Genomic DNA, 230,686 nt, shown 5'->3' with positions numbered 1-230,686 from the left:
GCCGTCGTCGGACAGGACATCGATGGTGTGCTCGCGGCGCTCCATCGCCCGGGGCTTGCCCTCGTGGATGTAGGTCGTCGGGTCGTCCGGATCGAGCGTGAGCCGGTAGACGGTGAAGTGATTGGCCGGGGAGACGGTATGCGTCCACGCGACGTGCTCGTTGAAGCCGATGTTGATGACCGGCAGCCCCGTCAGGGCGACCCCGTACACGTCGAGCTGGCCGGGGATCGTGAGGTGGGCCTCGTGGAACCTGAGCTCTCCCTCCCAGGGGAAGTGCGGGTTCGCGACGAGCATCCCCCGGCCGCCCTCGGAGCGCTCGCGGCCGATCGCCCAGGCGTTGCTGCCGAGCCCGAGGCGGGTGAAGTCCGGCAGGTCGAGCGCGCGCACGCGGACCCTCTCGCCCGGCGCCGGCGGCGCGGCGCGGCTGAGGTAGTCGAGCAGCTGCAGGCTGCCGGAGAACATGTTCACGTGGAGGTAGTACGCGGCGAGGTCCGCGGGGCTGATCGGCTTGACCCACGCCGCGCCGGCGCAGGGGGCGGGCAGGCCGTCTGCGCCGGTCTCCTCGAGGTACCGGTTGTAGCCCGCGGCGTACCCGTCGATGAGCGCCCGCGCTTCGGGGGACACGCGCTCCAGCAGGCGCTCGCCGCGCTCGGTCACGCCGAGCGCCAGGTAGCTGAAATCGCTGTCGACGTTGGCGTCGTCCTCACCGGGGCCGAACGTCTTCGCGCGCTCGCTCCGCACCTTCACGATCTGGTCGGCGAGCGTGCAGACGAAGTCGCGCGCGCCGGCGTAGGCGAGGCCGAACCCGATGCTGCCGAGGTCCTCGGCGAGGATGTGCGGCACGCCGTGGCTCGTCCAGCGGATGGTGGCCTGATAGTCCCCCTGCTCGACGGGAACCGGCCGCACGCCGGACTCCTCGCTGCACGCGGCCAGGAGGCCGAGGCAGCTCAGCCCAGCGATGATTCTACCGTACATACAAGAATTCTCCTCGGGTTCAGGATCTGCGCCGGGAGAGATAGCCCACAGGGAGACGGGACGATGTGAAGAAATGGACCAGCGGATACCGGCGTGCCCTCGTGATCGAGCCGCCCCGTCGGATCGGGCGAGATCGGGCGCTCGACCGCGGCGCGCGCGGGCTCCGAGGCCACGTGCGGTGCGCCGGAGCGAGCGCGGCCCGGCGCGCGGCGGGCACGGTTGATGGAAGCCGTCGACGCTGTGCAATGCTCGCTCTCCACCGGCCCGCGGGCCGCGGACCAGGCGGCGCGCCTCGCGCGCGCGGCCGCCGCGATGGCGCTCGCCGCCCTGCTGCTCGCGCCGGGGTGCGTCCGCGAGGCGGCGAAGGAGGCGGCCAGCGGCACCCTCGAGGCGCTCGACCGAGGCGCGCGCGGGCTCGTCGCGCCGGCCGGGGGATCGGGCGAGGGGCCGGCCGGGGGATCGGGCGAGGGGGCGGCCGGGGGCGCGCCGCAGCGCGAGCGCCCGCTCGTGGGCGCGCTCGTCCACGACGCGGTCCGGGCGGGCGCGGCGGAGATCGGGCGGCAGGCGGGGACGCTCGAGCCGATCATCGCGCAGACGAGCGAGGCGGTGAGCAGCGCCGTGGTGCAGGGCGCCCTCCAGCACGACCAGGCGCTCGTCACCTTGGTCGAGCAGGGCTCGGGCGCGGCGGCGAGGGCGGTGGCGCGCGAGGGGACGGCGCAGCTCGTGGAGCAGCTCGCCGGCTGCCCGGACGGCGATCCGGGGTGCTCGAGCGCGGCGATCGAGCGGGCTAGCCGCGCGGCCGCGTCGGGCTTCGCGGACGGCCTGGGGCGGGCGATCAAGCCCTGGATCGTCGGCCTCGCGTTCGGCGGGGGCTTCCTGCTCGCCGCGCTGATCGCCGTCGCCATCGCGGCCGTGTCGAGGCGGCACGAGCGCTCCGCCACCCACGGATGACGGGCGCGCGGGCCGGGCGCCTCGCCCGCGATCGCGGGTCGCGCGCCGCGCCGAGGACCTTCGCGCGCAAAAGGCGCCGTGATACGCGCAGGCGATGACGCCGGGGCAGCGGATCGCGGGCCGCTTCGAGCTCGAGCGCCAGACGGGAGCGGGCGGCATGGGCGCCCTCTACCGCGCCGTGGACCTCGAGACGGGCGCGCCCGTGGCGGTGAAGATCCTCTTCAACGGCCAGGAGGCCGACCTCTCGCGCTTCGCGCGCGAGGCGAGGATCCTCGACCAGCTCAGGGATCCGGCGGTCGTCCGGTACATCGCGCACGGCGTCACCGGGGCCTCGCGGCCGTACCTCGTGATGGAGTGGCTCGACGGCGAGGACCTCGCCGCCCGCCTCGCGCGCGCCGAGCTCACCGTCGCCGAGAGCCTCACGCTGGTCCAGCGCATGGCCGGCGCGCTCGCGGCGGTGCACGCGCTCGGCGTCGTCCACCGCGACATCAAGCCGAGCAACATCTTCCTCTGCGACGGGCGCGTCGAGCTGGCGAGGCTCATCGACTTCGGCGTCGCGCGGCCGCAGAGCGTCACCGCGGTCGTCACGCGCACGAACTCCGCGGTGGGCACGCTCGGCTACATGGCCCCGGAGCAGGCGCGCGGGAGCGCCGACCTCGACGCGCGCGCCGACGTGTTCGCCCTCGGGTGCGTGCTCTTCGAGTGCCTCACGGGCCAGCCGGCCTACGCGGGGGGCAACCCGATGGCGGTGCTGGCGAAGCTGCTGCTCGCGTCGCCCCCGCGGGTGCGCGACGAGCGGCCCGACGTGCCGGACGACATCGACGCCCTCGTCGAGCGCATGCTGCGCCGGGAGCCCGCGAGGCGGCCCGCGGACGGCGCGGCGCTCCTCGCCGAGCTCGAGGCGCTGGGCCCGCTCACCCCGGAGCAAGCCGCGCTCAGGGCGCCCGAGAGCCACGCGAGGCCGGCGCTGACAGCGGGCGAGCAGCGGTTCCTGTCGGTGCTGCTCGCCGGCAGCGAGGGCGGCGAAGAGGGGGCGGGCGGCGCGGGCGGCGCGGGGGACGCCGGAGCAGCGGCGCCCGGCGAAGCGGTGGGCGCGGCGAGCGCCGCGGCGCCGGTCACGGCAGCCGCGCCGGTCACGGCAGCGGCCGCGCCGCGCGGGGTCGCGGAGACCCGGGAGCCGCCCGGGCCTCGCCAGCCCGTAGTGGATCCGTCGACGTGGACGCTCGTCGCGGAGACACCGACGGCCCCGGCGCCGGACGGCAAGGAGGTCGCGCTGGGCGCCCTCGTGGCCGATCACGGCGGGGAGCTCGATCGCCTCGCCGACGGGACGTGGATGGCGACGTTCCTGGGCGCGCCCCGGAGCGCGGGCCTGGGCGCGCAGGAGGGCCAGCGGTCCTCGTCCACCGGCGGGACCGCGACGGACCACGCCGGCCAGGCCGCCCGTTGCGCGCTCGCGATGCGGGCGCTCCTGCCGGGGGCGCCGATCGCGCTCGCGACGGGGCGCGGCCGGGTGCGCGGGCGCTCGCCCGCCGGCGAGGCGATCGACCGCGCCGCCCTGCTCATCGAGGAAGCGCGGCGCGCCCGCGCGGCGGGCGGGGCGGCCCCGGCGATCCGCGTCGACGCGCTGACGGCGGGGCTGCTCGAGGGCCGCTTCGAGATCGACCGCGCGGTGGACGGGGGGCTGCTCCGGGCCGAGCGGGCCGCGCCCGAGGCGGCGCGCACCCTGCTCGGCAAGCGGACGCCCTTCGTGGGGCGGGATCGCGAGCTGCGCGCGCTCGAGGACCTCTTCGTCGAGTGCGTCGACCAGCCGGTCGCCCGCGCCGTCCTCGTGACCGGGGGCGCGGGCGTCGGGAAGTCGCGGCTGCGCAAGGAGCTCGAGGACCGCGTGGAGCGCGCGGAGCACGGCGGCGCTCCGGCCGAGATCTGGCTCGGCCGCGGCGAGCCGATGCGGGCGGGCGCGCCGTTCGGGCTGCTCGGGCAGGTCGTCCGGAGGTGCGCGAGGATGCAGGACGGCGAGCCGATCGAGGCGCGGCGGCAGAAGCTCAAGGACCGCGTGGCGCGGCGCGTGGCCGAGGGGGAGCGCGCCCGCGTGGCCGAGTTCCTCGGGGCGATGGTGGGGACGCCGTTCCCGGACGAGGAGAGCGTGCAGCTCCGCGCCGCGCGCCGCGATCCGGTGCTGATGGGCGACCAGCTGCGCCGCGCGTTCGTCGACTTCCTCGATGCCGAGTGCCGGTCGCAGCCGGTGGTGCTGCTGCTCGAGGACCTGCACTGGGGCGATCAGCCGTCGCTGGAGTACGTCGGCGCGGCGCTCCGGCTGCTCCCGGGCCGACCGCTCTTCGTCGTGGGCTTCGCCCGGCCCGAGGTCGACGAGCTCTTCCCGCGGCTCTGGGCCGACGCCGAGGCCACGACGATGCGCCTCGGCGCGCTGCCGCAGCGGCCGTGCGAGCGGCTCGTGCGCGAGGTGCTCGGCGCCGCGGCGGACGACGCCACGGTCGCGCGCGTCGTGGCGCGCGCCGCGGGGAACGCTTTCTTCCTGGAGGAGCTCGTGCGCGCCGTGGCCGAGGGGCGCGGCGACCACCTGCCCGACACGGTGCTCGCGATGGTGCAGTCGCGGCTCGAGGGGCTCGCGCCCGAGGAGCGGCGGGTGCTGCGCGCGGCGTCGGTGCTCGGCCAGGTGTTCTGGCGGGGCGCGGTCCAGGCGCTGCTCGGCGGCGAGGGCCGCGCCCCCGCGCTCGACGCGTGGCTGTCGGGCCTCGCGGCGCGCGAGTGGATCGCGCGCCGCCCCGAGTCGAGCCTGAAGGACGAGGACGAGTACGCCTTCCGCCACGCGCTGGTGCGCGAGGCCGCCTACGACATGCTGACCGACGAGGACCGCGCGCTCGGCCACCGGCTCTCGGGCGGCTGGCTCGAGGCCGCGGGCGAGCACGACGCGGCGGTGCTGGCGGAGCACTTCGAGCGGGGCGGGGAGCGCGGCCGGGCGGCAGACTGCTACGTGAGGGCGGCGGAGCAGGCGCTCGCGGGCAACGATCTCGGCGGGGTGGTCCGCTCGGCGGACCGCGCGATCCGCTGCGGCGCGGCCGGCGAGCTGCTCGGGGTGGTGTCGCTCCTGCGGGCCGAGGCGCACCGGTTCCGCGGCGAGCTCGAGGACGCGGAGCTCTGGGCGACGGAGGCGCAGGCGCTGCTGCGCGAGGGCAGCCCTGGCTGGTACGCGGCGCTGAAGGTGGCGACGACGGCCGCGCTGAAGCTGAACCGCGCGGAGCGGGTGCCGGCGCTGCTGGCGGCGCTGCTCGCGCGCTGGTCCGACGACGCGCCCGAGCCGCCGCAGGTGGCGGCGGTGGCGTGGGCGGCGGCGCTGCTGTTCCTGACGGGCCGGTACGCCGACGCGGCGGCGCTGATGGCGCGGGTGGAGCCGGTGGCGGACCGGTTCGCCGGGGATCCGCAGATCGCCGGCACGATCGCGTGGAGCCTGGCGGCGGCGGCGCTGTTCGTGGAGGGGGATCTCAACCGGCACCGGGCGCGGCTGGAGGAGGCGATCGCGTGCTTCGACAGGTCCGGGGATGTGCGGGGCGCGTGCGGGCAGCGCGCGAACGCGGGCTTCGCGTGCAACGAGCTCGGCGCGTACGGCGAGGCGGCGGCGCTGCTGCGGCCGGCGCTGCTGGACGCCGAGCGGATGGGTCTGCGCAATATAGCGGCCTCGGCGCGGCAGAACCTCGGGGTGGCGCTGGCGCGCCTCGGCGATCTCGCGGAGGCGCGCGCGGTGCAGGCCGACGCGGTGCGGTCGTTCGCGGCGATGCGGGAGTCGCGGATGGAGGGGGCGTCGCGCGCGTACCTGGCCGGCATCCTCCTGTCGGCGGGCGACGTCGCGGGGGCCGAGGCGGAGGCGCGCCGCGCGGTGGAGATGCTGGAGGTCGCGAAGCCGCTGTTGCCGTACGCGCTCGCGACGCTGGCCGACGCGCTGCTCGCCGCCGGGCGGCGGGCCGAGGCGCTCGCGGAGGCGGGCCGGGCGGCGGAGATCCTGAAGGAGATCGGGCAGTTGGAAGAGGGCGAGGTGCTGGTGCGCGCCGTCCACGCGGAGGCGCTCTGGGCGACCGGCGACCGGGAGGCGGCGCGGGCGTCGCTCGCGGAGGCGGAGGCGCGGCTCGCGGAGCGGGCGGGGAAGATCGCGGATCCGGCGTGGCGGGCGAGCTTCCTGGAGCGGGTCCCGGAGCACGCGCGGACGGCGGCGCTGCGGCGGGCGTGGGATGCGGCGTGAGGTCAGGTCGGCGTGAAGGGATCTGGGGCGTCCTGGCGGACGGGCCGCTTGCGCGCAAGCGGCGGATGACCTGAAAGCGGTTTGCCTGAAGTCGAGTAGATGACAGCGCTCGGCAGACCGTCTGGCCAGGCCCCTCTGCGCTCCCCTGAGGTCCCATTATGAGGCGTACGGGGGGGCGTGTCGCAAGGCCTCTTTTGAACGTCGCATTCTGGACTGCTCGTTCCAGAATGCTCCGCCTGCGCTCCCCATGAGGGCTCCTCTCACGAGGCGCCCAGGGGGACGTGTCGCAAGACCCCTTTTGAACGTCGCGTTCTGGACTGCTCGTTCCAGAATGCTCCGCCTGCGCTCCCCTGGCGCGACCGGCGCCGCCGTCGTGCCATGTGCGCGATCCCGCACGAACCATCCCCGCGGTCATTCTCCGCCGTTCCGCCCACTCGGTGACCTGTCGCACCCTCCTCCGCCGCCCTACCCGCTGCCCAGCGGCCTTCCGTCCCCTCTGCCGCTCCAAAAAAATACTTCGCCGGCATGTCGAGCCGGCGCGTCGAGCTCCGACATCCAGGCGAGGCGCGGTCGCGATGACCCCGCCGCCCCCATCCCACCGCCGGGCTCGCCCCGGCAAGGAGCCCTGACGATGGCCACCACGCAGAAGATCAAGACGTTCCTCTGGTTCGACAACAACGCCGAGGAGGCGGTGCGGCTCTACACGTCCCTCTTCAAGAACTCGCGGATCGTCGACGAGCTCCGCTGCGGAGACGCGGGGCCGGGGCCCAAGGGCTCGATCATGACCGTCGAGTTCGAGATCGAAGGCCAGCGGTTCGTCGCCATGAACGGCGGCCCGCACTTCAAGTTCAACGAGGCCATCTCGCTCGCCGTCACCTGCGAGACGCAAGCGGAGGTCGACGAGCTCTGGAGCAAGCTCACCGCGGACGGCGGCGCCGAGAGCCAGTGCGGGTGGCTCAAGGACAGGTTCGGCCTTTCCTGGCAGATCGTCCCGTCGGCGCTGCCCCGGCTCCTCCAGCACCCGGAGCCGGCCAAGGCGGCGCGGGTCATGCAAGCGATGATGCAGATGAAGAAGATCGATATCGCGCAGATCGAGGAGGCCGCTCGGTAGGCGCCCTCGGGCCCCCTGCTGCGCTGTCCGGCCCAGCAGGCCTTCCCGAGCGCGTGTCCGGGGGCGCGGCGATCTCCCGGTCACCACCACCCCCTACCCGGGTGTGACCGTCGATACGTCGTGGCTTGGCGGCTCCGTCGTGCCCTGCATACACGAAGCGTGGTTCTTCGGCTGCGGCGTCGTCACTGCCGGACAGCTCCGGTATTCCCTGCGCGCGACGAGGATGTCCCCGGACACGCGGATCTACGTCGGGGTTGGGCTCCGGGCAGGCGCTGAGGCCCGCTTGTCGTCGCGCCTTGCCGCACAGCTCACCGCGGACCTGCTGGTCAACGCCCGCCGGCCTCGTCTCTGGTTCGACGACGGTGAAGCAGCGTTCGCCGGCGCGGCTTCGGGCATCGTCGCGCTGCGCTTCGTCACTTCATTCTGAGCAGCGCGCCACGTTCACCGGGCGGATGCTGCTCGCCAGGATGTCACCCCGACGGGGACCATCGCGGTCGAGAGGCGCTCGACGGCTACCGCGCTCATCTCCCTCAGTCTTCGCACCGCGCACATCGCCGCCCGTCGTCGGGGCGGCGTCTATCCGAACTCGGGATTCCGCGCGCGCGGTGGTTCCGGCTGCACCGGCTGCCGGTCGAGGCAGCAGATGAGGTCATGACCCCGCTTCCTGCGTGCGGCCGGGTGCTCCTCATCCTGCTGCTGTGGCGCCTTCGGCCTGGCGCCCGCTCCACACGCCGCACAAGCATCAACGGGCTCAGGGCTACTCCGCGAGACAGCAGAACGTCATCGCCGTGCGCGGCGCGACACCGCCCGTCGGCTCCCCGCCGCCAGGCGCGCAGCTCCCGGGCTGGATCTCGACGACGCTGGCCGACTTGCTCCCGAGCGCCGTCCCGCGGGGAACCGCGCCGCAGAACGGCGCCTCGGACGACACCCGCGCGCTGACCACGACCTGCGAGCACCTGCTGTCGCTGTAGGCCGAGGCGATGACGCTGCACTCCCCGCCGGTCGGATCGCCGCACGTGCAATCCGTGCAGGCGCGCGTGTCCTCCGCGTCCTCGTAGTAGACGTGACGCTCGGAGTAGGGCGAGAACGACGGGCATTCGTCGACCTCGCCGTTATGGATGATGCAGGTCAGGAAGCCGCCCGGCGGCGCCGTATTGCCCTCCGGCGGTGCCGGGGCGCAGGCCGCCCCGGGGTCGGCGCACCGACCGATCGCGGTGCCGATGCACGCCCTGGCGTACGTCGCCCAGCGGACCGCCGGAGGCGCCGGCGGTGCCTCCGCGGGCCGCGGCGAGCAGGCCCCCGCCACCGCGCGCGGCGCCGGGATCTCGAGCGACTGCGCGCACGGCCCACCCGCGCAGGCTGCCCCGGCCGGGATCGCGCTCTCCGCCGTGCACGCGCCGTCCCATCCCTCGGGCGCCGCAAAGGACGTCCGCTCCGCGCCGGGAGCGGCGTCGCACGCCCGCGTGTCGCGGGCACCCCACGCCTCCGGCAGCTCGCACGAGGCGTCTGGCGGATCGCAGGCGCAGGCCGCGCACCGGTGCGGCTCGACAAGGACATCGCCGTGGCCCTCGTAGCCCAGGACCGGCGCCTGAGGCGGGCACTCCGGCGCCGCCTCGTCCGGCGACCCGAACCAGAGCAACAGCGGCTCGAACCACCCGAGCGGCCTGCCGGGCACGCACTGCCCCCGGCAGGATCGCGCGTCGCCGCTGCCCTCCTCGTCCGGCGCGCCTGGCTGATCCGGCGGATCGGGCTCGCCGGGCGTGCCTGCATCCTCGCAGCCCTCCGCGCCGGGGCCCGCCTCCTCGCAGCGCTCCGCCCGGTACCTCTCGAGGATGGCGCTGCACAGCTCTTCCTGGGGCGTTCTCGGGTCGTCACAGACGAGGATGAAGCGCTCGGTGCAGCCGCCGGCCGCGACCCCGGCGGCTACCAGCGCCGATGCCAGGCTCCCCAGCAGCGTCATCGATTGCAGAGCACGCCGACCCATCAAAGCACCTCGCAACATCGAGCTCCCGCGGGCGACGTCACCCGCACACAGGCGCAGCGACACCGCCGCTCCGGCTGCGAGAAGAACACGCCCCGAACGCGCCGGGAAGAGGCGGTGCGCGCTCGATTCGCGCTCCAGCACCGCCACGCACCTGGAGTTCATGCATTCCGTTGTTCTCAGCAAAATTCTCCACAATTCGCCATCGCTGAGATTCCTTTCCATCGCGCCCTTTTTGTTCAAGCGACGGACGATTTCGACACGAGATGCGTGATGTCGCCGGAATCATCTTGATGGACGAGTTCCCATCCCGCTCCTGGCCCCTGCCGGGCAGAGCGAGGCCGGCCTGGCGATCGCGGTGGCTGCCCTGACGGCCGCTGCCGGGCTGGATCAGGAGCAGCAGGCCCTGTACTTCGATGGGGTGCTATCCTCTCTCAACGAGGCAGCGAGGCGGAGTCTGGAGGCGAAGATGAAGAGCGGTTACGAGTTTCAGAGCGATTTCGCGCGCAGCTACGTGACCAAGGGGCAGCGGGAGGGGGAGCGCAAGGCGACCGCGAACGCCGTGCTGAAGGTTCTCGAAGCGCGCGGCCTGGAGATCCCGCCGGAGATCCGCGAGCGCGTCCTCGCGAGCACCGACATGACCGAGCTCGACCGCTGGCTGTGCCGCGCCGCGGTCATCACCGAGGCCAGGGCTCTCCTCGACTCCGCCTCCTCCTGATCGCCTCCTGACCCCCGCCCGCGCCGCCACCGGCCGCACGCCTTCCTCCTCCGGTCCACCCCGGCTCAGCGACTCCTCGACACAGCAGCACATCGTCACCGTGCGAGGCTCCGGCCACCGCGTCCTTTTTCTTCCGGCCGGCGTACGATTTCGCCACGAGACGCGGGCCGTCGGCGGAACTTAACCTGATGAGGGACCCGCGACCCCGCTCCACGCCCCCACCCCCCCCGGCTCCCGGCGCCCTTAGCACCCCCAGGCGCCCCTCCAGGGCCGGCGGCCGAGCCCGTGCGGCCGTCCTTCGAGGAGGTCTACCGCTCCTCGCATGCCCACGTTCTCCGGCTGCTCTGGCGGCTGGGGGTCGAGTCGCGCGACCTCCAGGACGTTGCCCACGAGGTGTTCCTGGTCGTCCATCGGCGCCTCCCGGACTACCAGCCCGGCGGCTCCGTCGATGCGTGGCTCTCGGCCATCGCCTCGCGGGTCGCCCTGCGCCACCGGCAGCTCGCCCGCAACTGCCGGGAGCTGCTCTCGGACAGAGGTCGTCCACTCCGTCCTCGGCTGGCTGAGGCGGCTCGGGGTCCCACGCTGCGATCGGCTGGACCTCGCACAGGATATCCTCCTCTCGGCCTTCACGAGCCTTTCGCGCTACGACCCGGGGCGCGCCGCACCGGAGCGCTGGATGAACCGCATCGCCGTCCACGTCGCTGCCCATTACCACCAGCGCGGAAGGCACCGGCGCGAGGTGCTCCTCGAAGCGTCGGATCTCGCGGTCGCGGACGAGCGCCCCGACGCCGAGGAGCTGATCGGGCGCGAACAGCAACGCCGGCTCGTGCGCTCGTGGATCCAGGCCCTGGGGCCCGAGGACCGAGCGCTCATCCTGGAGCGCCACATCGAGGAGATCTCCGTGGCGGAGATCGCCAGGCGACTCGGCATCCCCCTCTCGACGACCTACAAGCGTCACGCCTGCGCGGTCGCTGCGTTCGCGGAGATCGCGCGCAAGGGCGCGACCAGGTAGCGGCGCGCCAGGCGCGACGGCGCCAGGTGACACCTCGCCGTTTCGAGCGACCACCTCGCCCCGCCGACGGCGCGCGTCGGTTCCTCGATGCCCCACGCCGGTTTTTTGCTGTCCGACATCGATTTTTCGATGATCCACGCCGGCTTGTCGATGTTCCACATCGATAGCCGGAGGTGCTCCCTTGACGGGTGCTCCCGCAATACGCTCCTGGGAGCCTGGTCCGGCGGCGATCCGCTCGACCTGTTCCTTTTCACGTATTCACGTATTCACAACCATCGCATCAGGAGGTTTATCCCCGTGCCTACCCCGACCCGCATCGACACGGCCGAGCTTGAGCTCGCCACCGCCAAGGCCCGCAAGAAGATCGATGAGGCCTTCGCTCTCCTCGCTCCTTAGCTGGTCGACAGGCCCCTCGAAGCGCGCCGGTCGGCCAGGCGCAGCGCTGGAATCGCGGACACGAAAGCTTCCGGCTGGCTCCCTCCGGCATTAAAGGCTGCCCGGAGGAGGCGTGACCATGGCAAAGGGACCGCGCGACGCGCAGATTGACCTGAACAAGGCAACAGCGGAAGAGCTCGAGGCCATCGAGGGCATCGACGGCGAGCGGGCCCGGCTCATCATGGAGCACCGGAGCGAGCGCGGCACCTTCCGGAGCTGGGAGGACGTGCTCAGCGTACCCGGGATCGACGGCGTCCTGCTCGGCAAGCTCCAGAGAGGCAGCTCGCTGGGCGCCGCGGCCGGGTCGTCGGCGGAGGGCGCCGGCGCGGCCGCGACAGAAGGGGCCAAGACCGCGGCCGGCGCGGCGAGGACGCCGAGCGCCGCGGGAGAGGGCGACATCGGCGATATGGCAGCTCTGGAGCAGATCGTGGGGTTGATCCTGCTCGACATGGCCGCCGCCGAGGCGTACCGCGTGGCGATCGGCGCCTGCAAGACGCCGGAGATCAGGAGACAGCTCGAGACGTTCCGGGGAGACCACGAGCGGCACGCGCGCGATCTCTCGGACGCGCTCGGCGCCTCGCTGCCGGAGCAACGCGATGAGCGCGGCCAGTGCATTCAACGGTACACCGAGCTCTCGGCGCGGGAGGATCGGACAGCGCTCGTGGCCATGCGCGGCAACGAGGAGCTCACGAACGACGCCTATGCCTCGGCGCTGGCGAGCGATCTGCCGGACGACGTCCGGCGCATGGTGGAGGCGAACTGGCAGGACGAGCGGCGCCACATCCGCTGGATCAACGAGGAGATCCGGACGCGCGGCTGGGAGCTGCCGGAGGTGCCATCGACGCTGGCCGAGGCCGCCTGAGCGCGGCCCCCTGGTGCGGCCAGGATCTCATCGCCGTGGGTCGTCCTGGTTCTCTGGTTATACGAGGGGTCTTCCGATCTGCCCGGCCCGAGGAGCCGCTGTCGGTCGCGCGGCGCGGGCTGACCCCTGCTCGAGACCAGCTGTCCTCGCCTCCCTGCGGCGCATTCTGGACTGATCGTTCCAGAATGCGCCGCGGAAGCGAGGGGCATGTGCTGGACTGATCATTCTGGATTGATCATTCTGGACTGATCGTTCCAGAACGCGCCGCGGGAGCGAGGGGCATGTGCTGGACCGATCATTCTGAATTGATCATTCTGGACTGATCGTTCCAGAACGCGCCGCGGGAGCGAAGGGCACGTGAGGCCGTCAGGGGCCTCGCGCCGCGGGCCCCGAGGTAGCGCATCCCTGCGCCGTCGAGCCGCCCGCGCCCGGGCGGCCAGCGCGACCGGCGAGGCCTGGCTTGTGACGCGCCACGCCGGCGGAGTAAGCTCCGCGCGAGCTCGGCTGAGATCGCGCGGGAATGGCCTCTCGAACCAAGGGAACGCGCGGCGGTGGTCCTCCTCCCGCCGCCGACGTCGACGACGAGGTCGACGACCTCTACAAGAAGCCGCTCGGCGATTTCACGCGAGCCCGTGACGAGCTGGCGAAGCGCCTCCGGCAGGCCGGGGACAAGGCCGCGTCCGACCGCGTGAAGGCGCTGCGGCGGCCGACGGCGGCGGCCTGGACCTTGAACCAGCTCGCGCGCCGGTACCCGCAACGCATGGAGGCGCTGCTCGACGCGGGCGAGCGGCTGCGCGAAGCCCAGCGGGGGGCCCTCGCGCCGGGCGGCGCGCAGGAGCTGCGGGAGGCCGGCCAGAAGCACCGCGCGATCGTCAATGAGCTCCTGCGCGCGGCGCCAGCGCTCTTCTCCGAGGGAGGCTACAGCGAGAAGGGCAATCCGATGGATCGCCTGCGGGACTCGCTGCTTGCGACCCCCACCGCGAGCGCATCGGATCTCGAGCTGCTCGCGCGGGGGCGGGTGTCCGGGGACATCGAGCCGGGGGACCTGTCGGATATGCTCGGGCTGCTGCGCGGGCGCCCGTCCGCGCGTCCCGCCGACGGCGAGGCAAAGGCAGACCGCGGGCAGAAGGCCTCGAAGGCGGAGGCGCCGACAAAGAAAGCGCGCCAGGCCGGGGACGCGCCGAAGAAGCAGAAGAGAGCTGCCGAGCCGCGCGAGCAAGAGGCGCAGCATGCGGCGAAAGAGCGCCAGCAGCAGCGCTCCGCAAAGGAGCGCGAGCAGCAGCGCTCCGCAAAGGAGCGCGAGCAGCAGCGCTCCGCAAAAGAGCGCGAGCAGCAGCGCTCCGCAAAAGAGCGCGAGCAGCAGCGCTCCGCAAAGGAGCGCGAGCAGCAGCGCTCCGCAAAAGAGCGCGAGCAGCAGCGCTCCGCAAAAGAGCGCGAGCAGAAGGCGCGGCTCAAGGCCGAGGAGCGCGAGCAGAAGGCGCAGCTCGCGGCAGAGAGGCGCGCGCGCAAGGAGCGGCTCGCGACGGCCCAGCGCGAGCAAAAGGCGCAGCTCGCCGCGGCGGAGAAGGAGCGGGATCAGGCGAGCCGGGAGGCCGCACGCGCCGCCAAGGAGGCGGAGCGCCTGACCAAGGAGGCCGCCAGGATGAGCCGCGCCGCCGAAAACGCCGAGGAGGCCGCACGCGCGGCGAGGAAGCGCGCAGCAGAGGCCGAGCGCAGGGCCGCGGACGCACAGCAGGAGGCGGCCGACAGCGCGGGACGCCTCGACGCGGCGGAGGACAGGCTCGACCGGCTCGGCCGCTGACGAGCTACCGCTTCTTCGACCGCGCCTTCGGCGCCGGGGTCGGCTTGATGTCGATGGTCGTGGCCCCCTGGCAGGGCACCTGCGCCGTCACCCCCGCGCTCGCCCACTCGGGGAACTTCGTCTTGCCGGGCCGGCCGACGCGCACGAAGAACCGACCGCAGCGCACGACCAGCGGCTCGTTCACCACCCCCGCGTACTTGCCGGTCACGTAGACACCCCCGGGGTCGGGGAACCCCACCGTGAGCACGCCGTGCCCCTTGGGCACCGACGCCGGGTTCACCCCCTCCCGCGCCGCGCTCGCAGCTTCCTTCGCCGCCGCTTCTTTTGCGGCCGCTTCTTTCGCAGCAGCCTCTTTCGCTGCCGCTTCCTTCGCCGCAGCCTCTTTCGCTGCGGCTTCCTTCGCCGCCGCTTCCTTTTCCTTCGCCGCGGCTTCCTTCACCGCCGCCGCTTCCTTCGCCGCAGCCTCCTTCGCCGCCGCTGCTTCCTTCGCCGCGGCTTCCTTCACCGCCGCCGCTTCCTTCGCCGCCGCTTCCTTCGCCGCAGCCTCGGACGCCGCTGCCTCCCGCCCCGCAGCCGCTTTCCCCGCCGGCGCCTTCCCCCCTGGGGTCCGCTTCGCGCTGGGCAGCGCGCTCGGCATTGGCGGCGGCGCCGTGTCGATGGACGCGACGACCGCCGGCGCCTGCTCCACCGGCGCCGCGGCGGTCGGCGCCGGCCGCTCGCGCCGCGCGACGTAGATCCAGAGCGCCGCCACGACCGTCGCCGTGATCGCCGACACAGCGATGGTCCCGGCCGTCGACAGCGAGCGCGGCACCTGCCAGGGCAGCGTCGGCGAGCGCTGGCGCCGCATCGGCGAGCCCGGCGGCGACGACTCCGCCGCGGGGCCGTTCAGGACCGCCGCGCTCGGGTACGGCACGCCCCCCGGCGGCGTCAGGCCCGACGCGCCGCCCAGGGGCACGGTCACGCCCGGCGGCGTCAGGCCCGTCGAGGCCATGGGCACGGTCACGCCGGACGGCGTCACCGGCGAGTTCGAAGGCGGCTTCGGGGGCGGCGGACCGAAGAACGGCGTCGCGAGGTCCGCCGGAAGCGCCGGCGGCGGGCCGAAGCGGATCGCCTCCGGGATCACCGACGTCGTCGGGCCGAACCGGACCGACGCGGCGCCGTTGCCCGGGATCGTCGCGTCGTCCTCCTCGAACACCGGCTCGGCCTCGGGCAACGTCGCCGGCCCGCTGCCCGCCAGCAGCTCCTCGGCCGCCGCCGCGTCGCGCTCCGCCGCGCGCCTCGACGCCTCGAACAGGCGGCCGAACGTCTCGCGGTCCGGCAGCGCGGGCTTCCGCCCCTCGACGCCCTTCACCGCCTCGCCCCTCGGATCGAGCGGCCGCGGCGTCGCCTGGTTCGCCGGCGCCGGGATCGTGATCGGCTCCGCCGCCGGCGCGCCTACCGACGCCTTGCCATCCTGCCGCGCAGACCCCGCCAGCGCCTCGGACGCACCCGCCGTGGGCGGCGCCGTCTTCGCCAGCGGGCCGCCCGGCTTCAGCCGCGCAGCGCCCCCGTCCCTGGCCGCCTGATCCTTGGCGAACAGGTCCTTCGCGAGCCGCTTCGCGGCGTCGGCCGCCGGCCTCGAGGTCTGCCCCCCCTTGCCCTTGACCGGGATCGTCGGCCGCCGATCCTCCTCGGGATCGGCGTCCTCGATCTCGATCGTCGCGTGCGCGGACTGCACGCGGGTCACGAGCTCGGCCTTCCCCTTCTCGGGGCGCGCCACCTTCGCGAGCGCCTGCTCGATCTCCTGGGAGGTGATCTTCCGGTCGTCCGGCGCCTGCGAGAGGGCCGTGTCGAGCAGCGTCACGATCGGGCGCGGGATCTCGGGGCGGATCGAGGCAAGAGGGGGCGGGCGCGTGCCGTCCGCCGACGGCCGCCGCCCCGAGAGCAGCGACCAGAGCAGGAGCCCCACGCCGTAGATGTCCGCCTTGACCGTGACGCGCTCGGCGCGCACCTGCTCGGGCGCCATGTAGCCCGGCGCGCCCTTCACCACGCCCGCGATCGTGTCCGGCGTGCGCCCGAGGATCTTGCCGATGCCGAATCCCGTCAGGCGCACCTGCCCGTCCCACCCGATCACGATGTTGTCCGGGTGCAGGTTGCGGTGGATGATCGGCGTGGGGCTGCCGTGCTCGTCCGTCGCCCCGTGCGCGTGCGCGAGCGCGCCGGCGATGCAGTGGACCAGGTAATAGACCGCCGCGTCCGCGAGCTTCTGCTGCCGCGTCGCGAGGTGCTGGAGCAGCCGATTGAGGCTGACGCCCTCGACGTGCTCGAGCACGAGCACGAGCCGGCCGGAGTGCTCGAAGAAGTCGAACATCCGCACGATCGCCGGGTGATTCAGCGTCGCGCAGATCGACGCCTCGCGGGCGAGCTCGTCGGCGAAGCGCGGGTCGCCCTCCGCCGTATTCGGGACGAGCTTCAGCGCGCAGACGCGCCGGAACCCGAGCGGGCCGTCCAGCCGCCCGAGATAGACGCTGGTGGACCCAGAACCGGCCAGGCGCCGGAGGATCTTGTAGGCCCCAATCGTCTCGGGAGCGGGCTCCGTCGGAAACATCCGGGGCCGATCATACCCAAGCGCGGCGAAGCCCCCAAGCCAACGACCAACACGGATCACTTCGCGGCGCCGAGAGGCGTGCCCGGGGGCCTCGGTGCGACGCCATGCTCCACGCGCCCTGTACGGCGCGTTGCCCTCCCGCCAGGCAGAGAGCGGTACAGCTGATCAGCAGAAGCCCGAACAGCTGTGACGGATTACCGCGCAGGATGCACCGCGCGGCCCAACCGGAATTCCTGGCGCCCTCGGGCACGCCCGCGCAGCGCGCCCCGGCGCGGGGCGCGCTGCGCGCTGAAGATACGATGCGCGCTTCACGGGGCGCGCGCGCTGGCGCGGTGGAGAAACCGGCCCGCGCGCCGCGCTGCCCTGGCGCGCGACCCGCGCTGCCCTGGCGCGCGACCCGCGCTGCCCTGGCGCTCGACCCGCGCTCCACCCGCATTCGACGCGCGAAGGAGCTCGCGCGAGCTCGAGAACCTCGGGAACTCGGGAACATCATTGAGCATTTCTCCCCGTCCTCGCCTCGCGCCGGATCCGGCCGCCGCTCCCTGTCGCGCTCGCGCGGCCGCGCCTCTGGCCTTCGAGCGGCGCCGGGCCTGGGTTATAAGCCGCGGCGATGAAGCTCCGCGCCTGGCATCGACTGCTCGCCGTCGTCCTCCTCGCCAGCTGCGAGGCTGCCGTCCCGCCTCCGCCGCCCGCGCCGCCCCCGCCGCCGCCGCCGAGCGCCGCCGACGCGACGCCGACGCCCGCGTCGGCGCCGGCCGCGCCGGCCGCGCCGGCGTCGCGCTTCCCGGCCGGGTGGCCGTACCCCGAGGGCGCGCCGCCGGTGCGAGGCCCCTCGATGGTGTCGAGCGACGCCGCCCTCGCCACGAAGGTCGGCGCCGACGTCCTCGCCGCGGGCGGCAACGCGGTCGACGCGGCGGTCGCGACGGCGTTCGCGCTCGCGGTGGTGCACCCGACCGCCGGCAACCTCGGCGGCGGCGGCTTCATGGTCGCCCGCGTCGGCGACAAGGAGCACGCGCTCGACTTCCGCGAGACGGCGCCCGGCAAGGCCACCCACGACATGTACCGGGGCAAGGACGGCAAGCCCACCGAGAGCGCGCGCGTCGGCCACCTCGCCGTGGGCGTGCCCGGGAGCGTGGCGGGGCTCTGGGAGGCCTTCGACAAGCTCGGCTCGAAGAAGAAGACGTGGGCCGAGCTCATCGCGCCGGCGATCCGGCTCGCGAAGGAGGGCTTCCCGGTCGACGAGAACTTCGCGACGACCGTCAAGGCCGCGTCGGCCAAGCTCGCGCGCTTCCCGGCGTCGGCCGCGCTGTTCCTGCCGGGCGGCGCCCCCATCGAGATCGGCGCGACGTGGAGGTCGCCCGAGCTCGCGGCGACGCTCGAGCGCATCGCCCAGAAGGGGCCCGCGGGCTTCTACGAGGGCAAGACGGCGGAGCTCCTCGTCGCGGAGATGCGGCGGGGCAAGGGCCTCATCACGGCCGCGGACCTCAAGGGCTACAAGGCGAAGTGGCGCGAGCCGGTCGTGTTCGAGTACCGCGGGCGCCGCGTCGCCTCGATGCCGCTCCCTTCCTCGGGGGGCATCGCCCTCGCGATGATCGCGCACCAGCTCGAGGGGCTCGAGATCGCGAAGCTCGGCTGGCACTCGCCGTCGCATGTGCACGTGGTCGCCGAGGCGATGCGGCGCGTCTTCCTCGCGCGCAACGAGGTCCTCGGCGACCCCGACTTCGTGAAGAACCCGGTGGACGAGCTGCTCTCGGTCGCGTGGGCCGAGAAGCAGCGCGCCACGATCGCCGCCGACCGCGCGACGCCGACCGAGGAGCTGACCCGCGGCGCGGGCGTCAAGGACTCGGGCGGCCGCGGCCCGCACACGACGCACTTCTCGGTGATCGACGCGCAGGGCAACGCCGTCGCGCTCACGACGACGCTGAACGGCTGGTACGGCGCGGGGGTGACCGTGACCGGCGCGGGCTTCGTGCTGAACAACGAGATGGACGACTTCGCCGCCGTGCCCGGCACCGCGAACCAGTTCGGCCTGGTGCAGGGAGAGGCCAACGCCATCGCGCCCGGCAAGCGCATGCTCTCGTCGATGTCGCCCACGATCGTGACGGCCAAGGACGGGCGCGTGGAGCTCGTGCTCGGCGCCGCGGGCGGCCCGACGATCCTCACGGCGGTGTTCCAGATCCTCTCGAACGTGGTCGACTTCGGCATGGATGTGACCACGGCGGTCAACGCGCCGCGCTTCCACCAGCAGGACTACCCCGACCGGCTGATGGGCGAGAAGGGCGGCTTCTCCGACGGGCTGAAGCAGGCGCTCGGCGCGATGGGCCACGCCCTCGACGAGCGCGGGCACATCGCCGACGCGCCGGCGATCGGCCGCGAGGGCGCCGCGTTCGCGGGGGCGCGCGAGCCGCGGCGCCCGGGCTCCGAGGCGGCGGCCGGGAAGTAGCGACCGTGACCGCGGAGGTCGTGCCGCCGATCCGGCGCTCGCTGGTCGTGCCGCTCTCGCAGGCGGACGCCTTCGACCTGTTCGTCCGGCGGATCGCCGACTGGTGGCCGCTCGCGACGATCTCCCTCGGCCGCCTCGAGGCGGCGTCGTGCCACATCGAGCCGTCGATCGGCGGGCGCATCTTCGAGCGGGCGCGGGACGGGACCGAGGCGCTCTGGGGGACCGTCGTCGCCTGGGACGCGCCGTGGCGGCTCGCGTTCACGTGGCACCCGGGCCGCGCGGCCGCGTCGGCGCAGGAGGTCGAGGTGCAGTTCGTCGAGGTCCTTGCAGCGCAGACGCGCGTCGAGGTCGTGCACCGCGGCTGGGAGCGGGCCGGCGAGCGCGCCGCGCCGATGCGCGCCCGCCACGACGGGGGCTGGCAGGCGATCCTGGCGCGCTTCGAGGCGCTCTCGCGCGGCGAGGCCGCGCTGCCGGAGCCGCCCGAGCCCGGCGGGCGCAGCGGCTGACGGGAGCGGCGGAGAGGGCGCGTGCAGCGGGCGGCGCCGGCGCGTCCACGTCCCCTCGGCGGAGCGCGAGGCGCGCAGGATCATCCACTCACGAAAGCGGCTCCACGGGCACACGACAGATACACTCTCCCCACAGGCGTCAACACGATCCCCACGTATCCCACAGCCGGAGCGGCGCGATTCCCTGCTCCGGGCAGGAGAGCGACGGCCGCGCGCGAAAGCGCAGGGGCCCCGCCGACGACAACGCGCGACGCGCGCTGGCCGGGGGGCCGGCCGAGCTGCCGGGAGGACGCAGCCACCGACGTTGAATCGATCTCGCATCTCGCCTCACCGCACGCCAGTGAGCCGACTCCCGCCTTATCACGGGACGATCAACGCACGAATTCGTCGCGATTATCAGGAGTCTCCCTAAGGTATTCCCCCGACTCCCGCGCCCCTCGATCGCTCTCGGCACGATGGCGCGCCCGGCGAATCCAGGCTCTCTCATTGAGAAGCTACCGCCGTCGTGTGGTCCCCATCGCCGTCGCTTGGTCTCTACATGGCGTCGTGAGCTCTCGCACAACAGCGAGACGCTGTTTCCCATTCACACCAGGCACTCGAACCCGAGCCGCGCGTCACCGGCGTGACGCGCGGCGTCTCCTGGGCGCAGCCGCATAGAGCGCGCGGTCCACGCGCCATCCGCGCGCGGCACGGTGCCGCGGTTCGACCTTGACACGCGGCGCCCGTTTCGATTGCTTTAGTGCTGCGTTCTGCCGAGCGCGCTCGCTCCCTCGGTGGCCCGCGCAGACGCCCGCCGACGCAGGCGATCGACGTGTACCCGAGGAGCAGCTGTGTGCCAGGGAACCGCATCCTGTCACGGACCGATGATCGCACCGATCTGTTAGCCAGGTGATTCCAGGGGGGTAGCAGTCATGGTCGAATTGCTGAATCACGAATTGCTCGACACCTTGCACGACGGTTCTCGCAGCAGCGTCTACCTCGGCCGGAAGAAGAGCACGGGCAAGATGTGCGTCATCAAGGTTGCCCGGAAGGGTGTGAACGGCACCCGCAACGTCGCGATCCTCAAGCGCCAGTACGAGATCACGAGGAACCTCGACCTCGACGGGATCGTCAGGGTCTACGACCTCGAGGTCCGCCTCGACTACGCCGCGCTCATCATGGAGTACTTCGCGGGCCGCTCGCTGCGGGCGATCATCGACGAGAGCGGCGAGGGCGTCGGGCTCGCGCGGGCGGTCCGGATAGCGCTCCAGCTCGCGGACACGCTCGGCGCGATCCACGAGCGGAACATCATCCACAAGGACATCAAGCCGAGCAACATCATCGTCAACCACGACGTGAGCACGTCGAAGCTCACGGACTTCTCCATCGCCTCGCTCCTCCCGGGGGAACGGGCGGCGGTGTACGACCCCTGGTCGGCCGGCGAGGGCACGCTGCAGTACATCTCCCCCGAGCAGACGGGCCGGATGAACCGGTCGATCGACTTCCGCTCCGATTACTACTCGCTCGGCGTCACGCTCTACGAGCTCACGACGGGGCGCCTCCCCTTCGAGACGACCGATCCGCTGGAGCTCGTGCACCACCACATCGCGAAGACCCCCGTCGCCCCGCACAAGCTGCGGCCGGACGTCCCGGAGGCGCTCTCCAAGGTCGTCATGAAGCTGCTCTCGAAGACGGCGGAGGAGCGGTATCAGAGCATCTTCGGCCTGAAGGCCGATCTGAAGGCCTGCCTCGACATGCTCGAGGGCGAAGCGCCGGCGCTCGACTTCGTGCTTGGCCAGAAGGACAAGCCGACGCGGCTCCAGGTGTCGCAGCGGCTCTACGGCCGGCAGGAGGAGGTCGACGCGCTCATGGCGGCCTTCAGGAACGTCAGCCGGCCCGCCGCCGGCGCGGCGCCGGGCGGCCAGTCGGAGCTCGTCCTCCTGGCGGGCTACTCCGGCGTCGGCAAGTCGGCGGTCGTCAGCGAGATCCACAAGCCGATCGCGAGGCAGGGCGGGTACTTCGCGGCGGGCAAGTTCGACCAGTTCACGCGCAACGTCCCGTACGCCGCCGTCATCGCCGCGCTCCGGGAGGTCGTCCGGCACCTGCTGACGGAGAGCAGGGACGAGCTCGCCGACTGGCGGGCCAGGATCGCCGCGGCGGTCGCTCCGAACGGTCAGGTCATCGCCGAGGTGATCCCGGAGATCGAGCTCATCCTCGGCAAGCAGCCGCCGGTCCCGGCGCTGGGCTCGATGGAGACGCGGAACCGGTTCAACCTGACGTTCCGGAACTTCATCGGCGCCATCGCGCTGAAGACGCGGGCGCTCGTGCTGTTCCTGGACGACCTCCAGTGGGCCGACACGGGCTCGTTGAACCTCGTCAGCGTCCTCCTCGAGGATCCGGACATCCGCCACCTCCTGCTGATCGGGTCGTACCGCGACAACGAGGTGGACGACGCGCACCCGCTCACGATGACGCTGAGCGCGCTCCGGGAGAGCGAGGCGCGCGTGAGCACGATCGCGCTGAAGCCGCTCGGGCGCGAGCACGTGAACGGGCTCGTCTCCGACTCGCTCGGCTCGCCTCCGGACGACTGTCTCCCGCTCTCGGACATCATCTTCGCGAAGACCCAGGGCAACCCGTTCTTCACCATCCAGTACCTGGAGAGCCTTTGCCGCGAGGGTCACCTGCGCTTCAGCTCGGAGGCGGGCGCCTGGCGCTGGAGCGTCGCCGACATCGAGAGCATGGATGTGGCGGACAACGTCGTCGACCTGATGATCCGCCGGATACAGGGCCTGGCCGAGCCGACGCAGCGGGTCCTGAAGCTCGCCGCGTGCATCGGCAACCAGTTCGACCTGAGGCTCCTCTCCCTGATTCACCGGAGGGACCTGCGGGCCACCGACGAGGACCTCTGGGACGCGCTGGACGCGGGGCTCGTCGTCCCTGTCGACAGCGATTACAAGATCGCGCGCTTCCTCGACGACGGGGACGGGAGCTCGGTCGCGTTCAAGTTCCTCCACGACCGCGTGCAGCAGGCCGCGTACAGGCTGCTCACGGAGGATGAGCAGCAGAGCATCCACCTCGAGCTCGGGCGGCTGATGCTCCGGGAGACCCCGCCCGCGTCGCTCGAGGAGCGCATCTACGACATCGTGATGCACCTCAACATGGGCGCGGCGATGATCGTGGACAGGCAGGAGCGCAACGAGGCAGCGAGGCTCAACGTGCAGGCGGGGCAGAAGGCCAGGCGCTCCACCGCGTACGGCCCCGGGGTGCAGTGCCTCCGCGCCGCCGCGGGCTTCCTGGCGGAGGACTCCTGGGAGACGAACCACGAGCTGGCGCTCGCGATCTACACGGACCTCGTCGAGCTCGAGTACCTGACGATCAACTTCGACCGCGCGGAGGCGTGCGCGCAGGCCGTCGTCGATCACGCCAGGGACGTCCTCGAGAAGATCCGGGTCTACGAGACGCGCATCCAGTTTTACATATCGCAGAACCGCATGCCGGAGGCCATCGACATGGCCATGGCCGTCCTCACCATGCTCGACGTCCCGCTGCGTGAGACGCCGCCGGTCGACGTCGACATACCGCGCCTGGCGCAGCGCCCGGTCCTGGTTGACAGGCGGAGGCTGGCTGCGAACCGGATTCTCGTATCCGTGTTTCCTGCTGCCGTCCTCGCGAGGCCTCACTTCGTTCCGCTGATCGCGTTCACCATGGTGGACATCTGCACACAGCACGGCATTTCACCGTCGGCGGCGTACGCCTGCGCAATCTACGGCCACATCCAGTGCAGCGTCATGAACAACATCGAGCTTGGATTCGCGTTCGGCCAGCTGGCGATCGAGCTCGTTCGGCGATTCGACGCGATCGAGCTCGAATCCAAGATCTTCACGCTCAACTACGTTGCGATTCACCACTGGAAGCGTCACCTGAAAGAGACGATCGAGCCAGTGCGCCACGCTGTCCAGGTCGGCCTGGAGACGGGGGACATCGAATACGCCGGCTACAGCTCCAGCCAGCACTCCACGTACACCTTCTTCGCCGGAGAGGACCTGGAGACGGCTGAGCAACGCATGACGCACTCCATCGAGCTCGCGTCGAAGCTCAAACAGCAGTATCAGCTGTACTACGTCAAGATCTGGAAGCAGCTCGTGCGCAGCCTCCGAGACCCGTCGGCGGAGAAGCTGCGGCTCGTCGGGGAGAGCTTTGATGAGACGACGATGATCCCTTGCCTGGGGCATAACAGGACATCGGTGTTCTGCGTGTACCTCGCGAAGGGCATGCTGCTCTACTATTTCGGCGAGCCGAAGCTGGCCTACGAGTGCCTCCGGACCGGAGAGGAGTACCGGGACGCGGTGGGGTTCGTCACCGTCGTGGAGCAGAACCTCTACCTCTCCCTCTCGATCCTCGCCGCGTTCGACCGGCTCTCGAAGGATGAGCAGGACGTCGCTCTCGCCAAGGTCGACGTGAACCAGCAGACGCTCGAGATGTGGGCCTCCTCGTGCACGGAGAACAACCGGCACAAGCACCACCTGGTGAGCGCGGAGCTGGCGCGCGTGAAGCGCTCCGTGATCGAGGCGATGGATTTTTATGACCGGGCCATCGAGGGGGCACGGAAGCACGGCTACATCCAGGAAGAGGCCCTGGCGTGCGAGCTGGCGTCGTCGTTCTACCGGAGCCTGGGCCGGCACGAGATCGCTCAACATTACATGACCATGGCTTATCGCGGCTACGCGATCTGGGGCGCCGACGCGAAATGCCAGAGCCTGATAGCCGCGCATCCTCACCTCATGCTGGAGGGGACGCCCGACCAGTCGACGTCGGTGACGATAACGGCGAGCCACGACGGCGCGGCGCTGGATCTGCTCAGCGTCGTCAGGGCGTCGCAGACCATGGCGAGCGAGATCGTCCTGGAGAAGCTGCTCGCGAACCTGATGGCGATCGTGCTGGAGAACGTCGGCGCGCGACTCGGCGTGCTGGCCCTCGCGCGCGGGGATGCGCTCTTCGTCGAGGCGGAAGGGACCATGGAGCCGAAGCAGGTCACGGTACTCCAAGGCACGGCCTTGAGCTCTTTCGAGGGAGTCCCCCTGTCGGTCATAAGCTACGTGCAGCGAACGCAGACGAGCGTGCTCCTGGACAACGCCGCGGAGGAGGCCAGGTTTTCCGCCGATCCGTACATCCGAGAAAAGCAGACGAAATCGCTCATGTGCTCACCGATCGTCCGTCAAGGCCGGCTGGTCGGCGTGCTCTACCTCGAGAACAACCTCTCGATCGGCGTATTCACGAAGAACCGCCTCGAGCTCCTGGGGCTGCTCTCGACGCAGATCGCGATCTCGGTCGAGAACGCGAAGCTGTACGAGGGACTCGAGCAGGAGGTCGCCGCGCGCACCGAGGAGCTCCGGCTATCGAATGAGCGGCTCCGCGACGTCAACGACAGGCTGCAGGTGGAGCTCGCCGAGCGCGGCCGTTTACAGGAAGAGCGCGTCCAGATGCAGGAAGAGATCATCCAGAATCAGCGCGATCGTCTGTTCGAGCTGTCGACGCCGTTCATCCCGATCACCGATGAGATCATGGTCATGCCGATCATCGGGACCGTCGACGACAAGCGGGCCGCGCAGATGATCGAGACCGCGATGCAGGGCGTCTCGGCCAGCGCTGCGAAGGTCGTGATCGTCGACATCACAGGGGTCAAGAGCGTGGACACGAGCGTCGCGAGCAGGCTGATGAGCCTGGCCAAGGCGGTGGGCTTGCTGGGGAGCAAGGCGATCCTGACAGGGCTCCGCCCCGCGGTGGCGCAGAGCCTGGTCTCTCTCGGGGTGGATCTCGGCTCGATAGAGACGCGGTCCAACCTCAAGGCAGGTATCGCCTACGCGATGAGGCGCACCGCGGCGAGATTGCACGCATGAAATCGCTGTCCCCCGTCACGCTGGGCCCGCAGCTCGAGGCCGGACGAAGCGCGACCCGCCGGTGAGAGCCCAGCGCTCCGGGCGAGCCGACCTCGTCAGCGGCGCATCGCGTCTCCCGGCGGCGACAGGCTCCCTTCACCTCATCCGGCGTACGCGACCAGGCTCTCCAGTCCGGAGTAACGACGAGCGGCCAGCGCCCAGCGCTGATTCCCTGCAATCATGGCCTCTGCGGCGTCCAGGTAGAGGCGGATCGCGTCGTCTGCCCAGAGCGCGAGCACCTTCTCCTTGACGTCCTGGTACTCTGCGACGCGGTCGTCGTGCATGCGCTTGAGCTGCGCGACGGCCTCCTCCGCCGTGATCGCCTGGTTGTCCCGGAGCACGACGATCAGGTTGTGTACCTCGCCGGACCTGAGCTCCTTGCCGAGCGAGAAATAGTCGTTCGTCCAGCAGAGGATATCATTGCAGATGTCTCGAACACTCTGGATGAGGGGATGCTGGACGACCTCCAGGGGCAGCGGCCGTTCGAGCAGCAGCTCGAGCAGGTCACAGTAGGTGTAAACCGCTCCGCTGTAGCGTCTCATCATCAAATATTCGTCGACGTAGGGAGTCCGCATCTGCTTGCGGTTGTTCGCCTCCCATAGGTTCGCCTCATAATAGTATTGAAAATGCGAGAGCCACCGGTTGAGGAAGAAGTGCGGATGACTGCTCCTGATGCGTTCGCGAACGTCGAGCAACCCGCGCGTCAAAGGATCGCTCATGTCCGCTTCTACGTACCCGAATAGCTCTCCCAGGTATTTCTCGTTGAGCCGCTCGACGGCCTCGGGATCCGTGCTGAGCTGGCCCTCGTCGTAGGCATCATCCAGGAGAAATAGCGCAGCAGTGAAATCCGACGCCAGCTGAAGGGTCTGCATGTCCGCAGACGGCAACAGCCATCCGGCGAGCTGCGCGAAGCTCGTCGCCTTGAGCCGCGATAGTGTTCGACCATCCGGAGCCAGCTGCAGCCGGCGTACCCACTGAAGGGTCCTCTGTTCCGCGACGTCTACCTTGGCGTGATGTGACGCAGAGAACGGGTAGTCGAAGGTCTCGACCTCGCTCTTGCTCACAACGACGCTGTTCCGCTCAGAGGGCATGATAAGCTCCGTCCCAAACCCAATTCAAGTAGTAGATTTCTCTTCGCGACATCAGCACGGGCCTACCAGACTCCCTGGATGGTGGGTCGCTCGCGCGCAGCGGAGTACGTGGTGGGGATCACCTCGATGGGGAGCGCCACCGGGCATCGTGTGTTGAGGACCGCGTTCCACTCGAGGCGGTCAGCGCGGAGCTCGAACCGGCTGCACCGGCGCAGTAGCTCGTCCAGCACCACGCGGGCTTGCGTCCGTGCCAGGAAGACCCCGAGGCAAAAGTGGGCGCCGTGACCGAACGCCAGGTTGGCCTGCTCGCGGCGTTCGGGATTGAAGCGGTCCGCGTCCTGGAACCGCGTCTCGTCACGAAGGCCCGAGCCAACGAGCAGCGCCACCACCGCGTGGGCGGGCAGGCGGACGCCGCCGATCTCCGTCTCGGTGAGCGTCAGCCGCATCGTCGCATGCACGGGTGGCTCGAAGCGTAGCACTTCCTCGATGAAGCGCGGAATGAGCGCGGGCTCCGCCCGCAGGCGGTCCATCCATGCCGGACGCTGGGCGAGGATCAGCACCATGTGGGTCATCAGCGAAGTTGCCGTCTCCAGCCCCGCCACGAGGAGCAGGAACAGGAGGGAGACCAGGTCCTGGTCCGTCGTCGCATCGTCGTTGACCTGAGACCGGAGCAGATCACTTACCAGGTCGTTCTCCGGCTGTCGTCGGCGGGCCGCCAGCAGATCCAGCATGTACCGCTCCATCTCATCGATGGTGTTGCGCACCTCGTCGAGCCGCGCATGATCTTCCGGTGAGACGGTGGCGACGCTGACCAGGTCCGTCGTCCAGCGCTCGAAGTGCTTCTCGAGGGAGGGATCGAAGCCGATCAGCTTGGCGAGGACGCTGATCTGCGCGCGGCTCGCGAACTCGGGAATGAAGTCCACCACGCGGCGCTGCACCAGACCGTCCGCGAGGCGCGAGGCGGTCGACCGCATGTGCTGCTCCAGCAGACTCACCGTGCTGGCGGTGAATGCACGGTTGGCGAGGCTCCGCAGCTGGCCGTGCCGCGGCGGATCCGCGAGGATCATGGATCCGGACAAGGGGTTGTGACGTCGGAGGTAGGGCGGCTCCGTGGCGACACGCATCCCCGCCGACGAGAACACCTGAGTGTTCTTGAAGGCGGACATCAGGTCGTCGTATCGCGTCACGACCCACATCCCGTTCGGGTCCACCTGGCACACCGGGGAGCTGCGGCGCAGCTCGGCGTAGAATGGATACGGGTTCTCTCGGACGTCGGGGGAGAACAGATTCAGTCGACTCATCGGGATCTTTCTGACGTGGGAGGACACAGCCGCGACGCCGTGGGGCGCGCGTTGACCAACCTGCTGTGTCGCAGTCTCTCAGGTGCCGTATTGGACAGCGCCATGGGGGGGTGAGCGGCACCGCTCCGAAAAGCGGTCGTCTCCCGGCGCCGGGAAGATCACGAATCCGTCGTCGCAGGCCGCAGCGCTGCAATACATGCAAGTGAGCGCAGCTACCTGGGCGCGTCTCCCGCTGGCAGGCCACGGAGCAGCCGCCGCGCGGCCCGAGCCGACGCTCGAGCTCCCGCATGATTCGGCTGCGCCCGTCGATCGTCGCGGCGCTCGCCAGACGCGAGCGCGCGATTCACGATCGGCCGGACTGCTGCGAAGACATCGCCCGGTGCATCATGAGACAAGAGCCAGCAAGGGCGCTAGGCACTCTTCGTCGCTGCGGGCGTCCGATGGTTTGCTCGGTGCTCCTCCATCTGATGACAGGATGGTATACCATGCGCACGGATGCGCAACTGTATTCTTCGTGGCACCTTCGCAGGAGGACCCTTCCCATTCGAAACGCCATCGATACATGCGCCACGAATGCACGGCCGGACCACGGCGTGTCCTGTGGCGTAAAAATCGCGCAGCCCCTGCGAGCGCGACGCGCGTTCATCCGTCAGGCATCCAGGAGACGCGCTGCAGCCGAGCGACGAATCGATGGCCGCCCGGTGGAGAGTCGATGCGACGGATGGCCAGCGAGACCTCGATGATCCGTGTCGTTCTTCGTCAGCGGTTATGCAGCAATGAAATGCACGCTCGCCGCGGGTTTCATCCGTGAAGGCATGACGCGCGACCAGCGCGCGGCGTCGCGGCGCCCCGGAACGAGCGAGCCCCGAGAGCGAGATCGCCCAGAGCACGCGTTTGCTCGAATACCTGCGGAACTTGCCAGGGATGCTGACGGCGGAGTACTTCACTGTGCTTGTGAGGTGAATTGCAGCGAGGCTGGGCCGCTGATTGTTGCGCCCGCTCGCCATGCAAGATGAGCGCCTCGGCCATTGGAGCGCGCCCATGACAGCTGGATGCCCCGCTCGCGTCATCCATGTCGCGGGTCGCGGCCAGGTCGCGGGTCGCGCCGCGCAGAGGTCGCGGGTCGTGCGACGGCCTGCTCGCCCCGTCCCGCGCCCCTGGGCGCCCCTGGTGGAGCGGCCCTCGCCGGACCAGAGGAGAGGGTCCCGGGCGCCCGGCGCTGCGCTGATCGACCTGCCTTGACCATGCGACCGATCGGTCATATGACTGATCGGTCGCATGCCGAAGAGCACGTTCTTTGGGCTGCCCGAGGAGCGGCGCGATCGCCTCGTGCGCGAGGCGATCGCCGAGTTCGCGGACCGGACCTACGCCGAGGCCTCGCTGTCGCAGATCGCGCGCCGCGCCCGCATCCCGAAGGGCAGCTTCTACCAGTACTTCGAGGACAAGCTCGATCTCTACCGGTGGCTCCTCACCGAGGAGGCGCCGCGGCGCAAGCGCGAGTTCGTGGACGCCGCGCGCCTGGAAGGCGACTTCTGGGCTCGCCTCGAGGCCCTGATCGAGCGCGGCATGGCGTTCCTCGTCGAGCACCCGCGCCTGGCCCGCCTGTCCGCGGCGGCCGCCGACCCGACGGCGGACGTCGAGGTCCGCGGCCTGCACCGGGCCATCTGCGACGCCGGCCTGGCGGAGCTCCGCGCCCTGCTCGAGCAGGGCATCGCGAGCGGCGACATCCGCGCCGCCGGCGCGAGCCTGGAGGTGGCCACCCGCCTCGTCTCCGCCGTCATCGGCCCCGGGCTGACCGACGCCGTGCTCCAGGAGCTCGGGGCCGAGCTCCACGAGGTGCTCGCGTCGGACTCGCTGCGAGGGCAGCTCGGCCCGAAGCGCCGCCATCGCCTCGCCCGGCAAGCGGTCGAGTTTATCCGGAGCGGCCTCGGCTCGGCCGCCGCATCACCACCACCACGAAGGGAGCGCTCATGATCACCTACGACTTCTCCGGGCGCGTCGCGCTCGTCACCGGCGGCACCTCCGGCATCGGGCTCGCGACGGCCCGCGCCTTCGCGCGCGCGGGGGCGCGGGTCACCGTGGCGGCGCGCGGAGACGAGGCCGGGCGGCGCGCCTGCGCGGCGCTGGAGCAGGAGGGCGCCCCGGCGCCGTCCGTGCAGTTCGTGCAGACCGACGTGCGGGACGAGGCCTCGGTGCAGCGCGCCGTGGAGCAGACGGTGAGCCGCTTCGGCCGGCTCGACTTCGCGGCGAACTGCGCGGGCGTCGGCGGCGACATGGCCCGCCTCGAGGAGACCGATCAGGCGGTGTGGGACAGCGTGATGGCGATCAACGCCCGCGGCGTCTGGCTGGCCATGCGCCACGAGATCCCGGCCATGCTCGCGTCGGGCGGGGGCGCCATCGTCAACATGAGCTCGATCTACGGCGCCGCCGGGAAGGCGGCGCACCACGCCTACGTCGCGTCGAAGCACGCGGTCCTCGGGATGACGCGCTCGGTGGCGCTCGAGGTCGCACCCCGGGGGATCCGCGTGAACGCCCTCTGCGCCGGCGTCACCCGCACGCCCGCCATGCAGCAGGCCGAGGCGCTCGCGCCCGCGCTGGTCGAGGCGCTCGTCGCGCAGCACCCGATGGCGCGCATGGCGACCGAGGAAGAGATCGCCGGCGCCGCGCTGTGGCTATGCTCGGAGGCCGCGGGCTACGTGACCGGCGCTCCGCTCCAGGTCGACGGCGGCTTCCTGGCCGCTTGACGCGCGCGGGCGCGCCGCGCATCAGCCCATCACGACGGAGGTCTCATGCAACAAAGGCAGATCGCGTTCCTCGTCTATCCCGACATGACGCCGCTCGACCTCATCGGGCCGCTCCAGGTGGTGAAGAACCTCGAGAGCTTCGGCCTCTTCGACGTTGTCACGGTCGGAGAGCGCCTGGAGCCCGTGCCCACCGACGTGGGGATCGCCATGCAGGCGGAGCGGACCTTCGAGCAGGTCCCCGAGCCGTTCGCGCTCGTGATCCCGGGCGGGCTCGCCGGCCCCATCAAGGCGATCGCGAACGACACGCTGATGGCCTACGTCCGGTCCGCGGGGCGGGGCGCCCAGGTGCTCGGCTCGGTGTGCACCGGGTCGCTCATCCTCGCGGCGGCGGGGCTCCTCGAGGGGCGCAGCGCGACGACGCACTGGACCTTCCTCGATCACCTCGGCCGCCTCGGCGCGGTCCCGGTCCGCAAGCGGTGGGTCGAGGACGGCAGCGTCATCACCGCCGCGGGCGTGTCCGCCGGCATCGACATGGCGATCGCCCTCGTCGCGCGGCTCGCGGGCAACGACGTGGCGCGCACGATCCAGGCGATCGTCGAGTACGACCCCGAGCCGCCGCTCGGCCCCATCGACTGGCGCTGGGTCGAGGACGCGAAGATCGGGCCCACGCTGCTCGAGAGCGTGACCCCCGCGCTGCGGGGCATCCTCGCCGGAAAGCCCGAGCTCGCGGCAAAGCTGTTTCCCTGAGGGCCTCTCCGCGCGGCGCGACGCCCGACGCAGCACGCGACGCGCGGAGCCCGGCGCGCACGCCCGGCACCTGAGGAGTCCGCTCATTTTACAGCCCTTTTCAGCGGGGGAATCGAACAGGAAGGCGGGGAGACAGGGAGTATTTTGAAGATTTCCCTCCCCGCCTCCCCGCCTCCCTGTGAATCTTCCGAAGAGTTCGAGGGGATGCCTCAGCCCCGGCCCCCGACACAGACTCCCCAGCACGCAGCGCGCGACGCCCGCCGCGGAGCCGCGGTTGCGCGGGCCGCCGCTGTCTGTTACACATGGGCGCTGACGCAAGAGGAGAGTGCTCCGGTGAAGATCAGCTCCTGAATCGGTCTCCGTCGCAGGTCGCGAGCGCGCCACGTCCCTTTCGACTGGCCGCGCGGCGCCGCCTGCCCGTCCCGTGACCGGGCCGCTGGCCCTTTGATTCAGGAGCTCTTATGTCGTCGTTGCGCGCGCATCGTCTCTCTTTCTCTTATTCCGACGCGTCCCCGATCCTCACGGACGTCGATCTGTGCCTGACGCCCGGCTGGTACGGGATCATCGGCCCGAACGGCGCCGGCAAGACGACGCTGCTCCGGCTCTTCGCCGGCGATCTCGCGCCCGACGCGGGGAGCCTGCGCCTCGAGCCGCGGGGCGCGTCGATCGCTGTCTGCCCGCAGGCCGTGGAGCGCGCGGACGCGGCGATCCGCGCGCTGGCCGAGGCCGAGGACGGCGTCGCGCGCAGGCTCCGCGGCGAGCTCCTCCTCGACCCGGCGGAGCTCGAGCGCTGGGCCACGCTGTCGCCCGGCGAGCGCAAGCGGTGGCAGATCGGCGCGGCGCTCGCCGCGGAGCCGGACCTGCTCCTGCTCGACGAGCCGACGAACCATATCGACGCCGACGCCCGGGCGCTGCTCGCCGGCGCCCTCGGCGGGTTCCGGGGGATCGGGGCGTGCGTCTCGCATGATCGCGAGCTCCTCGACGCGCTCACCGTCGGCACGATCCGGGTCGATCGCGCCGCGGCGCAGCTCTACCCGGACGGGTACAGCGCGGCCAGGGAGCTCTGGGAGGCCGAGGCGCGGGAGCGCGAGGAGGCCCACCAGCGGCTGCGCGCCGAGGAGCGGCAGCTCCGCCGCCGGCTCGGCGAGGAGCGGCGCGAGCAGGCGTCGGCGGACGCGGAGCGGAGCGTCGGGAAGCGCGCCAAGGGCCCGCGCGACCACGACGCCCGGGGCATGATCGCGAACTTCCGCGTCTCCTCGGCCGAGGCGCGGCTGTCGCGCACCGTGGGCGTCACGCGGAGCAAGCTCGAGAAGGTGTCGGCCGAGGCGGGGACGTTCGAGTTCGAGAAGGCGGTGGGGCGCAGCGTGTTCGTCGGCTACGAGCGCTCGCCCGCGCCGTGGCTTTTCGTGCTCGACGCGCCCGAGGTCCGCGCGGGCGGCGACGGCCCCGTGCTCCTCCGGGACGTGCGGCTCGGCGTCGGCCGCGAGGACCGCATCCGCATCGCGGGCCCGAACGGCGGCGGCAAGACGACCCTGGTGAAGGCGCTGCTCGCCGGCGCGCGGGTGCCGGCGGCGAAGGTGCTCTATGTGCCGCAGGAGCTCGGAGAGGCGGAGGAGGCGGCGCTCATCGCGGCGGCGCGGCGCCTGCCGCCCGAGGAGCGCGGGCGGGTGATGTCGCTCGTGGCCGCCCTCGGCGTGGAGCCCGGCCGGCTGCTCGCCTCGGCGCGGCCGTCGCCGGGCGAGGCGCGCAAGCTGATGATCGCGCTGGGCCTCGGCCAGCACGCGTGGGCGCTGGTGCTGGACGAGCCGACCAACCACCTCGACCTCCCGTCGATCGAGCGGCTGGAGCGCGCCCTCGCCGACTACCCTGGCGCGCTGATCCTCGTCACCCACGATCGGGCGTTCGGCAGGAGCTGCACATCGACCCTCTGGACGGTGGCCGGCGGGGACGTGCTCGTGTCGTCCGACGACGCCGGCGCTTGATCCGCGCCGGCGCCTCGATCCGCGCCGGCGCCTCGATCCGCGCCGGCGCCGCGCTCACGGGAGCGCCGGCGTGCCGCCCATCTCCTCGAGCACGGCGTCCGCGCCCGACACGGCGTCCATCACCCACTCCATGTAGCGGACGTCGACGTGGATGGTCCGGGTGATCGACGGCATGAAGAGCCAGTCGGACGCCATCGCCTCGTAGTTGCCGTCGAACGCGAGGCCCACGAGCTCGCCGCGCGCGTTCAGCGTCGCGGAGCCGGAGTTGCCGTTCGTGATGTCGAGATCGCTCAGGAAGCAGACCGGCACCTCGCCGAGGTCGTCGTCGACATACGGCCCGAACCGCTTCTCGCGCGCCGCCTCGAGCAGGGCCTCCGGGGCGTTGAACGGCGGCTTGCCGGTGTTCTTCTTCACGAGCTCGCTGAGCGCCGTGAACGGGCGATATTCCGGCTTGTCGAGCTCCGGGCGGTAGCCCCGCACGGTGCCGTAGGTGATGCGGAGCGTGCCGTTCGCGTCGGGCGCCAGCAGGCCGCCCCGGTACTCGCGCAGCGCCTCGACGAAGCGCGGCTTCACGAGGCTCATCGCCCCGAGGTAGGCCTTGTCGCGGGCCTCGATCGCCTTGTCGACCGGCGCGAGCTCCAGCGCCAGGCGGAGGAGCGGATCCCGGCTCGCGTTGAGCTCCGCGATCGTGGCCGTCTTCAGCAGCTTCACCCGGGTCGCCGCGTCCTCGAGCGCCGTGCCCGCGTACGCCGCGTCGATCGCCGCGCCGAGGGCGGGCTCGGTGGGCGGCTGCCCGCCCGCGAGGCTCCCGAGCAGCGCGGGCCGGTCCTTCGGGTCGAGCCGCAGCGCGCGCTTCACGGCCAGCTTGAAGGAGCCCTGATCGATCGTGCGTCCGTAGGACTTCTGGAGCGACGCCTGCGCCTGCTCGAGCCGCTCCCAGTTGCGCTCCTGGTACTCGGCCTCGCGCTCGGCGTCGGGCTTCGGCCGCTCCTCGGCCATGCGCACGATCGTGACCGCGGCGTCGAGGAGCCTCGCGGACGACAGGATCTCCGACAAGGCCGCGTCGTGCTCGCGCGTCCTCTGCAGCTCCGCGTGCGCCGCGGCGATCTGCTCGATCGCGCCGCCGTACGCCGCCTTGCGCTCCGGGTCGGCGTCGATCCACGCCTTGAGCTCGTCCTCGAGCCTGGCCTTGTCCTTCGCCAGGCCGCCCTGGACCAGGCCCTCGAGGAGCCCGCGCGTCTTGAGCAGGTAGTTGCTGTAGCCCTGGATGGTCGGCTGCGCCTTGATCCGCGCCTCCGGGTCCCTCTTGCCGAGGTCCTCGAGGAGGGCGATCGACTCCTCGTAGAAAGACACCCGCTTCGGGTATTGCCACGACACGGCGGACTCGACCTCAGCCGCGGTCCGGAGCCGGTTCGTCGTGCCGGGGTAGCCGGCGACCATCACGAGGTCGCCCTGGTTGAGCGGCGCCGAGGCGAGCTTCAGGTGGTGCGCCGGGCGATAAGGCACGTTGTCGTCGGCGTGGGGCGCCGGGCGGTTGTCCTTGCCGACATACGCCCTGAAGAAGGCGAAATCGCCGGAGTGGCGTGGCCAGCGCCAGTTGTCGATATCACCGCCGAAGTTCCCGATCCCCTCGTGCGGGACATAGACGATGCGAACGTCCTTGATCTCCAGCTGCTCGATCAGGGAAACCTTGCTACCGCCGAAATACTCGGCGATGGAGCAACGGATCTCCGGGCGCCCCTTTTCGCACGCGGAGACGAGCTGCTTCTTGCGCTTCTCGATCTCCTCGTAGCGCTCGAGGTCGCCCGGGATCGCCTCGATGCCGCGCCGCACGTCGCCGGTGACGTCGCGGAACGCGCGGGTCACGAACACGCGCGCGGTGGGGCCGGCCCACTTCTCCTCGGCGCGGGTCCTCGCCAGGGTGCCGTTCGTCAGGAGGTCCTGCTCCGGGGTGGAGTTGTACTGGAGCGCCCGCGTGGAGCAGTGATGGTTCGTCGCGATGAGCCCGTCGGGCGACACGAACGAGGCCGAGCAGCCGCCCAGGCTCACCACCGCGCCGAGCGGGGACGCCATGGGGTCGGTGAGCGACTCCGGGTCGATCTCGAGCCCGAGCGCCTCGAGCTGGTCCTTGTGCTGCGCCATCTGCTCGGGCAGCCACATCCCGCCGGGGTTCTCGAAGGGCGCCCCCTTGCCGGGCCCCGAGGCCGGCGGCCTCGTGTCGCCCGCCTGCGGCCGCTCCGACCCGCAGCCCGGCGCGAGCGCGGAGAGCGCGAAGAGCGCAAACAGCCCACGACTACGCAGAGAGGATTGAAACATGCGGTGTTGTTACCATCGCCGGTGGATAAAGCAACCACACCGCACCACGCGAGCGCCGAGAGACGAGGGCAATGCAAGCCGTGTGCGCGCGGAGGAATTCCCCTCATTTTGCAGCTTTTCTCAGCGTGAGAATTGAACAGGGAGGCGAGGAGACAGGGAGTATCTTGAAGATTCCCTCCCCGTCTCCCCGCCTCCCTGTTCGATTCTCCGAAGAATTTGCGGGGATGCCTCGCCTGTGCGCGCGGAGGACATGCGTACTTTCACCTCGTGTTGATTTCCTTCCTGGCCACGCACACCGACGTTCTTCGATGTTCATGAAGGCGCCATTCGCCTGCTTCGACGCGCGCGCGCACGCGAGACTTCATGTTCTCTGGGTCCGGCGCCGGACTGGCATGCGCGACAACCCGGTCAGATCGCGTCAGATCGCGCGCGGGCTGCCGCCGCGCGCGTCGTCGGCCCCGAGCGCCTCCTCGACGGCGCGATCGATCTCGCGCTGCCCGAGGGCGCGGCCGCCGGTGCGGGCGCCGAGCCGCTCGATCGCCTCGAGCGGCGGAAACGTGAGGTTCCTGAGGTCGGTGGCGTTCACCTGCGTGTGGCCGCTCCACTGACGGAAATACGTGTCCACGAGCGTGGAGCTCAGGAACGCGCAGAGGCCGCGGGCGAGCAGCGGCGGCAGCCCGGCGCCGCGCCGGTGGAAGACGTTGAGGTGGTTCTCGAAGCCCACGCGCGCGCAGGGCACCACCGCCGGGTCGAAGACGGCCGCGGTGATGCGCCGCCGCTCCTCCTTCGAGGAGAAGCGCTTCACGACGACGTAGGTCCCGCTCGGCATCCAGAGGTGGGCGGTCGCGGCGCAGTCGACCAGCGCGTTCGGCTTCTTGCCGGCCTTCGGCCAGCGGACGACGCCCGCGTCGAGGTGCGCGGGGTAGATGAGCGGCGCCGCGCCCGCCTGCGGCTCCGGCCGGAGCAGCGCCCGGGCCCGGAAGTCCACGACCTTGCCCGTGGAGATCGAGACGCCGAGGTCCGCGAGGCGCGCGGGCAGCCGCGCGAACGTGTCGGCCACGTCCTTCCCCGCCTGGTCCGGGACGACGTGGATGAAGCGCTCCGGGTCGCCCGGCCGCACCACCTCGGCGTACGGGACCTGCCGCGACGGCGCCGTGATCGCCCCGTCGTCCGGCCCGCGGCTCGACGAGATCAGCACGGCGCCCTGCGGCGCCCCCTTCACCCCGCAGAGCACGACGTTCTCCTGGAGGACGTCGTCGTCGGCGAACGCCGCCGAGCGGGACTCGAAGACGTGCACCCGCCGGAGCGACATCTCGCGCAGGAACAGCTCGCGGAAGGCGCGGAAATAGGGGCCGTTGCAGAAGCTCCTCGGCGTGATGGCGACCAGCTCCCCGCCGGGCGCGAGGACGCGCACGGCGAGCGCGAGGAAGGCGGTGTACAGGTTGCTCGCCTCGATGCCGGCGCGGCGGAGCGAGCGCCGGGCGGCCGAGGCGGCGCCGAGCTTCCTGTAGGGCGGGTTCAGGATCGCGTGGGAGAAGCGCGCCCCCGGCGTGGGCCGCGAGAGCTCCTCGACGGCCGCTGCGATGAAGTCCGCGCGGACGGCGCGGCCGTGGAACGCGACGCCCGCGGCCCGGCACGCGTCGCGGCACGCGCGCATCCCTTTGGAAAGTCGCTTTACCATCGCCGGATCGAGCTCGTAGCCGACGGCGTGGATGTCGGTCGGGGGGGCGGGCCGGCTGCACGCCTCGGCGACGAGCGCCGCGGTGAGGGTGCCGACGCCCGCGCCGGCGTCCAGGACGCGGACCGACCCGCCGAGCTCCTGGAACAGCGACGCCATGAACGAGGCGAGCCGCGGGGGCGTCAGGAACTGGCCGAGCTCCGAGCGCCGCGCCGGGTCGAGGCGCTCGCAGGCCTCTACCCGGTGGAGGTCGACGGCCTCCAGCAGCGCCGCCGGCCCCGGGCGCCGGAGCTCTCGGGCTGCGCTCATCGGCTGGCCGCCATGGCTACCGAGGCTCGGTCGAGGAGCGGCGCGCGCGCAGCTCAGTCGACCTGGTGGGCCCGGAACGAGACGACCGCCCCGCTGCCCTCGAGGCAGCGGTGGATCCACGGGGCGTCGCGCGCGGCCACGGCGATGAGCCGGACGTCGCCCGCGCTGTCGAGCGCCTGGATGCCCTGGAAGCCGACCAGCTCGGCTTCCTCGAGGGTCATCACCTGCGCGCCCGTCTCCTTCAGCACCTCGGCGCTGAGCAGGTCCGCGCTCCCCCTTCCCTCGGCGAGGTACACCTCGAACACGGTCATCATGGGGCCATGGTCGCCGGGCGGCGCGGCGTCGACAAGGGCCGTCGCGCGCCGCGGTGAGCGCACTCGTGAACGCCGCGCCGCGGCGGCGACCGTCCTTGCGCGCAGCGGGAGGGGTGCGGCCGGTCAGCCCTTGCCGGCGGCGGCCTCGCGCTTCGTCTCGAGCTCCTCCCACCGGCTGACCAGGCGCGCCGCCTCCTGCTTGGCGCGCTCGAGATCCGAGAGCAGCCCCGCGACCTCGGCGCCGCGGCTCGCGTAGAGGGTCGGGTCGGCGAGCTTCGCCTCGAGCTCGCGCACCTTCAGCTCGGCCTCGTCGATCTTCCCGACGATGCCGTCGAGCTCGGTCTTCTCCGCGAACGAGAGCTTCGGCTTGTCGCCTGCCCGCGCGGCGCCCTTCGCCGTGGCCTGCGCGGGCCGGGGCTCCGCCGCCTGCGCCCTCGCGGCGCGCGCCGCGGCCTCCGCCTCCGCCGCGAGCGCGGCGTGGGCGCGCTGCTCGCGGTAAGCGTCGTAGTTGCCCGCGTACCGGACCACGCGGCCCTCGCCCTCGAACGCGAGGATCGAGGTCGCCACCCGGTTCAGGAACCACCGGTCGTGGGTCACGACGAGCGCGGAGCCCTCGAGCTCGATGAGCATCTCCTCGAGCGCGGCCAGGGTCATCACGTCGAGGTCGTTGGTGGGCTCGTCGAGGATGATCACGTTGACGCTCTGGGTGAGCATCTTCGCGAGGGCGACGCGCGCGCGCTCCCCGCCGGAGAGCGAGCCCACCGGCTGCCGCGCCTTGTTCGGGTCGAAGAGGAACCGCTCCAGGTAGCTGCGCACGTCCATGGATCGGCCGCCGATCTCGACGCGCGTGTGCGACCCCGCGATGTTCTCGAAGATCGACTTGTCGAGGTCGAGCCCGCTGCGGTGCTGGTCGAAGTAGGCGACGCTCGAGTTCTTTCCGAGCACGACCTCGCCCTCCATCGCGGGCCCCTCGGCGGCCGCGCCCTCGACGGCGGCGCCGAGCTGGCCGAGGATCGCCCGGAGCATCGTGGTCTTGCCCGTGCCGTTGCGGCCGACGATGCCGACGCGCTCGCCCTTGGTCAGGGAGAAGTCGAGCCCGCGCACGAGCCACCTGCCGTCGACCGAGAGGCCGAGCTTCTTCAGCTCGAGGATGGTCTTGCCGGTGCGCACCGACTCCACCGAGAGCTGCGCGGTGCGCTCGGCCTTCGGCGGCGGGGCGGCCTTGGTCGTCTCCGCGCGCTGGATGCGGGCCTTCTGCTTGCCCGTGCGCGCCTTCGGCTGCCGCCTCAGCCACTCGAGCTCGGTGCGCAGGAAGTTCTGCCGGTTCGACTCGGTGCGCGACTCGAGGGCGAGGCGGTCGGCCTTCTGCTCGAGGTACTCCTCGTAGCCGCCGTCGTAGCTGTAGACCTTGCCCTTGTCGATCTCGAGCGTGCGCTCGGCGACGCGGTCGAGCAGGTAGCGGTCGTGGGTGATGAGGAGCAGCGCGCCGGGGTGCTCCTCGACGAGGTAGCGCTCGAGCCACTCGACGGTCTCGACGTCGAGGTGGTTGCTCGGCTCGTCGAGCACGGCGAGGGCGGGCCGCGACACGAGCAGGCGCGCGAGGGCGACGCGCCGGCGGTCGCCGCCGCTGAGCACGCTCATGGGCGCGTCGGGCCGGGTGACGCCGACGTGGCCGATGATCGCGTCGACCCGGTGCATCATGTCCCACCCGCCGAGCCGCTCGACGTCGGCCGCGGCGGAGGTCTGCTCGGCGAGGAGCGCCTCGGCGTCCCCCGAGCCGGCGGCGAGCGAGCGGCTCACCTCGTCGTGCCGGGCCTTGGCCGCGTGCCACGCCGAGAGCCCGGCGAGCACCACGTCGCGCGCGGTGTCGGACGCCTCGAAGACCGGATCCTGGGAGAGAATGCCGATCTCGGCGCCGCGGCGGCGCGCGATCGTGCCGCTGTCGGGCTGCTCGACCCCGGCGAGGATGCGGGCCAGCGTGCTCTTGCCGGAGCCGTTGACGCCGACCAGGCCGACGCGCTCGCCCGTGCGGATGTTGACCGAGACGCCGTCGAGGATGGTCTGCGGGCCGAAGGCTTTGTGGAGATCGTGAGCGGTGAGGACGGGCACAGGGCGCGGAGCTTAGCGCAGCGGCCGCCGCATGGGCCCGCTTTGCTGAGCTGGCGCCGCCGGGACGCTGCGAGCGCGCCGACAGCGGCCGGCGGCCCCGGCCGGCGCGCTGCCGCGCGGCCTGCTCGCCTTGTTCGGCCCCGCGCGGCGCGCTCGGCCCCGCGCCGCGCGCCGCGTGTTCCGCCGCGCGCTCGCCAGGGCAGGAGGCCGCGGCGAGCGCGGCGGTATCTGCTCAGCCGCCCATCGCGGCGTTGATGAGGGGCGCGACGATCTTCATGCCGGGATCCTCGTTGTTGTACCAGTTCCTCGGCTCGTAGATCCGGACGCGCCTGTTCTCGTTGACGAAGCGCTGGAGGAACACCTCCATCGGTACGAACTCGCTGTAACACTTGTAGCTCTGGCCGAGCGGCAGCTCGAGGTATTCGAACCAGGAGCGCTTCTTCTCCATGGCCTGGCAGGCGTGGCTGCCGATGAAGGTGAGGATCGTGCTGCAGTGGCTGTCATTGATCGGGCGGTGGTGCGGGATGAAATAGCTGAAGTTGTCGAGCTCGTTCAGCTGGGCGACCAGCCGGTCCTGGTCCTTCTTCCAGCGGGCCAGCACCGACTCCTGATCATGGGGCTCGTAGAAGCGCTCGTAGGAGAACCGCGAGTAGTTGTAGTCGCGCGAGTACCCTGTGTAGGCCAGCTGGTCGCCGGGAAACGCGGCTGCCACCATGCGGTTGATCGTGCCGAGGTCGTCCGGGTCAAAGGAGGACGGCAGCTCCTCGAACACGGAGTCGAGGGCCCACGACTCCCGGATCGTGTCGTGCAGCGGCCGCGAGTCGTAGGTGATGTTCGGCGCGAGGTGGATCGGCCCCGAGTCGTTGAGCAGATAGCCGCGCTGCGGGTTCATGATGCTGCGCACGAAGTAGAACGCGGACGAGGTGGCGGCGCCGCCAGCGCTGTAGCCGGTGACCAGGAGCTTCTGGGCGCGCGGGAGCTGGGCCCTCGCGTAGCTCGCCGCGGCGATCGTGTTGTCGTAGCCGCTGTGGTGCCAGGTGAGCGGCGGCTCCTCCCCCGTCGGGTCGGTGTACGTGACGACGCTGTCGCCGACGTGGACGTCGCCCGTGCAGTACGGCATGTAAACGATGTTCCAGCCCTTCGTCACGAGGTCCGTGCGGCTGCGCAGGGGGAGGCCCGGGTCGGCGCCGTTCACGATCGGCGACGCGTACTGCGCCTTCACTTGCTGCATGTAATCGTCCGGGATCCCGTTCGGGTTCGCCGCGCCGAGCACGCCCGCGCGCCCGCTGCAGGTGTCGTAATCCCAGCAAGCGCCGCCCCCCTCGAAGAAGAACAGCACGTTCGGCGAGCTGGTCCGGCGGATGAAGAACTTGTACTGTGATCCATTTCCGCACGTCGTCCCCGGGAGCTCTACTTTCTGCCACGCGTAGTCGTTCCCTCCGTCGACGACGACGTCGACCAGGGTGTCGAGGAGCTCCTGGGCGTGGGCGGCGCTCGGCACCGCCGCTGAGACCAGCACGATCATCTGCAATCGACGCTTCATCGAAACCTCCGGTCAGCTCGTGGGCAGCTTGACTCGAGCAGCGACCTCGCACGCGAGAGGGTCCTCGTGGCAGCGCGCCACGGGCGTGCATCGATGATGGGCGGCGCGGGCGAGAGCGCGGTCTCGTCGTCGGCGAGCGTAGCCGTTTCCCCGCGCCGCGTTCAACCTCCGTTGCTCGATCGCCGATCGACATCACACCGGCGCTCACGCCGACGCACGAGCGTATGGCGCGGACGAAACAGCGGCGAGGTTGTGGCTGGAAAGCAACACCCCGGCCCTCGGGTTTCGGGGCAACGGCTTCGGGCAACGGCCTCGGGCGACGCCTGTCTGTCGCGCCCTCCGCGGTTGATAAACGCACGCAGCGCGGGTATTCACGTCACATGGGGGTGAACACTCGGCTCCGCGGGCGGCGCTGGCTCCTCGTCGCCTCTGCCGTGCTCGCGCTGGGCGCAGCCCTGGGCCTCGGCGCTCTCCGTGAGGAGCGTTCTGCGGGGCGCGGACGCGGGGCGATGGCGGACTCAGCCGTGAGCTCACCAGGACGCGTGCCGCCCCGCGACGGCGCTCCACGTTCCGGTGCCTCGGTCCTCGATGAGCCCTCGGTCGCCGAGGAAGACCACGGCGCGAACCTCGTCCGGAGCGCCTCGAGCACGCCGGAGGACCTGGCTGGGCGCGGGTATCCGGTGGACCTCGAGCGCCTGCGCGCGCAGCTGCCCGACAACCTTTACTGGCAGCTCGGCGCGCCGACGGACGACCCTCGCGAGCTCCAGGAGCGCGCCGAAGAGCAGAAGCGCTGGGAAGATCTCTTTGGCAAGGTCCAGTCGAACACGGCCTCCGAGGAGGAGGTCCGCCGCTACTACGAGCATAGCCGGCGTGTGTCCGAGGATTACATTCAGTTCGCGAGCCTCGTGCTCGCCCAGCACCGAGACGAGCTCCCCGAGCACGATCAGGGCCTGTACGAGCTGAGCATCAAGATGCACCGCTCCCGCCTCGCCGAGATCCCGCGCCAGATCGAGGGCGCGCTCGCGCGCACGCAGGCGCAGGATCGAGCGAGGGACGAATGGCAACGGAGCGCGGGGCGAGAGTGAGCTAGTACCGCGTCACCCAAGGACGGCCATGCCGCGCTGCCAGCGCCCGCCGGGGCACTGGCCCGGAGGCCTCGGGGTCGAGCACCTCGAGGGCGAGCCGAGCCCCGTCTTCGACGGCAGCCTGCGACGCGCGCCCCGTGCCGTTGCGGCCGACGATGCAGCGCGCCGGGGTGCTCCTCGACGAGGCAGCGCTCGAGCCACTCGGCGGTCTCGAGGTTGGGGTGATCGCTCGGCTTGGCAAGCTCTTCTGTTGTGATCCGGTGATTCCATCTTCGGGATCGCCCCGGCGCGATACGCAGGGTTCTCCCCCGTAGCAGCGGGCGACGACGCGACCCATGTTCATGGTCCGCGCCACGAAGCTGCGCGAGCTGTCGCGTAGCGCTGTTGCGCATCGGAGACGTGTTCGAGGCGCGTTGCTCGCGACGAAGGAAGGAGGCAGATGATGCGAGATCAATTCGGCAGGGACACAGGCTACGGACGAGCTGAGCGCGGTTGGGACGAGCGCTACAGGAACGATCGGAGCCATTTCTCCGAACGCGGCTGGTATGGAGACGAGCGCCGCGGCGCGGGCCCGATGTACGATCGCGGCATCGCCACGCGCGTCCAGGGTGACCACCGCGACTGGGGCCGCGAGCTCGAGCGCAATCACGGGCGCACGGCGCAGCGCGACTACCGGAGCAGCCCGCTCGACGACGGCCGCTTTGCCGGCGTCGACCGCGGCGCCGGCGACCAGGACCACGGCTGGGTTCATGACGACCGCGGCGGCGATTACGATGGCCGCGACTACAGCTACAGCTTCGGCGGCAATCCCATCGAGGGCATGGCCAGCGCCTACAACCGCAACCTCGGCGGCGCCTATCACCTCGGCATGACCCGCGTCGTGAACCCCGACGGCTGGCACGGCGGCCCGCACCGCGGAGAGAGCCACGATCAGGCGCACACGGCGCGCGACGCCGGCCGCTCGGCGATGGCGGGCGTCAGCCACGCGCTGCACGAGATCGGAGACCGCGTGCGCAGCGCGCTCGGCCGCGGGCCGAAGGGCTACAAGCGCTCCGACGCGCGGATCCAGGAGGACATCTGCGAGCTGCTCTCGGACCGCCACGACATCGACGTGAGCGACGTCACGGTCCAAGTGCAGGGCAACGAGGTCACGCTCGAGGGCACGGTGCCCGAGCGCCACCACAAGCGCCTCATCGAGCACGTCGCCGAGAGCGTGCGGGGCGTCGAGGACGTGCACAACCGGATCCGGGTCCAGCAGGCCGTCGAGCCGGCCACGCGCTCGACCGCCACGGCGGGCACCCTGGGTGATGCCGCCCTGGCGAGCACGCGGCACGGCGCGGCGCGCCCGGCGTCGAGCCACGTGGCCCGGGGCTGAGCCCGCGAGCCCGCGCGCGCCGGCGCTGGTCGCACGAGATGTGGCCAGCGCCGGAGCAGGCCCGCAGGCGAGCGCTGCGGCGGCGGCTCAGCCGCCCATGGCGGCGTTGATATGTAATCGTCAGCCTCGCGTCTGCTTGGGCCAGCTCGGTCCGGTTGTGTTCGGCGCGCTATTGCCTCGGTGGAAGTTGATCGGGCAGGGGATGGTTGCAGGCGCACATGTATGCTTCTACCGGGTTCCTCTGGTCCGCCAGGTGCTGCGGGCGATCTCCGGTGTCGGGGGTGGGCACCGCCAGGCCGCCGAACCCGAATTTGTCGCTCCACGTTCCATCCCCGTCCTGGCGATAGACGTGGTACGAGAAAGGGTTCGCGTACATGTAGATCTTGGTCCGGTTGTCGGGACACGGCTCGGTCAGGGAGGATGGGATGAGCCCGTCGCCCGCGGCATATTGCTCGAACCGGTAAGCCTGTTCTCTGGTCGGTCGAAGTCCCATCGTATACCCCGGATCTTGACCGACCCCACTCACCGGGTATTTGTTCTGCGCATAGTAGTAGCAGTTGGACTGGACTGCGGTCTCGTCGGTATACGTCCACTTCTCCGGTTCATAGACGGTGGGCTCGCAGGTGTGCTCGGCGCAGGAGCGGCCGCACTCGAGCTCCACGAGCCCGACGCACGTGTCGTCCCAGGCGGTCGTACAGCACGAGCCTCGGCGTTCACACACGGCGCTCACGCAGCTGTCCACCGAGCTCTCGAGCGCGGTCCCCGGGTTGCAGAGTCCATGGGTTCCAGCCTTCTTGCGCGCGACGACCGCATACGCGGTCGTCGTGCCCGCGCTCGCGGCGAACTGGTCGCGCGAGGTGGCGGACACGCTGCGGCCGTCCTCGCCTGGCTGGATGGAAACGAGCGTGCGACTTCGCTGCTCGCTCGCGTAGTCGATCGACGCGCCCATCCCGATGAGCGCCCACCCCGGCTCGATCTGCAGGGAGCTGGCGCCGTATCCGTAGTCCGCGTGCCCGGAGCTCCCCTGGATGGTCCTGATCTCGAGGCCGCCGAAGCCTTCGATGACCTCCTCCTTGAGCTGAAGGAGCCAAGCAGACGTCGTCCCCGCGGCGGGGATGATGTAGTCGGTCGAAGCGGTCTTCCACTCGTCGAGGCCCGCGGGGTAGCTGGCGGTCAGGAAGCGCGCGGCACCGTCGGTGACCGACGCATCCGGCGCTGTCTGGGCGCCGCCGCCGATCGTCATCCAGCCGTCGTCGACCTGAGCCGCGGCGACGTCCGTGGGAGCTTGAACGGACTTCCGCTGGATCGAGTCCTGGAGATCCTTGGTCCTGACGCCGTCCAGGCGCATTCCGATGGCGTACACCGTCAAGTGGTGTGGATTGGACGCCACGCGCGCGCTCGACGAGGCCCGCCATGTCCGGGCGTCGAGCGGGCGGCTCTCACGCAAGAACGCGGCGCTGCCGGTGCTGCTGTCCGTCGTGGCACCGCCGCCGACCAGCGCGTACTCCGGGTCGACCACGCAATCGACGCCCACGTGGACGTCGGACGAGGCGACCGTCGTGCACTCCTTGATCTGGACGTGCACCGGAGCTGCGGAATCGTCCCTGCGCGAGACCACGGTGACCTCTTCGCTCGAAATAGCCGACTGAGCTTGCGCGGTCAGGTCTCCGGCAAGTAGTGCGGTGTCTGCGTCGTCCGAGATGCACCCGGCCAGGCTGGCCATGAGGATGCTGGAAGGCACTCCGAGCGCAAGACACACAGGGGGACGTCTACTCATGATTTCACCATACCTTTGCCGAATGACCTGGCTTCCAGTACCCGGAGTTTGGAGCAATGAAGGGACGACGCCTCACGCGTCCGTGCGCGGCAGCGTCTGAACCCGTCACGCGATGGTACCGATCATGCAAGATCTACGTATCGTGGCTCCAAGCACCCGCCGTGCCACGGCTCGACGCTGAAGGGACTCGACGATCGTCGCCGTGGGTCGTGGGGTGAGCACGGCCCCTTCGGTGCGTGGCCAAGCCATGGATACAACTTACTTTTTCAGGGGGAGGCGGGCCGGGCGAGGGTCTTCCTGTCACCTGAGGTGAGCGTGGCTATTCCCCCTTGGCGTCCTCGATCGGAGAGGTGCCTTGGAGCGTCCGCGGGGCGGGCGTGTGGCGCCGCGGCAATGCTTGCCGTGCCCCAGCCTTTCAGCGCTGGCAACTTTTGCCAGGACGGCAACTCTTGCCATGCGCACGCCGGGCCTGCGGGCGAGCTCGATTGCGCGGCAGCCGCTCGTGGGCGGCGCTCGGTTCGTCGCGCGGCCCGCTCTCGTGATCGTCGCCGCGACGGCCCCGGCGTCCGGCGACGCGCTCGGTCGCGTGCCGCGAAAACGACGGTTCGTCACCGTCGGGCACCCCGAACTCGACCCCACGGATCACGCCGGTTCGCCACCGCAACTCCATCCCTCGGGGGACGCGGTCCTGGGCGCAGCTCAGCGGTCCGGCGGATCGGCCCGGTAGCCCGGCTTCGGACCGGCCGACGCGGAGGGCGCCGCAGCGCCCGGCCTGGCGCCCGCAGCGCTCGTCACCCCGGGCGGCGCCGCGGAGGGCGCTGGCACGAGCGCGGCGCCGGCGTCGCGCGCGGACGCCGCGCCCGCGTCGCTCGCGGACGCCCCCGCGCCGCCCGTCTCTCCCCCCGGACCGACGAACCGGACCCGCCCGAACCGCCGCGCCCGGTGGAAGTTCCCCTCCCCCAGGATGGGCGACCACGCCGCCCCACCGTTGTTCTGCATGGCGTAGAAGTTCATCCGCCACGCGTCCCCGGGCGACGGCGGCGCCGACCTCGCCTTCGCGAACGAGCTCCACGGGATCTTCAGCTCGACCACGTATCCCCGGTCCTCATCCGAGTCGTCGTCGATCGTCCCTCGCAGCTCCACCGCGCTCGCGAGCCCCGCGCTCCATTCCTGGTGACCGAAAGGCCCGCTCGCGCCCCCCCTCGGAGCGTTGTAGTCGTCGAACTGCGAGTCGAAGACGAGGTTCTGGGGGCTGATCTGGATCTCGTAATAGTCCTTGTTGTCCCCGTCGCCGTCCGGGTCGATCATCACCTCGACGGTGTCCCGCTCCCAGAGGTGCGGGTCCTTTGCGCCCGGCGCGAACCCGCCGGTGATCGTCCCGTCGCTGACGTCGAACCCCACGTAGAGAAACGCGTCGTCCCAGAGCAGCCGCGCCTCGCCCTGCGTGGGCAGCGACCGGTCCTCGCGGCCCGTGCCCACGTCGACGAACGGGCCTGTCGGCGCCGCCGCCTGCCACGCCGGCTCGTCCAGCCGGCCGTCGATCGCGATCGCCGCCCCGGGCGCGAGCTTGCGCGCCGCGAGCTCCTTCACGGCGGCCGGCTGCCTCGTCTGGCCGGCGTCCGCCCCGCGGGCCGCGGACGTCAGCGCCGCGGGGGCCCGGCCGGCCGACCCGGCAGGCGCCGCCTCCTGCTCGGCCCCGCCGCCCCTGGAGCACGACACGGCGAGCGCCGCGCCGACCATCACCAGGGCGCGCGCCCGCGCGGGCGCGCCGTGCACGCGGGCGAACGAGCGCCGCTGGCTGCGGGGCCGGCGCATGCGGCCGCCGCTACTTCCGGCCCTTCTTGCGGGCGTCGCGCTCGCGCTTGCGCTGCGACTTCTTGGCGTTGCGCTCGCTGGCGCTGAGCGTCTTCATCTTCGTCATGCTCGGGCCGCCCGCGCCGGCGCCCGGGAAGCCGCCCATCCCCGGCATCCCCATCCCGGGCATCCCCATCCCGGGGAAGCCCATCCCGGGGAAGCCCATGCCCGGCATCCCCATCCCGGGCATGCCCGGCATCCCGGGCATCCCGCCGCCGGCCATCATCTGCTTCTGCATCTCCCGCATGTTCTTGGCCATGGCCATCTGCTTCATGCCGGGGATCTTGCCCATCATGCCCATGTTCTGGCCGAGGCCGCTCATCATCTGGCGCATGAAGAGGAACTTCTGGACGAGCTCGGTCACCGCCTCGGGCTTGGTGCCCGAGCCCTTCGAGATGCGCTCCACCCGCTTCGGCTCGCGCACGAGCGCGTACGGGTCGCTCTTCTCCAAGCGGGTCATCGACTGGATGATCGCCTGGATGCGGACGAGCTCCTTGTCGTCGAGGTTCACGTCCTGCGGCAGGCCGCCCGGGAACATGCCGCCGAGGGGCAGCTTGTCGACGAGGTCCTTCAGCGACCCCATCTTCTGGATCATCCGCACCTGATCGAGGAAGTCCTCGAGGGTGAAGTCGCCCTGGAGCATCCGGGCGGCGTCCTTCTCGGCCTTCTTCTGGTCGACGACCTCCTCGAAGTCCTGCATGAGGCCGACGACGTCGCCCATGCCGAGGATGCGGCTCGCCATGCCGTCGGCGCGGAACGGCTCGAACTTGTCCGGCGTCTCGCCGACGCCGCTGAAGAGGACCGGCGCGCCCGTGACCTCCTTGATGCTGAGCGCCGCGCCGCCGCGGGCGTCGCCGTCGAGCTTCGTCAGGACGACGCCGCTGATCGACAGCCGCTCGTTGAAGCCGCGCGCCGTCTTCACGGCGTCCTGGCCGATCATCGCGTCGACGACGAGGAAGATGTTGTCCGGCGACGTCGCGTCCTTGATCTGCGCGAGCTCCTGCATGAGCGGCTCGTCGATCGCGAGGCGGCCGGCGGTGTCGTAGATGATGACGTCGCGGCCGAGCCGCTTCGCCTCGCCGCGCGCCGCGGCGCAGATGGCGACCGGCGACTCGCCGGGGATGTTGAACACCGGGATCTTGAGCTGGTCGCCGAGGACCTTGAGCTGCTCGACGGCCGCGGGGCGCTGCATGTCGGCCGCGACGAGCAGCGGCTTGCGCCCCTGCTTCTCGAGGTAGCGCGAGAGCTTCGCACAGCTCGTCGTCTTTCCGGAGCCCTGGAGGCCGACCATCATGATGCCCGTGGGCCCGCCGTCGGCCCAGGCGACCTCGTCGCCCTCGTGGGTCATCATCGCCTCGAGCTCGTCGTGGCAGATCTTGATGAAGTGGTCGCTCGCCGAGACCTGGTGGACCTCGCCCGCGTGCTTCACGCGCGTCTCGAGGGTGCGGCCGAGCGCGGCCTGCTTCACCCGGGCGAGGAACGCCTTGACCACCCCGATCTCGACGTCGGCCTCGAGCAGGCTCAGCCGCACCTCGCGGAGCGCGGCGTCGATGTTGCTCTCGGTGAGCTCCGTGAGCCCGGCGAGGCGGTTTCTGGCCTGACGAAAGCCCCGTGTCAGCGTGTCGAACATGGCAGGGCGGTCTTAGCACAGCGGACCGCGAGCGCGGATCCCCCCTCGCCCTGCCTGGAGCACATCTCGCCCCCGCGGACCGGCGGGGTACCCAGGCGCCGCCGCCGCCGCGGCCGGCGCGGCGCCGTCAGCCGCGGCCGGCGCGGCGCCGTCACATGCTGCGCCGGCCGCGCCGGCGGAGCTCCGCGAGCGCCTCGGCGCACCTCGGCATGACCTCGGCGCTCTCCTTGACCTTGGCGTCCGCCGCGGCGAGGTCGGCCAGCGCCTCGGGCCCGGCGGACCCCGCGGGCGCCTCGAGCAAGGCGCGGACGCGCGCCTCCGCGGCCGTGGCGTCGAGCAGCAGGCGGTAGGCCCGGGCGCATGTATCCCTGGCGCTCGCGGCGGGAGGGGTCGACGCGGGCTGCCGCTCGAGTTGCGCGAGCAGCGCCTCGCGCGCGGCCCGCGGCTCGCTCGGGGCGTCGCGGAGGGCGTCGATCGCGTGCAGGAGCGCGTCCGCCTCCTGCTGCTCGGCCGACGGGCCGCACCCGGGCGCGGCCTGGAGCGCAGCGACGGCGGCGAGCGCCGCGGCGACCCGCCTCGCTGCCGTCCCCGCTGCTCCCGCGCTCCCTGTCGCGCCTGGCGGCATCGTCGCGCCCGGCGCCTTCAGTCGGCGGCCTTCGCGGGCGGGCCCATCTGGATGCGCTCGCCGAGGTAGGAGCCGATCAGCGTGAACAGCACGCCGATGAGCGCCATGATCACGTACATGAAGAGCGGCATCGTCCGCACGGTCTGGCTGTGCAGGAGGTAGAAGACGGTCGGGATCGCGACGAGGAACGAGGCGACGACCGGCTCCAGGAACGTCTTGCCCGGCGAGATCATGCCGAGGAGGACGCCCCCGATGAACCAGACCGGGATGGCGACGATCATCCCGTTCGACCCCTCGAAGTCGAGCTGCTGCACGATCATCGGCAGGCCGCCGACGAGCGCCGCGGTGAGCACGCTCTGCAGGAGGAGGGCGATGAGGCACCAGAGGAGCGAGAAGCCCTCCTGCTGGTAGCGGCGGTGGCGGTCGAGCTCGGAGTCGCGGAGAGGCTGGAGCGAGCCCATCCGCGCGCCGCACGCGACGCAGCGCCCGCTCGCCGTCACCGAGGCGTTGTTCGCGCCGCACGACGGGCAGACGATGGAGCTGTCGTTCTTCGAGGCCATCGCGGCTAGGCTAGGCAAGCCGCCGCGGGCGGGCAAGCGCGCGCCGCGCGGAACTGCGCCGCGGCCGCGGTTGTCAGCAGCGGGGAGGGCTGCTGAGCGGCCCCGGCCGCGCTGACGAGCGAGCGCGGCGTGGCTCGTGCACCCCGGCCGGCGCTCCGGCTATATACTCGGCGAAGCGTGCCCACCGACCCGACCTCGACCCTGGAATCCCTGACGCATGGCCCGCGCGGCCCGGGCGGCCCTGGCCTCGACGTGACGGGGCCCGATCCGGAGCTGCTCGCGCTGCCGGCGCCGCCGCGGCAGGAGCGCACGGTCACGGTGGTGCTGATGGCGTTGACCGCGATCGCCTCGCTGTGGATGGCGATCGCGCTCCTCGGGGAGGCGCGCTACGCGCTGTCGCCGGGCCGGCCTGCGGACGTCGGCGAGCTCGCGCCGCTGCGCCCGACGGCGGACCTCGCGAACCGCTACGTGCGGGCCGCGGGCCTGCTCGGGACGCGGGGCGCGATCCGGTACGGCCGGGCGGCGGAGGGCGACTCGTTCCGGCTGGCGCCGGTGGCCGGCAACCCGGGGCTGTGGGTGGAGATCCGGGTGCCGGAGGGGTTCGAGGGGCCGCGCTACGTGCCGCCGAGCACGTTCGCCGGGCGGCTCGTGCCGTTCGGGAGCGCGGGCATCCGGCACGCGCGGCTCGCCGCCGAGGTGGAGGAGCAGACGGGGACGGCCGTCACGGACGACGCCTGGCTGCTCATCGACGGCGGCTCGCCGCGCGCGTCGCGCTGGGCGGTCGCGCTCGTGGCGCTGTTCCTGGGGTTCGCCGGCTGGAACCTGTTCGGGATCGCGCGGGTGCTCCACCGGGTGCGGGACGCGAAGGAAGCCTGAGGGAAGCGCGAGGGGCGCGAGGGAAGCGCGAGGGGCGCGAGGGCGCGCCCCGGTTCTTGACGCGCTCGTCGCGGGGGAGCAGGACGCTGCCCGTCCACGATGCCCAAGGTCACCTTCATCAACGAGCACAGGACGGTCGAGACCGAGCCGGGCCGGCTCCTCAGCCATATAGCGGCCGAGCTCGGGATCGCTGTCTGCCGCGAGACGTTCCGGGGCACTGGAATCGGCGACTACACGTGCTGGGTGAAGGGGGAGCCTGGCGCGACGTCGCCCCCGACGTTCCTGGAGAGGCTGCTCGGCGCGAAGGGCCAGCGACGGATGGCGAACAGGACGCGCGTGCTCGGCGACGTGCAGGTCTGGACGCAGGCCGGCCCCGGCAACCGGCTGCGCGCGCCGCGCCCGATCGCGCCGCCGCCGAGCCCGGCGACGGATCCGGAGGCGCTGCGCAAGCCGATCGACGCGAGCGGCAGCGCGGCGTTCCCGTACGGCGATCCGCGCGCGGTCGGCCAGGGCAAGCGCGAGCCGATCGCGGCGGGCGCGCTCGAGGCGAAGGCGGCGAAGGAGAAGAAGGCGAAGGTGGCGGCGGGGGCGCCGGCGAAGGCGACGGAGGCGGCGGGCGCCGAGACGACTGCGGCTCCGGAGCCCGGGGAAAAGACGCCCAAGGCTGTAGCCAAGATGTCGAGGGCTGCGGCAGCGGTAACCGAGGGGGCAGCACCGGCCCCGGCCCCCCCCACCCCGGCCACGAAAACCGCCTCAGTGGCCCCGGCCCCCCCCACCCCGGCCACGGAAACCGCCTCAACGGCTCCAGAAACCGCCTCAACGGCTCCAGAAACCGCCTCAACGGCTCCAGAAACCGCCTCAACGGCTCCAGAAACCGCCTCAACGGCTCCAGAAACCGCCTCAACGGCTCCAGAAACCGCCTCAGTGGCCCCGGCCCCCCCCACCCTGGCTCCAGAAACCGCCACCGCGGCTGCGGAGACCGCCACCTCGGCACCGAAAAGCGCCTCGACGGCCACGGAAACCGCGACAAGACCCTCTGAGGCCGAGGCCCATGCGCCTGGCCCCGCAGCGACTGCCAAGGAACGCGATGGAAGGCCGTCGGAGTAGCGGTCGTCGAGCTCTCAGTCATCCCTGACGCGCGGGCGAACACAGAAGCGTCGAGGGGTCCTGCTGCCTCGAGAATCGTCGTGTTCGCTGATCGCCTTGTACCAGGGCTTGACGGCTCATGCTCTCAAGGCTCAGAAGAGGGCTCGTCAAAAGGATTGATGAGCTTCACTCCAGCGCGCGCGACGTCACGTGTATTTCAGGTAACGAGGGTCAAGTGCACAATGGCCGTAGCGGCGAGGAGGCCATCGGGCAACCGATCGGGGACGGAGAGCCGCCCCCACACGTCTGCAATTTCCACGGTGACGGGGAGGACTCGTGGACCGAATGAAGAAACGGCCGTGGTGAGCCACGCGTCCAGTGACCCCGCCTGAGCTGGATCCCGCGCGCGCACACCCTCGATGCCACGTTGGAGCTCGCCGATGGCCCCGCACCCATGCCGCGGCGCGCCGCGGACAGCGACCTCCAGGTTGCCTGGCTGCCGTCCGCCCCCGGCGTGCTATGCACGCGCCGATGAGCGACGTGGTGGTGATCGGCGGCGGCGTGGCCGGGTGCGCGTCGGCGCTCGCCCTCGCGCGGCGCGGGCTGTCCGTTCGCGTCCTCGAGCGCAACCCGGGCGAGGGCGCCTCCTGGGCGGCGGCGGGCATCATCGGCCCCCAGCTCGAGGCCGCGGGCGACGGCCCCCTCGCGCGGCTCTGCCTCGCGAGCCGGGCCCTGTACCCGGAGCTCGCCGCCTCGCTCGTCGAGGCGACGGGGCTCGACGTGGGCTTCCGGCAGAGCGGCGCCCTCCGCGTGGCGTTCACCGCGTCCGGGCGCGACGAGATCGCGCGCGAGGTGGCATGGCAGCGGGAAGCCGGCCTCGCCGTGGAGCTCTGCGACGGCGACGCGGCGCGGGCGCGCGCGCCGGCGCTCTGCGACGAGGTCGCCGGAGGGGCGTGGTTCGCGGACGAGGCGCGGATCGATCCGCCGTCGCTCATGCGCGCGCTGCGCATCGCGGCCGAGCGCGCGGGCGTGCAGTTCCGCACCGGGGCGGCGGTCCGGCGCGTCCTCGTCGAGCGGAAGCAGGCGTGCGGGGCGCAGCTCGAGGACGGGACGAAGATCGAGGCGCGCTGGACGGTGCTGGCCGCGGGGAGCTGGTCGTCCCTGCTCGAGGCCTCGGGGCTCGCCCCCGCCGCCGTGCGGCCGGCGCGCGGGCAGATCGTCGAGCTCACGCCGGCGTCGCCGGTGCTGTCGCAGGTGGTCTACGGGCCCGGGTGCTACCTGTCGCCGCGCGACGACGGACGCGTGCTGGTCGGCGCGACCATGGAGTTCGCCGGCTACGTCACCGCGGTCACGTCGCGCGCCGTGCGCGATCTGCTGACCGCGGCGCTCCGGCTCGCGCCCGCGCTGGGCGACGCGCCGATCGGCAGGACATGGGCCGGGCTCCGGCCGCACACGAGCGACGATCTGCCGATCCTCGGCGAGGGCGAGATCGCGCGGCTCGTCTTCGCGACCGGGCACTTCCGCAACGGCGTGCTCCTCGCCCCGGTGACCGCGAAGATCGTGGCGGCGCTGATCGCGGGCGAGCAGCCGCCGCTGGAGCTGTCGCCCTTCTCGCCCGGGCGGCCCGGCCTCGCCGCCTGACCGAGGCGGCTGCCGGGGCCCATCGCCGCCTCCTCGCCGCCGCACGCGCCGCGCCCTTCGACGGCCAGGCCGGGGCAGGTGGCGTGCGTTCGCCGCGCGGAGCGCCTACGCTGAGCGCCGCGATGCCGCCCACCTGCGAGCTCATCCCGATCCGGTTCTACTTCCATTGCGGCTGGGCCATCCAGGTCGATCCCTCCTTCGAGTCCGAGCTCCTGTACGGGGGGGAGACGCTGCGGATGTTCGATCCGGGCGAGCGCCGCGAGGTCTCGCTCTCGTCGATGATCTACCGGCGGCACGACGGCGCGCCCTTCACGGCCAAGGAGGTGCTGGACACCTTCCCGCCGCACGAGATGTCCGGGCTGCGCTACGAGCACGAGAAGGGGCAGCTCGCGGGCGCCGCGCTGTGGATGCTCGGCGAGAGCGACGACGAGCCGGAGCCGTGCTGGGTGCTCATGGCCATCATGGTGTGTCCCGACGCCAGCCGGCTCGCGCGCTGCACCATCGTCTGCAAGGAGGAGTCGGACCGCGACTGGGCCGTCGACACCTGGCGGAGCATCACGCGGACCCCACCGCCCGTGCAGACCGGGCCTGGCCCGGCGATGGGCTAGCCACGCCAGCTTCGGTGCGTTCGAACGACGGCGCGCTCGACGGGCAGGAGCCGAACCCCGCCGATGACACCGACGGTGACGGGCTCATCAACGTGGGCGACGTCGACAGCGACGACGACGGCGGCGTGAGCGACGGCTCCGAGGATACGAGCAGAAATGGCTTGCTCGATCCCAGCGAGACGGACCCAAACAACGCAGCGGACGACCGGCACGGTGGATCACCTCGCGACGCCTGGCAGCGGCCTCCCGCGCCTCGCGGCGCCCTTCCCCTGGCGCGGGGCGCCCCCCCGCCGTGGCTCGCCTTGACGGGCGCGCCGCGACCGGGGATGCTCGCAAGCATGCGATTCGCCTCGTTCGGGTCGATCGTGCTCGTCGCGGGCAGCGCGCTCCTCGCGGGTGAGGCGCGGGCCCAGCAAGCCGCGCCCGTTCCCCCCGTCGACACCACCCGGCGCGAGGTGGGCACCGGCCTCGCCGTCGGCGGACTGGTCCTCGGCTCCGTCGGAGCGGGGATGTACTTCCTCACCCGACCGCGCGGCGATGATGTCTGCGGTTGCGCGTCGAACGCATGGGTCTTTCCCACCGTGCTCATGAGCCTCGGAGGCGCCATGGCCGTCACGGGCATACCGCTCTGGATCACGGGGCAGATCCAGAGCGATCGCGCGAAGATCCAGGCGCAGCTGCAGATCGGTCCGCTCGGCGGAGGCGTTCGGCTGCTGTTCTGAACAGCAGGTCCTGGGCGGCGCGCAGCTCTCATGCCTGCTGCGCGCGCGCTGCGCGGCGCGGCTCGCAATGCCGAGTCCCTGCCGGAGCCACAGGCAATCTGGAGGCGAAGCGGCTCGGCCTGCCTCACTTGCTCGGGCCCGCCGCCATGGCCCCGGCCCATGCAGTCGACGGCGAAATCCCGCTCTTCGAGCTGGAGCTCGCTTGAGGCGGGCGGCGGTGTAGAGCGTCGCACTCGTGCGCGGTCCGATGGAGATCCCTGCCGTCGCGTTGACAGCTCCGGATCGTTGCGTTCCCATCGTTCGATGGGCTTGCGCATCGCTTTCGTGTCGCTTGCCTTGCTCGCGCTCGGCTGCTCTGAAGTCGTCAGGCGCGCGCCGCCTCCCGACGATGCTGAGAGCAACGCGGGCGCGGCCCCGCCGTCCGCGATGCTGGAGGCGACGCCGGCGCGACCCCACCGTCCACCGATGCTGGAGGCGACGCAGGCGCGGCCCCGCCGTCCACCGACGCGGAGGGAGATGCCGGCGTGGTGCCTGAGCCGCCCCTCGACGCCGGCTCGCCGGTGCCTGGATGCAGCGAACCGATCGTGCTCGCGGTCGAGCACGGCCTCGGCGAATCCAGGCTCGCGATCAGCCAGATCACGCCCGAGTGACCGCGCTCCCGGCCGGCGCTCCCGGCCGTGGTCCTCGCCAGTCCACCAGGATGGGCGCGACGTCTCGCATCGAGGCATAGGCGAGTATGCCTATGCCTCGCGCCCGAGGGTTCGGGTACCAAGGCGTTGCCGTCACCTGCATCGGGTGACGCGACGACGGACGGCGATCCTGGAACAGAGAGGCGACGGATGGAAACGCTTCGCAATCTCGGCACGACCGCCCCGGGGGTCGTTGCGCTGGCGGCGTTCGCGGCGCTGGCCTGCCCCCACCAGGGAGATGTGACGACGCCATCCCGTCGTCTGGTGTGAGTTCAGCGGGGGTCACTCCACGCCGAGCAATTCCGGTGGGTCGATCTGGAGCTTCTTCTCGCAGCTCCGAGTCCAGTGAACAATACCCTCTTACCTGAATGGATGGCTCCGACAATGAAGCTTGTCAATAGCTCAATCAAGCTCTTGATGATGGGGATCCTTGGCGTCTGCTCTGGAGGGTGCGGTCCGTCAGGCGAGGATGGCAGCCAGGGAACGACGAGCAGCGGCTCTGGCGGCGCGACGTCGGGCGGCTCTGGTACGACGACTGGCACCACGGGCACCGCCGGCGTGGGCGGCGCGGGGAGCGGCAGCACCGGAGCCGGTGGGGCCGTCGAGACCGGCAGCAGCAGCGGCAGCACAGGCGGGACCAACGGCACGGGCGGCGGCGGCAGCAGCGGCGGCGACGAGGCGACGATCGTCCCCGACCCGTCGTGGACATGCGGCATGCCCGACGGGATTCCGCTCCCCACGCTCGGCAAGCTCGTCTTCCGGGCGACGCTCCAGCTCGGCGACACCCACGATGTCGGGACCACCCAGTTCGGACACCGCCGCCTCCTCGACGTGACGGGAGGCACGCTCACGGGCGACGAGATCCAGGCCACCTTCCTCACCGGCGGCATGGATCTCGAGCTCACGCTGTCGAACGGATCCGTCGAGCTCGAGGAGATCAACATCCTGAGAGCGAGCGACGGCACCCTCATCTACCTGCGGAGCTGCGGCGTCGCGCCCGCCGGCGATGCGGTCGTCCGGATCGTCCCGGACTTCGAGGTCGCGGAGTCGAGCTCGCTCGCGTGGCTCAACACCGGAAAGTTCGCGGGCACCCGCGTCGTCGACGCCGCGGCGGGCACGCTCCAGCTCGACGTCTACGACATCGCCGAGGTGGCCGTCGGAGAGCCGAAGGTAGAGCTCAAGGATCCCGAGGGCGTCCCCGATCAATCGTGGGAGTGCTCGACGGCGACCGGGACGAGAGGATCGAGCGTGTTCACCGAGGCCGTCACGCTCGGTTCTTCCCTCTCCGTCGGCGCGAGCAAGCGCGGCACGCGCAACATCATCCCCATCACCGGGGGCACGGTCACCGGTGGGATGCTGCTCAGCGGCCTGTCGGGCTCGGTGCTCCCCGGAGGCGCGGACTACCAGCTCATCGGAGCGAGCACGATCCTGGACGCCAGGTACGCGCTGTCCTCGAACGACGGCGAGGTCATCGTGGTGAGGAACTGTGGACCGTTCGGCGCGCTCGTGCCGGTCTTCGAGACGCGCGCGGACGGCCCCTACGCGATCCTCAACACGAAGGCGTACGTGAGCTCCGACCCGGGCGTCTCGGGGGGCGGGGTGAGCCTCACCTTCTACGAACGCCGGTAAAACAGCAGGTCCGCAGGAACACCGGCACCTGGCCGGTCACCGCCGATGCGGACCCGCCCGGCCGGCGCCGCCTCCGATGGTCGGCGCTGGAGACCGCAGGCCCCCCAGCGTCTGCATCCACCCCGCAGGGGGCCTGCGGCGGGCAAACGAACGTTTGAACGCCGCTGCCCCGGAGCAGTGCACGACCACGGATTGCCCGTCGACCGCGTCGCACATCCCCAGCCCGGGCTGGCCCGCCACCGTCCACGTGGGCCGGGGCGCCTCGCCGCCGAGATCCCGCCTCGTCGGGAACTTTTCGCGAGGGTCGCCGTGTCCTGGGAGTGTCCGGTGAAGCAGGCGGCGCAAAGCCCCTGCCCCCGGCCGAGCTCATGCCCACGTTTCCCCACGCCACCTTCCTCGACAGGCTCCTCACCGAGCTCCCGTGCCTCCTGCGCGCGGCGCGTCGCCTGACGCGCTCGGAGCAGGACGCCGAGGACCTGGCGCAGGCGACCGTCGTGCGCGCGATCGAGCGGCACGCCGACCTGCGCGACGAGGATCGCATGCGCGCGTGGCTGCTCCGCATCGAGCGATCGGTGCTGCTCAACGCGACGCGCGGCGCGCGGCAGCGCCTCGAGGTGATCGAGGGCGGTCGCGGCGCCGAGTCGGTGCCGGAGCCGCAGGGCAATCTGGAGGCGGAGCTGCTCGAGCGCGGCTTCGCCGACGAGGTCGAGCGCGCGCTCGCGCGCCTGCCCCCGGAGTGGCGCGAGGCGCTGCTCCTGCGGGAGGTCGAGGATCTTTCCTACGAGGAGATCGCCGACCTCCAGGCGTGCCCCGTGGGCACGGTGCGATCACGGCTCTCGCGGGCGCGGCTCGCGCTCGTCGAGGGCCTCTCCGAACAGCATGAGGAGATGTCATGGCAGGGTGCAACCGCGAGTGGTTCGAGAACATTTCGGCGTGGCACGACGACGAGGTGACGCCCGAAGACGCGGCGCGGATCGAGGCGCACCTCGCCGGCTGCGGGCCCTGCCGGCGGGCCGTGGAGGTCCTTGGCAGCGTGCGGCGCGCGCTCGTCGCCAGGGCGGACGGGGAGGTCCCGAAGCGCCTGCGCGACCGGGCAGAGGCCGCCGCGCGGAGCGCGCGCGCGCCGCGCCGCCGCGCCTGGGTGATCACCGCCGCCCTCGGCGTGGCCGCGGCGGCCGCCGCGCTGTTCGTCGGCAGCCCCAGCGGAGGCGTGAGCGCGGCGATGGCGGACGAGCTCGTGAGCCACCACGTGCGCGGCTTCGCGCGCGAGCGCCCGTGCGACTTCGAGTCCTCCGATCCGGGCGCCGTCGCCGGATGGCTCGAGGGGAAGCTCGGCTACGCGGTGACCGTCCCGGCGGTGTCCGGCGCCCGGCTGCTCGGGGCGCGTCTCTGCCAGATCGGGGACACGCGCACGGCGGCGCTCATGTACGAGAGCGGGGACAAGCCGCTCACGGTGTTCGTGCCGCCGCCCGGATCCGACGCCGCGACGGCCGCGCGCGCGCTCGCGGGGCGCGGCGTGGGGTGCACCCGGGGGCCGCTCGGCAACGCGATCTGCGCGAGGAGCGTGGAGCAGCCGGTGCTCGCGGTCGCCGAGGTGGACGTGGCGGCGCTCGCACCGGCGCTTGGCAGGCCCTGATCCCGTCCATCACGAGGACCCATGACGCTCGCTTCATTGCTGACGCTCTTCGGCGCGGGCCTGCTGACGTTCGCGTCGCCCTGCGTGCTCCCGATGCTCCCCGTCTACCTGTCGACCCTCGGCGGCGCCGGGGCGCTCGGCGGTCCAGACCGCGCCGCGGTGAAGCGCAGCGTGCGCCTCGCCGGCGTCGGCTTCGCGCTCGGCCTCGCGATCGTGCTCGTCGCGCTCGGCGCCGGCGCGTCGGCGCTCGCCGCGGCCCTCGCGCCCCACCGGCACGCGTTCACCGTCGCTTCCGGCGTGATCCTGGCGCTCTTCGGCGCGAAGCTCCTCGGCGTGCTCCACCTGCCGTGGCTGGAGCGCGAGGCGCGCCCGCTCCTCTCCCGCCTCCCGGGCGCGGGCGGCTTCTGGGGGGGCATGCTCTTCGGGATCGCCTTCGCGGCAGGGTGGACGCCGTGCGTCGGCCCGGTGCTCGGCGCCGCGCTGACCTATGCGGCCAGCGCGGGCGCGAGCCCGCTCACCGGCGCCATCCAGCTCGGCGCCTACGCCGCGGGCCTCGCCGCGCCGCTCGTCGTCGCGGCCTTCGCCGGGCCCACGGCCGTCGAGCTCGCGCGCCGCCTGGTGCCGGCCACGCCGGTCCTCCAGCGCGTGACGGGGGCGCTGCTCGTGGTCCTCGGGGTCGCGCTCGCGGCCGGCCGTCTGGAGGCCCTCTCGCCGGCGCCCGCTGCAGCCGTGGCTGCGAGCGCGCCCTGCGACGGCGGCCCCGCCAGCGCGTGCGCGGCCCCGGAGAGCGCCATGGAGCACGGCGACGTCACGCTGCCCGAGGGGAAGCCCCGGCTGGTCGAGTTCGTGAGCGCGCACTGCGCGGTCTGCGAGCGCATGGCGCCGCTCGTGAAGGAGCTCGAAGCGCGCTGCGCCAAGGAGGCCGACACCGTGGTGCGCATCCAGGTCGACGAGCCTCGCGGGCAGGCCCTCGCCGCCCACTACGGCGTACGCTTCGTGCCGACGTTCCTCAGCGTCGACGCCGCCGGGCAGGAGGTCGAGCGCGCCGTCGGCGAGCTGCAACGCCAGCGGCTCGCGAGCCTGCTCGGCGACGTCCGCGGCGAGGCTTGCCCCCCGGCGCTGTGAGCGCCCACGGCGGGGCTCTCTTCTTCATCATCCCCGCAGGCCACCCGAGCTCCGCGACATGCCTCGTGTGTTTGGCCCTCCCGGGTACGAGATTGATTTATTGGATATCGCGGGGCGGCTCTGTCTCGCGCTCGGCGGCGCAGGCGCGTCCTCCGTGGTCCGCCTGATGGCTCATTGGAGGGTGAGCCGCGCGCGCACCTTGGCGAGCACCGGGACGTCGGCGGGCGGGAAGAGCTCGTCCCGGAGCTCGGGCGCATCGGCCCAGCGCACGGCGGCCACGTCGAGCGGCGCGGGAGCCGGCGAGCCCTCGACGAGCGCTGCCTCGTAGAAGAGGAGCAGGACCGGCTTCCTCGGGTAACGGTAATAGGTCACCTCCACGATGTCCCCGACGCGGGCTTCGACGCCGATCTCCTCGCGCAGCTCGCGGACGAGGGCGTCCCGCGGATCTTCGCCGGCCTCGACCTTGCCGCCCGGGAACTCCCACGCGCCCTCGAGGTGGGCGCCCACCTTGCGCTGCGTGAGCAACACGCGGCCGCGCTCGATGATGACGGCGGCGGAGACGATGACGAGGGCAGGCGGCGAATCGGACGCGGCGGACATGGGCGCCTAGGATGTCGAGAGCGGAGCAGAAAACAAGGCCGGAGAGCCGCTCACGACAGCTCCGCAGCGAAGGGTCGCTACCTGCCGGATAGGGTCAGTTGCTGCGAAAAAATCGCATCGACGAAGGGAATGCACTGCAAGGGAATGAGGCGCGCCGCGCAGCGCGCGGCGACCAGGCCGTGGGCGAGGCGCAAGGAGCGGCCGCGCTGGGGGGGTGCCGCTCGGCGCTGCACCCTTCCTGTAGCGCGGCGCCGCGGAGCCGCGCCTCGCCCTGTAGCGGCGGCGCCGCGGAGCGCGCCTGCGCCGGGCCGGCCACGCTCGTCGATCGCGCCGCCCACGCCGGCCGGTCGCGCCGCCCACGCCGGCCGGCGCGCCGGCCGCGCCGGGAGCGAGCCCGCTTCCCTTTGCCGCCGAGGTATGGGATGCGCCTCGCATGAGCGTCACGTACCGGGAAGCGGGGGTCGATATCGATGCAGGGGACGCGCTCGTCGAGCGCATCAAGCGGCTCGCGAAGCCGACGCGCACCCCCGAGGTGCTGGCCGACGTGGGCGGGTTCGCCGGGCTGTGCATGCTGCCGGGCGGGCTGTCCGAGCCGGTGCTCGTCAGCGGCACGGACGGCGTCGGCACCAAGCTGAAGGTGGCGTTCGCGACCGGCGTCCACGACACGGTCGGCATCGATCTCGTCGCCATGTGCGTGAACGACGTGCTGACGGTCGGCGCGCGGCCGCTCTTCTTCCTGGACTACTTCGCGACCGGCAAGCTCGACATCGACGTGGGCGAGGCGGTGGTGCGCGGCATCGCCGACGGCTGCAAGCAGGCCGGCTGCGCGCTCATCGGCGGCGAGACGGCCGAGCTGCCCGGCATGTACGCGGACGGCGAGTACGACCTCGCCGGCTTCGCCGTGGGCGTCGTCGAGCGCTCGCGCATCCTCGACGGCAAGCGGATCGCGGCCGGCGACGCGGTGATCGGCGTGGCGTCGAGCGGCCTGCACTCGAACGGCTACTCGCTCGCGCGGCGGGTGCTCGAGAAGGAGATGGGGCTCCGGATGGACGACCGCGTGGACGAGCTCGGCGCGACCGTGGGCGAGGCGCTGCTCACGCCGACCCGGATCTACGCGCGCGCGATCACGGCGCTGCTCGCGGCCTCTGGCGATGCGGTGCGGGGGCTGTCGCACATCACCGGCGGCGGCCTGCCGGGGAACCTCCCCCGCGTGCTGCCGGACGGGCTGGGCGCGCGGCTCGACCTCGGCTCCTACCAGCGGCCGGCGGTGTTCCAGGTGCTCCAGCGCGGCGGACCGGTGGAGGAGGCCGAGATGCGGCGCACGTTCAACCTCGGCGTCGGGCTGGTCGCTGTCGTGGAGAAGGGCGCCGCGGACCGGGCGATCGAGGCGCTCGCCGGGAGCGGGGAGCGGGCGTGGGTGCTCGGAGAGGTCGTGTCCGTCGGCGACGTGCCCTTCGAGGAGCGCGTGCAGTTCGGATGAGGGCGCCGGCGCGGCTCGAGCTCAGCCGCCTTCGAGCCGCGCTCTCAGCTTCTTGATCGCCTCATCGATGGTCCGGTTCTTCGTGTAACAGGGCCTCACCGCCGTCTCGAGCACGACCAGGGTGCGCTGATCGCCCTCGGAGACGGCGCGATCGAGGAACTGCAGCTTCTCGCCGCAGGTGGCGTCGCGCAGCTCGAAGGCGATGCGGACGGCGGGCGTCCCGCGGGCTGCGATCTCCGGATCCCGGAGCAGCTTGGCCGCGCGCGTGGCCGGGGTGGAGCGGCCGCGGGTCTCGACGATCTCGTAGAGCACGTCGAGGCCCGCCGTCCCGAAGCGGCTCGCGAGCGCGTCGAAGACCTTGTCGGCGAGCTCTTCGCCCGTCTTCGAGATGGAGATGGCGACGTTGCGCGCCGCGACGGCGACCGCGCGGTCGCGCAGCGCGGTCGGGTCGCGCTCGGCCAGCTGGTTGAGCGCCTCGGCGGCCTTGACCCACTTGCGCGCCCTGACCGCGCCGGTGAGCGCCTTCCGGGTTTCCTCGTCGGGCGGGGGCTCGGCCGGCGTGTCGGTGGCGGCGGGCACGGCGGGCGCGTCGGACCCGGCCGGGGCAGCCTCTGGCGCCGGGGAGGCGGGGCCGGGCTCTCCCGGGGCGGCCGTCGTGTCGGTCGGCGCGGGCTCGTTCGTCGCGCGCGCGCTCGCCGGCGGCTGCGTCAGGCCGAGCTGGGGCTCTGGCTCGGGCGGGGCTCGCCCGCCGCTGGCGAGCGCGGCGATCACGGCCGCCGCGATCAGGCCGCCGCCGAGGTAGGGAGCGATCTGGCGCAGGCGGGCGCCGAGGTCGGCCTGGCGCAGCCGCGCTGCGCGCGCTTCCCGGGTGGCGAGCTTCCGTCGGGCCTTCTCCTCGCGCTCGCGGGCGACGCGCGCTGCCGCCTCGGCGGCCTTCCGCTTCGCCTCTTCCTCGAGCTCGCGGGTGACGCGCTCTGCCTCCGCGGCCTCCAGCTCGCGCAGCAGCGTCGGAGCGAACGCGGGCCGCGAGCCGCTCAGCCGTCCGGAGCTCGGCTCCGAGGCGGGCTCGACGTCCTCCGCGGGCAGCTCGTCCGCCTGCGGCGACGCGGGCGAAGCGGACAGCGACTTCTCCTGGGCCGGCTGCGCTCTCACGGAAGGCGCGGGCGTCCTTGCCGAGGCGGGCTCCGCGGTGGTGGGCGACGGCGGCTGCGATGACGCGGGCTTCACTGCGGCGGCGGACGACGGCGGCTGCGATGGTGCCGGCGCTGTGGCAGCGGGAGACGGCGGCTGCGATGACGCTGGCGTCGCAGAGGGCGACGGCGGCTGCGATGACGCTGGCGTCGCAGCAGAGGGCGATGGCCGCTGCGATGACGCTGGCGCTGTGGCAGCGGGAGACGGCGGCTGCGATGACGCTCGCGTCGCGGAGGGCGATGACGCTGGCGCTGTGGCGAGCGACGGCGGCTGCGATGACGCGGGCGGCGCAGCAGAGGGCGACGGCGGCTGCGATGACGCTGGCGGCGCAGCAGAGGACGATGACGCTGGCGCTGTGGCGAGCGACGGCGGCTGCGATGACGTGGGCGGCGCAGCAGCAGGCGCGGGCGCCTGCGATGACGCTGGCGATGCGGCCGTGGGCGAAGCCGGCGATGCCGATGCCGGCTCCGCCGCAGACGGCGCAGACCGCCTCGCCGATGACGGCTCCGCAGCGACGGCTGCGGACGGCCTGGAAGACGCCGGCTCTACAGCGGCAGGCGCAGACGGCCTCGCCGACGCCCGCTCCGCAGCGGCAGGCGCTGACGACCTCGCTGGCGACGCCTCCGCGGCGGCGGGCGCTGGCGACGGCTCCTCCGCCCCTGGCAGCGACGGTTTCTTCGACGAGGGCTCCGCCGGGCGTCGCTCCAGCTCCTCCGGCGACGGCGGTCGCTCCTCCAGCGGCGGACGCGTGGAGGTCGGCCCTGCCGGCTCCTTCGCCGCCAGCTCCTCCATCGACCGTGACGGCTCCGTCGGTCGCGGCGGCGGCGCCTCCAGCGACGGAGGCCTCGAGCTCCGCGGCGCCGGCTCCTGCAGCGCCGGCTCCTGCAGCGCCGGCTCCTGCAGCGCCGGCTCCTGCAGCGCCGGCTCCTCCGACGCCGGCTGCTCCTGCGAGCGCGGCGGCTGCGGCAGCTCCTGCGGCGACGGCGGCTCAGCGGCTCCGGAAAGAGCACCGCGGCTGGCGGCTTCCTCCCGCGCGAAGGCCACCTGGGCCATGAACGCCGCGCCGCCCACCGCGGTCGGGCGCGAGTCGCTCGACAGCGCCTCGTCGTCGGCTCCGGCGAGAGCACCGCGGCTGGCGGCTTCCTCCCGCGCGAAGGCCACCTGGGCCATGAACGCCGCGCCGCCCACCGCGGTCGGGCGCGAGTCGCTCGTGAGCTCGGCGACGAGGCTCGGCGTGTCGCGCACCGGCGTCGGCCTCGAGTAGCTGGGAGGGCCTTCCGCTTCCGCTTCCGCCGCGTCCTCCCGCACCGCCGCCGGCTCCAGATCGCCCGCGCCGCTCTCCGTCGGCTCGCCCGCCGCGCGCGCTCTCGCCCCCTCCGCCGCGCCCGCGCCGCCTCCGGCCGCCTCGCCGGCGGCCCGCTCCGCAGCGGGCTCCAGCGCGTCCGCGACCTCGTTCAGCGAGACGAGGCACGAGTCCCCGAGGAAGATCGCCGAGGCGCTGCCCGGGCTCGCCTCCGGCTCGCGCGACGGCGCGCTGGGCAGGGGCGGCCGGTTGCTCGGGACGCGCCCCGGGTCCGCGATCGCGGGGACCGACGACATCTCCGCGCGCGACGACATCTCCGCGCGCGGCTCCTGCGTCACGATCCCCGACGCGGCGCACGCCTGGTCGAGCGCCGCGATCAGCTCCGCCGCGGTCTCGAAGCGGGCGCGCGGCTGCTTCTCGAGCAGCCGCCGCACGACCGCCTCGATGGCCGGCGGCACCGCGACGCCCGGGGAGTGCTCGGCGATGGCCGGGACGGGCGCGCTGCGCTGCTGGTTGAAGAGCTCGATCGGATCCTTGGCCAGGAACGGGTGCTTGCCGGCCAGCATCTCGTAGAAGATGAGGCCCAGGGCGTAGAGGTCCGCGCGCTCGTCGACGAAGTCCATCCCGAGCGCCGACTCCGGGGCGAGGTAGGCGATGGTCCCGAAGATCACCCCCGCCGTGGTGAGCCGGACCGGGCCCGACTCCGGCTCCAGCCCCATCCGCACGGACTCCGGCGCCGCGGCCGATCTGCGCAGCTGGTCGACGCTCACCTTCGCGAGGCCGAAGTCGATGAGCTTCACGAGGTCGCCGTGCGGCTCGACCACCATCACGTTGCGCGGCTTCAGGTCGCGGTGGACGATGTTCATCGCGTGGGTCGCGTCGAGCGCGGCCGCGAGCTGCCTGGCGATCAGGGCGGCGCGCGCCGCGGGCATCGGCCCCCGGCGGATGATCTCGTGGAGCGTCGTCCCGCGGACGTACTCCAGGACGAGGAAGAACGAGCCGTCCTCGGCCTCGCCGAAGTCGGTCGCGGTGGCGACGTTCCGGTGCTGGATGTGGGCGCCGGCGATCGCCTCGCGCTCGAAGCGCTGCACGAGCTCGGGGAGCCGCTCCGTGTCCGGGTGCAGGATCTTGATCGCGACGCGCTTGTGCATGTGCACGTGCTCGCCGCGGTAGACCGCGCCCATGCCGCCCATGGCGATGACCTCGTCGATGCGGTAGCGCCGCGAGATGACCCGCCCGAGGTAGGACGCGGCCCGCTGCTTCGCGGCCTCGTCGGCGGTCAGGGGCGGCTCGGGCGGGCGTTCCGGCATCGTGGCGGCGCCACCCTACCGCGAGCGGCGCGGCATTGGTAGGTGGCCGGCCAGAGGGGACCGGCGCGCGGCGTCCGGCGCCGGCGCTCGCCGCTCATCCCCCTCGCTGCAGCCGCTCCCAGTAGGTGTCGACCGCGTCCGCCTGATCGGGGATCCGCGCGCACTCCGAGAGCGCTCCCAGATCGAGCTCGGGGAGCATCCCGCTCCGCTCGACCTGTTCATAGCCGCCCTCCCCCAGCTGGTGGACGGCGATGCGTCCGTCCCTCCAGATCCACACCTCGGGCACCCCGAGCCCCCGGTAGACGTCGAGCTTGTCGATGCCGCCGCTCGTGATGAAGACCTCGACCGCGATGTCGGGCCGCTTCTTGTTCACCTTGCCCACGCAGTAGCACTCGTCGGGCTCCAGGCCGCGCTGCTTGGCCTTGCGGCGGTACGTGGTCGAGCCGTAGCCGTAGAGGCGAACCCGGCGCGCGAGCGCCCACAGCTCGACGAGGCGCCCGATGCGCGTCTTGACATCCTCGTGGTCAGCCGACGGGCTCATGAGCTCCAGCACCCCTTCGCAGTAGGTCATCCGCAACCCCGGGTGGTCGTCGAGCAGCTTGCGCAGCGCGACGTACTCGTCCCAGGAGACGTTGGGCATCACGAAGCGCTGCTCGCCCTGGCCGGACGGGGGTGTCGAGGGCGCGGACAGCGGAGCGACGGCGACCATGCCCCTGAGAATAGGCGGGCGCGGCGAGGCGGCAAGCAACGCTCCGCGACCGAGGCGCGGCGCTCTCCTGCCGGTCGCGGTCGCACGAAGTGCAGCGCGCCGTCGCTCCGGGCAGGCCCCGCTCCGGAGCCGGACGGCCCCCGCCGCCCGGATCTCTCCCGCGCCCGCCTCCGCCGTAGTATCTGCCCCCCATGCCCCCCCTCGATCTCGGCGTCCTCATCTCCGGCCGCGGCTCGAACCTCCAGGCGATCCTCGACGCGATCGCCGACGGCCGCCTCGACGCCCGCGTGCGGCTCGTCCTCTCGAACCGGCCCGGCGTGGAGGGCCTCGCGCGCGCCGAGCGCGCCGGCGTCCCGACGCGCGTCATCGCGCACCGGGACTTCGCCAATCGCGACAGCTTCGACGCCGCCGTCGTCGACGCCCTCCGCGAGGCGGGCGCGACCTGGGTCGTCCTCGCCGGCTTCATGCGCCTGCTCACGACGACCTTCCTCGACGCCTTCCCGCACCGCGTCGTCAACATCCACCCGTCGCTCCTGCCCTCCTTCCCCGGCGTCGACGCCCAGCAGCAGGCGCTCGACCACGGCGTGCGCATCACCGGCTGCACCGTCCACCTCGTGGACGCCGGCACCGACACCGGGCCGATCCTCGCGCAGGCCGCCGTCCCCGTGCTCGACGGCGACGACCGCGACGCCCTCGCCGCGCGCATCCTCGTCCAGGAGCACGCCCTGCTCGTCCGCGCGCTCTCGTGGATCGCCGAGGGGCGCCTCCAGGTCACGCCGCCCGCCGCGCCCGGCGGCCGGGCGCGCGCGGCGATTGCCGGCGTCGACACGGCGCTCGGGCTCGCCGGCGTCGACCCGGCGCTCGGGCCCGCCGAGGGCGGCCCCGCGCCCGAGCAGGTCGGGGAAGGGGCGTGATCCACAAGCACTACGACGTCATCGTCCTCGGCCGCTCCATCGGCGCGCTCACGGCCGCGGCGCTCCTCGCGCGGCGCGACTTCACCGTGATGGTCGTCGGGCACGGCGAACGCCCGCCCACCTACCGCCTCGATCAGCACGTGCTCCGCCGTCGCGCCTTCACCATGCTCGCCGAGCCCTCGCCGGCGTGGCGCCGCTTCCTCGTCGAGCTCGCCCAGTCGCAGACATGGAAGCGCCGCATCGTCCCCGCCGCCCCCATGCTCCAGGCCGTCGCCCCGCGCCGGCGCCTCGACGTGCCGCCCGACATGGTCCTCTTCGGCCGCGAGATCGACCGCGAGTTCCCCGAGCTCCGGCGCGTCGTCGACGAGCTCTACGCCGAGCTCGCCCACGTGAACGGCGCCGCCGACGACGCGTTCTCGCACGACGCCCTCTGGCCGCCGGGCACGTTCTGGGAGCGGCGCGAGACGGCCCGCTACGCCGCCATGCTCCCGTACGCGCGCGCCGAGCCCGACGCCGACCTGCTGGTCGAGTTCCCGCGCGGCCACCTGTTCCGCTCCATCGTCACGCAGTCGGTCCTCTTCGCCACGGACCTGTCGGCGCTCCCGCCCCCGTTCGCCGTGGCGCGCCTGCACGGGGCGTGGACGCGCGGGCTGATGACGCTCCCGCGCGGCGAGGAGGAGCTCGAGGAGTTCCTGCTCGAGCGCATCCTCGCCCACGGCGGCCGCTGCCTGCTCGACGAGCGCGCCGCGTCGGTCCACGTCCGCCGCGGCACCGCGGCGGGGGTCGTCCTCGACGGCGACGACCACCCGAACGGCAGCAGCTTCGTGATCACCGACATGGACGGCGAGACGCTCGCGAGCCTCGCGGGCGGCGAGGGCATCCACAAGCGCGCGCTGCGCGAGTGGCCGCGCATCACCTCCTCGGTCGGCCGCTTCGTCGTGTCGCTCCTCGTGCGCCGCGAGGGCCTGCCCGAGCCGCTCGGCCCCGAGGCGCTCCTGCTCCCCTTCCCCTCGCCGCCCTCCGCGCTGGCCGGCCGCTCGGCGCCGCCCCCGCCGCGCGCGCCGGGCGACGCCGCCTCCGGGGGCCGCCCGAGCTCCCCGCGGCAGGCGCGGCCCGCCGGGCCCGTCCGCCCCGTGGTCCACCTCCAGCGCTGCGACCTCCCGCCGCCCTCGACCGACACGCTGCTCGTCGCGGAGATCCTGCTCCCCGACCGGGGCCCGCTGTCGCTGCTCGAGGCGCGCCAGGCGGTGCTCGACGCGCTCACGGCCGAGCTGCCGTTCCTCGAGCGCCACCTCGTGCTCGTGGACTCGGTGCACGACGGCCTGCCCGTGTGGCTCTACGACGGCCAGCGCCGCCGCCTCGTCGAGCGCGCGGCGCTGAAGGGGGCCGCCCCGGGCGCCGAGCCGATGGTGCGGCAGCTCGAGGTCGACCCGCCCGGCTACCTCGGGCTCGCGGGCGAGCCGATCCGCGGGCCGATCGAGCGGACGCTGCTCGTGGGCCGCAGCGTGCTGCCCGGCCTCGGCCAGGAGGGCCAGCTGCTCGCGGCCTGGGGCGCGGCGCGGCTCGTGACCCGGACCGACAGGCGCAAGGAGCGCATGCGGCGGGACATGTGGAGCAAGGTCGAGATCGGCTAGCGCACAGGCTCCGTCGAGCTGCGCGGCCCCCGGAGAGGGTGTTCTCGGCGCGGGGTGGGGGCCCCGCCGAACTCGCCTGAGACATGAAGCCGGAGGCTTCATGTCTCAGGCTCAGACATCGGCCCATCCCCCACCCCGCGCCGAGAACACCCTCTCCGGGGGCCTACCGTTTTATATGATCTGTCTACCAGACAGAGAGCGGTCCTTGTGTGGCGAAGGTGGCGATACGCGAGACTCCGTGTCTCAGACCGTCCGGGGGAAGACCTGGAAGAAGCCGCCGCGCTCGACGACGGAGAGCGGCACGTCGAAGAGACGCGAGAGGTTGCCGTCGGTCAGCACCTCGCGCTTCGGGCCGTCGGCGAAGACGCGGCCCTTCCGGAGCAGGACCACCCGCTCGATCTCCGGCGGGATCTCGTGAACATGGTGCGTCACGAGGATCAGCGTCTTGCCGCGGTGCACGAGGCGCCTGAGCAGCTCGACGAGCTCGAACGCGGCCTTCAGATCGAGGCTCGTCGTCGGCTCGTCGAGCACGAGCGCCTCCGGGTCGTGCACGAGCGCGCGCCCGAGCAGGCAGCGCCGCTGCTCGCCGGCCGACATCTCGGCGATGGGCTTGTCACCGAGGTGAGCCACCCCGAGGTCGCGGAGCACCGCCTCGGCCCGCCCGCGCTGCGCGGCCGTCGGCGGCTCGTGCTCGTGCAGCCCGGCGCTCGCGAAGAAGCCGGAGAGCACCACGTCGAAGCCCCGCACATCCCGCGGATAGGCCATCTGCAGCTCGTACGACACGAGCCCCAACCTGCGCCGGAGTGCGAAGACCTCCCACCTTTCGCGCCCCAGGATCCGCACGGCCGAGCCCTCGCGGTGGACCGGATAGATCTCCCGCGAGAGCAACCTCAGCAGGGTCGACTTCCCGGCCCCGTTGGGCCCGAGGATCGCGGCGCTCTCTCCCTGCTCGATGCGCAGCGACAGATCCTCGAAGACGCGCGTGTCGCCCCGGAAAACCTCGGCGTTCTCGATCTCGATGAGAGCCGGCATGCTCATCGCTCCACTCCACAGTTCACGTCCATGCGGCGCAGACTACTGGAGCGCTGAGCGAGATAAAAGACATACATCCTAGCCTGCGAGACAGAGAAGCTCAAGCGCTTTATCGCTATCACATCACCCGACATGTCGGGGTACATCGGACGACGCGTGCTGTTGCGCTGTCTCGCTGCCTCGCTCCCATGTGGGCCGAGCTCTCTGGTCCCAGGTCCCAGGTCCCTGCTCTTGCTTCCTGCCTTCAATTTTCTCGACAGACCGCAGCGAACAGGCCTCTACCGCGAAAGTTTCTTCTCTCGCTGGCTCTCGCTGTCTCGCACGGCGCGCCGATCCGTCCACCGATGCGTCAGTGACCTGGTGAGACAGCGAACGATCGCAGGCGTGGATTCCACCGATCACCCGACTCTCGATGCCTCTCTGCGCGACGCTGGCGCCTTGATCGCGGCTTGCCCGCGATTTTTCGGCATTCTTCGCGGGTGAGTCAGGCCTTTCGCGGTGGATCGCCTGTGCCCCGGATCGGCGATCCACTCCACGGGATCACTCACCATCTCGCGCGGACAGGCACCGTCGAAAATCTGCCCATGAATCGACGTTTCTCGATCTCGCGAGAGGATGGCCCGGCCGTTGCAGTTACCCCGAGCACCTTCAACAAGTGCCCCGCGCCAAGCTGATGCTGGCACTCGGGAGTGAAAAAATCCGACGCGGCGCCGAGCCGCTCGGCCACTTGGAGATTGACATAATGACGAAGATCAAGGGTTCGCTTTTCGGTGCTGGGGCAGTGACGTGCATGCTCGCCGTTCTCGGCGGGTGCATCGTTGCCGCGGACGATGGCTCCGGCGTCTCCGAAGAGGACGAGATTTTCGCCGACGAGGCAGCAGCGGCCGCAGCGGCATCGCAGATGCGCTTCGGTGTTGCGCCGCAGTGGAGCCAGAGCTGGTCGCCGCCCGCGTCCGGGCCGGCCAACGTCGATGTCGTCGCGATCGGCGACTGGCTGATGTCGGGCGGCTTCACCAGCACACATCAGAGCAAGCTCCGGACGATCATCGACAAAGGTAAGACCCCATACTTCTTTGGCTACATCGCCACGGACATGACGAAGAAGGGGCTCGGGTCCAACGACGACTGCGACGGCGTCACGAGCAAGCCGCTGTGCAAGGAGGGCGCGAAGTGGGTCCGCGAGCACAAGACCGAGATCGCGAGCGCCTACAGGGCGGCGGCGGCCAAGATCGGGGAGACCGTCGGGACGCGCGAGGCGCTGATCCACATCGAGCCCGACTGGTACCAGTTCTCCGAGAACGCGCAGGGGTATGAAACCGCCGACACGCGGTACGACCCGCTCACGAAGCTTGAATCCGACGGTATCATGAACAGCATCCTCGGGGCCATCAAGGCTGGCTGCCCGTCGTGCAAGGTGGTCATCGACTTCAGCCCGTGGTTCAGCCACGACAAGACCGCGTGGGCGGATTCCCCGGGCGCGTTCTACGCCGGCTGGGATCGCAGCGTCGTCAAGTACGTCGGCCTCACGGGCAAGCCGTTCCCGTTCACCGAGGGCAAGATCGACAACTTCACCTACAGCCAGATCAGCAGCGCGCTCAACCTGCCGCTCGTCATCGTCGACGCGTACACGTTCGGCGGCGGCCCGATCAACGTCGACTCCACCTGGCTCAACGCGAGCAACGTGGCCAAGGCCGTCGAGATGAACGTCGCGATCGTCATGCTCTCGCAGACAGGCGACGTCGCCGGCTACGACAGGTTCATCGCCTCGGTGAAGGGCAGCAGCAGCTCGAGCAGCTCCACCAGCAGCTCCAGCAGCAGCTCCAGCAGCAGCAGCTCCAGCAGCAGCAGCAGCTCCAGCAGCAGCAGCGGCTCCGGCGGCAGCGGCGGCTCCGGCGGCAGCGGCGGCTCCGGTGGCTCCGGCGGCTCCGGCGGCAGCGGCGGCTCCGGCGGCGGCACCAGCACGGGCGGCGTGCGCGGCGAGCCCAGCAACGTCACTGTCACCGTCACCCCCAACTCGACGTGGACGGGCGGCTACTGCAACAACGTCACCGTGACGGCGGCGGCGGGGACGGGCTCCAACGTGACGTGGAAGGCCTACGTGCCCTCGAAGGGGGCCACGATCACCAGCGTCTGGAACGCCACCAGCAGCACGTCGGGCACCGACTTCGTGTTCGCCGGAACGGGCTGGAGCACCACGGTCAACCCTGGAGGGAGTGTCGGCTTCGGGTACTGCGCGAACGGCTCGCGCTGACCCCTGATCGACGGCGCCGCGCCGACCGACGAGGCGAGCAGCGCCTCCCGGCGGCGCGGCGCGCCAGCCCGCATCGATGCACCTCGCGACGCGGAAGGCGGGAAGGTCCGCCGGCTCTCTCTCTCTAGCTCCCGCCTCCCGTCGCCCTCGCCCGCGTCCCGCTCCTCTTGGTACCGTGGGCGCGCCGTGCCCCCCACCCCGCAGCGCTCCCGCCTCGCCGGCCGCAGCCCGGTCAGGCCCTTCCACGCCGTCGCCCCGCCCGCGCGCCGCGCGCTCCGGATCGCCGTATGCCGCTGAAGCTCCGCGTCACCTGGCGCAACGCGGGCAGCCCGCTGCTGCCCGACGCGCTCTCCGACGTGCAGGCCACGGCGGACGACGCGCCGCTGTCGCTCGCCGGACGGGGCCCGGGGCTGCGCGAGTTCGAGATCCCCGCCGGCGCGGCCCGCGTCGCGCTCAGGGCGCGCTTCTCCGCGGCGTTCAACGCCTTCGAGGACGTCCCCGCCCTCCAGGAAGAGGTCCTCTCGGTCGAGCAGGCCTTCGATGTCGCGGGCGGCGGGGCAGCGCTCCGCCCCGCCGACGACGCGGCGTACGGGCAGGCTCACCCGCTCGTCGACGTCAAGGCGTCGCCGGGCCTCGCGCTCGCGCAGATCAGGACCGATTTCGTCGATATAACGCCGCTCTGGATGGCGTACGCGCAGTACACGGACGAGTACCAGCGCGAGCATCGGCCCGGCACGGAGCTCGTGGCCCTCGGCGCCACCGCGGGTGAGCCGAAGATCTGGTTCGCGAGCGTCCCGGAGGCCTGCAAGGCGCCGCCGGACGCAGGGATCTCGGCCCTCGTCTTCTACCGGCCAGAAGGGTACGCCTACACGCGGATCGACCAGCGACACGAGATGTTCGGGCTGAATCGGTACCTGCTCAGGCCCGACCCGGATCCAGGCGCCTCGTACTGGGCGCGCGACGTGCTCGCGCGCGACCCGCGCGACGAGTCCCGCTGGGTCTATCTCCGCTGCGGCTTCGAGGAGGCGCTCGCCGCGAGCGGCAAGGCGGTCGTCATGCTGCACCCGTGGCCGAGCGGGACAAGCTTCGGCGCCGCGACGACAGCGAGCCTGCCCGGCCTCGCCGAGGCGGCGATCCGGCTCCTGTGGGGCGCGCGGAAGCTCGGCGTCGGCCGGGGCGGGGTCCACCTCGGCAAGCTCGGGCTCGCGGGCTTCAGCGCCGGCGGGCTGCCCCTGTGGCAAGCGCTGGCCGCCAACATGGGACGGGTGAGCGAGGTGTTCGCGTTCGACGCCCGCGGCATCGCCAAGGCCGAGCCCACGATCCTCCGCTGGTACGCCGGCGACGCCACTCGCCGGCTGCGGATGACCGGCGGACACCAGCTCGACGCCAACGCCGCGATCCAGCGGAGGCTCGCGGGCAGCACGGGGGAGGCGCGCGTCTCGAGCCTGCCGCCCGACGAGAGCGGGTATCTCCCCGGCGCCAACCCGCGCTGGGATCACGTGTGCTCCTCGCTCGAGGAGAGCGAGAAGGACGCCTATCTCAGCGCGGACCGGGCATGGCACCAGTTCGCCGTGTACGGCGGCTGGCCGGAGGCCGGCGCGCCACGCGACGTCACCTTCCTCCAGCGTTTCCTCGAGGCGTCGGGCCTCTGAGGAATGCCCTCATTGTGCAGCACTGTTCAGAGGGGAAATCGAACAGGGAGGCGGGGAGACAGAGAGTCTCTTGAAGATTTCCCTCCCCGCCTCCCCGCCTCCCTGTGAATTTTCCGAAGAATCGAGGGGATGTCACGCCGCCGCGATGAGCCGCGCCAGCGCGCGCATGTCCTCGTCGTCCCCGAGGCGCGCGAGCGCGTCGCGCGCCCTCGCCAGCGCGGGCTCCACGTAGCGCAGGTAGCCGGGATCCCCGCCGACGCGGTCGATGAAGACGAAGCGGCCGGCGTCCTTCAGCTTGCGGTGGACCGTGACCACGTCGAACTCCCGGCCGAGCGCGCCGCGCGCCCGCCGGTCGAGCGAGGCGGCGGCCGCGTAGTCGTCGAGGCGGGCCTCGACGAACGGCCGGTCGAGGTCCTGGGCGCTGTCGTTGAGGAGCGTCGCCAGATCGTAGACGCGCGGGCCGAGCAGGGCGTCCTGGAAGTCGAGCCAGGCGATCTCCAGGCCCCCGCCCGGCGCGTCCACGACCATGAGGTTGTGGCCCTGGTAGTCGCGATGGACGAAGCCGCGCGGCCACGCGGCGATTCGCCGGGCGAGGCGCTCCGAGACGGCGTCGAACGCGGCCCGGCCGTCGTCGTCGAGCCGGCGCCCGCGCGCGTCGAGCGCCCACGCGCGGAAATGGTCGAGCTCCCAGCGCAGGAGCGTCGCGTCGAGCGCGCAGGCGTCCACCACCGAGCCGCGCGGGAGCGCCGCGAGCGCCCGCTGCGCCCGGGCGAGGTCGCGCACGGCCAGCGAGTAGACCTCCGCGCGGAGGGCGGGCTCGCGCTCGAGGAAGGCCGCCAGCGTCCGGTCGCCGAGGTCCTCCAGCAGGAGCAGGCCGCGCTCGCAGTCCTCCGCGAGCAGCGCCGGCACCCGGACGCCGCGCTCGCGGAGCAGCGCGTGCACCTCCAAGAACGGCCACCGCGGCGGCGCGGCGCCGCCCGCCGTCGCCTCCCACGCGCCGCTCGGCGCGAACATCGCGACCGCCGTCCCCGCCGGCGTCACGACGCGCAGATAGCGCCGGCCCGACACGCCGCCGCGCAGGGGGACCATCGACGTCGGGAGATGGCCCGTGGCCCGCTGGACGAGCCGGTGCAGGGCGTCGAGGTCGAGCTCGGGCACCCCCTTTCGTACGCCGGCCGGCGGCGCGAGCGCCAGCCTTCATGGCACGAGCGCCAGGCTTTCATGGCGCCCGGCGAGAGGCCCGGCAGCGCCGCCCGCCACGAGCCGTCCCGGCCCTCGAGCGCGACCCCGCGCGCCTCAGCAGGCGCCGGCGCAGCCGTCGGCGCTGTTGAACCAGAGCCCGCCCGAATCCTCACACGCGCTGCGGTCGTACTTGCCCGTACAGCAACGCTCCTCGCTCTCGCACACCTTGGCGACGCTCTCGCCGCTCCGGAAGCAGCATCTCCGGCTCTCGGGATCCTCGGGCGCGGAGGCCGCATCCTCGAGCGCGGCCGGATCGCCGGGCGCGGTCGCCTTCTCGATGACCACCGGCACCGCGGGCGCGACCAGCGTCGCCACCGTGTCGCAGCCGAACGAGCCAATCATGACGAGGACGGCGAGCGCCGATCCCAGCGCACGAGCGGTTCCAGCCAGCTTCATGACGTCCGTGCGTCGCATGGGCGCAGTGCGGCGGCAAGTTCATGCGCTCGGATCCCCGCGCGCTGGCCTGCATCGCGCTCGCCACGGGGCCAGCCCTCAGCGGCCCTCGAGCGCTCGGGGCGCGCCGGCGTGCAGGGGCGCGCCGGTCCAGAGGGGCGCGCCGGCATGCAGGAGGGCCGCCGCGCGTGGATCATTCCGCAGGCGGCATGAAGCGGGGGGCGCGACGTGGGAACGGCCGGGGTCAGGACTGCGGCTGTGCTATGACTCGCGGGCATGGCGAACCGTGCGATCGCGCCCGAACAGGTCACGCCGCTGGACGGAGCAGCAGCCACCGCCGTCGCCTGGCGCAGCCGGGGCCAGCTCCGCGTCACCGTGATCGTCAAGGCCACCTTCGCGTTCGCGGCCGACGCCGAGATGCCGAGGGTCGAGCCGCAGCCGGTCCTCCCCGGAGAGGTCCATCACGGCAACAACCCCGGGCGCAGCGTCAGGCTCACGAGCGATCTGGCGCCGCACCTGGACCGCGCCGACGTGCTCTTCACCGGCCACGCCCACGCGCCGCCGCCGGGCGCGCCCGTGCAGTCGTTGCCTGTGCGACTCGTGATCTCCGACGAGGGCGGGGTCGTCCTCGACAAGGAGCTCCTCGTCCAGGACAGGGCTGGATTCCAGCGGATGCCGCTCGTGTACGAGCGGGCGCTCCGCGGGGAGAACGACCAGGAGAACTTCCTCGGCGTGCGGGCGACGGGGGATCCCGCCGATCCCGAGGCGAACATCATCGATCCTCTCCAGCCGGCGCGCGCGGCCGGCTTCGGCCCCATCGCGCGCGCCTGGCCCGCGCGCAAGCGGCTGCTCGGGGCGACGCCGCGCAAGGCGCTCGACGCGCCGATCGCCGAGCTCCCCGACGCCTTCGACTGGTCCTATTTCCAGGCGGCGCCCCCCGATCAGCGGGTGCGTCCCCTGCGCGGCGGCGAGTGGATCGAGCTCCACGGGCTCCACCCCACCGCGCCTCGCCTGCGGATGCAGCTGCCCGAGGCGCGCGGTCGCGCGCGCATTCACGGCCTCTCCGCCTTCGGCGTGGGCGAGGGCCAGCCCCTCGACCTCATCGCGGACACGCTGCGCATCGACGGCGACGAGCAGCGGTGCACGGTCGTCTTCCGCGGCAGCTTCCCTGTCCCGGACGAGGCCGCGCTCGCCGCGGTCGCCATCCTGGCGGGCGTCGAGCTCCCCAACGCGCCGCTCGCGTGGCCCGAGCGGCCCCCGGAGCGGGGCGCCGCGGCCCGCGAGCCCGCCGGGGCTGGCGCGGCGGCCGGCCGCGCGCGCGGCGCGGACGACGAGGGCCTCGGCGCGACCCAGGCCGCTCCGGCCGCCGGGGGGCGCACGATGAGCCTCGCGGACGGCGTCGTGGCGGCGGGAGCCCTCGCCTGGGCGGCGGCGGTCCCGTTTCGTCCCGGGGCCGCGCCCGACGAGCTCGCCGGGCACGCCGCGGGCTCGGGGGCGCCGGGGCCCCGGCTCGACACAGGGACCGTCTCGATCTCCTTCTCGGACGACGGCCCCGAGGCGTCGCCCGCCGTGACGATGTCCTTGCTCCCCGAGCAGGACGACAGCGCGGCCGAGCAGCCGGCGCTCCCGTTCCATCCGGCGCCTCCGGGCGCGGCGCTGCCTCCGTCGTTGACCCCGCGGGAGCCGCTCGCGGCGGACGACCGCGTGGGCTCAGGCACGCTCGCGCTCCCGTCCGACGACGCCTCCGACGATGCCTCCGACGATGCCTCCGACGATGCCTCCGACGATGACTGGGGGGCGAGCGACGGCGCGCCGGAGGGCTCCGCGTCCATCGGGCTCGCGGTCGCCCCGGAGCCCGCGCCCGCGCGCCGGGAAGCCGCGGAGCTCCCGGACGCCCCGCCGCCGGAGCTCGCGCCGCCTCCGCCGCGATCCGAGCCCCCGCCGCCGCCGCGGCCGGTGATCAGCGCCTCGCCGGCGCGCTCTCCGGAGCCTGACGAGCCGCGGGCAGCTCCGCCGCCGCCGCCCCGGCCGCCTCCGCCGCCGGAGCGCCCGGCGCTGCCGACCCCGTCACCTTCTCTCAGAAGGAGCCTTTACGAACGGTTCGATCGCAAACGGTAGCTGACGATGGCGCGCCGAGCTCGCCTCGGCGATCGCGCCGGGCGCCCGGAAAGAGGGCGCCTGGCGGCACGAGACCCTCTCCCACGGCACGGTGGATGGAGCTGCGACGATGACCAAATCCGATTCGCTGGACATTCGAGTGGAGATCGCCGGCTTCTCGTCCGACATCCTCCAGGTCCACAGGCTGTCGGGGCGCGAGGCGATCTCGCAGCTCTTCTCGTTCGACCTCGAGGTCGTCTGTCCGAGCGAGGCCGCGGTCGAGGGCAAGACGTTCATGGGCGAGGAGGTCGCGGTCGTCTTCGAGCAGGACGGGGCCGAGCTGCGGCGCATCCACGGCATGGTCGCGGAGGTGCGCGACCTGCTCGCGAGCATGCTCGAGCACCGGGCGTACCGGCTGCGCATCGTCCCGCGCGCCTTCCGGCTGACGCTGGTCGAGACCACGGAGATCTCGATGAACAAGGCGGTGCCGGAGCTCATCAAGGAGAAGCTCGAGCTCGTGGGCCTGAGCGGGAGCGACGTGGATTTCAGGCTCATGGCCAGCTACCCGCCGCGCGAGTTCACGGTGCAGTACCAGGAGACCGACTTCGCCTTCATCTGCCGTCTGGCCGAGCACGTCGGGATCAGCTTCTTCTTCGAGCACCAGGACGGCCAGGACACGATGGTCTTCACCGACAGCAGCAGCGGCTTCAAGCCCGCGGCCGGGGCGGAGTCCGTCCATTTCCGCGAGCGCGGAGAGACCCGCGACGTCTTCGAGATCGAGGCGCGGTCACGGCTCGTCCCGAGCGTGTTTGTCGCCCGCGACTACAACTACCGGCAGCCGATGCTCGACCTGACGTCGGAGCACGTCCTCCCTGCCGGGTATGCGGGCGGCGTGGTCGAGTTCGGCGGGCATTACAAGACCCCCGCCGAGGGGAAGGTGCTGGCGCAGATCCGGGCCGAGGAGCGGCAGGCGACGCAGCTCGTCTATTCGGGCAAGAGCTCGCTGTGCGCGCTCGGCGCGGGCGGGCGGTCGTTGCTGGAGGGGCACCCGCACCTCGAGGGGCTGGACATGCTCCTGGTGGAGGTGGAGCACCGCGTGACGCAGTCCGCCGGCGGCCGCGGCGCCGAGGAGCCGCAGCGGTACGTGAACACGTTCCGCGCCATCCCGGGCCAGAACACGTACCGTCCGCCGCGCGTCACGCCGGTGCCCCGGATCAGCGGCGTGGTCACCGGCATCGTCGACGCGGGGTCGGGCGGCGGGGGCAGCACCGCGGAGATCGACGATCAGGGCAGGTACATGGTCCGGTTCCTCTTCGACACGGGGCCTGCGGGCGGCGCGCCGTCGAGGCCGGTGCGCATGCTCCAGAACCACGCCGGGGCGAACTACGGCACGCATTTCCCGCTGAAGCCCGGGACCGAGGTGCTCATCGCCTTCGTGAACGGCGACCCCGACCGGCCGGTCATCGTGGGCGCCGCGCCCAACCCGCTGACCCCCTCTCCGGTGAACAGCGCCAACCGCACGACGCACCGGATCAAGACGCAGGGGGGCATCATCTTCGACCTCGTGGACGAGTGAGCCGCGCGAGCGCCGCTCAGGGCGCCGGCTTCCCGGCCGGCGTCGGGCCCTGGGCGAGGGAGGCGCCCTGGGCGCGGGTCATGGCGCGGATGGCGTAGTTGAGCGCGGCGCGCAGGTTGCGTTGCGTGTTGAGCTGGGAGAGGTCGAGTCCGAGCGCGACCATGGTCTGGGCGACATTCGGCTTGATGCCGGCGACGATGCCGTCCGCGCCGAGGAGGCGGATGGCGGTGATGAGGTCGATCAGGTGGCTGGCGACCTGGGTGTCGACGACCTCGACGCCGGTGAGGTCGAGGATGGCGAAGCGCGCGCGCGTCTCGACGATCTTCGAGAGCAGGCTGTCCATGACCTCGGCGGTGCGCACGCTGTCGACGGTGCCGACCATGGGGAGCGTGAGCACGCCGTCCCAGACCTCGATGATGGGCGTGGAGAGATCGCGGATGACCTTCTGCTGCGCGGCGATCTGGTCGAGCTGGAGGCGCAGCTCCTTCTCGACGAGCCTGGAGTCCGACACGTCGAGCGAGACCCCGAGCACGCCGTCGACGTGTCCGCCGGGCTCGCTGCGGAGCGGGATGAGCCAGTTGTCCCAGTCGGCGCCGTGCGCCTCGCCGCGGCCGCGGCGCACCTGGCCGTCGTACCATTGCCGCAGCGCAGCCGCGTCCATCATGCCCGCATAGATGTCGAGGATGCTGCGCCCGACGTGCTGCCCCGGCTTCAACCCGGCCTTCGCGACCGCCTTGCCCTGGTGATAGAGATAGATGCCGTCGTCGTCGAGCGCCCATATCGTCATGGGGTCCACGTGCTCGGCGATGCCGTCGAGGATGCGCGCCTTGAGCCGGAGCGTCTCCAGCTCCTGCTCGGCGGCTGCCGGCTCGACCGCGGCGACGGCCGGCTCGGCCCGGAGCGAGCCGAGGACGGCGCTGCGATCGGACGACCGTCGGGCGCTGCAGGTCAGGCGCCGGTAGGACCCGCCGCCGTCGCGCAGGCGAACGCTGAAGGAGACGGGCTCATCCGACCCGAGGAGCGCCGACCAGGCCGCCGAGAGCGCGGCGCGGTCGTCCGGGTGCGCGAGCTCCGCGAGGGGCGCGCCGCCGTCCACCTCGAGGCCCAGCGCTTCCCGCAACCCGCCGCTCGCGTGGAGCAGCGCTCCCTCGGCGGAGGCAATGAAGAGCAGTTCGGGAGAATGGGCGAAGAGCTCGCCGAGCAACGCGCCAGGGGCAGGGTCCATCAGGCTCACATGTCCTCGAAGCAGAGGGGGGGAACATACCGCGGGCGATGCACGTCGGGGAAGCGCTCCGAGGCCGCACTGCGGTCGTGCCGTGGGCGCGCGGCCTCATCGACGTCAGCGCTGCCGGTCTTGCGCCTCGTGAGGCACGACGGCGTGCCAGCTCACGCCCACGTGATCTGCGCCAAGGTGAGCCGACAGCGGCCGCGCTTCGGCTTACCTTCAGCGTACCTGCTCCGGAGGGTCGCGGGTCGCGGATCTGGTGACAGGCGTCGAGCCGGGGGGCTCCACGTAGTCGCCGTAGGACAGGCCGTCGTCGCGCAGGATGTTGCAGTCGGACCAGAGCTTCTGGACGATCTGCACGGAAGGGTTCGACACGTTCAGATGGCCATTTTCGACTCGAAGCAGACGCGCTGGATGAACTCGCCGTGAAGTGGATCGAAGTCCTTGTCCGTCGTGATCAGCGTTGCGGATGACGACCACCGTATCGAGCAGAACGAGGCCGGTCATGAGAGGTCTTTGATCGCCTGGTCGAGCTCCTCGTCCGTCTCGTCGCCAGGCTTCCCGAGGATCGCATCGATGCCGGTAGTAGCGGTCTGCGGTCTGTGGAGAGCTCGTGGATCGAAGCGACGGCCGGAGATGGGCTCTGGGACCTTCGATCAGAAGCTGGAGACCCCCCCTCTCCATCCTCGATCCTCTCGGCGTCGAGCCGAAGGACGCGCCCTGAAGGCCGGTACACCGCCCGGCCATGGACCAGGACTCGACGGTTCAGGAGGACGCCGACAGCATCGACGCTCGCCCCGGTGAGCACGCCCCGGATTTCCTCTCCGTCGTCGAGCTTGATCGCGAAGGTTGGGCTGGAAGGACGACGCGAGGTGAAGTTTACGGATATTCTCGACGGTTTCGCACAGTTTATTGAACGGCAGCAAGCCACACTCGCCACATGTGCGAGAGAAGCTATTCAGCCGGAGGAACCGGGTGGCATGGCGGCGCCTGAGCACGCGGCGCCCCGGATGTGAGCCGAGAGCTGGTGGGGCAGCCAGCCATCAGAAAAAGAGGAGCGAGGCGCCCGAGAGCCGCCAAGGGGGTCTCGAGAGCCGCCAAGGGGGTCTCGAGAGCCGCCAAGGGGGTCTCGAGAGCCGCCAAGGGGGTCTCGAGAGCCGCCAAGGGGGTCTCGAGACCGGCCGCAGCGGTCTGGAGACCCGCACGAGCCCCTCTCCACGAGGTCGAGACCCGCCGCGGCGAGCGCCGGACCCGAATCCCCGATGAGCAGACCAATCACTCCGCTGCCCAGAACTCCGGCTCACTCGGAAGAACTCGACCCCGGCGCTCGCCGGGCCCCTTCAGATCCCGGCTGCCCTGTGTGTTAGCCTCGCAGAGCGCCATGGCCCCCTACCGCTCCTTCCGAGAGGACCGTGCCGCGCCCCCGGCCCCGCCCCCAGGCCCCGTGGCCGACATGGTGCAGCAGTTCGCCGATCCCTACGCCTTCCTCCGCGAGCTCGTGCAGAACGGCATGGACGCAGGCGCGCGCAAGATCGCCGTGCGCGTCGAGACGCTGCCCGGCGCGTGCGCCACCTCGGTCACCGACGACGGGTCCGGCATGCGCCGCGAGGACATCGAGGGACCCCTGCTCACCCTCTTCAGCTCGTCCAAGGAAGGCGACACGAGCAAGATCGGCAAATACGGCGTCGGCTTCGTCTCCGTGTTCGCCATCCAGCCGCAGCAGGTCGACGTCGAGACGTGGCGCGACGGACAGGCATGGCGCCTCCGGCTGCGCAGCGACACGAGCTACGAGCTCGAGGACGCCGGCCCGCGCGCGGGCAGCGGCACGCGGGTGACCCTGCTCCAGCGGCTCAGCCGGGAGGCGTTCGTGGAGCACGCGCGCCGCGCCCAGGCCGCCCTCCGCCGCTGGTGCCGCCACGCCGAGTGCGAGATCGCACTCAGCATCGCCGACCACGAGGGCAACTCCAGGGCGAGCCTGGAGCGCATCGACACCCCGCTCGCCGTCGCGGCGGCCGTGTCCGTGACCGCCGTCGAGGACGAGACCACCTTCGTGGTCGGCCCCTCCGCCGGCGCACACCACATCGAGCTGCCCGCCAGCGCCGAGAACGCCGCGGAGCACGGCCAGAGCTTCGCCGGCTTCTACAACCGCGGCCTCACCCTGTTCGAGACCGCGGACGAGCTCTTCAACGGCCTCTCGGGCGTGCGCTTCAAGGTGATGAGCCCGCGCCTCCAGCACACCCTGAGCCGCGACAACGTGCGCCGCGACGACGCCTTCTGGGAAGCGCTCGCCCGCGTGCGCGAGCTCGTCAAGGGCCCGCTCCGGCGCGAGCTCGCCGCCCGCCTCCCGCAGGCGGCCGCCGCCGCCGCGACGACCGCCGCCGAGCGCGCCGCCACCACCGCCGCCGAGCGCGCCGCCTCCACCGCCGCCGAGCGCGCCGCCTCCACCGCCGCCGAGCGCGCCGCTGCCTACGCCGCGATGCTCGAGGCGGCGCTGTCGCCGCCGACAGCGCTCGATCCGGACGAGATCCCGTTCCCGCTCGCGAGCGCCGTCGAGGGCGACCGGGCGCGCGCCGGCCTGCGGGCCCTCGCGCCAGGGCGCGAGCCGCTGCTCGTCGCCGAGCGCGCCGACGCGCTGACCGAGGCGATGGCGCGCGCCGGCCTGCCCGTCGTGCTGTGCAACCACCCCGCGACGGTCGCGCTGCTCCAGCGGTGCTTCCCGGAGGCGCGCATCGAGGAGGCGCGCGCGGCCTACCTGCTCGTGCGCGAGGAGCCAGAGAGCGCCCGCGAGGCCGACGCGGCGCTGCTCCAGGTCGTCGCCAGGGCGCTCGCCCGCGCCCGGCACGGCGTCGCCCGCGTGAGCCTCTGCCAGATCGAGGGCGCCCTCCGGCAGCGCGGGGCGATCCTCCTGCCCGCCGACGGCGAGCGCAGCGGCCCCCACCAGAGCTGCCACGCGGCGCGCGACGTCGTGCGGCGCGCGGCGCGCTTCCGGCCCGGGCACGCCCTCTACCTCAACGTCGCCAGCGACACCGTGGCGCTCGCGCGCCGGCGCGCCGCCGTCGACCCGGTGACCGCCGGCAACCTGCTCGCCCGCGCGCTGCTCGTGGAGGCCAAGGGGCCGCTCGACCCCGACGACAGCGACCGGCTCCTCGACCTCTCGGCGAACCCGCCGCCGCTCGCGGGCGCGGCGCGCGGCGCCAGGGCGGCCGCGAGCGACGCGAAGGCGCCCGCGCGCGGCGAGGGCGGCCCGCCACGAGGACGGGGGCTGCCGCCGTGAGCCGGATCGTCGCCCGCGGCGCGATCCGCGTCGATGCCCGCCGCGCCGTCCAGAAGCTCCGGGAGCACCTGCTCGTCGACCTGGACTACTACCTGCTCGAGCTCGTCCGGGCCGCCGCGGCCGGCGGCGCGACCCAGATCGACCTTTGCTACGACGCCGACGACGTCGTGCTGACCTTCGACGGGGAGCCGCTCGACGCGCCCATCCTGACGCGCCTGCTCGACCACGTGCTCAACGCCGCGCCAGACGCCGCGTCCCGGCGGCTCCGCCTGCTCGCGCTCGGCGTGAACGCGGCGCTCGGGCTGCGCCCGGCGCGCGTCGACCTGCTCACGACGGGCCGCGGGCCGTCCGGCGACGCCCCCGAGGCGACGTGCACGCGCGTGCGCTTCACGCCCGCCCTGCTCGAGGCGCCCGCCGAGGCGTTCGCGCCGGCCGCCGCCCCGGCCTGCGACGAGGTGCCGCGGCCGCCCGGGATGCCCGCCGCCGGCCTGCGCATCGAGGTGCGGCGGCGGCTCGGCTGGTCGGTGCTGCGCCGGGCGATCACGGGCGACACGCCGCCCGAGGTCGACCACCTCGCCGCGGCCACGGGCGACTTCCCGATCCCGATCACGATCGAGGGCGAGCCGCTCCGCCGCGCGCCCCCGGGCGGCCACCCCGAGGTGCTCGTGCGCGTGCCCTTCCACGTGCGCGGCGCGCGCCGCGCGGCGCTGGAGGTCCTCGCGCCCCCGGAGAGCGCGCGCGACGCGGCCCTGTCCGCGCCGCTGTCCGCGCCGCGCTCCGCGCCGCTGTCGTCGCCGCTCTCCACACCCCTCGCCGCGCCGCTGTCCACGCGGCTCTCCACGCCCCTCCCCGCCCCCCTCTCCGGCCTGCCCGCCATCGACTACCTCGAGCACGGCGTGCGGCTCGTCCGCGAGCGGTGGAGCTTCGCCCCGCGGTTCCCCTCGGCGCCCTACCAGGGGGTCGAGCTCCCGGTCCGCGTCGTCGCCGACGCCGACGAGCTGCCCACCAACGCGTCGCGCTCGGCGCTGCGCGAGGACGCGCCCCTCTGCGCAGAGCTCCGCCACGCCGCGGCCGCCGCGCTGCTCGACGCCATCGCGGCGCTGTCCGCGGTCGTCTGCGGCGTGGGCGCGGTCCCCGAGGGCGCGCTCGTCCTCGGCGAGGACCGCGGCCTGCTCGAGGACGCGCTCGCCGCCTTCGCGTGCGTCGCGACCGGCGCCGCGCGCGCGGGCGCGGCGCTGCCCGCCGCGGCGCAGGCCGTGCGCGCGCTCCCGCTGCTCCGCGACGGGCACGGGCGGCCGCTCTCGCTCGCGTCGCTCGACGCGCGCGCCGCGACGCCCCTCTTCGTCTGGCGCGGCAGCGCGGCGCTCCCGGAGGAGCTGTCCCCCTGGGCCGACGACGTGATCTGGTGCCGCGGAGGCCTCGTGGATCGCGCGCTCGCGGGGCTCCCGCTCGCCGACGCCGAGGCCATGGTCGAGCAGGCGAAGCTCGGCGCCGAGCGCCGCAGGGCGTTCCTGCGCCACGCGACCGGCGAGCCCGTCGTGCCGCCCGCCCCCGAGCACGCGCTCCGCGCCGCCTTCGACGTGGGCGAGGGGCCGCTCGCCGGGCTGCGCGGCGAGCTCGCCGTCTTCGCGGACGACGGCAAGGCGCGGCGCAGGGCCGAGGTCCGCGTGTTCGTGGAGGGGCGGCACCTCGAGACGGTCGAGCTCGACCCGGCCGCCGTCCCCCTGCCCGTCGAGATCGCGCTCGCGTGGGAGCGGCGCGTGCGGCCGCGCTTCTCGTACGACGGCGTCGAGCGCGACGAGCGCTTCTGGCGCGCGGTCCGGCACGCCCTGCACGTCGCGATCGCCGCCGCCGACGCCGAGGCGCGGCGGGTCTTCGGCCTGCGCGCCGCGCAGCCAGGCATGCCGCTGCCCGCGGCGCCGCCCGAGAGCGAGCTCGAGCGCCTGCGGCCCCCGCTGCGCGCCGCGATCGGCGCGCTGTTCTGCGCCCCGCAGCGCCTCGGCGGCGGCGGCGCGGAAGGCGGGCCGGACGGCGGCCGCGGCGCGGCGCCCCGCCGCGGCGACGACCTCGCGCCCTCGGCCTTCAGCGCCCTCCTGGAGGCGCGGCTCTGGCCGATGCTCACGACGGGCCGGTTCATGAGCCTGAAGGGCCTCGGCGCGCTCGCCCGGGCGTCGCGCGGCCTCTGCGTCGCGCCGCCGGAGGCGCGGGGGCGCGCGGCCGACCGGCGGCCAGTGCTCGCCGCCACGCAGCGCGAGCTCGACTGGCTCGCCGCCGCGCTCCCGGAGTGCGAGCTCGTCCCCTACACCGCGGGGCTCTTCACGGACGACGAGCTCGCGGCGCGGGCACCGGCGCGGCGGCGCGCGCTCGCGGCGTCCCTGGAGAAGGTCGCGGGGCCCCGCGCCGCCGGCGCGCCGATCATCGAGGTCAGCGGCGCCGGGTTCCTCGCGCTCGCCACGCCGGGCGACGCGACGGTCGAGGCGTGGCACCACGCGTCGCAGCCGCTCGCCACGCTCACGGCTGCCGAGACCGCGCCGCTGCTCGGGCCCGTGGTCGTCGCGATCGACGACGACGCGGCCGTGCCCGGCAGGGCCTGGAGCGGCCTCCTGTCGCCGCGCAACGAGGCCGCCGTCCACGAGGTCGAGCGCGCGCTCTGCGAGGCGCTCGTGGCCGCGCTGGAGGGCGACGCCGCCGCGCGCGCGCGGCTCGGCATGGAGGGCGACCCGCTCCGCGCGCGCGGGGGCCGGCCGGGCTCGCGCGCGGTCGCCTACCTCCTCGACTGCGCGCGGGCGCTCGCGGCCCTGGCGCGGCGCGCGCCCGTCGAGGCGAGCCTGGGCGAGCTCGCGGCGCGCATCCGGCGCCTGCCGCTGCTCGTCATGCTCGACGAGCGCGGCGAGGAGGCCACGTGCTCGCTCGAGATCCTCGACCGGGCGCACCCGGCACCGGCGCCGATCCCGGTGCTCGACGCGGCGCCCGGCTTCGAGACGCTCTCCTGGCACCCGATCCTCGCGCGCAGCGAGCGGGAGCGCGCCGCGCTGATGCGGTGGGCAGGCGGCCGCGTCCTCCTGGCGCAAGGCGCGGTGCCGGCGCGGCGGCGGCGCGCCGCCGCCGAGCAGGAGCGCCGCGCCGCCGCCGGGCAGGAGCGCCGCGCCGCCGCGGAGCGGCCGCAGCACGAGCGCCGCGCCGCCGCGGAGCGGGCGCAGCCAGGGCCCGGCGCGCGCGGAGACGCCGCCGGCGCTCCGCGCGCCCCGCTCGCGCTGCCGGGCGCCCCGCCGCACCCGCGGCTGCGGATGAGCCTCGCCGCGCTCGGCGTCCAGGAGGTCGAGGGCGAGCTCGAGATCATCGAGGGGCCGGAGTCGGATGTCCGCCTCGTCGGCCCCGACGGCGTCGAGCGGCGCGCGGAGGTGGAGCTCCCGATCCCGCTGCGCATCCTCGCGCGCACCGCCGCGGCGGACCCGCCGAGGGACGAGGTGCGCGCGCTGCTGACGCGCCTCGCGAAGGCCGCGGGCCGCCGCCTGATCTCGCTCGCGCCGCGCTTCGACGAGCTGCCGCCGTTCGCCCGGAGCCACGCGCGCCGCGCGGTCCTGAGGACGCTGGCCCAGGGCAAGCGCGTCGTCGCGGACGCCGCGAGCGCGCGGCTCTTCCACGATATCGACGGCAACGCGCTCTCGCTCGACGATCTCCGGCGCGATCCGCGGGCCGAGTGGCTGTGCACCGCCACGCCGCCGCCCTACCCGAAGCAGCGCTACGGCCGGCCGGTCCTCGCGCTGAGCAGGCCCGAGCGGCTGCAGCTCGCGACCGCCGTGCTCGTGAAGGACATCACCGACGCCGTGGCGCGCGACCGCGCGGCCGAGGAGCGCCTCGCCGCGCCGCCGCTCGCCGCCGTCGGCCTCGACGCGGCCGCGCGCGCGGCGTGCCTCGCCGTGTTCCCCTTCGAGGAGCAGGCCGGCGCGCAGGAGGGCGCGCGCCCCGCGTACGGCGAGATCGGCCTGCTCGCCCCGGAGCACGCGGCCGCGGCGGGGATCGCGGTTCACGTCGGGCGCCGCCCGCTCTGCGCGCTCGACGCGGGCGACGGGTGGCCCCTGTGCGCGGCGATCAACGACGACGCGCTCGAGCCGAACCGCACCTTCGACGGGCTCAAGGCGGGCGCGGACGCGGCGAGGCTCCGGCAGGCCGTGCGCGACGCCGCCGCGCGGTGGCTGCGCGCGCGGCTCGCGCCGCCCGAGGACGCGCTCGCGGCGCGGTGGATCGACGTCGCCACCACCTTTCACCGCCCGCTGCTCGTGACCGGCGCGCTCTGGCTGCCGGCGCGCTGGCCGCGCGCGCCGCGGGTGCTCGTCGCCGCGCCGTCCGCGGAGATCCTCGGCCAGGGCGCGGCGCGCGTCGGCTTCACGCCGCGCGCGCTGCGCTCCGGGATCGACGCGGACGGCGTGGTCGGGCTCGCGCCGGTCGAGGGCGTGCTCCTCGTCTGGCCGCTGCACGAGGCGCGCTGGGACGCCGTCGCGGAGCTCGCGCTGGAGGCCGCGGCCTCGATGGCGGCAGAGCTCTCGGACGAGACCGCCGCCGCGCCGTACCTGTGGAACCTGCACCTGCTCGGCCGCCTCTCCGGCGGCAAGCTCGCCGCGCGGACCGCCGCCGGGGAGAGCGTCGGCCCGGAGGCGGTCCGCGCCGAGCTCTCTGCGAAGGGCTGTCTGTGGCTCACCGATCGCCGCGGGAGCGCGGAAGGCGACTTCCCCGAGCGGCCCCCGGCCTTCGTGCTGCTCGACGACGGCTCGCCGCTGGTCGAGGTGCTGAGCCACCGCGCCGTCCCCGGCGCGCTGCGCGGGCTCGGCGCCGCCGCAGCGCTGCCGGCCCCGGCCGGTGAGGCCGCGCCGGAGCTCGATGGCGCCGCCGGGGACGGCGCGTCCGCCGGCGCGCCATCCCCGGCGAACGCAGGCGGGACCGGCGGCGCGGCTGCCGCGGCCGCGCCGCCCGACTCGAGCGGCGCGCGGGCCTGGGTGGGCGCGCTGTGGCGCAGCGTCCGCGGCCTCATCGGCGGCGGCGCGGCGCCCGAGCCGCAGGACGTGTCGGTGGGGAGCCCGCTCGCGGCGGCGCTGCGCGAGGCGATCGTCGAGATGGGCCTGGAGGGGTCCCCGGTCCGCGCCGTCGTCGAGAGCCGCTCCGGGAGACCGGTCCGTTACGACGCGAGCCGCAGCCACATCGTCCTCAACACCGAGCACGAGGCGCTCGCGTGGCTGCGCCCCCGCGGCGCGCCCGACCCCGCGGCCGTCGCGCTGCTGGCGGCGGCCGCCGTGAGCGAGGTGAACCGGGCGCTCAAATCGGTCACCGACGCGGAGGAGCGCCGGGCGCTCGATCACCTGCTGCGCTCGATGGGCTAGGGCACCGATCAGGTCGAGACGCGCGGGAATGAAGAGATTTGAACCACAGAGGCACAGAGGACACAGAGGAACGACAAAGAAATTCTGTGCCCTCTGTGCCCTCTGTGCCCTCTGTGCCCTCTGTGCCTCTGTGCCTCTGTGCCTCTGTGCCTCTGTGGTTCATTCTCTCGGGGTTTCAGCCGGTTCGGTGTCCTGGAGCCGCTGCTGCGCTCGATGAGCCAGCGTGCCGCCCTCCGATCCGCCCGTTGCTCGCGGGCCGCCCGGGCGCAAAGCTCTCTCCCGTGGACACCGTCTTCACCGTCGGCCACGGCACCCGCAGCCTGGAAGAGCTCGTCGAGCTGCTCGGCGAGGGACCGGCCGACACGCTGGTCGACGTCCGCAGGTTCCCGGGCTCGAGCCGGTCGCCACACCTGGCCCGCCCCGCGCTCGCCGAGGCGCTGCCGCCGCTCGGGGTGACCTACGTCTTCCGCGGCGACACCCTGGGCGGCCGGCGGACCGGGCGGGACGACTCGCCCCACGTCGCCTGGGAGAACCCGAGCTTCCGGGCCTACGCGGATCACATGGAGACCGACGCCTTCCAGCGCGCGCTCTCCGAGGTCGAGGCGGAAGCCCGGGCCGGCCGGCGCCTGGCCCTCATGTGCGCCGAGACGCTCTGGTGGCGCTGCCACCGCCGCCTCATCGCCGACGCCCTCGTCGCCCGCGGCCTCGCCGTCGTCCACCTGCTCGGCCCCGGCGCGCGGGCCCCGCACGCGCTGAACCCCGCCGCCCGGCCCGACGGCGCCGGCCACCTGATCTACGACGTCGGCGCCCAGCGCGCGCTGCCGCTCGGCCCGGGCGCGCTGGCGCCAGGCAAGCGCGCTCGCCCGCGCCGCGTCCGGTGATCGCCCCGGGCGCCGCTCCCCTCCAGCCGCCCGGCGCGGCGCGCCGCCGGGCAGCGGTCTCGGCGCGCGGGGGGGAGCTCGCATGAAGGTGGGAAGATCCTTGGTATTTTCCTCCCGTCTCCCGCCCTCCCGCGCTCGCCGTCTCGCGGGCTCACCGCCCGCCACGAGGTGCATGCGCGCCGGGTCCTGCGCTCCACTGCGCGCATGATCCTGGGCGGCGCGGCGCGGATGACGGAGAAGATCGCTGCGGTGGCGGGACGCGTGGCTGCCCCTCGGCGCCGCGCTCACGCAGCGGGAGCCGGCAAAGCGCCGCGAGGTCTGGGTCCTCCTCGCGCGCGACGAGCCGCCGGCGCACGCCGGCTGGGCCGCCGCGCTCGACCTCCGCTATCGATGGCCGCTCGCCGGCGCGGATCGCAGGGCCGTGAGATATGTGACAGAGCACCAAGATCGCCCGGCACCGAGTAGGGTATCGCCTGAATAAAACGCGGCTCGCTCGACTGCCGTTTTCGATGAGGGCTTCACGCCGGAGAGCCATCCGCTTTCACGGAGGCTCGGCGCCGATGCATTCGCTGCTCGTCCGGTGTGGCGGAGCAGCAGCGCTTCCGTTACTGTCCGGAAATCACATGAAGGCGCGCCCTACGTGGGCAGGGCCTCCTGGCTCGGGAGACAGTAATGAAAGTGCAACGCATTTCGGCGATCTTGCTCACCTCGGTCGCTTTCTCTGCAGGCTTCATTGGTTGCGGCGATGATGGCGGGGATGACGGCTCGGGCGGGGGCTCAGCGACCTCGACCTCGACCTCGACCTCGCGCGCCAGCTCGTCGAGCGCGGTCGTGACCACCGGCAGCACCACGCCGGGAGCCGAGTACCTGGGCACCCAGTGCACGGACGACGCCGACTGCGGCCCCGAGGGGGTTTGCTGGATGGAATCGGATCCGCAGGGCGGGCCTTCGGGCGGGTACTGCACGACGACGTGCTCCGATGACGGCGACTGCGAGGGCGAGGGCAGCGCCTGCCTCGAGGGCACGTGCTACCTCGGCTGCATCCTGGGAGAGCCGGAGATCGAGTTCCTCGACGACGAGCCCGATCTCCTCAAGTGCCACGGTCGCGACGAGCTGCGCTGCCAGGAGGTGGACACCGGCGTGGCGGTCTGCCTGCCGAACTGCGGCTCTGACAGCCAGTGCCCGGGCCGGAGCTGTGATCCGAGGTTCGCCCTCTGCGTCGACGAGCCCAACGAGGGTCTGGCCATGGGGGCCGCCTGCGACCCCGACGCCGCGGAGGATCCGTGCGCCGGCGTGTGCATCACCTTCGAGGGCGACGACGGCAACATCTCCTTTTGCACCCAGAACTGCGCGCTGGGCGGCGACGTGTTCGAGTCCGACTGCGGCGGCATCGAGAAGGGCGTCTGCGCCTACGGGCAGACCCCCGGCGTCGGCGACGCTGGCGTCTGCGCCGTCGCGTGCAGGGCGCACACCGATTGCTTGCTGCCGGAGGGCCGCTGCGAGGATATCGGCGTCCCGACCAACGGCCTCTGCACCTTCGCGAAGGTCGCGTGCGAGGACGACGACGATTGCGAAGCTCCGGACGAGTGCGCCGAGACCCCTGATGGCTTCTTCTGCCTCGATCCGAAGTATCCGCTGAGCGGCGACGGAACGGGCGGCGCTGGCGGCGCGGGCGGCGCTGGCGGCAGCGACACCGGCGGCGGCGGCACCGGTGGTGACGGCGGAGCGGGCGGCGCGACCAGCACCACCAGCACCACCACGGCCGGCGCGGGCGGCGCGGGCGGCGCGGGCGGCGCGGGCGGCGCGGGCGGCGCCAGCACCACGGCCGGCGCGGGCGGCGCCGGCGGCGCCTGATCGCTGCACCCCACGGCAGGGCCTCTTCTCAGCTCGATGTGCACGGGCCGAGATGAGGCCCTCGCCCCCCGATCCCCTCACGCCAGAGCCCGACGCGGCGGGCCACCTCCTTCCCGCACCGCGGCTGCTATCGAATCGCTCTTCACCGTGATCTCCGAGGTCGCGGGCCCGCCGCTGGCTCTCCGAGCGCGACGACGCCTGGATCGCGGCGCTCTCCTCTCTCGCCCGGCTCGCGCCGTGTGACGGACACCCGCCGGACAGGGCCCGTTCGCCCGGCGACGGAAGCACGGCCCCCCGCGCCGCCGGGCTGGAAAACGCGCCGAGGAGGGCGCTCGCGCGCTCCTCCAGGCACGCGTCAAGCACGAGGCGCGCCGTCCCAGGCGGGGCAGTTCGCCACACACGACAAACGAGCGTGGCGCGCTCTTTGCGCGGCGGGAGGCATCGAATCCGGGAGCGCCGCGCCGGCACCCTGCTTGCTCAGGCGCGGTGCTGGAGGACCGCATGAACAAGCTCGCTCTCTTCACCTCGGCCGCCGTCATGGCGGTCGCCACGATGGGTTTCACCGGGACGGCGCACGCCCAGGAGCGGACGCGCGACACGGTCACCATCACCGACTCCGTGCCGAACCGCGGGCTCATCTGGAGCGGCGTCGCCGTGCTCGGCACGACCTACGGCATCTCGACCGTCGTCGCCACGTTCAGCGACAAGCCGGCGGACCGCGCGCTCTGGGTGCCGGTCGCGGGCCCCTGGATCGACCTCGGGGCGCGGGGCAAGTGCGGTGGCGGGCGGCAGTGCGACGCCGAGGCGACGAACAAGGTGCTGCTCGTCGCCGACGGGCTCGGCCAGGCGATCGGCGCGCTGCAGATCCTGGGCGGCTTCATCTTCCCGTCCACGCGCACGGTGACCCAGGTGGGGAGCGTGCAGTTCATCCCGATGCGCAACGGGCTCGCCGCCAGGACGGTGTTCTGAGGTGCGATGCGACGCCGCGCATCGGCCCCGGCCCCGCCGCGGACGCGCGCTCTATTTCGCGCCAGATTCCGCGTCGGAGGGCGCCTTTGCCCGCGGCGACAGGCCGCGAACGAGGGTCGCGAGCGTGCGCAGCACCGGGGTGTCGACCCCGGCCCGGCGCCCGCGCTCGACCACGGCGCCTTGAAGAATATCGACCTCCGTCTCGCGGCCGGCGCGCACGTCCTGCAGCATCGACGGCTCCGTGAGCGGGAACTCCGCGCGCGTGAGCGCGATCATCGCGTCCGCGATCGCGGCCGGGATCTCCGCCCCTTCGGCGCGCGCCACCGCGATCACCTCGAGCATCGCCTGCCGGGCGAGGTCCTCCATCTGCTCCACGACCACCCCGGCGCGCTGGCCGGTCAGCGCGCAGATCGCGTTGAAGGGCGCGTTCCAGACCATCTTTTCCCAGAGCATGGCGCGGTAGCTCGACCCCCGGCGGACCGGGATGCCCGCGCGCTCCAGCAGCGCGGCCACCGCCTCGACCCGCGGCTCCTGTCCAGAGCGGTAGGGCGCGAGGCCGGCGCGCGTCGGCGCGAGCGTCTCGATCTCGCCAGGGCCGCTGAGCCCCGCGGACATGTACGCGATCGCGGCGATCACGCGCGACTCGCCGACCTCGCGCGCTACAGCGTCCTCCGAGTCGAGCCCGTTCAGCAGCGGCGCCGCGAGGCCGCCTTCGGCGAGCAGCCCGGGGAGCCTCGCGCTCACGGCGGCGAGGGACGGCCATTTGACGGCGATGAGCGCGAGATCGAACGGCCCGCGCTTTGCGTCGAGCGCGTCGAGGTCGACGACGCGGAGCGGCGGTGTGCGCAGCTCGCCCGCCGGCGTGCGGAGGACGAGCCCGCGGGACCGCATCGCCTCCCCGTGCGCGCCGCGCGCGACGAACGTGACGTCTTCCCCCGCCAGGGCGAGCCTCGCCCCGAAGTAACCGCCCACCGCGCCCGCGCCGACAATGACGATCCGCATCGGCGGCGACCATAGCATGCTGGAACCGGAGGGCAGAGGACCGACATGTGGCGATCACGGCAGATAACGGATATGCATGGCGCCAGATGCGCAGGCCGGACGCCCCCACCTTGGCTGAAGCCAGCGCCAGCATGAGCTCCGACGCCCATCCGAGCGCCACGCTGGAGGCCGAGCAGCTTCAGCTGCTCATCGACGCCCTGCCGGTGCTCATCTCCTATATCGATAACGACGAGCGCTACGGCATCATCAACCGGGCCTACGAGCGCTGGTTCGGGGAGGATCGCAGCTCGCTCGTCGGCCGGAAGGTGAACGAGGTGATCGGCGAGGCCGCCTACGCGGCCGTGAAGCCGCATATCGCCGCCGTGCTCGCCGGGCAGGCGCAAGACTTCGAGTCGTGGGTCGTCTACCGGAGAGGCGGCAGGCGCTACGTCCGCATCCAGTACATTCCCCACCTCGGCGGCAGCGGCGATGTGCGGGGCTTCTTCACGCTCGTCTCGGACATCGGCGAGGTGAAGCGCACCGAGGAGACGCGTCGCTTCCTTGTCGACGCGACCGCCCTGCTCGACCCGGTGCTCGACCAGGACGCCATCTACCGGAGCATGGCGGAGCTCGCGATCACCTCGGTGGCGGACTGGTGCGCCGTCCACACGCTCGAGCCGGACGACTCCGTCCGCACGCGGGTCATCGCGCACGCCGAGCCGGACAAGGCAGAGCTCGCCACCCGGCTCGCCCAGCGCAGCCGGATCCCGCCGGAGCCCGAGACGCCGCTGCACGAGGTGCTCCACGGCGGCCCCGGCCGGCTCCTGCCCGACATCTCGCGCAGCCTGTCCGCCGCCGTGGCGCCCGACGCCGAGCACCTCGCCCCCCTGCGCGCGCTCGGCGGCTGCTCTGCCGTGCTCGTGCCCATCCGCGCCGAGGAGCGCGTGATCGCGGCGCTCACGCTCGCGTCCGCCGGCTCGGGCCGCGTCTACGACGCTGTCGATCTCGCCTTCGCCGAGGAGCTCTCGCGGCGCATCGGGCTCGCCGTGCAGCGCGTGCGCCTCTACGACATGGCCCGCGACGCCGAGGCCGAGGCGCGGCGGCGCTTCCTCGCCGAGCAGGAGGCGCGCCGGGCCGCCGAGCGCGCCGCGCAGCGCATGGCCGGCCTCCAGCGCATCACGGCGGCGCTCGCCGACGCGCTCACCGGCGAGGCGGTGGCCGAGGTCGTCGTCGACCAGGGCATCGCCGCCGCGGGCGCGTACGCCGGGGCGATCGTCGTGACCGCCGGCGACGAGCTCGAGTGCCTCAAGGCTGTCGGCTACCAGGGCGACGTCGTCGCGCGCTTCCAGCGGATGCCCGCCGACAGCGAGCTGCCGATCGCGGAGGCCCTGCAGACCGGCGCGCCCGTCTGGCTGCGCTCGCGCAAGGAGGTCGCCGCGCGCTACCCGGAGCCCGTCACCGGCCTCCTGATGCCCGCCACCGCGTCGCTCTGCTGCCTCCCCCTCGCGGTCCAGGAGCGGCCGCTCGGCGTGCTCGCGCTGAGCTTCGCCGAGCCGCGCGCCTTCGACCAGGAGGAGCAGGAGTTCCTCGTCGCGATGTCGCGCCAGTGCGCGCAGGCCCTGGAGCGCGCCCGCCTGCACGAGGAGCGCGCCGCCATCGTCGAGCGCGAGCGGCGCGTCGCGCTCGAGAACGCCCGCCTCTACCGCGAGGCCCACGAGGCGGACCGGCGCAAGGACGAGTTCATCGCGATGCTCTCGCACGAGCTCCGCAACCCGCTCGCGCCGATCACCACCGGCCTCGAGCTCCTGCGCATGAACACGAATGAGCGCGGCGAGCGCGACGACAGCCAGATCCTCGCGACCCTCGAGCGGCAGGTGAAGACGATCGTGCGCCTCGTCGACGATCTCCTCGACGTCTCCCGGATCACGCGCGGCAAGATCGAGCTGAAGCGGGAGCGGCTCGACCTCGGCTCCGTGGTCGACGCCGCGCTCGAGTCCGTCCGTCCGCTCCTCCTCCAGCGCCGGCACGAGCTCAGCGTGTCCGTGGAGCCTGGGCTGTTCGTGGACGGCGACCGGGTGCGGCTCGAGCAGGTCATCGTGAACCTCCTCAACAACGCGATCAAGTACACGAACCCGGGCGGCCGGGTCTCGGTCACCTGCGCGGCGACCGGCGGCGATGCGTGCCTGCGGGTGACCGACACGGGCGTCGGCATCGCCGCCGAGCTGCTCCCGCGCGTCTTCGAGCCGTTCATGCAGGCGAGGCGCACGCTCGATCGCTCGCAGGGGGGCCTCGGCATCGGGCTCACGCTGGTCAAGCGGCTGGCCGAGCTGCACGGCGGGCGCGTCGAGGCGCTGAGCGCCGGCACCGGCGAGGGCACCGCCATCCACGTGTGGCTCCCGCGCGCCGGCGCGCTGGCGGGGGGCGCCGCGCCGGCCGCGATCCAGGCCCCGCGCCCCGCGGCGCGCGCCCTCCGGATCCTCCTCGTCGACGACAACGTCGACGCCGCCGAGGGCCTCCGTCGCATCCTCCAGTTCCACGGGCACACCGTGTCGATGGCGCACGACGGCCCGGCGGCGCTCGAGGCGGCGCGCGCGAGCACGCCCGATCTGGTCCTGCTCGACATCGGCCTGCCCGGGATGGACGGCTACGAGGTCGTCCGGCGCCTGCGGGCCGACCCCGAGCTCAGGCGCTCCTACATCGCCGCCGTGTCCGGCTACGGGCAGGACCAGGACCGCCGCCGCTCGCGCGAGGCCGGCTTCGACGCGCACCTCACCAAGCCGGTCGCGGCGGCCCAGCTGCTCGCGCTCGTCGACAGCGCCACCTCGCGGGGGTGATCGGCGCGGGCGCGGGGCCGGGGCGAGCCCCTCGGCCGCGCCCGATCCGGGTCGCGGCCACGGCGCACGTCGCGCACGTCGCGCACGCCGTCCACGGCGCGGACGTCGGCCACCGCACGCGCGCCGACTGCGCCGATGTGGGCAGATCGCGCCCGTCCTTTTCACAAATGCAATGCATTGGTCCGGAACCTCGAAACACGCGTGAAACAAGCGCCCCTGGCCCCGAGCGAAGCGCCCATTTCCGCTCATTGGAGCAGTCGAGTCCGTCTTCATCCTGCGGCGCGTTGTGCTCGATGGTGGCCGCGAAACACGCGTGAAACAGGGGCAATGTCCGGGCTCGAGAGCGCCATTGGCCGCACAATTTATTCCGGTGAAACAGTTGCGAAACAGAGCCCACAGTAGACATATTTCGGTCCGGGACTCTGACCGGCGCCTCGCTCGGACAGCAGTACGGCAGTGACGGTGAGAAGGACTCACCGGGTCCCAAAGGTGGGTTGCATGAGCAAGAAGAAGGACCTCCTCGTCATCGGCAACGGCATGGTCGGGCACAAGTTCATCGAGAACATGGTTCTCGGTGGCTTCCTGCGCGAGTGGAACATCACGACCTTCTGCGAGGAGCCTCGGCTCGCCTATGACCGGGTGAACCTGTCCGCCTTCTTCAGCGGCAAGTCTGCCGACGACCTGTCGATGGTGAAGCCCGGCCTCTACGAGGAGGCGGGCATCAACGTCCACCTGGGCGACAAGGCCGTCTCGATCGATCGCCGGAGGAAGGCGGTCACCTCGGCGAAGGGGAAGACTGTCTATTACGACAAGCTCATCCTCGCCACGGGCTCGTATCCGTTCGTCCCCCCGATCAAGGGCAAGGACGCGAAGGGCTGCTTCGTGTACCGCACCATCGAGGACCTCGAGGCCATGGCGGCCCACGCGAAGTCCTCGAAGGTCGGCACGGTCATCGGCGGCGGCCTGCTCGGGCTGGAGGCGGCCAACGCCCTCAAGAACATGGGCCTCGAGGTCCACGTCGTGGAGTTCGCGCCGAGGCTGATGGCCCTCCAGGTCGACGAGGCCGGCGGCGCCATCCTCCGCAGGAAGATCGAGTCGCTCGGCGTCCAGGTGCACACGAGCACGTCGACGCAGGAGATCGTCGCGGAGCACGGCCGCGTGGCGCGGATGCTCTTCGCCGACCAGACGGACCTCGCCACCGACATGATCGTCTTCTCCGCCGGCATCCGCCCGCGGGACGAGCTCGCGCGCGCGTGCGAGCTCGCGATCGGCAACCGCGGCGGCGTCGTGATCAACGACCGCTGTCAGACGTCCGATCCGGACATCTACGCCATCGGCGAGTGCGCGAGCTACAACAACCAGCTCTACGGCCTCGTGGCGCCTGGCTACCACATGGCCAAGGTCGCGGCCGACGCCCTGACCGGCGGGAAGGACACCTTCGCCGGCTTCGACATGAGCACCAAGCTCAAGCTGATGGGCGTGGACGTCGCGAGCTTCGGCGACGCGTTCGCGGCCCAGCCCGGCGCGAGCGTGGTCAGCTTCATGAGCGCGACGTCGAACGTCTACAAGAAGCTCGTCGTCAGCGCGGACGGCAAGCACCTGCTCGGCGGCATCCTGGTCGGGGACGCCTCGAACTACAGCCAGCTGCTCCAGCTCGTGCAGAACAAGATCGTCCTCCCGCCGAACCCGGAGGACCTCATCGTCACGCCCCGCGACGGCGCGAAGCCGGCGGGCTTCGGCGTCGAGGCGCTGCCCGACACGGCGACCATCTGCTCCTGCCTGAACGTCACGAAGGGGGCCATCTGCTCGGCCATCTGCGACGACAAGCACGTGACGCTCGCCGCCATCAAGGGGCACACCAAGGCGGGCACGGGCTGCGGCTCGTGCACGACGCTGATCACCGACATCCTGAAGAAGGAGCTCAAGAAGGCCGGCGTCGCGGTGACTAACTACCTGTGCGAGCACTTCAATTACTCGCGGCAGGAGCTCTATCACCTCGTCCGGGTCCACTCGGTCAAGACCTTCGACGACCTGATCGCCCAGCACGGCAAGGGCAAGGGCTGTGAGATCTGCAAGCCGGCCGTGGCGTCGATCCTCGCGTCGACGTGGAACGAGCACATCCTCAACAAGAAGCACCTCCCCCTCCAGGACACGAACGACAGGTTCATGGCGAACGTCCAGCGGGACGGCACCTACTCGGTGGTCCCCCGCGTGGCGGCGGGCGAGATCACGCCGGATCAGCTCATCGCCATCGGGCAGGTCGCGAAGAAGTACAGCCTGTACTCGAAGATCACCGGCGGTCAGCGCGTCGACCTGTTCGGCGCGCGGCTGGAGCAGCTGCCCGACATCTGGCGCGAGCTCATCGCCGCCGGCTTCGAGTCGGGCCACGCCTACGGCAAGTCGCTCCGCACCGTGAAGTCGTGCGTCGGCAGCACCTGGTGCCGCTACGGCGTGCAGGACTCGGTGGGCTTCGCGGTCGCGGTCGAGAACCGCTACAAGGGGCTGCGCAGCCCCCACAAGCTGAAGTCCGCGGTCTCCGGCTGCGCGCGCGAGTGCGCCGAGGCGCAGAGCAAGGACTTCGGCATCATCGCCACGGAGAAGGGCTACAACCTCTACCTCTGCGGCAACGGCGGGATGAAGCCGCAGCACGCCCAGCTCTTCGCCGCGGATCTCGACGAGGCGACGCTCATCAAGTACCTCGATCGGTTCCTGATGTTCTACATCCGGACGGCGGACCGGCTCCAGCGCACGGCCACCTGGTTCAACAACCTCGAGGGCGGCATGGATTACCTCCGCCAGGTGATCATCGAGGACTCTCTCGGCATCTGCGAGGAGCTGGAGAAGGAGATGGCCCACCTCATCGCGACCTACGAGTGCGAGTGGAAGGCCGCGGTCTCCGATCCGGACAAGCTCAAGCAGTTCCGCCCGTTCGTGAACGCCGGCGAGCCCGACCGGAGCATCGTCTTCGTGAGCGAGCGGGCGCAGCACCGCCCGGCGGCCTGGAAGGAGAAGTCCACCGTCGTCGAGGAGATGATCTGACCGCGGGGCGACAGGCCTTTTCTTCAGAGGAACCGTCATGAACCAGCTGCACACTTCGGAAGCGCCTCGGAACGAGGGGACGACCCAGAGCTGGGTCGATGTTTGCGGGGTCGAGGACATCATCCCGAACACGGGCGTCTGCGCGCTCGTGGGCAAGCGCCAGATCGCGGTGGTCCGGGTCGGCGAGGGCGAGGAGATCTACGCCATCAGCAACTTCGACCCGTTCAGCAAGGCGTTCGTCATCTCCCGCGGCATCGTCGGGGACAAGGGGGGCGTGCCCAAGATCGCCTCGCCGATCTACAAGCAGAACTTCGACCTGCGCACGGGCCAGTGCCTGGACGACCCGAGCGTGCGCCTGCCCGTGTACCCCACCCGGATCCGCGGCGGGCGCGTCGAGATCCAGGCCGCGGCGCAGCCGTTCGCGGCGGCGAGCTGATCGAATGCGCGGGCGAGGCGGCGTGACGTTCCTCCCCGCGACGGACGCGCCGCCGTCCGCGGCGTGCCTACTGGAGCTCTCCGGGCTGGGATTCCGCGCCGGGTAGACAGGGACCTTCAATGAGCGTGGCTAAGGTTTCGGACACTCATTTTCATTTGCCCATCGTCAACTCACCGCCGAAGATCCAGGACAGCAACAAGAGCCTGCTCCAGTCGCTCCTCTCGGATCAGCAGAAGCTCACGGCGGTCGAGAAGTTCTCGAAGATGCACGAGGAGCACACGCTCCCGGCTCAGTCCAAGTACTACCGCGACCTCATCCCCTTCGAGAAGCCGAAGCCGGGGCAGCAGTACGCCTTCGAGGTCGACCTGGACGCCTGCACGGCGTGCAAGGCGTGCGTCACCGCCTGCCACAGCCTCAACGGCCTCGACGAGGACGAGGTGTGGCGCTCGGTCGGGCTGCTCCACGGCGGCACGCCCCAGGCGCCCGCGCAGCAGAGCGTGACGACAGCGTGCCACCACTGCCTCGACCCGGCCTGCATGTCGGGGTGCCCGGTCAAGGCCTATGAGAAGGACCCTGTCACCGGCATCGTCAAGCACCTCGATGACCAGTGCATCGGCTGTCAGTACTGCATCCTGATGTGCCCCTACGACGCTCCGAAGTTCAACGCGGAGCGGGGGATCGTGCGCAAGTGCGACATGTGCAGCGACCGGCTGGCCAACGACGAGGCCCCGGCGTGCGTGCAGTCGTGCCCGAACGGCGCCATCCGGATCACGGTGGTCGACCAGGCGAGCGCCGTGCAGGAGAGCCAGGCGAACGTCTTCGTGCCGGGGGCGGCGGCGCCGGAGTACACGATCCCGACGACCAGCTACAAGACGAAGAAGTCGCTCCCGCGCAACATGCTCCCTGCGGACTTCTACCAGGTGAGCCGGGAGCACTCCCACCCTCCGCTCGTCGCCATGCTCGTGCTGACGCAGCTCTCGGTGGGCGCCTTCTGCGTGAGCCTGGCCCTCAACGAGCTCCTCGAGGAGCAGGCGACGCGCGATTTCGGCGGCCACAGCGCCGTCTTCGCGCTCGTCTTCGGGCTCGCCGCGCTCGGGGCGAGCCTGCTCCACCTGGGCCGACCGCAGTTCGCGTTCCGCGCCCTCCTCGGCCTCAAGACGTCGTGGCTCAGCCGGGAGATCCTCGGTTTCTCGCTCTTCGCGGGCGCCGGGACGCTCTACGCGGCCTCGTTCTGGGTGCAATCGATCCCGGTGCTCTCGGCGCTGCCGATCCAGCTCAGCCAGCTGCAGGCGCCGCTCTCCTACGCGGTCGCGCTGAGCGGGATGCTGGGCGTCTTCTGCTCGGTGATGGTGTACGCCGCGACGCAGCGCGAGCACTGGCGCGGCGGCCTGACGGGCTTCAAGTTCGCGGGCACGGCGGCCGTGCTCGGGAGCTCGACGATCCTGATGGTCGCGCTGCTCACGAGCCGCGAGCACGCGTCGCTGCTCCTGACGGGCGGCTTCCGCGCGCTGAGCGCGTTCCTCTGCGCGTCGATGGCGCTCAAGCTGCTCGTGGAGCTCTCGATGTTCCGGCACCTCCGCAAGCGCAGCCACTCGACGCTCAAGCGGAGCGCGATCCTCATGGCGGGTGAGCTGAAGGGCGCGACAGGCTGGCGCTTCGCCTGCGGGGCGCTCGGCGGCATCGCCCTGCCGGCGCTCAGCCTGTTCTCGGCGCCGAACAGCGGCGTGAGCTCGGAAGTGCTGATGGCCATGGCGGTCGTGGCGTTCCTCTTCTGCCTCTCGGGGGAGTTCCTCGAGCGGTACCTCTTCTTCGCAGCGGCGCCGGCATCCAAGATGCCCGGAGGGCTCTCCTGATGACGACGTCCGACGCAAAGAAGTCCGCTCCAGCCCGCGCGGCGGCCGACAACCTCCTCTTGCAGCGCAACGGGCCGCTGACGCGCGAGCTGCTCCTCACGCCCGGCGAGTTCGGGCTCGGGAGGGTGCCGGCGCGGCTGAAGCCTGACCAGACGACGACGGTGGTGTGCGGCTTCTGCTCGACCGGGTGCGGGCTGAACGTGCACCTCAAGGACGGCGAGGCGATCAACCTCTCTCCGAACACCGACTATCCCGTCAACCTGGGGATGGCGTGCCCGAAGGGCTGGGAGGCGCTCACGCCGCTCCGGGCGAGCGACCGCGCTGTCACGCCGCTCCTGCGCAACGCCCGCGGGAAGCTGGAGCGCGTGGAGTGGGACGTCGCGCTGCGCACGTTCGTGGATCGCTTCAAGGCGATCCAGGAGGCGCACGGCAAGGAGTCGGTCGCCTTCATCAGCACCGGGCAGATCGTCACCGAGGAGATGGCCTTCCTCGGCGCGCTCGCCAAGTTCGGGATGGGCCTGCTGCACGGGGACGGCAACACCCGGCAGTGCATGGCGACGGCGGTCGTCGCCTACAAGGAGTCATTCGGGTTCGACGCGCCGCCGTACACGTACCGCGATTTCGAGGAGTCCGACGTCGTCGTGCTCGTCGGCTCGAACCTCTGCATCGCCCACCCGATCATGTGGGAGCGGCTGTGCAAGAACAAGAACCGTCCCGCGATCCTCGTCGTGGATCCGCGCAAGACCGAGACCGCGATGGCGGCGACGGCGCACTACGCCCTCAAGCCGAAGTCGGATCTGACGCTGTTCTACGGGATCGCGCACATCCTCATCCAGCGAGGGTGGATCGATCAGGAGTTCATCCGCGCGCACACCGTCGATTTCGAGGAGTTCAAGGCGCACGTCGCGGACTTCACGCCGGCGCGCGTGTCGGCGGCGACGGGGCTCAGCGAGGAGCAGCTCGCGTCGTTCGCGGAGACGATCCACAGCGGCAAGCGGGTGTCGTTCTGGTGGACCATGGGCGTCAACCAGAGCCACGAGGGCGTGCGGGTCGCGCAGTCGCTCATCAATCTGGCGCTCATGACGGGGAACATCGGCCGGCCTGGCACCGGGGCGAACTCCATCACGGGCCAGTGCAACGCGATGGGCTCGCGGATGTTCAGCAACACGACGGGCCTGTTCGCCGGGCACGACTTCACGAAGGAGGAGCACCGGAAGAAGATCGCCGGCATCCTCGGCATCCCGGAGGAGGTGATCCCGACCCGGAACAGCCTGGCTTACGACCAGATCATCGAAGGCATCTTGAAGGGGAAGATCAAGGGCCTCTGGATCATCGCGACGAACCCGGCCCACTCCTGGATCAACCAGGAGGACCTGCACGAGCTCCTCGGCCGCCTGGAGTTCCTCGTGGTGCAGGACATGTACACCACGACCGAGACGGCGGAGCGCGCGCACCTCGTGCTCCCGGCGGCGTCGTGGGCCGAGAAGGAGGGCACGTTCATCAACTCGGAGCGGCGCATCGGCCTCGTGAAGAAGGTCGCGCGGGCTCCCGGCCAGGCGCTGGCGGACTTTCACATCTTCCAGCTGGTCGCGCAGTACTGGGGTTGTGGCGATCTGTTCACGGAGTGGAAGAGCCCGGAGGCCGTCTTCCAGATCATGAAGCGGCTCTCGAAGGGGCAGCCCTGCGACATCTCGGGCATCGAGGACTATGCGATGGTCGACGAGCGCGGCGGCATCCAGTGGCCGCTCCCCGAGGGGGCGTCCCTCGAGAGCAACGAGCGGCGGCTGTTCGAGGACGGCAAGTTCTACCGGCCGGACCAGAAGGCGAAGTTCGCCTTCCAGGCGCCTCGCCAGCTGCCGGAGCCGACCGACGAGCAGTACCCGTTCACGCTGCTCACGGGGCGCGGGAGCTCGAGCCAGTGGCACACGCAGACGCGGACCAAGAAGTCCGCGGTGCTGCAGCGGCTCTACCCGAAGGAGATCTACGTCGAGGTGAGCCCGGTCGACGCGAAGAAGCTCGGCATCGAGATGCACGAGTGGGTGGTCATCGCGTCGCGCCGGGCGGAGATCAAGGCGCGGGCGTTCGTCACGAACTCGGTGCAGCCGGGGGAGATCTTCATCCCCATGCATTACGAGGTCACGAACAAGCTGACGTTCCCGGCCTTCGATCAGTATTCGAGGCAGCCCTCGTACAAGGCGTGCGCGGTGAAGATGCGGCGGGAAGAGGACCGGGGCTGAGCGAGCCCTGGGGGGGGTTCCGGGCTGCACGGGCCCTGAGAGAGCGTGTTCGTCGCGCGGGTGGCGGAGCGGAGTGACACGATCGGGAGCGGCGGCGCGGCTCGGGGTGCTCTCCATCTGTGCGTGTTAGCCTCGCCGCCATGCAAGAGATCCCCACGATCTTCGGTATCTCCCTCTGCCTCTTCCCCCTCCTCCCCACCCTCGCGTGCAGCGACGCCGACGGCGCCAGCTCCACCGGTACGCATGGCAGCGGCGCGGGGACAGGGGGTAGCGGAGGGGCGGGCGGGAGCGGCCCACGCTCGCTGAAGACCCGCATCGCCTTCGGCTCCTGCATGCACCAGGACAAGAAGAAGCCCGTCCTCGAGCTCGCGAGGGCGAGCGCCCCCGACCTCTTCGTGTTCCTGGGCGACAACATCTACGGCGACTCCGACGACATCGCCATGCTGCAGGCGAAATACGACAAGCTCGCGGCGTCCCCGGAGTTTCAGGGCCTGCTCGAGGCCGTCCCCGTCATCGCCACGTGGGACGACCACGACTACGGCGCGAACGACGCCGGCAAGGAGTTCCCGCAGAAGGCCGCCACGAAGGACCTCTTCCTCGATTTCTGGAAGGAGCCCGCGGGCTCGCCGCGGCGCACGCGGGAGGGGATCTACACCTCGTACCTCCACGAGGAGCCCGGCGGCACCCTCCAGATCATCCTCCTCGACACCCGCTGGTTTCGCGACCCGCTCGACGCGAACAGCGACCCTGCGAAATACAAGCACGATTATCAGCCGACCACGGACAAGTCCCGAACCATGCTCGGAGACGCCCAGTGGGCCTGGCTCGAGGGCGAGCTGAAGAAGCCCGCGGACGTGCGCATCATCGGGACGAGCACGCAGTTCGGCCATGAATACAACGGCTACGAGTCATGGACCAACATGCCCCATGAGCGCCAGAGGATGGTCGATCTGATCAGGGATACGGGCGCGGAGGCGACCCTCTTCATCAGCGGCGACGTTCACTGGGGCGAGCTCTCCAGGCTCGAGACCGCCGGCGGCTATCCCCTCTACGACGTCACCTCGAGCGGCATCACGGAGACATGGCCGGAGATCGAGGAGAACGCCAACCGGGTGGGCTCGCCCGTCGCGGAGAACAACTACGGTTTCGTGGAGATCACCTGGGGAGAGGCGGACCACGCGCTCTCCCTCGGCATCGTCGATGTCGCCGGCACGACGCGCGTGGAGCACGAGGTGAGCACGCGCGAGCTGCGGTTCTGACGGCCAGCGCGCCAGCGAGCCGGGGAGCCGGGGAGCCGGGGAGCCGCTGTCGGTCGCGCGGCGCGCGCTGGCCCGATGCGCGAGCCCGGCTGCCCTTGCTTCAGCGGCTCATTCTAAACCGATCATTCTGGAACGATCAGTCCAGAATGAGCCCCTCAGCGAGGGTAGCGATGGTGTCCCTGCGCGCGAGGCGCTCTGGACCGGTCATTCTGGAACGACCAGTCCAGAATGAGCCCTACCGCGAAGGTGGCGATCGTGTCCCCGCACGCGACGCGCTCTGGACCGGTCATTCTGGAACGACCAGTCCAGAATGAGCCCTACCGCGAAGGTGGCGATCGTGTCCCCAGCGCGCGGCGCGCTCTGGACCGGTCATTCTGGAACGACCAGTCCAGAATGAGCCCCTGCAGCGAAGGTGGCGGTGGTGGTCCCCCCGCGCGACCTGTCGGGCAGCGGAGGCCGACCCGGCTCAGACCCCGCGCGGAAAGTCGCCCTGCTGCGGGATGCGAGGATCCTGTGTGGGATCGGGCGACGGCGGCTCGGGCTGCTCCGGGCCCGGATCGCCCGGGTTTGGCGGGAGCGGGACCTCCTCCTCGCCCCCGGGCACGTCCGTCTTCGCGAGCTCATGCATGCGGCTGTTCATGGCGACCCCTTTCTGTCGGTTTCTTTCTGGAACTTTCGGCAACTTTCCTCGAATTGGTTTGCATCAGTTTGCAAATTTCAAGCCACAACGTGCAGGTAGCGCCCTGCTTGACGCCCGAGCCCGGGATCCGTGATCTGCGGCCGGCGTGCTCTCGATCCGCCGCGACCCGTTCCCGCTGGAGGCCGCCCGCGACCTGCTGGGCATCGTGCGGGCGCTCTACGCCGCGGCGCGCGGCCGCGGGGCGAGCGTGGCAGATCTCCACGCCATCGCCGCGGTGGGCGACGATCTTCGGCAGGCGATCGCCCTCGCGGAGGCCCACCCGCCCGGCACGCTCGGGTTCTCGTCGGCGTGGGCGCGGGCCGAGCGCGCGGCGGGGCGCGTCGGCGAGCTCGCGGACGCGCTCGCGCCCGCCGCGCCGATCGTCCGCGCCGCCCTGGCGCGGGTCGGCGGCGGCAACGTCAAGCCCGGGTGAGCGCCCCTGCGATCGGGTGGTCCGGGGGGATCGGCCAGGAGAGGGCGCGCGACGCGACCGCGCAGTACGCGGCGAGGCGCTCGCGCGGCACCGCGGCGCGCGAGCCGAGGCGGCCGAGGTTGTCGATGAGCAGCTCCAGGCAGCTGTTGCCCACCCGCTCGCCGACGCCGAGCGCCGTGGCGTGGACCCGCTCGACACCGCAGGCAACGGCCCAGAGCGCGGCCGCGAGGCCGAGGCCGCGGTCGTTGTGGCCGTGCCAGTCGAGCTCGAGCCGAGGGGCGCCCAGCGCGGCGAGCTCGCGCCGGGCGAACGCGATGAGCGAAGCGACGCCCGGCGGGGTGACGTGGCCGGTCGTGTCGCAGAGGCAGATGCGCGCGGCGCCGGCGTCCACGGCGGCGCGGAAGAGCGTGCGGAGCATGTCGGGCGGCGAGCGGGTCGCGTCCTCGGCGACGAGGCAGAAGGGCAGGCCGGCCGCGGCGGCGGCGCGCGCGGCGTCCTCGACGCTGCGGACCAGGAAATCAGGCCCCCACCCCTCGACGAAATGCCGGATCGGCGAGCTGCCGATGAACGTGTAGACGACGATCGGCGCCCCCGTACGCTCGGCCACGCGCGCGACCTCCTCGACGTCGGAGGCGATCGTGCGCGCGGCGGCGGTCAGGGCGAGCGGGAGCCTCGACGCGACGATCTCCCGGACGAGCAGGCACGCGTCCTCGAACTGGCGCGGGCCGGCCGCCGGGAGGCCGAGGTTCACGGCGTCGACGCCGATGCCCGCCATCGCGTGGATCAGCTCGACCCTCTGCGCGGGCGACGGGTTCACCGTGGAGACGCCCTGGATGCCGTCGCGCAGCGTCTCGTCGAGCACCTCGACCGGCCGGGCCGCCCGGCCGAGCGGCAGCCACGCCTCGTCCTCGGCGCGAACGGCAGCCCAGCCCTCGGCGAGCAGGCGCCCGAGGGGCGGCGGGCGCTCCGCCGGCGCGGGCGCAGACGTGGCGCGGTTCCAGTCGAAGGGGGCCGCAGTGCTGGGATCCCGGCCGTCGCTCATGCGCTGCATGTCAGGGAGGTACTCTCGGCGTGGCGCATGCCCGGCGCGCCGCGTCGAGCCGGCGCGGAGCAGAGGGTACTGCATGTCGGCGCCCGGAGCAGGTCCCGATCTACCGACCCGCCGCCACGTCGACCTGCGCGCCCGGCGCCACGTCGACCTGCGCGCCCGGGCGCCACGTCGACCGGCGCGCCCGACGCCGCGTCGGCCTGCGATCCCGGCGCCACGTCGACCTGCGCGCCCGGCGCCACGTCGGCCTGCGCGCCCGACGCTACGTCGACCTGTGGTGCTGGGGCAGCAACACGTCCGGCGAGGCGGGGACGCCGGCGAGCGACTCGCGACAAGGGCCTTGTCCGGCGGTAGAGTGGCCGCCTTTCCACCTGGAGATGAGACGATGAAGACGACCGCGCTCCGTTCCGCGCTCGCGCTGGCCCTCGGCGCGCTGCTCCTGGCCGCCACCGGGTGCGAGGAGAAGAAGGCGACGACGGCCGCGCGCGAGGGGAGCGCGAGCGCGCCGGCCCAGGTCGCGAAGCTCTCGGTCGCTTCCTACGACCCCACGCGCGAGCTCTACCAGGAGCTCAATCCAGCGTTCGAGCGGTGGTACAAGCAGACGACGGGCAAGGACGTGGACGTGGAGACCGACCACGGCCCGTCGGGCAAGCAGGCGCGCGACATAGCGGCCGGCAAGGAGACCGACGTCGCGGCGCTCTCGGTCGACTTCGACATCGACACGATCGCCAAGGCGGGCCTGCTCCCCGCGACCTGGCGCGAGCGCCTGCCGAACGGCTCGGTCCCGTACACGTCGGCCGTCATCTTCATGGTCCGCAAGGGCAACCCGAAGCAGGTGAAGGGCTGGGAAGACCTCGCGCGGCCCGAGGTCGTGTCGCTGTGCCCGGATCCGAAGACCGGCGGCGGGGCGCGGTGGATCTACCTCTCGACGTGGGCGCACGCCGCACGCAAGGCGAAGGCCGAGGGCCGGACGGACGCGGAGGCCGAGGCCGCCGCGCGCGAGTTCACGGCGAAGGTCTACGACGACGCCATCCTCGACCCGGCCATGCGCGGCTCGTCGACCCGCTTCATCCTGCAGCGCACGGGCGACGTCCTCTTCGGCTGGGAGAACGAGATCCTCCAGATCGCCGCCGACCCGGCGACCGCAGACCAGTTCGAGGTCATCGTGCCCTCGGACTCGATCACGATCGAGGTCCCCCTCGCGGTCGTCGACAAGGTCGCCGAGCGGCACGGGGTCAAGGAGCTCGCCGAGGCGTACGTGAAGTTCCACTTCTCCGACGAGGGGCAGGAGCTCATCGCGAAGCGCTATAACCGCCCGTACAGCGAGGCGATCGCGAAGAAGCACGCCGAGCGGCTCAAGCCGCTGACGCTGTTCCGGTTCAAGGACCATTTCACCGACTGGCCGACGGTGATGAACGTCCATTTCAGCCAGGGGGCCGAGCTCGACAAGATGCGGAAGAAGTGATGTCGCGCCGCGCGCGCGTGCTCCCCGGGTTCTCGCTCTCCCTGGGGGTCGCGGTGCTCTACCTGAGCCTCGTGGTCCTCTTGCCGCTGTCCGCGCTGTTCCTCAAGACGGCGGAGCTCGGGTGGGAGCGGTTCACCCGGATCGTCACGAGCAGCTGGGTCGCCTCGGCCGTCCGCTTCACGCTGGGCGCCTCGCTCGTGGCCGCGCTCCTCAACGTCGTCATCGGCCTGCTCATCGCGTGGGTGCTCGGCCGGTACACCTTCCCGTTCGCCCGCGTGCTCGACGCGGTGATCGACCTGCCCTTCGCGCTCCCCACGGCCGTGGCGGGCATCGCGCTCTCCACGCTCTACGCCGACACCGGTTTGCTCGGCGGGGCGCTCTCCAGCGTGGGATTCCGGTATCCGTGGCCCGCGTGGCGCGGGTTCGAGCACGGGTGGCGCGCGTGGCCGATCGAATGGACGGCGTACGACAGGATCTCGCTGGCGCCGCTCGGGGTGGTCGTCGCGATGGCGTTCGTGGGGCTGCCGTTCGTGGTGCGCACGGTGCAGCCGGTGATCGAGGACCTGGGCCGGGACGTCGAGGAGGCCGCGGCGACGCTCGGCGCGAGCCGCCTGCAGATCTTCCGCGCCGTCGTGCTGCCCGAGCTCGCGCCGGCGCTCCTCACGGGGTTCGCGCTGGCGCTCGCGCGCGGCCTCGGCGAGTACGGGTCGGTGATCTTCATCTCGGGCAACCGCCCCGATACCGAGATCGCGTCCCAGGTGATCATCAAGATGATCGAGGTGAACGAGACAGGCACCTACGCCGACGCCACCGCTGTCGCGGTCCTGCTGCTCGGGGCGTCGTTCGCGCTCCTGCTCGTGATCAACCTGCTCCAGCGCGCCGCGGCGCGCGCCCGCTCGGACGGCGCGGCGGGCTGATCGCACCATGACGACCCGCCGCCCGTGGACCGGAGGCCCGACATGATGCCCGCGCGCCCCCGCGCCGGCAGGGCGGACGCCGCGGGGGAACGGAGCGCGCGCCGGGTGCTGATCGGCCTCTGCGTGCTGCTCGTCGGCGTGTTCCTCGTACTCCCGCTCGGGGTGGTGTTCTGGCACGCCCTCGGCGAGGGGCTGCGCGCCTATGGACAGGCGGTCTTCGACCGCGCGACCTTCCGCGCCGTCGAGCTCACGCTCCTCACCACGGCCATCGCGGTGCCGCTCAACACGCTGTTCGGCCTCGCGGCGGCGTGGGCGGTCACCAAGTTCGATTTCCGGGGCAAGAGCCTGCTCGTCACGCTGATCGACCTGCCTTTCTCGATCTCGCCCGTGGTCGCGGGCCTTTGCTTCGTCCTGCTGTTCGGGGCGAGCGGGCTCTTCGGCGCCTTCGTCAACAGGACTTACGAAGTGAGCCTCGGGTTCACGAGCCTCGAAGTCTCGACGAGGATCATCTTCGCCCTGCCTGGCATCGTGCTGGCGACGGTGTTCATCACCTTCCCGTTCGTCGCGCGCGAGCTCATCCCGCTGATGCAGGCCCAGGGGACCGAGGAGGAGCAGGTCGCCCGCGTGCTCGGCGCGAACGGGTGGCAGATCTTCTGGCGTGTGACGCTGCCCAACATCCGCTGGGGGCTGCTGTACGGGGTGATCCTGTGCACCGCCCGGGCGATGGGGGAGTTCGGCGCCGTGTACGTGGTCTCGGCGGGCTCTTCCGACCAGGTGACGCTGCCGCTCCACGTGGAGCGCGTCTACTACGCCAACATGGTCCGGGTCGTGCCCGCGTTCGCGGTCGCCAGCCTCCTCGCCGGCGTGTCGGTGATCACGCTCGCAGTGAAGGCAGCGGTGGAGTGGCGGTTCAAGGGCGAGCTGAAGAAGAAGGACGGCGGATAAGAGGCGACGCCCGCATCCATCGATCCCGGCCGTCGTACCCACGAGGCCCGCGTGTGGGCGTGCCGGCGTGCCGGCGTGCCGGCGTGCGGGCGTGCCGGCGTGCGGGCGTGCCGGCGTGCGGGCGTTGGATCGAGCGGCCGCGAGGGGGCTGGAGGTGCCGCCGGACATCGTCTAGCCTACCAGGCTGTCGATCGGTCGCCGTGAGGCGCCGAGAGCCTCGCCGACACCTCGATGGCCGCCCAAGAGGAGGTCTCTCCCATGCGGATCGCATTGATTTCCGACATCCACGGCAATGAAGTGGCGCTCAGGGCCGTGATGGCCAGCATCCAGGCGGCCGGCGTGGATCAGGTGATCTGCCTCGGGGACGTCGCGACGCTGGGGCCGCAGCCCGTCGCCATCCTGGACATGCTGCGGGAGCTAGGGTGTCCGTGCATCCTCGGCAACCACGATGACTTCATGCTCGATCCCGGGCTGATCCGCACCTACACCGAGGCCTCGATCGTCGTCGACGCAGTGGACTGGTGCCGTGACCAGCTGTCGCAGGACGACCTCGCCTTCCTGCGGACGTTCCAGGCGCGCCTGGAGGTCCCGCTCGACGGCCAGTCGACGCTCCTCCTGTTCCACGGCTCGCCCCGATCTCACATGGAGGACCTCCTCGCGAGCACGCCGCCCGAGGAGCTCGACCGCCGCCTCGAAGGCCGCGCGGCGACCGTGATGGCCGGGGGCCACACGCACCTCCAGATGCTCCGCCAGCACCGCGGCATCCTCCTCGTGAACCCGGGGAGCGTCGGGCTCCCCTTCAAGGAATACGCGAACGGCGGGCCTCCGACGCTGCTGCACCACGCCGAGTACGCGACCGTCGAGGCGCGCGGCGGCGCGGTGAACGTCAGCTTGCACCGGGTGCCGGTCGACAAGGACGCGATCTGCGCGGCCCTGAAGGCGTGCGACAACCCGATGCGCGGCTCGCTGCTCCAGCAATATGCCTGAGCGCGCGCGGACCGCGACGGACAGGGCCCGCAGGCTCCGGCCGGCCTCTCGCCAGACGCGCGCGATCCAGCGCGCCGAGGGAGGCCTCTCGTGAGCTCCAGGCCGCGCATCTTCATCGGCTCTTCGGTGGAAGGGCTCCGCGTCGCCGAGCACATCCAGCTCGGGCTGGACTACGACGCTGACTGCACGGTGTGGTCGCAGGGGGTATTCGGCCTCTCCGGGGGCACGCTCGAGAGCCTCTGCGGCGCCATCCGAGAGTTCGAGTTCGCCGTGCTGGTCCTCACGCCCGACGACCTGGTGCAGAAGCGGAGCCAGGCGATGAACAGCCCGCGCGACAACGTCCTGTTCGAGCTCGGGCTGTTCATGGGCGCGCTCGGCCGGGAGCGCACGTTCATCGTGTATTGCCGGGACGAGCCGATCGGGCTCCCGACCGACCTCGCCGGGGTCACGGCCGCGACGTTCGCGCGGCGCGCCGACGGGAACCTCCAGGCCGCGCTCGGCTCGGTGTGCACGCAGATCAGGAACGCCGTCGGCCGGCAGCGCGGGCGCGCCGCGGCGCAGGAGGCGGGCGCCTCGGCGCTCGCCGCGGAGCTCGCGGGGCTGAAGGCCGCGCTCGATACGCAGACCGAGAGCTTCCGGCAGATGCTCGCGGCCGCCACGAAGACCGCGGCCGCGCCGGAGCCGGTGGAGGCGAAGGGCCCTGCGGACGTCCTGGATCTGCGAACGTTGGAGGGTGTCTGGTACAATCCGGAGTCCAGGAACTCCTACTACGTGAGATTCCACCGGGGCGAGCCTCGCGGCGTCTACTGCTATCATGGCGAGCTCAGCGCGCTCGCCGAGTATCATAATTTCAAGCTGGTCGGCGATGTGGTCCTCGGCCGGTTCCGCTGGCTGAAACGACCACGGACGGCGGGGTATGTTTACCTGAAGTTCGAATCGAAAGACCGCATCATCGGCGGCTGGTGCCTTCAGAGCTACGCGCCGCCCGAAGGGATCGAAGCCCTCCCGCGCCGCCCTGAGTATCTCGAGCAGATGACCTGGGTCCGCCAGATCCCGGCGCCACCATGGCCGGAGTGGGCCGAGCGCTACTTCGAGGCGCTCGGCGATGAGTGAGCCGCCGGCGCCGTCCGTGACGCTCTCGGGCGCCGGCCGCTCGAGCGTGTAGAGGCGCTCGCGCCAGCGCTTCGCGAGGGAGCAACCCGGCGGCCTCGAGCGCCCGGCGGCGCGCGGCGTGGCGGGCAGGACGTGGACGAACTCCCCGCGGTATCCCGGTGATCACGGTTCCACCGCCGACGTGGACGGTCGGCGGGCTCGGACACCGCCCGGGTGCGCGCGCCCCGAAGACCGACTGGCGCGTCGAGGGCAGCGCCCTCGGATCACGCGGCGTCGGCGAGGTCGACAGGCCCGATCTGCGTGCGACGCGGCGCGACGTTCTGGTAGCCTCCACGAGGCACGCCGGAGAGCGATGGAGTCCCGATGACGAAATACGAGCAGATCAAGCTGTCCTACGAGGCGTCCAAGGCGGCGATCGGCCAGGTCGCCGAGGAGCTCTTGCAGTGGATATACGAGCTCCGCGACCACATGGCCTGGCCAAGGGACAAGTGGGCGCTCAACCGGATCGCCACGGACGTCCAGGTCAACGGGCTGCTGCAACGGTTCGTCGTCGAGAATCAGCCCGGCGTCGGTGAGGTCCTGAAATGCCAGCTGTCCCTCACCGTCGAGGACGAGCTGCCGTTCACCGTCGACTTCTTCGCGGTGGGCAGGACCGACAGGGGCCTCCTCGTCGTCCTCGTCGGCGGAGAGCAGATCACCGTCAGCAAGGCCTCCCCCGAGCCGTTCTTCGAGAAGGCCGTGGAGCACATCCGGCAGCAGGCGAGGCGCGTGGGCAAGACACGCCGCGTGGGAGCCGGCGCCGGGACCCCCCACCGCCCCGCATAACGCCGGCACAGCCAGGCTCGAGACGCCGTCGCGCGAGCGCCGCCGTGCAGCAACACCTGGCGAGCGCCGCCGTGCAGCAACACCTGGCGAGCGTCGCCGTACCAGAAGCCCCCCGGCGTGCCGGCGCTGTCAGCCTTCACCAATGAAAGCCGCCCGGGCCGAAATGAAAGCCGGAGCCCCAAGAAGCCTGAGCAAACTCACGATGTTCCGTCAGGAAGGCCCTGGCCCAGCTCCTGCTTGATACCGAAGCAGAGCGCCTGAGGGACGGTTCCCCCCACCGTCGGACGGGCGCTCTTTTTTCTTTTTGTGCGCCTCGCTGCCCGGGCGCCTGGCGCGGAACCTCGCGGTGATCGCGCGGAGAAGCGTCCCGGGACGGTCACGGCGAGACGCAGGGCACGCTGGGCGCGGCGCCCGGCGAGAGCAGCGGCGGCAACCACCGCCGCAGCACCAGCGGCACCATGGCGTCGTGCGGCATGGGCTCCGTCGGGACGAGGTGCTCGAGCTCGCGGAGGACGCCGGGCGCGGCAGGGTGCGCGTCGACGCCGCGCTGGAACGCGCGGCGGAAGTCGCCAAAGGGGCGCCTGACCCACGACATCGTCTGCCACGAAACGACGACGTGCGTGGTCGGCGCGGATCGCGCGAGGGGGAGCGCGAGGTCGACGTCCATGCAGGCGTCGATCACGAGCGCGGCGTGCGGCGGCGTGGACGCGCGCACGGCGGTCGCGATGCCGCCCGCCGGGTTGCACCCGCCGCCGGAGTGGCCCGCGACGAGGACGCGCGCGCGGTCGAGCGTCGCGACGCCGCGCAGCCGCTCGGCGGTGGCGTCGAGGAACGCGTCCAGATCGAAGGCAGGCCAGGTCGTGCGCGCCACGGCGACCGCCGCCGGGAGCACGGCGCTCGGCGCCGCGACGAGGATCGGCGGGATCTGGCCCGCCTCCATGAGCTGCGCCGCGATCCGGCGGACGTCGCCCTCCTGGCCGCCCCCCATCCAGCGGTATTCGATCCGTGCCGCGTTGGTGCCGTGCAGGAACACGAGGATCGGCAGCGGCCGCGCGGGATTGGCGGCAGCGAGGCGGTGCACGAACGCGCGGCCGAGCCAGCGCTGCTCCGGCGGTACCGCGGGCGCGGCGGCGCCGCCCGGCGCCGCGCCCGGCGGGACCGCCCCGCTCGCCGGCGCGGGCGGGCGCTCGAAGTCGTAGGTCGCGCCGTCGAGCTGCCCCGCGGCGGGCTTCGGCGGGGACGGCGCGGCCGCCACCGGCGCGGGCTTCGGCGGCGCGGCCGCCACCGGCGCGGGCTCCGGCGGCGCGGCCGCCACCGGCGCGCGCTTCAACGGCGCGGCCGGCACCGGTGCGGGCTTCAACGGCGCGGCCGGCACCGGCGCGGGCTCCGGCTGCGCGCCGGCGCGACCCGCGATCCACGCGGCCGCGAGCCCCGCCGCGAGCGCAAGCGCCCCCGCCCCCGCCCGAGCGGCGCGCGCGCGCCCGCGGCGGCCAGCGCCCGTCACGGCCGGTCCTGCGCCGGCGCTGCGCGGTCCGCGTCGAGCGCCGGGGCGGGCGAGGCGCTCGCGTCCCGCTGGATCGTGCGCTTCCGCTCGAAGTCCCGGGTCGGGTCGACCACCTTGACGTCGCCGAAGCGGCTCAGCATCGGGCCGATCACCTGGGCGTCGCCCGCCACGACGACCACGGCGCGCGCCGGTCGCACGTGGTCCGCCGCGACCTTACCAGCGAGCGCCGGCGTGATGTCCCGGAGCTCCTTGCGGTAGCTGTCGTGGTAGTCGTCCGGCAAATCGAGCACCTGCATGCCGGCGATCTCGTCCGCGAGCCCCGCCGCCGTCCCGATGCCGAGGCCGAGGCCGGCCGAGAGGCGGCCCGCCGCGGCCTCGGTCTCCTCCTCGGACGGCATCGTCGTCGCGAGCTGCTCCGCTTGCTCGAGCATCGCCTGCGCGACAGCGCCCGTCCGCGCCGCCGGCGCGACGGCCTGGAGGACGAGCGGCACCGGCCCCTCTGCGACGTCGATCGTCGCCGCGGACGCAGCGCGCGCCGCCCCGCGCGGCTCGAGGAGGTCCCGGGACAGCCGCCCCGAGGGGCCGCCGAGCACCTGGCCGGCGACCGCGAGCGCAGGCCACTCCGGGTCGCGGCGCTCGGGCCCGAGGACGCCGACGAAGATCTCGCTCTCGGCGCTCTTCGGGCGATCGACGATCGTGAGCTTGAGCGACCCGGGGGGCATCGGATCGGTGAACGAGAGCGCCGGCGGCTCGGCGCCGCGGCGGTCGGCGAAGGCCTTCTCCACGGCGGCGCGCGCGGCCTCGGGCGTCGTGTCGCCCGCCACCACCACGACGGTGTTCTTCGGGACGTACCACGCCGCGTGGAACGCGCGGCAGTCGGCGGCGGTGATCTTCGGGAGCTCCGACGCCGTCGCGCCGAACGAGGCGTACGGGTGCAGCTCGGTCGGGAGCGCGTAGAGGTCGCGGAAGAGGACCATCAGCGCCCCCCAGCGGCCGTCCGTGCGGGCGCGGTCCCTCGCCGCGTCGACGGCGCGCGCCTTCAGCCGGGTGAGCTCGGCGGCGTCGAGGCGCGGCCGCTGCACGACGAGCCCGAGCAGCTCGATCGCCTCGGCGAGGCGGTCGCGCGTCGTGCGCAGGCCGATCACCGTCGCGTCGAGGCCGGTGTCGACCCACAGGGAGGCGCCGAGCGACTCGACGCGCGCGAGCAGCTCGCGACCGGGGAGGCCGCCGGCGCCGCCGTGCACGAGGAGCTGGCCCGTGAGGGCGGCGAGCCCCGTGCGCTCGCCGTCGGCCGAGGAGCCGCCGCGGACGACCACCCGGACCTCCACGAGCGGCAACGCGCGGTTCACCGCCGTGGCGACGCTCAGGCCGCTCGGGAGCTCGGCCCAGGCGATCGCGGGCATGCGCGCCGGGCGCGCGGGGCCGGACGGCGGGGGCTGCTCCCGGCGCTCGGCCTCGGGCGGCGGCGCCTCCGGCGCGCCCTTCGACGGCGCGGCGGCCGGCGCGACCGGCCGCGCCGGCGGCGCGGCGGGAGCGCAGCCGCAAACGGCCGCGGCGAGCGCCGCCGCCGTCCAGGAGAGCCACGGGCGCGCCGCTCGTCGCTCGCGCCGCTCGCGTCGCTTGGTTCGCTCGCTCATCGGGTCACTTCTTCCTGCTCACTTCTTCCTGGGCTTCGCCGGCTTCTTCTTCGGCGCAGGCCGGGCCGCGGCGCCGCGCGCCTGCTGCGGCGTCGCCTTCTCCGCGCCCTTGCCCGGCGACGCCTGAGCCGCGGCCTGCGCGCCGCCTCCGGCCCGCGGCGCGCCGGCCGCGGCGCGGCCCGGCGCCCGCGACGGCGGGGACGCTCCCGGGGCCGCGGGAGGGTACGTCTCCACGATCGTCCGTCGCGTCGGCCCGAGGTGATCGCGCGCGACGCGCTGCACGTCCTCCCGGGTGACCGCGAAATAGCGCGCGAGCTCGCCGTTCAGGTGGGCGGCGTCCCCGAAGAGGAGCTCGTGCTCGCCGAGCGCCCGCGCCCGCGCGCCCACGTCCGCGAGGCCCGACACGAACGCCGCCTGGAGGAGCCGTCGCGCCTTCGTCAGCTCGGCCTGCGATGGCCCCGCCGTCGCGAGCGTCCGGATCTCGCCCTCGACGAGCTTCTCGACGTCACCGACCCGGGCGCCCTCGGCGAGCCGCACGTCGATGGAGAACAGGTCGGGCCCGCGGTGGCCGCCGAGCGCGACCCGCACCGACCGTGCGACCGCCTTGTCGCCGACGAGGAGCGCCTCGAGGCGCGAGCTCTCGCCGCGGCCGAGCAGGGCGGCCGCGAGCGCGAGCGCGTGGTGATCCGGGTGCGAGCGCGGCGGGACGGCCCACCCGTAGAGGATGGCCGGAGCGCGGGCGGCGCTGTCCCGCACGACGGCGGTGCGCTGGCTCGTCTGCTCGGGGAACGGGACGTCCTTGAAGGGCGCCGCGGCGACCGCGGGGATGCCGTCGAAGTACCTGTGCACGAGCTCCATCGCCTCGCCGGGGTCGAAGCCGCCGGCGAGGGTGAGCACCGCGCGGCTCGGGCCGTAGTGGGCCGCGTGGAAGTCGCGGGCCCACGAGACCTCCGCGCCCGCGAGGTCGTCCGCCTCGCCGAGCGCCGGGTGCTCGTGAGGCCAGTACCCCTGGAAGACGAGCGCCTGGAGCCGGATCGCGCCCTGGCCGTGGGCGGCGCCGAGGACCGCGCCGCGCCGCTCCTGCGCCTCCCGGCGCTGCGCCTCGAAGGCCTGCGCGCTCAGGTCGAGCGCCCTCATGCGATCGGCCTCCAGCCACAGCGCCAGCGCGAGCTCGTTCGCGGGCAGCGCCTCCGCGTAGGTCGTGCGGTCGACCCCCGCGTCGTCCGCGAGCTCGCCGCCGCGCTCGGTCACGAGGCGAAGGTGCTCGCCCGCGGGCACGTTGCGGCTGCCCCGGGCCATCATCCCGGACACGAGCCGCGCGACGCCGCTCCTGCCGCTCGGCTCGTCGCGCGAGCCCACGTCGTACGTCACGGCCACCGCGACCGTGGGCGAGCTCCTGTCGGGGCTCATCACCACGCGCAGCCCGTTCTGGAGCGTGACCCGCTCGATGGGCAGCGCGAGCTCGAGCGGCGCCTCCGCCGGAAGCGCGGCGGCCGTCGCAGCGCCGCCGCGCCTCGGCGCGGGCGCGCCGCGCGCCGTCGCGGTGCCGCCGCGCCGCGCACCGTCGCCGCGCCCGCCGGCGGGCTTGCGTTGCGCCGCGGGAGGCCGCGGTGCCGGCGCGGCGCCGCGCGGCGCGGCGACCGCAGGCGGCGCGCCCGCGCCGGAGGGCGGCGCCGCGGCGGCGGGGCGGGGCGCGCCTGCGCTCAGCAGGCCGAGCGCCGCGAGCCCGGCCGTGACGGCGCGGCGGAGCAGGGTTCGGCTCACGGTCGTCGACACGGCAAGGCGATAGCACGTCGCCGGCCGGGCGCGCCCGCGGCGCGACGGGGCGGCGTCGCTTCACGCGGCTTCACGCTGCCGGCCGACTCGCGTAGGCTCACGCCCGCAGCCGCGAGAGGCCGCGAGCGCGCGTGGAGTGTGGCCCCGAGCGCAGAGAGAACCGCCGATGCCCGACGTTCAAAACCTGATGAGAGCCGTAGTCGGAACGCTCGTCTTCGTGGCCCTGGGGCTCATCGTCTTCCTGCTGGCGTTCGTGATCATCACGAAGCTCACCCCGTTCTCCATCCGCAAGGAGATCGAGGAGGACCAGAACACCGCGCTCGCGATCGTGATCGGCGCGGTGATCCTGGGCCTCGCGTGGATCATCTCCGCGGCGATCCACGGCTGACGCGCGGGTCTCGGCGTTGACCACGGCCGGGCCCGACGTGCTCGCCGCGCTGCCGGCCGGACGCCGCGGCGCGGCCCACGGCGGCTTCCTGTGGGGCCGCGGCGTCGACCTCGCGGTGTTCGGCGGCTCCGCGGCGGTCGCGCTCGGCCTCGCGGCGCTCTCGGCGGGCGGCGCGCTCCCGGCCTGGGGCTTCCTCCTCGTGGTGGTCGGCGTCGACGTGGCCCACGTGCACACGACCCTGTTCCGAACGTACCTCGACCCCGAGGAGCTCCGCCGCCACCCCGCGCTCTACGCCGCCGTGCCGCTCGCCTGCTACGCCGCCGGCGTCGCGCTGCACCTCGCCTCCGAGCTGACGTTCTGGCGCGCGCTCGCCTACGTCGCCGTCGTCCACTTCGTCCGCCAGCAGGTCGGGTGGGTCGCGATCTATCGAGCGCTCGCGGGCGAGCGCGCGCGCGTCGATCGCCTCCTCGACGACGCGCTCATCTACGCGGCGACGGGGTGGCCGCTCCTCTACTGGCACGCGCACCCGCCGCGCGCGTTCCAGTGGTTCGTGCACGGCGACTTCGTGAGCGCCCCCTGGCTCGCGGCCGCGGTGGGCCCGCTCGGCGTCGTGTACGCAGCGCTCGCCGTCGCGTACGTCGCCCGCGCGATCCAGCGGGCGCGGGTCGCCCGCGCGCCGCTCAACCTCGGCAAACATGTGGTCGTGGCGACGACCGCGGCGACATGGTACGTCGGCATCGTCGCGACCGACAGCGACTTCCAGTTCACCGTCACCAACGTGCTCGTGCACGGGGTGCCGTACATGGCGCTGGTGTTCGCCTACGCGCGGGAGCGGGCCATCGAGGCGCCCCGCTCGCTCGTCGCGCGGCTCGTCGCCGGCGGGCTCCTCGCCTTTCTGGGGCTCGCGCTGGCGCTCGCGTTCGCCGAGGAGATGCTCTGGGACCGGCTCGTCTGGCACGACCGGCCGGAGCTCTTCGGCGGCGCCGTGGACGAGCCGCTCCTCGGGCCGCGCGCGCGGGCGCTGATCGTGCCGCTGCTCGCGCTGCCCCAGGCGACGCACTACCTGCTCGACGCGGTGGTCTGGCGCCGCCGCCACACCCGCCCGGCCCAGGCGCGCGCGCTCGGGTTCCGGACCGCGCCCGAGGGTGACGAGGGCGGCGAGGGCGGGGAGGCCGGGGTTTCAGCGCGCTCCGGGCCGCCGCCGGCGAGCCGAGAGGCTTGACCCGCGGCGCAACTCCCGTAACTGTCGTCGCTTCGCATGGCTTCGCTCGCGGCGCCCGTGCTCCCGCAACGCCCCTCGCCCCCCCTGCGCGGCGTCGGCTGCGCGGCGCCGCCCCGCGCAGCCCGGGACCATGGATCCGGAGAAGATCCGGAGATGCTGGGAGCATGCAATGCGTGCAAGGCCCTGGCCTGCTATCGCTTCTGCATGCTTGCGCAGTCTGGAAGAGGTGACAGCAATGAGTGAACCCTGGCCAACCGGCGGGCCCAACACGCCGCGCGCGACGCCGATTCCCCCGAACCCGCGCGCCCCTGTCCTCGTCGTGGACGACGACGCCGAGCTCCGCGAGATGATGCGCGAGATGCTCGAAGCAGCAGGTTACGATGTCTACTGCGCGAGCAACGGCAAGGAGGCGCTCGATCTGCTTCACAAGGCGGACCCGCCGCCTGGGCTCATCCTGCTCGATCTGATGATGCCGATCATGACCGGCGAGGAGATGCTCGAGGCCCTGAAGCAGGTGCACGCGCTCGCCGCCATTCCGGTGACCATCGTCTCGGGCCACGACGGCCCGCCCGAGGGCGCTGCCTACCTGAAGAAGCCCGTCGACTTCGGGGCGCTGCTCGCCATCGTCCAGAAGACCTGCGGCTAGCTCCCCGGGTCGAGCGTTCGATCACGGTCCCTCCCGAGACTGGCGCGACACGAACATCGACAGCGACGGTGCGCGGTCGCGTGTCGATGAACACTCCACGGGGGTGACAGGAACCCTCGCCAAACATTGGGCGATCCCGCCCAGGCCACGCGGCCGTCGGCAGGCGGGCGATGTCGCGCGAGCAAGGTCGAGCTCGTCCGGCGCCGCCGAGCTCGGCGCCGGGCCCGACCGGCTCAGGCTGCCAGGGAGGGGGCCCCGTGCCGCGCGGGGACGGCGCCCTCGCCGCGCCGCTCGAGCGGCGAGGGCGCCTGCGGGGTCATCGCCGCGAACGCCAGGAGCCCCACGACGGTCAGCAGGAGCGCGAGCGCGAACGCCGCCGCGAGGAACAGGAGGCCGAGCGACGCGCGGTCCCCCCCGCCTGCGCCCTGCTCCGAGTCTTCGTCGCGTCGCTCCGGCTCGTCCACGCCTCGCTCCTCCGCCCGGTGGCTGTGCTTACCGCCTCGCGCGCGGCCGCGCAACGGACGCAGCGATGACCTGGGGAGCACCGCGTTCGTCGAGCATAGCAGCGTCCCGAGCGGACCCGCATGTCCGGACATTGTCTGTCCGGTGGACCCATCGCCGTCCGCCTCCGGCGGCGATAGGTTCGCCTCCTCGGAGGGCGGGCGAATGGCAGAGAGCCGCACCAGCGATGCTGTGGTGAAGAGCGGACAGGCGAGCTCGGATCGGCTGTGGATCCTCGTCAATGCGAATCACGGCGAGCCGACTCCATGTCTCGCGAGCACCCGACAACCACGAGAAACCGTGGTGGTGCGTGACCGCGACAACCTCCTCGTCAGCGTGGATGTGGGCAGGGGCTCGGCGCTCGCCGTGCCCTTCAAGACGGTTGAACTGGGCAACTCGGAGGCGACGCTGATCGTGCGGCTCGCCGCCGCCTCGACGCCGTGCGCCGGCTGCGTCGACGAGAGCCTCGCCAGGGCCGTCCAGGAGCGCGGCGGGCTCGACGCGGAGAGCGTCTTCGGCGCGGTCCGCGCCGCGATCGCCGGCTGCGCGGCGCGCGCGCACGGCGAGCGGGCCTCGAGCGCGGCCGACGCCGGCGGGCTCTCCCCCGAGAGCGCGGGGCCGCGATCGTCCGGCGCGCTCCGCCTGGCGCCCGCCGACGGGCCCCACGTGTCCGCGGGGAGCGCGCTCCCGGCGGACAGCGATATCGACGTCATCCTGATCATCTGACACAGGCCCCGGCGGGAGGTCGCGGCGCGGCTCGACGGCGCTCGGGACACGGCGCTCGGGGCGCGCGGTCGCCCGAGCGCGCGCAGCGCAGGCGGCGGCCGGGAATCGGCTCCTCGGTCCGAGCGACCGCATCGAGACGAGCGGCTCGGCCGGGACGATCGGACAGGCGATCGGGTCGAGCGGTGGAGTCGAGCGACGCGCGTGGACGGCACGCCGGGGCTGCACGGCGTCGGACCGGCCCCGCGCCGCCTCCCCGGCGGCGTCACGGCAGCGTCCCAGGCGCTCTGCGCTCGGGGCGCGTCGCGCCCGGGGCTCCGAAATTTGGCCCGACTGCGCCGGGCGTGCGAACCGGGGGGCTGGAGACCTCTGCAAGGATGACCAGCCCTCGCTCCCACGCCGAGCTCGTGACGCTGCGCAAGCTCGCGCAGGACCTCGCCGCCCAGCGCAAGGAGCGCCTGTCGAGCGTGCACCTCCTCGCCGCCATCGCCCTGCGCGGAGGCCCCGCCGCGGACCTGCTCCGCGACCGGCGGCTCGACGACGAGGCCCTGCTCAAGGCGACCCGCTCGGTCGACGACGAGGGGCCCGACCCGATCGGCCGGGCCATGGGGGGCGCGCGCGACGTCGCGAAGCGCGCGACGGCGAAGGAGCCCGCGGCGCTCCACCTGCTGCTCGCGCTCCTGTCCGACCGCAGCTCGGCCGCGCACCGGGCGCTCACGCAGTCGGGGGTCGACCTCGCGCGGCTGCGGACCTCGGCGCTCCAGATCGCGCTCGGCGTCGTGCAGGCGCGGCGCTCCTCGCCGCCGCGCGCGGGCCAGGACGGCGGCGCGCCCGAGAAGCCGGCCGCGCCGGCCAGGACGTCCCCGGCGCGCCGCGCCCGCGGCGAGGCCGCCGAGCCGGCGCGCGCGCCCGCGGAGCTGCGGCCCGTGAAGGGCGCCGGCGTCGCCATGCCGGAGCTGCGGCCCGGAAGGGGCACCGGCGTCGCCGCGACGGAGCTGCGGCCCGGAAGGGGCACCGGCGTCGCCGCGACGGAGCTGCGGCCCGCCAAGGGCACCGGCCCTGGTGTCACCGTGCCGCTGTTCCCGCCGCCGCGCCCGCGCCCTGTCGCGGCCCCGGCAGGCGGGGACGCGCCCCCCTCCGCCGAGGCGATCGCGGCGCTCACGGCCGCGCTGCGGCGCGCCCCGGCGGCGGACGACGCGGCCGCCTCGACCGCCCTCCCGGCCGTCCCGCCCGCGGGGCGGCCGCTCGCCGCCGTGGCGAGCTCCGGCGCGGCGCGCTTCACCCTCGACCGCGCGCGCTTCCCGGCCCTCGCCTCGCTCGGCCACAACCTCTCGCTCGCGGCGGCGCAGGGCGAGCTCGAGCCGATCGTCGGCCGCGAGCGCGAGATCGAGCAGGCGCTCGACGTGCTGGCGAAGCGCAACGCCAACAACCCTTGCCTCCTCGGCCCGGCGGGCGTCGGGAAGACCTCGGTCGCGCGCGGCATCGCGCACCGGCTCGCCTTCGAGGAGCGGGAGCCCCGCATCGTCGTCGAGCTCGTGCCGTCGGAGCTCATCGCCGGCACGGGCGCGCGCGGCGCGCTCAGCGAGCGCCTCGCCGCGCTGCGGTCGGAGCTCCGCGAGGCGGGCGGGCGGGTGATCCTGTTCATCGACGGGCTGTCGGAGCTCTTCGGCAGCGGCGCGCTCGACGAGGCGATGGCCGAGCTCAAGCTCGCGCTCGCCCGCGGCGAGATCACGCTGATCGGCACCGCCACGCCCGAGGAGTACCGGAAGAGCATCGAGGTCGACCCGGCGCTCGCGCGGCGCTTCACGATCGTCGAGATCGACGAGCCCGAGGAGGACGAGGCGTTCCTGCTGCTCCGGAGCGTCGCGGTCGGGCTCGGCGCGCACCACGAGCTCGCGTTCACCGACGAGGCGCTGGCCTCGGCCGTGGCCTGGTCGGTGCGCTACCTGCCCGGGCGCGCGCTGCCCGACAAGGCGCTCTCGATCCTCGACCTCGCGGGCGCGCGCACGCGGCGCCGCGCCCTGCAGAGCGGGCCGGGCGCGCGCGCCGCGCTCCGTCAGCCCTCGCAGCCCGCGCGGCAGGTGACCCCCGCCGAGGTCGCCGAGGTGGTCGCCGAGCTCGCCGACCTCCCGGTCGAGCGGTTGCTCGAGACCGACCGCGAGCGGATGCTCGCGCTGGAGACGCTGCTCGCCGAGCGGGTCGTCGGCCACGGCGAGGCGCTCGCGCGCATCGCCCGGGTGCTCCGCAGGAACGCGGCCGGCCTGCGCGCGCGCCGCCCGATCGGGTCGTTCCTCTTGCTGGGCCCGACCGGCGTGGGCAAGACGGAGACGGCGAAGGCGATCGCCGAGTCGCTGTTCCACTCGCCGGACGCCATGACGCGGCTGGATTTCTCCGAGTACGCCGAGTCGCACGCGGTGGCGCGGCTGGTCGGCGCGCCGCCCGGCTACGTGGGCCACGAGGCGGGCGGCCAGCTCACCGAGGCGGTGCGGCGGCGGCCGTACCAGGTGGTGCTCCTCGACGAGATCGAGAAGGCGCACCGCGACGTGCTCGAGGCGTTCCTGCAGGTCTTCGACGAGGGCCGCCTGACGGACGGCCGCGGTCGGCGCGTGGACTTCACGAACACCGTGCTCGTGATGACCTCGAACCTCGGCGCGGCCGAGGCGGGCGCGCTCAAGGCCGAGCGCTCCGTCGGCTTCGCCCGCGCCTCGCAGGCCGTCTCGCCGGAGCGCCTCTCCGAGGCGATGCTCGCGGCGACGCGCGCCGCGCTCCCGCCCGAGCTCTACAACCGCATCGACGAGGTCATCTGCTTCGCGCCGCTCACGCGGGCGGACGTCGCCGAGATCACGCGCCGGCTGCTGGGCGGCCTGGAGCGCGAGCTCGAGGCGCGCGGCGTGGTGCTCGAGGTCGAGCCGGAGGCGATCGACGCGCTGCTCGACTCGGGCGGGTTCGACCCCGAGCTCGGCGCCCGGCCGATGAAGCGCACGATCTCGCGCCTCATCGAGGCGCCGCTCGCGGACCTCATCCTGCGCGGCCAGCTGGAGGAAGGCTCCGCGGCCCTCGTGGGCGTCGAGCAGGGGGAGGTCGTGGTCGACGCGATCGCGCGGGCCGGCGAGCGGCGTTATGCCGCGTGCTCCAGCTGAACGGGGGCGTTATGCCGCATGCTCCAGCTGGATCCCGAGCGCCCTCGGGTCGAAGTACGCCTTGAACCGCGTGATGACGCCGGCATGGTGCTCGATGACGCTCACGCCCTCGTACGAGAACACCACCCCGTTCGCGAGCGTCCCGTGGCTCTTCCACTCGAGGACGGAGGACCTGTCGGACTCGACGACGCACCGGAATTCGGACTGCACCTCGCCGAAGGTGTGGCGGTAGCCGCGCCAGAAATCGCGGGCGCCGTTCGGGCCGCGGAGCGGCCGCGTGATGGTCACATTGCTGAGCTCGGCGTCGGGCGCGAAGAGCCGCGCCATGGGCTCGACGTCACCGCTCTCCTCGATCCGACGCAGGGCCTCGATGAATTCGCTCGCCTTGGACATGATGCCTCCTGCCGTGCGAGCGTTTGCAAGGGGCGGGCCCTCGGCCCTCCCGGCTACGGCGGCCCGGCCTCGATCGCCCGCCTGTACCGCTCGCGCCGGTGCGGCTCGCGCAGGATCTCGTACGCCTCGTCGAGCACCTCGATGACGAGGCGCACGTCGTCGAGCAGGTCCACGGTCGCGGCGGTGAGCAGCGTCGACGGCTCGAACGCCTTCCGCAGCGCGAGGTACGCGCGGCGGATCTCGTAGTTCGTCGCGTCGCGCGGGATGCCGAGGATCGAGAAGTAGTCCCCGTCCTCCACCAGGGCGAGCCGCGCCCGGACGCGCTGCCGGATCGCCTCCTCGTCGAGCGGGTCCTCGACCGGCGGGGGCGGCGCCTCGGTGATCGACGGCGGGATGAGGACGTCGAGCACCTCCAGGCAGACGAGCGCGTAGAGCACGCTGGCGTTCTCGGGCTCCGCCGCGCTCACGAGCTCGCCGACCGTGCGGCCGCGCGCGGTGCGCACGAGCTCCTCCTCCTCGCGCCGCAGCGCGCACTCGCCGAGCAGGTTGCGCCGGACGCCGTCGTCGAGCCGCGCGCCCGGGCCGCCGAGGCGGCGCAGCGCGACCTCGGGCGCGATGACGCGGCGGATCGTCTCCACGAAGACCTCGGCGCCGGTCGCGCCGCCGAAGACGTTCGGCTCCGCCTTGAGGCGGCCCGGCGGCTCGGGCTCCAGATCGCACGTGCCGGCCTCGACGAGCACGACGTGCCCGATGACCCACTCCGCGTGCGCGCGCAGGACCGGCCAGAGGTCGTCCTGGCCGAGGTGGCCGTGCGCGATGAGCGCCGCGCCGGCGTGCCGGCCCGAGGCCGGGAGCTTGCCCGCGAGCCGCGCGGCGACCTCCCGCTCGATGTCGCCGCGCCCGACGAGGAAGGCGAGCAGCGTCTCCTCGGGGATGCTCGAGCCGGCGGTCACGAGGTCGCCGTCGTGCAGGACGATGCGCCGCGCGCCCTCCTCGGTCGCGATCGCGAGCGAGCCCGAGGAGCGGCTGCCCACCGCGCGGGCGAGCGCGCGCGGCGCGTCGCCCGGGCCGAGCACCGTGGTCGAGGAGGCCTCGCTGGAGACCGGCTCCTCGTCCTCGTGCTCGTGCGACGGAGGCGGCGGGACGCGGCCGAACGCGCCCGTGCTGACCGTGGCGGGCGCGGAGGGCACGGGCCCCATGGGCGGCATGGGCGCGCGCCCGGCCGCGCCGGAGATCGCCACCGACGGCGGGGGAGACACGGGCATGCGGCCGAGCGCGCCGGGCGGCGTCGGCGGGAGGAAGCCGCGCCCGAGCGTGCCCGCGCCGAGCGTCGCCGGCCCAGGAGGCACCGGGACGCGCGCCGACGTGGCGGAGCGGACCGCGAGCGGCGCGGGCGGCAGCGGCTCGGGGTCGGCCCCGCCGCCCGGCGGCAGCAGCGCGGTCCTCACCTCGACCGAGGGAGGCGACACGAGCGCGACGCCCGGCGGAGGCGGCGGCGGCGGCGGGAAGCCGGGCGAGGGCGGCGGAAAGCCGGGCGCCCGGGCGTCGCGCGCGCCGCGCGACCGGGTCGGCGGCGGCTCGGTGTAGCGCTGGTGAAACGACGGCTCGACGCGGCCCGACGGGGCGCGCACCCAGTCGAGCTCCTCGCGCGTGACGCCCGGCAGCGCGCGGTCCCAGGCGGGCTCCTCGCGCGGCGCGGGCAAAGGCGCGGGCGACCGATCCCACGCGGCCTCGACGCGCGGCGGCGGCGACACGAACGCGTGGGGGCGGCCCGCGTCGCGCGGCGTCGGCGGCGGAGCGTCGCGCCCGACGCTCCGGCGCGCTGTCGCGCCGAGATCGCGCTCGTCCCTGCCGGACAGGTGCGCCTCCCTGTCGAGCGAGAACGGGGCGAGCTCGGGCCCGGTGCGCTTCGTCGCGTACACCGCGTCGCGCGACGGCTCGACGTGGAGGGCTTCCTCGTCGCCCTCGCCCGGCTCGGCGAGCTCGGCGAGCGGGTCTCCGGGCCCGGTGTTCTCGGCGCGGGTGGCCGACTGCTGCGGAGCGGCCGCGCCGTGCGGGTCCGAGCTGGTCCGCGGCTGCGAGGCCGAGCCGGCGAGGCGCGGCGCGTACCCCTGGCTCGCGCCGGTCCGCGGCTCTTCCTCGTCCGGATCGAGCGGCTCGTCGAGCGCGGCGAGCAGCTCCGGCGACAGCATCAGGTCGACGTCCTCCTCGGCCGCCGGGATGCTCGACGGGTGCGCCTTCGCCGTCACCCGCTGCTCGGCGGCGACGAGGATCTCCTCGAGCTCCGGGCTGATCCGCGCCGGCAGGAGCCGCGGCCCGATCGCCTCGCCGTCCTCGGGCGGCGGCAGCACCGACCCGACGTCGAGCGGGTCGAGCTCGCTGGCGAAGTCCGGGTTCGACGGGACCTCGTTGTCGAGCGGGCCCGGGTAGCCCGCCATCAGGCGCGCCGCGACGCCTTGATCCCCGCGGAACCGCCCTGGCTCCGCGACGGCGCTCACGTGCGCGGCGAGCTCGGCGATGTCGACGGGGCGCTCGAAGACCTGCCCGAAGAGCTGCGGGTCGAGCTCGGCCGAGCGGACCGGATCGCCCACGAGCAGCACGGACGCGGCGACGCCGCCCGGGCGCTGGTACAGGCGCTCGAGCACCTCGATCGCGCCGGGCTGATCGAGGTCGACGATCACGACGCGCGGCGCGTCGATCGCGAGGCGCGCCTCGAGCTCGTCGATCGGCGCCGCGATCACCTCGAACCCCCGCCCTCGCAGCGCCGCGCCGATCGCCGCTCCCTCCGCCGAGGCGTCGGCCAGGACAACGGCGTCGGCGCGCAGGCGCGCCTGCACGGCTTCGTGATCGTCGCGGAGCTCGGACACGGCGGTCATCTCGTGGCGGGGGCCCAGCGGAGCACCCAGGGCCCCCGTATCGCCTGGACTCTCAACGGTCGTAGGCGGGCTGTCAAACGCGATCGCGGCGCCCGCGGAGTTCCCGCTGCGCCGCGCTCGCCGCGCTCCACGCGCCGCGAGCGCCCGGCTGCGAAGGCGCGCCCGCCGCCGATCTCGCTGCCCGCCGCCGACCACGCCGCGCGCGCAGCGTGGTAGACCTCGGCACATGGTGCTCGGCGCTTCCCACAACGAGATCGCCCTGACGGCCTTCCTGCTCATCGTGGTGCTGCTCGCCGCGAAGATGGGCCGCATCGGCGAGGCCATCGGCGCGCTGTTCGAGCGGAACGCGCCCGCGGCGGACGGAGGCGCGCCCGACGACGGCGCGGAGCCGCGGGAAGACCGCCACGAAAGCTGAGCGCGCCCCTTCGCGGGCGACCCCGCCCGCGCTTGCGTTCTGTTTTTTTAGAATTCATAGTTTTTGATGCCTGTGAACGAGCCGGCTGCTCCGCGGGCGCGGCGGCGGCGGCGCGCGGAGATCGCGGCGCGGATCCCGCGCGGGTACTGCCCGGCGCTCCACCTGGCGGCCCCGACGGCGCTCGGCGTCGTCGTGCTCGCGGCGGCGGTGCGCCTCCTCGACGCCGTCGAGCCCGTCGAGCTGCTCGCTGTCCCGGCGACGCTGCTGCTCGGCCTCGCGTTCGAGTGGTGGGCGCACCGGTCCGTGCTGCACCGGCGGGCGCCGCTGCTCGGCGCGCTGTGCGAGCGGCACGAGCGCGAGCACCACCTCGCCTTCACCGCCGACGACATGGCGCTGCGGAGCGCCCGCGAGCTCTGGCTGGTGCTGACGCCGCCCGGCTCGGCGCTCCTCGTCCTCGCCTTGCTGCTGCCCATCGCCGCGGCGGCGGGCCTCTTGCTCTCGCGGGACGCGGCGCTGCTCGGGCTCGCGACGGCGATGGGGCTCTTCGTCAGCTACGAGTGGCTGCACCTCGCGTACCACCTGCCGCCGGACAGCCCGGTGTACCGGGTCCCGGGGCTCGCGCGGCTCCGCGAGCACCACCGCCGGCACCACGACCCGCGGCTCATGAAGCGCTGGAACTTCAACGTGACCGTGCCCGTGTTCGACCTCGTCCGGGGCACGCTCTGGTCGCCGCGCCCGCGCGGCGGCGCGTGACCGACGCCCGCGCGGCGGCGCGTGGCCGCCGGGGCGCCCGCGGCGCCCGTGTGCTAACGGTCGCGCGTGCAGACGCGGACCAGAGACGGCCTCGTGCTCCTGCTCGCCGGGGTCCTGCTCGGCGGCGGGCTCGCCTGGCTCCTCGGCCGCCGGCAGGAGGCGCCTCTCGCCGCGCCCCGCGCGCTCGACGCCGTGCCGGCGGGCGCGCTGCTCGTCGCGACGCTCGACCTCCCGGCGCTGCGCGCCTCGCCCGCGTTCGCCCCCTTCCTGCGCGAGGAGCGCGAGATCCCCGGGCTCGGCAAGGTGCGCGACGTGTGCGGCTTCGACCCGCTGGCCGCGTTGACCGAGGTCGCCGTCGCCATCCCGGCGGCGGGCGAGAGCGGCGACTTCGGGCTGGCCGCGTCCGGCGCCGTGCAGGACGAGGCGCTGCTCGCGTGCGCCTCGAAGGTCATCAAGGCCCGCGGCGGGCAGCCGGTCGTCTCCACGATCGGCAGCTTCCGCGCGGTGCGCGACTCGAGCGCGGAGGGCCACGGCGAGATCGCCGTGCGCCCCGGCGGGCCGATCCTGCTCGGCGGCGGGGCGTACCTGCGCGCCATGATCGACGCCGCCGACGGTCGCGCCCCGGCCGTCGGCGCGACCGACGCGCACGACGGGATCGCCCGCGAGGTCGGCGAGGGCGCGGCGCGCGTCACCGTGGTCCTCACGCCCGAGCAGCGCGCCGAGCTCGGGCGCGAGCTCGCCGCGAGCGGCGCCGGCCGGTCGCCCGCGGCGTCCATCCGCTCCGGCGGCGTCGGCGTCGCGCTCGGCCCCGAGATCGCGGTCCACGGCGTCGTCCTCTGCGACGCGGAGGCCCCCTGCGCGGAGCTCGGCGCGGAGCTGCGCGCCGCCCGCGACGCGCGCGCGGAGGACTTTGCGACGCGGCTCATCGGCTTCGGGGCCGTGCTCGAGCGCGTCGCGATCGCCGCCGAGGGCAAGGCGCTCCACGCGCGCGTCAAGCTGTCGGCCGAGGAGGCCGGCGTCCTCGTCGATCGGCTCGCCTCGCTGCGCGGCCTCCGCCAGCCCGCGCAGCCGCCGGCGCCGGCGCTGCCCGCGCGCGACGGGAGCGGCGCGCCGCGCGCAGACGCCGGCGCCCCGCCGCCGGACGCGGTCGTCGCGCCACGGCAGCGCAGCGCAGACGCCGCGCCGCCGGAAGAGGTCGTCGCGCCGCGGCAGCGGGCAAGGCCGGACGGCGGCGCGCCGTAGCGCCGGGAGCGCCGGCCAGGCGCGCGCCGGCGCGGACCGGACGCGACGCTGGCGCGCGCCGCGCTGCGGCGAGGCGATTCCGTGGTCCACCTGACGAGCGCGCCGCCCCGCGGGCGAAGCCGCGCGGCGCGCCCGAACGCGGCCCCGCGCGCTGTCCCGAACTCCTGTACGCTGATCGCTGCCCTCCGGCGGGATCGGCGCTCCGGCCTTCCCCGCCGCGATGGGCTGGGTGGGGGCATATCGCATGCAGCTGGTCGGGATCTCCGCCTCCTTGGTCGTCGGGACCCTCGTTGTGGTCGTCCTCTGGGCGCTCCGCCGGCGGCTCCGCGCCCGCGAGCGCGATCTCGAGCGGAAGGCGCAGGAGCTCGCGGTGAGCCGCGCCGCGGAGCAGCGGCTCACCGAGGAGCTCCTCGACGCGCGGCGGGCCGAGGAGGAGGCGCGCCGGGCGAAGGCCGAGGCCGAGGCGGCGAGCCAGGCGAAGAGCGCGTTCCTCGCCAACATGAGCCACGAGCTCAGGACGCCGCTCAACTCGATCCTCGGCTTCGCGCAGCTCATGGAGCGCGACGTGTCGCTCGGCGACCGGCACCGCGAGAACCTCGCGGTCATCTGCAAGAGCGGCGAGCACCTGCTCGGCCTCGTGAACGACATCCTCGAGATGGCGAAGATCGAGGCTGGCCGGATGACGCTCGCCGAGGCCGAGTTCGACCTCCACGAGATGCTCTCGGGGCTGTCGGAGATGTTCGCTGTCGAGGCGCAGAAGCGGGGGCTCACGCTCACGGTAGAGCGGGAGCCGGACGTGCCGCAGCTCGTCCACGGCGACGAGGGCAAGCTGCGGCAGGTGCTGATCAACCTGCTCGGCAACGCGCTGAAGTTCACGCCGAGGGGATCGGTGACGCTGCGCGCGTGGGCGCGGCGCGCGACCGGGGTGCGTGAGGGCGGCGCGCACGACGTCGCGACCGGGGGTCGGGCGCGGGTGTCGTTCGAGGTGACCGACACCGGCCGGGGCATGGCCGAGGAGGAGCTCGCGGAGCTCTTCGAGGCGTTCGCGCAGACCGCGAGCGGGCGGAGGTCGGGCGAGGGCACGGGCCTCGGCCTGCACATCAGCCGCCGCATCGTGCGGATGATGGGGGGCGACATGCACGTGGAGAGCCAGCTCGGCCGCGGGACGACGCTCCGCTTCGACGTGCGCCTGACGCTCCCCGACGCGGGCGGCGCGCGGCTCAGCGCGGCGCCGCGCTCGCGGCGCGTCGTCGGCCTCGCGCCGGGCCAGCCCCGCTACCGCGTGCTCGTGGTCGACGACCGGTGGGACGTGCGCCACTGCCTGCTCAAGCTGCTCGACTCGGTGGGCGTCGAGGTGCGCAGCGCGACCAACGGGCTCGGGGCGGTGGCGCAGTGGGAGACGTGGTCGCCGCACCTCGTCCTGCTCGACCTGCGCATGCCGCTGCTCGACGGCTACGAGGCGGCGAGCCGCATCAAGTCGAGCCCGCGGGGGCGCGAGACGGTCGTCGTCGCGATGACGGCGAGCGCGTTCGAGCAGAACCGGTCGCTCGCGGCGGAGGCCGGGTGCGACGACTTCGTGAGCAAGCCGTTCCGCGACGCGGACATCTTCAACCTCCTGACGAAGCACCTCGGGGCCCGCTTCGAGCACGAGGACCGCCCCGCCGCGTCGTCGTCGAAGGCGCGGGCGCCGGCGGCGCGGTCCGTCGACCTGGCGCGCGCGGCGGCCGAGCTGCCCCCGTCGCTGCGCAAGGACCTCCGGCGGGCGGCCACCCGGCTCGACGCGAAGGCGGTGCAGGCGGCCATCGAGCAGTTCCGGCCGGAGGACGCGGAGCTCGCGGGGGCGGTGGCCGAGCTCGCGCGGGGGTATCGCTTCGACAGCATCTTGGCGCTATCGAGCGCAGACGAGGAGGAGCCGTCATGACGGACACCGACGCAAAGCCGGCGCCGCGCGCGCGCGTAGAGATCGGGGGCGCGCGGCCGGAGCGCCCCCGGGAAGACGCCGCCAACATCCTGATCGTGGACGACATGCCGGCGAACCTGTCGCTCCTCACGTCGATGCTGACGGCGCAGGGCTACGAGGTGCGGGCGGCGATCAGCGGCGCGATGGCGCTGATGTCGGCGGCGGCGGTGGCGCCGGACCTCATCCTGCTCGACGTGAACATGCCCCACATGGACGGCTACGAGGTGTGCCGGCGGCTGAAGGCGGACCCGCGGACGGCGGACATCCCGGTCATCTTCCTGAGCGCGATGACGGGCATCGGCGACAAGGTGATGGCGTTCGAGGCGGGCGGCGTCGACTACGTGACGAAGCCGTTCGAGCTGCGCGAGGTGCTGGCGCGGGTGGGCACGCAGCTGCTCCTGCACCGGCAGCGCCGGGAGCTCGAGCGGCAGCGGAAGGAGCTCGAGGAGCGCTACGCGCAGGTCCGCCAGATGCAGGCGGCGCTGCGCGGGTACCTGTCCGACCGGGCGTGGGAGAGCATCGAGGAGAGCGTCTCGTCGAACAGGCCGAGCCCGCCGGCGCGCGAGGTGCTGACGGTGCTGGTCAGCGACATCGAGGACTTCGTGCGGCTCTCGGAGCATGAGGACCCGGGGCCGCTGCTCGCGGATCTCAGCCTCTACATGGCGACGGTGGCGCAGGTCGTCTACGACCACCAGGGCGAGGTCGACAAGTACGTGGGCGACGGCATGCTCGCGTTCTTCCGGAGCGCGCCGGACGCGCTCGCGGCGGCGCAGCGCATCCAGCGGGCGATCGAGGACTTCAACGAACAGCAGCGCTCGCACGGCCGGCCTGCCTTCCCGACGCGGCTCGGGCTCTCGACAGGGCCGGTCCTCCTGGCGAGCATCGGGTCGAGCGGCAGGCGGGAGTTCACGATCATCGGCGATCGTGTGAACACCGCGTTTCGGATTCAGGCGCAGGCGAGGGCCGGTGGCCTGCTGATGGATGAGGCGACGTTCGCCGCGGCCGGGAGCCCGGCAGGCGCGGTGCCCGCGATGGTGCGGATCCGGGGCAAGCAGGGAGAGGAGAAGCTCTATGCGATCTCGCCCGAAGCGGCCCTCGGCGGCGCGGTGTGAGCGTTCACGCGCGCTCCCGGAGGCGCGGAGGGCGGCTCTTCAAGGCAGCTTCCGGGGATGGCGGATTACACTGCACTCGCCCGGGTCATGGGCTCTCGGGCCCATGGACGGGGTGATCCGACACAAACGTTCGTTCTTGAACCACGCGAGGCGCTCGTATAATAGTCGCGGCGGAGGATCGAACGAATATGAAGCTTCATTATTGCGTTAGCTTGCTGGGACTGCTCGCCATGTCTGCTATGGGCGCTGCCGCGTGCGGCGATGACGACGGCGACGGCGAGATGAGCTCGTCGACGTCGACCGGCACGGGGTCGACCACCGGCACGGGGTCGACCACCGGCACGGGCGGCACCGGCGGCGGCACCGGCGGCGCGGGGTCGACCACCGGCACGGGCGCCGGCGGCGGCACCGGCGGCGGCGACACGGCGTGTGCCGATACGTCGCTGATCTGCGACGACTTCGAGTCGTACGAGGGCCAGGGCGCCCCGGGCGACAAGTGGACCGTCTACACGGCCATGGACGGCTCCGCGGTCAGCGTCGACACGTCGAAGGCTTTCAGCGGCACCAAGTCCGTCAAGCTCACCACGCCCGCGAGCACCGGGGACAACAACTACAAGTCCGCCATGATCCAGTTCGTGGACGCGGACAAGCTGCCGACCGACGCCAACGTCATTCACGGTCGCATGATGTTCTTCCTCGAGTCCGCGCCCACCGGGGACGTCCACTGGACCATCATCGACGGCTCTGGGACCATTCCCGGCAGCGATTTCAATGGGGCCCCCTACGCGGCGCAGTATCGCTACGGCGGCCAGCATCCGGTCACGGGCGGCAGCCAGCTGATGGCGAACTACGATACGCCCGGCTACTGGAGCGACCCGAAGACGGGCCCGCAGACGGACTGCTGGCACCACGCAACAGAGGAGACGGTGGTCCCGGTCGGCGAGTGGTCGTGCGTCGAGTTCAGCTTCGACGGGCCGAAGAACGAGATGCGCTTCTGGCTCAACGGGACCGAGCTGACCGACCTCAAGGTGTCCGGGACCGGCCAGGGCTGCGCCAACGAGGTGGAGAACTTCGAGTGGACCGCGCCGGCGTTCGACAAGATCGCCCTCGGCTGGGAGTCCTACCAGGCCGACGAGCCGCGCACGATGTGGATCGACGACGTGGTGATCGGCACCGCGCAGATCGGCTGCCCCAGCGCGCAGTGAGGCGGCCGCGAGGCGCGGAGGTAGACTCCGCGCCTCGTCCACCGCCCGGCGCCGTTCCGCCGCCTGTCCGCCGGACGCCGCGCGCGCCGCCGATACCATGGATGAGCGCGCGCGAGCTTCAGGAAATCCCCTCATGTACCCCCGGTGAATGACCGGATCTCCTCCTCCACATCCACTCGGCACCTCAGGCGGCGTGCGCCGCAGCATACGACTTGCCGCCAGGTGGCGGAGCGCCTCGGCCCTCGCGCGAAGGGCGCGGCATTCCTTTCAGGTTGCCCACCCTCTCGGTGAACAGGATCGCCGCCAGACCTCGGCCGCGCCGGTGACCGCACCTGACGATTGTAGAGTTCGCCGATTGATCGCCCGCCGGGTCCGCTCTACGAGACGGCCGAGGTCCAACGCTTCACGAACCTGGAGGTCTCCGCTGTGACGAAACCGGCCTATTCCCTCTCGCTGCTCGCCTCGTTCGCCCTGGTTGTCGCTGCCTGCGGCGGCGCGCCCGAGCCGGCCCCTGCGGTCCCCGACGTCCCCGCCGAGCCGACGCAGCCGGCGCCGGAGACGCCCGCCGCGCCCGCGACGCCTGCGCCCGAGGCCAGCCCGCAAGGCGACGGCGCCGCGTCAGCGCCCGCGGCCGCGGCGCCCGTCACGGTCGAGGTGCCCATCGAGGCGCGGACCAACTCGAAGCTCAAGGGCTCGGCGAGCTTCACCGAGGTCGACGGCGGCGTGAAGGTCACCGTCCAGGTCTCGGGCGCCCCCAAGGGCAAGATCGCCGTGCACGTGCACGAGACCGGCGACTGCAGCGCGCCGGACGCGAAGAGCGCGGGCGCGCACTACAACCCCGAGAACCATCAGCACGGCCTCCCCGACGCCTCGGCCCGCCACCTCGGCGACCTCGGCAACATCGAGGTCAAGGCCGATGGGACCGGCTCCCACGAGATCGTCGCCAAGGGAGCGAGCCTCAAGCAGGGCGCGCCGAACTCCTTTCTGGGTCGCGCCATCATCGTCCACGAGAAGCAGGACGACGGCGGCCAGCCGTCCGGAAACGCCGGGGGCCGCATCGGTTGCGGCGTCATCCAGAGCAAGTGACGCAGCCCCTCGCGGCTCGCTCATCTCGCTCATGACGCGATGATCCCCCGCGCTCCGAGAGCGCCTCTCGCCGCATCGCGGGACTGCCCCTCTGGAGCGCTGGCGCGTCGGATCGACCGGGACGGCGCTCCCCCGGGTCAAGCACAGCCACCCGGACAAGACATCACCAGAACGTCAAGGACGACAGGAGAGCCCACGGCTCATCCTTTTCTTGGCGCTCCTGGCGTTCTTCGCGTTCCTGACGGGAAGCTCATCGAGCTTTTCTTCCCGCCTTCATGTTCAACCCCGACCACCACCCGCTCTTGAGCCGCGCGACACTCCGCAGCACCGGAGTCGACCGCTCCGGCGTCATCGAGGCGGAGCGGTGACCGACAACGCTTGCCTTCGCGCGGAGGAGCCAGGAACCGGGACGCTCCTGCTCGCCGGGAACCTCGGCGCGGCCGCGGCGCGCGCCGGGGGACCGCGCTCCACTCGCGGCGCCCGCTCTCGGAGCTCCTCGCGCCGGGCGTTCGACACCGGCTCGGACGAGGGCGACGGCGACGCGGAGGGGGTCGCGGCGGCCACAGCGGCGTGACCGGCGGAATCGGCGCTGCCCGCCTCGGTCAGGCGTGCGCCCGCAGGGGGCGGCCCGGTAGCGCGATCTCCGGACGATCGACTGGACTCATCCGGCTGCTCTGGTGGCTCCGCGCACTGCGTCCCCCCCACGAGCAGCACGGCGACGATCGCCACCGCCACCGCCGCCACCCCGGGGGGCGAGAGCAGCCGCCAGATCCGCGACGCCAGGACGCTGCCGCGCGGCCTCAACCTGGCGAGCGTCGCCTCCCCGACGAGGACGTCGTCGAGCGGCGGCCAGTCCGCAACGGCGGCGGCCTCGCCCGGCCCCGCGGCGCCGACCGCCGGCTCGACGCCCGCCCTGGTCGCGGCGAGGGCGGCCTCTGCGGGCACCGCAGGGCTGGCCACCGGCTCGACGCCCGCCCTGGCCGCGGCGGCCTCGCCTGGCCCCGCAGCGCCCGTCGCCGCCCGAGGAACCGAGGGTGGCGGGGGAGCCGGGAGCGGCTCGTCGGGGCGCAGCGCGAGCACGACACCGCCCGTCGAGGAGCCCGGGCCGGACGCATCGGGAGTCGCGCCGCCGTCCCGCGTGCCGGCGCCCCCCGCGCTGGCCGGCGCGCCGGCCGTCCCCTCGCGCGGCCCTCCGCGGAGCACCCGCTGGATGCGCTCGACGAGCGGCTGCGCAGCGGGCGGCGCGAAGGGGCTCAGCGCCAGCGCCAGCTCCGCCACGTCGGGCCAGCGCCTGTCGCGGTCCCGCTCCAGACACCGCATGATGATCGGGTCGATCTCCGGCGTGAGCCCGCGGCGGACCTTCGACGGCAGCGACGGCACGAACTTGCCCCCGAGCACCAGCGAGACCGTCTGGACCGAGCGCGCGTGCATGGGATACCGGCCCGTGAGCAGCACGTAGAGGAGCGAGCCGATCGCCCAGATGTCCGCGCGCGCGTCGACGTCGCGCTGCCCCCGCATCTGCTCGGGAGGCATGTAGTGCGGCGTCCCGAGCATCTGTCCCGTGCTCGTCTGCATCTCGGAGACGCCCAGCGACGCCGCCCTCGATACCTTGGAGATGCCGAAGTCGAGCACCTTGATGCACGGCGCGCCGTCGCCGGCGTGCGTCAAGAACAGGTTCGCCGGCTTCACGTCGCGGTGCACGAGCCCGAGCGCGTGAGCCTCCGCGAGCGCGTCGCAGGCCTGGATCACGTAGAGCGTCGCCTCCTCGATCGGCAGCGGGCCCCGCTGCTTGCGGATGACCCGGAGATCGCGGCCCGCCAGGAACTCCATCACCATGAAGGGCAAGCCGCCGTCGAGCTGCCCGATCTCGTGCACCTTCACCACGTGATCGCTCTTCAGCCGCGCCGCGATCCGCGCTTCCCGGAGGAAACGCTCGCACATCTCCGGATCCGCGGCCGTGGCCGGCAGCAGCAGCTTGATCGCCCGGAGCTCGTCGAGCTCCACGTGCGTCGCGGCGACCACCGCGCCCATCGCTCCCTTGGCGAGCAGCCGATTCACGCGGTACCTGCCCGCGATCAGGCTTCCGACCTCCAGCCCTTGGATCTCTTCCAGGCCGCGCATGTTCGAGACCTCCGACCGAGAGCGCCGCCCGTCCAGCATACCGCAGGCACCCTGCGGGCGCGGCGCCCGTGACGGCGCTGCCACCAGATCCAGCGGCGTCGAAGAGCAACAAGCCGCGCGCACGCTCCGGCGCCGGCGAGCCTTCCCGTGACGCCATGACGCCGTGACGCCGTGACGCCGCGACGCCAGCGCAAGCGCGACCCGCCCGGGCTCAGCCCCCTCCCCGCGCCCCGCCCTGTGCCTTGATCGCGATCGTCCGCCTCGCGCCGCCCGACTCGACCGTGAGCTCGACCGCGCTGCCCCCACGCATGTTCTGCAGCGCGTAACGCAACGCGTCAAAGTTCGCGAGCGGCCGGCCGTTGACGGCGACGACCACGTCGCCGACGCGCACGCCCGCGGCCGCCGCGGGACCGGGATCCTCCACGGCGACAACGACGGCGTCGCCGGTCGTCTTCAGCTCGCCTTCGAGCAAGGGGAAGATCGGCGCCGCGGTCAGCCCGAGCGCGCTCACCGTCCGCCGGTAGCTCTGCACGGCGGCGTCGAAGCTCTCCTTGCGCATGCGGTAGCGCGCGATCGCCAGCACCGCGCCGTCGCGGACCTGGAAGCGCGCGTCGACGCGCTCGGGGGTGGCGAACGCGCCGACCTGCTTCAGGTAGCGGTTCGCCTCGGCCTCCGCCATGCCGGCGCGCCGCGCGCCGCCGCCGCGCGCCTGGATGAAGCCGTACGCCTGCGACCCGGCGAGCGCCGGGACGACGTTGCTCGCCAGCCGGGAGATCGCGTCCGCGCGCGCGGCCGACAGCGCCGCCTCGCGGCTCTCGCCGGTGCCCTCGCCGACCACGAAGATCGCGTCGCCCTCGGCCGCGAACGGGTGCAGCATCCAGGGCGGCATCTCGTCGGCCGGCAGCGCCGCGCGCCGCCCAGCGCTCGCCGAGGCCGCGGCCCCCGCGCCGGCGCCAGCCGAAGCGCGCGAGCGGCCCCAGCCCCGGAACGCGAAGCCCACGCTGAGGAGCAGAAGCAGCGCCGACACCGCGACCGCCACGAACGCCCAGCGCGAGCCAGCCGCGGACGCCCTCGCCGGGGCGGGGCCCCGCGGGCGCGACGCCGCCCCCGCCGTCGCCGAAGACCCGGGCGACGACGCCGCCCCCGGCGACGACGCCGCTCCCGGCGACGACGCCGCTCCCGGCGACGATGCCGCCCCCGGCGACGACGCCGCCCCCCCGTCCGCCTCCGCGGCCGGGCCCCTCGTCGCCGCCGCTCCCTTCGCCACCGCCGCCGCCGCCGCTCCCTTCGCCACCGCCGCCGCCGCGGCCCCCGGCGCCGCCGCCGCGCTCGCCGCCGCTGCGGAGCCCCTCGCCGCCCCCGGCGCGGGCTCCCCGGCCGGCGCGCGCGGCGGCTCCAGCGCGGCGCCGAGCCGCTTCAGCACCGGCCGGAGCGACAGGAACGAGAGCGGCGCGTTGCACCGCTTGCACGGCATGTACGGCTCCCGGTCCTCGAGCGCGGCCTGGACCGCCTCCCTCACGTCGAGCAGCGTCTGCCTCGGCGCGTCGCACCGCTCGCACAGGCCGTCGACGAGCGCCGAGGCCACCGTCGCCCGCAGCGGGGGCGCCGCCGAGGCGAGGTGGTCGAGCAGCGCGACCGGACAGCCCTCGATCTGGATCGACGTCACCTCGTCGCCCAGCGCGCGGAGCCCGAGCTCGAGCGCCCGCGCCCCCTCGGGCGTCGCCCCCGCCGCGCCCGCGAGATCGAGCACCAGATCCCCCTCGATCCCGTCGAGCGCGCGCTTCCACCGCACCTGCGCGTCGAGCTTGCAGCGCACCCGGATGCGCGTCCCGCGCTCGTCGACCGTCTTCTCGATCGCCTCGGGCGTGCCGGCGTCGAGCCGCGCGATCTCGTCGAGCGCCACCCGCACGTCGTGCGGCAGCTGGATCCCCGCGTGGCTGACCGCGAACGCGAAGTAGCTCTCGGCGTCGTCGTCGAACACCGCCGCCCCGCCGCAGCGCGGGCAGGGGCCCGCGGGCGGCTCGTGCGTCCTGACGACGTGCGCGTCCCGGTCGCAGTCGAACAGCCGCTCGAACGCGTGGCCGCACCGCTCGCACCGGTACGGGCCGTAGAACGACACGATGCGCCCGTCGCCGAAGAAGCGGCGGATCATGCTGACCTGGTTCACGATCGGCTCGGTACAGCGGCCGATGTAGAGCTCGGACGCGTGCAGCGAGACCTCGGCCAGCATCGCCATCCACTCGCGCACGCCGAACGACGTGACCCGCTGCACCCCGCCGAGGTCGAAGAGCACGCGGCCGGAGATGCCCCGCGCCACCGCGAGCCCCTGGAGCTCCTCGGTCATCCGGCCCGACAGCGAGACGATGAGCAGGTTGCCCAGCTTGCGCCGGGTCACCGTGAGGGCCCGCGGCGCGTGCCCGTGCGCCCCCTCGAGCTCCGCCCCGGCGCCGGCGTCCACGGCGGGCAGCGAGGGGTGCCGCCGGGTGCGCGCGGGCGGCGGCGGGTCGAGGTCGTGCGCCGACTCCATCCGCGAGGCCGAGGAGAAGAGCGGCGCCGACAGCTTCGTCGCGGCCCCGCCAGGGCGCTCGGCGCTGCGCAGGCTCGGCGGCGACCCGGCGCCGACGTCGAGCTCGCCCCCGAAGGAGTCGTCGTTCTGCATCGACTCCTGCTTCTCGACGATGTGCGACAGGAGCTCGGTCTCCGAGCCGAGCGCGCCCCGCCAGGCCTCCACCCGCTGGCCGAACAGCTCCGCCATGAACGACGACAGCGCGAGCGCCGAGGTGGCGAGCCGCTCTTCGCGGGCGAAGGCCTCGAGGTCGATCTGGAGATCCCGCGCCGTCGGGTACCGCTTCTCACGATCCCGATCGAGGCACCTGAGCACGATGCGCTCCAGGACCTTCGGGTAGTCGCTGCACACCTGGCTCGGCGGCATCACCGGATCCTCGACGATCGCCCGCATCAGCTCGAACTCGGTGGCGCCGCGCCGGAACAGCCGGCTGCCGGTCGACATCTCGTAGAGCAGGATGCCCACCGAGTAGATGTCGCTCCGGCGGTCGAGCTTCTCGCTCGTGCACTGCTCGGGCGACATGTACGGGACCTTGCCCTTGAGCGCGCCGTCGCGCGTCTCGTTCACGCGGTTCGCCGCCTTCGCGATCCCGAAGTCGAGGATCTTCACGGCCCCGTCGTAGGTGACGAACACGTTGTGCGGGGACACGTCGCGGTGGACGATGTTGAGCGGCTTGCCGTCGAAGCCGACCTTCTCGTGCGCGTAGTGGAGCCCGGCCGCGACGCCGGCCGCGATCGTGATCGCGTGCTCGACCGGCATGCGCCGCCCCGCTGTCCTCAGCAATTTCTTGAGCGTCCTGAGGTCCTCGCCGTGGAGGTACTCCATGGCGATGACCGGGACGCCGTCGACCTCCTCGATGTCGTACATCTGGACGAGGTTGGGGTGGTCCAGGGTGGCGGCGATGCGCGCCTCATCGAGGAACATCCGCACGAACTCGGGGCTGTCCGCGAGGTGCGGGAGGATCTGCTTGACCACGCAGATCTTCCGCACGCCCGAGATGCCCGCGACGGAGGCCGCCCAGATCTCGGCCATCCCGCCCATGCCGATCTTCTTGAGCAGGCGGTACCTGCCGAGCGCCGTCGGGCGCCGCGACGCGGCGCTCATCGGACCGGCGGCGTGGCGCTCGCTCATGCGCCCGCCTCCGCCGTGCGGGCCGGCGGCGTCAGCTGTCCAGGGGCGCGGCGAGCGATCATGGGGCTCATCGAGGGTCGGCCTGGGACTTCGCGAAGCTCACGCTGCGGCGCTCGCCGCGCGACTCGATCTGGACCGTTACCGTACCACCGCGCGCGGTGCGCGCCCACGCGTCGGCCGTCGCCTTCCCGAAGACCTCGACCGAGTAGACGGGGCGCTCGTTGACCGAGAGCACCACGTCGCCTGCGACAATCTCCGCCTCCGCACCCTGACGGGGGCGCTCCACCGCGACGACGACGAGGTCGCCGGCGGTGCGGGCGCTCGCCTCGAGCTGGGGGAAGAAGCGCGCCACGGTGATCCCCTGGAACGTGGCCGTCTGGCGGTAGCTCGCCGCCGCCGCCTCGAAGCTCTGCCGCGGCAGCCGGTAGCGCGCGAAGGCGACGACGCCGCCGCCCTCGCGCCGCACGACGGCGTCCACGCGCTCGGGCGTCGCGAACGATCCGACCTGGGCGAGAAAGCGCCCGGCGATGCGCTCGATGACCTCGGCGCGCTGCGCCGGCCTGACCTCGGCCGGCGGATGCACGACGAGCAGCTCGGCCACCGGAGAGCTCGCGAGCTCGACGGCAAGGCCGGACGTGAGGCGCTCGATCGCGTTGTTGCGCGCCGCGGCGAGCGCGTCCGCCTCGCTGGCCGTGGGGCCGCCGCGGCCGACGACGAAGACGCTCTCACCCTCGATGACGAACGGCCGCTCCACCCACGGCGGCGGGAGGTCGTCGATCGAGGACCAGCCCGCGGAGGCCCGGGCGCTCGCCGAGGGCGCCGGCGCGCGCGCGGCCAGCGCGGGCGACGCGGGCGCCGACGAGGCCGCGGGCGGCGCGGGCGCCGCCGAGGCCGCGGGCAGCGCGGCGGGGCTCCCGCCGCTGCGAAAGGCCGCGAAGCCGGCGGCGACGAGGGCGACGACGCCGAGCAGCGCGATGAACGCCGCGCTCGTGCCCGCGCCGGGCTGCACCGACGTCGCCGCCGGGACGGCCGGCTGCCGCGGCTGCGGCGCTGCCGCCGGGGCGGCTGGCTGCGCCGACGGTGGCGCTGCCGCCGGGGCGGCTGGCTGCGCCGACGGTGGCGCTGGCGCCGGGGCGGCCGGCTGCGGCGGCTGCGGGGAGCGCGCCGTCGCGAGGGCGGGCGGCGGGGCCGAGGGCGGGCGCGCGGCGTGGGCGCCGAGCAGGTAGAGCAGCGAGCGGGAGCCGTCGAAGGCGAGCGGCGTGTTGCAGCGCTTGCAGGTGACGCTCGGATCGTGGCCGCTGCGGAGGAGGTCGGCCTGCCGCTCGACCTCGACGAGCGCGGTCCGCGTCGCGCCGCACGACGCGCAGCGCCCCTCGACGAGCGCGGACTCGACCCGCGCGAGCTGCGGCCAGGAGGGGCTCGCCATGCGCTCGGCGAGCAGCCGGGGACAGCCCTCGATGCGGACGGCCTCGACGGCGCCGTCCAGCTTGCGGAGCGCCGACTCGAAGCGCGCCGCGCCCTCGGACGTGACGCCGGGGACGCTGCTCAGGTCGAAGACGACCTGGCCCTCGAGGCCGTCGATGATGCGGCTCCAGCGGAGCGAGGCGGTCATCTTGCTCCCCACCTTCAGCCGGGTGACGCGCCCCTCGACGGACTTCTCCACCGCCTCGCCGCCGACAGGGTCGTCGCCCTTCTCGAGCTCGAGCAGGATCTCCCGCACCTCGGGCGGGATCGCGCCGGCGCCGTGCTGCGCGACGAACCCGAAGTAGGTCTCGGCGTCGTCGTCGAAGGCGCCGGCGCCGCCGCAGCGAGGGCACAGCGCCTCGGGCGGCTTGCCCTCGGCGAGCGAGGCCGCGTCGTGGGCGCAGTCCACGAGGCGCTCGAACTGGGCGCCGCACGGCTCGCAGCAGTAGGGCGCGTAGAACGAGACCACCTGCCCGCCGCCGGCGAACCGCCGGATCATGCTGAGCTGGTTGATGACCGGCTCGGAGCAGCGCGCGAGGTAGAGGGCGCGGAGGCGGGGCTGGGCCGCCTGGATCATCTGGAGCCACTCGCGGACGCCGAACGACGTGATCCGCTCGACGCCGGCGAGGTCGAGCAGCACCCTGCCGTCGAGCTCCCTGGCGAGCGCCGCGCCCTTGAACGCCTCGGTCATGCGCCCGGCGAGCCGGACGACGAGGACGTCGCCGATCTTGCGCCTGTCGAAGACGAGGCTGTCGAGGCGGCCGGCGGCGCCGGCGGGCGGCACGCTCCGCGTCGGCGCGGCGCGCTGCGGCCGGGAGGGCGACGACTGCCTGTCCACGGCGGTGGGCAGGCGGCTCGACGAGACAGGCCCCGAGGCGGGCCCGGAGAGCCGCGGGTGCGACCCCCGGTGGCCGTTCGGCGGCACGCGGACGGTCGGCCGCGCCTCCTCGCCGCCGTGCGCCGCGCGCGGCGTCGAGGAGGCGCGCTCGGCGTCATCGGCCGTCGGCAGCGGCGTGAGCGACTCGGAGAGGACGGTGAGGGTCATGGTCTGGTTGTGCAGGTCGCAGTGGCCCGTCGCGTAGGGCGAGATCTCGCCGTACGAGTAGAAGCCCATCACCCGCGTGCCCCGCGGCAGCACGTCCAGCACCGCCTCGACCTCCTCCTCGGTCCGGTCGCCCAGCACGATCCGCCGCCCAACGCAGCTGATCGCGATCGCCAGCGCGCCCTCGCCCCCCGCCAGACCCGCCTCGCTCGCCGCCCGCGCCGCCTGCTCCGCGCCCCCGATCAGCCGCTCGAAGTCCGCCTTCATCAGCTGCACGAGGTGCCCCTTCGGCACGTCCCCCGCGAACGTCATCGACTCCGCCTCGTGGTCCACCGCGAGCACCGTCCGCACGAGGGACTTCTCGTCCTGCGCCGTCGCCCGCATCGCCAGCGGGAACAGCAGCGCCGACGCCGGGAGCTCCGCCGCCTTGTCCCCGAGGTACTCCTTGTACAGCGACAGCGCCGGCCGGCCGTCGACCTCGTACAGCACGTTGCCCTCAGAGCGCGTCACCACCCGCTCAGGGCCGAACTTGTCCCAGCCGCCCTTGGACCCGTGCTGGATCACCACGTGCTCGCCGTACAGCCCCACGGCGGCCACCATCCCGCTGCGCACCGTGTCCCCGAGGCACACCCACGTCCGCTGGAACCGCGTCCCGTCCCCCGACAGCCCGCCCGCCACCACCACCGACTCGGGCAGCACCGCGTTCAGCCCCCGCACCAGCTGGCTGCCGTTCACCCCGAGCCCCTCCGACAGCACCACCACCCCGCGCAGCCCCGGGCGCTCCAGCTTCCGCGCCAGCGCCTGGCCCGCCGCGAACGAGTCCGACGCGCTCGCCACCTCCACCTGCGCCGTCGCCAGCGTCGTGCGCTCGAACCGCGCCACCGCCACCGACAGCGTCCCGTCGCGCACCGACGTGCCCGCGATCTCCCCCGCGCTCGAGCAACCCACCATGTGCGATCTCGGGTACGCCCGCCGCAGCTCACGGATCGCCCCAGGGTCGTCCAGGAACTCCGGCGCGCCGAACACGAGCACCAGCGTCCGGTCGCCGTCGAGCGCGGGCAGCGCCCGCACCGACCACTTGCCCGTCTCGCGCGAGAACGAGAACGTCTCGAGCTGCATCCCGCGCGCCGCGCTCGACGCGGGCGTCGCGAACGACGGCGGCTCGAAGGCTGTGTCGGACGCGATCTCGAGCTCCTCGAACTCCGCCATCCCGCCCGCCGGCTGCGCGACGACGCGCGCGGCCACGGCCGGCGCCCGCGCCGCGGCGCGCGGCCTCCGCTCGCGCGGCTCCTCGCTCCGGACGAGCAGCGGGGACGACTCGGACAGGACGGTGAGGGTCATGGTCTGGTTGTGCAGGTCGCAGTGGCCCGTCGCGTAGGGCGAGATCTCGCCGTACGAGTAGAAGCCCGTCACCCGCGTGCCCCGCGGCAGCACGTCCAGCACCGCCTCGACCTCCTCCTCGGTCCGGTCGCCCAGCACGATCCGCCGCCCCACGCAGCTGATCGCGATCGCCAGCGCGCCCTCGCCCCCCGCCCGGCCCGCCTCGCTCGCCGCCCGCGCCGCCTGCTCCGCGCCCCCGATCAGCCGCTCGAAGTCCGCCTTCATCAGCTGCACGAGGTGCCCCTTCGGCACGTCCCCCGCGAACGTCATCGACTCCGCCTCGTGGTCCACCGCGAGCACCGTCCGCACGAGGGACTTCTCGTCCTGCGCCGTCGCCCGCATCGCCAGCGGGAACAGCAGCGCCGACGCCGGGAGCTCCGCCGCCTTGTCCCCGAGGTACTCCTTGTACAGCGACAGCGCCGGCCGGCCGTCGACCTCGTACAGCACGTTGCCCTCCGAGCGCGTCACCACCCGCTCAGGGCCGAACTTGTCCCAGCCGCCCTTGGACCCGTGCTGGATCACCACGTGCTCGCCGTACAGCCCCACGGCGGCCACCATCCCGCTGCGCACCGTGTCCCCGAGGCACACCCACGTCCGCTGGAACCGCGTCCCGTCCCCCGACAGCCCGCCCGCCACCACCACCGACTCGGGCAGCACCGCGTTCAGCCCCCGCACCAGCTGGCTGCCGTTCACCCCGAGCCCCTCCGACAGCACCACCACCCCGCGCAGCCCCGGGCGCTCCAGCTTCCGCGCCAGCGCTTGACCCCCTGCGAACGAGTCCGACGCGCTCGCCACCTCCACCTGCGCCGCCGCCAGCGTCGTGCGCTCGAACCGCGCCACCGCCACCGACAGCGTCCCGTCGCGCACCGACGTGCCCGCGATCTCCCCCGCGCTCGAGCAACCCACCATGTGCGATCTCGGGTACGCCCGCCGCAGCTCACGGATCGCCCCAGGGTCGTCCAGGAACTCCGGCGCGCCGAACACGAGCACCAGCGTCCGGTCGCTGTCGAGCACGGGCAGCACCCGCACCGACCACTTCCGGCTGTCCCGATCGTAGTGGAACGTCTCGAGGATCATGGGGCTCCTCGCCCCCAGGCTACAGCACGCGGGCGACGACGAGGGTCATGTCATCGTCGAGGGGTCGCTCGCCGCGGAACCTGGTCACCGCCGTGACGATCGCGTCCCGCGCCTCCTCGGGCGCGCAGGTGGCCACGCTCTGGAAGAGCGCCCGCAGCCGCCGCTCGCTGAACTGCTCGCTCTCCGCGTTCTCACATTCGGTCACGCCGTCGGTGAACCAGAGGAGGGCGTCGCCGCCCTCCAGGAGCACGGTGCTCGACGTGTACTCGGCAGAGCTCGCCGCCCCGAGCGGCGAGCCCTGCGAGGCGATCTGTCGGACGGTGCTGTTCCTGACCAGGTACGGGAACGGGTGGCCGGCGTTCGCGACGGTCAGCGTGCGCGCCTCCGGATCGAAGATGCACGCCGCGCACGTCATCAGGTACCGCTGCTTCCCCGCCTCGAAGATCGAGCAGTTCATGAGCCGGAGCACCTGCTCGGCGCTGAGCGCCTCGCCCCCGAACGTGCGCGCGACGTCGCACGCGGCCTTCGCCGCGCCCGTGATGATCGCGGAGGAGATGCCGTGCCCGGTCACGTCGCCGATGACCGTGAGCAGCTTGCCGTCCGGCAGGTCGTGGAAGGTCCACCAGTCGCCGCCGCACTCCGCCGCGGGCTGGAAGTGGCTGGCGAGCCGCAGCGAGCGCCGCTCGATGACGTCGTCGCCCGGCACCAGCATCTGCTGGACGGCGCGCGCCACCTCGAGCTGCTTCTTCAGCGACGCCCGCTCCGCCGTGTCGTAGAGCAGCTGCACGAGCCGGTCCCCGAGCGCGACGAGCTGGACGCGGACCTCGTTGATCGCCTCGTCCGAGCCGGCCGTGTCGGCGCCCGCGCCGCCCTGCGCCGCGCCGCCCAGCGAGAGGAGCTCGCTGAGCTTCGACGCGAAGCGCCGCTTGGCCGTGGAGATCGTCGAGGTGACCTCGAGCGGCATCGACGGCTCCACCTGCGAGTTGGCGGCGTCGTGGAAGAGGGTGAGCGCGTCGCCGATGGCCACGACGACGCTGCGCAGGCGGTCCCGCTCGGCGAGCAGCTGCCGGTGCAGCGCGCCCATCTCGTTCGTGGAGAGGTCGAGCGAGCGGGTGAGCAGGCTCCGGTCGTCGGCGACGTGGCGGTAGTGCTCGCTGATCCGCGCGACGACCTTGCTCCAGGTCTCCCGGTCGGGCGGCTCGCTGAGGTCCTCGAGCCCGAGGCGCCGGAGCTGCCGCGCGAGGAGCGGATCGATCTCAGCCACGGCCACCGCCCCGGCCGGGCCGCGGAGGGCGCGCCGCGAGGCCGCGCGTCACCACCCGGTCCGCTCCAGGGTCTCCATCGGGGGCGTGGAGCGCTCGAAGAAGTGGACGGAGGCGGGGAGCGAGCGGAACTCGCGCGGGTTCACGTCGAGATCCCAGAAGGAGGTCACCAGGGTGGAGGCGGTGGGCGAGACGTCGACGACCAGCACCGCGCCGGCCGCGTAGATCTTGAGCATGCCGAGGCCGGCGCCGCCGCGCGAGGTGTCGAGCACGGCGGCGCGGGCGGCGTCGGCGCCGCGGGCGCTCAGGCCGCGGGTGATGCCCTCGAAGACGTGGTGCCGCCGGAGGCCGCCGAACGGGTCGTGCGCCTGGAGCGCGATGTGCGCGCCGTCGGTGCCGAGCCGCAGCGTGGGGATCTCGCTCTCCTCGAGGACGATGTCGCACCGCCGGTCGTGCGTGTAGCGCGGGCGCCCGTGGCCATCGACGGGCGCGTCGTACATGGCGTTCATGAGCAGCTCGTGCGCGAGCGCGGCGAGCCGCTCGGCGACACGCGCGGGGGCGCCGGCGCGCTCGGCCCACTGCGCCACCTCGCCGACGGTGCGGTCCCGGTCCTCGCTCGTCCTCGGGCGCCACTTCACGATGGTGGCGCCCCAGGAGAGCAGGTCGGAGAGGCGCGGCGCGAGCGCCAGCGGCTTGAGGATGCGCCGGACGGCGAGCGCGATCTCCCACGGCCTGGGCATCGAGGCGAAGCTCGGCCACCCGACGATGCTGGAGAGCCGCGGCTCCTTGAGGGCGGCGTGGAGGACCGCGTCGGTGCTGCCCGAGGTCCACACCATGAGGTGCAGGCTGGGGTAGCGCTCGGCGGCCCACTCGAGCGCGAGCTCGAGGTCGGCGGCGTCGCAGCCGAGCAGCAGGGGGCGGTCGGACAGCCGCGCGCGGAGCTCGGCAGGATCGCTGGCCACGGGCACGTCCTGCATGCCGGCGGCGGCCGACATGACGCGTGCGATCCGCTGGCCGACGACGCGGTTCCGCTCGAGCACGACGATCGTCGCTTTCGGGGCTGAATCGGCCAAGGGATCACCGCGGGATGGCCGCCCCGCGACGCTCGAGGGGCGCGCGGGGATTACATCACGGTTCGCCGGCGGGGGGCGGCGGGAAGAGGCCGAGAGCTCCCTTGCATCTTCATTCGTAAGTGTCATGTCAGTAATGAATGGTCCGCCCGCGTAGCGTCACCGACGAGGAGATCTTCGAGGAGGCCCGCGCCTGCTTCCTCGAGCACGGAGCCGGCGTGTCGACGACCGTCATCGCGGCGCGGCTCGGCATCTCGCACGGGGTGCTGTTCCAGCGCTTCGGCACCAAGGAGCAGCTGATGCGCGCCGCGCTGCTCCCCGCGTCGGAGCAGCCGTGGATGGCGCGGGCGCGATCCGGCCCCGACGACCGCGCGGCGCGGGCCCAGCTCCTGGAGCTCGCGGAGGAGATCTCCGTGTACCTCGATCGCATCGTGCCGTGCATCGCGGTGCTCCGCTCGGCCGGCTTCACCCTCGATACCGCCTACGAGCGACGGGAAGATTTCCCGCCGGTGCGGGCGCGCAGGGAGCTCGCGGCGTGGTTCGCGCGCGCGGTCGCGCGGGGCATCCTGCGCCCGATCCCGCCCGAGCACGCGGCCGACCTCTTCCTCGGCGCGCTGCAGTTCCGCCCGTTCCACCAGCACATCTCGCGCAACGGCTTCAGCCAGGCTGACGGCCGCGCCTACGTCGAGTTCGTGGCCGACGTGCTCTGCCGGACGCTCGATCCGGCCGGAGACGCGCGATGACCGCCGCGCGCACGCATTCGACCGAGCCTCGATCTGCGAGGCGCCATGCAACGTTCGACAGGCGAACAACGCCAGAGGAGCGCCGAGGACGCATGATGAAACCGATCGAATCCAGCAGCGGCTCACCCCGTTCACCCGATCTCCCGGACGCGCCCGCGACATCCGGCGGTGTGCCCGGGCCCTTCACCTTCCTCATGACCGCCCCGGCCGAGACGGGGCACCTGCTCCGCATCCTCGAGCTCGCGCGGGGGCTGACCGCGCGCGGCCATCGGGTGCTCGTGCACACGCAGGCCTCGGCGGAGGCCGCCGTCAGGGCGGCGGGCGCCGAGCTCGTGCCCTATGCCCGTCACCACAACATCGTGATGCGGCTCCGCGATCGCCCGGTAGAGGGCGCGCTGCGGTGGGTCCCGACCATCCCCCGCAACCTGATCCGGTTCCGCGAGGCCCTGATCGAGAGCAGCGTGGAGCTCGCCGAGGAGCTCACGCCCATCCTCCGGCGCGAGCGCGTGGACTGCCTCGTCCATGACACCTTCGGCTTCGGCGCGGGCTACGCGGCCGAGCGCGCGGGCATCCCCTGGGCGAGCGCGGGGAACGCCGCGACGGTGCTCGACGCGGCGGGGCTACCGCTGCTCGCGCGGTCGCTCCCGCTCCCGCGGCTCGTCACCGAGCGTCCCGCGCTCCTCCACGCCCTCGCCGACAGGCTCCTGCCGCTCTCGCGGGCGCGCGCGGCGCTCGGCCTGCCGCCGCGCCGCCCGGGCGGGCTGGCGGAGTTCGTGCGCGTCGCGACGTCGCCGGAGCTCCATGTCGTGATGGCCCACCGCGGCTTCGTCCCCGACGTCGCGCTCCAGGAGCGGCAGCTCTTCGCCGGCCCGGTCTCGTTCAACGTGCCCAGCGGGCGCGGCCCCGAGGCGTCGCACCCCTCCGCCCCCGTGAAGGTGCAGCCCGGCACGGTCCTCGTGAGCACCACGACCACGGGCAAGGACGGCGGCCTGCTCCGGCGCGTGCTCCTGGCGGTCGCGCCGATGGGGATCCCCATCCTCGCCACGGCCGCCAGCGCGGAGGACGTTCCCACCGGCCTCGGAGAACACGTCCGGATCGAGCGATATCTGCCCCACGAGGAGGTGTTCCCCAGGGTGGCGGCGGTGATCACACACGGCGGCTGGGGCACCATCGGGCGCGCGCTGGAGCACGGAGTCCCGATGCTGATCATCCCGCTCTTCGGCGACCAGCACATCAACGCCGCGCAGGCGGAGCGCGGAGGGTTCGCTCATCGCCTGCCCCTCGCCGAGGCGACGCCGGAGGTGATCCGGGCGCGGCTCCGGGCGCTGCTCGCGGACGGGGCCTTGCGCGAGCGCGCGCAGGCCGCCGCCGCAGAGATACGACAGCTCAAGTCCGGCGCGGTCGCCGCCAGGGCGCTCGAGCGGCTGGCCGCCCGCTCCCCCCACCGCGAGAGGGCGCGCCACGCGCCGCCGCCGGCGGCCCAGGCGCTGGAGCAAGGGTGACGCGACGCCGGACCGAAAGACGCGCGGCACGGGGCGGCTAACGCCGGGCGCCAGCCGGCGCGCGGCTGCGGCCCGGGAGGGTCAGGGCGCAGCCGATCGTCAGCAGCAGCGCCGCGCAGAAGACGGCGATGGCCGTCGTGTGCTCGCGCAGCACGACCTCGTGCTCGCGGGTCTCGGTGAGGACGAGGCCGAGCACGGTGAGGCCGGCGATGCCCCCGAGGTAGCGCATGGTCGAGGTGAGGCCCGCGGCCATCCCGCTCCGGTCGCGCGGCACGTCGCTCATGGCCGCGGCCTGCGACGGCGCGGACGTGAGGCCGAGGCCGGCGCCGAGCGCCATGAGCGCCGGCACCGCGTCGGTGATGGCGCCGAGCGGCCGCGCCGCGAGCAGGACCATGCCGGCCAGGGCGAGCGAGCAGCCGATCAAGGCGACGGCGCGCGCGCCGAAGCGCTCGGAGGCGCGGCCCGCGAGCGGCGAGGCGACGACCATCATCGCCATCATCGCGACGAGCGTGTTGCCGACGTCGCGCGTCCCCACGTCGAACAGCCGCACCCCGACCTGCGGCAGCTCGAACAGGACCGAGTACATGGCGAAGTTCTGGATGGCGATGATCAGGCTGCCGCCCATGAAGGTGCGCCGCCTGAACAGCGAGAAGTCGATGACGGGGTCGGCGACGCGCCGCTCCCAGAGCACGAACGGCACGAGGCCCAGCGCGCCGAGCGCGGCCGCCCAGCGGAGGTGGGCGTTCTCGAGGCCGAGCACGATGCCCATGAGCGAGGCGCCGAGCAGCACCGAGCCCACGATGTCGAAGCGCGCCGGCGGGGCAGACGCGGCGGGCGGCGCAGACGCGACGGGCGGCGCAGACGCGGCGGGCGGCGCAGACGCGACGGGCGGCGCGGGAACAGCCAGCGGCACGGCCGCGACCGGCGGCGCGGCGAGCGCCGCGGCCGCGGCCGGCGTCTCGACCACGGCGGCCGCGGGCGCGGTCGCGGGCGCTCCGGCGCCGCGCGCGCCCCGCGCGAGCGCGGCCGAGACGAGCAGGACCGGGACGTTCGCGAGGAAGATCGACGTCCACCCGAAGTGCCCCACGAGCAGCGCGCCGACCTTCGGCCCCGCGCCCGCCGCGAGGCCCATCATCGCCCCGAAGGCGCCGAAAGCGCGCCCGCGCACCTCCGGCGGCAGCTCCGTGCGGAGCATCGCCGTCGCGCTCGGGGCGAGGATCGCGGCGCCCGCGGCCATCACGACGCGCGACGCCGTGAGCACCGGGAGCACCGGCCACACGTAGGCGAGCGCGGCGCCGAGCGCGAAGACGAGCTGCCCCAGCGTGAGCGCGCGCCGGTGGCCGAGCCGGTCGCCGAGCTTCCCGCCCGGGCTCTGCAGGACGATGTTCGTGAGCAGGTAGCTCGTCACGAGCCCCTGGCGCAGCTCGCCCGACCCGGCCTGGAGGACCCGCCCCATCTCGGGCAGCGCCACGGCCACCATCGTCGAGTTGAGCGGCGCGAGCGACGCAGAGAGCGCGATCGCGGCGAGCAGCCGCACCGGCAGCCGCGCCGGCGCCCGGGACGAGGCCTCAGCCACGCGTGATCGCCCGCCGCTGGAGCAGGTACAGGCGGTCGCCCGCGAACGCCCACTCGAGGTCCTGCGTGCCGCCGAACGCCGCCTCGCACGCCGCGGCCAGCGCCTCCAGCGCGGCCAGCCGGGCGTCGTCGAGGCACAGCGCCTCGACCCGCGCGGGCTCCACCGCGACCTCCCTCGTGCCGCCCTCCTCGGCCCACAGGATCGCGAGGTCCTTCTCGCCCGCGCGCCGCTCGAGCACGCGCCCGCCGCGCGCCATCCGGTAGCTGTCCGGCGTCACGAGGCCCGCGACGACCGCCTCGCCGAGGCCCCACGTCGCCTCGACGACGCGCTCGTCGGCGCCCGTGGCCGGGTTCCGCGTGAAGAGCACCCCCGCGGTGTCGGCCTGCACGAGCCGCTGCACGACGATCCCCATGCGCGGCTCCGGCGCGAGGCCGAGCTTCCGCCGGTAGGCCAGGGCCGCCTCGGTGCGCGCCGAGCCGTGCACCTTGCGGACGGCCTCGAGCAGCCCCTCGCGGCCCCGCACGTTGAGCTCCGTCGCGTGCTGCCCCGCGAAGCTCGCCGACGCGCCGTCCTCGCCGACGCCGGACGACCGCACGGCCACGGGCCCGTCGAGCTCGCGGAACGCCTCGACGAGCCGCTCCACGGCCGCGCCCTCCCCGGCGACGACGCGCTCGACGAACGCCGCCGACAGCGCCCGGCCCGGCGGCACCGGGAGGCCGCTCCGGTGCGCCTGCCCGAGCTGCGCCGCCTTGCCCCCGAAGTCCCCCTCGCCGAGCGCGTCGTCGAAGCGCGCGATCAAGGCGACGCCTCCTGCGCCCGGCGCTCGGTCGGCCGCGAGAGGATCGTCACCTCGCCGGCGGCCCCGTCGACGCGCACGCGCGCCCCGTCCGGGATCGTCACCGTCGCCTCCCGCGTGCCGACGATGCCGGGGATGCCGTACTCGCGCGCGACGATCGCCGCGTGGCAGAGCTGGCCGCCGCGGTCGGTCACGATGGCGCCGAGCAGCGGGAGCACGACGTTGAACGACGCCGACGTCGCGCGCGTCACGAGCACGTCGCCCTGCTGGATCCGCCCGAAGTCGTCCGGGCCGGTGACGACGCGCGCCGTGCCCTCGTAGACGCCCTCGTTGATGGAGAGGCCGCGGACGGCCGTCTCGGTGTTCCTGGCCTCGGACTCCTTGAACATGCTGCTCATGATCGCGTCGACGGCCAGCGACGCGCGGCGCGCCGGGGCGGGGAATATGTCGAGCGGCGGCGGCGGTCCAGGGGGCATGTTCAGCCACGGGGGCGCGTCGTCGAGGGTCGCCGTCGCGCGCCAGCGCGCGCGCGCGGCGATCTCGGCGGCGGACGGCTCCCGCCTGTCGCGCAGGAGGCCGATCATCTCGTCGAGCGAGAGGTCGGCGGCGTGCTCGGGGTCGTCGACCTTGCCGGCGGCGGCGAGGCGGCGCCCCGCCTCGATGACGGCCCGGCGCGCGAGCCCGGTGCCCCAGCTGTCCGAGAAGAGCGCCCGCTCGTCGCGGAGGCGGTTCGTGAGGCGCGCCTCGCCGAGCAGCTCGTCGAACTGCGCGCGGTGGGCCGCGGGCACGCGCCCCCGCAGCGCCTTCTCCTTGGCCTCGCGCGCGGCGAGCGCCCCGGCCCCGCGGTCGCCGTCGACGGCCGCCCGGATCGCCCGGACGAGGGTGTCGGGCAGCTCGCCGCCCGTCTTGTCGGACACGTCGTAGCCCGTCGTGCGGAAGCGCACGAGGTCGAGGTAAGCGCGCGTCGCCGGGCCGACGTCTCCCTCCAGGGCCGCGAGCGCGTCGAGCGTCGCCTGCGGGTCGCCCCGCCGGGCGAGCGCCTCGCGGCCCGCCGCGCTCGCGCGCAGCGCCCGGGCGAGGACCTCGAGCTCCTCGGCCGCGACGCCCTTCGCGAGCGGCGTGCTCCCCCGCAGCAGCGCGAGCGCCTCGCCGGGGCTCGCGCCGGTCCACGCGCTCACGTGCGCGAGGTAGTCGCCCGCCGGGAGGATGGCGGCGGCATTGTAGCGGTGGTGCAGGGCGACCATGTCCTCCATGTGCGCCACGACGCGCCGGAGGTGCGCGATCAGCGCTTCCGTGTCGAGCTGGGCGGGGTCGATCGCCTGGATGGCGAGGTTCTTCTCGGTGGCGCGCGGCCGGTCGACGCGGTCCCACCGGTCGAGGTCCTCGCGCCACAGCTTCTGCTCGAACGCCCGGCGGCTCTGCCGGATGCGCGCGCGCATCCCCGGGTGCAGGCGCAGGAGGAGCCACATCACGAGCTTCGGCGGCGGCCCGCTCGCCCCCGGCGGGGCGCCGTGGATCACGGGCTGCGAGTACATGAAGCCGTTGACCGCGGCCGGCTGCAGGTGGCTCAGCAGGAGCCCGTAGCGCTCCGAGCCCGCGGCGAAGCCCCTCGGCATCCCCCGCATCAACGGCTCGGCGGCGAACCGGGTCACCGGCCGCGTGAAGTGGGCCCGCTCGATTTCCCAGGGGCCCGGGCCGGGGGCCTCGAATTTGACGCCGGTGACGCTCGGATCTCTCTTCATGGCTGGACCACCTCGGCCGACGCGCCGCGCCCCACGAGCCGCCGTTCCTCCGGAGGACGACGGCGACATCGCGGTGACGACGCGGTCACAAGTTCGTGTCGGCACCGACGGTAGGGGTAGCGATCCTGGGAATCCAGGCCCCCGGGCGTTCGCGGCGCAGGCTGGGCACCGGACGGCTCGGGCGTACGCGCGTGTGGGATGAGCGACCCTGTCGGCCCGAGGTGGCGCGAACGGACAGCCCACGCCGGCGCGCGCGCCCCGCGAGAGCGGCGGTCAGCTCAAAGCGCCCGGGAATGAAGAGATGTGAACCACAGAGGCACAGAGGACACAGAGGAACAACCCAGAAAACTCTGTGCCTCTGTGCCTCTGTGCCTCTGTGCCTCTGTGGTTCAGTTTCTTGGGGTCTCAACCTGTTCGGTGTCCTAAAGCGACTTCAGGTACTCGACGAGATCTCGCTTTTGATGGGAGGTGAGCCCCAGAGCGAAGCGCTCGTTGTAGCTCCGCACGACGTCGAGCAGCGTCGCGAAGCGACCGTCATGGTAGTAGCGCCCCTTGTTCTCCGGCCGCATGAACAACCCTCGTTCCCGGATGAAGAGGCCGGCCAGGTTCATTGTCTTGTACGAGTCGCCGGGCGCGCGGCTCGCCTGGAAGTCGTCGATCCGCATCTCCTCGGGCGTGTGCAGGTTCCAGCCCGCGTCGGTCCTGAGGGGGTCATTGTGACAGCGGGTGCAGCGGGCCTGGCCGGTGAACAGGTCGTGGCCGCGCGCGGCGGCGCGCTCGTCGAAATCGATCCCGGGCACGGGCCGCGGAGAGGGGAGCGCGAGCTGATAGAAGTGCAGCGCCGGGAGCTTCGACGTGACGAGATCCTCCTCGGGCTCGACGGTCACATGCCCGAGCCCGAACGCCGCCGCGATCGGGTACTTGCCGGCGTCATCGAGCCTTGGGTCGAAGAAGTTCCCTCGTCCATGCATCTCGTTCACGGCGACGAACGCGTTCCAGTAGGGCACCGAGCCCCAGTTGCCCGTCCAGGTGTGCTCGTTGAAGCCGGCCATGTCGAAGGCGTTGGGGATCAAGGTCGCCGCGGAGGTCCCGTCGGGCTGGAACGCCTTCCCGTCGAGGATCAGCTGGGCGTCGAACTTGCCCGGCCCCCAGCTGCGGAGGACGGTCCTCACGTCCGCCTCGGTGATGTCCGGGTCCACCGCCCGGAGCAGGGTGACGAACGGCAGGAGGCTCGGGGCCGAGGCGACGATGGCGCCGACGTTCAGGTCGCGGTTGGCCCAGCCGTCGAGGCGCTCGCCGACGCCCGGAGCCACGGAGTCGTTGACCGTGGCGTGACAGAAGGCGCACTGGAGGCCGATCGAGATGAGGTGGCCGCCGTCGTCGAAGAAGCCGGTCACCCCGACGACCGCGTCGAGCCGCAGGAGGCGCAGCGTCACGGTGGGATCGTCGAGGTCCGCCCGGCCCCGCGCGATCTGGTCCCGCAGCCGCGGCGGGAGCGCGTCCGCGTCGACCTTCAGCCCGAGGCCCAGCGCCTGAGCCGGCGTCACGCCGGCGATCGCCTCGTGCAACCGGAGCTCGCCGCCCCAGAACTGCTCATCCCCGAAGGTGTCGAACCGGAAGATCTCCCGGCCTCGCTCGAGCATCCTGCGCGCGCTGCGATCCGTGGCGGCGTCGAAATCGCCGAACCGGGCGTGGCCGAGCAGATCGTCCCCGGCGGGGGCGACGTGCTCTGTCGCCTCGTCCCGGTCGGCCGAGCTGCAAGCGAACGCGGCCAGGCCGAACGGAACCGTCGCTCCAGCGAGCGCAAACAGCGTGGTGAGATATGTCGTCATGACAAGGCCTTTCGGGATGTTCGCGTGATGCCGCGAATCCGAAAGTGACTTGTGCGCACCCTGTCGGGCAAGTACGAGATCGCATGATCATCCCATCAGGCGAGCAGCTCACCCGTGACGCCTCGATCTGCGACAGCCGTCGAAAACACAAATTTTCATCACGGTCGCAGGCGCCGCCTGCCGCGCGCTCCCCGCGGCTCAGAGGCCGAGCTCGGGTCTCGGGCCTGCGCACCTGGTGAGCAGGGCCTCGACCTGGTCGGCGGGGTCGAGCGAATACTCGTAGAATTCGCTCGGGTCGAAGAAGGAGTACGTCGCGCCGCTCGACTCCTTGTCCCCCGACGTGGAACGGTAGATGTTCCCCGCGGCGACCAGCGTGCCGTCGTCGAAGTAGTGGGGACGGTTCACCGTGTCGAACACGCTGTTCTCGAGCACCATGTTGGTGCCGCCGCGCGCGTAGTTGCCGTAGGAGTCGATGCGCTGGAGCCAGTTGTTGTAGAGATGGGCGCGGAGCACGTTGTCCGTGCTGGGGTTGCGCTGGTTCAGGTCGCGGAACCAGTTGTGGTGGATGGTCATCTGCGCGGTGACGTTCTCCGTCCAGCCGATCCCGAACGCCTTGTTGTGGTCGCTCAAGACGCTCCAGGACACGGTCAGGTAAGAGGTGTCCTTGCGGCTGTCGATCATGCCGTCGCCGATGTGGTGAAGATGGCAGTGGTCGATCCAGACGTGGTGGGCCGTGTCCATCTGGATCCCGTCGAAGTCCTGCGTCTTCCCTTCCCAGTCTCCTTCGACGAAGGTGTCGCCGATGGTCAGGTTCCGCAGGATGACGTTGTGCACGCCGCTCCCGAGGAAGAACCCTCCCTGGGAGATCTCGGCCGTCGCGCCTGCGCCCACGATGGTCTTGTTCGACGCGACGGAGATCTCCTTGCCCTTGGGGGATATCGTGATCTTCCCCTGGACCCGGATCACATAGGGCTCGGACGCGCCGGCGTATCTCTCGAGCTCGGCCTGGGTCGTCGCGGTGACCGTCTCCCCGCCTCGCCCGCCGTGGGTCCCGTCCTGGCCCTCGCCGCTCATGCTGGCGAAGCCCTCCAGGGTCAGGGGACAACCCTCGCTGTCGGCTATGCCGCCCGTGCCTCCGGTGCCGCCGCCGCCCGAGCCCCCCGGACCGGCGCTCGACCCGCTGCCGCCCGCTCCCCCCGAGCCGCTCGCAGATCCGCCGGCACCCGTCCCTCCGGGTCCCGCGTTCCCCCCTGTGGCCGAGCTTCCCATGGCCGAGCTGCCCCCGCTCGCCGCACCTCCCGTCGTCGCGCTCGTGCCCCCGCTTCCTGCTGCCAGCGAATCAGCACTTCCCGAGCCGCCGGGCTCTGAAGTCCCACAGGCGAAGGCGAAGCCGAGAGGAGAGACAGCAAGGAGGAAGGAGGCGAAGAGGTTCTGCTTCATGGCTCTCTGCTGGTTCTTTGGCCCTGAGTGACAAGGATGGATGAGCGGCGCTGTCAGTCCGCAAACGTGGGTCTCCATGGCGCGAGCATGTTCTCGACCGTATAGCGCGCAGCCTCGGCCGCGCTGAGCTGGCTGGACTCGGGGGCTCGCTCGCTCGGCCTCGCGCCAGGTCCCGTGGTCATGTATTCGGCGAAGCGCGCGGTCGCGAGCGTGTTTTCGCTCATGCGGACCCAACCCACGGGCGCGATGTGCGCGCCGAGCTCGGTTCCGAGGTAGGTGGTCGCGCCGTAGGGCCTCCAGTTGCGACCGAGGGCGACCGCACCGGCCCTGATCGATCCGACCGCCGTGGCCTGTCCTCCGAGGAACACGATCCCGAAAGGAGTCGCTGCGTCCGTGCTCGGCGCCGTGATCGCCGTCCCCTGCGCGACATTATGAACCGTACAGTCCTCGAACACGGCCGTGGCGCCTCCGAAGATGAAGTCGACGCTGCCCTCGATGTGGCAATCCCTGAAGTACTGCGTTCCGCTCTTCACATAGACCGTGTCCTGGTAACCGAGGGCCCGGCAGTGACGGAGCTGCACGCGGCTGCCGGAGACGAGGAGGGCCACCGCCTGCACACCCGGGCCCGTGCTGTTGGCGAAGGTGATGTTCTCGGCCGAGACGTCGCTCGCGGAGATGTTGACGCTGAAGCTCCCCGAGGTGCCCAGCGTGCCCCCGGCGCCGTTTGGCGTGTTCGCGTTGTCGCCGTAGGTGAGCACGGTCCTCTCCGCCTGACCTGCCTGGCCGCAGAGCGTCACGTGGGGACGGTCGACGACGAGCTTCTCGGCGTAGGTCCCGGGGGCGATGCGAAGGATGGTCGGCGTCGTGTTCGATCTGGCGACGCTGTTGATCGCGGCCTGGACCGAGGTGAAATCGCCCGAGCCATCCCGGTTCACCTCGATGAGCGCCCCACCCGTCACGCTGTTGCAGTCGGACGTATCGCCGCCGCCTGAGCCGCCTGCGCCTGAGCCACCTGCGCCTGAGCCCCCTGCGCCTGAACCGCCGCTGCCGTCGCCGCCGGTCCCCGAGCTCCCGCCCGTGCCGCTCGCGCGGCCGCGGCACAGGCAATAGTCGGACTGGTGCCCCGAGTCGCACGGCAGCGCCGGGAGCGTCTCGTTGGCGCCGCAGCTCCCCTCGAGGTTGTCATGGGCGGCCTCGCAGACGAGGCCTGCGGCTGCGCACACCGCCGTGCAGCCGCTCCCGTTCTGGAAGACGGCGCCGCAGAAGTCCTCGCCCGAGGTGCAAAGCTCGAAGCCGGCCGCCTCGATCGGTGAGCAATCGACGGGCACGCCGGCGCTCCCGCCAGCGCCCGCGCTCCCCGAGCCTCCGGGCGACACCGTGCCGCCGCTCCCCGTCGCGCCGCTCGATGGTCCGCTGGAGGCGGCGGGCGAGCCACTTTCGGGGGGCGAGCCGCCTCCGGCGGGCGAGGCCAGATCATCGGCGCCCTGCTCGCTCGAACAGGCGAACGAACAAAGGAGAGCGAGAAGGGAAGGGAGCGCGAGACAGGAGCCAGGACGCGACATGGGGAGTCCTCCGCAACGCAAGCAGGGGGCGTGTCAGGTGCACCTGACGGGGGAGGGTTGTTCGAGGGACGTCGTACCCGTCAAAAAAGAGGGCCCCTCGGCGGAGCCGCCCTCGAGGCCTCGCGCGGCGGCCGTGGGGCCGCGCCGGCTTCGCGCCCGGCGCCGCGCGGCGACCCCCGAGCGAGCCGCTCTTCCGGGGGCGGCCGGCCTCCGCCCCGCCTCGCCTCGCTACTCGCGCGCGAGCGGCAGCGCCCAGGGGCCTCCCGCTCCGGCGCGGGAGATCACCTGGGGCAAGGCGTCGCTCGCCCGCTCGGGCTCGTACGCGTAAGGGGGCGTGAAGACCTCATCGGCTGGCTCCTCGCGCTCCTCGCGCTCCTCACCCCCATCGCCCAGGTGAACGCCGCTCTCGTCGCGGTAGAGGTTCGAGCCAGGGACGGCGAGGAGGAGCCCGCCGCCCGTCGCGTCGCTGCAGCTCGCGCGCCGCGTCGCTGCCTCGGCGTTCTCGAACACGCTCGCCTCGAGCAGCACCTGCCCCTCACAGGAAGCGCCGACCGCCCAGCCCGAGATGTTCGAGAACACGTTGTTGAAGAGGTGGACGCGCGCCCGGGATCCGACGGTGTTCGGGGCGCGCGTGCTCACTTCATCGAAGCGACAGTGGTGCATCGTCACCTCGGCGTCGGTGATCGTGCAGGCCCAGCCCTCGCGGCCGCCGCACTCGGCCTCGTTGCTGCCGTCGAAATGGACGTAGGAGAAGGTGACCCCGCTCGTGCCCGCGAGGACGTCGGCAAAGGCGTCGCTGATCCACTTGAGGGTCGCGTGATCGATCCAGACCCGGGAGGGCTGCGTCAGCGTGAACGCATCGCCCGCTTCGAGCAGGCTCGCGTTCAGGTCGTAGAGGGCGAGGTTGCGGAGGATGACGTTCTGGCTCTCGTCGAGGTTCATGGTCACCCCCGGCAGCGCCGCGCCGCGCCCGAGCCCGACGAGGGTCTTGTTCGAGCCGAAGCGGAGGATGCGATCGTCCCGCGTCGCGCTGACGAGCGGTCGCTCGCAGGTCGCATCCCCGGTGAGCACCTGAGAGAGCGTCTTCTCGGGATCTTCCGCGCAGGTGCTCGGACAGACCTCGATGTCCCCGAGGTCCGATCCCTTGCGGCGGAAGTCGTGGATGCCCTCGGCGAGCAAGAGCACTGCCGGCTCGTCCGAGCTGGCGAGCCGCTCGAGCTCGGTCCAGCTCGAGACGAGCACGGGCGTCGCCCCCGCGCCTCCCGTCGTGCCCTCGCCAAAGCCGATCGGCGCGATGCGTATCGCCTTTCGGAGGGCGATTGGCCCCCTCGTCCCGGGGGCGGGCCCGATCCAGCGGCCCGCCGTGCTCGAGGGAAAGAGCGCCCCGGGATCGCAGCCCGGCAGATCTCCAGCGCTCCCCAGCTCGCGCGCCGCCGTCCAGCGGCTGTCGTCGTAGCCAGGCGCCGTCCAGTCTCCTTCCGGCGCCGTGCTCAGCTTCCAGTCGCTGCCGCTCCCGTGGCTGCGCTCGAGCTCATCGAGGTGGACGAGCGCCGCGGGGGTCCCCGCGGCGGCATGGACGCTCACGGCGATCACGTTCTCACCCGGGAGCAACGAGAGGGGCACGAAGAGCGGAGCGCGCGCCGACTCGCTCACGGCGAGGAGCTCACCATTGATGTAGACGCGGAAGGTATCGCGCGCCGTGATGGAGAGACCGGGGCCCTCGAGCGCGCCATGGCTCGCGCCGACGAGCGGCGAGCTCGCGAGCTCCTCTCCTTCCCCGAAGGCGGCGCCCGGCGGGAGCGCCTCGTCGAGCGGCTCGCCCTCGCAGGAGAGCTCCGCGGAGGAAGGAGCGCTGCCGCCGGCGCCCGCGTCCCCCGGGAGCCGGGTGGCCGTCTGGACGAGCTGGTCCTCGCAGGAGAGCCCCCAGGCCGAGGCCGAGAGCGCGGCGGCCCCGAGGAGCCAGGTGCTGCGGGAGAGGCGCATCGAAAACAAGGCGAAGCTTGGGGGCCATGGCGCAGACCGCAAGCCCGAGGCTCCGAGCCGTCTGCCTCGATCCAGCGTGCTTCAGCGTGCTCCAGCGCTCTGGCGGCGGGTGAATTTTTCTGGAGGCTCGAGAGGCCCCCAAGTAACCACGATGGCGTGGCTCACCCCACGCGCTCTGTCCCGCCGCCCGGGCCCACCGTGGCGCGCTTCCCCGCCGAGAAGCGGTCGGACGCGAGCCTCGTCGCCGGGGTCGCCGCCGGAGAGCGCGAGGCCCTCGCCGTCATCTGGGACAGGTACTCGGGTCTCGTGCGAGGTGTGCTTTACGGCGCCCTCGGTCCCGATACGAGCCTCGAAGATCTGGTCCAGGAGGTCTTCCTGGCCCTGATCCAGGGGGCCGCGCGCATCCAGGACGGGGAGGCCCTCCGTGGCTACCTCGCGTCCGTGGCGGCGCGGCAGGCGGCGCTCGAGATCCGGAAGCGCAAGATACGCCGCTGGGTGGGCCTCTCCCCGAGCGGGGAGCTCCCCGAGCGCGCCCTCGAGCGCGTCGACTTCGAGCACCGCGAGGTGCTCCGCGCCCTCCACCGCGTGCTCGGCAAGCTGAGCGCGCGCCGGCGCATGGCCTTCGTGCTGCGCCACGTGCAAGGCCTGGAGATGCTCGAGACGGCCGCGGCCCTCGGCGTGTCCGAGTCGACGGTGCGCCGAGAGCTCGAGAGCGCGCGCGAGTTCTTGCTCAAGGCGCGCGAGCCAGCCCTCCGGGAGTTCCTGTCTCGGCGTGAAGGACTTTGGCCATGAGCGACCCCGAACGACAGCTCGACCCCGTCGCGGCGCTCCTGCAGCGCGCCGCTCAGCTGAGCGAGCCGGAGCGCCTCGAGGCGCGCGCCGCCTTCTTGCGCCGCGTCGACGAAAAACAGGCTCGCGCGAGCAAGAAGCGGGCGGTCGTGCGCTGGGCGGCTCCGCTCGCCCTCGCCGCGAGCGTGCTGCTGCTCGTCTTCTTCGTCTGGCGACCGGAGCGAGGTCTCGAGTACGTCGTCGAGGGCGCGGCCGACGAGAGCGGCTATGTGCGCGTGCCCCCCGATCACCCGGCCTCCATCACCTTCTCCGATCGGACGCGGCTCCGGGCGGCGGCAGGCACGCGGCTCCGCATCGACGAGACGAGGAACGAGAGCGGCGCCCGCATCTCGGTCGAGCGCGGCCGGCTCGAAGCCGAGGTCACGCACACGGGGCACGGCGATTGGCGCTTCGTGGCGGGTCCGTTCGCGGTCCGCGTGGTGGGCACGCGCTTCGAGCTCCTCTGGGACGCAGACCGCGAGCGGCTCGAGGTGGTCCTGCACGAGGGTGCAGTCGAGGTGGAGGGCTACTCCGGCTCCGGCGCCGTGAGCGTGCGCGCGGGGCAGCGCTTCGTGGGGGACGCCCTGGCGAGGACGCTGCACGTCAGCGACGCGACGGCGCGCGGCCCCGAGCCCGCGCCTCCCGCAGCTCCGGGGCAGGGCACCGAGGTCGCGCCAGCGCCGCCGGAGGCCGCTGCTCCCCCGGAGCCGAGCGCCTCCGCAGACCCAGCGCCCCTCGTCGCCCCGCCGAGCGGCAAGCCGTCGTGGACCAAGCTCGTTTCCCAGGGCGAGTTCCGGCGCGTCGTCCAGGAGGCCTCGGCGCGGGGTACGCAGAGCTGCCTCGCCTCCTGTGACGCCGCCGATCTGAACGCCCTGGCCGACGCCGCTCGCTATGTGGGGCAGGGCGAGCTGGCCGAGCAGGCCCTGCTCGCCCTGCGCGCGCGCTACGCGGAGGCAGCGGGGAGCCGCGCGGCCTTCTTGCTCGGGCGCCTTCACGAGAGCCGCGGCGCCGCCGCGCGCGCCAGGGCCTGGTACGAGACGGCGCTCCGCGAGGCGCCGGGCGGCGCCTTTGCCGCCGAAGCGCTCGCGGGGAAGATGCGCGCGGTCCAGAGCCTCGACGGGCCTGCTGCCGCGCGCGCGGTGGCGCAGGAGTACCTGCGCCTCTATCCGGGCGGGGTCCACGCCAAGGCGGCTCGACAGCTCGTCGCTCAGCCCTGATCCATGGTCCGGCGGGCGCGAACGCTCCTCGTCCTGCTGCTGCTGCTCGTCTGCCCTCGAGTGGCCTGGGCGCAGCGCGTGCTCGTCGTGCGGCCGCCCCCGCGCGACGCCACGCTCTTCGAGGCCTTCGGACGGCTCTGCGCCGAGCTCCGGCTGCAGTCCTTCGAGGTGGTCGTGCTCGGCGGCGCGGCCCGCTCTCCCGGGGCAGAGGAGCTCGAGCAAGAGGCGCAGCAGAGCGAGGCCTTCGCCGCTGTCGCGCTGCGGCGCGACGGCAGCGGCACGGCCGCCGAGGTGTGCATCGTCGATCGCGTGACCGGCAAGACGACCACGCGCAGGCTCCTCATCGATCCTTCGAGCGATGGCCCGATGCTCCTCGCCGTGCGCGCCGTCGATCTCCTGCGCGCGAGCCTCCTCGAGCTCGGCTCGGGCCAGGCCCCCGCTCGGGACGTGCTCGGCGTCGAGGCCCGTCCGCCCGCCCCCGAGGTGCTCCGCTTCTCCCGCGAGCCGCCGCGCTTCGACGTGCGCGCGGGGGGGCTCGTCCTCTTCACGCCGCCGGTCGGCGGCGGCGTCGGCGTGCAGGTCGGGGCGCACTATCGCCTCGACGAGCGGCTCCGTCTCGGCCTGCTCCTGGGCGGCCCGCTCTTTGGCGCCGAGTTCCGCGCCGAGGGCGGCGCTGCCCGGGTGCGCCAGGAGCTCGCGCTCCTCCGGGCCGGCTGGAACCTCGGGCAGGCAGCCGCCGGTCGTCACTGGGAATGGGGGCCGCTCCTCGGCGTCGGTGCCTATCACCTCCAGGCCACCGGCGAGGTCGAGCTGCCGCTCGTGGGGCGCAGCGAGGAGCTCTTCAGCTTCGCGGCCGACGCGGGGCTGAGCGTCCAGTACTTCTTTCACCCGAGCGTGAGCCTCGGTGTCGAGATCACCTGTCTCGCGCTCCTGCCGCGCCCCATCATCGCCGTCGAGGACGAGCGCTCCGCTCCCCTCGTCGCGCAAGCCCTGGGCACGCTCAGCCTGGGGGCCGCCTTCTGAGGGAGCGTGGCGCGACTCCGGTTCCGGCGCGACGGCCGGTTCCGCCGCGACGTCGGTTCCGGCGCGGCGGCAGGTTCCGAGCGCGGCGGGTCACCGAGCGAGGGAGTTGATGTACTCCTCGAGGTTCGTGTAGCCATCGCCGTTGCGGTCGCCGTTACGATCCTCGGGGTCGTCGGGATCGAGCCCGGCGGAGCCCTCCCAGGCGTCGGGCATCCCGTCCTGATCCGTGTCCGGGGGCGCGGAGCCCCCTGGGATGTTCCCGACGACGTCGGGGAGACCGAGGCTCGCCTCGTCGCTGATCGTGGCGCCCTCGGCCCCGAGGGACGCGAGCTCTTCCATCAAGAAGTCGTCGACCGGGTCGCGCCACAGGGACGCCCCGGCGTGCTTCATCACGTGGTCGAAGGCCTCCTCTGCGCTCATCGCGGGCACGTCAGGGTACTCCACGCTCGGAGCCGTTTCCCAGGTGACCGAGCCGAAGTCTCCCTGGCCGAGCAGGCGGCCGTTCAACACGCCATCCTCGTTGCTGTCGTACCAGTTGTCGGCGGCGTAGAGGTGGTACTCGGGCGTGGGGCTGTCCAGGGTACCGCCGTTCGTCTCCGGGCCGGTGATCAGGGTATTGCCGATCATGGCCCCGTCCGAGCGCCCGCTCGTGTCGCCCAGGATGTAGCCGGAGACGACCCAGTTGTAGACGACGTTGTTGACGAACTGCAGCGTCCCGCGGGCCTTGGGGTTGCGGGAGTTGTTGTCGATGTACAGGGATCGGATGATCGACGTGGCGCTCGTGTTGACGATGCCGCCCGTGCTGTGGGTCTGGAGCCCCTGCGCGACGATCGAATCTTGAAGCGTGAGGTTGTGGAGCTCCGCCCCGCTCTCCCGGTTCAGATCGAAGTTGCCGTCGCGCCCCCAGCTCAGGGAGCAATGGTCCCAGATCACGTCATGACCGTTGGCCATGGTGACGGTGTCCTTGCCGGAGTCACCGATCTTGCCCATGCGAAACCGCACGTAGCGGACGATCGTGCTCGAGGCGCCCGAGAAGGAAGTGCCGTTCCCGTAGACGGTGATGCCGCCGCCTGGCGCGGTTTGCCCGGCGATCGTCTGGTTGTTCTTGAACACAAGGCGGGCGTCGATCTTGATGACGCCGCCGACGTCGAAGACGACGGTGCGGTTCGGCTGACTGATGGCGTCCCGCAGGGAGCCGGGCCCCGAGTCGTTCAGGTTGGTGACATGGTAGACGTCGCCGCCGCGCGCGCCGGTCGCGTCACGACCGAATCCCTCGGCTCCCGGGAAGGCCCGGAGTTCCCCGGCGCTCCCGCCGCCCGCCGCACCGCCGCCGCCCTGACCCGGGCTGGGCGCACCGCCGGACCCACCAGCGCCCGTCGTTGCCCCGGAGGCGGAAGCCGCGGAGTCGTCGCTCGATGCTCCTCCGCTCCCTGCCGATCCGCTCGTGTCGACAGGGTCCACCGAGGGAGCGCCGCCGCCCCCGGAGCCGTCGTGCGGCGGCCCGGAACACGCCCACGCGGCCGTACCCAGCAGAGCACACAAGGACACCCAAGGAATACTCACCCGGCCTGGGAGGTGTCGCGCCCGAGTCTTCATGCCTCCGGAGTTGCGCGAGCCCCCGGTCACCTTCCAGAAATCGTCGCCACCTCGGCACGCGCGACGAGCGCCGGAGGGGCGGTGACCCGCCGGCCCACGCCCCGGCTCGGACGTGCGAGCGATGAGCGAGCGGACCGCGGCGATGGCCAGCTTCGTGCGTCAGAAATCCCGCCAGAAATTCCCGGCCGGCGAGGAGTGGCGGCCAGAAAACTTAGTAATTCCGATAGCTTCCGGTGGTTTCATCGTCGAGGGCGGCTCCGACGTGGCCCAACGCGGGCCCAACGGGTCGCCCTCCGCCGCTGCGTCGGCCACTGTCGAGCGGCCCGCGGCATCATCGCTCGGGGTTGGCGCCTGACTCGACGGCGCGGCGCCGAAGGAGCTGCCTTTGCTCGCCGCCCCGGCCCCGCCATCCGGTCCCGCCGACAGGGGAGTTCCTCCGACCGACCCGCCCGCACCTCGGAGCTCGGGGATCGCCTCATCGAGGGGGGCGAAGTCGCCCAAGCCGAGCTCAGCGACCTTGCGCGCCGCGCGCTTGGTGTAGCGTCTCCACGTTGTCGCGCACGATCTCGTAGAGCGTCGTCTTCTCGGTACGACGGCGCTCGTAGACGACGCCCGTGGCGCGAGCCGCGCTGGCCACACGGCGCCGACGCCGCACGCCGCACGCCACGCGGTGAGGGCGCGCTCTCGCCGCGAATTTCGACAACCCGCCAGGCTATCGCCCATGGCGGCGCCTGGCGGAGCGGCGGGCATGCGGCGCCCGAGCAGCGGGTGTCCCGCGCCGAGGTCGTAGTGGATGTCCAGGCTCCGCGCACGGGCCTGGATCACAGCAGCGCCGCTTCCAGCGGGTCGCATGAGACGGGAGCTCTACGGAAGATGACACGCCCACCGCTCGGGCGCGCTTCCTCGACCGGGGAAGATCAGAACGTCGAGAAATACGCCCACGGCTGGTTCCCGGCGCTAGCCTGCATGCAATAGCCGCCGTTTCGCTCGGCCGGCAAGGTGACGTTGGCGCCGTTGCAGGTCACGAGCACGCCGTTGACGCTGAACGTCCGCCCCGCGGCGAAGTTGCCGCAGTTGAGCCCTTGCACGTTCGCGGTGGTCTCATGGCAGGTGGTCGCGGTGCCGAGGTTGCCCGAGTGGTAGCTCTGCGTCGAGAACACGACGGGGCTCGCGCAGAGGCCGCCGCAGGGCGTGCTGCCGCCGGAGTTGCCGCACACGTTCGACGTGCCGCCGCCGCCGCAGGTCTCGGGCGCCGTGCAGCTTCCGCACGAGCTCACGCTCCGCGGCGCACCGCAGTTGTCGACGTCGCTCAAGCTGCCGCAGCCGGCGCCGAGGCGCGCGCAGAACTGGGCGTCGCTCTCCGGAGTGCAGGTTCCGTCCGTCACCTCGAAGACGAGCTCGACCGTATCGAAGAGGCCATCCTGATCCGTGACCCGCACGACGGCCGTGCTCAGCCCGGCGGAGGGCGGCGTGCCGCTCAGCGTGCCGTCGCTCGCCACCGTGAGCCAGCTCGCGCCGCTCTGCTTGGAGTACGTCAGCGTATCGCCGAGGTCCGGATCGGCAGCCGTCCCCGCGAGCGTCTGCCCGGACAGCGCCACGTTGACCGTGGCGCTCCGCGTGATCGGATCGAGCGTGAAGCCGGGCGCGCGATTGCCGAGGTAGAGCGCCGAGACGCCGGGGAACTCGGTCTGCGCCCTGGCGAGCTCGAGCTCGAGCTGCGGAGTCCAGCGGAAGGCGAGCCGGGCCTCGTCCTCGAGATCCACCCCCGCGGCGCCCGCGCAGAAGTGGATGAACTCGCCGAGGTTGAGCGGGCGATTGCCGTACGTGCTGTTGATCGTGGGCAGGTGCTCGGCGAGGAGCTGGAAGAACCTGGACAGGAACCGGCTGCCCTTGTGGTCCGCGTCCGTGTTGCCGAACTCGCCAGCGTAGAGCGGATAGTACCAGTCGCGGAACCAGTAAACGCCGAACCCATCGGTGTGGGTCACGTTATCCTCGTAAATCACCGGCGCGAGGTTCGGGGAGATCGTGGTCAGGTGCAGGAACACGTCGTAGCCGAAGATCTCGGCCCACTTGCTGTCACCCCAGGCATTGAAGGCGGGCGAGCCCGCGATGCCGTTGTTGTTGGCCTCGACGATGTGCCCCATCTCGTGGATCAGCGACTGCACGACCCAGCCGTAGTCCGGCACCGACCAGTCGCTGCTCACGGTGAAGATGATGTTTCGATAGGAGGCGGCGCTGTCCGAGGCGTACACGACTCCACCGACGTTGTAGGCCAGGGTGCCGGGAACCTCACCCGGAGCGTTGTCCTGGTTTCCGATCATGTGAAGGGTCGGGGTGACCATGCTGCCGTAGGTGTCCTTCGCGTAGCCCCAGGCTTCGCTGACGATCGGGGCCACCCAGGTGGCGCCGGACGGGTTCGGGACGTACTGGTCGAAGTACGCGGCGAGGTTCGCGTCCGAGTAGGCCAAGGTGACCGTGCGGTTTTGGCCGTCGTACCAGCCGTTCTCCACGAACGACGCGGGCGGCGTGTTCGCGGTGGTGGTCGCGCTCACGGGCCCGACCTTGATCGAGCTGCCCGCCGCGTTCTGCGCGCTCACGCGGAAATAGTAGGTCTGGTTCGGCGCCAGGCCCGTGGCGCGGAATTCGGTGCTGCCGGCGCCGGTGGTCCCGACCACGAGACCGGAGGTGAAGCTCGAGTTCGTGGCTCGCTCCACGCGGTACGACGCTTCGGGGTTGAGCTGCCCGGCGTTGTCCGTCCAGGTGACGCGGATCTGATTGCCCGACAGGGCCTGCGCGCTCACGCTGCCCGGCGCGGCGGGCGCGGCGAGCGAGGCGCTGCTCGTGCCGAAGAGCCGCCACTCTGCGAGCTGCGTGTCACCAGCGCCGTGGTTGGCCTGGATGTGCAGGCGGTACTGGCTGAACTGCAGGCGCTCGGGGTTGCAGGAATACACGCGCGCGCTGTGGCGGTTCGTGAACGACTGGTTGGCTCGCGTGTCGAGCGGGGTCCAGATCGTGCCGTCGTTCGAACCTTCGAGCGTCCATTCCTTCGGATCGCGGTCCGGAGCATCGTTGGCGGACGTCAGGCTGTAGCTGGTGACCACGGAGCTCGGCGTCTCGAGCCGGATCCAGGTGCTGGCGTTCGGCTCGTAGTACTTCGAGAACGGATTGTTGTCCGTGACCTTCGTGACCTCCTCGCCGGTGACTCCGTTTCCAGGGTGCTGCTCGACGGGCACGGACGAGGCGAGCGCGGTGATGTCCTGGTGCACGGCGACCCCCGCCGTCGTGGCGCGCGCGGAGACCTCGGACGGGAACCCGCGCAGCGCGCCGTTCACCGCCTGCACTTGATAGAGATAACTCGTGCCGGGCGCCAGGTTCGTGTCGGTGTAGCTGGTGGAGCTCGTGAAGACCTCCGTGGTGCCGCTGCCGTCGTCGTTCACGCGCTGGACGTAGTAACCGGAGGCGTTCGCGGCGGGCGCCCAGGTCAGCGTGACGGCGTCGGAGTCCACGCTCGGCGCGTCGAGCACCGGAGTGCCGGGCACGGTGCCTGCGGCCAGCGAGCCGCCGACGCGCAGCTCGGCGAGCTGCAGCGCGTTGCCGCCGCCGAGGTTCTGGCTGACGTTCAAGCGATAGTAGAGGTACGCATTCGAGTTCGAAAAGGTGAAGGACCGGGTCTGGTCCCGCGAGGTGAAGGACTCGTTCGTCCTCGTGTCGAGCACGAGCCAGCTCAGGCCGTCGTTGGAGCCCTCGAAGGTCCAGCTGCGCGGATCGCGGTCCGGGAAGTCGTTGGCCGAGGTGATGTCGTACGAGACGATGATCGACGGAGCCTGCATCCGGTACTGGATCCACTCCGTGCGGTAGGGCATGAAGAGCTTGGTGTTGACGTTGCCGTCGTGCACCTTGTCGATGCCCTCGACCCCCGGGGGAATCCCCCGCATGTCGCTGACGCTGGCCGTGGACGCCGGGGTCAGATCCGTGCCAGTGAGGGCCGCTTGCAGCGACGCGGTCGCCTCGTCGGAGTCGGGCGAATCGAAAGATACGCAGGCGGGGAGGAAGAAGAGCGGGAGCCAGAGATGCGCGCGTGTACGGTGTTGCCGCATTGCCAATTGCCCTCGTCAAGAATGAAGCGAGATGGATCGGAAACGGCGTGAACGAACGAGCGCCGTTTCGGGGAGATGGAAAGCACACAATTCGAGGGCGTCAAGGACGAACCTTCTGCTTCGGATGGCTGATCATTTCTTATGCAATCTGCTGCCTCCTGGAAGACGACATCAGGGCGACGATCGAGCTACGCGTTCCCGGCGGCTTGAGCTGGATCGACCTGCCGATGCTGCCCCGCACCACCTGAAGCACCGTCTTCGCCCGGGTAGCCGCCGCCGGCGCCGCGCGCGTGCCCGCCCCCCTGAATGTCGATCATGGTCCTCGAAGGCGAGCGCCCTGGGGCGCGCGGTCGTCGGGGTCGTCGATTGCGGGGTGGGGAGGGTGAGCAAGCGCATGGGTTTCACCTCGAAGCATCAGCGGACTTCCTGGATGAGAAATCCAGTCATTCGTTGGCCTGGTGGCTCAACGGGTTTTCATGGGTGAATCTGTTCTCGAATTTCCCAGCTTCGCAGCTGTATTCCACGATGACCCGGCCGTCCGACGTCTGGACGATCTGCGCGCCGCCGCTTTCCGTCCATTGGATAACACCCTTGGGTGTGGAGCCGGGGACTTCGGTGGCAGGCATGACGTCACGAAAGCGTTTGAGAGTCGCGGTCGGGGATTGCGCCGGGTCCGCCGTCGACTCGCCTCCTGTACCGCTCAAACCCCTATCGTCCTCCAACGTGATTTCCGCCCAATTATCAGTCGATTGGTAAACCGGAGCCGCCGGACCAGGCCTGTCCAGGGCACCGAACAGGTTGAAACCCTGAGAAAATGAACCACAGAGGCACAGAGCTCTGTTGTTGTTCCTCTGTGTCCTCTGTGGGAGCCGCGCCCAGCCTGTGCTCGACGCCTTCCGCGCCTTTCGTCAGAGGCGCTGGCCCGTGCGGCGGACGCGCGCGCCGAGCTCCTCGATCCGCGCGACGACGCGCGCCGGGTCGAGCACGCTCTCCGGGAGGTAGAGCCCCGGGCCGACGGGGGGACCGCCCGCGAGCCCCAGCAAGCGCTCCGTCGCGATCGCGGCGCCGTACGCGCTGAGGCGCGTGAGGCCGTCCGTATCGACGATCCTCGCGGCGCTGAAGGGCGACGAGCAGATGGACGCCGTCGAGCGGGAGCTCCTCGACAGGTACGTGCGGGAGCTCCTCGACAGGTACGTGACGATCTACGAGGACGCGCTCGCGCCGTTCGCCCACCTCTCGAAGCGCGAGCTGCACCTCCGCTCCGTCGCGATCATCGGCGCCGCCGAGGCGCTCGCTGCCGACATGTTCCGCGGCCGCACCGACGAGCCCGCCGCCGCGAAGGCGCTCGAGTCGCTGATCGTGCGGTGGCTCTCGAACGGCCGCTGAGCGGCGGCCCTGCTCGTGAGCGCCGGCGCGGGCAGGGATTGACGCCGGACGCCGATCGATGGGTGGCCGGGGCGCGGCCGATGTAGCAGGAGCACGAGCTCGCCAGTGACTGCGGCGCTTCCCAGTGACTGCGGCGCTTCCAGTGACTGCGGCGCTTGACGACGGGGGGCCGGTCTCGATGTAGCGCGCATGGGGCGACCATCCACCGGGCGACGTCCGCAGTTCCCTTCCACCGTGCCACGACCGGTCCGGGCGCGCGCCGGGCGCACACCCACGGAGCGGACTCCGCTTTCGGTGCGGACCTTCGGCGTCGGCGTCGACGAGGCGACGAGGGCGCACGTGCGCCAGAGCCTCGGGGCGAAGCTCGGGCGGTTCGCGCCCCGCATCGAGCGGCTCACGGTGCGCTTCACGGACGTGAACGGGCCACGCGGCGGCGTCGATGTCGCGTGCGACGTGAAGGTCGTCCTGAGCGGGCGCCCCAGCGTCGTCTATCAGATGCGAGGTCAGGCGCCGCGCGAGGCGATCGACAGGGCCGTCCCGGGGATCGTGCGGGCAGTGCAGAGCGCCCTCGAGCGCGCGCCACGCGCCGCATCGAGCGCGCCGGCGCGGCGCCCGAAGCGCACGGCGCGCGCGGCGAGGCGCAGCGCGGCGGCTCCGGCGCGGCTCGGTCATCCATCGCCCGAGGGCAGCTTCATCGGGCGGCGCGTGGGGCGTAGCAAGGAGAACCTCGAGCGCGCGCTGGAGCGGCCCGAGAAGTCGCGGCGTGACGTTCCGGTCGACACGGCCGCTCCGGGGCGGAGCGCGACCGACCGGAAGGCGGGCGGCGGCTCGACGGCGCGGCGTAACACGCTGCGGAGGGCACCGAAGGCCACCGCGGCGCTGGAAGACTCGGCGCAGGACCGCCCGTCGCGCAAGTCGACGCGCAAGAGCGCCAATCGCGCGAAGCAGGACTCCAAGCTCCGGCGACGTCAGGTCCGGCAGGCGGCCACTCCGAGCGCCAGGGCCGCGAAGGCGACCGCCCGCTGATCAGGCGGTGCGCTCCTGGGCGCCCTCGGCCGTGACGCCTCCACGAGCGCCAGGCACGATGTTCCCGCCGGCGCGCTGGCACGGACGATGCTGAATATGGACGTGGTCGCGCACGTGGTCCCGGCCACCTCGTCCGCGCGCGGCGGGTGACCGAAGGGACACGCGTGCTCCACGAACCAGAGGGGTGCCCATGGTCGGTCCGCTCGGAGAATCCCGGACGCCGCTGCGCTTCGCGCCGGCCGATATCCACACCGTGCGGGAGAAGCGCGGTTGGTTCCTCGCGCTCGGCGTGGCCTCGATCGTGCTCGGGGTGGTCGCGGTCATCCTGCCCTTCGTCGCCTCTCTGGTCACCGCCATCGTCCTCGGCTGGGTGATCGTGCTCGCCGGCGTGGCCGAGGGCCTTCACGCCCTCCAGAGCCGCGGCTGGGCCGGCGCCGGCTGGGAGCTCGTGAGCGCCCTGGTGCAGGTGGCGTTCGGGCTCCTCCTCGTGCGCTTCCCGATGACCGGCAAGCTCGTGCTGATGGTGATCGCGTCGGCATACTTCGTCGCCGAGGGCGCGCTCAGGCTCGTCCGCGCCTATCAGCACCGCGGGCTGCCGGGCTCGGGATGGCTCGTGTTCGACGCCATCCTGGCGCTGGCGCTCGGGGTGCTGATCCTCACGGGCGGCGTCACCACCGCCGCGACGGTGCTCGGCTTGCTCGTCGGAATCAGCCTCCTGACCGGCGGCACGTCGATGATCCTGATCGCGCTGGGCGCCGCTCGCGTGCTCCACACGCGAGCGTGAAGGAGGCGAGCGCCGCGCCGTGCAGATGGGCCCCCCCTTGCTCGGGGCAGGAGGCGCGCGGGCCAGGTTGGCGACTCTGGAGCGGTTTCAGCCGGAACTGGTACGCCGTCTGTCGTCGGCCGTCTGTCGTCGGCCGTCTGTCGTCGGCCGTCTGTCGTGCTCGTCCTTCGTGCGCGTGCGCGTGCGCGCTGACTCCGGGGAATCGCGCACGCGCACGCGCACGCGCACGCGCACGCGGAAGACAGACGGAAGACGGAAGACGGAGGACGAAGAACGAAGGACGAAGGACGAAGGACGAAGGACGAAGGACGAAGGACGAAGGACGGAAAACGGAGGACGGAAGACGCGAGACTAAAGACGTCTGCATCAAATCCGAGCAAAAACCGCTCTAGTTCCCCGCGCTCTCTTCCTTCCGCAGCGGCGGCAGCGGCGGCAGCCCCGGGCGGGGCCGATACCCCGGCTTCCGGTACGACAGGATCGGTATCGCCTCGTTCTTGTACGGCGCGCTCTCCCCCGGCTTCGGGCACTGGTCTCGCACCCAGTACACGTCGAACGCGACGATCTCGTCGTCCGGCCGCCCCGTGCGCTCGGGGTACCTGAGCAGGTAGTCCTGGAGCCCGGGCCTGCGGAACGGCTTGTTCCGGTCGAGCCGGATCCGGTTGAAATAGTCCTGCTGGATCTGCCCCAGCCCGAGCCCCCGCGCGTCCGAGAGGTCGAGATCGGGCGGGAGCCCCGTGAACGGATCGACGTGCCGCCCGTCGACGGTGATCGCATCGACGCTGATCGACCCGTCCTCGGTGATCGGGTTCGGCGCGAACATCCCCCACCCCTGGAGCAGGCGCGGATAGACGATCGTCGCCTGCACGACCTTCGGTTGCGTGTGCTTGAGGAAGGCGGGCACGCTCTTGTTCTCGTTGATGGCCTGGCTCACCGCGCAGAGCCCGAGGTACGCGACGAGCGCCTCCCGCGCGATGGCCCTGCCGCGGGCGAGCTTCTCCGAGAGCGGCGACGGGCTCTCCGCCGCGGCGGCCGCCCTCGCGCGCGGCCGCCGCGTCAGCCCGAACCCGAAGAACCGCGCGATCGCGTCGCGCCGCCGCGACGCGACCCCGAGCAGCGCGCCGGGCGCGCCGAGGCAGAGCGCCCAGACGAGCGGCCACGCATGGCGGCCCCCGGGGAGCGCCTGCAGGATCTCGCGCAGCGCCGCGGCGCCCTGGAACACCCGGCCGCCGGCCGGGTCGCTCGCGTCGCGCACGACGAAGAGCTCCGGCCGGGGCTCCCCTCCCCCGGCCGCCTCCGCCTCCCCGGCGGCCTCTGCGCGCGCCTCCTCGAACCGGAGCAGCCCGAGCCCGTCGAGCCGGGCGAGGAGCCGCATCAGCGCGAAGGCGAGCGGCGAGCTCCCGTCATAGACGACGACCCTGGGCTCCGCGCGCCGGCGATACCAGCGCTCGAGCGCGTCCCAGTGCTGCGCCGTCGGGAGCAGGAACGACCAGCCGATCATGAACCACGAGAACGGGCCGAGGCGCATCATGACCCCGAACGAGCCGTGCAGGGCCCACATCCCCGCCATGGCGAGCGCGCGCGTGTAGCGGCGGCCATAGGGCGAGAGGATCCACGGCACGAGCATCGCCTCGAGCACGAGGACACCCCAGGTCATCCCCTTCTTCGCCCAGAAAGGGATGTACTCCCGCGCGACCACCGCGAGCCCGGTCACCATGCGGTCGAGGTGCAGCACGTAGTGCACCGTCTCGCCGCGACGCCAGATCAGGCCTGATTTGTTGACGACGTTGAAATAGTAGATGGTCACCAGGTTCAGGAGCGCGAGGAGCACGATCCCCGAGACGTACGGCCGCTCGGCCCACGCGGGGCGGCTCCGGTCGGCGAGATCGGCGGCCGTTCGCTCCTGCCGCTCGCGGTAGGAGCGGATCAGCGCGTCGACGGAGAAGCGCCTGCCGGTCGGCATGAACATGGCCCAGCAGGTGATGATGTTCACGACGACGTAACCGCCGTTCTCGATCATCACGATCCGGTTGTCCCTGCTCGCCACGAGGAGGAACGACAGGACCGAGAACAGCCGCGTGTGCCATCCGACGAAGAAGCAGAGGAAGCAGAAGAGCGAGAGCGCGAACGCGACGTGGACCTCTCCGATCGACGAGAACGCGTGATACAGGCTGAAGTTGTATCCGCTGCTCGGGTGGAAGAGGTGATAGTGGTTGGTGAGCACCCCGTCGTTGCTGTAGATCCAGCTCGCCTCGGCCCAGTGGCGCACGCAGTCGCTCGCCAGGAGAAAGCCGAGCACCAGCCGGAACAGGCCGAGGGTGCGGACGTCGATGGTGCAGTAGTGCTCCTTGATCCAGCGCCCCACGCGCCGGAGGCGGCCCTCGGCCGGCGGCCTCGGGGCTGGAGCGCTGGCCCCGGGCGGCGCGCCGTCTCCGGCCGGCGCGCTGTCCTCGGGGGCGCTCTCTCCGGGTGTCGCGCTCTCCGCCGACGCGCTCTCTCCGGATGTCGCGCTCTCCGCCGGCGCGTCGTCTCCTGCCGGCACGCTCGCCGGCGCGCCGTCTCCGGCCGGCGCGCTCGCCGGCGCGCCGGTGGCCGCGGCGCTCGGGTCCTCGTCAGCCCCTCGCATGTGAGCGCCTCAGTTCGGTTTGATCGGTCGGACGAGGCTCGGCGAGAGGGGCAACGGCCGGTCGCCGAGCCGCCCCGTGCCGCCGCGCGAGTGCGAGAAGAGCTTCTCCCTCTCGAACGTGCCTGACGCGGCCTCGCCCGGCGGGGGCGTCGGCGCGGAGACCCAGTAGGCGTCGAAGCCCGAGAGCGACATCTCCCGCCCTCCTTCGGCCGAGAGGGGCCCGCCCTTCGCGAGGTAGTCCCGGAAGGCGCGCTGGAAGTCGACCCACTCCGGCCGCCGGATCCGGTCCATGTAATCGGACCAGAGCTGGCCCAGACGCGCCGCCGGGTGCCCCGACGGCTGGAGCCGCGGCTCCTCCCCGGTCAGCGGATCGATCGGCTGCGACGCGCGCGTCTGGCCGTCGATCACCAGCAGCCCGCTGCTCCGCGGCGGCTCGGGCGCCATCACGTCCCACCGCGCCAGCATGCGCGGCCACGACGCCACCCCCGCGAGCACCCTCCCCTGCGGGACGGCGCCCGCCCCGGGCAGCGGGTTCTCCTTCGCCGTCTGCGCGAGCATCGCGGCGAGCACCACGAGCACCGCCGCCTCCCGCAGCGACCCCAGCACGAGGCGCGCCATCCGCACCGCGGGCGCGGGCCGGTCCGGCGCGGCGCCCTCGTCGTCGCCGTCCGCGTGGCTCTCGTCGAACAGCGGGATCCCGCACGCCTGCTTGCCGAGGAGCATGCTGATGTGGTGCCTGCGCGTCGCGACCACCTCGTAGAGCACGTTCAGGAGGTGCGAGATGCCGGGCAGCTTGAGCGGCAAGGCGAGCCAGCCGAACGGCAGCGCCAGCAGGCCCTCGGTCACCGCGTCGCCCTGCCTGTGGACGCGCCCCTTCCTGTCGATCGCGAGCACCGTCCGCTCGACGAGCTCCGCCGTGACCTCCTTCGGCATCGGCACGCGCTCCGTCGCCCCGGTCTGGTTGCGCACGTAGAGCTCGTCGAGCGCCACGTTGCCCTGGAAGGCCACGTGCCCCCGCAGGTCGAGCCGCTTGATCATGCGGCACAGCGTGAGACAGAGGCCGCAGTCGGCGTCGTACACGAGCGTGCGCGCCCGCCGCTCGTTCCAGGAGCGCTCGTACACGTCCCAGAGCTCGCCGGGCAGCACCAGCGCCGCCGCGGCGGCGAGCGACCAGCCGAAGAGCCCGAAGTCGAAGAAGCTCCCGAGGATCAGCCCGTGCACCACCATGAGCGCGGCGGCGATGCCCCGCGTCCAGCGGAAGAGCGCGGGCACGAAGAGGAGCACCGGGATCGCGATCTGCATCGCCCAGGTCCCGAACGTGAGCCCGCGCAGCGTGCCGAGCGGCAGGGCGTCGCGGAGCCACCCGCCCGCGTCGCTCGCCCAGCGATCGACGTGGAGCGCGTAGTAGAACGCCGTCCCGTCGCGCCACGCCTCGCCGCGCTGCTGGAGCGCCGTGCAGAGGTAGATGAGCGCGAGCTGGAGCAGCACGGCCAGCGCGGCGAGCGAGGTCGGCGACCAGCCGGGCAGGCGCTCGACGGCGATCTCGGCCTCCGACACCCTCGACCTGTCGTTCAGCTCCGTGTCGCGCTTCTCGTCCCGGAGCGCCAGCGAGTCGCGCAGGCTGTCGACCGAGAAGCGGCCCCCGCAGGGCAGGAAGGCGGTGAACGCGAGGATCGCGATCGCCGCGTAGTTGCCGGCGTTCTCGAGCAGGATGTTCCTCGACGTCAGGCTCACGAGCACCACCAGCGCGAGCACGTGGAACACGCGCGTCCGGTAGCCGACGAGGAACAGGGCGTAGACGAGCAGCGCGAGCGAGAAGGCGAAGTGGGCCTCTCCCACCGTCGAGACGGCGTGGAACAGGCTGAAGACCTGCTGCTTGCCGCGGAGGTTGAAGAGGTGGTTGTGGTTCGGGAGGACGCCCTCGTTCGAGTAGAAGTCCCGCACCCATCGCCACCGCCCGAACAGGTCGGCGATGAGGACGAGCCCGAAGGTGACGCGAAAAAGCCCGAGCGAGCGGGCGTCGATCCGCAAGAAATGGTCGCGAAGTGATTTCACGGAGAGTCCTCGACCCGGAATCCGTAGTCCGGTGCGTGCTCGAGCGCAGGGACGCTCGGCTGTCGCAAAAGCAGGGAGCGCACTGTCCAGAGATCGCCAAAGACGCGGTAGCGCAGCGCGGTCTGGTCGAGGTAATCGACGCCCGCGGACCCGCCGGTGCCGGTGCGCCGGCCGATCACCCGCTCGACCATCCGCGCGTGGCGCTGCCGCCAGATGAGCATGGCCTGCTCCATCTCCAGGATGCGGTCGAGCACCTCGCGCGGCCACGCGAGCCGGGGCAGCTCGCGGTAGCTCTCGATGAAGACGATCGCCGCGCGCACGGCCCGGCGCTTCTCGCAGGTGGCGGCGTCGGCGTCCGGGTCGTCCTCGGCGAGCAGGAACGCCTCGGCGTTCGCGTTCTCCGCCTCGTAGCGCGCGCGGAGCCGCTCGACGTCCGCCGGGGTGAGCGCCTTGTCGATCGCGATCTGGACCCGGCGCTCGTTCTCCTCGCGCATCGAGCGCATGTAGTTGCGCAGGAAGCGCAGGACCGCGCCCGGGTCGCTCGAGCCGTCGATCGGCGTCCGCGAGAGCCACTCGTACAGGTAGTGCTTGAGGCTCGGCCCGCTCGCGAGCCGCGCCTCGAGCCGCCGCGTCGCGGCCGACGGCGAGCCGTCCGCCGTCTTGAGCGCCTCCTTGTAGCTCCCCTCCCGGCCGAGCGGGATCCGGACCGCGTCGTCGAGGCCCATCACCACCTCGATCTCGCGCAGCTGCGCCGACTGGAAGCCGCTCGCGGGGATCAGGCGATCCCGGAAATCCAGGTAATCACGGGTAGTTAGCGTCTCCATCACCCGGAAGTGCTCGATCGCCTGCTCGAAGATGGTGACGACCCGCCGGAACGAGCGCGCCGCCGAGGCGAGCTTCTGGTCGGGGACGGGGTTCTGGCGGAAGAGCTCGCGCGCCGACGTCAGCTCGCGCAGGATGAGCTTGAACCAGAGCTCGTAGATCTGGTGGACGACGATGAAGAGGGCCTCGTCGTTGCCGACCTTCTGCTCGTCGTCGTCGAAGCCGCCCTGGAGCGCGAGCAGCTCCTCGACGTGGATATAATCCCAGTAGTTCATGTCGTTGGCGATCGCGGGGCCTGCCGCCCGGGTGCCCGCGCCGCTTGCCCGCTGCAAGCGCTGCGCCGGCACCCGCGAGCAGCGCCGGGAGTCTACTTCCCGCCCCCCCGAAAACGGAAGCGCGCCGGCGCCGTTCGCAAGGAAAGCGCGCCCGGCGATCGCGTGTTCACTGATCGGCCGGCGGCGCAAGCCGCGCGCTCGCTGCCGGGCGGCGGCGCACGCCGCGCGCTCGCTGCCGGGCGGCGGCGCACATCACGCGCTCGCGGCGCGACGGCAGCGCCGGCCGCAGCGCGGCGCCAGGCGCACCTCAGGGGCTCGCGGCGCCCGGCGGCGGCTCGGCCGGCGCGCGCTGCAGGCCGTCGGGGCCCACGTCGACGGGCGGCGCATAGCTCTTGAGCTCGGCCTTCTCGTAGCTCGCGCCGCTGGCCGCCTCGAGCGCCACCACGCCGACGTCCGGGCAGAACGTCGACACGTAGCGCGCCGGCCTGTCGCCGAGGCGCTCCTCCACGGTCTGCACGCACCCCGTGAACCGGCCTGCGGGCACCTCGACGGCGGCGTCGACGGCGGCGATGCGGGCGCGGCCCCCGTGCTCGCCGGTCCACGTCGTGCCGGGCGCGACCGGCTCCTTGAGCACGTAGACGCCCGTGTCGCTGCGGCGGACGCCATCGCCGGTGAACTCGAAGCGCTTCACCCCCGACGGGAACCGGAGCTCGCCGTGGCGCTCGTCCGCGCGGTGCACGCGGGCGACGAGGAGGCCCTGCTCGCCGCCCTCGCTCATGGTCACGTAATGGTAGATGTGCCCGTCGACGAGCGGGAAGTAGCGCTCGGCCCCCGTGCCCGAGGTGGCGCCCTTCTGGCCGTGGGGCGCCGCGTTCCACGCCGCCGGCCTCGCGGCGCCTGACGCGCCCCCGCAGCCGAGCAGCGCGAGCGCGAGGGCGGCGAGCCGGCGCGCGAGGGGGCGGCCCGGGGGACGTGCGCTCTCGGCGCTCACCGCGCGGCCTCCTCGGTCATCACGGGCGGGGTCGTCACGGGCGGGGTCGTCAGGGGGACGCGTGGCTGTGGGACCAGTACCAGAACGACAGGAACGCGAGCAGCGCCACGGCCGCGACGAGCAGGGCGACGGCGAGCGGATCGGGCTCGATCCGCCGCAGCAGCGCCCGCGCGGCGCGGCGGACCTCGGCGCGCTCGCCCTCGGCATCCTCGGCGTCGTCGCGCTGGGCCTCGGTCTCACCGGGAGGCCGCGACGAATGTCTCTTTGCCGGAGCCACGCCGCGGAGGTCGTCGGGCTCGGCCCCGCTCAGGAGCCGCATCGCGCCGGCCTTGACGAGCGCGTAGTCGCCGCGCTCGAACGCCTGCTCGAGGCGCACGAGCTCGGGGTTGCGCGGGAGCGCCGGCGCGGCGCCCGGCGGCGACGACGCCGTGCCGCGCTGCCTCGCGCGCTTCTTCGTCCGGCGCCGCGGCTCGGCGCTCCCGTCCGCCGGGGCGCTCGGCTCCGGGTCGGCCGGCGCGGACCCTTCGGCGTCGGCCGGCGCGGACCCTTCGGCGTCGGCCGGCGCGGACCCTTCGGCGTCGGCCATCGCCCTCTCCGTCACGTGCAGCTCCCGGTTGTGATGAAGGCCATGACCGAACCCCTGCGGCGGATCCTCGAGACGCCGCAGGCTACCTCGATCCCGGGCGCACGTGCCCCAAAAAAGGCCTGAAATCCACGGCCCATGGCGCTCTCCGCGCCGCCGGGCCGGCCGCGCCGCGGCGCTGGTCGGCCCGGCGTCCGGCCTACTGGTGGTCCCGCCCCCTGTCGACGTCGGCCGGCTCCGGGCGATCCCGCCAGGGCACGGCCGCCTCGCCCTCGCCGCTCACCACGCAGCGGAGCCCCTCGCACGCGGCCCGGTAGTACGCCTTGCGACCGCAGCCCACGGCCTTGAACTGCCCGCCGAGCTGCTCCTCGACGCGGACGTCCTTGTCGGCGCAGTCGAGGTCGGAGGTGGCGCGCGACCGGACCATCGGCATCGCGTTCGACGGCACGTTGCCCACGCTGCACGCCGGCGAGAGCGCGCCGGCGAGGAGGGCGGCGAGGGGGGCGAGGGCGGCGAGAAGAGACGGGCGCACGACACGAGCGTAGTGCACCGATCCGCTCGAAAGCCCGATAAATGCGCCGCGACGCGGATCGCCGGGCCGTCCCGCGCCGCCCGCCCCGGCTCAGCCCGGCGCCGTGATCAGAACTGGAAGTAGACGAACGGCACGGCGGCCGCGCTCGCCGCCTCGTGGAGCCCGACCGCGACGAGGAACAGCAGCGCGCCCTGCGCCGGCGCCGGCGCCGCGATGAAGCCGGCGCGGGCGCGCTCGTAGAGGCGCTCCGGCACGTAGTGCGACGCGAGCGCGACCCCGAGCAGCGCGACGAGCACGGGCGGGAGGTTCGGGTGGAAGGTCGTCAGCGTGCCGATCTGCCGCAGGATCAGCACGGCCTGCGAGAAGCTCGGCACGCGGAAGAAGATCCACGCGAGGCAGACGTAGTGGAACGTCAGCAGCACGCAGAGCGCGTGGAGCGGGAAGCGGAGCGGGGACGACGGGCGCGCGGCGGCCTCGCGGTCCTCGCCTCGCTCGGCTCGCCCGCCCCGGCGGCGCTGGACGGCGCGCTGGAACGCGCGCGTCACCGCGAGGCCGAGGCCATGCAGGAAGCCCCAGAAAACGAAGTTCCACGACGCCCCGTGCCACAGGCCGCCGAGCAGCATCGTGATCATCAGGTTGCGGTACGTCGAAAGCTCGGAGCCGCGGTTGCCGCCGAGCGGGATGTACAGGTAGTCGCGCAGCCACGTCGACAGCGAGATGTGCCAGCGGCGCCAGAAGTCGGCGAGGTTCTTCGCCTTGTACGGCGCGTCGAAGTTCTTCGGGAACCGCACCCCGAGCAGGAGCGCCGAGCCGATCGCGATGTCGGTGTAGCCCGAGAAGTCGCAGTAGATCTGCGCGGCGTAGCCGTAGACGCCCGCGAGGACCTCGAGCGCCGAGTAGTTCTCCGGGCGCTCGAAGACCCTGTCGACGAGGTTGAGCGCGAGCTGGTCGGAGAGCACGACCTTCTTCACGAGGCCGATCGCGATGAGGAACAGCGCCTCGCCGCCCTGCTCGCGGGTCAGGCTCGGGGCGCGCTCGAACTGCGGCAGGAGGTCGCGCGGGCGGACGATGGGGCCGGCGACGAGGTGCGGGAAGAAGGCGACGAAGAGCAGGTAGCGGAGGTAGCTCCTGTGCGGCGGCAGCTCGCCCCGGTAGACGTCGATGACGTAGCTCATCGACTCGAACGTGAAGAACGAGATGCCGACCGGCGGCAGGAGCACCCGGAACGCGTGGCCCACGCTCGCCGGCTCGCCCGTGAGCAGGGCGCGGAGCGCCGCGACGTTCTCGATCGCGAAGTTCCAGTACTTGAAGAACCCCAGGAACCCGAGGTTCAGCGCGACGGTGGCGATGAGCATCGCGCGCCGCGCCCGGGGCCTCGTCTCGCGGGCGATCGCGCGCGCGAGCAGGAAATCGACCGTGGACGAGGCGAAGATGAGCGGCAGGTAGCGCCAGTCCCAGGCCGCGTAGAACCCGTAGCTGACGAGCAGCAGGAACACGAGGCGCGGCCAGACGCCGGCGATCCGCACGAGCGCCCACGATCCGACGAAGACGGCGGCGAAGAACTCGGCGTAGCGAAGGGTGTTGAAGAGCACGACCGGTCGGAGCCCGGGTCAGGCTGCCGCGCGGGGCGCGGCGCGCGGCAGGGCCGGGGCGCTGTGGGCTGTGGAGCTGTGGAACCGTGAAACTGTGATGGCGCCACCCTGGCGGCGGGCGCCGCCCGGGCGGTGGGCGCCCTCTACCACGGCGCGGCGCCGCGCGGTTGGGCTCGCGGCGCGGCGCCATGGCGCCGCGCCATGTTGAACAGCGCCCGGCGTCGTGCCAAGGATGGATCTGATGCTGGGTCGCCTGATCCTCGGGATTGTGAAGGGGCTCATCGTGGGGGGCTTGCTGGGGTTCGGGCTGGCGAAGCTCGGCTACGCGGCGCCCTTCGCGATCATCGCCTACCTGGCCGCGGCGCTCGCCGGGGTCCTGGTCGGGCTCATCGCGGGCAAGCCCATCTGGGCGAAGGACGCGAAGATCGAGGCGGGCATGAAGGCCTTCGTCGGGGCGCTGCTCGGCGCCGGCCTGATGTACGCCGCGCGCCGGTGGCTGACCATGCCGGTGCCGGTGCCGCTCGGCGAGCTCGGGGGCGCGAACCTGTCGCTCGGCGAGGCCGCGGGGAGCGCCGGGACGTTCGGCGGCCTCGCGGTGACGTCGCTCGCCGCGATCGCCGCCCTCCTCGGCGGCTTCTACGAGGCCGACAACGACCCGTCGGACGAGGCGACGCCCGGCGCGAAGCCGGCGGCGAAGGCGGCGGCCGGGGGCAACAAGCGCATCGCCGCCGCCGCCGCAGCCGACGATCTCGAGGACGACCTCGAGATCGAGCCCGAGAAGAAGCGCGCGAAGAAGTAGCCGTGCCGTTCGCGCGGGCGCTCCTCTACGCGGCCTCGGCGGGCGCGCTCGCGCTCGTCGCGCGCTCGCTGCTCGTCGCGCCGGTGCCCCTCGCCGTCGCCTGCGCGGCGGGCCTCGGGTACCTCGCGCTCGTGCATTGCGGGGTCTTCTTCCTCGGGCTCGGCATGTTCGTGGACGTGGTGAAGCGCGGCCCGCCCGGCGCGCGCGGGGTCGCGCTGACGTTCGACGACGGCCCGAGCCCGGAGCACACGCCGCGGGTCCTCGACCTGCTCGACGAGGCGGGCGTGAAGGCGACGTTCTTCGTCATCGGCCGCAAGGCCGAGGCGCACCCCGAGCTCGTGCGCGAGATCGCGGCGCGGGGCCACGCCGTCGCGCTGCACAGCCACGCGCACGACCGGCTCTTCTCGTTGCGCTCGGCCCGGTACGTCGAGCGCGACCTCCGGGCGGGCCTCGACGTCATCGAGCGGATCACCGGCGCCCGCCCTGCGCTGTTCAGGCCGCCTGTCGGCCACACGAGCCCGCGCATCGCCCGCGTGGTCGACGCGCTCGACCTCGACGTAATCGGCTGGTCGGCGCGGGGGTTCGACGGGCTCCCCGGGGCGAGGCCCGAGCGGGTGGCGGCCCGGGTCATCCCGGGGCTCTGTGACGGGGCCATCGTGCTGCTCCACGATGCGGCCGAGCGCGACGACCACGCGCCCGCGGGGGTCGCGGCGCTCCCGCGCATCCTCGCGGCGATGAGCCAGCGCAACCTGGCCGGGGTCCGCGTCGACACGTGGCTCGACGAAGGCGCCGGGGACGACGTCGCGGCCTAGACCATTTCTCTCAGGTGGCGCTACGCTCCGTCCGATGGCTGCGCCGGTGAGTCTGACGCTCTTTGCGCATATCGCCGCGAGGCCGGAGGACGAGCTCGACCTCGCCGAGGCGGCTCTCCTCATCGACGACGCCGCGTACCCGGGGCTCGACATCCCCCATTACCTCGGCGTGCTCGACCGGCTCGGCGGCGAGGCGCGCCGCGCGATCGATCGGCCCTGGCGCTCGCCGGAGGCGACGCCGGGCAGCGGCCCGATCGAGGCGCTGCTGCGCTGGTTCTACGGCGAGCTCGGCTTCCACGGCAACACGGTCGACTACTACGACCCGAAGAACAGCTACCTGCACGAGGTCCTCGAGCGCCGGACGGGCATTCCCATCACCCTCGCGGTCGTGCTCCTCGAGGTGTGCTCGCGGGCCGGCATGGAGGCCCAGGGCGTCTCGTTCCCGGGTCACTTCCTGGTGAGGACGCCGGTCCGCGGCGGCGTGCTGCTGATCGACCCCTTCGAGGGCCGCCTGATCGGCCGGGACGACCTGCGCGCGCTGCACACCCGCGCCACCGGCGCCACGCGCGACCCGGATCCGCGGCTCCTGGTGCCGGCGCAGAAGCGGCAGATCCTGGTGCGCATGCTGAACAACCTGCGCTCGATCTACTCGAGCCGCTCGGACGCGGCGCGGCTGCGCAGCGTGCTCGAGCGGATGCAGGTGCTCGCGCCCTCCGAGGAGCTGCGGAAGGAGCTCGACCAGCTCGGCGGCGAGCGGCCGTGGCCGTCGTCGGGGCGCGTGGTGAACTGACGCGGGCCGACGCAGGCCGACGCTCGAGACGGTCGGCGCCTCGCCGCGTCAGCCCTCGCGCGACCCCACGGCCGGCAGGAGCACCACGAACCGCGCCCCGCCCCCTTCGCCTCGCTCCACCCCGATCGACCCGCCCGCCGCCTCGACGAGCCCCCGGCACACGGCGAGGCCGAGCCCCGTCCCCTCGCCGACCTGCTTGGTCGTGATGAACGGCTCGAACAGCGTGTCGCGCACCGCCTCCGCGATCCCCGGCCCGTTGTCCTCGACCTCGATCCGCGCGGCCCCGTCCGCGCCCCGCGACGCGCGCAGCGCCACGCGCCCGCCGGCGCGCGGCACCGCGTCGGCCGCGTTCAGGAGGAGGTTCAGCAGCACCTGCACGAGCCGACCGTGCGACAGCGGCACGGGCGGCACGTCGGGCGCGACGTCCCGCGCGAGGTCGACCCCGCGGAACGCCCTCTGCGGCGCCACCAGCGAGACGACGTCGTCGACAGCGTCCGCCACCGCGCCGGAGGGCTCTTCCCCCGCCTCGCCCGCCTCCCCCGGGCCGCCCGCCGCCGGCCGCGCGAAGTCGAGCAGGTCGCGCAGGATCCGGTGGATGCGCTCCGTCTCGCGCTTCATCCGCTCGACGAAGTCGCGCTCCTCGGCCGGCGTGAGGCCCCCCGCGAGCAGCAGCTCCTGGAGCCCCAGGATCGCCGCGATGGGGTTGCCGATCTCGTGCGCGAGCCCCGCCGAGAGCCGCCCCACGGACGCGAGCCGCTCCGAGCGGACCAGCCGCTCCTGCGCGCTCTTCAGGTCCGCCGCGTAGCGCTCGACCTCCGCGATCTTCGCCCGCAGCGACTCCTCGTCGGCGCGGAGGCGGCCCGTCATGAGCGCGAGGCTCGCCCCGAGCTCCGCGAGCTCCCGCGCGCCGGCCTGCGGCACCTCGAGGTCGCGCGCGCCGCCGGCCACGCGGTGCGCGGCCCGCGACAGCGCGTCGACCGGCCGCACCACGAGGCGCGTCATCGCGATGTACGCGAACACCAGCAGCCCGAGCGCCATCACCCCGGTGTAGAGCGCGACGATCCGCACGAGCGGCGCCGCGGGCACCGTCGACGGGTCGGTCTGCACCAGCACGGCCACGGAGCCCACCTGCGCGGCGCCCGCGCGCGGCGTGGTCGGCGGCGCGCCCGCGCGCGGCGTGGTCGACGGCGCGCCCGCGTGCTCCGGGACGATCACGAGGATCGCGCCCCCGCGCGCCGTGCGCGCCGACCGCAGCACCTCCGCGCCCGCCTCCACCGAGGCCGGCAGCGCCGCCGTCACCTCCGGCTCCCCGGCGCGGTCCACGAGCGCGCCCGCCGCGTCGTAGACGCCGATCGCCGAGGCCCCGTCCGGCCCGAGCTGCGCGTCGAGCAGCAGCGCCAGCTCCGGCGCGGACCGGTTCACCCGCGCCGCGGCGACGTGCCCGGCGATCGCGCGCCCGATCGCGCGGGCGCTCGACGCGCGCACGCCGCCCATGGTGGCCCGCGTGAGGCTCGCCACGGCGAAGAAGAGCGGCACGAACGCCAGCATGAGCAGCGCGCCGAGCGCGAAGAGGAGCTGAAGCCGGATCCCGAGCCGCACGTTGTGTCCTTGACCCTCCGCGCCATCCTCGCCCAGGTCGCCTCGGATCGCACCCGGCAGGCGCGGGCCCGTGTCTCGCGGGCCGCGGTGCGCGGTGCACGGTGCGCGGTGCGCGGTGCGCGGTGCAGGGTGATCGACGGCCGCGCGCGTCGCGCGCCGGGCCTCATGGGAGACCCGCTATCGAGCTTCTCCGCTCCCGGCTTGCCCTGTCGCGCTGGCCCCCTCGCCACCCCGGCTCTCCATCCGATCGGCCTCGGCGCCACGCGCGCTCTGCCCTCGCGCGGTCGGGGAAGATCCGCAGTGTCGCGCGCCGGTGAGGTGGGCTGTCGAGCCGCCTCGACCGCAGGAGATCGCGGCCTTTCGTGCGCTGCAGGAGGCCTGCGCGGGCGCGCGCTCCGGGGCGGCGGGCCCACGGCGCGCCGCGGCCAACATGCTAGCCTGATTCGTGAGTTGTCCGGCGGGCGAGCTACAGGGTCGAGCCAGCGACGCGCATCGGGAGCAACTGGACTCCTCCCTGCAGAGCCCTGCGCTCTGCGAGGACGAGCTGGGCGCGCCGGCCGGTGACGGGCCCGCGTCGGCGCTCCTCGGCGCGCCGGAGGCGCTGGTCTGGGAGGTGCGGGGCGACGCGATCGAGCTGTCGGCGGTGCGCACGGCGGCGAGGGAGCTGTTCGGGCACGCCGCCGAGCGCTGGGCGTGCGACGAGGGGCTCTTCTGGCGACAGCAGCACCCGGAGGACCGGCCGCGGCTGCTCGCGCTGGCGCGCAAGGTCCTCGCGGAGGGGACGAAGGAGCGCATCGAGCACCGCTTCCTCGCCGCCGACGGGCGCGCTGTGTGGCTGAGCAGCGAGCTCGTCCGCCGCCGGGACCGGGCCGGCAGGGCGCCCGTCGTCCGCGGCCTCTCCACGGACGTCACGCGGGCGAAGGTCGCCGAGGAGGCGCTCCGCGAGAGCGAGGAGCGCGTGCAGGCGCTGCTCGAGTCGACCGAGCAAGGGATCTACGGCCTCGATCGCGCGGGGCGGTGCACGTTCGCCAACCGGGCCTGCGTGCGGCAGCTCGGGTACGGCGACGAGGCGGAGCTCGTCGGGCGCACCATGCACCAGCTCGTCCACCACACGCGCGCGAACGGCGCCCCGCTGCCCGAGTCGGAGTGCCGGATCTGCCGCACGTGCCGGAGCGGGGAGGCCGCGCACATCGAGGGAGAGCCGCTCTTCCGCGCGGACGGGACGAGCCTCCCCGTCGAGTACTGGTCCCGCCCCGTCCTCAGGCAGGGGGAGGTCGTCGGCGCCATCGTCACGTTCATCGACATCGCGGAGCGGAAGCGGGACGAGCAGCTGCTCGCGATGCAGGCGCTCACGAGCGCGCTCCGGGCCGAGGTGAGCGCGGCGCTGTCCCACCCCGGCACGATGCGGGAGCTCGTGCAGCGCTGCGCCGAGGCGATCCGGGCGCACCTCGACGCGGCGTTCGCGCGCATCTGGCTGCTCGACGAGCGCGCGCAGGTGCTGGAGCTCTGCGCCAGCGCGGGCATGTACACGCACCTCGACGGCGCCCACAGCCGCGTCCCCGTGGGCAGCTACAAGATCGGCCGCATCGCGGAGGAGCGCCGGGCGCACCTGACGAACGACGTCCCGAACGACCCGCAGGTGAGCGAGAAGGAGTGGGCGCGGCGCGAGGGCATGGTGTCGTTCGCCGGATACCCGCTGCTCGTCGAGGATCGGCTCATCGGCGTCATGGCGATGTTCGCGCGGATCCCCCTGCACGGGCGGGCGCTCGACGCGCTGGGGACGATCGCCGACATGGTCGCGCAGGGCATCGAGCGCAAGCGCGCCGAGGACGCGCTCCAGCGGAGCGAGGAGCGGCGCGCCGCCGAGCACGCCGTGCTCCGGCGCGTCGTCGAGCAGAGCGGCGACGGGATCGTCATGGTGGACGAGCGCGGCGTCGTCCGGCTGATGAACCCCGAGGCCGAGCGGCAGCTCGGGTCGGCCACGGAGCGCACCATCGACGAGTGGGCCCTCACGACGGCCTTCTGCACGCCGGACGGCGTCCCGATGCCGGCCGCGGAGACGCCGCTCCACCGCGCGCTGCGCGGAGACAAGGTGGAGAGCGCCCGCTGGCAGGTCCGGCGGCCGGACGGCTCGGCGCGCGTGCTCTCCGCGAGCGCGTCCCCGATGCGCCGGGCGGACGGCGGGCCCGCCGGCGCGGTGATGAGCACCCGCGACGAGACGGAGCGGCTCCGGCTCGAGCAGGAGCGCGAGCGGCTCCTCCGGCGCCTCCAGGAGGCGGTCCAGGTGCGCGACGAGTTCCTCTCCATCGCGTCGCACGAGCTCAAGACGCCGCTCACGGCGCTGGTCCTCCAGGTGGAGAGCCTGCGCCGGGCGATCCGGCTCGGCCAGGCCGCTCAGGCGTTGGCGCGGCTCGACGCCAAGCTCTCGACCATCCACCGGAGCGTCTTCAGGCTGAGCGACCTGGTGAACGAGCTGCTCGACGTCACCCGGATCTCGGCGCGCGGCCTGCCGCTCCACGTCGAGGACTTCGACCTCGTCGCGCTGCTCCGCGAGAGCATCGAGCGGTTCCAGGAGCCGCCGCGCCAGGGCTCGTCCATCCGCCTGCTCGGGAGCCCGGAGGTCGTCGTGCGCTGGGATCGCGCCCGCATGGAGCAGGTGATCACGAACCTCCTGTCGAACGCCGTGAAGTACGGCGCCGGCGCGCCGATCGACGTGCGCGTCGAGGCCGACGCGGAGCGGGCCCGGTTCGCGGTGCAGGACCGCGGCATCGGCATCGCGCCTGGCGACCAGGCGCGCATCTTCGAGCGGTTCCAGCGCGCGGCGTCGGTCATGCACTACGGCGGGTTCGGCCTCGGCCTCTGGATCGTGCGGCTCATCGTGGAGCAGCACGGGGGCGCGGTGCGGGTGGAGAGCGCGCCGGGGCGCGGCGCGACCTTCTCGGTCGAGCTGCCCCGGGCTGTGGCCGTGGCCGGCGCCCCGGCGCCGGCGGATGGCGAGCCGCCGCGGGGGTCCGCGCCGCCGGGGTAGGGCGCGCGATCCATGCGCCGCGTCGCCGAGCTCCGGCACCCGGCCGCGGGCTCTCGGACGCGGGCTCTCGGACGCGGAGTGCCCCCTGGCCCGCCTGCCGCGCGCCGGCGGGCCGGGAGGAGCGCGACGAGCGTCGCGGCGTTACTGGCTCGCCGTCATCGCGCTGTGCTTGCGGCTGTAGCCGAAGTAGATCGCCATGCCGAGGAGGAGCCAGACGGCGAGGCGCAGCCAGTTCTCGGTGGGCAGCGAGAACATGAGGAGGAGGCAGATCGCGATCCCGAGGATCGGGGTGAGCGGATAGAGCGGCACCCGGAACGGGCGCGGCGCGTCAGGCGCCTTCCGGCGCATGATCAGGACCGCGGCGCAGACGAACAGGAACGCCAGGAGCGTCCCGATGTTGACGAGCTCCGCCAGGATCCGCAGCGGGAGGAGCGCCGAGAGGGTGGCGACCACGAACCCGGTGAGCAAGGTGGACTTCCACGGCGTCTGGAAGACCGGGTGCACCGACCCGAAGAAGCTCCTCGGCAGGAGCCCGTCGCGGGCGATGGCGAGCAGCACGCGCGGCTGGCTGAGCATGAGCACGAGCAGCACGGAGGTGATCCCGGCGATCGCGCCGAGGGAGATGATGAACTGCGCCCACGGGAGGCCGACGCGCGCGAAGGCGTCGGAGACCGGCGCGTCGATGCTCAGCTCGGAGTAGGGCACCATGCCCGTCAGGACCGCCGCGACGGCGACGTAGAGGACCGTGCAGATGACGAGCGAGGCCACGATGCCGATGGGCAGATCGCGCTGCGGGCGCTTCGCCTCCTCGGCGTGGGTCGAGATCGCATCGAACCCGATGTAGGCGAAGAAGACGGTCGCGGCGCCGGCGAGCATCCCGAGCGGCTCTCCCCCTTTGCCGGTCTCGCCGGAGATCGTGTGACCGAAGAAGCTGAGCCCCCCGAGCCCGAACGGCGCGAATGGCCGCCAGTTGCTCGGGTTGACGTGGAACGCGCCGACGGCGAGGACGAAGAGCACGACGGCGAGCTTGAGCGCGACCATCACGGCGTTGAGGGTCGCGCTCTCGCGGATCCCCTTGAGCAGGATCACCGTGACCGCGGCCGTCACGAGGAGGGCTGGGAGGTCGAGGATCGCGCCTGTGGACACGAGCTCTCCGAGCGCTGGATTGTAGTCGAACGGCGCGCTCCTGAGCTCTCTTGGCAGCTCCACCCCGAAGATCCCGATGAAGTCCTGGAAGTAATGGGACCACCCGTGCGCCACGGCGGCGGCGCCGACGGCGTACTCGAGGACGAGATCCCACCCGATGATCCACGCCGGCAGCTCGCCGAGCGTCGCGTAGGCGTACGTGTAGGCCGAGCCCGCGACTGGCACCATCGCCGCGAACTCCGCGTAACAGAGGGCCGCGAACACGCAGGCGAGCCCCGCGACGACGAAGGACAGCATCAGCGCGGGACCGGCCTTGTCGTGCGCGGCCTGACCGGTGAGTACGAAGATGCCTGTCCCGACGATGGCGCCTATCCCGAGGCTCGTGAGCTGCAGCGGCCCGAGGGCGCGCCGGAGGCGGTGCTCCCCCTTCAGCTCCTTTTTCAGGGCCGACAGCGGTTTACGTACGAACAGCCGGCTCCCCATGGCCTTCGGTGCGCTGGCTCTCGGGCTCGGCCCCGGGCACGTCAAGCCACAGGCGCCCGAGCCGCCGCCGGGCGAGCCGAGCCTGCCGCGCCGCGCGCTCCGCGATCTCCGCACGGGCGAGGAGATCGCGTCGTTCTACGCGATGGGTCAGCGCGTGATCGGCTGCACCGATCTCTGTGCGAAGCACCTCGAGTGCGTGGCCGGGAGCTGATTGGAGCCCCCGTCCCCCACCGCTACACGTGCAGCCTTCTCCGCAGGATCACCGGCACGCAGATCCAGGGAGCGCGGCGGACGCGCGATGCCTCCGCGGGTTATCCTGCTCATATCATGCGGATCCTGCTCACGATCGCGCCGGGCCTTCGCTACCGGGTGTGCCTGCGCGCGGCCGCCACGTCCAAGCACCACGATCACGGGATGCCCGAGCGCCTCGAGGCGATGAAGCTCCTCGTGCCCGGCGTGGAGTCCTTCGAGCACGAGGAGAGCCAATGGACCGTCCTCGTGCCCGACGTGGAGTGCCTCGATCGCCTCTCCACGTTCGTGCAGGCGTGCTCGCCCGCGGACGCGCCGCCGCAATGGAGCACACCCGCGCCGCTCGAGCGCGTCACCCTGCGGAGCGCCGTCGAGGTCACCGGAAAGTACATCCGGCACCTCTCCGGCCCCGGCGCGTACGCGTGGCTCCGCTTCCTCTTCGAGCCTGAGCCCTCTCTCGGCGACGCGATCGCGCTGCGCGCGGCGGCCGTCCCGCTCGCTCACCCGCACGCGCTCCCCGACGAGGCGTTTCGAATGTTCCTCCCCGCGCTATGCGCCGGGCTCGCCCGCGCCGCGCGCGCGGCCTCAGGCGGCGCCGCGCTCTCGGGCGTGAGCGCCACGCTGCTCGAGGCCCGGTTCCATGAGGTCGACTCCCGCGCGATGGCGTATCAGCACGCCGCTGCCCTCGCCGTCCGCCAGGCCGTGGTTCAGGCCGGGATCGAGCCGCTCCCGCAGAGCATGCAGGGCAAGTAGCCGCTCGAGCCGCCCGTCGTCGTGGCGGGCGCACACCTGGTGGTCGGGGTCGGCCCCGGGGCCTTGATCGAGCGCGCGCTCGCGATCACGCCAGGGCCCACGTCCGCCCCCTCTCTCGCCTGTCTCCCCACCGGCCGGTCGCGCCCGGCAGAGAACTGGGCCCTCCGGATCGACCTCTGGTAGCGGCATGCGAGCCCATGGCCAACCTGGTGCTCGCCGTGCTCACCGCCCGCCGTCTCGCGCGCAATGCGGCGCCGCTCGCCTGCGCGCTGGCCCTCGGGGGGCTCGTGGTCCTCGACGCGGCCGAGCGCCTCCCGCCGCTCGCCGCCGCCGCGGTGTTCGTCGCGCTGGTCGGGCTCCTCGTCCAGCAGGCGCGCCGGCGCGCCGCCGCCATCGAGGCGAGCGCCCTGCTCGACCTCGAGGTCGGCGCCCTCCTCGTCGTCGCCACGTTCGCCGTGGTCCTCCGCCTCGACGGCTCGCTCGACGGCGACGCCCACGCCGCCCTCTACGTCGTCATCGCCCTCGTGAGCGCCTTCGCCCGCCCCGGCGCGTCGCTCCTCGTCGCGCTGGCCGCCGCCGCCCTCGAGATCGCCGTGCGCTCGGCCGTGGCCGCGCAGGGCGCGCCGCTCGCCCTGGACGCCGCGCGCGCCGCCGCGCCGCACATCGGCTTCATGGCCGTCTTCTCGGTGCTGAACGCGGCCATCCTCCGCGCCGAGATCGGCCGCGTCCGGAAGGCCTCGCGCACCCACCTCCAGGCCGAGATCGACCGGCTCCGCGACGACGCGCGCAGCTACCGCCTGCTCTCCGCCCCGGCCCAGGCGCGCGGCGGGGCCCAGAAGGGCGACGACGAGCGGCTCGCCCGCTCCGGCGTCGAGGAGATCCACCAGTCGGTGCTCTTCGCGCTGCGCCTGCTGCGCGAGTCGCTCGACCTCTACACCGCGATGCTCCTCTGGCAGAACGACACCGGCACGCACCTGCGCATCAGCGAGCTCGCGAGCGACGCCCCGAACCTCTCCGAGGGCCCGTTCCTCTCCGGCGACGGCGTCTTCGGCGCCGCGATCACGCAGCGCGCGCCGGTCGTCATCGGCGGGCTCAAGCCCGGCTACAAGCTCCCTTACTACGTCGGCCCTTCCCCGGTGCGCGCCGTCTGCGCGCTGCCGGTGTTCGAGCACGGCCAGCTCCGCGGCGTGCTCGTCGTCGATCGCGTCGAGGACCGCCCGTTCTCGCCGCGGGAGCTCGAGCTCATCGACGAGGCGTGCCGCTACGCGGTGCGCGCGATCCAGAACGAGCGCGTCTTCGTCCAGCTCGAGCGCGCCAAGGTCGAGCAGGGCAAGCTCTACCGCGCCGCCGAGGCGCTCGGCGCCGCGACCACGGAGACCGGCGTCATCGAGGCGGGCGTCACGAGCGCCCGCGAGATCACGTCGGTCGATTTCGCGGCGGTCACGCTGTACGACGAGGCGCAGAAGGTCCACGAGATCCGCGCCGTGAGCGGCGACGGCGGCGCCGAGCTGACGGGCCAGCGCTTCCGCCACAACGCGGGGCTCGTCTCGATGGTGCTGCAGAACCGGCACCCCCTCCCCTACCGCGGCGAGTACGATGAGAAGCGGCAGGTGGTCTTCACCCGCCGCGTCGCCCCGCCGACGATGCCGTCGATCATCGTGCTCCCGCTGGTCGTGCACGACCGCCCGCTCGGCACGCTGGTGCTCGGCTCGCGGCGGCGCGCGGCCTTCAACGACTCGGTGCGCAGCACGCTCGAGGTCCTCGCCAGCCACATGGCCGTGTCGCTCTCGAACGCGCGCATGATGCGGCGCCTCGAGGAGCTCGCGACGATGGACGGGCTGACCGGGCTGCTCAACAAGCGCGCGATGCTCGAGGTGGCCGACCAGAAGATCACGGCCGCGCGCCGGTTCTCGCGGCGGCTGTCGGTGCTGGTGACGGACATCGACCACTTCAAGAAGGTGAACGACACGTACGGCCACGACGTGGGCGACGTGATCATCAAGGGGCTCGGCGACGTCCTGCGGCGCGCGAAGCGGACGACCGACGCTGTCGCGCGCTTCGGCGGCGAGGAGTTCGTCGTGATCTGCGAGGAGACGGACGCGCGCGGCGCGATGCTGCTGGCCGAGCGCGTGCGCGAGGAGCTCGGCCGGACGACGTTCCACGCGGCCGGCAGCAACGGTCCGGTGCAGTGCCAGGTGACGTGCTCGATCGGCGTCGCGACGTACCCCGAGGCGGGCAGCACGTGGGAGGAGCTCTTCAAGGCCGCGGACGAGTCGCTCTACGTCTCGAAGCGGTCGGGCCGGAACCGCTCGACGGCGTGGTCCCCGTCGATGCGGTCCGGCAGCGCGCACCCGCCCGCGGCCGAGGCGCCCGCGTCGGCGAAGCCCGCGGCCGAGGCGGGCGCGCCGGCGAGGCCCGGGGCGGCGCCCGCGGCGCGGTCCGCGTCGGCGCCGCCCGCGCCGGTGCTCCCGCCAGCGAGGTCCGCGTCGGTGCCGCCTGCGGGGGCGCCCGCGCCGGCGAGGTCTGCGGCGGCGCCGCCCGCGGGGACGCCCGCGCCGTCGAGGTCTGCGGCGGGGTCACCTGCCCCGCAGCGCCGGCCGCCGGTGGGCGGCGGCGCGCCGGCGCCCTCGGGGCCGGACAGCGCGCCGCCGGGCGGGAGGCGCGTCGCGGCCTCGTCGCCGGCGCCGGCGAGGGCGCCCGGCGAGGCCGAGCCCCGGAGCAAGCCGAGGCGTCCGTCGGAGGCTGATCCCGCGAGCAAGCCGAAGACGGCTGCCTGAAGAGCCCGTGCGCGGCGCTTGCGGCACCGGCGCGGCGGGAACATAAGCCTGTGCGAGGGAAGCCCAAGGAGGAGCGATGAGCTCGGACCCTGATCGCGACGACCCCAAGGACGATCTCAAGCAGGGGCTGAGCCTGCTCTGGCGCGCGGCGCGCAAGACGGCCGTGGACCTGCGCAAGGACCTCGACCGCACGAGCGTGGGCAAGGCGATCGACGACGCCGGGCGCGAGCTCGTGCGGGCGGCGTCGAACGTCGTCGGCCGGCTCGGCGCCGAGCTGAGCAAGGGCCCTCCGCCCGCGCCCCCGCGCGACGAGCACCGCGACGACACCTCGGTGCCCGAGGCCCCCGCGACGCGGCCTGCCGGGCCCACCCCGGACGACCCTGGGTTCCGCATCGCGGTCGACCCGGAGGACCGGGGCGACAAGCCCCGCTGACGGCAGCTTCGCGGGAGGCCTGTCGAGCGGCCGCGCGGCGGGCCGGAGCGGCCTCGCGGAGGGCTTGTCGAGCGGCGCGGCGCTCAGGGCGCCAATCGAGGCTCGTGGGTCCATGACGAGCGCCGCGTGGCCCTGATGTCGCGAGGGCTCGACGGGAGCACCTGAAGGCGACGTGGTGCCCGTCACGGGCGTCTGGTTGCTGCCTTGCCTTCCTGTTCACCCCGCGCCGCCGCCCTGCCGGCGACCGTGGCCGTCTTGCGAGCGACCGCCGCGGCGGTGAGCCTGTCGGCCTGCACCACGCACGTCTGGACCGGCAGGCCGAGCGACGCGCGCCCCACGACGGCCCCGCCCTGCGCGTCGAAGAACGAGAGCTCGCCGCGCGCGTCGCACAGCGCGAAGCCGCCGGCGTAGGCCGCGCCGCCGACGAAGTCGGCCTCGCCGCCCTGGGCCCACGCGAGCTCGCCCGAGCGCGCGACGACGCCGACCGCCATCCGGTGGTACGTCGCCACGAAGCGATTCCCCTCGAAGCCGGGCCGCCCCGAGGCGCGGGGGCGGGCGTAGATCCGCGCCCGGTCCTCGGCCGAGGCGGCCGGCGCGAGCACCTCGGTCCCTGCGGTCATCCAGACGGGCGCCCCGGGCAGCTCGCGCGCCGGCAGCCGCGCCGTGGACGCGCGCCCTGCCGCGCCGAGCCCGATCGCGGCGTCGAAGCGCGTCGCCGCCGCGTCGCCGCCGAAGAAGACCGCTCCGCCGAGCAGGAACGCGCGGCTCACCTCGATGCGGAGCGCCGCCCGCGCCACCTCGCCGCCCGTCTGCAGGTCGAACACCGTGACGTACCGCCCGTCCCACGGCAGGAACGCGTAGCGCCCCACGACGGCGGGCACGCCGATGGCGGCGGAGTCCTCGATCTGGCGCAGCACGAGCCCCTCGTGGTTCACCGCGAGCACCACGCTCATGGTGCCCGTGGTCGACACGAGCGACACGACGGTGGTCTCGCCGTCGTCGCCCGCGCCGCGGAGCCTGCCGCCGGCGTTCCGCTGCCAGAGCGGCTTGCCGGTGCGCGCGTCGAGGGCGAACAGCTCGCCCTGGCCGAGCCCGACGACGACGCTCCCCGCGACGGCCGGCCGCGCGTCGAGCGGGTGAGTGAAGGTCCACGTCGGGCCGCCGTCGAGCGGCACCCCGACCAGCCGTTGCGGCCCTGGGCCCGCGACGACCCCGACCGCCACGTCCGCGCCGAGGGGGATGGGCCTGCCCGCGAACCGCTGCTGGAAGGCCGCGATGCGGGCGCCGCCGTCGTCCTTCCAGCGCGGGTCGAAGGCCTCGCCCTGCGTCTGACCGCCGCCGCACGCGCCGGACAGGGCCGCGAGCGCGGCGCCCGCCGCGAGCAGGAGCGCGCGGGCGCGGGCGGCGGCGCGGGGCGAGCGCGGGGTTCGCATGCGGTGTGACCTGCGGCGGTCGTAGCGCGGCTCCTGCTGGCCGGCCAAGCGGGCGTCACACAGAGAGAGCCGGCCGGCGCCGGCGACTCGGGGCAGGGCCGCTTTGGGGAGCGAAGGTGTGCGGCGCCGCAGGATGGCGCGAGCCGCCGTGCAGTGACGGAGGGTGCCGCACGAGCTGGAGTGGCATGCTGACGCAAGCCAGGGCATGGACGTTCGATACGAGATCAATCGCGACCCTCTGGATCTGACAGCGACGCGATGAACGCTCGCGGATCCTGCACATACCTCCAGGCCCTGGACATCTTCAACGCATGCAAGACTGCCGGAAACGTCGGTTCGTGCAGCTGCCTCGCCTCATCGATCAGGAGAACGCGAGCCTGCTGGAGCCCGTCAAGCAATCGCACCAGGTCTGCTCGCTGCACGCTCCGCAAGTCGATACGAAGGAGGACCTCGACGACACGCCCTCCCTCTCGAACCATCGTCAGGCAGGTTGCATCGTCGTGTCCCCAGATGTCCACCTCGGGCGACCAGCTCGGGCTCCTTCCCAGGACATCGCTCGCCGCCCGTTCGATTGCTGCATCCGGCTGAGCGTGCGCCCAGAGGTCACCGCGCTCGATCCTCTCAAGCAAGGCTCCGGCATCTCGGCCGAGCTCCGTGGAGGGCACCAGAAGAAACGAGCATTGCCAGATGGCCATATTCATTGCCCCTTGTCTCACGTTGCTGAGCGTCAACACGGGTTCACCCGCTGGTTCTCCCCGACCACCGACACCACTTACCGCCGTGGTCGTACCCGTAGCACACGATCTCCTCGCCGCTCCCGGGGAAGTGAATCTCCTGTGTCCGCCCCAGCGAATCGAACGCATACTTCAGCGTCGCCTGGTACGGCCCCCGGTGCTGCCCGGTGCGGATGCTCCCCGGTCACTCAGGTCGATGAAGAAGCACCAATCACAAACCTTTCGATGGCATCCCTGCACGAAGCACGAGCCAGCGCAAAGCCGAACTCTTCACGCCAGAGCTTTCGTTTCTTCGGAATGCACTGCCCGAGAGCCTTCCTGAGATCCGCCACTCCTGCGGGAGGGAACGACCAGCCGAGCCCTGGCTCATCGGACTCGACGTCCTCTGCGATCACGATATCGGCACTGAGCGCGATGGCCACATCATTAACGAGCGCGATGAATACATCATCGATGCTGGATGGGTGACACAGAGCAAAGCGAAGCGAGAGCGTCGCACCAGGCTCTCTCTCCGCGACCTCGATCTCTATAATATGCTCTGGATCTTCATGGCGGAAATGAGATTCAGCGGGCAGGGCCGGGACCACAGCATCGGGACGTGCTCCTCGGATGGCCAGGAGCGCCTGGACGGCCGCCTGGCGAGTGGAACCAGACGAGAGCCGCACGACGAAATCTTCGCAGCCCATCACTCACCTCTTCAATGGCCGACGATGTCGGCCCAGTCGTAAACAGGTCTCGGCGTCACCGTATTCAGCCGATGGATGGCGTTCTCTGGAATGTTGACCCCTGCACGCTCGGCGGCAAGAACGCGGTGGTGCCCGGAGATGATGCTCCCTGACCTGTCCACGATGATCTTGTCGGCCGACCAGTCCCACGTACCCTTGCGCATCGCCTCCGCATACCTGTCGACCTTGGCAGAATCGAAATGGCGGGCAGATTCCACTTCAGCGCTGTAGTCGTACTCGTACCGGATCAGCTGACCGCGCAGCGCGAGCTCCGCCGTCTGCTTCGCTCGCAGGTTCCCGACCAGGTCGTACCGCCACTCTGTGCGGCCCGCGTCGGGGCTCACGAGCTCCACCATCCGGCCCACCGTGTCGCACCTCGCCTCCGTCGCATCATGACAGCAAGGAGCAACCTCTCAGCTATCACGTCTCCATGTGTATTCGCCACGAGTAACCTGGCCCGATCAATAAAGCTTCATTGCCGCACCAAAGTTCCCAGTTCTGCTCGATGCTCGCATCTCCGGGGAGGTGGTCGCAGAATACAGACAACCGGAGCCCAGCGGAGAACACCAAACAAAGGTCCCATGCCGGAGCGTGACAGGTCGCCCCCACGAGCGTTTGGCTCCGCAGAGCCTCAAGAGATCGAGCGATATCCTCGGCTTCCCGGTCACTGCTTGAGACAGGTGACACGTCGCCATCCAACCTCCATGAACACCAAACCAGAAATCGAAACTCTCCTTGAAACAACCTTATATCTTCGCACTCCGCTGCATTTCGCAGGGGCCGCTCACGAGGAACTCGAGCACCAAGCGCCAGCGAAAAGGACGACCCGACCAGTCCTCCCGCACCGACGTGCCAGCAACGCTGCCCTACCACAGCGTTGAGCCTTTCAGAGATTGCGCCCGGGATTGAATTTGCGATTACAGTCATTGGATTTCTCCATTTCTTGGGGAACGATGCCTTGATCTCTCGGGCCAAATCCAGGAGATCGTCGATGGATCCCAATCCATCGCTGCCCTTCAGCGCTCGCATCTCCTCATGGAAGATCTCTCGCTGGCCTGGGGAAAGCCCGACCTCTCGAACAATCCGATCGATCTGTTTGATATCGGCCTTCTTGGCCATGTTGACGACGCCGTCGCCGCCATACTTTAGCTTCGCCGCTTCCAGTCGCTTCGCGGATTCAGGCAAAAAGTCCTGCACCGTCTTGCCTCCCCCTCTTGCGACCAAAGCTTCCGCTTTCGTGGTCGACTTTCGGGCAACTAGCTTGACGAGCGCCTTGCCCCCAGCCTTGACCAGCGTGAAGGCTGTGCCACCAATGCCCACCAAATCGATCGGATCGACCACCGACTCTTCGAGCGGCGGGTCGTTCGTAACGTGTCGGAGAGCGTCCCGCTCTACGGGCCCTCCGTCTACGCAGACCCCAGAGCCGCACATCGTATCTTCTGGATCGATGCTCTGTTCTGAGCTGTCCAGCGGCCCCACGAACGATAGACAACCGCCGTCCACGCATTCCTCGGCCAGACCTGTCGGGTCGACGAACCTCAGCGGATTGTTCCGCGTGTACGTGTACAACCCCAGGTGAATCGGGTCGTACACCCCGCCGTTCGGCGCCCCCCGCGTGTACTGGTCCAGGATCGGATCCGGGCTCAGCCACACCCCGAGCCGCGGCTCATAGCTCCGCGCCCCGTGATAGTAGAGCCCCGTCGACAGGTCGAGCTCCTTCCCGGTGAACAGGTACGGCTGCCGGTTCTGGAACCGCGAGTCCGTCTGGTCGGCCCACAGCTCCCCGCTCGGCAGGTACTCGACGTGCTGGCTCAGCTGCTGGTCCTGGTCGGTGACGTACTGCGTGCTCCCGAGCTGGTCGGGGTGGTAGTACAGCACCGGCGGCTCCTGGAAGAAGTCCGCGTCGATCTTGCTCGCGATCCGCGTCTCCCCCGCAAAGAGGTGCTTCGTCGCGACCACCCCGTTGCGCACCACGAGGTGCTGGTCGACGTACGCCGTCTCCTCCTCCCCGGCGACTCGGTGCAGGTGCACGCGCCGCTCTCCGGCGCCGTCGTACAGCGCCCGCGACAGCTCCTGCCCGTTCTCGCTCACCGACACCAGCCGGTTGTCCTCGTCCCACCTCAAGGTGCGCTGCGGGCTGTTCCGGTACCTCCACTGCTTGTGGTTGCCGTTCGCATCGTAGGACAGCTCCCGCAGCCGCCGGTCCGTCTCCGACGGCACGAACTCGTCCACCTCGTTCGCCGCGTGCGGCCTCGGCCCCGTGTAGCGGTACTCGTTGCGATACGTCCGCTCCCGGATCACGTCCTGCTTCTGCCACTCCCCCGGGGCGCCCCATTTCGGCACGTACCGGGCGACCTCCTGCCCCTTCTTCTTCAGGTTCCCGAGCACGTCGTACTCGATGGCCAGCGCGTACCGCTGCTGCTCGTTCCCCCGCTCCTGGTAGATCCCCGACGCCTCCGTCAGCTGGTTCAGGTCGTCGTACGCGAACCGCTGCCGCGTCGTCCCCACCATCACCGCCCCGCCCAGCGACTCGTCGAACGGCGCCGCGTTGTCGAGACCCAGCACGTTGCCCACGAGGTCGTACTCGTAATGCAGCCGCTGGAACGCCCGCGGCGCCCTCCCCATCGACCGCATCTGCGGCGTCTGGTGGTCCGCGTCCACATCCGATAGCCGCCGCGTCGACTCGTCATACCGGTACTTCGTCTCGACCCCGTTGCCGGCCACCACCCTCACCCGCTGCCCGAACTCGTCGTACCCGATGTGCCTCAGGTACTCCGTCGTCATCGGCTCGTCCGGGTGCTGCGGATTGACCCGCTGGTTCTCCCCCACCACAGAGACCACCGACCCGCCGCGGTCGTAACCGTAGCGCACGATCTCCTCACCCGAGCCCGGGAAGTGGATCTCTTGCATCCGACCCAGCGAATCGAACAAGTACTTCAGCGTTGCCTGGTACGGCCCCCGGTGCGGCTCACGCAGCCGCGGGAACTCCGCCGCCAGCTCGACCACGTTGCCGAAGCGGTCGTAGCGGTAGCTCCGCATCCCCGCCGCGCTCGTCTCCTGGCTCAACCGCCCCGCGAGGTTGCCCTGCGCGTCGCCGGCCTCCGCGGCGGCGCCGTACGTGTAGACCACGTCCTGCGTCACCGGATAGTCGATCTTCTTCAGCCGGCTGTAGTCGTATTCGTACCGGATCAGCTGACCGCCTAGCCCGAGCTCCGCCGTCTGCTTCGCGCGCAGGTTCCCGACCAGGTCGTACCGCCACTCCGTGCGGCCCGCGTCCGGGCTCACGAGCTCCACCATCCGGCCCACCGTGTCGTACGTCGCCGTCGTCGCGTTGTTGCGCGCGTCCGTCACCCGCACCAGCTCGCCCAGCGGGTTGTGCTCGTACCGCGTCACGATCTGCTGCTCCACACCGGCGATCGTGTTCCACTCCTCCACCGCCGCGATCCGTCCGCCCACGTCCCGGTAGGTGTTACGCGACTTGCCGTTCGCGGCGATCACCGTCTCCTGGAACCGCAGCTGCCCCTCGAACTGCACCAGGTCCCGCTCGACCCACGTCTGCGCAACCCCGCCCGTCCTCGTCGCCTTGGGGTCCGGCACCTCGACGAGCCGCGTCCGCGATAGCACGTCGTGCTGGAAGCGCGTGGCCCTCAGCATCTCCACGGCCGTGAACGTCGTGTCCGGCTCCGCGCTGAACGCCGGCTGTCCCTGCTCCACCACGCGGCCGAGCGCGTCGAACGCCACCGCGCCGCTCACCGTCATCCCGGCCTCGAAGCGCCAGGTCGCTTCGTCGCCGGCGTACGGCGATCCGTCCGGCCGCTTGCCTCCGCTGATCACGTTGGTGAGCGTCTCGAGCGCGCCTATCCCCGGCCAGTGCGTGGCCGAGCGCTCGCGCAGCACGCGGTCCTCCGAGTCCGTGGTCCGCACGAGCCTCGGCTTCACGAAATAGGGAGCGTCGTCCTTCTCGTAATCAATATGGTGGTGCACGTTATCAACCGCGATTTCCTCCTCGCCGTAGTGATTCACGTCGGTGAGGTTGCCGACGTCATCGACAAGCCGCGTCTCCCGTTGAGCACGCGGAGCCAGGTGGTTAGCCGGGGAAGTAAACGTCCACTCTGTCGCAAAGCTCCGAGATCCGCCGCAGCACGTCCGACGCGACCGTGAAGCCACCCTGACCGCCCTCCGGCTCCCACCAGACACCGACAGAGACCGTCGCTCCCGCCGCTTCAGCCGCCTGCCGGATCGCTGCTGCCCGCGGCTCTGCTACCGCGAGGAGCCCGAGGGCGCACTGCTCGACGTCGGAGCCCTCTGCGGTGATTACCCAGATTCCAAAAGGACGTTTACGTACCCCTCCCGCTTTGGACTCGTAAGAGTCCCCCTTGCTCCACGCGCGCGATGGAAGCAGGCCGATAACCGCTGTTACCTCCGCTGGCACAACCCTGTCCCCAGACAGCCCGAGCTCCACGTGCGCGATGTCAGCACGCTCCTCGTGGCGGCTCGCTTCATCATCCTTCATGTTAACACTCACAGGTATTCGAGTAAATTACCGAGATAATTTCCCACATTATCCACGTAGTCACCAGTACTCAAGATCCTCCCGTGATGATTATTCGGGATCTCATTGAATTTCTTTAGCGCTTCCAGTGCTCGCCCCCATTCGCCGAGCCACCCGTTGCGGCGCTCGCTGTCGTAGCCGATGGCGAGCGACGGTTGCATACCATTGCGCCCCGGCGGGACCTCGATCGGGTGGCTCAGATGCGCCGAGCCGCTCGAGCTCGCCTCGGGCGGCGCGATCAGCGCCACGCCGGCGAACGGGCTGCCGAGCGCGAGCCCCTTGATGCTGCTCGGATCGAACGAGCGTGCGCCCGGCGCGTCGGGCATCGCCAGCGTCGCGTTGATGAAATCGGTGAAGTGGTCGGTCAGGCTCGCCAGCTTGCCCTTCGCGGCCTCGCCTTCCCGCTCGACGCGCTGCCACGTGCCGAGCACCTCGTCGAAATAGAAGCCCATCACGTGCTGCGCCGTCATCCCCGGGGGAATGGCGTGCTCGTCATAAGGCAGCGTCAGCCGCACCGGCTTCTTGAACCGGAGCCCGTGCGGCCCGAAGCGGTATGCCCTCCCTCCGGGCGTGACGTTGACCATCGCCCGCCCCATCGGCTGCACCTCGGCCAGCGGCAGCGGGCGAATCGTGATGCGGACCGGCTCGTCCACCGCGCCCTGCGGTATCTCCAGCACGGCGCCCTCGAACGCCAGCACCCGCGCCTGGTCGGGGAGCACCATTTCTCCATGAGGCGCCCCCACGTCCTCGACCAGCGGCGCGTCGACCCGAGGCCCCAGCGACAGGCCGAAGGCGCCGTCGCTCGGCAGCCGCAAGGGAATCGTGGAGAGCGCCACCCCGCCGCCCGGAGGCGCGAGGGGCGAGGGTGGCAGGTCGAGAGGCCCTGCCAGCGCGAGGCGCTCATGCCCCCGCCCGAGCAGCAGCACCACCGCACAGAACACCGCGAGACGATAGAACCAGCCCGCCTGTCGCATTCGAGATACTCCCGACGCAAGGTCCGTTGAATTCGCGGCCAGGTATCCACGGCAGAACGCACTGTGTCAACACCCGCTCGATAACAAGCAATTACAGGTCGCCCTCTCCTCTCCTCGCCGGTCGCATTCCCTCGCATGTTGCGCCTGCCGATCGGCGCAGCAGCATTCAGACGCACAACCGCGTTGAACACCGTTGACTCCTCCCTCTCGATAGCAACCATCACACGGTCACGCTCGACCAGGAGGGAGCTCATGCCCCTGAAACGCACCCCGAAGAAGACGTCCGAGTCCACATCAGCGAAACCCAGGTCGGCCACGAAGGCGCCGGCCTCGCGCAAGACGAGGCGCCCGGCCTCTCCGATCCACGATCCCACCAGCGACGACGCGCTCCTCGCGCTGGACCCTGCCTACGCGGCCGGCCCCGACATGCCCACGAGCGTCGCGGAGCGAGAGCTCACCTCCATGGCGCGCCTCGCGCACGCGCAGCAAGCGCGGCTGTCGAAGATCGGTGTCACCTCCGACAAGGTGGAGCTCCTCGCGCACTTCGCGCGGCGCCTCGGCGCGCTCGAGAAGGCATGGCAGCGGGCGCGCGGCGCCGTGCAGCTCACGTCCGCGCAGCGCAAGCTCCGCGACGAGGCCGAGGCGCTCGACGCGAAGCTCGTGGCCGGCGGCCGGTGGGGCTGCCGCGACGACGCCGCCGCCCAGGCGGAGCTCTCGCGCATCGCCGACGGCTCAGGCCTTTCGGACACCATCCAGGACCTGCGCGATCTCGTCGAGTTCTGGTTCGATCACGAGGGCGCGCTCGGCGTGACCGATATCACGACGAAGGATCTCGAGCGGGCCAGGGCGCTCGCCGATGCGCTCGAGGAAGCCGCCGCCAACGAAGCCTCGGACGCGAGCGCCGCCCACGCGCTGGAGCTGCGCAACCGTTGCTTCTGGGCCGCCGACGAGCTCGCCAAGGAGATCCGCGAGGGCGGCCGCTACGCCTTTCGCGATCAGCCCAAGATCGCAGCCAGGTTCGTGTCGCGCCACCGGACGACCCTGAACCGGCGCTCCCGTCTGAAGGCCAAGAAGGCGAAGGTGGAAGCCGCCCCGGAGCAGGCAGCGCCAATCTGAGAGCCCCTCCCGCGCTCGTCCCTATCGCTCCCGCGCCCGCCCCTATCGCTCCCGCGCCCGCCCCTATCGCTCCCGCGCCCGATCCTCTCTCCCCCGCGGCCGATCCTCTCGCTCCCCACGTGCTAGAAGGCGCCGTGCACTTCACCATCTGCCACGAGCTCGACGCGCCCGTCGACGCCGTCGAGCTCGCCGTGCTCTCGCCGGAGCTCGGACCGCGGCTGGCCACCAAGGTCGCCTCGCTCGAGAGCGTCGTGACCGTCGAGCACGCGCTCCGCGACGGCGAGCTGCTCCGCGTCCTGCGCTTCCAGGCCAGCGCGCCGCTGCCGATCTTCGCGAGCTACCCGGTCGCGAAGGACGCCATGTCCTGGGAGGAGCGCTCGACCTACCGGCTCTCCGATCACGCCGCCACCTGGCAGGTGAGCCCCAAGGAGCAGTGGCGCAGCTATTTCCGCTCCACGGGCACGTACCGCCTCGAGCGCCTGCCCCAGGGGCGCACCCGCCGCCGCGTCGAGGGCGACCTCGAGATCCGGCTGCGCCTGCTCGGCCCCCTCGTCGAGCGCATGGCCCTCGCCGAGGTCCAGCGGACGTACGACGCCGAAGCGGATACGCTCCGGGAGCTCCTCAGCGCATGAACGACCTACTCCGCCCCGCCCGCACCGCCCGCCGCACCACCCTCGCCCGCTCCGCCGCCGCGCTCCTCGGCCTGTGCGCGCTCGCCAGCGCGCACGCCGCGCACGCCGCGCCGACCGACGGGCCCTCGCAGCCCATCCCCGACCCGGGCAAGGCCGTCGCCAGCAGCGACGACACCTCGGCGATTGCGGTGAACCCCGCGAACCTCTCCTTCCTGCCAGGCACGGAGCTCCGGTGGACCTGGGTCGCCACGGGCTCGGCCTCGCCGCTGCCGGCGCGCGGCCACTCGATCGCGCTCGGCCTGCCGCTCTGGTTCGTGTCGACAGGCCTGCGCTTCGACTTCCTCGACCCCCCCGCGGCGGCGCCGATCGACAGCCCGTCGCGCTGGGTCCGCTGGGGGCTCGCGCTCGACACAGGGCCGGGCTTCGCTTTCGGGACCACGCTCGGCTGGGGCAGCTCCGACGCGCCGGCGCTCGACGGGTACTTCTCGCTCACGAGCGGCATCACCCTCCGGCCCTCGACATGGCTCTCGCTCTCGGCCGTCGCGCGCGACTGGAACCGCCCCGAGAACCGCCTGAACGAGGCCATCGAGCGCAGCTACGACCTCGGCGTCGCGATCCGCCCCGTCGGCGGCAGGCGCGCGCTCGAGATCGGGCTCGAGACCGCCTACGTCGAGAACAGCGACCCCGGCGAGAGCGGCGCCTGGGTGCCCCGCGCGACGCTCGGCCTGCGCGTGCCCTACGTCGGCACGCTCCGGGGCGACGTGACGCTGCGCGACCTCACGACCGGCGGGGACCCCCACGTCGCGGCCATGGCCGGCCTCGACGTCAACGTCGACGAGCTGCAGCTCTCCGCCGGCGGCGTCTTCGGCGACGCCATCACCAAGAACGGCACCGGCCTCTACTTCGGCGCCGCGCTCCGCAGCTTCTCCGAGGAGGGCGTGCGGCTGCCGGCCCGCGTCGTCCGCATCCGCCTCGACTCGACCCCGGGCGTCCGCAGGCACACGCGCTTCCTGCAGCAGCTCTGGCGCCTCGCCGAGGACCCGGAGGTCTCCGGGGTCGCGCTCGTGCTGCGCGCCGAGCCGGCCAGCTCGCTCGCCCACGCCGAGGAGGTCAGCGACGCGATCCGCAACCTGAAGAGCCACGGCAAGAAGGTCATCTGCCACCTCGAGGACTCCGGCGGGCGCTCGCTCCACGTGTGCTCGCACGCCGACACGATCGCGATGAACCCCGCGGGCGGGCTGCGCTTCGCCGGCATCTCGTCGAGCTACTTCTTCTTCGGCGGCCTCCTGAAGAAGCTCGGCGTCCAGGCCGACATCGTCCGCATCGGCGCGCACAAGCTCGCCGCCGAGCAGTTCGCGCGCGAGAGCGGCACCCAGGTCGGCAAGGACGACCGCCAGGACCTGCTCGAGCAGTTCAACGGCGCCTTCCTCGCCGAGGTGAGCGCCGGGCGCCGCATCCCCGCGGCGGAGCTCGCGCGGCGGCTCGCGCGCGGCCCGTTCCTCGCGCAGGAGGCGCGGCAGTTCGGCCTCATCGACAGGCTCGCCTACGACGACGAGATCGGCCGCGTCATCGACGAGGTGATGGGGCGCGCCTCCCGCGTCGTCGACGACGACCCCGGCGACGAGGCCCCGGAGCGCTGGGGCTACTCGCCCAAGGTCGCGCTCGTCTACCTCGACGGCGACATGATCGACGGCGAGAGCCGGTCGATCCCGCTCCTCGGCGTCAAGCTCGCGGGCTCGTACACGGTCGCGGGCGCGCTGCGGCGCGCGCGCGAGGACCGCAGCGTCCGCGCCGTCGTGCTCCGGGTCGAGACCGGCGGCGGCTCGACGCTCGCGGCCGACGTCATCCTGCGCGAGGCGATCCTCACGGCGCGCACGAAGCCGCTCATCGTCTCGATGGGCTCGCAGGCGGCGAGCGGCGGCTACTACGCGTCGGTCGCCGGCGGCACGATCTTCGCGAACCGCTCCACCGTCACCGGATCGATCGGCATCTTCTACGGCAAGGTCGACGTCACGGGGCTGCTCCAGAAGCTCGGCGTCGCCATCGAGACGTTCCGCACGACGCCCCGCGCCGACGCCGAGTCGCTCTACAGGCCGTTCACCGACGACGAGCGCGAGCAGCTCGGCGTCAAGGTGAAGCAGCTCTACGATCGCTTCATCGCCCGCGTCGCCGAGGGCCGGCACATGCGGCCCGACGAGGTCGACGCCCTCGCGCGCGGGCGCGTGTGGACCGGCGCCCAGGCCCTGGAGCGGCGGCTCGTCGATCGCGTCGGCGGGCTGCGGGAGGCGCTCGCCGAGGCGCGCCGGATGGGCCAGCTGCCCGACGACGCCCCCGTCGTGTCGCTCCCCGAGGAGGACACGTCGCTCCTCGGCTACGTCCTCAGCCTGGCCGGCCTCTCGGCCCAGGCCCAGGGCGAGCTCGCGAAGGCGACCATCCCGCCCGTGATGCTCGACGCCGCGCGCGCCCTCACGCCGTTCCTCGTGTTCGGCGCGGAGCGGCCGCTCGCGCGCAGCGAGTTCGCCGGGGAGATCTCGTTCGGCGTCCCCGCCACGGCGCGCGAGGACGAGCCCCTGGGCCCCGCGCCGCGTGCGCTCGAGGAGCGCTGATCGCATGGGCGCGACCGACGCCGCGGGGCCGCCGCTGCTCGACGCGCGCGCCGCGCGCATCGCCGTGGACGACGTCGTCGCGATCGACGCGCTCACCGTGACGACGCGCGGCGAGCGCGTGCTCTGCGCCGGCGACACAGGCGCGCTCTTCGCGGCGCTCGCGGGCGTCCCGCTCTCGTCCGCCCGCGGGCCGGCGGCGGACGCCGGCGGCGCCGCGGCGGACGACGCCGGCGCCGCGGCCCCGGGCGAGGCGCGCGTCGTCGCCGGGCGCCTCGCGGTCGCGGGCCACGACGTCGGGCGCTCCGCGCACCGCGCGGCGAGCGGGGCGGCGCCGCTCGACCCCCCGCTGCCGCTCGCGTGGACCGTGGACGCCTACGTCGCCTGGGGCGCGCGGCTCTCTGGCGCCTCGCCCCGCGCGGCGGCCGAGATGGCGCCCGCAGCCCTGGCCCGGGTCGGCCTCGCGGCCGCCGGCAAGCGCGCCCTCCGGACGCTCGCGCTGCCCGAGCGCCGCGCGCTCGTCCTCGCCCAGGCGATCGCGACCGCGCCGGCCGCGCTGATCGTCGAGGATCCGCTCGTCGGCCTCGACGACGGCGCCGCCGGCTTCGTCCTCGCCGCGCTCGCGGGCGCGACCGAGGGCCGCGGCGCGGTGCTCACGACGGCGCGCCTCGACGCCGAGGGCCCGCGGGGCGTCCTCGCCCGCGGCGCCACCGACGTGCTCGTGCTCACCGGCGGCGAGCTCGCCTTCTCGGGCACGTTCGCGGAGGTCGCGGCGGGCGGCCGCCTCTACGCGCTCACCGTCCGCAGCAACGCGGAGCTCCTCCGCGAGGAGCTCGCCGCCCGGGGCATCGCGCTGCGTGGAGGGCCGGCGCGCTTCTCCGCCGCGCTGCCCGAGGGCGCGACCACCCGCGACGTCGTCCTCGCCGCGACGCGCTGCCGCGCCGCGATCGTCGAGCTCGTCCCGCTCTTCTGAGCGCCGCGCGCGGCCTCCGCCGCGCCGTCCGCGCCTCGCCGCGCCTCGCCGGGCCTCGCCACTGTTCGCCACCCGCCGGGCGCCGTAGTACCGTGCGCGCGATGTCATCCGAACCCGCCGCGAACAAGCCGTCCGCCGCTCAGGTCACCCCGGGCGGCCCGCCCCCCGGAGGCCGCCTCGCCGTGCTCACCGCGTTCGCGGTGGGCGCGTCGTGGCTCCCGGTCCCGGTGCTCCCCGATCGGATGCTGCTGCGCATCCGCGGCGCCATCGTGCAGGACACTGTCGCCCGCCACGGCCTCAGCCTCACCACCGACGCGCGCGCCCTGCTCACCCAGCCCGGCGCCGAGCAGACCCCGATCCGCAAGGCCGCGCAGCTCGTCACGAAGGAGCTCCTGCGGCGGCTCAACCCGGCCCTGGCCCTCGCCGCCGCCGCGCGCGGCCTCGAGGTCTACGCCCTCGGCCACCTGCTGAACCGCTACATCACGCGCGTCCGCCGGACCAGCGCCGTGCGCATCCACGCCGAAGAGGCGCGCTGGATCCGCGACGCCGTCGATCGCGCCGTGCGGCGCTCGCTGTCCCCCTCGCTCCGCCCGGACCTCACCGTCCTGCCGAGCGGCACGGAGGACCTGCGCGACGAGTTCACGCGCTGGATCGACGCCTTCCTGCTCGCGGGCGCCGCCGTCCCCGAGTACATCGAGCGCCGCCTCGACGCGGCGTTCGACGAGATCGCCGCCGCCGGCCTCCCCCATGACTGACCCCGAGGATCGCACCGCCACCGCGGGCGCTGTCGACGGCCGCCACGCGGCCGACGCCGCGCCGGACGGCGGCGACCAGCAGGGCGCGCGCGCCGCGCTCAAGCGCTGCCGCCGCGTCATCGTCAAGATCGGCTCGAAGAGCCTCTCCGGCGACGCCTGGGACCGGCTCGCCGCCGAGGTCGCCGCGCTCCGCGGCCGCTCCGGCCGGAGCCTCGTCATCGTGTCGAGCGGCGCCATCGCCCTCGGGGTGGCGAAGCTCGGGCTCAAGGCGCGGCCGAAGGACATGGCCTGGCTCCAGGCCGCGGCCGCGGCCGGCCAGAGCGTGCTGATGCAGCGCTACGAGGAGGCGTTCGGCAAGGTCGGCCTGCTCGTCGCGCAGGTGCTCCTCACGCACGCCGACCTCGCCGACCGCACCCGCACCAACAACGCGCGGAACGCCCTGGCCGCGCTGCTCGAGGCGGGCGCCATCCCGATCATCAACGAGAACGACGCCGTCGCGGTCGAGGAGATCAAGTTCGGCGACAACGACCAGCTCGCGGCGATGGTGACCCCGCTCTGCGAGGCCGATCTGCTGATCCTCCTCTCGGACGTCGAGGGCCTGCTCGACGGCGACGGGCGCCGCGTGCCGTTCGTGCGCAGCGTCGCCCGCGAGGCGCGGCACCTCGCCGGCGCGTCGACCTCCGGCGTCGGCACCGGCGGCATGGCCAGCAAGGTGGAGGCCGCGCGGCGCGCCACGCTCGCGGGCTCGCACGTGGTCATCGCCGCCGCCCGCGAGCCCGGGATCATCACGCGCATCGTCGCGGGCGAGGACGTCGGCACCCTCTTCGCCGCGGTGCCGCAGCGCCTCAGCGCGCGCAAGCACTGGATCGCGTACACGCTGCGCCCGCGCGGCGCGATCCTCGTCGACCGGGGCGCCGCCGAGGCGATCGGCTCGAAGAACCGGAGCATCCTCGCGGTCGGCGTCCTCGGCGTGCGCGGCACCTTCCTCCCGGGCGACGCCGTCGCCGTCGTCGACCCGGAGGGCACCGAGATCGCGCGCGGCCTCGCGCGGATGTCCGCGGGCGACGCCGCGCGCATCGCGCGGAAGAAGCGCGACGAGGCCGGCGAGGACGTCGTCGTCCACCGCGACGACCTCGTGGTCCTCCCGAGCGAGTAGCCACTCCCCGGCCCTCCCGCCCGCCCTGTAGGTGCGCCGACCACCCGTTCGCGCGCCCCGCGATCTTCCCGGGAACCTCCGCGCCGCCCGGCTGTCGGTCCGTGCTGTCGCTGCTGTGCTGTCGCTTGCTGGAGGACGGGTGATGCGCTTCGGGTTGTTCGTCGCCAACGGGTTGGTTCTCGCGGGGGTCGCCTGGACCGTCGGGCTCGGGCCGAGCGTGAAGGCCTCGCAGCTGCTGCCGCCGCGCGCCACGGCCGGGCTCGGCGAGCTCGCGGAGCTCGAGGCCCGCTACGCCGCGGGCCGCACGCCGGAGAGCGTCACCGCGCTCGCCGCGGCCTACCTGGAGCGCGATCAGCCCGGCCTCGCCTCCTCCGCCCTCGACGCAGCGCCCCGCGAGGTGCGCGCGCTCCCGGGGACGGCGCACCTCGCCGCGCGGGCGCTGCTCCGCCGCGGCCGCGTCCGCGACGCGCTCGCCGCGGCCGAGCAGGCCTCGGCGGCCTGCGCGACCGGCGCCTGCCCCGCGTGGCTCGCGGCGAAGTCCGAGCACCAGCGCGCCTTCCTCGAGCAGCTCGTCGCCGCGGGTGTCGAGGACCCGCAGACCGCCCCGGAGGCCGCGCGCGCCGCCTACGAGCGCAGCACGAGCCAGGTGCGCCTCGTCGCGATGCGCTGAGCGCGACTCGATCACGATGGACGCGACGAGATCCTGCGCCGCGCCGGCGAAGATCTGCCCAGGCCCAACCTCTGTGGCCTGGCTGGACAGGATGGCTGTCGCCGCGAGCCCTGCGTCGCAGCGCAGCGACACGATCTCGACGCATGAGCGGACGGCGGGCGGCGGAAGGCGGACGAGACGATCGTTGGGGTCATATCCAAGCTTGGAAACCCTGTCGTTGTCGAATGACGGTCACCGCCTTCTGTCGTAGCCTTTGGTCTTGCTCGGCGCGTCCACACCGGGGGCGCTGTCCGATTGAACAACCGGTTGCGCTTGGGAGGGTGTCCCTCAGGTGGAACAGCCGCATGCTCGCGCGCGGGGCGCCCTGGCGACCGCATTGAGAGGGTTGTACCGAGTCGTCGCGGCGGCCTCCGCCGCGCTCGCGCTCACCGCCGCCGCGGGCTGTGCGCCGCCGATCACCAACGCCGGGCTGCCGATCCCCGCGGCGAAGCCGGGCCAGGAGCAGCGCCCGGTCCAGCTGCGGCCACCGTTCGAGCTGTCGACGAACGAGGACGCGATCGTCCGGATCGTCACCGACGTGACGTGCACGGGGACGCTCATCACCGAGGACCTGGTGCTCACCGCGCACCACTGCGTGGCCGCGCGCGACGAGAACGGCAGGACGCTGCGCCGCGACCAGGAGCCGGAGGCCATCTCCATCGAGCTCGGCGGCGACCACCTGCCCTGGGGCGACGTCACGGTCCGCGCGGTCGTGTCGCCGGACTGCGGGTACACCTCGGGCCAGGGCGACATCGCGATCCTCGTGCTGTCGCGCCGGCTCATCGGGATCCCGACCCTCACGCCGCGGATCGAGGCCGAGCCGGAGCCGAAGGAGGTCGTGACGCCGTACGGCTTCGGCCGCTGCGCGCTCTCGCGCGACGCGATCCACCTCGTGCCGCGGCCGGGCGGCTCCATCGACGCCGTGAGCCCGGCGCACTTCGTCGCCACGGCCTCCATCTGCCCGGGCGACTCCGGGGGGCCGGCGCGCAGCGACATGGGGGGCGACGTCGTCGGCGTGATCTCGTCGAGCGTGATGGACGGCGACGAGCACACGACCGGCACCTCGTACTTCAGCCGCCTCGACGTGTGGCCCGAGCTCTTCTCCGCCGCCCGCGAGATCGCGGCGGGCGCGAGCCCGAGCGAGCTGCCGCCGTACCGGAGCTGCCTGCGTTGACGGCGCCGCGGCGTCCGCGGGCCTTCCTTGCTGGCCGCCTGCGGCCGGCGCTGCGCTAGGCTGCGGGTCTGCATGCGGAAGCTGTTCAACGGGCTGCTCTGGATCCTGGGAACCCTGCTGGTGATCGGCGTCGTGCTCCGCGCGCTCGTCCTCGATGTCTGGACGGTGCCGGACGACCCGAGCCTCGGCGCCTCGGTCGCGCCTAGCCTGGCCCCGGGCGACGCTGTCGTCGTGCTGACGCGCGGCACGCCCGGCTTCGGCGAGCTGGTGCGGTGCCCGGATCCCGAGGCGCCCGGCAGCTACATCGTCGGCCGGATCGCGGGCGTGCCGGGCGACACGGTCGAGGTCGACCACAGCGCCCTCGTCGTGAACGGGCAGCGCTACGACGCCGAGGTCGGGTGCACCGAGCCCAAGCTGAGCATCAACGACCCGGCCACGGGCAACGCGGTCCAGCTCTCGTGCGACATGGTGATGATGGGCCCCGGCCTCCACCTCCGGGCGACGGGACGCAAGCCCCCGCTCGAGCGCCGCCACCGCGTCGAGGTGCGGCCCGACACGGTCTTCCTGCTGAGCGACAACCGCAGCTACCACGACGACTCGCGCGACTTCGGCCTGCAGCCGCGCGCGGCGTGCAACCAGCGGATCGTCTTCCGGCTCTGGGGCGCCGGGGGCTGGGCCGACGACCAGCGCCGCTTCACCTTCGTGCGCTGACGCCCGCCGGGGGGCCGCTCGGCCGCCGCGGCGACGCCCCGCCGGCCGCGGCGACGCCGGTCCGCCGCGACGACGCCCCGCCGGCCCTGACGACGCCGGTCCGCCGCGGCGACGCCCCGCCGGCCGCGACGACGCCCCGCCGGCCGCGGAGGAGGCTCCGCTGCCCGCCCGCCGCGGCTGCCCCGCGCGCTCGAGCTCGCTGTCCAGGGGGCCCGGGCCCGCTGTCCCGGCCCGGCCGGCGCGGAGCCTCCGCCGCGGCGGGCCGCGAAGCGATGTCAGCGAGCTTGACCCCTCCGCTCTCCGACGTCTAGAACCGTGGTCCTCTCCACCCGGGTCGGGAATCCAGCGCGAGGTGCGGGCCGGGTTCTCCGTCCGGGCTCGCTTCATCGGTCGGGGGTCCGCCCAGGCGGCCCTCCACTGGCGCGGGTCGGAGAACCGCGATCCCGCGGTCCTCCAATGCACCGAGGCGACGTTTGCACACCGAGCAGCACGAGATTGGCATCGTCTGTGGCCAGTGCGATCTGTGGAGCCCGATGGGCACCGCGCGTTGCCCTGAGTGCGCGAACGACCTGGCCCTGTTCACGCCGCGCGCGGCGACGCCGCCCCGGCGCTCCCCGACGCCCGCCGCCGGCAGCGGCAGGGCGGAGCCCCGGCTCGACCCGACGAGCTCGCGCGGCCCGGGGCGAAGCCCCAAGACCACCTCGCCCAAGAGCGAATTTGCCGAACTCTCCCAGGAGGAGCTGATGGAGCAAGCCCGTAACTACGTCTGCCGTTCCTGCTCGAGCGGTGTCCCCTCGGGCCACAAGTTCTGCGGGAGGTGCGGAACAGCGGTCCCGCCCGAGATCCTGAGCGCGCAGACGCTGTTCTTCGGGGACATGCAGAACCCGGCGAAGGCGAAGCTGATCCTCATCCGCGGCGAGGGGATGGACGGCCTCTCCTTCCACCTGAAGGCCGAGCAGCACATCGTCGGCCGCAACGGGCAGCTCGTCTTCCCGGACGACCCGTTCGTCTCGCCGAAGCACGCGAACTTCTTCTACCGCGACGGCAAGCTGGTGGTGCGCGACGAGGGCTCGCTGAACGGCGTGTACATCCGCGTGCGCGGCACGATCGACATCACGCCGGGCGACACCTTCCTCGCGGGCGAGCAGCTCTTCCGGCTCGATCCGACGCCGCGCGCCTCCGACGGCCAGGATACGGACGGGACCTTCTTCTACTCGTCCCCCAAGCACCCGAGCCCGTTCCGGCTGACGCAGGTGCTCCAGGGCGGCGCGGTCGGCATGACCGTCTGCGCGCGCGGCAGCTCGCTTCAGATCGGGCGCGAGGGCGGCGACCTGAACTTCCCGGTCGACCTGTACATGTCGGGCTCGCACTGCCGCCTCGAGGAGCACAACGGCAAGTTCACGCTCACGGACCTCAACAGCCGCAACGGCACGTACGTGCGCATCAAGAGCGAGCGCGAGCTCGCCCACGGCGACTATCTCTTCATCGGCCGCAAGCTCCTGCGCGTCGAGCTCAACACCAACTAGCCCCGCGCGCGTCCACGTCGCGGCCGTCCTGGCGCTGGCCGGCCATGGGAGCGCGGCGCGCGTCGCTGCCGCGCACAGGCGCCGCGGCGCGCCTGCTACACTCCAGGCAGGCCGGTCGATCCCTGGCACACGTCCGCGCCGGAGCGATCTCCTCCCGGAGGACCTCTCGCCCATGACCACCGCTCGCTGGCCCCTCAACGTCCTCCGCGCCGGACCTGTCGCGGCGGGCGCGACGCTGTGGCGCAGCCGCGGCCAGCTTCATGTGACCGTCATCGCCAAGGCCACCTTCGCGATGGTCGCCGGCGGCGAGGCGCAGCGGATCGAGCCGCTCGAGGTGATGCGGAGCGAGGTCTACACCCGGGGCCATCCGATGAAGCCGCTCCTCGCGGCGAGCGAGCTCGCGCCGTGGCTGGAGCGCGCGGAGGTGGTGCTCACCGGGCACGCGTGGGCGCCGGGCGGGGTGCCGGTCCGGCGCATGCCGGTGCGGCTCGCGATCCTGCGCGGGGCGGCGGCGCTGGTCGACAAGCGCCTCGAGGTCGTGGGCGATCGGACGGCCACGGCGGCGTCGCCGGACCCGGAGCCCGAGCCGTTCGTGAAGATGCCGATCGAGTACCAGCGCGCCTGGGGCGGCGACATCCGCGACCCGGAGAACCCCTTCGGCGTCGGCGCCATCCAGGACACGCGCGGCGGAACCTCGTTGCCCAACCTGCTGCCGCCGGGCGGGGGGCGCGCGCCGATCGGCCTCGGGCCGATCCCGCCGATGGTGCCGAGCCGGGCGAGCAGGCTCCGCGGCCTCGCGCGCACGGCGCTGGAAGGGGTCGCGTCGATCCCGGATGATTTCGACTGGTCGTACTTCCAGTCGGCGCCTGCGGATCAGCGCTTCGATCGGGTGCTCGGCGGCGAGCAGATCGTGCTGGAGGGGCTGAGCCCGCATCACCCGGTGCTGACGACGCGCCTGCCGTCGCTGCGGGCGCTCGCGACGATCTACCTGCCGAACGGCGCGCAGCGGTGGTTGCTGCTGGTGGGCGACACGCTGATCGTGCAGTCCGACGCCGACCGCTGCGCGGTGGTCTTCCGTGGGAGCTTCCAGGTGGCCCTGGAGGAGGCGCTCTCCGCGCTGCGCGTCGCGGTGGGCGTGGAAGCGGGGGGCCAGCCGGTGCCTTGGCCGGACGCCACGGAGGTGCTCGCGAGCGCGCCGGTCGAGACAGCGGCGGAGCGCGTGAAGTCGGGGGACTGGAGCTCCACGGTGACGCTCGACGACGACGACGTCGTGGACGCCCCGGAGAGCGCCGTGGGGGAGCACCCGCTCGCGGGCACGATGCCGCTCGACGACGCGGCGCTGTTTCCTGGCGTCGAGGCGCGGCCACGCGAGGCGCAGGCCGCGTCCTCGCCGGACGCGGCGCTCCGAGCCCAGAACCGGGGCGGCACGGCGGGCGCGCCGTTTCCGCTCGCGCCTGCGGGGGCGCACGGCGCTCGGAGCAGCGGCGAGCACGCGGACGCGCCCTGGGCGGTGAGCCGTGTGACGGCGATCCCGGTGGCCGCGTCACCGCTGGAGAGCACGATCGATCTGAGCGTGACGGTCGACGCTCCGCTGGAGGGAGCGATCGAACGGCGCGCGCCGGCCGGCGCCCCGCTGGAGGACACGATCGATCTGCGTGTGCCGGCCTCCGCGCCTGCGCCGGTGGCCGCGCCCGCGCCCGTCGCGGCACCTGCGCCCGTCGTCGCGCCCGCGCCCGTCGCCGCACCTGCGCCTGCGCCCGTCGCCGCACCTGCGCCTGCGCCCGTCGCGCCCGCCTCCGCGCAGCTGCCCACGCCGGAGCGCGATCCGCAGGCCGAGCGCTCGCCCGGGCCGCGGGCGTCGGCCACGGCGCCCTCCGCGCCGAAGCAACAGCGGCCCGATCTCCTCGGCAGCCTGTACAAGCGCTTTCGCAAAGGCTGAGCCGGAACGAAGATGGAGGGACCGTCATGTCGGAGGGAGCCGTGATCCGGGGGCGCGCCGCGTCCGTGCGCGCCGAGGAGTACCTCGGGCCAGCGCACGTGCTGGAGGCCCACCGGCAGGCCGTGGTGGTCGAATTGCCGGAGGGGGAGAGCGCAGAGGCGACGATGGCGCTGGCGATCCCTTATGCGCCAGCTGTCGGCGACGTGCTCCTGGTGATCGGCCGCGGCGGACGCTTCTATGTCATCGGCGTCCTGCACGGGACGGGCAAGACGACGCTGGAGCTCCAGGGCGACGTCGACGTCCGCGCGGCGGGCGGGGCGCTGCGGCTGTCCGGGGACCGGGGGGTGGAGCTCCGGGGGCCGGAGGTGGACCTGCACGGCGACAAGGTGCGGGTGTTCGCGGGATCGCTGGTCCAGAAGGCGGCGTCACTCTACCAGCGCGTGACCGACCTGTTCAGCCTGCACGCCCGGGAGAGCCACACGGTGGTGGACGGGTCGGCGACGACCAAGGCGAAGAGCGCGACGGTGCTGACCGAGGAGACGATGACGATCAACGGCAAGGAGATCCACCTCGGCTAGGCGGGCGTCCGGCGGCGTCCGGCTGGCTCACCAGCCGTATTCCTTTCCCTTGGTCACCTTCTGCGGGAGCGCCCTTAGCGGGCCGGCCATCCCGCTGGGATCCAGATCCGCGTGCCGGTAGGGGTGCACCCAGTTCTGGGTCATGGCGCTGTCCGTCGGGCGATGCTGGATCCCGTAATGGGCGAGCACCGCGGCGCACCGCGCGCACACCGCCCGGCTGACGCCGATCCGGTTGAAGGCGCGGATGTGGCCCTGCAGCCACCAGGACACCGCGAGCATCTCCGCGTGGATGTTCTCGTCCTCCCTGGGGTTGTCCCCGATGATCCGATCGTCGATCGTGATGCGATGTCTGCCCTCGATGCCCTCGATGGCCTCGTCGAAAGACCTGTACTCGCGCTGGGTGAAGATGACGTAAGTGCCGTCGTCGGTCTGGACGACGGCCTGTACGTTCCGGCTCTCGAGCCGTCCGTCGCCGTGGATGGCCAGATTCAATGTCTCCGCCATGCCATCGAGCTGCTGTCGCGTGGACGTGGGTCGCTCGCGCCTGTCCTCTTCCCCCTCCTCCTCGTCGCTGTCTCCCTCCTCCTCGTCGCTGTCTCCCTCCTCCTCGTCGCTGTCTCCCTCCCGCTCCTCGCCCTCCCCTTCTCCTTCGCTCTCATCCTCCTGGTCGTCGTCGTTGTTGTATCTCTGGACGAGGCCCGAATCGATCCGGGACCGCTGCGAGCTCTCCTCGTCATCGGAGTCGCTCGACTCGGACTCGCTGGAGTCCCGCGATGCGACCTCATCCGGTGAGCTATCCGCGCCAGATTCGGCGACCCTCCGCCGCTTCGTGACCGCGTTGACCGCCGTGGTCCTGCGCGAGCGCCCGGTGGAGTTGCTGGTGGCGACGGTGCTGTTGCCCTGCTTCCCGCTCGTCCTCTTCCTCTTGGTGCGGGAGCTCGTCGAGGACGTCGATCTGGTGCTCACCATACGCGTTCAGCGCCAATCTCCGCGCAGGGCCCAGATCAGAAAGGGCTCGGCTCCCCGTCCTGATCGAAGTACGTCGTGGCGCCGCGCTCCACGAACCAGCGGGTGATGTTCGCGTTGGGGAAGAATCGCTGGAGCGCGAGGACCTCCTTCCTGGCCTCGTCGAGATCAGCGTCAGTGACGTCGCTATCGCCGCTCAGGGTCGGCCGGGTGACGCGGATCTGCGTCACCTGATCGGGGTTTGCGCCAGCCTGCTGGACAACATTCCGGAGCGCCGTCCACTCGCTCCCGCCGTCCGAGCAGTGAGCGTAGACCGGCTTCTCGCCAGCAAGGGCCCAGGCGGAGGCGCAGCCCACGATGGTGCTCGGCCCGTGGCGTTCGTTCGTGCCGATGAGGCCGTAGCCATTGTCGCCGTGAATCTGCGGCCTCGTCTTCGTCTTCGTCAACTTCAGTGCGCGGGCCCGCGCCATCAACGTCGCGTTCGTCAACACCCCGAGGTCCCCTGGCAGCGCGGGCACGGGAGCGTCCAGGTGGTCGGAGTTGATGACGGGCACGGCCTGCCCAAGAGATGCAATCGCCTTCTTGCGGGGATTGCAGCAACAGAAGAGCGTCTTCCATCTGGGCATCTCCTCATCCCTCCATCGCAGGGACACACGAGCCCGGCCCGGGCGCCACGCCGATCCCCTGCACCTCCGCCCCGCCCGGCAGCGTCACGCGCACCGCCGTCGCCATCCGCGCGCCCCCCTCTCCCGCGCAGAGCGCCTGCCCCACCCCCTTGCCGTGGGTCCTCTCCCCCGCGATCACCGCCCGCCCGTGCGCCTTCAGGCACCCCGCGAACAGCTCCGCGGCCGACGCGGTCCCGTGGTTTATCAGGATCGTCACGGGTGCCGCATAGGGCCTCTCCTGCGCTGACCGATACACCGTCTCGTCCCCGTCTCCGTCCGTCACCGTGGCGATCACGCTCCCCGCCGGCAGAAAATCTCCCGCCAGCTCCACGAACGCCCGCAGCTCTCCCCCCGGGTTGTCCCGCAGGTCGATCACCAGCTCCCGCGCCCCCTCGGCATCGAGCGCGCGCACGGCACGATAGACGAGCGCCGGCACGTCCAGCGAGAACACCCGGATCCGGATCACCCCGACGCCTTCCTCGAGCAGCGCGTGCGCCACGTTGTTCGCGCCGGAGAGCACCTCCTCCGGCGCCCCCGCGCACGTGTAGAAGACGTTCACCGCGCTCGGCACCAGCACCGCGCCCACCGCATTGTTCCCGGCGTTGCCGATGGTGCGGCAGGTGAGGTTGATCGCCGGCAGCCCCTCGATGATCACCTTCGCATTGCCCGTCACATAGGCGCCGATATCCATGTAAAGCGGGTGCGCCACCCCGGGTTCCATCCCGAAGGTCATCGGGATGGTCGTGCCGAGGTTCAGCGCGTTCATCATCGCGACCTTCACCTTCACCGAGAAATTGACGGCCATCGCGTTGAGCGCGAAGTTCGGATAGGGGATCGGCACCAGCACGGGCCCCACCGGCGTCAAGCACACGTCCGGAAACCCGATGTTCATCCCGGCGCCGTTGTTGCTTGCAGGCAGCATTCCCTTCGCTCCTCTCGCGTGGTTACCGGGGCGGTCGCGGGGGCGTGTACGCCTCCGCCTCGAGCCGATCGACGTCCGTCCGCCGCGCGCCGATCAGCTGCGCGCCGGAGAAGCGCGCGCCCCTGTCGCGCCAGGCGTGCAGGTTGGCGCCGCCGAGATCAGCCTCGCTGAAGTCGGCCTCCTCCACCCGCGCGTGCGATAGGTTCGCCCGCTCGAGGCGCGCCGCGAGGAAGAGCGCGCCGCGAGCGGCCGCGTGGTCGAGCATGGCGTCCCGCAGATCCGCGGCGGCGAGGTTCGCGCCCTCGAGGTCCGCCCGCGTGAACGTCGCGTACCGGAGCATCGCCTGCGAGAGCTTCGCCCCGCGCAGCGACGCGCCGCCGAAGTAGGCGGCCTTCGCCACCACCCTCGGCAGGCTCGCGCCATCCATCGCGGCCTCGCGGAGCCTGGCCTGGGTCAGGATGGATCCCTCGAGATCGGCGCCGCGGAGGTTCGCCTTCGAGAAATCGCTGCCCATGAAATCGCAGTCGCGCAGGCTCATCCGCTCGAGGTTCGCCCCCATGAAGGCGCAGCGGTGCACGGTGAGCCCGGAGAAGGAGACGGCGCGAAGATCCACGCCGGTGAAATCGACGCGATCGAAGATCGTCTTGCCGAGCACGGCGCCCGCCAGCGCGGCCTCGCGGAGGAGCGCCTGCTGGAGCACCGCGCGCGTGAGGTTCGCGCGCGAGAGCCGCGCCCGGTCGAGGATGCAGCGGACGAGCCGCGCGGCCGTGAGATCGGCCCCCTCGAGGTCGGCATCGATGAGGATCACCGACTCCAGATCGCGGCCGGAGAGGTCCACGCCGCGGAGGATCGAGCGCGAGAGGTCACACCCGAGAAAGCTCGCGCCCCGGAGGTCCGCGCCGGTGAGATCGCAGTCCGAGAGGATCGAGCGCTCGAGGCGGGCGCCGCGCAGGCGGGCGCCGCGCAGATCGGCGCCGCGCAGCGAGCAGAGGGAGAGGTCCGCGCCCTCGAGATCGAGCCCGGAGAGATCCGCGCCGTCGAGGTCGGTGCCGGCGAGATCCTTGCCCGCGAGCTCGGGCCGGCCAAGCCTCGCCTCGTCGAGGACCACGCCGCGCATGCGCCGCGGGAAGCGGGCGCCGCGCAGGTCGGCCCGGACGAAGACCGCGCGCTCGAGCTCCGCGCCCTCGAGGTCCGCGCCGCCGAGATCGGCCCCGACGAAGGCGCCGTCCTCGATCCGGGCGCGGGCGAGGCGGGCGCCGCGGAGGTTCGCGCGGGTGAAGGAGGCCCGGGCGATGCGAGCCTCCGAGAGATCCGCGCCCTCGAGGTTCGCGAGGTCGAGGCGCGAGCCCTCGATGGTCGCGCCGGTGAGCCGGGCGCTGGACCAGTCCGAGCCCACCGCCTCCACCTCGGCGAGCGTCGCGCCGGAGAGATCGGCGCGGGCGAGGCGCTGGTGGGAGAGCTTCGCCCGGGTGAGCCGCGCGCCGGCGAGACGCGCTTCCTCGAGGTTCGAGCCGAGCACGAGCGCGCCGTCCAGCGCGCAGCCCGCGAGGTCCGCCTCGCGCAGGTCGCACTCGACGAAATGCGCGCCCGAGAGGGTGCTGCCAGCGAGCTGGGCGCCGCGCAGCCTGGTGCGGAGGAATTTGACGCGGGAGAGATCGAGGTTCGTGAGATCCCGGCTCGTGAGGTCGAGGCCGTCGATGCGGACGCCCTGGAGCGGCGCGCCGGCGCGGATGCGCTCGAGCAGCTCCTTGACCGTCTTCATGCGCGCTCCAGGCTGGAGCGCCGCAGGTTCGCCCCCTCGAAGTCGCACCCGGCGGCGCTCGCGCCCTCGAGGCGGGCGCCATACAGGCTGGACCGGGCGAAGGAGGCGCCGTCCAGGCGGGCCTTGCAGAGGTCGGCGCCGAAGAGGTCGGCCTGGGAGAGGTCGGCGCGCTCCAGCGAGGCCCGATAGAAGCGGCTCTCGCGCAGGACCGCGCACGCGAAGCGCGCGCCCCGGGCCGAGGCCCACGAGAGGTGCGCCCGGGGGAGCGAGGCATACCGGAGGTCGGCGCCGTCGAGCTTCGCCCGGAGCAGCGCCGCGCCCTCGCCCCGCGCCTCCACGAGCGTCGCGCCCTCGAGATCGGCGTCGGAGAAGCTCGTGCGCGGCAGGGACGCGCCCGTGAGATCCGCGCCCTTCGCCGAGGATCCCGAGCACATGCACCCCACGAGCGCCGCGCGCCGCAAGGAGGCGCGATCGAGCCTCGCCCCCTGGAGGACGGCGCCTTCCAGGTGGAGCTCCTCCCCGTCGATCTCGCGGAGGTCGGCCTCGTCGAGCAGCGCGCCGCGCCCGCGCGCCCCGGCCAGGCGGGCGCGGGTGAGCACGGCGCGCGTCAAGATCGCCTGGTCGAGCGTGGCGCCGCGAAGATCGGCGGAAGCGGCGCGCGCGCCGGTGAGGTTGGCCTGGGAGAGATCGGCGCCGGAGAGATCGGCGCCGGAGAGGTTCGCCTCGAACAGCACGGCCCGCGAGAGATCGGCGCCGGAGAGGTTGGCGCCCGAGAGGTCGGCGCCCGAGAGGAGCGCGCCGGAGAGCTTCGCCCTGGCGAGGTCGCGGCCCGAGAGGTCGCGGCCCGAGAGGTCCTGCCCCGAGAGATCGACGCCGGGGCCGGGCTCGGGCAGCGGCGCCGCGGCCTCGCCGGGGAGCCGGTAGCCGGGGAGGATCTCGCGGAGGCGGGCGTCGCCGAGCAACGCGTCGAGGCGCTCGACCCCCTCGAGCTTCGTCCCGCGCGCGGCCGCGTCCACCTGGAGCTTCTCGAGGCGCTCGACGAGCGCGGCGAGCGCGCCGCCCATGGGGACCCGCGGCGTGCCCGCGGGCGTGGCCGGGAGGTACGCGGCCTGCCGCCGGGCGGGCAGCCGCGCGAGCGCCTGCGCGATGGTGCGCTCGAGGCCCACGCCCTCGGGGATGCGCAGGGTCCGGAGCTTCGCGACGAGCTCTCGCACGCGCTCCTGCTCCGGCGCGTGCAGGCCGCCGAGCCGCTCCGCGAGGAGCCTGGTCACCGGATCGTCCTCGTCCGCGACGACGCGCGCCGGGCGCGGCGCGCCGTCGCGGACGAGATCGTAGGCCTCGCGCATCTCCGGCGGGAGATCCTCGAGGCCGCGCGGATCGCGGGCGAGTTGCGCGAGCCTCTCCCGGTAGCGCTCGAGCGGCAATGGTGGGGTCTCCAGCGGCTCGGCGCCGATGACGGCGGCGCGCAGGTCGGCGAGGTCGTCCTCGTCCACCTCCGCGTGGCCGCGCCAGGTGAGGGTCACGAGCCCCGCGTCCGGCTCGACGAACAGGGTGTCGAGGTTCATGCGGGCGTCCTGCACGCGGCCCCGCGCGTCCTCGACGACCGCGCGGATGCGGAGGCCCGGCAGGCGGAACGAGGCGCTCTGCGCGGCGGGGTGCAGGTGGAGGAGCGCGACCTCCTCGTCGCCGCGCAGGTAGCCGGCGAGGCGCTGGTCCGGCGGGGCGGCCTGGAAAAAGGTCCAGTCGAAGTCCTCGGCGTACCACGGGGCGCGCGTCTTCCGGTACGAGGGGCCGTACTCCTTGCCAAGCCTTTGGCGGCGCTCGGGCGCGTCGGGGTGGAGCGGCCCGAAGGGCGCGGGGACCGGCCGGCCCTGGCGCGGCGCCGGGACCTGCTGCGATTTCGACCACGCCCCGACCGCGAAGCGCACGGGGTGCTCGCGCTGCGCGTCGCCGGGGGGCGGGTGGCAGGCGCCCCGGAGCAGGAGGTCCGCGGCCGGCTTCCAGTCGGCGAAATCGCCGGGGTAGGTGGGCTCGCCCTCGCGCTCGCCGCCTCCGCCCTCGAAGGTCTCCGCCGTGAGGGCTCCCTGGGCCAGCGAGCCGTCCATCGGCGCGAGCGGCTCGCCCGGGCGGAGCGAGAAGCGGCCGCGGACGATGAGGACCACCTCCGGCTGCGGCGGCCTGCGCGAGCAGACCTTGGTGCCGAAGAGGAACGGCGTGAGGTTCCGCGTCTGCATCAGAACAGGTTGATGACCCCGGACATCAGGTTGTACGCCCCGGTGCTCACCGACTCGGCCGACGAGACGCTGGCGCAGATGTTCTTCACGTTGGTGCGGAACTGAGAGAGCTCCTGCCGGCTGGTCAGGTTGAGCTCGGCCTTGGGGCCCATGTTGATCGAGATCCCCGCCGTGAGCGAGACCTCGAGCATCGCCGCGATCGTCAGCTCGACCAGGCCGCCGATCGTGACCTCCTCGGTGGCGCCGACGGTGATCGACGCCGCGTTGCCGAGGGTGATGTCGCTGGTGCTGCCGATGGTCACCGACTGGACATCGCCTATGGTGGTATCCGAGACGAGCGCGGCGGTCGTCGTGCTGGAGACGGTGCTCGCGGTGGTGTCGTCGCTGATGGTGGCGGCGGTCGTGGTGCTGGAGACCGTCTGCGCGGTGGTCTCGTCGGTGATCGAGGTGGCGGTCGTCCTGCTCGCGATCTCGCCGGCCCAGGTCTCGTCGAGGATCTGCGGCACCGGGCAGGCGGCGGAGCCGGTGTACGACTCCATTCGCTGAGCCCACGTGTAGCTCAGGCAGGTGGGGTTCGGGCGCTCGGCCGTGGGGGCCTCCGAGCCGGTGATGCTGGTCTGCTTGTTACCGTAGAAGCGATCGAACGTGTCGCCGTGATAGGTGGTGTCGACATCCCCCTTCTCGGTCTTCTCGGTGACCTTCCATGTGCCGTTGTAGTTCTGGACCCATTCGATGGTGGTGGCGGCGGTCCAGAGGTCGGTGGCGTCCTGGATATGGCCGCCGGAGACGTCCCAGCCGGCGGTGTCTTCCTGCCGCCCGAGGACGAGCATGCGGTAATTGCCCTTGATGACCTCGACCTTGTCGCCGCGCGTGGTGGTGATGCGATTGCCGTCGGAATGGTCGCGCCAGCCGCCCTTGGTGTGCAGCTTTGCGGTCTCGGCCTGCCGCTCGCCCTCGGGGACGAAGCCCGGGCAGCCGTCGCGCTTGCGGGTGTCGTCGATGAACGAGGTGACGCGGGCGGCGAGGTCCTCGCCGCTCGCCTTCGGGGCGTTCGGGCTGGCGGCGATGCCCGGGTCCTTGACCGCGCCGAGGCGCAGATAGGAGCTCATCGCCTCTGACTCGGTCCTCGCGTCGTTGAAATTCGGGACCTCGATGAGGAGGTATTTCCCGCTGATACCGTCACCCTCGCGCGTACCCATGCGTGCCTCCGTATCGGGTACGGTAACAGGCGAGCCGCAGAGGAGGCGCAACGATGAACGGGGAGCCGACCGAAACCCTGAGGTGCAGCGGGCCGAGCGCCCGCTCGTGCGGCGAACGGGTCGCCGCGACAGCGTACCGCGCGCCGAGCGGCGTGCAGATGGGCGCGGAGCCGGCCGCCGCCCGCATCCGCGAGGCGCCCGACGCAGACCTCCTGTGCGGGGAGCCGATCGCGCGCGCGGTGTGCGCAACGAGGGCGGAGGAGGCGCCCGGGCCAGCCGCGGAAGGCGCGGCCGCGGCGCCGTATGCGAGCGATGGCAGCATCGACGCGGCCCAGGGGCGAGCGAGCGTCGCGGGGCAGATGGCCGTCGCGCTGTCGCCGGCGAGGGCGAGCGTCGCGGGGCAGAGAGACATCCCGCCGTCCCCGGGCGGCCTGCGGGCGCCGCGTCATCCGCCGCTGCAGGAGCTCGAGGCCGCGGAGTCAGCGCTTCGCGCGGCGCGCTCCGCGCCCATCGAAGCGCTGAAGGAGGCGAAGGCTGCGCTCCGGGACCGGGCACGGCACGCGCCCATCCTGCGGCTCGACTCCAGCGATTTCTCCTGCGCCCACGTCCGGGTGCGCGAGGTGCGCGGCAAGGAGACCATCGGCCAGCTCTTCTCGTTCGACATCGACGTGGTGTGCAGCGACGACGCCGAGCTCTCGATCGATGAGGTGCTGGGGGCGACGGCGTCGCTCGTGTTCGAGGTCCAGGGAGCCGACGAACGCACCGTGTACGGGATGATCTCCGAGGTGGAAGACCGGCACGAGACGGAGACCGCTTTTCGCTCCTACCGGCTCCGGCTCGTGCCGCGGGCGTTCCGCGCGGCGCTGGTCGAGCTGCAGCAGGTCTTCCTCGACACCAGCGTGCCGGAGCTCATCCAGCAGAAGCTCGCGATGGTGGGGCTCGGGCCCGAGGACGTGGCCATGCGCCTCTACCGCGATCACCCGGCGCGGGAGATGATCGTCCAGTACAAGGAGACCGATCTGGCCTTCATCTCGCGCCTCGCCGAGCACCTCGGGATCTCCTTCTTCTTCGAGCACGAGTCGGGGCGCGACGTGATGGTCTTCACCGACGAGCAGGTGGGCTTCCAGCCGCTGCCGGGGGGCGACGCGGTGGTGTTCCGGCCGCGGGGCGAGCGGCGCGACGTGTTCGAGCTCAAGGAGCAGGCGAGGGCCTTCCCCGCGACCTACGTCATGCAGGAGTACAACTACCGGACGCCGAGGCTCGATCTCACGGCAACACACGAGTCCGCGGCGGGCCTCGGGGGCGGCGTCGTCGAGTACGGCGCCCATCACAAGACGCCGGAGGAGGGCCAGCAGCTGGCGCAGATCCGCGCGGAGGAGCGGGCCTCGTCGAGCCGCTATGTCGAGTGCCAGAGCGATGAGCTCCGGCTGATCCCGGGGGCCGTCTTCGCGCTCGAGGGCCACCCGCGGCTCGACGGGGCGCGGTTCCTGGTCGTGGAGGTGGAGCACCGCGCGGTGCAGCCGATCGCGATCGAGGGCGGGGCCGGGGGCGAGCAGGAGTATGTCAATCGCGCGCGGCTCGTGCGCGCGGAGCAGGCCTATCGCCCGCCGCGGACGGCGCCGCGGCCGAGGATCCACGGCGTGGTGACCGCGCTGGTGGAGCCGCTCCCGGACGGTGAGGTCGGGGAGGTCTCGCCGATCGACGCACAGGGGCGCTACCGGGTGCGCTTCCATTTCGACGCGGGGGATCCCGCGTCGCAGGCGTTTCCCTCGCGGCTCGTGCGGATGATCCAGCCGCACGCCGGGCCGAATTACGGGTTCCACTTCCCGCTGAAGCCCGGGATCGAGGTGCTGATGGTCTTCCTGGACGGAGACCCCGACCGTCCGATGATCGTGGGCTCCGTGCCCAACCCGATCACGCCATCGCCGGTGACCCGGGAGGTGAACCTGATGCACCGGATCGAGACGTCGACCGGCATCCTCATCGAGATGAGGGACTGCCCGCCCCGCGGTTGAACCGCGCACGTGCGGGCGACCGGTGCTCAGCGCTTGCGGCCGGCGCGCCCGCTCAGCCGGCTGATCGCGTCGCCGGCGGCCCAGGCGACGCGGGCGGCCGCGTTCAGGGAGCGGACCACCGCCTCGGGCACCTGCGCGATCAGCCGCTCGAGATCGACGGGGCCGTCGATCGATGGCAGCAGCTGCTCCATGAGCTCCGCGAACAGGTCGTACTTGCGCGACAGGTCGTCGAGCCGCGCGCGCATCGCGTCGGCCTCCGGGCCCTGCGCGTCGCCGAGCAGCGCGAGCGCGCGCCGCGCGAGCGTGCGCTTGTCCTGCACCACGCGGCGCAGGCGACCGAGGTAGGCGCCGACGATGACGTCGGGGTACTTGCCGCGCAGCGCGAACGAGTCGTGCCGCGCGCCCGACTCCCGCCGGCGCTCGATGATCCCCGCCGCCTCGAGCCCGCGCAGGTTCGCGAAGATGTTGCTCTTGGAGCGGCCGAGCTCCTGGCTGAGCTCGTCCATCGAGCGCGGCACGTCGGCCAGGTAGAGCGCCGCGACGACCTGCCCCCCGAGCCGGGTGATACCGGGGAACGACGCGGCGATCTCGGCGCCGACCCCCTCGAGCAGCGCCTGCCGCGCGGCCGCGACCCGCTCGTCCGAGGCGCTGCCGGCGCCCCCTTCGCCGGCTGCGGGCGGCTGCGGCGGCTGCGCTGTCGGCGACGTCGGCCTGCGGGCGGTCATGATGGGTGACTCACATAACGGTCTTTCGGGAACGCGCCAAGCAGCCAGCGCGCCATCCACGACCCGCGCGCCCCGCGCCCCCGCGCCCGCTCAGGAGTCGTCCGCGCAGACGGCCGCGAAGTTGCCG

At 72.7% G+C, this 230,686-nt stretch carries 167 protein-coding genes and 1 pseudogene (2 of these 168 running past the window's edge); 96 read left to right on the top strand and 72 right to left on the bottom strand.

Annotated features, from left to right (window positions below; all coding sequences use genetic code 11):
* Nucleotides 1-975, bottom strand: the 5' end (the start) of a protein-coding gene (locus WME89_RS50665) for an acylase (RefSeq protein WP_438006690.1). It extends 1,449 nt beyond the left edge of the window; 975 of the gene's 2,424 nt are visible here — the first part of the coding sequence; it begins with the start codon at nucleotides 973-975; the stop codon falls past the left edge of the window.
* Between the two features lie 222 nt (nucleotides 976-1,197).
* Between WME89_RS50665 and WME89_RS50660 the strand changes: the two genes are divergently transcribed.
* From WME89_RS50660 to WME89_RS50645, 4 genes are all read left to right on the top strand, one after another.
* Nucleotides 1,198-1,926 carry a hypothetical protein gene (locus WME89_RS50660; RefSeq protein ID WP_438006689.1) on the top strand — a complete coding sequence of 243 codons (729 nt, stop codon included), beginning with the start codon at nucleotides 1,198-1,200 and terminating at the stop codon, nucleotides 1,924-1,926.
* A 94-nt stretch (nucleotides 1,927-2,020) separates the two neighbouring features.
* Complete coding sequence (locus WME89_RS50655) at nucleotides 2,021-6,178, top strand: serine/threonine-protein kinase (protein WP_438006688.1); 4,158 nt, start codon at nucleotides 2,021-2,023, stop codon at nucleotides 6,176-6,178.
* 631 nt (nucleotides 6,179-6,809) lie between these two features.
* The gene (locus tag WME89_RS50650; RefSeq protein WP_438006687.1) at nucleotides 6,810-7,289 is read left to right on the top strand and encodes a VOC family protein; all 480 of its coding nucleotides are present in this window, start codon (nucleotides 6,810-6,812) and stop codon (nucleotides 7,287-7,289) included.
* Between the two features lie 103 nt (nucleotides 7,290-7,392).
* Nucleotides 7,393-7,716 (top strand): hypothetical protein, encoded by a 324-nt coding sequence (locus WME89_RS50645; protein ID WP_438006686.1) that lies wholly within the window; start codon nucleotides 7,393-7,395, stop codon nucleotides 7,714-7,716.
* A gap of 330 nt (nucleotides 7,717-8,046) precedes the next feature.
* Here the strand turns inward: WME89_RS50645 and WME89_RS50640 are convergent, their stop codons facing one another.
* The gene (locus tag WME89_RS50640; protein WP_438006685.1) at nucleotides 8,047-9,273 is read right to left on the bottom strand and encodes a hypothetical protein; all 1,227 of its coding nucleotides are present in this window, start codon (nucleotides 9,271-9,273) and stop codon (nucleotides 8,047-8,049) included.
* A 466-nt stretch (nucleotides 9,274-9,739) separates the two neighbouring features.
* Here WME89_RS50640 and WME89_RS50635 point away from each other — a divergent pair, with 466 nt between their 5' ends.
* From WME89_RS50635 to WME89_RS50610, 6 genes and pseudogenes are all read left to right on the top strand, one after another.
* On the top strand, nucleotides 9,740-9,988 hold the full coding sequence (locus WME89_RS50635; RefSeq protein WP_438006684.1) for a hypothetical protein: 249 nt from the start codon (nucleotides 9,740-9,742) through the stop codon (nucleotides 9,986-9,988).
* A 285-nt stretch (nucleotides 9,989-10,273) separates the two neighbouring features.
* A pseudogene (locus WME89_RS50630) lies at nucleotides 10,274-10,471 on the top strand (RNA polymerase sigma factor); the annotation flags it as partial.
* Entirely contained in the window at nucleotides 10,437-11,000 is a 564-nt protein-coding gene (locus WME89_RS50625) for an RNA polymerase sigma factor (RefSeq protein ID WP_438006683.1), read from the top strand. The pseudogene WME89_RS50630 and the gene WME89_RS50625, both read left to right, overlap by 35 nt.
* An 87-nt stretch (nucleotides 11,001-11,087) precedes the next feature.
* Nucleotides 11,088-11,396, top strand: coding sequence for a hypothetical protein (locus WME89_RS50620; protein WP_438006682.1), 309 nt, complete (start codon nucleotides 11,088-11,090; stop codon nucleotides 11,394-11,396).
* A 118-nt stretch (nucleotides 11,397-11,514) separates the two neighbouring features.
* Nucleotides 11,515-12,297, top strand: coding sequence for a helix-hairpin-helix domain-containing protein (locus WME89_RS50615; RefSeq protein ID WP_438006681.1), 783 nt, complete (start codon nucleotides 11,515-11,517; stop codon nucleotides 12,295-12,297).
* 520 nt (nucleotides 12,298-12,817) lie between these two features.
* Nucleotides 12,818-14,098, top strand: a complete 1,281-nt coding sequence (locus WME89_RS50610; protein WP_438006680.1) for a hypothetical protein — start codon at nucleotides 12,818-12,820, stop codon at nucleotides 14,096-14,098.
* Between the two features lie 4 nt (nucleotides 14,099-14,102).
* Here the strand turns inward: WME89_RS50610 and WME89_RS50605 are convergent, their stop codons facing one another.
* The gene (locus WME89_RS50605; protein WP_438006679.1) at nucleotides 14,103-16,685 is read right to left on the bottom strand and encodes a protein kinase domain-containing protein; all 2,583 of its coding nucleotides are present in this window, start codon (nucleotides 16,683-16,685) and stop codon (nucleotides 14,103-14,105) included.
* Nucleotides 16,686-17,295: 610 nt separating this feature from the next.
* On the opposite strand from WME89_RS50605, the gene ggt reads away from it, so the two are divergent.
* The 3 genes from ggt (at nucleotide 17,296) to WME89_RS50590 (ending at nucleotide 25,510) form a co-directional block, all read left to right on the top strand.
* Complete coding sequence (ggt, locus tag WME89_RS50600; protein ID WP_438006678.1) at nucleotides 17,296-19,128, top strand: gamma-glutamyltransferase; 1,833 nt, start codon at nucleotides 17,296-17,298, stop codon at nucleotides 19,126-19,128.
* A 5-nt stretch (nucleotides 19,129-19,133) separates the two neighbouring features.
* Nucleotides 19,134-19,634 carry an SRPBCC family protein gene (locus WME89_RS50595; protein WP_438006677.1) on the top strand — a complete coding sequence of 167 codons (501 nt, stop codon included), beginning with the start codon at nucleotides 19,134-19,136 and terminating at the stop codon, nucleotides 19,632-19,634.
* A 911-nt stretch (nucleotides 19,635-20,545) separates the two neighbouring features.
* Entirely contained in the window at nucleotides 20,546-25,510 is a 4,965-nt protein-coding gene (locus WME89_RS50590) for an AAA family ATPase (RefSeq protein ID WP_438006676.1), read from the top strand.
* A 140-nt stretch (nucleotides 25,511-25,650) separates the two neighbouring features.
* Here WME89_RS50590 and WME89_RS50585 read toward each other — a convergent pair whose 3' ends face one another.
* Both WME89_RS50585 and WME89_RS50580 read right to left on the bottom strand, forming a co-directional pair.
* Nucleotides 25,651-26,640, bottom strand: coding sequence for a terpene synthase family protein (locus WME89_RS50585; RefSeq protein WP_438006675.1), 990 nt, complete (start codon nucleotides 26,638-26,640; stop codon nucleotides 25,651-25,653).
* Nucleotides 26,641-26,702: 62 nt separating this feature from the next.
* Nucleotides 26,703-27,968, bottom strand: a complete 1,266-nt coding sequence (locus tag WME89_RS50580) for a cytochrome P450 (protein WP_438006674.1) — start codon at nucleotides 27,966-27,968, stop codon at nucleotides 26,703-26,705.
* A gap of 1,251 nt (nucleotides 27,969-29,219) precedes the next feature.
* Here WME89_RS50580 and WME89_RS50575 point away from each other — a divergent pair.
* From WME89_RS50575 to WME89_RS50560, 4 genes are all read left to right on the top strand, one after another.
* Nucleotides 29,220-29,915: a TetR/AcrR family transcriptional regulator gene (locus WME89_RS50575; protein WP_438006673.1), complete on the top strand. Its 696-nt coding sequence runs from the start codon at nucleotides 29,220-29,222 to the stop codon at nucleotides 29,913-29,915.
* Nucleotides 29,912-30,685, top strand: coding sequence for an SDR family NAD(P)-dependent oxidoreductase (locus tag WME89_RS50570; RefSeq protein WP_438006672.1), 774 nt, complete (start codon nucleotides 29,912-29,914; stop codon nucleotides 30,683-30,685). Before WME89_RS50575 ends, WME89_RS50570 begins: the two co-directional genes overlap by 4 nt.
* 45 nt (nucleotides 30,686-30,730) lie before the next feature.
* Nucleotides 30,731-31,432, top strand: a complete 702-nt coding sequence (locus tag WME89_RS50565) for a DJ-1/PfpI family protein (protein ID WP_438006671.1) — start codon at nucleotides 30,731-30,733, stop codon at nucleotides 31,430-31,432.
* Nucleotides 31,433-31,893: 461 nt separating this feature from the next.
* A complete protein-coding gene (locus WME89_RS50560) occupies nucleotides 31,894-33,414 on the top strand; it encodes an ATP-binding cassette domain-containing protein (RefSeq protein ID WP_438006670.1) in 1,521 nt (506 codons plus the stop codon).
* 54 nt (nucleotides 33,415-33,468) lie between these two features.
* Here WME89_RS50560 and WME89_RS50555 read toward each other — a convergent pair whose 3' ends face one another.
* From WME89_RS50555 to WME89_RS50535, 5 genes are all read right to left on the bottom strand, one after another.
* On the bottom strand, nucleotides 33,469-35,730 hold the full coding sequence (locus WME89_RS50555; RefSeq protein ID WP_438006669.1) for a S46 family peptidase: 2,262 nt from the start codon (nucleotides 35,728-35,730) through the stop codon (nucleotides 33,469-33,471).
* A gap of 418 nt (nucleotides 35,731-36,148) precedes the next feature.
* A complete protein-coding gene (locus WME89_RS50550) occupies nucleotides 36,149-37,717 on the bottom strand; it encodes an Eco57I restriction-modification methylase domain-containing protein (protein ID WP_438006668.1) in 1,569 nt (522 codons plus the stop codon).
* 53 nt (nucleotides 37,718-37,770) lie between these two features.
* Nucleotides 37,771-38,031 carry a hypothetical protein gene (locus WME89_RS50545; protein ID WP_438006667.1) on the bottom strand — a complete coding sequence of 87 codons (261 nt, stop codon included), beginning with the start codon at nucleotides 38,029-38,031 and terminating at the stop codon, nucleotides 37,771-37,773.
* A gap of 123 nt (nucleotides 38,032-38,154) precedes the next feature.
* Nucleotides 38,155-40,140 (bottom strand): ABC-F family ATP-binding cassette domain-containing protein, encoded by a 1,986-nt coding sequence (locus WME89_RS50540; RefSeq protein ID WP_438006666.1) that lies wholly within the window; start codon nucleotides 40,138-40,140, stop codon nucleotides 38,155-38,157.
* A gap of 232 nt (nucleotides 40,141-40,372) precedes the next feature.
* Entirely contained in the window at nucleotides 40,373-41,683 is a 1,311-nt protein-coding gene (locus WME89_RS50535) for a pectin acetylesterase-family hydrolase (protein ID WP_438006665.1), read from the bottom strand.
* A 524-nt stretch (nucleotides 41,684-42,207) separates the two neighbouring features.
* Here WME89_RS50535 and WME89_RS50530 point away from each other — a divergent pair.
* Both WME89_RS50530 and WME89_RS50525 read left to right on the top strand, forming a co-directional pair.
* Nucleotides 42,208-42,768 carry a hypothetical protein gene (locus WME89_RS50530; protein WP_438006664.1) on the top strand — a complete coding sequence of 187 codons (561 nt, stop codon included), beginning with the start codon at nucleotides 42,208-42,210 and terminating at the stop codon, nucleotides 42,766-42,768.
* Between the two features lie 439 nt (nucleotides 42,769-43,207).
* A complete protein-coding gene (locus WME89_RS50525) occupies nucleotides 43,208-44,143 on the top strand; it encodes a BON domain-containing protein (RefSeq protein ID WP_438006663.1) in 936 nt (311 codons plus the stop codon).
* Between the two features lie 169 nt (nucleotides 44,144-44,312).
* Here the strand turns inward: WME89_RS50525 and WME89_RS50520 are convergent, their stop codons facing one another.
* The 5 genes from WME89_RS50520 to WME89_RS50500 all read right to left on the bottom strand — a co-directional run bounded on the left by WME89_RS50520 (nucleotide 44,313) and on the right by WME89_RS50500 (nucleotide 50,589).
* Nucleotides 44,313-45,761, bottom strand: coding sequence for a hypothetical protein (locus WME89_RS50520; protein WP_438006662.1), 1,449 nt, complete (start codon nucleotides 45,759-45,761; stop codon nucleotides 44,313-44,315).
* A gap of 858 nt (nucleotides 45,762-46,619) precedes the next feature.
* On the bottom strand, nucleotides 46,620-47,735 hold the full coding sequence (locus tag WME89_RS50515) for a carbohydrate-binding family 9-like protein (protein ID WP_438006661.1): 1,116 nt from the start codon (nucleotides 47,733-47,735) through the stop codon (nucleotides 46,620-46,622).
* 10 nt (nucleotides 47,736-47,745) lie between these two features.
* Nucleotides 47,746-49,404: a signal recognition particle protein gene (gene ffh / locus WME89_RS50510; RefSeq protein ID WP_438006660.1), complete on the bottom strand. Its 1,659-nt coding sequence runs from the start codon at nucleotides 49,402-49,404 to the stop codon at nucleotides 47,746-47,748.
* A 151-nt stretch (nucleotides 49,405-49,555) separates the two neighbouring features.
* Nucleotides 49,556-50,029 (bottom strand): hypothetical protein, encoded by a 474-nt coding sequence (locus tag WME89_RS50505; protein WP_437622159.1) that lies wholly within the window; start codon nucleotides 50,027-50,029, stop codon nucleotides 49,556-49,558.
* 17 nt (nucleotides 50,030-50,046) lie between these two features.
* A complete protein-coding gene (locus tag WME89_RS50500; RefSeq protein WP_437622158.1) occupies nucleotides 50,047-50,589 on the bottom strand; it encodes a hypothetical protein in 543 nt (180 codons plus the stop codon).
* Nucleotides 50,590-50,766: 177 nt separating this feature from the next.
* On the opposite strand from WME89_RS50500, the gene WME89_RS50495 reads away from it, so the two are divergent.
* The 10 genes from WME89_RS50495 (at nucleotide 50,767) to WME89_RS50450 (ending at nucleotide 60,601) form a co-directional block, all read left to right on the top strand.
* Nucleotides 50,767-51,465 carry a hypothetical protein gene (locus tag WME89_RS50495; protein ID WP_438006659.1) on the top strand — a complete coding sequence of 233 codons (699 nt, stop codon included), beginning with the start codon at nucleotides 50,767-50,769 and terminating at the stop codon, nucleotides 51,463-51,465.
* Between the two features lie 99 nt (nucleotides 51,466-51,564).
* Nucleotides 51,565-52,572 carry a hypothetical protein gene (locus WME89_RS50490; RefSeq protein ID WP_438006658.1) on the top strand — a complete coding sequence of 336 codons (1,008 nt, stop codon included), beginning with the start codon at nucleotides 51,565-51,567 and terminating at the stop codon, nucleotides 52,570-52,572.
* Between the two features lie 510 nt (nucleotides 52,573-53,082).
* Nucleotides 53,083-54,192 (top strand): glycine oxidase ThiO, encoded by a 1,110-nt coding sequence (gene thiO, locus WME89_RS50485; protein ID WP_438006657.1) that lies wholly within the window; start codon nucleotides 53,083-53,085, stop codon nucleotides 54,190-54,192.
* Between the two features lie 122 nt (nucleotides 54,193-54,314).
* On the top strand, nucleotides 54,315-54,800 hold the full coding sequence (locus WME89_RS50480; protein ID WP_438006656.1) for a hypothetical protein: 486 nt from the start codon (nucleotides 54,315-54,317) through the stop codon (nucleotides 54,798-54,800).
* Nucleotides 54,801-54,814: 14 nt separating this feature from the next.
* The gene (locus tag WME89_RS50475) at nucleotides 54,815-55,522 is read left to right on the top strand and encodes a hypothetical protein (RefSeq protein ID WP_438006655.1); all 708 of its coding nucleotides are present in this window, start codon (nucleotides 54,815-54,817) and stop codon (nucleotides 55,520-55,522) included.
* A 527-nt stretch (nucleotides 55,523-56,049) separates the two neighbouring features.
* Nucleotides 56,050-56,172 (top strand): hypothetical protein, encoded by a 123-nt coding sequence (locus WME89_RS50470; protein WP_438006654.1) that lies wholly within the window; start codon nucleotides 56,050-56,052, stop codon nucleotides 56,170-56,172.
* A gap of 423 nt (nucleotides 56,173-56,595) precedes the next feature.
* Nucleotides 56,596-57,840 (top strand): DUF3237 domain-containing protein, encoded by a 1,245-nt coding sequence (locus tag WME89_RS50465; RefSeq protein ID WP_438006653.1) that lies wholly within the window; start codon nucleotides 56,596-56,598, stop codon nucleotides 57,838-57,840.
* A gap of 368 nt (nucleotides 57,841-58,208) precedes the next feature.
* On the top strand, nucleotides 58,209-58,793 hold the full coding sequence (locus WME89_RS50460) for an RNA polymerase sigma factor (RefSeq protein WP_438006652.1): 585 nt from the start codon (nucleotides 58,209-58,211) through the stop codon (nucleotides 58,791-58,793).
* Nucleotides 58,733-59,476 carry a zf-HC2 domain-containing protein gene (locus tag WME89_RS50455; RefSeq protein WP_438006651.1) on the top strand — a complete coding sequence of 248 codons (744 nt, stop codon included), beginning with the start codon at nucleotides 58,733-58,735 and terminating at the stop codon, nucleotides 59,474-59,476. Before WME89_RS50460 ends, WME89_RS50455 begins: the two co-directional genes overlap by 61 nt.
* A 21-nt stretch (nucleotides 59,477-59,497) precedes the next feature.
* Complete coding sequence (locus WME89_RS50450) at nucleotides 59,498-60,601, top strand: cytochrome c biogenesis protein/redoxin (RefSeq protein WP_438006650.1); 1,104 nt, start codon at nucleotides 59,498-59,500, stop codon at nucleotides 60,599-60,601.
* Nucleotides 60,602-60,772: 171 nt separating this feature from the next.
* On the opposite strand, the gene WME89_RS50445 is transcribed toward WME89_RS50450, so the two are convergent.
* The gene (locus WME89_RS50445; protein ID WP_438006649.1) at nucleotides 60,773-61,201 is read right to left on the bottom strand and encodes a (deoxy)nucleoside triphosphate pyrophosphohydrolase; all 429 of its coding nucleotides are present in this window, start codon (nucleotides 61,199-61,201) and stop codon (nucleotides 60,773-60,775) included.
* Nucleotides 61,202-61,634: 433 nt separating this feature from the next.
* Between WME89_RS50445 and purM the strand changes: the two genes are divergently transcribed.
* Nucleotides 61,635-62,681, top strand: a complete 1,047-nt coding sequence (purM, locus tag WME89_RS50440; protein ID WP_438006648.1) for a phosphoribosylformylglycinamidine cyclo-ligase — start codon at nucleotides 61,635-61,637, stop codon at nucleotides 62,679-62,681.
* A 21-nt stretch (nucleotides 62,682-62,702) separates the two neighbouring features.
* Here the strand turns inward: purM and WME89_RS50435 are convergent, their stop codons facing one another.
* Together WME89_RS50435 and WME89_RS50430 are read right to left on the bottom strand one after the other, a co-directional pair.
* On the bottom strand, nucleotides 62,703-66,485 hold the full coding sequence (locus WME89_RS50435; protein WP_438006647.1) for a protein kinase domain-containing protein: 3,783 nt from the start codon (nucleotides 66,483-66,485) through the stop codon (nucleotides 62,703-62,705).
* A 94-nt stretch (nucleotides 66,486-66,579) separates the two neighbouring features.
* Nucleotides 66,580-67,194 (bottom strand): Uma2 family endonuclease, encoded by a 615-nt coding sequence (locus WME89_RS50430; RefSeq protein ID WP_438006646.1) that lies wholly within the window; start codon nucleotides 67,192-67,194, stop codon nucleotides 66,580-66,582.
* Nucleotides 67,195-67,385: 191 nt separating this feature from the next.
* Here WME89_RS50430 and purN point away from each other — a divergent pair, with 191 nt between their 5' ends.
* Both purN and WME89_RS50420 read left to right on the top strand, forming a co-directional pair.
* Nucleotides 67,386-68,108: a phosphoribosylglycinamide formyltransferase gene (gene purN, locus WME89_RS50425; protein ID WP_438006645.1), complete on the top strand. Its 723-nt coding sequence runs from the start codon at nucleotides 67,386-67,388 to the stop codon at nucleotides 68,106-68,108.
* A complete protein-coding gene (locus WME89_RS50420) occupies nucleotides 68,105-69,742 on the top strand; it encodes an NAD(P)-binding protein (protein WP_438006644.1) in 1,638 nt (545 codons plus the stop codon). Before purN ends, WME89_RS50420 begins: the two co-directional genes overlap by 4 nt.
* A 243-nt stretch (nucleotides 69,743-69,985) precedes the next feature.
* On the opposite strand, the gene WME89_RS50415 is transcribed toward WME89_RS50420, so the two are convergent.
* Nucleotides 69,986-70,780, bottom strand: a complete 795-nt coding sequence (locus WME89_RS50415) for an ABC transporter ATP-binding protein (protein WP_438006643.1) — start codon at nucleotides 70,778-70,780, stop codon at nucleotides 69,986-69,988.
* A 784-nt stretch (nucleotides 70,781-71,564) separates the two neighbouring features.
* Between WME89_RS50415 and WME89_RS50410 the strand changes: the two genes are divergently transcribed.
* Nucleotides 71,565-73,025 carry a cellulose binding domain-containing protein gene (locus WME89_RS50410; RefSeq protein WP_438006642.1) on the top strand — a complete coding sequence of 487 codons (1,461 nt, stop codon included), beginning with the start codon at nucleotides 71,565-71,567 and terminating at the stop codon, nucleotides 73,023-73,025.
* 287 nt (nucleotides 73,026-73,312) lie between these two features.
* Nucleotides 73,313-74,677: a hypothetical protein gene (locus tag WME89_RS50405; RefSeq protein ID WP_438006641.1), complete on the top strand. Its 1,365-nt coding sequence runs from the start codon at nucleotides 73,313-73,315 to the stop codon at nucleotides 74,675-74,677.
* A 132-nt stretch (nucleotides 74,678-74,809) separates the two neighbouring features.
* On the opposite strand, the gene WME89_RS50400 is transcribed toward WME89_RS50405, so the two are convergent.
* Both WME89_RS50400 and WME89_RS50395 read right to left on the bottom strand, forming a co-directional pair.
* On the bottom strand, nucleotides 74,810-75,835 hold the full coding sequence (locus tag WME89_RS50400; RefSeq protein WP_438006640.1) for a phosphotransferase: 1,026 nt from the start codon (nucleotides 75,833-75,835) through the stop codon (nucleotides 74,810-74,812).
* Nucleotides 75,836-75,973: 138 nt separating this feature from the next.
* Complete coding sequence (locus tag WME89_RS50395; protein WP_437656213.1) at nucleotides 75,974-76,315, bottom strand: hypothetical protein; 342 nt, start codon at nucleotides 76,313-76,315, stop codon at nucleotides 75,974-75,976.
* Nucleotides 76,316-76,588: 273 nt separating this feature from the next.
* On the opposite strand from WME89_RS50395, the gene WME89_RS50390 reads away from it, so the two are divergent.
* Complete coding sequence (locus WME89_RS50390) at nucleotides 76,589-78,430, top strand: DUF2169 family type VI secretion system accessory protein (protein ID WP_438006639.1); 1,842 nt, start codon at nucleotides 76,589-76,591, stop codon at nucleotides 78,428-78,430.
* Nucleotides 78,431-78,539: 109 nt separating this feature from the next.
* Nucleotides 78,540-79,985: a type VI secretion system Vgr family protein gene (locus tag WME89_RS50385; RefSeq protein WP_438006638.1), complete on the top strand. Its 1,446-nt coding sequence runs from the start codon at nucleotides 78,540-78,542 to the stop codon at nucleotides 79,983-79,985.
* Nucleotides 79,986-80,001: 16 nt separating this feature from the next.
* On the opposite strand, the gene WME89_RS50380 is transcribed toward WME89_RS50385, so the two are convergent.
* Complete coding sequence (locus WME89_RS50380; RefSeq protein WP_438006637.1) at nucleotides 80,002-81,210, bottom strand: STAS domain-containing protein; 1,209 nt, start codon at nucleotides 81,208-81,210, stop codon at nucleotides 80,002-80,004.
* Nucleotides 81,211-81,429: 219 nt separating this feature from the next.
* Nucleotides 81,430-81,585, bottom strand: a complete 156-nt coding sequence (locus WME89_RS50375) for a hypothetical protein (RefSeq protein WP_438012097.1) — start codon at nucleotides 81,583-81,585, stop codon at nucleotides 81,430-81,432.
* Between the two features lie 1,006 nt (nucleotides 81,586-82,591).
* Between WME89_RS50375 and WME89_RS50370 the strand changes: the two genes are divergently transcribed.
* The 5 genes from WME89_RS50370 (at nucleotide 82,592) to WME89_RS50350 (ending at nucleotide 93,563) form a co-directional block, all read left to right on the top strand.
* Nucleotides 82,592-84,484: an ATP-binding protein gene (locus tag WME89_RS50370; RefSeq protein WP_438006636.1), complete on the top strand. Its 1,893-nt coding sequence runs from the start codon at nucleotides 82,592-82,594 to the stop codon at nucleotides 84,482-84,484.
* A complete protein-coding gene (locus WME89_RS50365) occupies nucleotides 84,481-89,859 on the top strand; it encodes a hypothetical protein (protein WP_438006635.1) in 5,379 nt (1,792 codons plus the stop codon). The genes WME89_RS50370 and WME89_RS50365 overlap by 4 nt, the downstream gene beginning before the upstream one ends.
* Nucleotides 89,860-90,140: 281 nt before the next feature.
* Entirely contained in the window at nucleotides 90,141-90,740 is a 600-nt protein-coding gene (locus WME89_RS50360; RefSeq protein WP_438006634.1) for a DUF488 domain-containing protein, read from the top strand.
* 831 nt (nucleotides 90,741-91,571) lie between these two features.
* Complete coding sequence (locus WME89_RS50355) at nucleotides 91,572-92,594, top strand: hypothetical protein (protein WP_438006633.1); 1,023 nt, start codon at nucleotides 91,572-91,574, stop codon at nucleotides 92,592-92,594.
* Nucleotides 92,595-93,095: 501 nt separating this feature from the next.
* The gene (locus WME89_RS50350) at nucleotides 93,096-93,563 is read left to right on the top strand and encodes a hypothetical protein (protein ID WP_437656229.1); all 468 of its coding nucleotides are present in this window, start codon (nucleotides 93,096-93,098) and stop codon (nucleotides 93,561-93,563) included.
* A 51-nt stretch (nucleotides 93,564-93,614) separates the two neighbouring features.
* On the opposite strand, the gene WME89_RS50345 is transcribed toward WME89_RS50350, so the two are convergent.
* Complete coding sequence (locus WME89_RS50345; RefSeq protein WP_438006632.1) at nucleotides 93,615-94,565, bottom strand: ketopantoate reductase family protein; 951 nt, start codon at nucleotides 94,563-94,565, stop codon at nucleotides 93,615-93,617.
* Nucleotides 94,566-94,696: 131 nt separating this feature from the next.
* On the opposite strand from WME89_RS50345, the gene WME89_RS50340 reads away from it, so the two are divergent.
* The 6 genes from WME89_RS50340 to WME89_RS50315 all read left to right on the top strand — a co-directional run bounded on the left by WME89_RS50340 (nucleotide 94,697) and on the right by WME89_RS50315 (nucleotide 106,202).
* The gene (locus tag WME89_RS50340) at nucleotides 94,697-97,378 is read left to right on the top strand and encodes an ATP-binding protein (protein ID WP_438006631.1); all 2,682 of its coding nucleotides are present in this window, start codon (nucleotides 94,697-94,699) and stop codon (nucleotides 97,376-97,378) included.
* A 498-nt stretch (nucleotides 97,379-97,876) separates the two neighbouring features.
* Entirely contained in the window at nucleotides 97,877-100,417 is a 2,541-nt protein-coding gene (gene nirB / locus WME89_RS50335) for a nitrite reductase large subunit NirB (protein ID WP_438006630.1), read from the top strand.
* A gap of 37 nt (nucleotides 100,418-100,454) precedes the next feature.
* Nucleotides 100,455-100,853: a nitrite reductase small subunit NirD gene (gene nirD, locus WME89_RS50330; protein ID WP_438006629.1), complete on the top strand. Its 399-nt coding sequence runs from the start codon at nucleotides 100,455-100,457 to the stop codon at nucleotides 100,851-100,853.
* Between the two features lie 119 nt (nucleotides 100,854-100,972).
* Entirely contained in the window at nucleotides 100,973-102,706 is a 1,734-nt protein-coding gene (locus WME89_RS50325; RefSeq protein ID WP_438006628.1) for a DmsC/YnfH family molybdoenzyme membrane anchor subunit, read from the top strand.
* A complete protein-coding gene (locus WME89_RS50320; protein WP_438006627.1) occupies nucleotides 102,706-104,943 on the top strand; it encodes a molybdopterin oxidoreductase family protein in 2,238 nt (745 codons plus the stop codon). Before WME89_RS50325 ends, WME89_RS50320 begins: the two co-directional genes overlap by 1 nt.
* Before the next feature lie 140 nt (nucleotides 104,944-105,083).
* Nucleotides 105,084-106,202, top strand: a complete 1,119-nt coding sequence (locus WME89_RS50315) for an alkaline phosphatase D family protein (protein WP_438006626.1) — start codon at nucleotides 105,084-105,086, stop codon at nucleotides 106,200-106,202.
* A 466-nt stretch (nucleotides 106,203-106,668) separates the two neighbouring features.
* Here WME89_RS50315 and WME89_RS50310 read toward each other — a convergent pair whose 3' ends face one another.
* Nucleotides 106,669-106,842, bottom strand: a complete 174-nt coding sequence (locus tag WME89_RS50310) for a hypothetical protein (RefSeq protein WP_436623590.1) — start codon at nucleotides 106,840-106,842, stop codon at nucleotides 106,669-106,671.
* Nucleotides 106,843-106,987: 145 nt separating this feature from the next.
* On the opposite strand from WME89_RS50310, the gene WME89_RS50305 reads away from it, so the two are divergent.
* The gene (locus WME89_RS50305; RefSeq protein ID WP_438006625.1) at nucleotides 106,988-107,314 is read left to right on the top strand and encodes a hypothetical protein; all 327 of its coding nucleotides are present in this window, start codon (nucleotides 106,988-106,990) and stop codon (nucleotides 107,312-107,314) included.
* On the opposite strand, the gene WME89_RS50300 is transcribed toward WME89_RS50305, so the two are convergent.
* The gene (locus WME89_RS50300) at nucleotides 107,301-108,356 is read right to left on the bottom strand and encodes a 2-isopropylmalate synthase (RefSeq protein WP_438006624.1); all 1,056 of its coding nucleotides are present in this window, start codon (nucleotides 108,354-108,356) and stop codon (nucleotides 107,301-107,303) included. The genes WME89_RS50305 and WME89_RS50300 overlap by 14 nt on opposite strands.
* Nucleotides 108,357-108,747: 391 nt before the next feature.
* Between WME89_RS50300 and WME89_RS50295 the strand changes: the two genes are divergently transcribed.
* The 6 genes from WME89_RS50295 (at nucleotide 108,748) to WME89_RS50270 (ending at nucleotide 114,614) form a co-directional block, all read left to right on the top strand.
* Nucleotides 108,748-109,827 carry a sulfate ABC transporter substrate-binding protein gene (locus WME89_RS50295; RefSeq protein WP_438006623.1) on the top strand — a complete coding sequence of 360 codons (1,080 nt, stop codon included), beginning with the start codon at nucleotides 108,748-108,750 and terminating at the stop codon, nucleotides 109,825-109,827.
* Nucleotides 109,827-110,744, top strand: a complete 918-nt coding sequence (locus WME89_RS50290) for an ABC transporter permease (protein ID WP_438006622.1) — start codon at nucleotides 109,827-109,829, stop codon at nucleotides 110,742-110,744. The genes WME89_RS50295 and WME89_RS50290 overlap by 1 nt, the downstream gene beginning before the upstream one ends.
* Nucleotides 110,745-110,786: 42 nt before the next feature.
* Entirely contained in the window at nucleotides 110,787-111,689 is a 903-nt protein-coding gene (cysW, locus tag WME89_RS50285) for a sulfate ABC transporter permease subunit CysW (RefSeq protein ID WP_438006621.1), read from the top strand.
* Nucleotides 111,690-111,947: 258 nt separating this feature from the next.
* A complete protein-coding gene (locus tag WME89_RS50280; protein ID WP_438006620.1) occupies nucleotides 111,948-112,676 on the top strand; it encodes a metallophosphoesterase family protein in 729 nt (242 codons plus the stop codon).
* Between the two features lie 90 nt (nucleotides 112,677-112,766).
* The gene (locus WME89_RS50275) at nucleotides 112,767-113,789 is read left to right on the top strand and encodes a TIR domain-containing protein (protein ID WP_438006619.1); all 1,023 of its coding nucleotides are present in this window, start codon (nucleotides 112,767-112,769) and stop codon (nucleotides 113,787-113,789) included.
* A gap of 363 nt (nucleotides 113,790-114,152) precedes the next feature.
* Nucleotides 114,153-114,614, top strand: a complete 462-nt coding sequence (locus tag WME89_RS50270) for a hypothetical protein (protein WP_438006618.1) — start codon at nucleotides 114,153-114,155, stop codon at nucleotides 114,612-114,614.
* Nucleotides 114,615-114,990: 376 nt separating this feature from the next.
* Here the strand turns inward: WME89_RS50270 and WME89_RS50265 are convergent, their stop codons facing one another.
* The 3 genes from WME89_RS50265 to WME89_RS50255 are packed head-to-tail and all read right to left on the bottom strand — an operon-like array spanning nucleotide 114,991 to nucleotide 119,519.
* On the bottom strand, nucleotides 114,991-116,118 hold the full coding sequence (locus tag WME89_RS50265; RefSeq protein ID WP_438006617.1) for a hypothetical protein: 1,128 nt from the start codon (nucleotides 116,116-116,118) through the stop codon (nucleotides 114,991-114,993).
* Complete coding sequence (locus WME89_RS50260) at nucleotides 116,115-117,755, bottom strand: M16 family metallopeptidase (RefSeq protein ID WP_438006616.1); 1,641 nt, start codon at nucleotides 117,753-117,755, stop codon at nucleotides 116,115-116,117. The genes WME89_RS50265 and WME89_RS50260 overlap by 4 nt, the downstream gene beginning before the upstream one ends.
* An 18-nt stretch (nucleotides 117,756-117,773) precedes the next feature.
* Nucleotides 117,774-119,519: a M16 family metallopeptidase gene (locus WME89_RS50255; protein ID WP_438006615.1), complete on the bottom strand. Its 1,746-nt coding sequence runs from the start codon at nucleotides 119,517-119,519 to the stop codon at nucleotides 117,774-117,776.
* Nucleotides 119,520-119,718: 199 nt separating this feature from the next.
* Here WME89_RS50255 and WME89_RS50250 point away from each other — a divergent pair, with 199 nt between their 5' ends.
* The 3 genes from WME89_RS50250 (at nucleotide 119,719) to WME89_RS50240 (ending at nucleotide 121,787) form a co-directional block, all read left to right on the top strand.
* Entirely contained in the window at nucleotides 119,719-119,919 is a 201-nt protein-coding gene (locus tag WME89_RS50250) for a DUF350 domain-containing protein (protein WP_438006614.1), read from the top strand.
* Between the two features lie 16 nt (nucleotides 119,920-119,935).
* On the top strand, nucleotides 119,936-121,141 hold the full coding sequence (locus WME89_RS50245; RefSeq protein WP_438006613.1) for a hypothetical protein: 1,206 nt from the start codon (nucleotides 119,936-119,938) through the stop codon (nucleotides 121,139-121,141).
* Between the two features lie 235 nt (nucleotides 121,142-121,376).
* A complete protein-coding gene (locus WME89_RS50240; protein WP_437622099.1) occupies nucleotides 121,377-121,787 on the top strand; it encodes a response regulator in 411 nt (136 codons plus the stop codon).
* A 233-nt stretch (nucleotides 121,788-122,020) separates the two neighbouring features.
* Here WME89_RS50240 and WME89_RS50235 read toward each other — a convergent pair whose 3' ends face one another.
* A complete protein-coding gene (locus WME89_RS50235; protein WP_438006612.1) occupies nucleotides 122,021-122,251 on the bottom strand; it encodes a hypothetical protein in 231 nt (76 codons plus the stop codon).
* A 343-nt stretch (nucleotides 122,252-122,594) separates the two neighbouring features.
* Here WME89_RS50235 and WME89_RS50230 point away from each other — a divergent pair, with 343 nt between their 5' ends.
* The gene (locus WME89_RS50230; RefSeq protein WP_438006611.1) at nucleotides 122,595-123,014 is read left to right on the top strand and encodes a hypothetical protein; all 420 of its coding nucleotides are present in this window, start codon (nucleotides 122,595-122,597) and stop codon (nucleotides 123,012-123,014) included.
* A 374-nt stretch (nucleotides 123,015-123,388) separates the two neighbouring features.
* Nucleotides 123,389-126,151 carry an AAA family ATPase gene (locus WME89_RS50225; RefSeq protein ID WP_438006610.1) on the top strand — a complete coding sequence of 921 codons (2,763 nt, stop codon included), beginning with the start codon at nucleotides 123,389-123,391 and terminating at the stop codon, nucleotides 126,149-126,151.
* 9 nt (nucleotides 126,152-126,160) lie between these two features.
* Here WME89_RS50225 and WME89_RS50220 read toward each other — a convergent pair whose 3' ends face one another.
* Nucleotides 126,161-126,544, bottom strand: coding sequence for a nuclear transport factor 2 family protein (locus WME89_RS50220; protein WP_438006609.1), 384 nt, complete (start codon nucleotides 126,542-126,544; stop codon nucleotides 126,161-126,163).
* Between the two features lie 53 nt (nucleotides 126,545-126,597).
* Nucleotides 126,598-129,411: a hypothetical protein gene (locus WME89_RS50215; RefSeq protein WP_438006608.1), complete on the bottom strand. Its 2,814-nt coding sequence runs from the start codon at nucleotides 129,409-129,411 to the stop codon at nucleotides 126,598-126,600.
* A 235-nt stretch (nucleotides 129,412-129,646) separates the two neighbouring features.
* Here WME89_RS50215 and WME89_RS50210 point away from each other — a divergent pair, with 235 nt between their 5' ends.
* The 7 genes from WME89_RS50210 (at nucleotide 129,647) to WME89_RS50180 (ending at nucleotide 137,193) form a co-directional block, all read left to right on the top strand.
* Entirely contained in the window at nucleotides 129,647-129,835 is a 189-nt protein-coding gene (locus WME89_RS50210) for a hypothetical protein (RefSeq protein ID WP_438006607.1), read from the top strand.
* Nucleotides 129,836-129,901: 66 nt separating this feature from the next.
* Nucleotides 129,902-130,588 (top strand): sterol desaturase family protein, encoded by a 687-nt coding sequence (locus WME89_RS50205; RefSeq protein ID WP_438006606.1) that lies wholly within the window; start codon nucleotides 129,902-129,904, stop codon nucleotides 130,586-130,588.
* A gap of 66 nt (nucleotides 130,589-130,654) precedes the next feature.
* Nucleotides 130,655-131,830 (top strand): hypothetical protein, encoded by a 1,176-nt coding sequence (locus tag WME89_RS50200; protein WP_438006605.1) that lies wholly within the window; start codon nucleotides 130,655-130,657, stop codon nucleotides 131,828-131,830.
* Nucleotides 131,831-132,074: 244 nt separating this feature from the next.
* Nucleotides 132,075-133,751, top strand: a complete 1,677-nt coding sequence (locus tag WME89_RS50195; protein WP_438006604.1) for an ATP-binding protein — start codon at nucleotides 132,075-132,077, stop codon at nucleotides 133,749-133,751.
* On the top strand, nucleotides 133,748-134,902 hold the full coding sequence (locus tag WME89_RS50190; protein ID WP_438006603.1) for a response regulator: 1,155 nt from the start codon (nucleotides 133,748-133,750) through the stop codon (nucleotides 134,900-134,902). The genes WME89_RS50195 and WME89_RS50190 overlap by 4 nt, the downstream gene beginning before the upstream one ends.
* A 188-nt stretch (nucleotides 134,903-135,090) precedes the next feature.
* Complete coding sequence (locus WME89_RS50185; RefSeq protein ID WP_438006602.1) at nucleotides 135,091-136,107, top strand: hypothetical protein; 1,017 nt, start codon at nucleotides 135,091-135,093, stop codon at nucleotides 136,105-136,107.
* 426 nt (nucleotides 136,108-136,533) lie between these two features.
* Complete coding sequence (locus WME89_RS50180) at nucleotides 136,534-137,193, top strand: superoxide dismutase family protein (RefSeq protein WP_438006601.1); 660 nt, start codon at nucleotides 136,534-136,536, stop codon at nucleotides 137,191-137,193.
* A gap of 348 nt (nucleotides 137,194-137,541) precedes the next feature.
* Here WME89_RS50180 and WME89_RS50175 read toward each other — a convergent pair whose 3' ends face one another.
* From WME89_RS50175 to WME89_RS50155, 5 genes are all read right to left on the bottom strand, one after another.
* Entirely contained in the window at nucleotides 137,542-139,314 is a 1,773-nt protein-coding gene (locus WME89_RS50175) for a serine/threonine-protein kinase (protein WP_438006600.1), read from the bottom strand.
* A 211-nt stretch (nucleotides 139,315-139,525) separates the two neighbouring features.
* A complete protein-coding gene (locus WME89_RS50170; protein ID WP_438006599.1) occupies nucleotides 139,526-143,011 on the bottom strand; it encodes a protein kinase domain-containing protein in 3,486 nt (1,161 codons plus the stop codon).
* Between the two features lie 67 nt (nucleotides 143,012-143,078).
* Nucleotides 143,079-147,974: an FIST N-terminal domain-containing protein gene (locus tag WME89_RS50165; protein WP_438006598.1), complete on the bottom strand. Its 4,896-nt coding sequence runs from the start codon at nucleotides 147,972-147,974 to the stop codon at nucleotides 143,079-143,081.
* Nucleotides 147,975-147,993: 19 nt separating this feature from the next.
* A complete protein-coding gene (locus tag WME89_RS50160) occupies nucleotides 147,994-149,238 on the bottom strand; it encodes a PP2C family protein-serine/threonine phosphatase (protein WP_438006597.1) in 1,245 nt (414 codons plus the stop codon).
* A gap of 48 nt (nucleotides 149,239-149,286) precedes the next feature.
* The gene (locus tag WME89_RS50155; RefSeq protein ID WP_438006596.1) at nucleotides 149,287-150,309 is read right to left on the bottom strand and encodes a hypothetical protein; all 1,023 of its coding nucleotides are present in this window, start codon (nucleotides 150,307-150,309) and stop codon (nucleotides 149,287-149,289) included.
* Between the two features lie 137 nt (nucleotides 150,310-150,446).
* Here WME89_RS50155 and WME89_RS50150 point away from each other — a divergent pair, with 137 nt between their 5' ends.
* Both WME89_RS50150 and WME89_RS50145 read left to right on the top strand, forming a co-directional pair.
* A complete protein-coding gene (locus tag WME89_RS50150) occupies nucleotides 150,447-151,049 on the top strand; it encodes a TetR/AcrR family transcriptional regulator (RefSeq protein ID WP_438006595.1) in 603 nt (200 codons plus the stop codon).
* A 92-nt stretch (nucleotides 151,050-151,141) separates the two neighbouring features.
* Nucleotides 151,142-152,551, top strand: coding sequence for a glycosyltransferase (locus tag WME89_RS50145; protein WP_438006594.1), 1,410 nt, complete (start codon nucleotides 151,142-151,144; stop codon nucleotides 152,549-152,551).
* A gap of 37 nt (nucleotides 152,552-152,588) precedes the next feature.
* On the opposite strand, the gene WME89_RS50140 is transcribed toward WME89_RS50145, so the two are convergent.
* From WME89_RS50140 to WME89_RS50110, 7 genes are all read right to left on the bottom strand, one after another.
* Nucleotides 152,589-154,127: an MFS transporter gene (locus tag WME89_RS50140; RefSeq protein WP_438006593.1), complete on the bottom strand. Its 1,539-nt coding sequence runs from the start codon at nucleotides 154,125-154,127 to the stop codon at nucleotides 152,589-152,591.
* Nucleotides 154,120-154,926: a PEP/pyruvate-binding domain-containing protein gene (locus WME89_RS50135; RefSeq protein ID WP_438006592.1), complete on the bottom strand. Its 807-nt coding sequence runs from the start codon at nucleotides 154,924-154,926 to the stop codon at nucleotides 154,120-154,122. Before WME89_RS50135 ends, WME89_RS50140 begins: the two co-directional genes overlap by 8 nt.
* Nucleotides 154,923-156,665: a PEP-utilizing enzyme gene (locus WME89_RS50130; RefSeq protein WP_438006591.1), complete on the bottom strand. Its 1,743-nt coding sequence runs from the start codon at nucleotides 156,663-156,665 to the stop codon at nucleotides 154,923-154,925. Before WME89_RS50130 ends, WME89_RS50135 begins: the two co-directional genes overlap by 4 nt.
* A gap of 422 nt (nucleotides 156,666-157,087) precedes the next feature.
* Nucleotides 157,088-158,497 carry a hypothetical protein gene (locus WME89_RS50125; RefSeq protein ID WP_438006590.1) on the bottom strand — a complete coding sequence of 470 codons (1,410 nt, stop codon included), beginning with the start codon at nucleotides 158,495-158,497 and terminating at the stop codon, nucleotides 157,088-157,090.
* A gap of 198 nt (nucleotides 158,498-158,695) precedes the next feature.
* Nucleotides 158,696-159,571, bottom strand: a complete 876-nt coding sequence (locus WME89_RS50120; RefSeq protein ID WP_438006589.1) for a pectate lyase family protein — start codon at nucleotides 159,569-159,571, stop codon at nucleotides 158,696-158,698.
* A 419-nt stretch (nucleotides 159,572-159,990) separates the two neighbouring features.
* Nucleotides 159,991-161,313, bottom strand: coding sequence for a pectinesterase family protein (locus WME89_RS50115; RefSeq protein ID WP_438006588.1), 1,323 nt, complete (start codon nucleotides 161,311-161,313; stop codon nucleotides 159,991-159,993).
* Between the two features lie 414 nt (nucleotides 161,314-161,727).
* Nucleotides 161,728-163,482: a hypothetical protein gene (locus tag WME89_RS50110; RefSeq protein ID WP_438006587.1), complete on the bottom strand. Its 1,755-nt coding sequence runs from the start codon at nucleotides 163,480-163,482 to the stop codon at nucleotides 161,728-161,730.
* 156 nt (nucleotides 163,483-163,638) lie between these two features.
* Between WME89_RS50110 and WME89_RS50105 the strand changes: the two genes are divergently transcribed.
* The 3 genes from WME89_RS50105 to WME89_RS50095 are packed head-to-tail and all read left to right on the top strand — an operon-like array spanning nucleotide 163,639 to nucleotide 166,550.
* Nucleotides 163,639-164,274 carry an RNA polymerase sigma factor gene (locus WME89_RS50105; protein ID WP_438006586.1) on the top strand — a complete coding sequence of 212 codons (636 nt, stop codon included), beginning with the start codon at nucleotides 163,639-163,641 and terminating at the stop codon, nucleotides 164,272-164,274.
* The gene (locus WME89_RS50100; RefSeq protein ID WP_438006585.1) at nucleotides 164,271-165,527 is read left to right on the top strand and encodes a FecR domain-containing protein; all 1,257 of its coding nucleotides are present in this window, start codon (nucleotides 164,271-164,273) and stop codon (nucleotides 165,525-165,527) included. The genes WME89_RS50105 and WME89_RS50100 overlap by 4 nt, the downstream gene beginning before the upstream one ends.
* Nucleotides 165,528-165,530: 3 nt before the next feature.
* Nucleotides 165,531-166,550 (top strand): hypothetical protein, encoded by a 1,020-nt coding sequence (locus WME89_RS50095; RefSeq protein WP_438006584.1) that lies wholly within the window; start codon nucleotides 165,531-165,533, stop codon nucleotides 166,548-166,550.
* Nucleotides 166,551-166,640: 90 nt separating this feature from the next.
* Here the strand turns inward: WME89_RS50095 and WME89_RS50090 are convergent, their stop codons facing one another.
* Nucleotides 166,641-168,098 carry a pectate lyase gene (locus WME89_RS50090; protein ID WP_438006583.1) on the bottom strand — a complete coding sequence of 486 codons (1,458 nt, stop codon included), beginning with the start codon at nucleotides 168,096-168,098 and terminating at the stop codon, nucleotides 166,641-166,643.
* Nucleotides 168,099-169,063: 965 nt separating this feature from the next.
* Nucleotides 169,064-172,081 (bottom strand): fibronectin type III domain-containing protein, encoded by a 3,018-nt coding sequence (locus WME89_RS50085; protein WP_438006582.1) that lies wholly within the window; start codon nucleotides 172,079-172,081, stop codon nucleotides 169,064-169,066.
* 143 nt (nucleotides 172,082-172,224) lie between these two features.
* Here WME89_RS50085 and WME89_RS50080 point away from each other — a divergent pair, with 143 nt between their 5' ends.
* The gene (locus WME89_RS50080) at nucleotides 172,225-172,491 is read left to right on the top strand and encodes a hypothetical protein (RefSeq protein ID WP_438006581.1); all 267 of its coding nucleotides are present in this window, start codon (nucleotides 172,225-172,227) and stop codon (nucleotides 172,489-172,491) included.
* 195 nt (nucleotides 172,492-172,686) lie between these two features.
* Here the strand turns inward: WME89_RS50080 and WME89_RS50075 are convergent, their stop codons facing one another.
* Both WME89_RS50075 and WME89_RS50070 read right to left on the bottom strand, forming a co-directional pair.
* Nucleotides 172,687-172,947: a hypothetical protein gene (locus WME89_RS50075; RefSeq protein ID WP_438006580.1), complete on the bottom strand. Its 261-nt coding sequence runs from the start codon at nucleotides 172,945-172,947 to the stop codon at nucleotides 172,687-172,689.
* 204 nt (nucleotides 172,948-173,151) lie between these two features.
* Nucleotides 173,152-173,286 (bottom strand): hypothetical protein, encoded by a 135-nt coding sequence (locus WME89_RS50070; protein ID WP_438006579.1) that lies wholly within the window; start codon nucleotides 173,284-173,286, stop codon nucleotides 173,152-173,154.
* A gap of 40 nt (nucleotides 173,287-173,326) precedes the next feature.
* On the opposite strand from WME89_RS50070, the gene WME89_RS50065 reads away from it, so the two are divergent.
* The 3 genes from WME89_RS50065 to WME89_RS50055 all read left to right on the top strand — a co-directional run bounded on the left by WME89_RS50065 (nucleotide 173,327) and on the right by WME89_RS50055 (nucleotide 175,439).
* Nucleotides 173,327-173,629 (top strand): hypothetical protein, encoded by a 303-nt coding sequence (locus WME89_RS50065; RefSeq protein WP_438006578.1) that lies wholly within the window; start codon nucleotides 173,327-173,329, stop codon nucleotides 173,627-173,629.
* A gap of 294 nt (nucleotides 173,630-173,923) precedes the next feature.
* Nucleotides 173,924-174,655, top strand: coding sequence for a hypothetical protein (locus WME89_RS50060; protein WP_438006577.1), 732 nt, complete (start codon nucleotides 173,924-173,926; stop codon nucleotides 174,653-174,655).
* 190 nt (nucleotides 174,656-174,845) lie between these two features.
* A complete protein-coding gene (locus WME89_RS50055; protein ID WP_438006576.1) occupies nucleotides 174,846-175,439 on the top strand; it encodes an HdeD family acid-resistance protein in 594 nt (197 codons plus the stop codon).
* A gap of 388 nt (nucleotides 175,440-175,827) precedes the next feature.
* Here WME89_RS50055 and WME89_RS50050 read toward each other — a convergent pair whose 3' ends face one another.
* The 7 genes from WME89_RS50050 to WME89_RS50020 form a co-directional block, all read right to left on the bottom strand.
* Entirely contained in the window at nucleotides 175,828-178,062 is a 2,235-nt protein-coding gene (locus WME89_RS50050; protein ID WP_438006575.1) for a hypothetical protein, read from the bottom strand.
* 9 nt (nucleotides 178,063-178,071) lie between these two features.
* Nucleotides 178,072-180,117 carry a DCC1-like thiol-disulfide oxidoreductase family protein gene (locus tag WME89_RS50045; RefSeq protein WP_438006574.1) on the bottom strand — a complete coding sequence of 682 codons (2,046 nt, stop codon included), beginning with the start codon at nucleotides 180,115-180,117 and terminating at the stop codon, nucleotides 178,072-178,074.
* Entirely contained in the window at nucleotides 180,114-181,214 is a 1,101-nt protein-coding gene (locus tag WME89_RS50040) for a tryptophan 2,3-dioxygenase family protein (protein ID WP_438012071.1), read from the bottom strand. Before WME89_RS50040 ends, WME89_RS50045 begins: the two co-directional genes overlap by 4 nt.
* A gap of 307 nt (nucleotides 181,215-181,521) precedes the next feature.
* Nucleotides 181,522-182,205, bottom strand: a complete 684-nt coding sequence (locus tag WME89_RS50035; protein ID WP_438006573.1) for a hypothetical protein — start codon at nucleotides 182,203-182,205, stop codon at nucleotides 181,522-181,524.
* Nucleotides 182,206-182,254: 49 nt separating this feature from the next.
* Complete coding sequence (locus tag WME89_RS50030; RefSeq protein ID WP_438006572.1) at nucleotides 182,255-182,791, bottom strand: hypothetical protein; 537 nt, start codon at nucleotides 182,789-182,791, stop codon at nucleotides 182,255-182,257.
* 196 nt (nucleotides 182,792-182,987) lie between these two features.
* A complete protein-coding gene (locus tag WME89_RS50025; RefSeq protein WP_438006571.1) occupies nucleotides 182,988-183,320 on the bottom strand; it encodes a hypothetical protein in 333 nt (110 codons plus the stop codon).
* 107 nt (nucleotides 183,321-183,427) lie between these two features.
* Nucleotides 183,428-184,912 (bottom strand): MBOAT family O-acyltransferase, encoded by a 1,485-nt coding sequence (locus WME89_RS50020; protein WP_438006570.1) that lies wholly within the window; start codon nucleotides 184,910-184,912, stop codon nucleotides 183,428-183,430.
* A gap of 241 nt (nucleotides 184,913-185,153) precedes the next feature.
* Between WME89_RS50020 and WME89_RS50015 the strand changes: the two genes are divergently transcribed.
* Genes WME89_RS50015 through WME89_RS50005 form a run of 3 tightly spaced genes read left to right on the top strand, consistent with a single transcriptional unit; the run spans nucleotide 185,154 to nucleotide 187,313 of the window.
* Nucleotides 185,154-185,711 carry a hypothetical protein gene (locus WME89_RS50015; protein WP_438006569.1) on the top strand — a complete coding sequence of 186 codons (558 nt, stop codon included), beginning with the start codon at nucleotides 185,154-185,156 and terminating at the stop codon, nucleotides 185,709-185,711.
* Between the two features lie 2 nt (nucleotides 185,712-185,713).
* Nucleotides 185,714-186,523, top strand: coding sequence for a polysaccharide deacetylase family protein (locus WME89_RS50010; RefSeq protein WP_438006568.1), 810 nt, complete (start codon nucleotides 185,714-185,716; stop codon nucleotides 186,521-186,523).
* A gap of 46 nt (nucleotides 186,524-186,569) precedes the next feature.
* Entirely contained in the window at nucleotides 186,570-187,313 is a 744-nt protein-coding gene (locus WME89_RS50005) for a SirB1 family protein (protein ID WP_438006567.1), read from the top strand.
* 48 nt (nucleotides 187,314-187,361) lie between these two features.
* Here the strand turns inward: WME89_RS50005 and WME89_RS50000 are convergent, their stop codons facing one another.
* Complete coding sequence (locus WME89_RS50000; protein WP_438006566.1) at nucleotides 187,362-188,912, bottom strand: ATP-binding protein; 1,551 nt, start codon at nucleotides 188,910-188,912, stop codon at nucleotides 187,362-187,364.
* 445 nt (nucleotides 188,913-189,357) lie between these two features.
* Between WME89_RS50000 and WME89_RS49995 the strand changes: the two genes are divergently transcribed.
* Nucleotides 189,358-191,940: a PAS domain S-box protein gene (locus tag WME89_RS49995; RefSeq protein WP_438006565.1), complete on the top strand. Its 2,583-nt coding sequence runs from the start codon at nucleotides 189,358-189,360 to the stop codon at nucleotides 191,938-191,940.
* A gap of 141 nt (nucleotides 191,941-192,081) precedes the next feature.
* On the opposite strand, the gene WME89_RS49990 is transcribed toward WME89_RS49995, so the two are convergent.
* The gene (locus tag WME89_RS49990; protein ID WP_438006564.1) at nucleotides 192,082-193,569 is read right to left on the bottom strand and encodes an amino acid permease; all 1,488 of its coding nucleotides are present in this window, start codon (nucleotides 193,567-193,569) and stop codon (nucleotides 192,082-192,084) included.
* Between WME89_RS49990 and WME89_RS49985 the strand changes: the two genes are divergently transcribed.
* The 4 genes from WME89_RS49985 (at nucleotide 193,568) to WME89_RS49970 (ending at nucleotide 197,781) form a co-directional block, all read left to right on the top strand.
* Nucleotides 193,568-193,780, top strand: coding sequence for a hypothetical protein (locus WME89_RS49985; RefSeq protein WP_438006563.1), 213 nt, complete (start codon nucleotides 193,568-193,570; stop codon nucleotides 193,778-193,780). The genes WME89_RS49990 and WME89_RS49985 overlap by 2 nt on opposite strands.
* Before the next feature lie 116 nt (nucleotides 193,781-193,896).
* On the top strand, nucleotides 193,897-194,571 hold the full coding sequence (locus WME89_RS49980) for a hypothetical protein (RefSeq protein WP_438006562.1): 675 nt from the start codon (nucleotides 193,897-193,899) through the stop codon (nucleotides 194,569-194,571).
* Between the two features lie 197 nt (nucleotides 194,572-194,768).
* The gene (locus tag WME89_RS49975; RefSeq protein WP_438006561.1) at nucleotides 194,769-197,348 is read left to right on the top strand and encodes a sensor domain-containing diguanylate cyclase; all 2,580 of its coding nucleotides are present in this window, start codon (nucleotides 194,769-194,771) and stop codon (nucleotides 197,346-197,348) included.
* Nucleotides 197,349-197,424: 76 nt separating this feature from the next.
* On the top strand, nucleotides 197,425-197,781 hold the full coding sequence (locus tag WME89_RS49970) for a hypothetical protein (RefSeq protein WP_438006560.1): 357 nt from the start codon (nucleotides 197,425-197,427) through the stop codon (nucleotides 197,779-197,781).
* Nucleotides 197,782-197,963: 182 nt separating this feature from the next.
* Here WME89_RS49970 and WME89_RS49965 read toward each other — a convergent pair whose 3' ends face one another.
* The 7 genes from WME89_RS49965 to WME89_RS49935 all read right to left on the bottom strand — a co-directional run bounded on the left by WME89_RS49965 (nucleotide 197,964) and on the right by WME89_RS49935 (nucleotide 206,199).
* Nucleotides 197,964-199,214 (bottom strand): outer membrane protein assembly factor BamB family protein, encoded by a 1,251-nt coding sequence (locus WME89_RS49965; RefSeq protein WP_438006559.1) that lies wholly within the window; start codon nucleotides 199,212-199,214, stop codon nucleotides 197,964-197,966.
* A gap of 224 nt (nucleotides 199,215-199,438) precedes the next feature.
* Nucleotides 199,439-199,909, bottom strand: a complete 471-nt coding sequence (locus WME89_RS49960) for a hypothetical protein (RefSeq protein ID WP_438006558.1) — start codon at nucleotides 199,907-199,909, stop codon at nucleotides 199,439-199,441.
* Between the two features lie 227 nt (nucleotides 199,910-200,136).
* Nucleotides 200,137-200,634 carry a hypothetical protein gene (locus WME89_RS49955; protein WP_438006557.1) on the bottom strand — a complete coding sequence of 166 codons (498 nt, stop codon included), beginning with the start codon at nucleotides 200,632-200,634 and terminating at the stop codon, nucleotides 200,137-200,139.
* A gap of 11 nt (nucleotides 200,635-200,645) precedes the next feature.
* Nucleotides 200,646-201,029, bottom strand: a complete 384-nt coding sequence (locus tag WME89_RS49950) for a hypothetical protein (protein WP_438006556.1) — start codon at nucleotides 201,027-201,029, stop codon at nucleotides 200,646-200,648.
* A gap of 64 nt (nucleotides 201,030-201,093) precedes the next feature.
* Complete coding sequence (locus tag WME89_RS49945) at nucleotides 201,094-204,696, bottom strand: RHS repeat domain-containing protein (protein WP_438006555.1); 3,603 nt, start codon at nucleotides 204,694-204,696, stop codon at nucleotides 201,094-201,096.
* 64 nt (nucleotides 204,697-204,760) lie between these two features.
* Nucleotides 204,761-205,186, bottom strand: coding sequence for a DUF4279 domain-containing protein (locus tag WME89_RS49940; protein ID WP_438006554.1), 426 nt, complete (start codon nucleotides 205,184-205,186; stop codon nucleotides 204,761-204,763).
* Between the two features lie 8 nt (nucleotides 205,187-205,194).
* A complete protein-coding gene (locus WME89_RS49935; RefSeq protein WP_438006553.1) occupies nucleotides 205,195-206,199 on the bottom strand; it encodes a hypothetical protein in 1,005 nt (334 codons plus the stop codon).
* A 252-nt stretch (nucleotides 206,200-206,451) separates the two neighbouring features.
* Here WME89_RS49935 and WME89_RS49930 point away from each other — a divergent pair, with 252 nt between their 5' ends.
* The 12 genes from WME89_RS49930 (at nucleotide 206,452) to WME89_RS49875 (ending at nucleotide 220,071) form a co-directional block, all read left to right on the top strand.
* Complete coding sequence (locus WME89_RS49930; protein WP_438006552.1) at nucleotides 206,452-207,315, top strand: hypothetical protein; 864 nt, start codon at nucleotides 206,452-206,454, stop codon at nucleotides 207,313-207,315.
* 134 nt (nucleotides 207,316-207,449) lie between these two features.
* Nucleotides 207,450-207,947 (top strand): DUF2505 domain-containing protein, encoded by a 498-nt coding sequence (locus WME89_RS49925; protein WP_438006551.1) that lies wholly within the window; start codon nucleotides 207,450-207,452, stop codon nucleotides 207,945-207,947.
* Nucleotides 207,944-210,553, top strand: coding sequence for a signal peptide peptidase SppA (sppA, locus tag WME89_RS49920; RefSeq protein ID WP_438006550.1), 2,610 nt, complete (start codon nucleotides 207,944-207,946; stop codon nucleotides 210,551-210,553). The genes WME89_RS49925 and sppA overlap by 4 nt, the downstream gene beginning before the upstream one ends.
* 4 nt (nucleotides 210,554-210,557) lie before the next feature.
* The gene (locus WME89_RS49915) at nucleotides 210,558-211,523 is read left to right on the top strand and encodes an ABC transporter ATP-binding protein (protein WP_438006549.1); all 966 of its coding nucleotides are present in this window, start codon (nucleotides 210,558-210,560) and stop codon (nucleotides 211,521-211,523) included.
* A gap of 101 nt (nucleotides 211,524-211,624) precedes the next feature.
* Nucleotides 211,625-212,278, top strand: coding sequence for a hypothetical protein (locus WME89_RS49910; protein ID WP_437622019.1), 654 nt, complete (start codon nucleotides 211,625-211,627; stop codon nucleotides 212,276-212,278).
* Nucleotides 212,271-213,434, top strand: coding sequence for a glutamate 5-kinase (gene proB, locus WME89_RS49905; protein WP_438006548.1), 1,164 nt, complete (start codon nucleotides 212,271-212,273; stop codon nucleotides 213,432-213,434). The genes WME89_RS49910 and proB overlap by 8 nt, the downstream gene beginning before the upstream one ends.
* A 142-nt stretch (nucleotides 213,435-213,576) precedes the next feature.
* A complete protein-coding gene (locus WME89_RS49900; RefSeq protein WP_438006547.1) occupies nucleotides 213,577-214,104 on the top strand; it encodes a hypothetical protein in 528 nt (175 codons plus the stop codon).
* Between the two features lie 385 nt (nucleotides 214,105-214,489).
* Entirely contained in the window at nucleotides 214,490-215,317 is an 828-nt protein-coding gene (locus WME89_RS49895; RefSeq protein WP_438006546.1) for a trypsin-like serine peptidase, read from the top strand.
* A gap of 72 nt (nucleotides 215,318-215,389) precedes the next feature.
* Nucleotides 215,390-216,028, top strand: coding sequence for a signal peptidase I (lepB, locus tag WME89_RS49890; protein ID WP_438006545.1), 639 nt, complete (start codon nucleotides 215,390-215,392; stop codon nucleotides 216,026-216,028).
* A 743-nt stretch (nucleotides 216,029-216,771) separates the two neighbouring features.
* Entirely contained in the window at nucleotides 216,772-217,554 is a 783-nt protein-coding gene (locus WME89_RS49885) for an FHA domain-containing protein (protein WP_438006544.1), read from the top strand.
* A 172-nt stretch (nucleotides 217,555-217,726) separates the two neighbouring features.
* Nucleotides 217,727-219,493, top strand: coding sequence for a DUF2169 family type VI secretion system accessory protein (locus tag WME89_RS49880; RefSeq protein WP_438006543.1), 1,767 nt, complete (start codon nucleotides 217,727-217,729; stop codon nucleotides 219,491-219,493).
* Nucleotides 219,494-219,519: 26 nt separating this feature from the next.
* Nucleotides 219,520-220,071 carry a DUF3540 domain-containing protein gene (locus tag WME89_RS49875; protein ID WP_438006542.1) on the top strand — a complete coding sequence of 184 codons (552 nt, stop codon included), beginning with the start codon at nucleotides 219,520-219,522 and terminating at the stop codon, nucleotides 220,069-220,071.
* A 27-nt stretch (nucleotides 220,072-220,098) separates the two neighbouring features.
* Here WME89_RS49875 and WME89_RS49870 read toward each other — a convergent pair whose 3' ends face one another.
* Genes WME89_RS49870 through WME89_RS49845 form a run of 6 tightly spaced genes read right to left on the bottom strand, consistent with a single transcriptional unit; the run spans nucleotide 220,099 to nucleotide 227,819 of the window.
* The gene (locus tag WME89_RS49870; RefSeq protein ID WP_438006541.1) at nucleotides 220,099-221,040 is read right to left on the bottom strand and encodes a hypothetical protein; all 942 of its coding nucleotides are present in this window, start codon (nucleotides 221,038-221,040) and stop codon (nucleotides 220,099-220,101) included.
* A 35-nt stretch (nucleotides 221,041-221,075) separates the two neighbouring features.
* A complete protein-coding gene (locus WME89_RS49865; RefSeq protein WP_438006540.1) occupies nucleotides 221,076-221,663 on the bottom strand; it encodes a hypothetical protein in 588 nt (195 codons plus the stop codon).
* Between the two features lie 4 nt (nucleotides 221,664-221,667).
* On the bottom strand, nucleotides 221,668-222,624 hold the full coding sequence (locus tag WME89_RS49860) for a S41 family peptidase (RefSeq protein WP_438006539.1): 957 nt from the start codon (nucleotides 222,622-222,624) through the stop codon (nucleotides 221,668-221,670).
* 22 nt (nucleotides 222,625-222,646) lie between these two features.
* Nucleotides 222,647-224,386, bottom strand: coding sequence for a pentapeptide repeat-containing protein (locus tag WME89_RS49855; protein ID WP_438006538.1), 1,740 nt, complete (start codon nucleotides 224,384-224,386; stop codon nucleotides 222,647-222,649).
* Entirely contained in the window at nucleotides 224,383-226,620 is a 2,238-nt protein-coding gene (locus WME89_RS49850) for a DUF2169 family type VI secretion system accessory protein (protein WP_438006537.1), read from the bottom strand. Before WME89_RS49850 ends, WME89_RS49855 begins: the two co-directional genes overlap by 4 nt.
* Nucleotides 226,620-227,819, bottom strand: a complete 1,200-nt coding sequence (locus WME89_RS49845) for a hypothetical protein (protein WP_438006536.1) — start codon at nucleotides 227,817-227,819, stop codon at nucleotides 226,620-226,622. The genes WME89_RS49850 and WME89_RS49845 overlap by 1 nt, the downstream gene beginning before the upstream one ends.
* A gap of 53 nt (nucleotides 227,820-227,872) precedes the next feature.
* Between WME89_RS49845 and WME89_RS49840 the strand changes: the two genes are divergently transcribed.
* Nucleotides 227,873-229,834, top strand: a complete 1,962-nt coding sequence (locus tag WME89_RS49840) for a type VI secretion system Vgr family protein (RefSeq protein ID WP_438006535.1) — start codon at nucleotides 227,873-227,875, stop codon at nucleotides 229,832-229,834.
* A 26-nt stretch (nucleotides 229,835-229,860) separates the two neighbouring features.
* Here the strand turns inward: WME89_RS49840 and WME89_RS49835 are convergent, their stop codons facing one another.
* Both WME89_RS49835 and WME89_RS49830 read right to left on the bottom strand, forming a co-directional pair.
* Nucleotides 229,861-230,559 (bottom strand): GbsR/MarR family transcriptional regulator, encoded by a 699-nt coding sequence (locus WME89_RS49835; protein ID WP_438006534.1) that lies wholly within the window; start codon nucleotides 230,557-230,559, stop codon nucleotides 229,861-229,863.
* Between the two features lie 90 nt (nucleotides 230,560-230,649).
* Nucleotides 230,650-230,686 carry the end of a TlpA family protein disulfide reductase gene (locus tag WME89_RS49830; protein WP_438006533.1) on the bottom strand. The gene runs 614 nt beyond the window's last position, so the window shows 37 of its 651 coding nt (coding positions 615-651); the start codon falls outside the window, past its right edge; its stop codon occupies nucleotides 230,650-230,652.

The organism is Sorangium sp. So ce321 (assembly GCF_051530195.1).
Classification (GTDB): Bacteria; Myxococcota_A; Polyangia; order Polyangiales; family Polyangiaceae; genus Sorangium.
This window is presented reverse-complemented; position numbering and strand designations above follow the sequence as displayed.

Bases quoted from the DNA above. Each gene is read 5' to 3' on its own strand.
- purN (WP_438006645.1), top strand. From the start codon at position 67,386: ATGCCCCCCCTCGATCTCGGCGTCCTCATCTCCGGCCGCGGCTCGAAC.
- WME89_RS49910 (WP_437622019.1), top strand. From the start codon at position 211,625: ATGTCATCCGAACCCGCCGCGAACAAGCCGTCCGCCGCTCAGGTCACC.
- WME89_RS50480 (WP_438006656.1), top strand. From the start codon at position 54,315: ATGCCGCCCACCTGCGAGCTCATCCCGATCCGGTTCTACTTCCATTGC.
- WME89_RS49970 (WP_438006560.1), top strand. From the start codon at position 197,425: ATGAGCTCGGACCCTGATCGCGACGACCCCAAGGACGATCTCAAGCAG.
- WME89_RS50175 (WP_438006600.1), bottom strand. From the start codon at position 139,314: ATGCGCGGCCTGGAAGAGATCCAAGGGCTGGAGGTCGGAAGCCTGATC.
- WME89_RS49950 (WP_438006556.1), bottom strand. From the start codon at position 201,029: ATGGTGGAGCTCGTGAGCCCCGACGCGGGCCGCACAGAGTGGCGGTAC.
- WME89_RS50110 (WP_438006587.1), bottom strand. From the start codon at position 163,482: ATGCGCCTCTCCCGCAGCACCTGGCTCCTCGGGGCCGCCGCGCTCTCG.
- WME89_RS50240 (WP_437622099.1), top strand. From the start codon at position 121,377: ATGAGTGAACCCTGGCCAACCGGCGGGCCCAACACGCCGCGCGCGACG.
- WME89_RS50655 (WP_438006688.1), top strand. From the start codon at position 2,021: ATGACGCCGGGGCAGCGGATCGCGGGCCGCTTCGAGCTCGAGCGCCAG.
- WME89_RS50260 (WP_438006616.1), bottom strand. From the start codon at position 117,755: ATGAGCGAGCGAACCAAGCGACGCGAGCGGCGCGAGCGACGAGCGGCG.
- WME89_RS50015 (WP_438006569.1), top strand. From the start codon at position 185,154: ATGCTGGGTCGCCTGATCCTCGGGATTGTGAAGGGGCTCATCGTGGGG.
- proB (WP_438006548.1), top strand. From the start codon at position 212,271: ATGACTGACCCCGAGGATCGCACCGCCACCGCGGGCGCTGTCGACGGC.
- WME89_RS49865 (WP_438006540.1), bottom strand. From the start codon at position 221,663: ATGCCCAGATGGAAGACGCTCTTCTGTTGCTGCAATCCCCGCAAGAAG.
- WME89_RS49935 (WP_438006553.1), bottom strand. From the start codon at position 206,199: ATGCGACAGGCGGGCTGGTTCTATCGTCTCGCGGTGTTCTGTGCGGTG.
- thiO (WP_438006657.1), top strand. From the start codon at position 53,083: ATGAGCGACGTGGTGGTGATCGGCGGCGGCGTGGCCGGGTGCGCGTCG.
- WME89_RS50560 (WP_438006670.1), top strand. From the start codon at position 31,894: ATGTCGTCGTTGCGCGCGCATCGTCTCTCTTTCTCTTATTCCGACGCG.
- sppA (WP_438006550.1), top strand. From the start codon at position 207,944: ATGAACGACCTACTCCGCCCCGCCCGCACCGCCCGCCGCACCACCCTC.
- WME89_RS50095 (WP_438006584.1), top strand. From the start codon at position 165,531: ATGGTCCGGCGGGCGCGAACGCTCCTCGTCCTGCTGCTGCTGCTCGTC.
- WME89_RS50635 (WP_438006684.1), top strand. From the start codon at position 9,740: ATGAAGAGCGGTTACGAGTTTCAGAGCGATTTCGCGCGCAGCTACGTG.
- WME89_RS50320 (WP_438006627.1), top strand. From the start codon at position 102,706: ATGACGACGTCCGACGCAAAGAAGTCCGCTCCAGCCCGCGCGGCGGCC.
- WME89_RS50570 (WP_438006672.1), top strand. From the start codon at position 29,912: ATGATCACCTACGACTTCTCCGGGCGCGTCGCGCTCGTCACCGGCGGC.
- WME89_RS50150 (WP_438006595.1), top strand. From the start codon at position 150,447: ATGGTCCGCCCGCGTAGCGTCACCGACGAGGAGATCTTCGAGGAGGCC.
- WME89_RS50525 (WP_438006663.1), top strand. From the start codon at position 43,208: ATGATGCGAGATCAATTCGGCAGGGACACAGGCTACGGACGAGCTGAG.
- WME89_RS50170 (WP_438006599.1), bottom strand. From the start codon at position 143,011: ATGAGCGAGCGCCACGCCGCCGGTCCGATGAGCGCCGCGTCGCGGCGC.
- cysW (WP_438006621.1), top strand. From the start codon at position 110,787: ATGATGCCCGCGCGCCCCCGCGCCGGCAGGGCGGACGCCGCGGGGGAA.
- WME89_RS50165 (WP_438006598.1), bottom strand. From the start codon at position 147,974: ATGATCCTCGAGACGTTCCACTACGATCGGGACAGCCGGAAGTGGTCG.
- WME89_RS50290 (WP_438006622.1), top strand. From the start codon at position 109,827: ATGTCGCGCCGCGCGCGCGTGCTCCCCGGGTTCTCGCTCTCCCTGGGG.
- WME89_RS50585 (WP_438006675.1), bottom strand. From the start codon at position 26,640: ATGCCCTCTGAGCGGAACAGCGTCGTTGTGAGCAAGAGCGAGGTCGAG.
- WME89_RS50250 (WP_438006614.1), top strand. From the start codon at position 119,719: ATGAGAGCCGTAGTCGGAACGCTCGTCTTCGTGGCCCTGGGGCTCATC.
- WME89_RS49955 (WP_438006557.1), bottom strand. From the start codon at position 200,634: ATGGGCTGCGAAGATTTCGTCGTGCGGCTCTCGTCTGGTTCCACTCGC.
- WME89_RS50405 (WP_438006641.1), top strand. From the start codon at position 73,313: ATGCCGCTGAAGCTCCGCGTCACCTGGCGCAACGCGGGCAGCCCGCTG.
- WME89_RS50225 (WP_438006610.1), top strand. From the start codon at position 123,389: ATGACCAGCCCTCGCTCCCACGCCGAGCTCGTGACGCTGCGCAAGCTC.
- WME89_RS50410 (WP_438006642.1), top strand. From the start codon at position 71,565: ATGCTCGCCGTTCTCGGCGGGTGCATCGTTGCCGCGGACGATGGCTCC.
- WME89_RS50575 (WP_438006673.1), top strand. From the start codon at position 29,220: ATGCCGAAGAGCACGTTCTTTGGGCTGCCCGAGGAGCGGCGCGATCGC.
- WME89_RS50300 (WP_438006624.1), bottom strand. From the start codon at position 108,356: ATGAGCGACGGCCGGGATCCCAGCACTGCGGCCCCCTTCGACTGGAAC.
- WME89_RS50395 (WP_437656213.1), bottom strand. From the start codon at position 76,315: ATGAAGCTGGCTGGAACCGCTCGTGCGCTGGGATCGGCGCTCGCCGTC.
- WME89_RS49850 (WP_438006537.1), bottom strand. From the start codon at position 226,620: ATGCAGACGCGGAACCTCACGCCGTTCCTCTTCGGCACCAAGGTCTGC.
- WME89_RS50310 (WP_436623590.1), bottom strand. From the start codon at position 106,842: ATGAACAGCCGCATGCATGAGCTCGCGAAGACGGACGTGCCCGGGGGC.
- WME89_RS50385 (WP_438006638.1), top strand. From the start codon at position 78,540: ATGACCAAATCCGATTCGCTGGACATTCGAGTGGAGATCGCCGGCTTC.
- WME89_RS50555 (WP_438006669.1), bottom strand. From the start codon at position 35,730: ATGTTTCAATCCTCTCTGCGTAGTCGTGGGCTGTTTGCGCTCTTCGCG.
- WME89_RS50030 (WP_438006572.1), bottom strand. From the start codon at position 182,791: ATGGCCGACGCCGAAGGGTCCGCGCCGGCCGACGCCGAAGGGTCCGCG.
- WME89_RS50430 (WP_438006646.1), bottom strand. From the start codon at position 67,194: ATGGTCGCCGTCGCTCCGCTGTCCGCGCCCTCGACACCCCCGTCCGGC.
- WME89_RS49930 (WP_438006552.1), top strand. From the start codon at position 206,452: ATGCCCCTGAAACGCACCCCGAAGAAGACGTCCGAGTCCACATCAGCG.
- WME89_RS50220 (WP_438006609.1), bottom strand. From the start codon at position 126,544: ATGTCCAAGGCGAGCGAATTCATCGAGGCCCTGCGTCGGATCGAGGAG.
- WME89_RS50455 (WP_438006651.1), top strand. From the start codon at position 58,733: ATGGCAGGGTGCAACCGCGAGTGGTTCGAGAACATTTCGGCGTGGCAC.
- WME89_RS49860 (WP_438006539.1), bottom strand. From the start codon at position 222,624: ATGCTGCCTGCAAGCAACAACGGCGCCGGGATGAACATCGGGTTTCCG.
- WME89_RS49975 (WP_438006561.1), top strand. From the start codon at position 194,769: ATGGCCAACCTGGTGCTCGCCGTGCTCACCGCCCGCCGTCTCGCGCGC.
- WME89_RS50380 (WP_438006637.1), bottom strand. From the start codon at position 81,210: ATGGACCCTGCCCCTGGCGCGTTGCTCGGCGAGCTCTTCGCCCATTCT.
- WME89_RS49875 (WP_438006542.1), top strand. From the start codon at position 219,520: ATGTCGGAGGGAGCCGTGATCCGGGGGCGCGCCGCGTCCGTGCGCGCC.
- WME89_RS50625 (WP_438006683.1), top strand. From the start codon at position 10,437: ATGCGTGGCTCTCGGCCATCGCCTCGCGGGTCGCCCTGCGCCACCGGC.
- WME89_RS49855 (WP_438006538.1), bottom strand. From the start codon at position 224,386: ATGAAGACGGTCAAGGAGCTGCTCGAGCGCATCCGCGCCGGCGCGCCG.
- WME89_RS50195 (WP_438006604.1), top strand. From the start codon at position 132,075: ATGCAGCTGGTCGGGATCTCCGCCTCCTTGGTCGTCGGGACCCTCGTT.
- WME89_RS50280 (WP_438006620.1), top strand. From the start codon at position 111,948: ATGCGGATCGCATTGATTTCCGACATCCACGGCAATGAAGTGGCGCTC.
- WME89_RS50185 (WP_438006602.1), top strand. From the start codon at position 135,091: ATGAAGCTTCATTATTGCGTTAGCTTGCTGGGACTGCTCGCCATGTCT.
- WME89_RS50450 (WP_438006650.1), top strand. From the start codon at position 59,498: ATGACGCTCGCTTCATTGCTGACGCTCTTCGGCGCGGGCCTGCTGACG.
- WME89_RS50460 (WP_438006652.1), top strand. From the start codon at position 58,209: ATGCCCACGTTTCCCCACGCCACCTTCCTCGACAGGCTCCTCACCGAG.
- WME89_RS50535 (WP_438006665.1), bottom strand. From the start codon at position 41,683: ATGAAGCGTCGATTGCAGATGATCGTGCTGGTCTCAGCGGCGGTGCCG.
- WME89_RS50490 (WP_438006658.1), top strand. From the start codon at position 51,565: ATGCCCAAGGTCACCTTCATCAACGAGCACAGGACGGTCGAGACCGAG.
- WME89_RS50390 (WP_438006639.1), top strand. From the start codon at position 76,589: ATGGCGAACCGTGCGATCGCGCCCGAACAGGTCACGCCGCTGGACGGA.
- WME89_RS49915 (WP_438006549.1), top strand. From the start codon at position 210,558: ATGGGCGCGACCGACGCCGCGGGGCCGCCGCTGCTCGACGCGCGCGCC.
- WME89_RS49845 (WP_438006536.1), bottom strand. From the start codon at position 227,819: ATGGGTACGCGCGAGGGTGACGGTATCAGCGGGAAATACCTCCTCATC.
- WME89_RS50650 (WP_438006687.1), top strand. From the start codon at position 6,810: ATGGCCACCACGCAGAAGATCAAGACGTTCCTCTGGTTCGACAACAAC.
- WME89_RS49840 (WP_438006535.1), top strand. From the start codon at position 227,873: ATGAACGGGGAGCCGACCGAAACCCTGAGGTGCAGCGGGCCGAGCGCC.
- WME89_RS50415 (WP_438006643.1), bottom strand. From the start codon at position 70,780: ATGAGCATGCCGGCTCTCATCGAGATCGAGAACGCCGAGGTTTTCCGG.
- WME89_RS50640 (WP_438006685.1), bottom strand. From the start codon at position 9,273: ATGGGTCGGCGTGCTCTGCAATCGATGACGCTGCTGGGGAGCCTGGCA.
- WME89_RS50370 (WP_438006636.1), top strand. From the start codon at position 82,592: ATGGCCCCCTACCGCTCCTTCCGAGAGGACCGTGCCGCGCCCCCGGCC.
- WME89_RS50315 (WP_438006626.1), top strand. From the start codon at position 105,084: ATGCAAGAGATCCCCACGATCTTCGGTATCTCCCTCTGCCTCTTCCCC.
- WME89_RS50445 (WP_438006649.1), bottom strand. From the start codon at position 61,201: ATGTCCGCCGCGTCCGATTCGCCGCCTGCCCTCGTCATCGTCTCCGCC.
- WME89_RS49960 (WP_438006558.1), bottom strand. From the start codon at position 199,909: ATGGCCATCTGGCAATGCTCGTTTCTTCTGGTGCCCTCCACGGAGCTC.
- nirD (WP_438006629.1), top strand. From the start codon at position 100,455: ATGAACCAGCTGCACACTTCGGAAGCGCCTCGGAACGAGGGGACGACC.
- WME89_RS49870 (WP_438006541.1), bottom strand. From the start codon at position 221,040: ATGGTGAGCACCAGATCGACGTCCTCGACGAGCTCCCGCACCAAGAGG.
- WME89_RS50660 (WP_438006689.1), top strand. From the start codon at position 1,198: ATGGAAGCCGTCGACGCTGTGCAATGCTCGCTCTCCACCGGCCCGCGG.
- WME89_RS50615 (WP_438006681.1), top strand. From the start codon at position 11,515: ATGGCAAAGGGACCGCGCGACGCGCAGATTGACCTGAACAAGGCAACA.
- WME89_RS50545 (WP_438006667.1), bottom strand. From the start codon at position 38,031: ATGATGACCGTGTTCGAGGTGTACCTCGCCGAGGGAAGGGGGAGCGCG.
- WME89_RS49900 (WP_438006547.1), top strand. From the start codon at position 213,577: ATGCGCTTCGGGTTGTTCGTCGCCAACGGGTTGGTTCTCGCGGGGGTC.
- WME89_RS50210 (WP_438006607.1), top strand. From the start codon at position 129,647: ATGGTGCTCGGCGCTTCCCACAACGAGATCGCCCTGACGGCCTTCCTG.
- WME89_RS50505 (WP_437622159.1), bottom strand. From the start codon at position 50,029: ATGCCGCCAGGCGCGACAGGGAGCGCGGGAGCAGCGGGGACGGCAGCG.
- purM (WP_438006648.1), top strand. From the start codon at position 61,635: ATGAGCGTCACGTACCGGGAAGCGGGGGTCGATATCGATGCAGGGGAC.
- WME89_RS49835 (WP_438006534.1), bottom strand. From the start codon at position 230,559: ATGACCGCCCGCAGGCCGACGTCGCCGACAGCGCAGCCGCCGCAGCCG.
- ffh (WP_438006660.1), bottom strand. From the start codon at position 49,404: ATGTTCGACACGCTGACACGGGGCTTTCGTCAGGCCAGAAACCGCCTC.
- WME89_RS49990 (WP_438006564.1), bottom strand. From the start codon at position 193,569: ATGGGGAGCCGGCTGTTCGTACGTAAACCGCTGTCGGCCCTGAAAAAG.
- WME89_RS50145 (WP_438006594.1), top strand. From the start codon at position 151,142: ATGATGAAACCGATCGAATCCAGCAGCGGCTCACCCCGTTCACCCGAT.
- WME89_RS50085 (WP_438006582.1), bottom strand. From the start codon at position 172,081: ATGCGGGGGATTCCCCCGGGGGTCGAGGGCATCGACAAGGTGCACGAC.
- WME89_RS50100 (WP_438006585.1), top strand. From the start codon at position 164,271: ATGAGCGACCCCGAACGACAGCTCGACCCCGTCGCGGCGCTCCTGCAG.
- WME89_RS49985 (WP_438006563.1), top strand. From the start codon at position 193,568: ATGGCCTTCGGTGCGCTGGCTCTCGGGCTCGGCCCCGGGCACGTCAAG.
- WME89_RS50465 (WP_438006653.1), top strand. From the start codon at position 56,596: ATGAAGCTTGTCAATAGCTCAATCAAGCTCTTGATGATGGGGATCCTT.
- WME89_RS50340 (WP_438006631.1), top strand. From the start codon at position 94,697: ATGAGCTCCGACGCCCATCCGAGCGCCACGCTGGAGGCCGAGCAGCTT.
- nirB (WP_438006630.1), top strand. From the start codon at position 97,877: ATGAGCAAGAAGAAGGACCTCCTCGTCATCGGCAACGGCATGGTCGGG.
- WME89_RS50500 (WP_437622158.1), bottom strand. From the start codon at position 50,589: ATGGCCTCGAAGAACGACAGCTCCATCGTCTGCCCGTCGTGCGGCGCG.
- WME89_RS49880 (WP_438006543.1), top strand. From the start codon at position 217,727: ATGACCACCGCTCGCTGGCCCCTCAACGTCCTCCGCGCCGGACCTGTC.
- WME89_RS50435 (WP_438006647.1), bottom strand. From the start codon at position 66,485: ATGCCGGAACGCCCGCCCGAGCCGCCCCTGACCGCCGACGAGGCCGCG.
- WME89_RS50610 (WP_438006680.1), top strand. From the start codon at position 12,818: ATGGCCTCTCGAACCAAGGGAACGCGCGGCGGTGGTCCTCCTCCCGCC.
- WME89_RS50130 (WP_438006591.1), bottom strand. From the start codon at position 156,665: ATGAAGAGAGATCCGAGCGTCACCGGCGTCAAATTCGAGGCCCCCGGC.
- WME89_RS50550 (WP_438006668.1), bottom strand. From the start codon at position 37,717: ATGAGCGCAGCCCGAGAGCTCCGGCGCCCGGGGCCGGCGGCGCTGCTG.
- WME89_RS50515 (WP_438006661.1), bottom strand. From the start codon at position 47,735: ATGCGCCGGCCCCGCAGCCAGCGGCGCTCGTTCGCCCGCGTGCACGGC.
- WME89_RS50295 (WP_438006623.1), top strand. From the start codon at position 108,748: ATGAAGACGACCGCGCTCCGTTCCGCGCTCGCGCTGGCCCTCGGCGCG.
- WME89_RS50055 (WP_438006576.1), top strand. From the start codon at position 174,846: ATGGTCGGTCCGCTCGGAGAATCCCGGACGCCGCTGCGCTTCGCGCCG.
- WME89_RS50190 (WP_438006603.1), top strand. From the start codon at position 133,748: ATGACGGACACCGACGCAAAGCCGGCGCCGCGCGCGCGCGTAGAGATC.
- WME89_RS50050 (WP_438006575.1), bottom strand. From the start codon at position 178,062: ATGCGAGGGGCTGACGAGGACCCGAGCGCCGCGGCCACCGGCGCGCCG.
- ggt (WP_438006678.1), top strand. From the start codon at position 17,296: ATGAAGCTCCGCGCCTGGCATCGACTGCTCGCCGTCGTCCTCCTCGCC.
- lepB (WP_438006545.1), top strand. From the start codon at position 215,390: ATGCGGAAGCTGTTCAACGGGCTGCTCTGGATCCTGGGAACCCTGCTG.
- WME89_RS50270 (WP_438006618.1), top strand. From the start codon at position 114,153: ATGACGAAATACGAGCAGATCAAGCTGTCCTACGAGGCGTCCAAGGCG.
- WME89_RS50565 (WP_438006671.1), top strand. From the start codon at position 30,731: ATGCAACAAAGGCAGATCGCGTTCCTCGTCTATCCCGACATGACGCCG.
- WME89_RS49940 (WP_438006554.1), bottom strand. From the start codon at position 205,186: ATGAAGGATGATGAAGCGAGCCGCCACGAGGAGCGTGCTGACATCGCG.
- WME89_RS50605 (WP_438006679.1), bottom strand. From the start codon at position 16,685: ATGTTTCCGACGGAGCCCGCTCCCGAGACGATTGGGGCCTACAAGATC.
- WME89_RS50590 (WP_438006676.1), top strand. From the start codon at position 20,546: ATGGTCGAATTGCTGAATCACGAATTGCTCGACACCTTGCACGACGGT.
- WME89_RS50205 (WP_438006606.1), top strand. From the start codon at position 129,902: ATGCCTGTGAACGAGCCGGCTGCTCCGCGGGCGCGGCGGCGGCGGCGC.
- WME89_RS50350 (WP_437656229.1), top strand. From the start codon at position 93,096: ATGAACAAGCTCGCTCTCTTCACCTCGGCCGCCGTCATGGCGGTCGCC.
- WME89_RS49980 (WP_438006562.1), top strand. From the start codon at position 193,897: ATGCGGATCCTGCTCACGATCGCGCCGGGCCTTCGCTACCGGGTGTGC.
- WME89_RS50345 (WP_438006632.1), bottom strand. From the start codon at position 94,565: ATGCGGATCGTCATTGTCGGCGCGGGCGCGGTGGGCGGTTACTTCGGG.
- WME89_RS49885 (WP_438006544.1), top strand. From the start codon at position 216,772: ATGGAGCAAGCCCGTAACTACGTCTGCCGTTCCTGCTCGAGCGGTGTC.
- WME89_RS49965 (WP_438006559.1), bottom strand. From the start codon at position 199,214: ATGCGAACCCCGCGCTCGCCCCGCGCCGCCGCCCGCGCCCGCGCGCTC.
- WME89_RS50125 (WP_438006590.1), bottom strand. From the start codon at position 158,497: ATGACGACATATCTCACCACGCTGTTTGCGCTCGCTGGAGCGACGGTT.
- WME89_RS50325 (WP_438006628.1), top strand. From the start codon at position 100,973: ATGAGCGTGGCTAAGGTTTCGGACACTCATTTTCATTTGCCCATCGTC.
- WME89_RS50620 (WP_438006682.1), top strand. From the start codon at position 11,088: ATGCCCCACGCCGGTTTTTTGCTGTCCGACATCGATTTTTCGATGATC.
- WME89_RS50040 (WP_438012071.1), bottom strand. From the start codon at position 181,214: ATGAACTACTGGGATTATATCCACGTCGAGGAGCTGCTCGCGCTCCAG.
- WME89_RS50120 (WP_438006589.1), bottom strand. From the start codon at position 159,571: ATGAGCGGCGAGGGCCAGGACGGGACCCACGGCGGGCGAGGCGGGGAG.